At 60.5% G+C, this 230,686-nt stretch carries 201 protein-coding genes and 17 pseudogenes (1 of these 218 only partly in view); 115 read left to right on the top strand and 103 right to left on the bottom strand.

What is annotated here, in order from left to right; all coding sequences use genetic code 11:
* Positions 1 to 337: 337 nt before the first annotated feature.
* The 16 genes and pseudogenes from urtA (at position 338) to OKW43_RS41160 (ending at position 16,005) form a co-directional block, all read left to right on the top strand.
* Positions 338 to 1,633, top strand: a complete 1,296-nt coding sequence (gene urtA, locus OKW43_RS41235) for an urea ABC transporter substrate-binding protein (protein WP_187638741.1) — start codon at positions 338 to 340, stop codon at positions 1,631 to 1,633.
* A gap of 121 nt (positions 1,634 to 1,754) precedes the next feature.
* Entirely contained in the window at positions 1,755 to 2,672 is a 918-nt protein-coding gene (urtB, locus tag OKW43_RS41230) for an urea ABC transporter permease subunit UrtB (RefSeq protein ID WP_187638740.1), read from the top strand.
* 23 nt (positions 2,673 to 2,695) lie between these two features.
* Positions 2,696 to 3,841, top strand: a complete 1,146-nt coding sequence (gene urtC / locus OKW43_RS41225; protein WP_187638739.1) for an urea ABC transporter permease subunit UrtC — start codon at positions 2,696 to 2,698, stop codon at positions 3,839 to 3,841.
* Positions 3,842 to 3,872: 31 nt separating this feature from the next.
* Positions 3,873 to 4,616: an urea ABC transporter ATP-binding protein UrtD gene (gene urtD, locus OKW43_RS41220; RefSeq protein ID WP_429454585.1), complete on the top strand. Its 744-nt coding sequence runs from the start codon at positions 3,873 to 3,875 to the stop codon at positions 4,614 to 4,616.
* 53 nt (positions 4,617 to 4,669) lie between these two features.
* Positions 4,670 to 5,359 (top strand): urea ABC transporter ATP-binding subunit UrtE, encoded by a 690-nt coding sequence (gene urtE / locus OKW43_RS41215; RefSeq protein ID WP_429454774.1) that lies wholly within the window; start codon positions 4,670 to 4,672, stop codon positions 5,357 to 5,359.
* 79 nt (positions 5,360 to 5,438) lie between these two features.
* Positions 5,439 to 5,681, top strand: coding sequence for a hypothetical protein (locus OKW43_RS41210; RefSeq protein WP_429454583.1), 243 nt, complete (start codon positions 5,439 to 5,441; stop codon positions 5,679 to 5,681).
* A gap of 54 nt (positions 5,682 to 5,735) precedes the next feature.
* The gene (fmdA, locus tag OKW43_RS41205) at positions 5,736 to 6,914 is read left to right on the top strand and encodes a formamidase (RefSeq protein WP_187638736.1); all 1,179 of its coding nucleotides are present in this window, start codon (positions 5,736 to 5,738) and stop codon (positions 6,912 to 6,914) included.
* Between the two features lie 100 nt (positions 6,915 to 7,014).
* On the top strand, positions 7,015 to 7,308 hold the full coding sequence (locus tag OKW43_RS41200) for an FmdB family zinc ribbon protein (RefSeq protein WP_429454581.1): 294 nt from the start codon (positions 7,015 to 7,017) through the stop codon (positions 7,306 to 7,308).
* A gap of 718 nt (positions 7,309 to 8,026) precedes the next feature.
* A complete protein-coding gene (locus OKW43_RS41195; protein ID WP_429454579.1) occupies positions 8,027 to 8,347 on the top strand; it encodes a DUF4148 domain-containing protein in 321 nt (106 codons plus the stop codon).
* A 225-nt stretch (positions 8,348 to 8,572) separates the two neighbouring features.
* Positions 8,573 to 9,643, top strand: a complete 1,071-nt coding sequence (locus OKW43_RS41190; protein ID WP_429454577.1) for an SDR family NAD(P)-dependent oxidoreductase — start codon at positions 8,573 to 8,575, stop codon at positions 9,641 to 9,643.
* A 269-nt stretch (positions 9,644 to 9,912) separates the two neighbouring features.
* Positions 9,913 to 10,550, top strand: a pseudogene (locus tag OKW43_RS41185) (GntR family transcriptional regulator).
* 127 nt (positions 10,551 to 10,677) lie between these two features.
* Positions 10,678 to 12,069 carry a gamma-glutamyltransferase family protein gene (locus OKW43_RS41180; RefSeq protein ID WP_429454575.1) on the top strand — a complete coding sequence of 464 codons (1,392 nt, stop codon included), beginning with the start codon at positions 10,678 to 10,680 and terminating at the stop codon, positions 12,067 to 12,069.
* A complete protein-coding gene (locus OKW43_RS41175; protein WP_429454573.1) occupies positions 11,988 to 12,764 on the top strand; it encodes an ABC transporter ATP-binding protein in 777 nt (258 codons plus the stop codon). The genes OKW43_RS41180 and OKW43_RS41175 overlap by 82 nt, the downstream gene beginning before the upstream one ends.
* A complete protein-coding gene (locus OKW43_RS41170) occupies positions 12,761 to 13,615 on the top strand; it encodes an ABC transporter permease (protein ID WP_429454571.1) in 855 nt (284 codons plus the stop codon). The genes OKW43_RS41175 and OKW43_RS41170 overlap by 4 nt, the downstream gene beginning before the upstream one ends.
* 39 nt (positions 13,616 to 13,654) lie before the next feature.
* Positions 13,655 to 14,635, top strand: a complete 981-nt coding sequence (locus OKW43_RS41165; protein WP_429454569.1) for an ABC transporter substrate-binding protein — start codon at positions 13,655 to 13,657, stop codon at positions 14,633 to 14,635.
* A 20-nt stretch (positions 14,636 to 14,655) separates the two neighbouring features.
* On the top strand, positions 14,656 to 16,005 hold the full coding sequence (locus OKW43_RS41160; RefSeq protein WP_429454567.1) for an amidase: 1,350 nt from the start codon (positions 14,656 to 14,658) through the stop codon (positions 16,003 to 16,005).
* 353 nt (positions 16,006 to 16,358) lie between these two features.
* On the opposite strand, the gene OKW43_RS41155 is transcribed toward OKW43_RS41160, so the two are convergent.
* Entirely contained in the window at positions 16,359 to 17,519 is a 1,161-nt protein-coding gene (locus tag OKW43_RS41155; protein ID WP_187638645.1) for a porin, read from the bottom strand.
* Positions 17,520 to 17,908: 389 nt separating this feature from the next.
* Here OKW43_RS41155 and OKW43_RS41150 point away from each other — a divergent pair, with 389 nt between their 5' ends.
* From OKW43_RS41150 to OKW43_RS41135, 4 genes are all read left to right on the top strand, one after another.
* Positions 17,909 to 18,832: a LysR family transcriptional regulator gene (locus OKW43_RS41150; protein WP_429454564.1), complete on the top strand. Its 924-nt coding sequence runs from the start codon at positions 17,909 to 17,911 to the stop codon at positions 18,830 to 18,832.
* 446 nt (positions 18,833 to 19,278) lie between these two features.
* Positions 19,279 to 22,548, top strand: coding sequence for an efflux RND transporter permease subunit (locus OKW43_RS41145; RefSeq protein WP_429454562.1), 3,270 nt, complete (start codon positions 19,279 to 19,281; stop codon positions 22,546 to 22,548).
* Complete coding sequence (locus tag OKW43_RS41140) at positions 22,538 to 23,743, top strand: efflux RND transporter periplasmic adaptor subunit (RefSeq protein ID WP_429454560.1); 1,206 nt, start codon at positions 22,538 to 22,540, stop codon at positions 23,741 to 23,743. The genes OKW43_RS41145 and OKW43_RS41140 overlap by 11 nt, the downstream gene beginning before the upstream one ends.
* Entirely contained in the window at positions 23,736 to 25,178 is a 1,443-nt protein-coding gene (locus OKW43_RS41135) for an efflux transporter outer membrane subunit (protein ID WP_429454558.1), read from the top strand. The genes OKW43_RS41140 and OKW43_RS41135 overlap by 8 nt, the downstream gene beginning before the upstream one ends.
* 100 nt (positions 25,179 to 25,278) lie before the next feature.
* On the opposite strand, the gene OKW43_RS41130 is transcribed toward OKW43_RS41135, so the two are convergent.
* Together OKW43_RS41130 and OKW43_RS41125 are read right to left on the bottom strand one after the other, a co-directional pair.
* Positions 25,279 to 26,460: a porin gene (locus OKW43_RS41130; RefSeq protein WP_429454556.1), complete on the bottom strand. Its 1,182-nt coding sequence runs from the start codon at positions 26,458 to 26,460 to the stop codon at positions 25,279 to 25,281.
* Positions 26,461 to 26,601: 141 nt separating this feature from the next.
* Complete coding sequence (locus tag OKW43_RS41125) at positions 26,602 to 27,636, bottom strand: IS630 family transposase (RefSeq protein WP_187639016.1); 1,035 nt, start codon at positions 27,634 to 27,636, stop codon at positions 26,602 to 26,604.
* Between the two features lie 249 nt (positions 27,637 to 27,885).
* Here OKW43_RS41125 and OKW43_RS41120 point away from each other — a divergent pair, with 249 nt between their 5' ends.
* Entirely contained in the window at positions 27,886 to 28,173 is a 288-nt protein-coding gene (locus tag OKW43_RS41120; protein WP_429454773.1) for a DUF4148 domain-containing protein, read from the top strand.
* Positions 28,174 to 28,571: 398 nt separating this feature from the next.
* Here OKW43_RS41120 and OKW43_RS41115 read toward each other — a convergent pair whose 3' ends face one another.
* From OKW43_RS41115 to OKW43_RS41100, 4 genes are read right to left on the bottom strand one after another with little or no spacing between them, the layout of a single operon-like run.
* Complete coding sequence (locus tag OKW43_RS41115) at positions 28,572 to 29,258, bottom strand: response regulator transcription factor (RefSeq protein ID WP_429454554.1); 687 nt, start codon at positions 29,256 to 29,258, stop codon at positions 28,572 to 28,574.
* Positions 29,259 to 29,295: 37 nt separating this feature from the next.
* Complete coding sequence (locus tag OKW43_RS41110) at positions 29,296 to 30,699, bottom strand: HAMP domain-containing sensor histidine kinase (RefSeq protein WP_187638663.1); 1,404 nt, start codon at positions 30,697 to 30,699, stop codon at positions 29,296 to 29,298.
* A gap of 7 nt (positions 30,700 to 30,706) precedes the next feature.
* Positions 30,707 to 31,384 (bottom strand): response regulator transcription factor, encoded by a 678-nt coding sequence (locus tag OKW43_RS41105; protein ID WP_187638652.1) that lies wholly within the window; start codon positions 31,382 to 31,384, stop codon positions 30,707 to 30,709.
* 43 nt (positions 31,385 to 31,427) lie between these two features.
* Complete coding sequence (locus OKW43_RS41100) at positions 31,428 to 31,802, bottom strand: hypothetical protein (protein ID WP_187638653.1); 375 nt, start codon at positions 31,800 to 31,802, stop codon at positions 31,428 to 31,430.
* Between the two features lie 729 nt (positions 31,803 to 32,531).
* On the opposite strand from OKW43_RS41100, the gene OKW43_RS41095 reads away from it, so the two are divergent.
* A complete protein-coding gene (locus OKW43_RS41095; protein WP_187638654.1) occupies positions 32,532 to 33,860 on the top strand; it encodes an MFS transporter in 1,329 nt (442 codons plus the stop codon).
* Positions 33,861 to 33,898: 38 nt separating this feature from the next.
* On the opposite strand, the gene OKW43_RS41090 is transcribed toward OKW43_RS41095, so the two are convergent.
* The 9 genes from OKW43_RS41090 to OKW43_RS41050 form a co-directional block, all read right to left on the bottom strand.
* Positions 33,899 to 35,236 carry a ferredoxin reductase family protein gene (locus OKW43_RS41090; protein WP_429454551.1) on the bottom strand — a complete coding sequence of 446 codons (1,338 nt, stop codon included), beginning with the start codon at positions 35,234 to 35,236 and terminating at the stop codon, positions 33,899 to 33,901.
* A 454-nt stretch (positions 35,237 to 35,690) separates the two neighbouring features.
* Positions 35,691 to 36,314 (bottom strand): heme-binding beta-barrel domain-containing protein, encoded by a 624-nt coding sequence (locus OKW43_RS41085; RefSeq protein ID WP_187638656.1) that lies wholly within the window; start codon positions 36,312 to 36,314, stop codon positions 35,691 to 35,693.
* Between the two features lie 380 nt (positions 36,315 to 36,694).
* Positions 36,695 to 37,069: a hypothetical protein gene (locus OKW43_RS41080; RefSeq protein ID WP_429454549.1), complete on the bottom strand. Its 375-nt coding sequence runs from the start codon at positions 37,067 to 37,069 to the stop codon at positions 36,695 to 36,697.
* Positions 37,070 to 37,148: 79 nt separating this feature from the next.
* On the bottom strand, positions 37,149 to 37,592 hold the full coding sequence (locus OKW43_RS41075; RefSeq protein ID WP_429454547.1) for a hypothetical protein: 444 nt from the start codon (positions 37,590 to 37,592) through the stop codon (positions 37,149 to 37,151).
* A gap of 51 nt (positions 37,593 to 37,643) precedes the next feature.
* On the bottom strand, positions 37,644 to 38,663 hold the full coding sequence (locus OKW43_RS41070; RefSeq protein ID WP_429454545.1) for a Gfo/Idh/MocA family protein: 1,020 nt from the start codon (positions 38,661 to 38,663) through the stop codon (positions 37,644 to 37,646).
* A gap of 122 nt (positions 38,664 to 38,785) precedes the next feature.
* The gene (locus OKW43_RS41065; protein ID WP_429454543.1) at positions 38,786 to 39,622 is read right to left on the bottom strand and encodes a shikimate dehydrogenase family protein; all 837 of its coding nucleotides are present in this window, start codon (positions 39,620 to 39,622) and stop codon (positions 38,786 to 38,788) included.
* Positions 39,623 to 39,765: 143 nt separating this feature from the next.
* Positions 39,766 to 40,218 carry a cupin domain-containing protein gene (locus OKW43_RS41060; RefSeq protein WP_187638660.1) on the bottom strand — a complete coding sequence of 151 codons (453 nt, stop codon included), beginning with the start codon at positions 40,216 to 40,218 and terminating at the stop codon, positions 39,766 to 39,768.
* 56 nt (positions 40,219 to 40,274) lie between these two features.
* Entirely contained in the window at positions 40,275 to 41,606 is a 1,332-nt protein-coding gene (locus OKW43_RS41055; protein ID WP_429452474.1) for an IS110 family transposase, read from the bottom strand.
* 362 nt (positions 41,607 to 41,968) lie between these two features.
* Positions 41,969 to 43,402 (bottom strand): MFS transporter, encoded by a 1,434-nt coding sequence (locus OKW43_RS41050; protein ID WP_429454540.1) that lies wholly within the window; start codon positions 43,400 to 43,402, stop codon positions 41,969 to 41,971.
* An 85-nt stretch (positions 43,403 to 43,487) separates the two neighbouring features.
* Between OKW43_RS41050 and OKW43_RS41045 the strand changes: the two genes are divergently transcribed.
* The 15 genes from OKW43_RS41045 (at position 43,488) to gabD (ending at position 57,026) form a co-directional block, all read left to right on the top strand.
* Positions 43,488 to 44,300, top strand: a complete 813-nt coding sequence (locus OKW43_RS41045) for an IclR family transcriptional regulator (RefSeq protein ID WP_429454538.1) — start codon at positions 43,488 to 43,490, stop codon at positions 44,298 to 44,300.
* Positions 44,297 to 45,109 (top strand): 2-keto-4-pentenoate hydratase, encoded by an 813-nt coding sequence (locus tag OKW43_RS41040; protein ID WP_429454536.1) that lies wholly within the window; start codon positions 44,297 to 44,299, stop codon positions 45,107 to 45,109. Before OKW43_RS41045 ends, OKW43_RS41040 begins: the two co-directional genes overlap by 4 nt.
* A 13-nt stretch (positions 45,110 to 45,122) precedes the next feature.
* Positions 45,123 to 46,016 carry a fumarylacetoacetate hydrolase family protein gene (locus tag OKW43_RS41035; protein WP_429454534.1) on the top strand — a complete coding sequence of 298 codons (894 nt, stop codon included), beginning with the start codon at positions 45,123 to 45,125 and terminating at the stop codon, positions 46,014 to 46,016.
* Positions 46,017 to 46,044: 28 nt separating this feature from the next.
* A complete protein-coding gene (locus OKW43_RS41030; RefSeq protein WP_429454532.1) occupies positions 46,045 to 46,740 on the top strand; it encodes a hypothetical protein in 696 nt (231 codons plus the stop codon).
* A gap of 130 nt (positions 46,741 to 46,870) precedes the next feature.
* Positions 46,871 to 47,146 (top strand): SAF domain-containing protein, encoded by a 276-nt coding sequence (locus tag OKW43_RS41025; protein WP_429454772.1) that lies wholly within the window; start codon positions 46,871 to 46,873, stop codon positions 47,144 to 47,146.
* A 428-nt stretch (positions 47,147 to 47,574) separates the two neighbouring features.
* Complete coding sequence (locus OKW43_RS41020) at positions 47,575 to 48,261, top strand: GntR family transcriptional regulator (protein WP_429454771.1); 687 nt, start codon at positions 47,575 to 47,577, stop codon at positions 48,259 to 48,261.
* 317 nt (positions 48,262 to 48,578) lie between these two features.
* Positions 48,579 to 49,472 carry an alpha/beta fold hydrolase gene (locus OKW43_RS41015; protein WP_429454530.1) on the top strand — a complete coding sequence of 298 codons (894 nt, stop codon included), beginning with the start codon at positions 48,579 to 48,581 and terminating at the stop codon, positions 49,470 to 49,472.
* A complete protein-coding gene (locus tag OKW43_RS41010; protein WP_429454528.1) occupies positions 49,465 to 50,421 on the top strand; it encodes a flavin reductase in 957 nt (318 codons plus the stop codon). The genes OKW43_RS41015 and OKW43_RS41010 overlap by 8 nt, the downstream gene beginning before the upstream one ends.
* A gap of 238 nt (positions 50,422 to 50,659) precedes the next feature.
* Positions 50,660 to 51,691 (top strand): ABC transporter substrate-binding protein, encoded by a 1,032-nt coding sequence (locus OKW43_RS41005; RefSeq protein WP_429454526.1) that lies wholly within the window; start codon positions 50,660 to 50,662, stop codon positions 51,689 to 51,691.
* Between the two features lie 80 nt (positions 51,692 to 51,771).
* The gene (locus tag OKW43_RS41000; RefSeq protein ID WP_429454524.1) at positions 51,772 to 52,656 is read left to right on the top strand and encodes an ABC transporter permease; all 885 of its coding nucleotides are present in this window, start codon (positions 51,772 to 51,774) and stop codon (positions 52,654 to 52,656) included.
* A gap of 1 nt (position 52,657) precedes the next feature.
* Positions 52,658 to 53,452 (top strand): ABC transporter permease, encoded by a 795-nt coding sequence (locus OKW43_RS40995; RefSeq protein ID WP_187638191.1) that lies wholly within the window; start codon positions 52,658 to 52,660, stop codon positions 53,450 to 53,452.
* 25 nt (positions 53,453 to 53,477) lie between these two features.
* Entirely contained in the window at positions 53,478 to 54,566 is a 1,089-nt protein-coding gene (locus tag OKW43_RS40990; protein WP_187638192.1) for an ABC transporter ATP-binding protein, read from the top strand.
* Positions 54,567 to 54,578: 12 nt separating this feature from the next.
* Positions 54,579 to 55,286 (top strand): GntR family transcriptional regulator, encoded by a 708-nt coding sequence (locus tag OKW43_RS40985; protein WP_429454521.1) that lies wholly within the window; start codon positions 54,579 to 54,581, stop codon positions 55,284 to 55,286.
* Between the two features lie 13 nt (positions 55,287 to 55,299).
* Entirely contained in the window at positions 55,300 to 55,452 is a 153-nt protein-coding gene (locus OKW43_RS40980) for a hypothetical protein (protein ID WP_429454519.1), read from the top strand.
* A 113-nt stretch (positions 55,453 to 55,565) separates the two neighbouring features.
* Complete coding sequence (gene gabD, locus OKW43_RS40975) at positions 55,566 to 57,026, top strand: NADP-dependent succinate-semialdehyde dehydrogenase (RefSeq protein ID WP_429454517.1); 1,461 nt, start codon at positions 55,566 to 55,568, stop codon at positions 57,024 to 57,026.
* A gap of 102 nt (positions 57,027 to 57,128) precedes the next feature.
* Here the strand turns inward: gabD and OKW43_RS40970 are convergent, their stop codons facing one another.
* The 6 genes from OKW43_RS40970 to OKW43_RS40945 all read right to left on the bottom strand — a co-directional run bounded on the left by OKW43_RS40970 (position 57,129) and on the right by OKW43_RS40945 (position 62,387).
* Positions 57,129 to 57,308 carry a hypothetical protein gene (locus OKW43_RS40970; protein WP_429454515.1) on the bottom strand — a complete coding sequence of 60 codons (180 nt, stop codon included), beginning with the start codon at positions 57,306 to 57,308 and terminating at the stop codon, positions 57,129 to 57,131.
* A gap of 230 nt (positions 57,309 to 57,538) precedes the next feature.
* Positions 57,539 to 59,008 carry an aldehyde dehydrogenase gene (locus tag OKW43_RS40965; RefSeq protein WP_429454513.1) on the bottom strand — a complete coding sequence of 490 codons (1,470 nt, stop codon included), beginning with the start codon at positions 59,006 to 59,008 and terminating at the stop codon, positions 57,539 to 57,541.
* A 12-nt stretch (positions 59,009 to 59,020) separates the two neighbouring features.
* Positions 59,021 to 60,058 carry an LLM class flavin-dependent oxidoreductase gene (locus OKW43_RS40960; protein WP_429454511.1) on the bottom strand — a complete coding sequence of 346 codons (1,038 nt, stop codon included), beginning with the start codon at positions 60,056 to 60,058 and terminating at the stop codon, positions 59,021 to 59,023.
* 11 nt (positions 60,059 to 60,069) lie between these two features.
* A complete protein-coding gene (locus OKW43_RS40955; RefSeq protein ID WP_429454509.1) occupies positions 60,070 to 60,996 on the bottom strand; it encodes a flavin reductase in 927 nt (308 codons plus the stop codon).
* A gap of 1 nt (position 60,997) precedes the next feature.
* A complete protein-coding gene (locus OKW43_RS40950) occupies positions 60,998 to 61,888 on the bottom strand; it encodes an alpha/beta fold hydrolase (protein ID WP_429454507.1) in 891 nt (296 codons plus the stop codon).
* Entirely contained in the window at positions 61,785 to 62,387 is a 603-nt protein-coding gene (locus tag OKW43_RS40945) for an amino acid synthesis family protein (RefSeq protein ID WP_187638199.1), read from the bottom strand. Before OKW43_RS40945 ends, OKW43_RS40950 begins: the two co-directional genes overlap by 104 nt.
* 271 nt (positions 62,388 to 62,658) lie before the next feature.
* Here OKW43_RS40945 and OKW43_RS40940 point away from each other — a divergent pair, with 271 nt between their 5' ends.
* The gene (locus OKW43_RS40940) at positions 62,659 to 62,952 is read left to right on the top strand and encodes a DUF1330 domain-containing protein (RefSeq protein WP_429454504.1); all 294 of its coding nucleotides are present in this window, start codon (positions 62,659 to 62,661) and stop codon (positions 62,950 to 62,952) included.
* 238 nt (positions 62,953 to 63,190) lie between these two features.
* Here OKW43_RS40940 and OKW43_RS40935 read toward each other — a convergent pair whose 3' ends face one another.
* The 5 genes from OKW43_RS40935 to OKW43_RS40915 are packed head-to-tail and all read right to left on the bottom strand — an operon-like array spanning position 63,191 to position 68,456.
* Positions 63,191 to 64,858, bottom strand: coding sequence for an electron transfer flavoprotein-ubiquinone oxidoreductase (locus OKW43_RS40935; RefSeq protein WP_429454502.1), 1,668 nt, complete (start codon positions 64,856 to 64,858; stop codon positions 63,191 to 63,193).
* A gap of 11 nt (positions 64,859 to 64,869) precedes the next feature.
* A complete protein-coding gene (locus tag OKW43_RS40930; RefSeq protein WP_429454500.1) occupies positions 64,870 to 65,544 on the bottom strand; it encodes a HutD/Ves family protein in 675 nt (224 codons plus the stop codon).
* Entirely contained in the window at positions 65,544 to 66,476 is a 933-nt protein-coding gene (locus OKW43_RS40925) for an electron transfer flavoprotein subunit alpha/FixB family protein (protein ID WP_429454498.1), read from the bottom strand. The genes OKW43_RS40930 and OKW43_RS40925 overlap by 1 nt, the downstream gene beginning before the upstream one ends.
* Entirely contained in the window at positions 66,473 to 67,246 is a 774-nt protein-coding gene (locus OKW43_RS40920) for an electron transfer flavoprotein subunit beta/FixA family protein (RefSeq protein ID WP_429454770.1), read from the bottom strand. The genes OKW43_RS40925 and OKW43_RS40920 overlap by 4 nt, the downstream gene beginning before the upstream one ends.
* 22 nt (positions 67,247 to 67,268) lie before the next feature.
* Entirely contained in the window at positions 67,269 to 68,456 is a 1,188-nt protein-coding gene (locus tag OKW43_RS40915; protein WP_429454496.1) for an NAD(P)/FAD-dependent oxidoreductase, read from the bottom strand.
* Between the two features lie 202 nt (positions 68,457 to 68,658).
* On the opposite strand from OKW43_RS40915, the gene OKW43_RS40910 reads away from it, so the two are divergent.
* Together OKW43_RS40910 and hutG are read left to right on the top strand one after the other, a co-directional pair.
* On the top strand, positions 68,659 to 69,624 hold the full coding sequence (locus OKW43_RS40910) for a LysR family transcriptional regulator (protein ID WP_187638205.1): 966 nt from the start codon (positions 68,659 to 68,661) through the stop codon (positions 69,622 to 69,624).
* Positions 69,625 to 69,648: 24 nt separating this feature from the next.
* Positions 69,649 to 70,443 carry an N-formylglutamate deformylase gene (hutG, locus tag OKW43_RS40905; protein ID WP_429454494.1) on the top strand — a complete coding sequence of 265 codons (795 nt, stop codon included), beginning with the start codon at positions 69,649 to 69,651 and terminating at the stop codon, positions 70,441 to 70,443.
* Positions 70,444 to 70,675: 232 nt separating this feature from the next.
* Here hutG and OKW43_RS40900 read toward each other — a convergent pair whose 3' ends face one another.
* The gene (locus OKW43_RS40900; protein ID WP_187638207.1) at positions 70,676 to 71,278 is read right to left on the bottom strand and encodes a helix-turn-helix domain-containing protein; all 603 of its coding nucleotides are present in this window, start codon (positions 71,276 to 71,278) and stop codon (positions 70,676 to 70,678) included.
* Between the two features lie 190 nt (positions 71,279 to 71,468).
* Between OKW43_RS40900 and glnT the strand changes: the two genes are divergently transcribed.
* The 7 genes from glnT (at position 71,469) to OKW43_RS40865 (ending at position 80,417) form a co-directional block, all read left to right on the top strand.
* Positions 71,469 to 72,857 carry a type III glutamate--ammonia ligase gene (gene glnT / locus OKW43_RS40895; protein ID WP_184063037.1) on the top strand — a complete coding sequence of 463 codons (1,389 nt, stop codon included), beginning with the start codon at positions 71,469 to 71,471 and terminating at the stop codon, positions 72,855 to 72,857.
* Between the two features lie 11 nt (positions 72,858 to 72,868).
* Positions 72,869 to 73,777, top strand: a complete 909-nt coding sequence (locus tag OKW43_RS40890) for a class II glutamine amidotransferase (protein ID WP_187638208.1) — start codon at positions 72,869 to 72,871, stop codon at positions 73,775 to 73,777.
* Positions 73,765 to 74,454 (top strand): protein glxC, encoded by a 690-nt coding sequence (locus OKW43_RS40885; RefSeq protein ID WP_429454491.1) that lies wholly within the window; start codon positions 73,765 to 73,767, stop codon positions 74,452 to 74,454. The genes OKW43_RS40890 and OKW43_RS40885 overlap by 13 nt, the downstream gene beginning before the upstream one ends.
* Before the next feature lie 25 nt (positions 74,455 to 74,479).
* The gene (locus tag OKW43_RS40880; protein ID WP_187638210.1) at positions 74,480 to 75,841 is read left to right on the top strand and encodes an FMN-binding glutamate synthase family protein; all 1,362 of its coding nucleotides are present in this window, start codon (positions 74,480 to 74,482) and stop codon (positions 75,839 to 75,841) included.
* Positions 75,842 to 75,921: 80 nt separating this feature from the next.
* Positions 75,922 to 77,358: an APC family permease gene (locus tag OKW43_RS40875; protein WP_429454488.1), complete on the top strand. Its 1,437-nt coding sequence runs from the start codon at positions 75,922 to 75,924 to the stop codon at positions 77,356 to 77,358.
* The gene (locus OKW43_RS40870) at positions 77,359 to 79,176 is read left to right on the top strand and encodes a bifunctional protein-serine/threonine kinase/phosphatase (RefSeq protein WP_429454486.1); all 1,818 of its coding nucleotides are present in this window, start codon (positions 77,359 to 77,361) and stop codon (positions 79,174 to 79,176) included.
* A gap of 746 nt (positions 79,177 to 79,922) precedes the next feature.
* The gene (locus tag OKW43_RS40865) at positions 79,923 to 80,417 is read left to right on the top strand and encodes a hypothetical protein (protein WP_429454483.1); all 495 of its coding nucleotides are present in this window, start codon (positions 79,923 to 79,925) and stop codon (positions 80,415 to 80,417) included.
* 612 nt (positions 80,418 to 81,029) lie between these two features.
* Here the strand turns inward: OKW43_RS40865 and OKW43_RS40860 are convergent.
* Positions 81,030 to 81,821, bottom strand: a complete 792-nt coding sequence (locus OKW43_RS40860; RefSeq protein ID WP_429454481.1) for a hydroxyacylglutathione hydrolase — start codon at positions 81,819 to 81,821, stop codon at positions 81,030 to 81,032.
* A gap of 615 nt (positions 81,822 to 82,436) precedes the next feature.
* Between OKW43_RS40860 and OKW43_RS40855 the strand changes: the two genes are divergently transcribed.
* The 6 genes from OKW43_RS40855 to OKW43_RS40830 all read left to right on the top strand — a co-directional run bounded on the left by OKW43_RS40855 (position 82,437) and on the right by OKW43_RS40830 (position 95,087).
* Positions 82,437 to 83,072: a putative quinol monooxygenase gene (locus OKW43_RS40855; protein ID WP_429454479.1), complete on the top strand. Its 636-nt coding sequence runs from the start codon at positions 82,437 to 82,439 to the stop codon at positions 83,070 to 83,072.
* Between the two features lie 955 nt (positions 83,073 to 84,027).
* Positions 84,028 to 86,232: an OsmC domain/YcaO domain-containing protein gene (locus OKW43_RS40850; RefSeq protein ID WP_429454477.1), complete on the top strand. Its 2,205-nt coding sequence runs from the start codon at positions 84,028 to 84,030 to the stop codon at positions 86,230 to 86,232.
* A gap of 1,108 nt (positions 86,233 to 87,340) precedes the next feature.
* Positions 87,341 to 88,798, top strand: a complete 1,458-nt coding sequence (locus OKW43_RS40845) for an NCS1 family nucleobase:cation symporter-1 (protein WP_429454475.1) — start codon at positions 87,341 to 87,343, stop codon at positions 88,796 to 88,798.
* A 1,186-nt stretch (positions 88,799 to 89,984) separates the two neighbouring features.
* Positions 89,985 to 92,783, top strand: coding sequence for a cyanophycin synthetase (gene cphA, locus OKW43_RS40840; RefSeq protein WP_429454473.1), 2,799 nt, complete (start codon positions 89,985 to 89,987; stop codon positions 92,781 to 92,783).
* A 124-nt stretch (positions 92,784 to 92,907) separates the two neighbouring features.
* A complete protein-coding gene (locus OKW43_RS40835) occupies positions 92,908 to 93,240 on the top strand; it encodes a hypothetical protein (RefSeq protein WP_187639114.1) in 333 nt (110 codons plus the stop codon).
* Between the two features lie 152 nt (positions 93,241 to 93,392).
* Positions 93,393 to 95,087: a transglutaminase-like domain-containing protein gene (locus OKW43_RS40830; protein WP_187639113.1), complete on the top strand. Its 1,695-nt coding sequence runs from the start codon at positions 93,393 to 93,395 to the stop codon at positions 95,085 to 95,087.
* 27 nt (positions 95,088 to 95,114) lie between these two features.
* Here OKW43_RS40830 and OKW43_RS40825 read toward each other — a convergent pair whose 3' ends face one another.
* A complete protein-coding gene (locus OKW43_RS40825; RefSeq protein WP_187639112.1) occupies positions 95,115 to 95,939 on the bottom strand; it encodes a cyanophycinase in 825 nt (274 codons plus the stop codon).
* A 249-nt stretch (positions 95,940 to 96,188) separates the two neighbouring features.
* Positions 96,189 to 97,064 carry a cyanophycinase gene (locus OKW43_RS40820; RefSeq protein WP_429454470.1) on the bottom strand — a complete coding sequence of 292 codons (876 nt, stop codon included), beginning with the start codon at positions 97,062 to 97,064 and terminating at the stop codon, positions 96,189 to 96,191.
* Positions 97,065 to 97,982: 918 nt separating this feature from the next.
* Between OKW43_RS40820 and OKW43_RS40815 the strand changes: the two genes are divergently transcribed.
* Positions 97,983 to 98,270, top strand: a complete 288-nt coding sequence (locus OKW43_RS40815; RefSeq protein ID WP_429454468.1) for a DUF1330 domain-containing protein — start codon at positions 97,983 to 97,985, stop codon at positions 98,268 to 98,270.
* Between the two features lie 219 nt (positions 98,271 to 98,489).
* On the top strand, positions 98,490 to 99,110 hold the full coding sequence (locus tag OKW43_RS40810) for an MlaC/ttg2D family ABC transporter substrate-binding protein (protein WP_187639109.1): 621 nt from the start codon (positions 98,490 to 98,492) through the stop codon (positions 99,108 to 99,110).
* Between the two features lie 576 nt (positions 99,111 to 99,686).
* Here OKW43_RS40810 and OKW43_RS40805 read toward each other — a convergent pair.
* Positions 99,687 to 100,748 (bottom strand): annotated as a pseudogene (locus OKW43_RS40805) (YncE family protein).
* Entirely contained in the window at positions 100,745 to 102,040 is a 1,296-nt protein-coding gene (locus OKW43_RS40800; protein WP_429454466.1) for an MFS transporter, read from the bottom strand. Before OKW43_RS40800 ends, OKW43_RS40805 begins: the two are co-directional and overlap by 4 nt.
* Positions 102,041 to 102,871: 831 nt before the next feature.
* Here OKW43_RS40800 and OKW43_RS40795 point away from each other — a divergent pair.
* The 4 genes from OKW43_RS40795 (at position 102,872) to OKW43_RS40780 (ending at position 107,848) form a co-directional block, all read left to right on the top strand.
* Positions 102,872 to 103,288, top strand: a complete 417-nt coding sequence (locus tag OKW43_RS40795) for a cupredoxin domain-containing protein (protein ID WP_429454464.1) — start codon at positions 102,872 to 102,874, stop codon at positions 103,286 to 103,288.
* Positions 103,289 to 103,946: 658 nt separating this feature from the next.
* Positions 103,947 to 105,452, top strand: coding sequence for a DUF4331 domain-containing protein (locus tag OKW43_RS40790; RefSeq protein WP_312893001.1), 1,506 nt, complete (start codon positions 103,947 to 103,949; stop codon positions 105,450 to 105,452).
* A 111-nt stretch (positions 105,453 to 105,563) separates the two neighbouring features.
* On the top strand, positions 105,564 to 106,718 hold the full coding sequence (locus OKW43_RS40785; protein WP_429454462.1) for a hypothetical protein: 1,155 nt from the start codon (positions 105,564 to 105,566) through the stop codon (positions 106,716 to 106,718).
* 53 nt (positions 106,719 to 106,771) lie between these two features.
* Positions 106,772 to 107,848, top strand: coding sequence for a HupE/UreJ family protein (locus OKW43_RS40780; RefSeq protein ID WP_312893000.1), 1,077 nt, complete (start codon positions 106,772 to 106,774; stop codon positions 107,846 to 107,848).
* 29 nt (positions 107,849 to 107,877) lie between these two features.
* On the opposite strand, the gene OKW43_RS40775 is transcribed toward OKW43_RS40780, so the two are convergent.
* The 4 genes and pseudogenes from OKW43_RS40775 to OKW43_RS40760 form a co-directional block, all read right to left on the bottom strand.
* Positions 107,878 to 108,504, bottom strand: a complete 627-nt coding sequence (locus OKW43_RS40775; protein WP_187639103.1) for a HupE/UreJ family protein — start codon at positions 108,502 to 108,504, stop codon at positions 107,878 to 107,880.
* Between the two features lie 3 nt (positions 108,505 to 108,507).
* Positions 108,508 to 109,122: a HupE/UreJ family protein gene (locus tag OKW43_RS40770; RefSeq protein WP_429454460.1), complete on the bottom strand. Its 615-nt coding sequence runs from the start codon at positions 109,120 to 109,122 to the stop codon at positions 108,508 to 108,510.
* A gap of 654 nt (positions 109,123 to 109,776) precedes the next feature.
* The gene (locus OKW43_RS40765; protein WP_187639102.1) at positions 109,777 to 110,958 is read right to left on the bottom strand and encodes a TIGR03118 family protein; all 1,182 of its coding nucleotides are present in this window, start codon (positions 110,956 to 110,958) and stop codon (positions 109,777 to 109,779) included.
* Positions 110,959 to 111,105: 147 nt separating this feature from the next.
* A pseudogene (locus tag OKW43_RS40760) lies at positions 111,106 to 111,460 on the bottom strand (IS30 family transposase); the annotation flags it as partial.
* A gap of 59 nt (positions 111,461 to 111,519) precedes the next feature.
* Here OKW43_RS40760 and OKW43_RS40755 point away from each other — a divergent pair.
* From OKW43_RS40755 to OKW43_RS40740, 4 genes are all read left to right on the top strand, one after another.
* Positions 111,520 to 111,756: a FitA-like ribbon-helix-helix domain-containing protein gene (locus OKW43_RS40755; protein WP_120295467.1), complete on the top strand. Its 237-nt coding sequence runs from the start codon at positions 111,520 to 111,522 to the stop codon at positions 111,754 to 111,756.
* Positions 111,743 to 112,159 (top strand): type II toxin-antitoxin system VapC family toxin, encoded by a 417-nt coding sequence (locus tag OKW43_RS40750; protein WP_429454457.1) that lies wholly within the window; start codon positions 111,743 to 111,745, stop codon positions 112,157 to 112,159. Before OKW43_RS40755 ends, OKW43_RS40750 begins: the two co-directional genes overlap by 14 nt.
* Positions 112,160 to 112,171: 12 nt before the next feature.
* Positions 112,172 to 112,507: a nucleotidyltransferase family protein gene (locus tag OKW43_RS40745; RefSeq protein ID WP_429454455.1), complete on the top strand. Its 336-nt coding sequence runs from the start codon at positions 112,172 to 112,174 to the stop codon at positions 112,505 to 112,507.
* A gap of 246 nt (positions 112,508 to 112,753) precedes the next feature.
* On the top strand, positions 112,754 to 113,071 hold the full coding sequence (locus OKW43_RS40740; protein WP_187639099.1) for a hypothetical protein: 318 nt from the start codon (positions 112,754 to 112,756) through the stop codon (positions 113,069 to 113,071).
* 18 nt (positions 113,072 to 113,089) lie between these two features.
* Here the strand turns inward: OKW43_RS40740 and OKW43_RS40735 are convergent.
* A pseudogene (locus OKW43_RS40735) lies at positions 113,090 to 114,221 on the bottom strand (IS3 family transposase).
* Positions 114,222 to 114,610: 389 nt separating this feature from the next.
* On the opposite strand from OKW43_RS40735, the gene OKW43_RS40730 reads away from it, so the two are divergent.
* Positions 114,611 to 115,780, top strand: a complete 1,170-nt coding sequence (locus OKW43_RS40730; RefSeq protein ID WP_429454453.1) for a hypothetical protein — start codon at positions 114,611 to 114,613, stop codon at positions 115,778 to 115,780.
* A 569-nt stretch (positions 115,781 to 116,349) separates the two neighbouring features.
* Positions 116,350 to 117,045 (top strand): glycine zipper 2TM domain-containing protein, encoded by a 696-nt coding sequence (locus tag OKW43_RS40725; protein WP_429454451.1) that lies wholly within the window; start codon positions 116,350 to 116,352, stop codon positions 117,043 to 117,045.
* A 460-nt stretch (positions 117,046 to 117,505) separates the two neighbouring features.
* On the opposite strand, the gene OKW43_RS40720 is transcribed toward OKW43_RS40725, so the two are convergent.
* The 4 genes from OKW43_RS40720 to OKW43_RS40705 form a co-directional block, all read right to left on the bottom strand.
* Entirely contained in the window at positions 117,506 to 118,216 is a 711-nt protein-coding gene (locus OKW43_RS40720; RefSeq protein ID WP_429454449.1) for a hypothetical protein, read from the bottom strand.
* A gap of 356 nt (positions 118,217 to 118,572) precedes the next feature.
* Complete coding sequence (locus tag OKW43_RS40715) at positions 118,573 to 119,250, bottom strand: carbonic anhydrase (RefSeq protein ID WP_187638561.1); 678 nt, start codon at positions 119,248 to 119,250, stop codon at positions 118,573 to 118,575.
* A 10-nt stretch (positions 119,251 to 119,260) separates the two neighbouring features.
* The gene (locus OKW43_RS40710; protein WP_187638562.1) at positions 119,261 to 120,583 is read right to left on the bottom strand and encodes a DUF2254 domain-containing protein; all 1,323 of its coding nucleotides are present in this window, start codon (positions 120,581 to 120,583) and stop codon (positions 119,261 to 119,263) included.
* 267 nt (positions 120,584 to 120,850) lie between these two features.
* Positions 120,851 to 123,616 carry an MGH1-like glycoside hydrolase domain-containing protein gene (locus OKW43_RS40705; protein ID WP_429454446.1) on the bottom strand — a complete coding sequence of 922 codons (2,766 nt, stop codon included), beginning with the start codon at positions 123,614 to 123,616 and terminating at the stop codon, positions 120,851 to 120,853.
* A gap of 298 nt (positions 123,617 to 123,914) precedes the next feature.
* On the opposite strand from OKW43_RS40705, the pseudogene OKW43_RS40700 reads away from it, so the two are divergent.
* The 3 pseudogenes from OKW43_RS40700 to OKW43_RS40690 all read left to right on the top strand — a co-directional run.
* Positions 123,915 to 124,295: pseudogene (locus OKW43_RS40700) on the top strand (dihydroxy-acid dehydratase); the annotation flags it as partial.
* A gap of 85 nt (positions 124,296 to 124,380) precedes the next feature.
* Positions 124,381 to 125,515, top strand: a pseudogene (locus tag OKW43_RS40695) (dihydroxy-acid dehydratase).
* 70 nt (positions 125,516 to 125,585) lie between these two features.
* Positions 125,586 to 125,783 (top strand): annotated as a pseudogene (locus tag OKW43_RS40690) (IS6 family transposase); the annotation flags it as partial.
* Positions 125,784 to 125,888: 105 nt separating this feature from the next.
* Here the strand turns inward: OKW43_RS40690 and OKW43_RS40685 are convergent.
* Together OKW43_RS40685 and OKW43_RS40680 are read right to left on the bottom strand one after the other, a co-directional pair.
* Positions 125,889 to 127,097: an acetyl-CoA C-acetyltransferase gene (locus OKW43_RS40685; protein WP_429454444.1), complete on the bottom strand. Its 1,209-nt coding sequence runs from the start codon at positions 127,095 to 127,097 to the stop codon at positions 125,889 to 125,891.
* A gap of 154 nt (positions 127,098 to 127,251) precedes the next feature.
* Positions 127,252 to 128,019 (bottom strand): 3-hydroxyacyl-CoA dehydrogenase, encoded by a 768-nt coding sequence (locus OKW43_RS40680; protein ID WP_429454442.1) that lies wholly within the window; start codon positions 128,017 to 128,019, stop codon positions 127,252 to 127,254.
* Between the two features lie 364 nt (positions 128,020 to 128,383).
* On the opposite strand from OKW43_RS40680, the gene OKW43_RS40675 reads away from it, so the two are divergent.
* The 6 genes from OKW43_RS40675 (at position 128,384) to OKW43_RS40650 (ending at position 135,918) form a co-directional block, all read left to right on the top strand.
* On the top strand, positions 128,384 to 129,406 hold the full coding sequence (locus OKW43_RS40675; RefSeq protein ID WP_429454440.1) for an AraC family transcriptional regulator: 1,023 nt from the start codon (positions 128,384 to 128,386) through the stop codon (positions 129,404 to 129,406).
* 291 nt (positions 129,407 to 129,697) lie between these two features.
* Positions 129,698 to 129,937: a transposase gene (locus tag OKW43_RS40670; RefSeq protein ID WP_187638567.1), complete on the top strand. Its 240-nt coding sequence runs from the start codon at positions 129,698 to 129,700 to the stop codon at positions 129,935 to 129,937.
* A 19-nt stretch (positions 129,938 to 129,956) separates the two neighbouring features.
* Complete coding sequence (locus tag OKW43_RS40665; RefSeq protein ID WP_187638568.1) at positions 129,957 to 131,648, top strand: tannase/feruloyl esterase family alpha/beta hydrolase; 1,692 nt, start codon at positions 129,957 to 129,959, stop codon at positions 131,646 to 131,648.
* A gap of 394 nt (positions 131,649 to 132,042) precedes the next feature.
* Entirely contained in the window at positions 132,043 to 133,401 is a 1,359-nt protein-coding gene (locus OKW43_RS40660) for an MFS transporter (RefSeq protein ID WP_429454437.1), read from the top strand.
* 124 nt (positions 133,402 to 133,525) lie between these two features.
* Positions 133,526 to 134,251 (top strand): nitroreductase, encoded by a 726-nt coding sequence (locus OKW43_RS40655; protein WP_429454769.1) that lies wholly within the window; start codon positions 133,526 to 133,528, stop codon positions 134,249 to 134,251.
* Positions 134,252 to 134,265: 14 nt separating this feature from the next.
* A complete protein-coding gene (locus OKW43_RS40650) occupies positions 134,266 to 135,918 on the top strand; it encodes an acyl-CoA synthetase (RefSeq protein WP_429454435.1) in 1,653 nt (550 codons plus the stop codon).
* 525 nt (positions 135,919 to 136,443) lie between these two features.
* Here the strand turns inward: OKW43_RS40650 and OKW43_RS40645 are convergent.
* From OKW43_RS40645 to OKW43_RS40615, 7 genes and pseudogenes are all read right to left on the bottom strand, one after another.
* Complete coding sequence (locus OKW43_RS40645) at positions 136,444 to 137,445, bottom strand: NADP-dependent oxidoreductase (RefSeq protein ID WP_187638571.1); 1,002 nt, start codon at positions 137,443 to 137,445, stop codon at positions 136,444 to 136,446.
* Positions 137,446 to 137,582: 137 nt separating this feature from the next.
* Positions 137,583 to 138,233: pseudogene (locus tag OKW43_RS40640) on the bottom strand (alpha/beta fold hydrolase); the annotation flags it as partial.
* Positions 138,234 to 138,256: 23 nt separating this feature from the next.
* Positions 138,257 to 139,243, bottom strand: coding sequence for an MDR family oxidoreductase (locus OKW43_RS40635; RefSeq protein WP_429454433.1), 987 nt, complete (start codon positions 139,241 to 139,243; stop codon positions 138,257 to 138,259).
* A 215-nt stretch (positions 139,244 to 139,458) separates the two neighbouring features.
* Entirely contained in the window at positions 139,459 to 139,857 is a 399-nt protein-coding gene (locus OKW43_RS40630; protein WP_187638573.1) for a helicase, read from the bottom strand.
* A gap of 55 nt (positions 139,858 to 139,912) precedes the next feature.
* The gene (locus tag OKW43_RS40625) at positions 139,913 to 140,758 is read right to left on the bottom strand and encodes an alpha/beta fold hydrolase (protein WP_187638574.1); all 846 of its coding nucleotides are present in this window, start codon (positions 140,756 to 140,758) and stop codon (positions 139,913 to 139,915) included.
* 84 nt (positions 140,759 to 140,842) lie between these two features.
* Positions 140,843 to 141,631 carry an SDR family NAD(P)-dependent oxidoreductase gene (locus tag OKW43_RS40620; protein WP_429454430.1) on the bottom strand — a complete coding sequence of 263 codons (789 nt, stop codon included), beginning with the start codon at positions 141,629 to 141,631 and terminating at the stop codon, positions 140,843 to 140,845.
* Positions 141,632 to 141,684: 53 nt separating this feature from the next.
* Positions 141,685 to 142,767, bottom strand: coding sequence for an alkene reductase (locus OKW43_RS40615; RefSeq protein ID WP_187638576.1), 1,083 nt, complete (start codon positions 142,765 to 142,767; stop codon positions 141,685 to 141,687).
* A gap of 132 nt (positions 142,768 to 142,899) precedes the next feature.
* Between OKW43_RS40615 and OKW43_RS40610 the strand changes: the two genes are divergently transcribed.
* The 11 genes and pseudogenes from OKW43_RS40610 (at position 142,900) to OKW43_RS40560 (ending at position 152,271) form a co-directional block, all read left to right on the top strand.
* On the top strand, positions 142,900 to 143,511 hold the full coding sequence (locus tag OKW43_RS40610) for a TetR/AcrR family transcriptional regulator (RefSeq protein WP_429454427.1): 612 nt from the start codon (positions 142,900 to 142,902) through the stop codon (positions 143,509 to 143,511).
* Positions 143,512 to 143,540: 29 nt separating this feature from the next.
* A complete protein-coding gene (locus OKW43_RS40605; protein WP_187638578.1) occupies positions 143,541 to 144,068 on the top strand; it encodes a PaaI family thioesterase in 528 nt (175 codons plus the stop codon).
* A 19-nt stretch (positions 144,069 to 144,087) separates the two neighbouring features.
* Positions 144,088 to 144,300 (top strand): hypothetical protein, encoded by a 213-nt coding sequence (locus OKW43_RS40600; protein ID WP_187638579.1) that lies wholly within the window; start codon positions 144,088 to 144,090, stop codon positions 144,298 to 144,300.
* A gap of 282 nt (positions 144,301 to 144,582) precedes the next feature.
* Positions 144,583 to 144,828 (top strand): annotated as a pseudogene (locus OKW43_RS40595) (IS30 family transposase); the annotation flags it as partial.
* Between the two features lie 1,045 nt (positions 144,829 to 145,873).
* Complete coding sequence (locus tag OKW43_RS40590) at positions 145,874 to 148,696, top strand: TonB-dependent receptor (protein ID WP_187638580.1); 2,823 nt, start codon at positions 145,874 to 145,876, stop codon at positions 148,694 to 148,696.
* 53 nt (positions 148,697 to 148,749) lie between these two features.
* Entirely contained in the window at positions 148,750 to 149,796 is a 1,047-nt protein-coding gene (locus tag OKW43_RS40585) for a YncE family protein (RefSeq protein WP_187638581.1), read from the top strand.
* 96 nt (positions 149,797 to 149,892) lie between these two features.
* On the top strand, positions 149,893 to 150,504 hold the full coding sequence (locus OKW43_RS40580; RefSeq protein WP_187638582.1) for a MotA/TolQ/ExbB proton channel family protein: 612 nt from the start codon (positions 149,893 to 149,895) through the stop codon (positions 150,502 to 150,504).
* A 31-nt stretch (positions 150,505 to 150,535) separates the two neighbouring features.
* Positions 150,536 to 150,946 (top strand): ExbD/TolR family protein, encoded by a 411-nt coding sequence (locus OKW43_RS40575; RefSeq protein ID WP_429454424.1) that lies wholly within the window; start codon positions 150,536 to 150,538, stop codon positions 150,944 to 150,946.
* 96 nt (positions 150,947 to 151,042) lie between these two features.
* Positions 151,043 to 151,693, top strand: coding sequence for an energy transducer TonB (locus OKW43_RS40570; RefSeq protein ID WP_429454422.1), 651 nt, complete (start codon positions 151,043 to 151,045; stop codon positions 151,691 to 151,693).
* A 22-nt stretch (positions 151,694 to 151,715) separates the two neighbouring features.
* Entirely contained in the window at positions 151,716 to 151,949 is a 234-nt protein-coding gene (locus OKW43_RS40565; RefSeq protein ID WP_429454420.1) for a hypothetical protein, read from the top strand.
* A gap of 139 nt (positions 151,950 to 152,088) precedes the next feature.
* On the top strand, positions 152,089 to 152,271 hold the full coding sequence (locus OKW43_RS40560; protein ID WP_429454418.1) for a hypothetical protein: 183 nt from the start codon (positions 152,089 to 152,091) through the stop codon (positions 152,269 to 152,271).
* On the opposite strand, the gene OKW43_RS40555 is transcribed toward OKW43_RS40560, so the two are convergent.
* Together OKW43_RS40555 and OKW43_RS40550 are read right to left on the bottom strand one after the other, a co-directional pair.
* Positions 152,250 to 153,272 carry a YncE family protein gene (locus OKW43_RS40555; protein ID WP_429454416.1) on the bottom strand — a complete coding sequence of 341 codons (1,023 nt, stop codon included), beginning with the start codon at positions 153,270 to 153,272 and terminating at the stop codon, positions 152,250 to 152,252. The genes OKW43_RS40560 and OKW43_RS40555 overlap by 22 nt on opposite strands.
* A gap of 190 nt (positions 153,273 to 153,462) precedes the next feature.
* Entirely contained in the window at positions 153,463 to 153,735 is a 273-nt protein-coding gene (locus OKW43_RS40550; protein ID WP_187638872.1) for a hypothetical protein, read from the bottom strand.
* A 485-nt stretch (positions 153,736 to 154,220) separates the two neighbouring features.
* Here OKW43_RS40550 and OKW43_RS40545 point away from each other — a divergent pair, with 485 nt between their 5' ends.
* Complete coding sequence (locus OKW43_RS40545; RefSeq protein ID WP_429454414.1) at positions 154,221 to 155,039, top strand: formate/nitrite transporter family protein; 819 nt, start codon at positions 154,221 to 154,223, stop codon at positions 155,037 to 155,039.
* A gap of 231 nt (positions 155,040 to 155,270) precedes the next feature.
* Here OKW43_RS40545 and OKW43_RS40540 read toward each other — a convergent pair whose 3' ends face one another.
* From OKW43_RS40540 to OKW43_RS40530, 3 genes and pseudogenes are all read right to left on the bottom strand, one after another.
* A complete protein-coding gene (locus OKW43_RS40540) occupies positions 155,271 to 156,602 on the bottom strand; it encodes an OpgC domain-containing protein (RefSeq protein WP_429454412.1) in 1,332 nt (443 codons plus the stop codon).
* A 57-nt stretch (positions 156,603 to 156,659) separates the two neighbouring features.
* Positions 156,660 to 157,079: pseudogene (locus OKW43_RS40535) on the bottom strand (IS6 family transposase).
* 58 nt (positions 157,080 to 157,137) lie between these two features.
* Entirely contained in the window at positions 157,138 to 158,214 is a 1,077-nt protein-coding gene (locus OKW43_RS40530; RefSeq protein WP_429454410.1) for an aldo/keto reductase, read from the bottom strand.
* Between the two features lie 209 nt (positions 158,215 to 158,423).
* On the opposite strand from OKW43_RS40530, the pseudogene OKW43_RS40525 reads away from it, so the two are divergent.
* Together OKW43_RS40525 and OKW43_RS40520 are read left to right on the top strand one after the other, a co-directional pair.
* Positions 158,424 to 158,597 (top strand): annotated as a pseudogene (locus OKW43_RS40525) (LysR family transcriptional regulator); the annotation flags it as partial.
* Positions 158,598 to 158,633: 36 nt separating this feature from the next.
* Complete coding sequence (locus OKW43_RS40520) at positions 158,634 to 159,338, top strand: LysR substrate-binding domain-containing protein (RefSeq protein ID WP_312892996.1); 705 nt, start codon at positions 158,634 to 158,636, stop codon at positions 159,336 to 159,338.
* A gap of 303 nt (positions 159,339 to 159,641) precedes the next feature.
* Here OKW43_RS40520 and OKW43_RS40515 read toward each other — a convergent pair whose 3' ends face one another.
* The 14 genes from OKW43_RS40515 to OKW43_RS40450 form a co-directional block, all read right to left on the bottom strand.
* The gene (locus OKW43_RS40515) at positions 159,642 to 161,141 is read right to left on the bottom strand and encodes an amidohydrolase family protein (protein ID WP_187638875.1); all 1,500 of its coding nucleotides are present in this window, start codon (positions 161,139 to 161,141) and stop codon (positions 159,642 to 159,644) included.
* 37 nt (positions 161,142 to 161,178) lie between these two features.
* Positions 161,179 to 162,027 (bottom strand): ABC transporter permease, encoded by an 849-nt coding sequence (locus OKW43_RS40510; protein WP_429454407.1) that lies wholly within the window; start codon positions 162,025 to 162,027, stop codon positions 161,179 to 161,181.
* Complete coding sequence (locus OKW43_RS40505) at positions 162,020 to 162,871, bottom strand: ABC transporter permease (RefSeq protein ID WP_429454405.1); 852 nt, start codon at positions 162,869 to 162,871, stop codon at positions 162,020 to 162,022. The genes OKW43_RS40510 and OKW43_RS40505 overlap by 8 nt, the downstream gene beginning before the upstream one ends.
* A gap of 6 nt (positions 162,872 to 162,877) precedes the next feature.
* Positions 162,878 to 163,936 carry an ABC transporter substrate-binding protein gene (locus OKW43_RS40500; RefSeq protein ID WP_429454403.1) on the bottom strand — a complete coding sequence of 353 codons (1,059 nt, stop codon included), beginning with the start codon at positions 163,934 to 163,936 and terminating at the stop codon, positions 162,878 to 162,880.
* A 94-nt stretch (positions 163,937 to 164,030) separates the two neighbouring features.
* Positions 164,031 to 165,218 carry an ABC transporter ATP-binding protein gene (locus tag OKW43_RS40495; RefSeq protein ID WP_429454401.1) on the bottom strand — a complete coding sequence of 396 codons (1,188 nt, stop codon included), beginning with the start codon at positions 165,216 to 165,218 and terminating at the stop codon, positions 164,031 to 164,033.
* Positions 165,218 to 166,567 carry an amidohydrolase family protein gene (locus OKW43_RS40490; RefSeq protein ID WP_429454399.1) on the bottom strand — a complete coding sequence of 450 codons (1,350 nt, stop codon included), beginning with the start codon at positions 166,565 to 166,567 and terminating at the stop codon, positions 165,218 to 165,220. The genes OKW43_RS40495 and OKW43_RS40490 overlap by 1 nt, the downstream gene beginning before the upstream one ends.
* A 17-nt stretch (positions 166,568 to 166,584) precedes the next feature.
* The gene (locus OKW43_RS40485) at positions 166,585 to 167,409 is read right to left on the bottom strand and encodes an amino acid ABC transporter ATP-binding protein (RefSeq protein ID WP_429454397.1); all 825 of its coding nucleotides are present in this window, start codon (positions 167,407 to 167,409) and stop codon (positions 166,585 to 166,587) included.
* Positions 167,410 to 167,432: 23 nt separating this feature from the next.
* A complete protein-coding gene (locus OKW43_RS40480) occupies positions 167,433 to 168,059 on the bottom strand; it encodes an amino acid ABC transporter permease (protein ID WP_429454395.1) in 627 nt (208 codons plus the stop codon).
* Between the two features lie 34 nt (positions 168,060 to 168,093).
* Positions 168,094 to 168,951 carry a transporter substrate-binding domain-containing protein gene (locus OKW43_RS40475; RefSeq protein ID WP_429454393.1) on the bottom strand — a complete coding sequence of 286 codons (858 nt, stop codon included), beginning with the start codon at positions 168,949 to 168,951 and terminating at the stop codon, positions 168,094 to 168,096.
* A gap of 86 nt (positions 168,952 to 169,037) precedes the next feature.
* The gene (gene hydA, locus OKW43_RS40470) at positions 169,038 to 170,528 is read right to left on the bottom strand and encodes a dihydropyrimidinase (RefSeq protein ID WP_429454391.1); all 1,491 of its coding nucleotides are present in this window, start codon (positions 170,526 to 170,528) and stop codon (positions 169,038 to 169,040) included.
* A complete protein-coding gene (locus tag OKW43_RS40465; RefSeq protein ID WP_187638881.1) occupies positions 170,525 to 171,253 on the bottom strand; it encodes a maleate cis-trans isomerase family protein in 729 nt (242 codons plus the stop codon). Before OKW43_RS40465 ends, hydA begins: the two co-directional genes overlap by 4 nt.
* Positions 171,254 to 171,801: 548 nt before the next feature.
* Positions 171,802 to 172,590, bottom strand: a complete 789-nt coding sequence (locus tag OKW43_RS40460) for an ABC transporter ATP-binding protein (RefSeq protein ID WP_429454389.1) — start codon at positions 172,588 to 172,590, stop codon at positions 171,802 to 171,804.
* Positions 172,591 to 172,637: 47 nt separating this feature from the next.
* On the bottom strand, positions 172,638 to 173,429 hold the full coding sequence (locus tag OKW43_RS40455; RefSeq protein WP_429454768.1) for an ABC transporter permease: 792 nt from the start codon (positions 173,427 to 173,429) through the stop codon (positions 172,638 to 172,640).
* A 121-nt stretch (positions 173,430 to 173,550) separates the two neighbouring features.
* Positions 173,551 to 174,561 (bottom strand): ABC transporter substrate-binding protein, encoded by a 1,011-nt coding sequence (locus tag OKW43_RS40450; protein ID WP_429454387.1) that lies wholly within the window; start codon positions 174,559 to 174,561, stop codon positions 173,551 to 173,553.
* Between the two features lie 363 nt (positions 174,562 to 174,924).
* On the opposite strand from OKW43_RS40450, the gene OKW43_RS40445 reads away from it, so the two are divergent.
* Complete coding sequence (locus OKW43_RS40445) at positions 174,925 to 175,638, top strand: GntR family transcriptional regulator (protein ID WP_187638884.1); 714 nt, start codon at positions 174,925 to 174,927, stop codon at positions 175,636 to 175,638.
* 122 nt (positions 175,639 to 175,760) lie between these two features.
* Here the strand turns inward: OKW43_RS40445 and OKW43_RS40440 are convergent.
* Positions 175,761 to 176,483: pseudogene (locus OKW43_RS40440) on the bottom strand (MipA/OmpV family protein).
* Between the two features lie 606 nt (positions 176,484 to 177,089).
* Between OKW43_RS40440 and OKW43_RS40435 the strand changes: the two are divergent.
* The 4 genes from OKW43_RS40435 to OKW43_RS40420 all read left to right on the top strand — a co-directional run bounded on the left by OKW43_RS40435 (position 177,090) and on the right by OKW43_RS40420 (position 179,347).
* A complete protein-coding gene (locus OKW43_RS40435; RefSeq protein WP_429454384.1) occupies positions 177,090 to 177,482 on the top strand; it encodes a hypothetical protein in 393 nt (130 codons plus the stop codon).
* A 435-nt stretch (positions 177,483 to 177,917) separates the two neighbouring features.
* Positions 177,918 to 178,658, top strand: coding sequence for a 3-ketoacyl-ACP reductase (locus OKW43_RS40430; protein WP_187638891.1), 741 nt, complete (start codon positions 177,918 to 177,920; stop codon positions 178,656 to 178,658).
* A 130-nt stretch (positions 178,659 to 178,788) separates the two neighbouring features.
* The gene (locus OKW43_RS40425) at positions 178,789 to 179,070 is read left to right on the top strand and encodes a hypothetical protein (RefSeq protein ID WP_187638886.1); all 282 of its coding nucleotides are present in this window, start codon (positions 178,789 to 178,791) and stop codon (positions 179,068 to 179,070) included.
* Positions 179,071 to 179,167: 97 nt separating this feature from the next.
* Complete coding sequence (locus OKW43_RS40420; RefSeq protein WP_429454382.1) at positions 179,168 to 179,347, top strand: alpha-hydroxy-acid oxidizing protein; 180 nt, start codon at positions 179,168 to 179,170, stop codon at positions 179,345 to 179,347.
* An 854-nt stretch (positions 179,348 to 180,201) separates the two neighbouring features.
* Here the strand turns inward: OKW43_RS40420 and OKW43_RS40415 are convergent.
* Positions 180,202 to 181,206, bottom strand: a complete 1,005-nt coding sequence (locus OKW43_RS40415) for a DUF2242 domain-containing protein (RefSeq protein WP_376776531.1) — start codon at positions 181,204 to 181,206, stop codon at positions 180,202 to 180,204.
* Positions 181,207 to 181,280: 74 nt separating this feature from the next.
* Here OKW43_RS40415 and OKW43_RS40410 point away from each other — a divergent pair, with 74 nt between their 5' ends.
* The 6 genes and pseudogenes from OKW43_RS40410 to OKW43_RS40385 all read left to right on the top strand — a co-directional run bounded on the left by OKW43_RS40410 (position 181,281) and on the right by OKW43_RS40385 (position 190,042).
* Positions 181,281 to 182,000 (top strand): IS6 family transposase, encoded by a 720-nt coding sequence (locus tag OKW43_RS40410; RefSeq protein ID WP_429454380.1) that lies wholly within the window; start codon positions 181,281 to 181,283, stop codon positions 181,998 to 182,000.
* A 3-nt stretch (positions 182,001 to 182,003) separates the two neighbouring features.
* Entirely contained in the window at positions 182,004 to 184,865 is a 2,862-nt protein-coding gene (locus OKW43_RS40405; RefSeq protein ID WP_429454767.1) for a CheR family methyltransferase, read from the top strand.
* A gap of 15 nt (positions 184,866 to 184,880) precedes the next feature.
* Positions 184,881 to 185,249 carry a response regulator gene (locus tag OKW43_RS40400; RefSeq protein ID WP_429454378.1) on the top strand — a complete coding sequence of 123 codons (369 nt, stop codon included), beginning with the start codon at positions 184,881 to 184,883 and terminating at the stop codon, positions 185,247 to 185,249.
* A 1,135-nt stretch (positions 185,250 to 186,384) separates the two neighbouring features.
* The gene (locus OKW43_RS40395) at positions 186,385 to 186,696 is read left to right on the top strand and encodes a high-potential iron-sulfur protein (RefSeq protein ID WP_429454376.1); all 312 of its coding nucleotides are present in this window, start codon (positions 186,385 to 186,387) and stop codon (positions 186,694 to 186,696) included.
* 7 nt (positions 186,697 to 186,703) lie between these two features.
* Positions 186,704 to 188,521, top strand: a complete 1,818-nt coding sequence (locus tag OKW43_RS40390; RefSeq protein WP_429454021.1) for a PHA/PHB synthase family protein — start codon at positions 186,704 to 186,706, stop codon at positions 188,519 to 188,521.
* Between the two features lie 128 nt (positions 188,522 to 188,649).
* A pseudogene (locus OKW43_RS40385) lies at positions 188,650 to 190,042 on the top strand (nicotinate phosphoribosyltransferase).
* Positions 190,043 to 190,465: 423 nt separating this feature from the next.
* Here the strand turns inward: OKW43_RS40385 and OKW43_RS40380 are convergent.
* The 13 genes and pseudogenes from OKW43_RS40380 to OKW43_RS40320 all read right to left on the bottom strand — a co-directional run.
* A complete protein-coding gene (locus OKW43_RS40380) occupies positions 190,466 to 190,714 on the bottom strand; it encodes a hypothetical protein (protein ID WP_429454374.1) in 249 nt (82 codons plus the stop codon).
* Between the two features lie 440 nt (positions 190,715 to 191,154).
* Positions 191,155 to 191,304 (bottom strand): hypothetical protein, encoded by a 150-nt coding sequence (locus tag OKW43_RS40375; protein ID WP_429454372.1) that lies wholly within the window; start codon positions 191,302 to 191,304, stop codon positions 191,155 to 191,157.
* 209 nt (positions 191,305 to 191,513) lie between these two features.
* A complete protein-coding gene (locus tag OKW43_RS40370) occupies positions 191,514 to 192,029 on the bottom strand; it encodes a hypothetical protein (RefSeq protein WP_429454766.1) in 516 nt (171 codons plus the stop codon).
* Between the two features lie 93 nt (positions 192,030 to 192,122).
* A complete protein-coding gene (locus tag OKW43_RS40365; protein ID WP_429454370.1) occupies positions 192,123 to 192,362 on the bottom strand; it encodes a hypothetical protein in 240 nt (79 codons plus the stop codon).
* A 261-nt stretch (positions 192,363 to 192,623) separates the two neighbouring features.
* Positions 192,624 to 193,187, bottom strand: a complete 564-nt coding sequence (locus OKW43_RS40360) for an Hsp20/alpha crystallin family protein (protein WP_429454368.1) — start codon at positions 193,185 to 193,187, stop codon at positions 192,624 to 192,626.
* Between the two features lie 169 nt (positions 193,188 to 193,356).
* Positions 193,357 to 193,764, bottom strand: a complete 408-nt coding sequence (locus OKW43_RS40355) for an Hsp20/alpha crystallin family protein (RefSeq protein ID WP_429454366.1) — start codon at positions 193,762 to 193,764, stop codon at positions 193,357 to 193,359.
* Between the two features lie 28 nt (positions 193,765 to 193,792).
* Positions 193,793 to 194,236: an Hsp20/alpha crystallin family protein gene (locus tag OKW43_RS40350; RefSeq protein ID WP_429454364.1), complete on the bottom strand. Its 444-nt coding sequence runs from the start codon at positions 194,234 to 194,236 to the stop codon at positions 193,793 to 193,795.
* A 409-nt stretch (positions 194,237 to 194,645) separates the two neighbouring features.
* Positions 194,646 to 194,969 (bottom strand): ferredoxin FdxA, encoded by a 324-nt coding sequence (gene fdxA / locus OKW43_RS40345; RefSeq protein WP_429454362.1) that lies wholly within the window; start codon positions 194,967 to 194,969, stop codon positions 194,646 to 194,648.
* Positions 194,970 to 195,081: 112 nt separating this feature from the next.
* Positions 195,082 to 195,459, bottom strand: a complete 378-nt coding sequence (locus OKW43_RS40340) for a hypothetical protein (protein WP_429454360.1) — start codon at positions 195,457 to 195,459, stop codon at positions 195,082 to 195,084.
* Between the two features lie 35 nt (positions 195,460 to 195,494).
* Entirely contained in the window at positions 195,495 to 197,426 is a 1,932-nt protein-coding gene (dnaK, locus tag OKW43_RS40335) for a molecular chaperone DnaK (protein WP_429454358.1), read from the bottom strand.
* 78 nt (positions 197,427 to 197,504) lie between these two features.
* Positions 197,505 to 199,127, bottom strand: a complete 1,623-nt coding sequence (gene groL / locus OKW43_RS40330) for a chaperonin GroEL (protein ID WP_429454356.1) — start codon at positions 199,125 to 199,127, stop codon at positions 197,505 to 197,507.
* A 150-nt stretch (positions 199,128 to 199,277) separates the two neighbouring features.
* Positions 199,278 to 199,523: a hypothetical protein gene (locus OKW43_RS40325; protein ID WP_429454354.1), complete on the bottom strand. Its 246-nt coding sequence runs from the start codon at positions 199,521 to 199,523 to the stop codon at positions 199,278 to 199,280.
* Between the two features lie 346 nt (positions 199,524 to 199,869).
* Positions 199,870 to 200,070: pseudogene (locus OKW43_RS40320) on the bottom strand (hypothetical protein); the annotation flags it as partial.
* A 632-nt stretch (positions 200,071 to 200,702) separates the two neighbouring features.
* Here OKW43_RS40320 and OKW43_RS40315 point away from each other — a divergent pair.
* The 6 genes from OKW43_RS40315 to OKW43_RS40290 all read left to right on the top strand — a co-directional run bounded on the left by OKW43_RS40315 (position 200,703) and on the right by OKW43_RS40290 (position 205,476).
* Complete coding sequence (locus OKW43_RS40315; RefSeq protein ID WP_429454765.1) at positions 200,703 to 200,906, top strand: cold-shock protein; 204 nt, start codon at positions 200,703 to 200,705, stop codon at positions 200,904 to 200,906.
* 117 nt (positions 200,907 to 201,023) lie between these two features.
* Positions 201,024 to 201,395: an RNA chaperone Hfq gene (locus OKW43_RS40310; RefSeq protein WP_429454764.1), complete on the top strand. Its 372-nt coding sequence runs from the start codon at positions 201,024 to 201,026 to the stop codon at positions 201,393 to 201,395.
* A 453-nt stretch (positions 201,396 to 201,848) separates the two neighbouring features.
* The gene (locus tag OKW43_RS40305) at positions 201,849 to 202,121 is read left to right on the top strand and encodes a hypothetical protein (protein ID WP_187639312.1); all 273 of its coding nucleotides are present in this window, start codon (positions 201,849 to 201,851) and stop codon (positions 202,119 to 202,121) included.
* A gap of 1,065 nt (positions 202,122 to 203,186) precedes the next feature.
* Positions 203,187 to 203,807, top strand: a complete 621-nt coding sequence (locus OKW43_RS40300; RefSeq protein WP_429454352.1) for a phosphatase PAP2 family protein — start codon at positions 203,187 to 203,189, stop codon at positions 203,805 to 203,807.
* Between the two features lie 777 nt (positions 203,808 to 204,584).
* On the top strand, positions 204,585 to 204,782 hold the full coding sequence (locus OKW43_RS40295) for a hypothetical protein (protein ID WP_429454350.1): 198 nt from the start codon (positions 204,585 to 204,587) through the stop codon (positions 204,780 to 204,782).
* 331 nt (positions 204,783 to 205,113) lie between these two features.
* Positions 205,114 to 205,476: a BON domain-containing protein gene (locus tag OKW43_RS40290; RefSeq protein WP_429454349.1), complete on the top strand. Its 363-nt coding sequence runs from the start codon at positions 205,114 to 205,116 to the stop codon at positions 205,474 to 205,476.
* A gap of 730 nt (positions 205,477 to 206,206) precedes the next feature.
* On the opposite strand, the pseudogene OKW43_RS40285 reads toward OKW43_RS40290, so the two are convergent.
* From OKW43_RS40285 to OKW43_RS40270, 4 genes and pseudogenes are all read right to left on the bottom strand, one after another.
* Positions 206,207 to 206,431: pseudogene (locus tag OKW43_RS40285) on the bottom strand (transposase domain-containing protein); the annotation flags it as partial.
* 131 nt (positions 206,432 to 206,562) lie between these two features.
* A complete protein-coding gene (locus OKW43_RS40280; RefSeq protein ID WP_429445612.1) occupies positions 206,563 to 207,570 on the bottom strand; it encodes a tyrosine-type recombinase/integrase in 1,008 nt (335 codons plus the stop codon).
* Positions 207,563 to 208,528: a tyrosine-type recombinase/integrase gene (locus OKW43_RS40275; RefSeq protein ID WP_429445610.1), complete on the bottom strand. Its 966-nt coding sequence runs from the start codon at positions 208,526 to 208,528 to the stop codon at positions 207,563 to 207,565. Before OKW43_RS40275 ends, OKW43_RS40280 begins: the two co-directional genes overlap by 8 nt.
* Positions 208,525 to 209,172: a tyrosine-type recombinase/integrase gene (locus tag OKW43_RS40270; RefSeq protein WP_429445608.1), complete on the bottom strand. Its 648-nt coding sequence runs from the start codon at positions 209,170 to 209,172 to the stop codon at positions 208,525 to 208,527. Before OKW43_RS40270 ends, OKW43_RS40275 begins: the two co-directional genes overlap by 4 nt.
* Positions 209,173 to 210,267: 1,095 nt before the next feature.
* Here OKW43_RS40270 and OKW43_RS40265 point away from each other — a divergent pair.
* The 3 genes from OKW43_RS40265 (at position 210,268) to OKW43_RS40255 (ending at position 211,775) form a co-directional block, all read left to right on the top strand.
* Positions 210,268 to 210,468, top strand: coding sequence for a hypothetical protein (locus OKW43_RS40265; RefSeq protein ID WP_429454347.1), 201 nt, complete (start codon positions 210,268 to 210,270; stop codon positions 210,466 to 210,468).
* Positions 210,458 to 210,844, top strand: coding sequence for a recombinase family protein (locus OKW43_RS40260; protein ID WP_429454344.1), 387 nt, complete (start codon positions 210,458 to 210,460; stop codon positions 210,842 to 210,844). The genes OKW43_RS40265 and OKW43_RS40260 overlap by 11 nt, the downstream gene beginning before the upstream one ends.
* Before the next feature lie 208 nt (positions 210,845 to 211,052).
* The gene (locus OKW43_RS40255) at positions 211,053 to 211,775 is read left to right on the top strand and encodes an IS6 family transposase (protein WP_429454342.1); all 723 of its coding nucleotides are present in this window, start codon (positions 211,053 to 211,055) and stop codon (positions 211,773 to 211,775) included.
* A gap of 1,190 nt (positions 211,776 to 212,965) precedes the next feature.
* Here the strand turns inward: OKW43_RS40255 and istB are convergent.
* Together istB and istA are read right to left on the bottom strand one after the other, a co-directional pair.
* Complete coding sequence (gene istB / locus OKW43_RS40250) at positions 212,966 to 213,754, bottom strand: IS21-like element helper ATPase IstB (protein ID WP_408439894.1); 789 nt, start codon at positions 213,752 to 213,754, stop codon at positions 212,966 to 212,968.
* A 5-nt stretch (positions 213,755 to 213,759) separates the two neighbouring features.
* Entirely contained in the window at positions 213,760 to 215,280 is a 1,521-nt protein-coding gene (istA, locus tag OKW43_RS40245; protein ID WP_429453617.1) for an IS21 family transposase, read from the bottom strand.
* Between the two features lie 527 nt (positions 215,281 to 215,807).
* On the opposite strand from istA, the gene OKW43_RS40240 reads away from it, so the two are divergent.
* The 3 genes from OKW43_RS40240 (at position 215,808) to OKW43_RS40230 (ending at position 217,357) form a co-directional block, all read left to right on the top strand.
* Positions 215,808 to 216,404 (top strand): recombinase family protein, encoded by a 597-nt coding sequence (locus tag OKW43_RS40240; RefSeq protein ID WP_429454340.1) that lies wholly within the window; start codon positions 215,808 to 215,810, stop codon positions 216,402 to 216,404.
* The gene (locus OKW43_RS40235) at positions 216,401 to 216,967 is read left to right on the top strand and encodes a hypothetical protein (protein WP_429454338.1); all 567 of its coding nucleotides are present in this window, start codon (positions 216,401 to 216,403) and stop codon (positions 216,965 to 216,967) included. The genes OKW43_RS40240 and OKW43_RS40235 overlap by 4 nt, the downstream gene beginning before the upstream one ends.
* A gap of 63 nt (positions 216,968 to 217,030) precedes the next feature.
* The gene (locus OKW43_RS40230) at positions 217,031 to 217,357 is read left to right on the top strand and encodes a hypothetical protein (protein WP_429454784.1); all 327 of its coding nucleotides are present in this window, start codon (positions 217,031 to 217,033) and stop codon (positions 217,355 to 217,357) included.
* A gap of 203 nt (positions 217,358 to 217,560) precedes the next feature.
* On the opposite strand, the gene OKW43_RS40225 is transcribed toward OKW43_RS40230, so the two are convergent.
* The 10 genes and pseudogenes from OKW43_RS40225 to OKW43_RS40180 all read right to left on the bottom strand — a co-directional run bounded on the left by OKW43_RS40225 (position 217,561) and on the right by OKW43_RS40180 (position 224,430).
* Positions 217,561 to 217,851, bottom strand: a complete 291-nt coding sequence (locus tag OKW43_RS40225; protein ID WP_429454336.1) for a hypothetical protein — start codon at positions 217,849 to 217,851, stop codon at positions 217,561 to 217,563.
* A gap of 380 nt (positions 217,852 to 218,231) precedes the next feature.
* Positions 218,232 to 218,654 carry an ACT domain-containing protein gene (locus OKW43_RS40220; protein WP_429454334.1) on the bottom strand — a complete coding sequence of 141 codons (423 nt, stop codon included), beginning with the start codon at positions 218,652 to 218,654 and terminating at the stop codon, positions 218,232 to 218,234.
* 585 nt (positions 218,655 to 219,239) lie between these two features.
* The gene (locus OKW43_RS40215) at positions 219,240 to 220,043 is read right to left on the bottom strand and encodes a transglutaminase-like domain-containing protein (protein WP_429454332.1); all 804 of its coding nucleotides are present in this window, start codon (positions 220,041 to 220,043) and stop codon (positions 219,240 to 219,242) included.
* Positions 220,044 to 220,364: 321 nt separating this feature from the next.
* Positions 220,365 to 220,601, bottom strand: coding sequence for a hypothetical protein (locus tag OKW43_RS40210; protein WP_429454330.1), 237 nt, complete (start codon positions 220,599 to 220,601; stop codon positions 220,365 to 220,367).
* Positions 220,602 to 221,203: 602 nt separating this feature from the next.
* The gene (locus OKW43_RS40205) at positions 221,204 to 221,836 is read right to left on the bottom strand and encodes a malonic semialdehyde reductase (protein WP_429454328.1); all 633 of its coding nucleotides are present in this window, start codon (positions 221,834 to 221,836) and stop codon (positions 221,204 to 221,206) included.
* Between the two features lie 581 nt (positions 221,837 to 222,417).
* A pseudogene (locus OKW43_RS40200) lies at positions 222,418 to 222,676 on the bottom strand (hypothetical protein); the annotation flags it as partial.
* Between the two features lie 51 nt (positions 222,677 to 222,727).
* Positions 222,728 to 222,934, bottom strand: coding sequence for a hypothetical protein (locus OKW43_RS40195; protein WP_429454326.1), 207 nt, complete (start codon positions 222,932 to 222,934; stop codon positions 222,728 to 222,730).
* 68 nt (positions 222,935 to 223,002) lie between these two features.
* Positions 223,003 to 223,158 carry a hypothetical protein gene (locus OKW43_RS40190; protein ID WP_429454324.1) on the bottom strand — a complete coding sequence of 52 codons (156 nt, stop codon included), beginning with the start codon at positions 223,156 to 223,158 and terminating at the stop codon, positions 223,003 to 223,005.
* A 452-nt stretch (positions 223,159 to 223,610) separates the two neighbouring features.
* Positions 223,611 to 224,054, bottom strand: coding sequence for a hypothetical protein (locus OKW43_RS40185; RefSeq protein ID WP_429454322.1), 444 nt, complete (start codon positions 224,052 to 224,054; stop codon positions 223,611 to 223,613).
* Positions 224,029 to 224,430 (bottom strand): type II toxin-antitoxin system HicB family antitoxin, encoded by a 402-nt coding sequence (locus OKW43_RS40180; RefSeq protein ID WP_429454320.1) that lies wholly within the window; start codon positions 224,428 to 224,430, stop codon positions 224,029 to 224,031. The genes OKW43_RS40185 and OKW43_RS40180 overlap by 26 nt, the downstream gene beginning before the upstream one ends.
* A 444-nt stretch (positions 224,431 to 224,874) precedes the next feature.
* On the opposite strand from OKW43_RS40180, the pseudogene OKW43_RS40175 reads away from it, so the two are divergent.
* Positions 224,875 to 225,180, top strand: a pseudogene (locus tag OKW43_RS40175) (IS6 family transposase); the annotation flags it as partial.
* 260 nt (positions 225,181 to 225,440) lie between these two features.
* Here OKW43_RS40175 and OKW43_RS40170 read toward each other — a convergent pair.
* Positions 225,441 to 225,815: a hypothetical protein gene (locus OKW43_RS40170; protein ID WP_429454318.1), complete on the bottom strand. Its 375-nt coding sequence runs from the start codon at positions 225,813 to 225,815 to the stop codon at positions 225,441 to 225,443.
* 1,053 nt (positions 225,816 to 226,868) lie between these two features.
* Positions 226,869 to 227,576 (bottom strand): IS6 family transposase, encoded by a 708-nt coding sequence (locus OKW43_RS40165; RefSeq protein WP_429454763.1) that lies wholly within the window; start codon positions 227,574 to 227,576, stop codon positions 226,869 to 226,871.
* Between the two features lies 1 nt (position 227,577).
* Here OKW43_RS40165 and OKW43_RS40160 point away from each other — a divergent pair, with 1 nt between their 5' ends.
* The 3 genes from OKW43_RS40160 to OKW43_RS40150 form a co-directional block, all read left to right on the top strand.
* The gene (locus OKW43_RS40160; protein ID WP_429454315.1) at positions 227,578 to 228,009 is read left to right on the top strand and encodes an acetolactate decarboxylase; all 432 of its coding nucleotides are present in this window, start codon (positions 227,578 to 227,580) and stop codon (positions 228,007 to 228,009) included.
* A gap of 73 nt (positions 228,010 to 228,082) precedes the next feature.
* Positions 228,083 to 229,768, top strand: a complete 1,686-nt coding sequence (gene alsS, locus OKW43_RS40155) for an acetolactate synthase AlsS (RefSeq protein WP_429454313.1) — start codon at positions 228,083 to 228,085, stop codon at positions 229,766 to 229,768.
* Positions 229,769 to 230,075: 307 nt separating this feature from the next.
* Positions 230,076 to 230,686, top strand: the 5' portion of a protein-coding gene (locus tag OKW43_RS40150) for a LysR substrate-binding domain-containing protein (protein WP_429454311.1). It continues 325 nt past the right edge of the window; only the first 611 of its 936 coding nucleotides appear in the window; its start codon is at positions 230,076 to 230,078; the stop codon falls past the right edge of the window.

Below are 230,686 nucleotides of genomic sequence, written 5' to 3'. Positions count from 1 at the left end.
CGTGGCCTACGCCACGCTTGCCCGCGTCGAGCATAGCGACGTGCGCCCGACCTGCCGATACGTCATTTGACGTAGGCGCGCGCATTCGCCACGCAGCCACGCCGTCGCGTGTATCCCCGATCCGCTTGTGCAAAGGCATCGTCGTACTTCCGCGAGGCTACAGCGCACGTAAGTCATATGACGTATTCCGATCGGAAATTCGGATACCTATTCTGCCTCAGCCGCTCAACGACAAAAGAGCCGCCGTGTCGGCGCCATGCAGGCTGGCGCCCGCACTTCGCGTCACGCCGGGCTCGCCAGCCAGACCTGAAACCCACGCAGACAAGGACCTTGAAAAATGACACAACGCTTCGACGACAACGGCGACGACCATGCTTGCGAATCATCCGCCCTCGCAGTCCAACTCGCCTCTCCGGGCCGCCGGAAAGTCGCACTGGCACTTGCTTCTCTGCCGCTTGCGATGATGGTCAAGCCATCGTTCGCTGCTGCTCCGCCGACTTCGCAAGTCAACACGACGGGCAGGGCGATCACCGATACCACGGTGACGGTTGGTCAGCTGCATTCGTCAACCGGCACGATGGCGATCAGCGAGACCGGATCGATCCGCGCCGAACGCCTCGCGATCGAACAGATCAACGCGATGGGCGGCGTGCTCGGCCGCCAGATCAAGGTGATCCAGGAAGACGGCGCGAGCGACTGGCCGACCTTTGCCGAAAAGGCGACCAAGCTGCTCGAAAGCGACAAGGTCGCCACGGTGTTCGGCTGCTGGACCTCAGCGTCACGTAAAGCCGTGCTGCCGGTCTTCGAAAAAGACAATGGCCTGCTGTACTACCCGACCTTCTATGAAGGCCTCGAGCAGTCGAAAAACGTGTTCTATACCGGCCAGGAAGCGACCCAGCAAGTGCTTGCCAGCCTGAGCTGGTTCGCCAAAGAGAAGAAGGCCAAGACTTTCTATCTGATCGGCTCCGACTACATCTGGCCGCGCACCTCCAACAAGATCGCCCGCAAGCACATTGAAAACGTGCTGCACGGCGAAGTGGTCGGTGAAGAGTACTACCCGCTCGGCAATACCGAGTTCGGTTCGCTTATCAACAAGATGAAGTTCAAGAAGCCGGACGTGATTTTCGCGGACGTGGTGGGCGGCAGCAATGTCGCGTTCTACAAGCAACTGAAGGCTGCTGGCGTAACAGGCGACAAGCAGCTGTTGCTGACCATCTCAGTGACCGAAGATGAGCTGCTGGGTATCGGTGGCGAAAACTTCCAGGGGTTCTACTCGTGCATGAAGTATTTCCAGAGCCTGGACAACCCTGCCAACAAGAAATTCGTTGCGGCGTTCAAGGCCAAGTATGGCAAGGACGCGGTGATCGGTGACGTGACTCAGGCCGCGTACCTCGGCCCATGGCTGTGGAAGATGGCCTGCGAGAAAGCCGGCAGCTTCGACGTCAACAAGGTAGTGGCGGCTTCGCCGGGTCTGGAGTTCAAGGATGCGCCAGAAGGCGACATCAAGGTTCACCCGAATCACCACTTGTGGAGCAACACGTTGATCGGCCAGGGCCAGCGCGATGGTCAGTTCAAGGTTGTCTACAAGTCGGACTTGATTGAACCGAATCCGTTTCCGAAGGGCTATCAATAAAAAGCTGAGAGTCATCGCCGGCGGTAGCAATGGTTGGCGCCGGCGGGAATCGCAAGTCGATATAGCACTTTTCGATGTTCAACACCGCCTGCTCGAACGCAGGCCGCGCAGGGGATTGACCATGGCTTGGTTCTCGCAGTTCGGCGCGATCGTCGCTATGCAGGGCTTCAATGGCCTCTCGGTATTCAGCGTCTTGCTGCTGATGGCGCTCGGTCTGGCCATCATCTTCGGGCAGATGGGCGTGATCAATATGGCGCATGGCGAGTTTTTGACGATCGGCGCCTACACGACTTATGTGTTGTCGGCCTTGATGCACAAATATGCGCCGGCACTGCAACCTGTCTATTTCTTCGTGGCCATTGTGGTCGCGTTCGCGGTTGCTTTCGCCTTCGGATACCTCGTGGAATGGCTGCTGATTCGCCATCTATACCGGCGTCCACTCGACACCCTGCTGGCGACCTGGGGCCTCTCGCTTGCCATGCAGCAAACCTTTCGCTCGGTGTTCGGCTCACAGGAAGTCAGTCCGGATCTTCCGCAATGGCTAATGGGTTCACTATCGCCTTATCAGGGTCTCGACATCCCGATCAACGGCCTGATGGTGATGGTCCTTACCATGATGCTCACGGCGATCCTGCTGCTGTTTCTGTACAAATCGCATTGGGGCGTGAAGGTGCGGGCTACCACCCAGAACCGGATCATGGCCGGCGCCGTCGGGATCAACACCGGCAAAGTCGACCGCCTGACCTTTGCGCTTGGATGCGGGATTGCCGGCATAGCAGGCGCGGCCTTCACTACCATGGGCTCGACTGGTCCGACAAGCGGTTCGCTTTATATCGTGGACACCTTCCTGACCGTGGTATTCGGTGGCGCGCAAAGCCTCTTCGGCACGATTGCCTCCGCGTTCTCGATCGCCCAGACCCAGTCAACCACTGAGTTCTTTCTGTCTGGCTCAATGGCGAAGGTGCTCACCTTGTCAGCCGTGATCGTCATTTTGATGCTACGTCCGCAAGGTCTTTTCGCACCGAAAGTGCGGCGCTAACTGTTCGATCGCAGGAGAAAGCAATGAATTCGGGATCTCTCAAGTGGCTGGGTGGACGCTCCGGTGTGATGGGGTTCATCTGGCTGGGTCTTCTGATACTGGTGCTGCTGCCGTTGACGCTGGACATTTTCAGGCTGAACCTGGTGGGCAAATATCTCACTTACGGGTTCGTGGCGATAGGACTGACGCTGTGCTGGGGCTACGGCGGGATCCTCAGCCTGGGGCAGGGCGTGTTCTTCGGTCTGGGCGGCTATTGCATGGCAATGTTCCTGAAGCTGGAAGCATCGGATCCGGTCAGTACAAAGATCCAGTCCACGCCGGGAATTCCAGACTTCATGGACTGGAATCAGATTACACATCTGCCGCTGATGTGGGAACCATTCAGGCACTTCTGGTTCGCTATCGCCGCGGTGCTGGTGATACCGGCTCTGCTTGCCTTTGTCATCGGTCTCGCCATGTTCAAACGACGCGTCGGCGATGTGTACTTCGCGATTGTGACGCAGGCGATTGCCGCCATTCTGTCTATCCTGATCATCGGGCAGCAGGGGCTGACCGGTGGCGTGAACGGTATAACCGATTTGCGCACGGTGCTCGGCTGGGACATCCGCACTACTTCGGCGCACTACGTCCTGTACTTCGTCAATGCCGGCCTGCTGTTCCTGTGCATCGCATTTGGCAAGTTTCTGCTGTCGAGCAAGCTCGGCAAGCTGCTGGTGGCGATGCGCGACAAGGAGGAGCGTGTACGTTTCTCAGGCTACGACGTTGCTGCGCTGAAGATCTTCGTGTTCTCAGTCGCAGCCGTGTTCTCCGCCATCGGCGGCGCGATGTTTTCGCTGCAGGTCGGCTTCATGTCCCCGTCGTTCGTGGGCATCGTTCCCTCGATCGAGATGGTGATCTTTTGCGCCGTAGGGGGCCGCACATCCTTGTTTGGTGCAGTCTACGGCGCGTTGCTGGTGAACTTCGGCGAGTCGTATTTTTCGGAATCGTTTCCGCAACTGTGGCTATTCCTGATGGGGGCGCTCTTCATCGGTGTGGTGATGTTCTTCCCGAATGGCCTCGCCGGTCTTTATGAAAGTCATGGCAAGCAGCTGCTTGCACGCTTATCGGTGAGCGGCTATCTGCGGCGTCGCGCGCTGGTGACGCTGTCGGCTTCCGATCCCGAGGCCTGACGCAGGTCTATCCGCAAAAACAGAGAACACCATGGCTAAAAAAGATTTCGTACTATCGGTCGAGGATCTGACGGTTTCGTTCGACGGCTTCAAGGCCGTGGACGGGCTGAATCTCTATGTGGACCGCAACGAGGTGCGTGTCGTGATCGGACCGAACGGAGCGGGCAAAACCACCGTACTCGACCTGATAAGCGGGAAGACGCGAGCCACCAGCGGTAGCATCAATTTCAAAGGCCTGGAATTGACGAAGATGAGCGAGCACATGATCGTGCGCGCCGGGATAGGACGCAAGTTCCAGACTCCTTCGATATACGAAAACCTCACTACGTACGAAAACCTCGAAGTGTCGTTTCCCCGTGGGCGCAGTGTGTTCGGCGCCATCGCTTTCCGCCGTACCCCTGACGTGGATGAGCGAGTGCGCCAGATTGCGGAAGAAGTGTTTCTCACCGAGATGCTGGATCAAACGGCTGAGTTACTGAGCCACGGGCAGAAACAGTGGCTCGAGATCGGCATGTTGCTGATGCAGGATCCTGAACTGATGCTTCTAGATGAGCCGGTTGCGGGCATGAGCGCGTCGGAGCGCGAAAAAACCGCCGAATTGTTGTCGCGGGTCGCCAAAAATCGGTCGGTAGTCGTGATCGAGCACGACATGGAATTCGTTAAGAACATCGCACATCGCGTCACCGTGCTGCATCAGGGCAAAGTACTGGCCGAAGGAAGCATGGAGGCGGTGCAGTCCAACCCGAAAGTGATCGAAGTGTACCTCGGACATTGAAGCGCGATCGTGTAGCGCCGGAACGACAAGTTTGCATTCAAAAGGAACAGTTTATGTTCAACGTTACAGGACTGGTCTCGGGCTACGGTCAGAGCGAAGTGATCCATCAACTCGATCTGAGCGCTACCACCGGCGAAATCGTCGCCGTGATGGGCCGCAACGGCATGGGTAAAACGACCTTTTTCAAATCGTTGATGGGCATTCTCACGTGTCGTGCGGGCAAGGTGGAAGTGGCCGGTGTCGACGTCGCAAAACTGCCGCCGTTCGAGCGGGTCGCGCGAGGGATTGCGTATGTGCCGCAAGGCCGGATGATTTTTTCGACGCTCACGGTGCTCGAAAACATCAAAACCGGCTTGCCGAAAGCGGCGCAGGGTAGGGTGCCGGCGGAAATCTTCGATCTCTTTCCTGTTTTATACGATATGCGCGATCGCCGCGGTGGGAATTTGTCGGGCGGGCAGCAGCAGCAACTTGCCATCGCGCGCGCGCTGGTCACCAATCCAAAAGTACTACTGCTCGATGAGCCTACCGAAGGAATTCAGCCCTCCATCATCAAGGACATTGCCCGTTCGCTGAAAGAGATCCGGGATCTCAGGCAACTCACCATCATCGTTTCGGAGCAAGTGCTGAGTTTCACGATGGAAATTGCGGACCGTCTGCTGGTGATCGAGAAGGGCCGCTTCGTCCACGAAGACTGGCGCGATGAAGTCGATATCGCGAAGATCAGCGGCTACCTCTCTGTTTGACGTCCCAAGGGATGCAAGACAAGGCGGGCGTTTATCGCACGCTGCTTACTGGAAAGGAATAAACACAATGCTTGGTTATATGTACTACAACCGCTTCGGCCATGCTGGCTTTACCGACAGGCATAGAGGCCGCAGTGTAGTCGGAGTGCAGACCTGTGCGGTTTGCCTGCTGCGCTTCGATGCACGCGGCGGCACCTTGCCTGACGGTACGGTGCTGGAAAAAGCCGAATGGACCGCCAAAGTATGTACGCAGATCAAGGACGACACGGTCAGTGGCGGCTACCAGGCTGGCTGCGCCGCATGCGTCTATCGCGCAGCTTAGATCGAGCCCGCCCGCCGTAACTGCAAACACGTTCTGATATCACGGAGAGAATACATGCAACATTTCACGATCAAGCCAGGCGTGCCGCTTGCCGAACAAGCGGAACTTGGACATAACCGCTGGCATCCGGATATTCCGTTCCTGTCGACTGTTAAGCCCGGTGAAGAGATCATCATCGAGTCGCTCGACTTTCTGGACGCGCAAATCAAGGACAACGACAGCACTGACGATGTGCGTGATATCGACCTGACTCGCGCACATCCGCTTACCGGTCCGTTCCATATCGAAGGAGCGGAGCCTGGCGACCTGCTGGTTGTCGATCTTCTCGATATCAAACCGATTACGCCGGTGGGCTTTTCCGGCGTGTTTGCGAAGAGCAACGGCGGCGGTTTTCTCGGCGACTATTTTCCAGATGCAGCCAAGGCGATCTGGGACCTGAAAGGGCTGTACGCCACTTCGCGCCATATCCCGGGTGTGCGCATCGCCGGGTTGACGCACCCGGGCCTGATGGGCTGTCTTCCGTCGACCGAATTGCTGGCCGAGTGGAATCGCCGTGAGGCGCCGTTGGCGGAGCTGGGTCTTGCAAAGCCGCCGGAGCCGTCGACCGCTGTGCTGCGCGGCGTACGCGGAGCCGCCTTTGACCGGATGGCGAAAGAGGCAGCCCGCACCGTTCCCCCGCGCGAGCATGGCGGCAATACCGACATCAAGGATCTCTCGAGCGGAACCCGGATCTTCTTCCCGGTTTACGTCAAGGGCGCGGGCTTCTCGATGGGCGATCTGCACTTCTCCCAAGGCGACGGCGAAATCAGTTTTTGCGGCGCGATTGAAATGGACGGCGCGACTCATGTCGGCTTCGACCTCATCAAAGGCGGCATGGCCAAGTACAATCTCAGTGCACCGGTTTTCATGCCTAGCCCGATCAGGCCGCATTACGACCAATGGCTGACCTTTGAAGGAATTAGCGTCGAGAACGGAAAGAACTATTACATGGACGCTACGGTCGCCTATCGCCAGGCTTGCCTGAAGGCTATCGACTACCTGAAGCAGCATGGATTTACCGGGCCGCAAGCATACATGTTGCTCACCGCGGCGCCGGTTGAAGGTCGCATTGGCGGCATCGTCGATATTCCGAACTGCTCGGCCACGGTGTCATTGCCACTCGCGATCTTCGAGAAGAACATTGCACCGACCGGAATGCTCAGCGAGCGCGCGTTCTGGGGTCACAGGGACTGACGGGCGGGTCCAGAGTCAGGGCGGCTGAGTTGGCGGCTCCGCCGCGAGACGCGCAGCAATGCGCGTCCGATCTTTTTACGACTGAAGGGGAGTACGTAACATGCCGCTTTACGATATGCGTTGTCCCTCATGTGGGGGAATCTTCGAGAAATTGCTAGCCGTGTCCATGCGCGACAATGTTCTCGACTGTCCCTATTGCGAGCAATGCGTTGTGCCCGAAACGATGATCACGGCACGCAACGTGCAACTCAACATCACGGAACGGTGGAGGCCGCAAAGTCAGGCCGAGCAATTGACGGGAACAGGCGTGAAAGGGCCCGGAACACGCGCCGAGGCGGGACGGGCGAGTGTGTTGCATGTCTGCAAAGGCGGCAATTGCAGCCTTTGCGGCTAACGACGTAGCTGGGCACCGCCCTGCAGCACGAGGCCAATCGCGCATATGAGTCGGTGAAGGTCAGCAAGACCTACACGAATGCGTTCGTCGAAGAGGCGCTGCGCAAATCGCGCTGACACCGTTAGTTACCCGACACCTCAACGAAGCAGAAGCTCCACTAACCTTGGGCTCCCGCGAGTTCAACCGTGCAACCGGCCGGGACATCGAGGATGTGAGCCAGGCTCTACAGCCTGCATGTCCTCACCGTTAACGGGGGCCGCTCTTTCCGTTCGCACCAGCATCGGATCGTTTCGTAGGTGAGCACGACACCACGCTTTTCTCCTCACCAATCTGGCAGTGCCCGCGGCGGCGGCATTACATTTCTCTTTTGACGCCACTGCACATTCGCAGGGCAGACACAGTTTGCGCCGCACCTGGATGAGCTTACGTAAACTCCTGAGCCGCGCGAGCACGGCTATTTCCAGGTCGTTAAATGCTGTCTTTCCACGGGCTGCCGTACGTCACGCACCGTGATTTGACAGCCGGCGCTGGAGCCGGGGTAACGCTCCTGGATCGCAGCCAGTTTTGATTAACTAAGCTTCACGTTTGCGATGTGTAAACGCGCTGACTGGCCAGATATCGTGATGGCACGCATTCGTGTCGTCGGGCATCGGGCTCGCAGAGTCGATGACGACGGCAGTTTGTGATTTCTTAAAGTCGCGATAACCTGGAGCTCGATATGAACAGCCAATTCAAACTAACCTCAATCATCGTCTTGATGGTAATTAGCGTATCCGCGAGTGCAGCGGGAAAATTCTCGGCAGAGGAATGTCACTCGTATCCCTTTGTAGCGGCCAAAGCGGGGATAACACATGGCGACATCATCCGGGAATTGTCGGAGCTCGAATCGGTTGGATACCAACCGGCCAGAAATGATCCGGAGTATCCGAACCAACTCGAGCAGGCGGAGGAGCGCCTGCATGCAAAGTTCGTTGCCGATTGCGCTCCGGCAACGCAGACGTCCGCAAAGGGGAATCAGGACGCCCCGGCAAGCTCCTGACCTGTTGGCTCGGCCCACGCCCGCGCCAACTGCCTGGCGAACTGCTTTCTGGGTAAGGATGGCGAGATTTAGTCTTCCGAATTCGATTCGCGCTACGCCCGGCCTCCGAAGATTCCGATTTCAGGGTCTGCGCATCGCAGCCTCGTCGCCCACGGCATGACCTTCTGTCATGCGCCGTCGTAGGGGAGGCGCGCTGCCCGAACCCAATCCGAAAGGAGCATTGCATTGACAACGAAAGAAAGAAACTCTGACAGCGACTACGATGATCCCGATCGTTCGCGACGAAAGTGGATGGTTGGCGGCGGCGTGGCCGCAGCCGGCATGTTGCTGTCAGGCGTCGCGCAGGCTCAGAAGTCGCCCGGCGGCGCTGCGACGATGGACGGGCTGCCCGTGCCAGTGCCGCCGGCGGATAAGACGGCCGGGCCGATCGTCGCTGGCCGGGATTCCAGGTTGCAGGGACGCGTTGCGGTCGTCACCGGAGCGGCCCGCGGAATCGGTCGCGCCATTGCGGTCGAGTTCGCGGCAAATGGAGCGGACGTCATTGCGCTCGACATCTCGGGACCGGTCAGTGCTGCCTCTGATGCAGCACCCGCCACGCCGCAAGAGCTTGCTGAGACGGTCAGCATGATCCAGGCGTATGGGCGCCGCGCCGAAGGTATTCGCGCAGACGTCCGCGACCCGGGCGCGTTGCGCGCCGCCGCTAATCGCATCGAACAGCGTTACGGAAAGATCGATATCGTGGTAGCCAACGCCGCCATTCAGTACTGGAAGCCACTTCTGGACCTCCAGGACACCGAGTGGACGGACGTCATCGACAATAACCTGAACGGGACCGCGAATACTATCCGGGCATTCGCACCCATGATGGTGAAGCGCAACTATGGCCGCATCATTGTGGTTTCTTCGATGCAGGGACGGCACGGTACGAAAGACGCAGCAAGTTATGCGGCGTCCAAGTGGGGCATCTTTGGGCTGATGAAGTCGGCGGCCCTCGAACTCGGTCGCTACAACATTACGGTCAACGCCGTGGTACCGGGGCTCGTCGCCACCGCTTTGACGCTGTACGAAAAGCGACTGACCGAAAGCGTCGGTGAGACCGGCTACCACAAACCGAACGGTTTCCTGACGCCGCAGGAGGCGTGGGACCGCCGCGCGGCAACGATGCCGCTTGGAGTCGGGTGGGTGCAGCCGGAAGACATCTCGCCTGCGGCGGTATATCTTGCCTCGGATGCAGCCGCGATGGTCACCGGCTCCGAAATCGAAGTGACGGGCGGCGACAGCGCGAAAAGCCTCTAGCGGGATAACAACGGCCCGGCCGGCACAGATGCCGCTCGCGTACATCCGGCACAGGAAAGACAAGAAGAGATAGGGTGTGGGCCCACGCATAGGCGGGCTTGTGACGGACTCCGGCAAGCTAGATTTGTGTTGACTAATGTTTTGAAGTTGACCGATAGTCACTGCCGAAAAGTCCGTTAATTCCAGGCCCGTGCGTGAAAGACACGACCCACTCCCCCTCATCGCGCGCTGACCATGTTTACTTCAGCGTGCGCGACGATATCTTCGACATGCGCCTGCTGCCCGGCGATCGCATGACCGAAGGCAGTATCGCCGAGCGCTGCAACGCCTTCAAAGCGACGGTTTGATGCGCGGCTATGTGCGAGGCGGCTGGGAAGTCGTGCCGATCGACTTCAAGCGCTTCGAAGATCTGTACGAAATGCGCAAGCTGATCGAGACGTTTTCGGTCAGCCGGCTCTTTGGGGTCGACGGCACTTTGTCCGCGACCGCCTTGCAGATGCTCGACCGGCTCGACCGTATTTGGAACGTTCCTCACACGCAGCGGGTTCGCGACGGCCGACAGATGGTGTCGCTCGACGAAGCCTTTCATGAGGCGCTGGTCCTCGCCGCTGGCAACGCCGAGCTGAGCGCGGCCATGCAGCGCGTGACCGACCGCATCCGCGTGGTGCGGCGGCTCGATCTCGTTTATGGCGACTGCATCGACGACACTTACGACGAGCACATTGCGATTCTCTCGGCCATCCGCGATCTTGCGGCGGACCGTGCCGTCGCATTGCTGGGGTCGCACATTGAAGGGAGCCGGGCGGAGGTGCGCACGCTTACGACTGAGCGCCTGCAACGCGCCCGCACCGCATCGGAGCCTCACAGCGTTCCGTATGCACCACCGAGGTTGCGCGGCACCATCTAGCGACATGCATTGGAGTGCCTCGCTTTCTCGAGCGCCTTCTGCACTCGACCTTTGGCGCGACCCTACCCGTTGGCATGGTTCTCGCGTATGCACTGGCTATGTATACAAGCAAACCCCTGTGCCTCCAATGCTGTCCGAATTCCTGAACCCGAGCCGCGCAACCCGCGGCATGGCGGTCGCGCCTCACGCGCTCGCCGCGCGAAGCGCTCTGGCGATTTTGCGTGATGGCGGCAACGCCGTCGAAGCGATGATTGCCGCGGCCGCGACGATCGCGGTCGTCTATCCGCACATGAACAACATCGGCGGAGATGGCTTCCGGTTGATCTCGCGTCCCGGCGCTGAGCCGGTCGGCACCGAAGCGTGCGGCGTGGTGGCGCTGGCCGCGACCATCGACGAATCTCGTTCGCGCGGACTGTCCGCGATTCCCGTGTGCGGCCCGGTCGCAGCCAATACGGTAGCCGCCGGCACGGTGTCGGGCTGGCAGCGCGCGCATCGCTGGTCCGCTGAGACGCTCGGCGGCAGGCTGCCGGTGAAACGCCTGCTCGAAGACGCGATTCATTACGCGAAGCAGGGCGTGCCGGTTACGCGCAGCCAGTCGCAGTGTGTCGAAAGCCGCCTTTCCGAATTGCGCCCGATCGTGGGTTTCAACGAGACCTTTCTACACGGCGGTCGCGCGCCCGGTACCGGCGAGCGCTTCGTTGCCCCGCGTCTTGCGGCCACGTTCGAACAATTGGCCGACGCGGGCTTCGACGACTTCTATCGCGGCGACCTCGCGCGCAGCATCGCGAGCGATCTACAGTCGGCCGGCTCGCTGCTGAGTCTCGCGGATCTCGAGCGGCACGAGGCGCGCCTGCGAACGCCGCTCGCGCTCAGGCACTCGCTGGGTACGATCTACAACATGCCGCCGCCGACCCAGGGGCTCGTGTCGCTATTGATTCTGGGCATCCTTGATCGCGTGCTGACGAAGGGCATGGACCCGCTTGGTCCCGAGTTCGTGCATGCGTGCGTCGAAGCGACCAAGCTCGGGTTCGCCGTGCGCGATGCCGAGATTACCGATCCGGATCACATGCGCGTCGATCCGCATGAGCTCTTGCAGCCGGCCGCGCTCGACGCAATGGCCGCGCAAGTGTCGCTGACGCAGGCCGCGCCGTGGGGCGCCGGTCGTGGGCCGGGCGATACGGTGTGGCTGGGCGTGACCGACAGCGACGGCGTCGCGGTGAGCTTCAATTGGCGGCCCGCTCGCGGCATTGCTGCATCAGCACGCGGGCAGCTGGGAGCCGGTGTTCTCCACCGCGATCACGCTCGACATCGTCACCGCACTGCTGGCCATTGCCTTGCTCAAGCCGATGCGCCGCCGTTTTCTCGCCGCGCAGCGGGGCGTTTGACGCCGCCCACCGTCTGCCGCAATGCACACCGAACCGTCGTCGAGGAACAAACATGTCAGTTCAGCTTGCGTTACGCAATATCCGTAAATCGTTTTCGAACAAAGTCGGTTCGGTCGACGTTCTCGGCGGTCTGACCTTCGATATTCACGAACGCGATTTCGTCAGCATCATCGGGCCGTCGGGCTGCGGGAAAACCACCGTGTTCAACGTGATCGCCGGTCTGCTCGAGCCGGATAGCGGCGAGATTATCTATCGCGGGCAAAGCGTCGACGGCTTACGCGGCAAGGTCGGCTACATGATGCAGCGCGATCTGCTGCTGCCGTGGCGTACCGTGCTGCAAAACGTGCTGATCGGACCGGAATTGTCGAATATGCCGGCCGCCGAGGCGCACGACATGGCGATGGAATACCTCAACACGTATGGTCTCGCGGGCTTCGAACACGCTTATCCCCGTATGCTGTCGGGCGGCATGCGTCAGCGCGTCGCACTCATCCGCACGCTGATCAACGATCCCGACATCATTCTGCTGGACGAGCCGTTCTCCGCGCTGGACTACCAAACGCGCCTGTATCTGGAAGGGGTGTTGATGGAAGCTGTCGACACGTTCCACAAGACAGTGGTGCTCGTCACGCACGACATCGACGAAGCGGTCGCGTTGTCCAGGCGCGTGGTCGTGCTCGGCGGCAGGCCTTCGCAAGTCAAGAAGATCTATGACATCGACATCGCCGCGCGCTCGCCGATCGGTGCGCGCAGCGACCCCAACTTCGCGGGTTATTTTCATGCATTGTGTGGCGAGCTAGATATTCAGACGGAGGTAAAGGCAGCATGACGCAGTCTGTTTCCATCGATAAATCCGCACCGGCACGGCGTGCGCCGAGGGCTCGCGGGCGTTACGCACTCGACAGCGGCTTGGGCCGCTCGCTGTTGCAACTGGCGGCCGTGATTGCGTTCTTCGCCATCTGGGAAGGTGCGGCGCGCCTTGGCTGGGTATCGAATTTCCTCGTCGGCTCGCCGTCGAAAATTCTTGCGGCGCTCGTGCGCGATATCCAATCGCAGCAGCTTTTTATCGACACCGGTTATACGCTTTTCGAAGCCATTCTCGGTTTCGTGTTCGGCACGGCGGTCGGATCGGTGTGCGGGCTCGCGCTGTGGTATTCGCCGTTCGTCGCGCGGCTGATCGAGCCGTTCATCGTCGCGATCAACAGTGTGCCGAAGATCGCGTTCGCACCGATCGTCATTCTATGGTTCGGCACGGGGCTGATCTCGAAGGTCGCGCTGGCCATTTCGCTGACAGCGATCGTCGCGCTGATCGCCGCGTATGAAGCGGCCAAAGACGCCGATCCTGATTTGCAGGCGCTGCTTGTCACGCTCGGTGCGAACAAGAACGATGTCTTCATGAAAGTGGTGGTGCCATTCACCCTGCCTTATGTGATCTCCACCTTTCGCATCAACGTCGGCTTCGGTCTGGTCGGCGCGGTAGTGGGCGAATTCATCTCGTCGGAGAAGGGCCTCGGGCACATGATCTTCACAGCATCGAGCCTGTATGACCTCAACACCGTGTGGGCGGGCCTGTTCGTACTGATGGCGATCGGCTTCGTTCTGTACTTTTTGATCGACCTGCTCGAGCGCAAGCTGCTGCCGTGGCGGCAGGCGTCGAATACCACGACGCTCAAGGTCTAACGTTTCCGGCAGTCCAACCATTTCATCTTAGGACAGACGATGGCACTAACCGCAACAAAGGCGCTGACCGCGCTGAGCACCGCGTTAATACTTGGCGTTGCAGCCGTTTCGACACCGGCGCTTGCAGCCGGCAAGAAAGTGACAATCTCACAGGCGTTCCAGTCGATGCTGTATCTGCCGCTCTATGTGGCGATCGACGGTGGCTTCTTCGAGAAGCAAGGACTCGACGTCGACAAGCAGACGGCGGGCAGCCCGAGCGCGGCACTCTCCGCCGTGCTGTCGGGCAGCGCCGATTTCTCGCTGCACGGGCCGGAGTGGACGGCCGTGGCCGCCGAGAAGGGCGCGGACGTCGACGTGATCGCCAATGTCGTGAACGGTGCGGCGGTGTGGATCGCGGTTGCGCCGGACGTGAAGTTCAGCGGCATCAAGGATGTGAAGGATCAGGTTGTCGTGGCGGGACAGATGCCGACTACGAGCACGTCGCTGTTCTTCAAGCTGCTGAAGGAGAACGGCATGTCGCAGAGCGACGTCAAGCTGGTTCAGGTGCCGCTCGGCTCGGAAATTGGACCGCTGGTCGCCGGTCAGTCGAAGATCGCGGTGATGTATGAGCCGGGTCTCGATCAGGCCGTCGCGAAGGGCATGAAAGTCGTGCTCGGCTTCCCGAAGCTCTATGGCGAGTACGCATTCTCGTCGATCTCCGCCAAACGCAGCGTCGACCCCGATGCGGCCGCGCGGTTCGTGAAGGGGCTGCAGAACGCGCTGGTTTACATGCAGGGCCATCCTGCGGAAACCGCGGCGATCGCTCGCAAGGAATTCCCCACGCTCGATCCCGTGGTGGTCGATGCAGCCGTCAAGCGCATGCTGGACGAAGGCGTGTATCCGAGAAACGTCGGCATCACGCCGAAAGCGCTGACCGTCGCGATGGACACGCAGATCGCGCTCGGCAACCTGAAGCAGCAACCCAACTACGATGGATTCATCGTTCAGAGTTACATCCAGCCGGCGCTTGCCGCCAAATGACACCGTTTGCCGACGCTTCCATGACCACGTTCGCTGCTTCTTCCATCCCCCCGATTCCCACTATTGCCCGGATTCGCGCCGAGATTGCGTCGGGCGACGCCGGCGTCGAGCAATACGTCGCGCGCGCCTATGACGCGGCGTGCGAATCGCAGGCGTCATTGCATGCGTTCTGCTATTTGCCGGAGGCTGCGCCGATCAATGCCGCTGATGCGACGGCCCCGTTGGCGGGCGTGCCTGTCGCGGTGAAGGATGTTCTGGATACCGCCGACATGCCGACCGAATTCAACTCACCCGCCTACAAAGGCCGACGCCCTGAGCGGGATGCGTGGGTGGTGGCGCGTCTGCGTGCGGCGGGAGCGTCGATTATCGGCAAGACCGTGACCACCGAATTCGCCTGGCGTCAGCCGGGTGCGACCGTCAACCCGTGGAATGGCGGGTTCACGCCGGGTGGTTCGTCAAGTGGCTCTGCGGCGGCGGTGGCGGCGGGCATCGTGCCGCTCGCACTCGGCACGCAGACCCAGGGCTCGGTGATCCGGCCTGCGGCGTATTGCGGCATCGTCGGGTTCAAGCCGTCTTACGGCGCGATCGCGCGCACGGGCGTGTTGCCGCTGGCGTGGTCGCTCGATCACGTCGGCATCTTCGCGACGCGCGTCGCGGATGTGGCCTACACACTGGCGCTAGTTGCCGGCGCCGATGCAGCCGATCCACACGTCTCGTGCGTTCCGCACTCCGCCGCGATGGCGCCCGGCACTCGGACGCGGCGCGTCGGCGTGCTGTCGAGACAGGCCGGCGGCGAAATCGAGCCGGCGCAGCAGGCCGCGCTGGACAGGCTCGCGGCCCAGCTCGCGCGAGACGGCGCGGAGATCGTCCCGGTCGATCTGCCGGCCGAGATTTTCGAAACGCCCGCGTATGCGTTGAAACTGATGTCCGTGGAAGCGGCCATTACCCATGGCGACCTCGTCGATTGCACGCCCGAACTCGTGAGCCCGGCAATGCGCGGTCTCGTCGATGACGGGCGCAAGCTGGCCGCCACCGCATACGCCAGCATCAAGGCGGCGCAGATGCCGATGGCGCATCGCTTTCACGACTGGCTGACGCGCACGATGGCGCTCGATGCGCTACTGGTCGCGCCGGCCACCGGCGAGCCGCCGCGCGGCCTCGACTACACGGGCGACGCATCGTTCTGCGCGCCGTGGACTTTCCTCGGTGTGCCGGCCGTGACCGTTCCCGTGGGGTTCGGGCCGGCCGGCTTGCCGCTTGGCGCACAACTGGTGGGTGCCGCTCACGGCGACCTGCATTTGCTGATGCTGGCGGAATGGGCCGAAGCGCGCACCGGTTGGCAAGCGGCCGTGGCGCAGCGGCGAGGCTAAATGCGGTGGCCGCTGGGGCATCGAGATCCGGTTGATGCCGAAGTGCCGGTCGAGTTGCAGGGAAGCCAGGCGGCCCGCGGTTCATTCGCCGCATGAGGCGAGTCGACTTGGGCCGGGCTGGCGAGTCGCCATATTCGGAAGCGCGGTATGCCTTGATGCAGCTTAATGGGCTCGCTCGCGGTTGGATCAGCATTGGCGCGATACCCGCCGCACCGCCGCGTCGTTTGCGGCCACCGCCAGGCGGCCGATGCCCATTTCGCGGCAGGGAATTTCTGAACGCTATCTCGCCCAGCACTCTGTGGAGCGCTGGGCTCAAACGTCATCGTTCGTGGTGCGTGCGATAGCTCGCCACGTCAGAAGCGATGAATCATGGCGACGCGATAGACCATCTGGTTCTGGCTGCTAGACATGCCGGCCGCGGCGGGGATTTGAGCATAGTCGAAGTCAGTGCCGGTGTGCGCGCTGACGACGTGTTGGTAGGCACCTTGTACATAGACCGACGTGCTCTTGCTCAGATCGTAGTCAAGCGTGAGACCGACCTGATGCCACTTGGGAGTAAAGGAACCGCTGGTGGAGTGAAGGTGCGCGATCGTAAACGTGTAAGCCGCTCCGAGCCACAGGTCCGGTCGGAAGAAGTACTGCTCGTTTGCTTCGAAGTTGTCGAATTTCCAGGAATTCCATGTCCCGCCGGAGGGCCCGCTCTGGGACGTGAAATACGAGTTGGAAGTCGGGTCGTACACGTCGACGTGCGAATAGGCGAGTCCGGCCAGCGAATGCGCAAAGCGGTAAGTCGCGGCCACGCCGATGTCCTGCTGCGATGAGGCGGCAAACAGCGTGTCGCCGGAAACCGCGCCGCTGGCGTTTGCACCGGGGTTGTCGAGCTTAAGATAGGAAGCCGCCGCCGTTAAGCCACCGTTCTGGTAGTTCAACGTCGCGCCCCAGGTGCGGTTATTCGCGAACCCGCCCGCCTGGTTGCTAAAACCGTACATCGCTTCGCCAGTCAGGCCGCGGTATGTCGGGCTCACATACTTGACAACGTTGTTGACGCGGAAATCCCAGTCCGCGTTGTCGTTGTCGAACGGATGCGCGTTCACATCGCCACCATAATTTCCGGCCGCGGTGAGGCCGCCGAAGCCAAGCTCGTCGACGCTCGTATCGTACTGACGGCCGAACGTGATGGTGCCGTACTGATCGGACGACAATCCGACGTACGCCTGCCGGCCGAACAGACGCCCGCTCTGGCCTGCCTGCCCACTGTTCGTATCGAAGCCGCTTTCCAGCTTGAATATCGTTTTCAGACCGCCACCGAGATCTTCCTCGCCTCGCAAGCCCCAACGGCTCCCGTACGTGTCACCGCTTTTCATTTGATACGTGGCGTGTCCTTTTGCGTTGCTCGTGAAGTTGAGGCCCTCATCGAGAAGCCCATAGAGCGTCACGCTCGATTGTGCGTGCGCGACGCCGGTGACCAGCGTCAAGGAGGCGACTGCTGCCCACGTCAAGTTCGTCTTTTTCATTTTGACTCGCTATTTAAGGATTGTCCGCATGATGTTGCCAGGAGCCGCAGACGATCGACTCGAGACTGCCTACGCAATTTCGGTCGCTCGACTCGAAAGGCGAAGCAAGTCTAGGCAGCGAGAATTGCCACCGTTCACAAGGAAATGAAATCGAGCATTCAGGAAAGTTGAACAAGGCGCGTGAGTCGTTCTCGGCATGGAAAGTGCCGGCAGACAGACGTGTTGAAGGGGCGCAAGCCGTTGTATTTGGCTACCACCCGCTTGACTTACTTTTTTTAGCGTTGGTGTCGGCGCGAAGCAAAACTAAAAAAGACTTCATCAACGTGGAGCGGGGACTTTAGGGGAAGCGAGCAATGATGCATCCATCGTTCAACCATGGACATTGCATCATGAATCAGCTTCAGGCGATGCGCGTCTTCACCCGTGTGGTCGGCCTCGGTAGTTTCAATCTGGCGGCCAGGCAGCTTGGCGTGTCAGCGGCATCGGTCACGCGCAGCATTGGCTTGCTGGAAGCTCATCTGCATACCCGCTTGATCAACCGGACCACGCGCACGCTGTCGCTAACCGAAGCAGGTCGCGATTATCTCGAGGGTTGTCGCGCGATTATCGAGCAGTTGGACGAAATGGAAACGTCCCTCGTACAGTCGACCCGGGAGTTGCGCGGGGCGCTCCGGGTTGCAAGCGTGGCAACCTTCGCTGACGGCGGACTCGTACGCCTGGTTGCCGCCTACCGGGAGTTGTATCCTGGCGTGTCCTTCGAGGTAACGACTTTCGATGTCCATATCGACATGGTCGAAGGTGGCTTCGACGTCTGCTTCTCGGACGATCCCGGGCTATTCAGCTCAGCGCTCGTTTGCCGGCCACTTCTGCGTATCCCACAGATTGTCGTCGCATCGCCTCAGTACCTGTCCAGGCACGCCACGCCAGTTGCCCTCGCGGATCTGACCCGACACACGCTGCTGTACCGGTCAGGAAGCGGGACTCGCTGCTGGGAGTTCGTGGATCGTAACCGGGTTTCACGCGTCACCGCATCTGCCGGGATTGCGTCGTCCAGCTATGCGATGCTGAAGTCCGCATGCATGCACCACTTGGGAATCGCCTTGTTACCTCGTTCGATCGTTGAATCGGAATTGCAACGCGGCGCGCTTGTCGAGCTATTCGAACAGTTCAGCGTCGGCAGCGGCGCGAGAAATCTTTGCGCGTTGTATTCGTCTCCGGGCCTGTTGTCGAGGAGGGTGCGAAGCTTCGTAGACTTTGCGGTGGACCACTACCGCGCAATGGATCGTACGTCATCGCTTAAGGCGGTCGCTTGAACGTCAAGCCACCGTTTTTCAATGAGGCCTTGCGGCAAGCTGCGCACTGCACCTGACAACTGCGCGTCCAGCCGGCTGCGTGTGAGGTGTCTAGTTCTTCACGGCAATTCAGGTGATCGCTGAGCCGCATCACGCTTCAAACGCCGCCTGTCTGCTGTCCGCCATGCCACCAGGCTGATGCACTGTACGTGGAGCGGTTTCCGCGAGAGGAAGTCGCAAAGCCCCACTGCGGGCAGCAATGCGTACAAGCGTCCCCAACCTCTCCGGTGCCGCCTCGAGCTCTCGTCCACACGCGTCTCGCTAACTAAAAGTTCCTTAATGTTCGAGGTAGAACCCTGTTAGCGCCCTACGTTCAGAATCCCCTCATAAACATGCGTGCCATGCATCGAGCGCATACCGATGCCTGCGCGCGATGACCATGCGCTTTCCTGAATGGAGCTGTTCCAATGTTGAAACTGGTCAGGCTGGCGTTGACGCGGCCCTATACGTTCATCGTGCTCGCGATGCTCATTCTAATTCTGGGCCCTTTATCGGCATTGCGCACACCGACGGACATTTTTCCCGACATACGCATTCCGGTGATTAGCGTCGTATGGAGCTATACGGGACTACAGCCTGACGACATGGCGGGCAGAATCGTTACCTATTACGAACGCACGCTCGGCACGACAGTTAACGATGTCGCGCATATTGAATCCCAGTCGTTCACGGGTTACGGCATCGTCAAGATATTTTTCCAGCCAACGGTCGACATCCGGACCGCGACGGCTCAGGTCGCATCGATCTCGCAGACCGTGCTTAAGCAGATGCCACCCGGCACGACTCCGCCGCAAATTCTCAATTACAACGCGTCGACTGTTCCTGTATTGCAGTTAGCGTTGACCAGCGACACACTCGACGAACAGCAACTCGCTGACTACGCGACGAACGCGATTCGTCCGCAATTGCTGAGTGTGCCGGGTGTGGCTATTCCGACGCCATACGGCGGAAAGACGCGAGAGGTCCAGATCGACCTTGATCCAAGAGCGTTGCAGGCGAGAAAGCTGTCGGCGGAAGACGTCGCGGCGGCGCTAGCCCGGCAGAACCAGATCATCCCTGCCGGCACGCAGAAGGTTGGTGCATTCCAGTACAACGTCAAGCTGAACAATAGTCCAGTGGACCTGCAGGAGTTGAATGCGCTACCCGTGAAGGAGGACGGCGGCGCGACCATCTACATTCGCGATGTCGCGCATGTACGGGACGGATATCCGCCGCAAACCAATATTGTCCGGGTTGACGGCCGCCGCGCGGTGCTGATGAGTATCCTGAAGAACGGCTCCGCTTCGACACTCGACATTATTTCGGGCGTCAAGGCGAAACTGCCGCTCGTCGAAGCTTCGCTTCCCCCGCAATTGAAGCTCGTGACGATGGGCGACCAGTCAAAGTTCATCAAGGGCGCGGTGAGCGGCGTGGTGCGCGAAGGCGTCATTGCGGCGGCTCTCACGTCGGCCATGATCCTGCTTTTCCTCGGCAGTTGGCGCTCGACGGTTATCATCGCGGCGTCGATTCCGCTAGCCTTGCTCGCGGCCGTTGCGGCGCTTTCGCTGATGGGCGAGACGCTGAATGTGATGACGCTAGGCGGACTCGCGCTAGCGGTCGGAATACTTGTCGACGATGCCACCGTCACCATCGAGAACATCAACTGGCACCTTGAACAGGGAAAAGACGTGCGGCGGGCGATCATGGACGGCGCGCAGCAGATCGTCACGCCCGCGCTGGTTTCATTGCTGTGCATCTGCATTGTGTTCGTTCCGATGCTGTTGCTCGATGGCATCGCGCGGTTTCTCTTCGTGCCGATGGCGGAAGCCGTGATGTTTGCGATGATCGCTTCGTTCATTCTGTCGCGCACGTTTGTGCCGATGATGGCGCAGTACCTGCTCGCGCCTCATGCATCGGGTGGACATGCAAGCGGTGAGCTCGCCGCGATAACCGATCCTCATGGCAGCATGTCGGAACGTCCCACGTCGCGCAATCCGTTCGTCCGCTTCCAGCGCGGCTTCGAGCGACGCTTCGAGCGCGTGCGCGGTGTATATCGTGTGCTTCTCGGGCTCGCGCTGACGAACCGAAAGCGCTTTGTCGTTGGCGTACTCGCCGTCGTATGCGTGTCGTTCGTGCTTGCACCATGGCTCGGACGGAATTTCTTTCCCGACATCGACGCGGGCGAAATCGCACTGCATGTACGCGCACCGGTTGGCACGCGCATCGAGAATACGGCAAGCATTTTCGATCACGTTGAAAACACCATTCGCCAGGTCATTCCGCCCAATCAACTGAGTAGCGTGGTCGACAATATCGGCTTGCCAGTCAGCGGTATCAACCTGGCATACGACAACAGCGGCACCATCGGTTCGCAGGACGGCGACATCATGATCTCGCTGGGCGAGAATCACGCGCCAACGGCTCAATATGTGACAAAGCTGCGCGAAGTGCTGCCGCACGCGTTTCCGGGTACGACTTTCTCTTTCTTACCGGCGGACATCGTTAGCCAGATCCTGAATTTCGGCGCACCGGCACCGATCGATCTTCAGGTCGCTGGGCCGGATCAGGCCGGAAATCACCGGTATGCGGACGAACTGTTGCGGCGCGTGCGGATGATCTCCGGCATTGCCGATCCCCGCATTCAGCAGGCGGTCAATTACCCGCAATTCACAATCGCGGTGAACCGCTCTCACGCAGGACGACTCGGCATTAGCGAAGAGGATGTGACGGACTCCGTCGTCGCAACGCTCGCCGGTACGAGCCAGGTGGCGGCCACCTACTGGCTCAATCCGAACAATGGGGTTTCGTATCCGATCGTCGCGCAAACCCCCGAATACTGGATGGCATCGCTGTCCAGTCTCGAGAACCTGCCGATAACCGACGCGAGCGGCAGGTCGCAATTACTGGGCGGTGTCGCGAGCATCGCGCGCGGCGTGGGCAGCGCGGTGGTATCGCATTACAACATCGAGCCGCTGTTTGATATTTACGCCACTCCGCAGGGCCGCGATCTGGGTGCGGTCGCGAGCGACATCGACGGCATCGTGCGTGCCACTGCGAAAGATGTGCCCAAGGGCTCAACGGTCACGCTGCGTGGTCAGGTGCAGACTATGAATAGCGCATTTACCGGGCTGTTACTCGGCCTCGTCGGTGCCATCGCGCTCATCTATCTGCTCATCGTCGTCAACTTTCACTCGTGGGGCGACGCCTTTGTGATCGTCTCGGCGTTGCCTGCGGCGCTGGCTGGCATCGTGTGGATGCTGTTTGCGACGCACACGCCGCTGTCGGTGCCTGCTCTCACTGGCGCCATCCTCTGCATGGGCGTGGCAACCGCGAACAGCGTGCTGGTCGTCAGCTTCGCACGCGAACGGCTCGCGGTGACTCACGACGCACTGCGAGCGGCCTTCGAAGCGGGCTTCTCGCGGTTTCGCCCTGTGTTGATGACGGCACTCTCGATGATCATCGGCATGGCTCCGATGGCGCTGGGTCTCGGCGACGGCGGCGAGCAGAATGCACCGCTCGGGCGAGCCGTGATTGGTGGCCTGATCTGCGCCACCTGCGCCACCTTGCTGTTCGTTCCCGTCGTTTTCAGTCTGGTGCACCGGCGCGACGCCGCCCCACCAGAGGCCGAGCCGAGCGAACCACAACGCGAGTCACACGACCATTCATCTTCCGAACCTGGAGTCATCCATGTCAACTGACATCGACATTGCAGCGCCGCGGCGGCTGCGGCCTCTCAAACTCGCAGGGGTTGTCGCTCTGCTGGCTGCCGCAGCGGTTGCAGCGACCGGCATCGCAACGCGCGTCCATGCAAAGGAGCAGATGGCCAAATGGTCGGCCGCGCAGGCGATTCCAACGGTCGTCGCCAACCCGCCGTTGCATGACAGTTCTGCGCAGGTGCTAGTCTTACCAGGCCAATTGTCGGCCTATGTGAAGGCACCGATCTATGCGCGCGTCTCGGGTTATCTGCATGCGTGGTATGCAGACATTGGCGCGCACGTGAAGGCCGGGCAGTTGCTGGGCGAAATCGATACCCCCGATCTCGATCAGCAACTCGCTAAGGCACGTGCCGATCTGCGTACCTCACAGGCGAACGAAACGCTCGCGGCATCCACGTCGCGCCGGTGGACCCAGATGCTGCAGCAGGACTCCGTATCGCAGCAGGAGACAGACGAAAAAACGAGTGACCTTGCGGCAAAGCAGGCGATGGTTGCCGCGAACCAGGCGAATGTTGCACGGCTGGAAGCGCTTGAATCGTTCAAACGGATCACCGCACCTTTCGATGGAGTCGTGACCGCGCGAAAGACCGATGTCGGCGCGTTGATCAGCGCGGGCGGCGGCAACGGACCGGAGTTGTTCACCGTCTCCGACGCGCGGCAACTGCGCGTGTACGTCAGCGTGCCGCAGAACGAAGCCGCCGTGATCCGGCCCGGCCTGGTCGCGAGTCTGACCGTGCCTGAACGCCCCGGCATGCAGTTCTCCGCAAAGCTCGTCGACACGGACGACTCCATCACGCCCTCTTCAGGGACGCTGCTGGTGCAATTGGCAGTCGACAATTCCAGCGGCGTGCTGATTCCCGGCGAATACACCGAAGTTCATTTTGAACTGCCCACGGACAACCATGCGATGACAATTCCTGCTAGCGCGCTGATGTTCCGGGAAAGCGGTTTGCAAGTGGCGGTGGTTGGTCCGGGCAATCACGCAATGCTGAAGCGGGTGAGCGTTGCGACCGACTTGGGTACCAAGATTGTGATTGCATCGGGTTTGACCGCCACCGACCGGGTCATCGACAACCCGCCTGATTCGCTGGCAAACGGCGATCCGGTGCGACTTGCTTCGACATCCGCGACGACCGCGCTGACACAGCACAATGACGCGGAGCGCAGTCATGGTTAGGCGTCGCGTATGCACGGTTCTGATTGCCGCAGCGCTCGTGAGCGGGTGTTCGTTCGCGCCGCCGTATCAGGTACCGCCGTCGGCCATGCCGAGCGCGTTCAAGGAAGCCCGCGGATGGCAACTCGCGCAGCCTGCCGACCGTATGCCGCGCGGTGAGTGGTGGACTGTGTATCGCGATCCGGTCCTCGATGAACTGGAAGGCAAGGTGGCCAGCGCTAACCCCGACCTGGCCGCGGCGATGGCTCGGCATGACCAGGCGCAAGCGTATCTGGACCAGGCTCGAGCTGGCCTCTTTCCCACCATCGGCGCTTATGCGCAGCTCTCACGCTCGCGTCAGTCCGACAACCGGCCATTGAGGGGCGCTACTCAACCAGCGCTCTACAATTCGGCGACTGTCGATGTCGGCCTTAACTACGACCTCGATCTATGGGGAAAGGTGCGCAATGAGGTTGCCGCGGGCAAGGCGGCCGAGCAGGCGAGCCAGTATGACATCGAGTCATTGCGGTTGAGTTTGCAGGCAAAGCTTGCAGAGGCGTATTTCCATCTGCGTGGTCTCGATCAACAGCAGGAATTGCTGGCGGATACCGTTCGCACCTATGAGCATGCATTGCAGTTGACTGAAAGCCGGCACGGTGGCGGTATCGCATCCGATCTCGATGTGTCTCGTGCTCAAACCCAACTTGAATCGGCAAGGGCGTCAGTTGAAGATGTGTCGGCACGAAGGGCCTTGTACGAGCATGCGATCGCGACTATTGCGGGTGAAGCGGCTTCAAAATTCTCTCTAGCGCCCGCCGTCGCCCCGACGTATTTGCCGTCCATCCCAGTTGGAGTGCCTCTCGCGCTGCTGCAACGTCGGCCCGATATTGCGGCTGCCGAGCGCCACGTCGCCCAGGCGAACGCGCAGATTGGCGTCGCCAAAGCAGCTTTTTTCCCGGATGTGTCGTTAGGTCTTGACGGCGGTTATCAAAGCACAACTTTATCCCCGTGGCTGGCAGCGCCTAACGAGATGTGGTCGATCGGTCCGAGCCTGCTGGTGACCCTGTTCGACGGCGGCCGGCGAGCGGCCGTCACGCGGCAGGCGCAGGCAAAGCTGGCAGAAAATGGTGAAAAGTACAAGGCGACGGTGCTGCTGGCGGTACAGCAGGTGGAAGATCAGCTTTCGCAGTTGCATTACCTGGGCAACGAGTCCGCGAAAGAAGGACGCGCGCTTTCGGCTGCGCAGCGTACGCTTGAGTTGTCGATGTCGCGTTATCGCGATGGCGTCGTGAGCTATCTGGATGTCGTCACTGCGCAGGCAATGGAACTCGAAACCCAAACCTCGGTGCTGGATTTGCAAACTCGCGAGTTGATCGCCTCCGCTGCACTGATAGACGCGTTAGGAGGTGGATGGGCCAACGAACCCGCCGACACGCCCACGTCCACAACGACGAAGTGAACAGTCACGTTTCGCAGAATAGGATGCCTCGCAGCGGTTTGCAGCGATTCGCGGCGATGCGTCCTGCTCGTCATTCACAACGCGAGTTAAAGACAGATGTCTAGAAGCGGTGGCGCAAGCCCATTGCGACCACGGTCTGCTGATCGCCTGCCGACGGTGCCAGCGTAAAGATAGAAGCGTTGCCGAGCGCCGGTATGCCGCTGGCGCCGGACACATGCTGATAGACCCCTTCAAGATAGACGTCTGTAACGTGCGACAGCGCATAGTCGGCTTGCAGCATCACCTGATTCCATTTGGGCGATGCGACGCCGCTCGCGCTGCTGAAATGCCCATCGGTGAACGTATAAGAGCCGCCGAGGCTCAGGGCCGGCGTAAGCGCATATCGCGCGTTCAGTTCGTAGTTGGTGAACGTCAAGAGGTCCCCCTCGAGAGCGACGTACGTACCGCCTTGCGCGACTTGAGCTGGGTCGTCCATGATCGTGCGCGTGACTACGAGGCCGACGGTGGCGGGCCCGAATGCGTAACGGCCCGCTGCGCCGAGGATGCGTTGACGCGCGCCCGTCAGCATCGCGTCGCCGTCACTGCTGCTGATCGCACCACCTGTGTTGGTGGGCGCGTCGACGCCGCCTGGATGATTACCCTGAAAATATCCGACTGCCAGGTCGACCGGCCCGCGCGACCATGCGGCGCCGGCGCTGAATGCGTTATTGTTGCTGAAGCCGCCAGCCGCATTGCTGAATGCGTAAGCCCAGCCGAATTTGAAACCGTGGTAATCCGGGCTGCGGTACTTGACCGCATTGTTCATGCGGAAGTCGTTAGCCAGGTTGTCGTTATCGAATGGGTGATCCGCGATATTTCCGCCGAAGCCGGAGCCGGTTGCCGACAAGGGCGCGACAAAGTCGACGAGGAAGTCGTATTGGCGCCCCATGGTCACTGTGCCCCACGTGTTGCTCGACAATCCCACCCACGCCTGCCGCCCGAAGACGTCTCCGCCATTAGCCAGTTTGCCGTTGGCAATGTTGAATCCGTTCTCCACATCGAACACCGTGTGCAAGCCGCCGCCCAGGTCTTCGGTGCCACGCAGCCCCCAGCGGTCACCGTTGAGATTGCCGCTCACCATCATCCAGTTGCTATGTCCCTGACCGTTGGCTGTCTTCTGGTTACTGACATAGTCGATACCCGTGTCGAGCGTGCCGTAGAGAGTGACATTGCTCTGAGCGTGCGCGGCTGTCGCGAAAACCGCCGCAAGCGCCGCGCAGGCTGTTGCCAATGCTTTATTCATGTGGTTTTTCCTAGGGATAGATATGTCTGCCGCGCTTTCGGGCGCGAGTTCGCGCGTCGATGCGAGCGACTGGCGGGAATGTATTCGGACACGATTGGCTGCGGGTGATAAAAAGCGATCGATTAAATGAAATTGCTTTACTCATACGTCAGAAATATAGCGGACAGATTGATGCCTAAAAAATGAGCGAACAAGGCACGGATCGCGGCTAATTTGTGAAAGCTGCTCGTGAATTTTTGAGCCCAACTTTTCACCTTTTTGAAGTGGGCGTCGCGCGACGCCGGTCCGCTTGACGTGACTCCACACCAGTTCATCCGGATTGAGGTCCGGTGCGTAACCGGGCAGGAAATGTAAAGTCAACTTGCCCTGCGTACTAGCGGCATAGTCCTTAACGACGGCTTTCTTATGCGCTGGCAATCCGTCGACGATCAAATGAACCGCTCTTCTCCGATTGAACATCAACTTCTTGAGCAGTTCCACGAACAACTCGCCGCTAAGTGCCCCTTCATACGTTGCAAACCAAAAAGCGCCCTTCGAATTAACAGCGGACGCGGCGCTCATGCTTTGCCGTTCGCCGGGCCGCTCGACCACCGGCGTCTCACCGCGCGGCGCCCACGTCCTGCCATGCACCGAGTCAGCACGGAAGCCCGATTCATCCCAGAAGAAGATGTCCGCCTTCTGCTCGCGAGCCTGCCTGGCAATGCTCGGATAGGTGTCTCGCTGCCAACGCTCGATAGCTTCCGGATCACGCTGGTAAGCACGCTGCAACGGCTTTTGCGGCGTCAGGTTCAGACGGGCGAGCATCGCACCGATCGAAGCCAGACTCAGCGTGACGCCGAATTTCTGTCGTACCAGCTCACGAACCAGGTTGCGCGTCCACAAGCCAAAATCAAACCCGTACTGCATTGGATTCTTGCCATTAACCCAGCGCATTACCCGCTGCTCCTGCGTCGCAGTGAGCGTACGTGGGCGACCTGTGCCCTTGGTCGAGCGCAGCGCTCGCACACCATGACCACGGCCTCGCGCCTGCGCCCTAATCTTGTACGCCCACGAGCGATGCATCCCAAATGACGCGGCAACATCATTTGGATGCTCGCCTTCAGCCATACGCTGAACTGCAAGGATACGCATCTCTTCGAGCGTGTTGTGAGCCAGACTCCGGCCATCTCGTTTCATGGGCGATGCTCTCAATAGCTATCGCTCAAGCATAGACCATCTGTCCGCAAAATTCCTGACTTATGAGTAATGTTCCGATCCGCACGGGTTCAGCGATTCGTGATCGCACATTTTGTCTTCGATAAACTAATTTTCACCGTTCAGCTAGTCATCCGATAAAGGTGGCTGGTTATGCTGATCCTCAACCGGTTCTCGCGAGGCATAACGCACAGCGACCGGCCAATTAACCTAAATGTTGAGGATGAGAAAATGAAACGGATCACATTGGCGATCGTTATCGCTGGAACACTGTCGGCCGCAACGGCCTTTGCACAGTCGGCTCCGGCCGGTTCCGCGGATAGCACGCAAGTGAGCAGTCAGGCGGCTCAGGTCGCGTCAAATGTCACATCGGCAGGCGCGGCCAGTGGCCAGTGGGTGGCGCCATATGGTCAACCGGAGGCGCCGAAGACCCGCGCTCAGGTTTACCAGGAACTGGTGCACGCCGAGCAGGATGGGCAACTTGCTTACCTGAACTCGACGATCTATGCGCACCCGTAACGTAGCAAAGCGCCTTGACCAACGGCGGCACGATGACGTCGTTGGCTGAGATTCGTGCCCTACGAACGCTTGTAATCTGGAGCCGACATGAACCGAAGCCGATCCACGAAATTCCGCGTGGCCTTGATTCTGGCGACCGTTGCTAGCGCTCTCCTGTCCGGCTGCGCGTTGGAAGCAACGAACACCGCCGACCAATGCGTGGGTCCACCAAGCTATTGCAACGTCTACTTTGGCGGATCATAGGGAGTGCGCTTCCCTTGGTCGGGAAGCGTACAGTCAGCGGCATGCGAAGCGGGAAAGAAGCGGGAAAGAAGCGGGAAAGAAGCGGGAAAGAAGCGGGAAAGAAGCGGGAAAGAAGCGGGAAAGCTACTATGTGTCGGATCGACCGGCAACTGTCGTCAACCATTCGTCAGCGTGAGCTGATAGCCGTAGCGTTTTAACGTATCGATGTGTACATCCGGATAATGCGGCGAGAGCTTACGACGCAGACGCGATATGACAAGATTGACGCTCGAAGCAGCGACGTCATCGTGATCGGGCCACGCATAGCGGATCAGATCGGATCGTGACACAGGCAGATTCGGCTGGCGCAGCAGGCATTCAAGCAGCATGGATTCGCGGCGTGTTAAATAGAGCCGCTGTACCCCCAGCACCAGCTCCCGCGTGGCAGTATCGAATGTGGGACACACGGGCACCTGTCCCTCGCGTTGGACCGCATCAGAGCTAACGCGCCGCAATGCATGCATGCGCTCGTGCAATTCAATGAAAGACAGCGGATGGCAGAAGCAGGCGTCGCCACCGGCTCGCAGTACCTGCGTCCTTTCCTTTGCGTGAGCCGCACCGAGCGCCACGATAATTGGTGCACCGCGGCTTTCGCTCGCGAGTTTTGGTAGGGCAGCTAGCAGGCAGGCATAGGGCGGAACGTCTGTCGACATGACAATCACTACGTCAAAGCGCTCTTGACCTGCCAGGAAGATCGCATCCTTCAAATCGTCGACGTGCTCAAGGCTGTGCGCGCTCTCGATCAGGGCTTTCTGAAGCCAGGCGGCCTCGGGTTGTGTACCGGTAACTAGTAAAACACGCATGAACTGTTGAGCGCGAGGGGCTGATTGAGAAAATCGGTCATGTCAATGTTTTGGTCCAGCACTGAATCGTCACGCGCGTGCCCGGGTTCGCATCGCTGATGCGCATGCAGTAGTCATGCACGTTCACGACTGCCGAGACGATGCTCAGCCCGAGACCGGAACCCGGCAGATGTCGCGTCCGGTCGCTGCGATAAAAGCGCTGCAGGACCGCGTTGCGTTCATCCGCAGGAATGCCCGGACCACTGTCGATGACATCGATCTGCGGGCCACGCGACGTCCGAATGAGTTCGAGCCTGACGGTGCCTCCATCCGGCGTGAACTTGATCGCGTTGTCAAGCAGATTGCTGAGAGCTTCAAAAATCAACGCGCGGTCCGCATGCGTCGTACCGACGCTCGCAATTTGTGTGACGATGCCGATTGACCGGCTCTCGGCCAGCGGTTCAAAGAGTTCGCCGACTTCCGTCAAAAGCGAGGCCAGTTGCATTTCCTCGAAACCGCCGCGACGTTGCAAGCTTCCGATTTCGGAGATACGCAGCATCGCACGGAAGCGCTCCAGCAGTGCATCCGTGTCGCGCCGCGCGTCATTTACTAGCTTGTTCAGCTCGGCGTCCGGTAGTCCGGCTATTCGCTCGTCAATGTGCACCAGCGACGTGCGTATATGGCTAAGAGGCGTTCTGAGATCGTGAGCGATTCCGTCGCAGGTTCCTTTCACCTCGTTCATCAGCCTTTCGACTTCGGCGAGCATGTGGTTGACCAGTTGAGCAAGCATATCGATTTCATCGCGTCCCCCAGTCGGCAGACGTTGTCCGAGGTCGCCGCGTTGCGCAATACATTGGGTCACGCGGCGGATCGCTTTCAGGCGTCGAACCTGTCTGACGCTCAGTGCTAGTCCGGCAATGACGCCCGCGCTGAGACAAAAAAGACCACCGCCGATCAGCGCAATGATCATGGTTTGCCGTATGCGCAAGACATGGGTAAGATCTCTCGCGATCACCAGCGTGTCACCGTTCGCGCGCTGGGCGGCCATGACGCGAACCATTGGGGCTGTTTCGTTGCCTCCGAGTACGAGTTTGTCTCCGAGAGTCATACCCACGCGATTAACGGGGACACCAGGCGGGCGCACGAGTATATCGCCAGCCAGATGCCGTCCGTCGGAAGCAAACAGGCCGTAAAAGTTGGGGTGCATGCGCTCGTGTTCAGAACGCTGACGAACGGCGTCGGCGAGACTGTCGACGGGAGTGGTATCGAAATAGATCAATTGCCAGTGGAGGACTGCATCGGTTTCGCGGTCCATGACGAACGTGACCGAACGTTCCACCAGCACTAACAGCAGCATGACGGAGACAGAGAAGATCGCCGCATAGACCGTCACAATGCGCAAGGTCGTTGAATGCCAGCGGCCGCCCAGCACCGGTTGCGAGGAAAATGCGGGGTCGCTCAAGATGCCGCTAGCCAAGTAAATATCCTGAACCGCGTACGGTCTGGATCAATGGTTGCACGCCAGGCGGATCGATCTTCTTGCGCAGACGGCCCATATGAACATCGATCAGATTAGTGCCCGGGTCGAAGTGATAGCCCCATACTGCTTCGAACAACATCGTGCGGGTGATTGTCTGACCTGCATGGCGCATCATGTATTGGAGTACACGATATTCGGTGGGGAGCAGCACGATCTCTGTGTCGTCGCGTGTAACCGTGCGTGCGACCAGATCGAGTTCGAGAGGACCGACTCGCAAGGTTGCCTCGGATTGTGCCGGTTGCACTTGCCGGCGGCGTAGCAGCACTTCTATACGTGCTGCCATCTCGTCGGCATCGAAGGGTTTGGTGAGATAGTCGTCGCCGCCGGCGCGCAAGCCGCGAATGCGTTCGTCGACGTCGCCCAGCGCGCTCAGCATGAGCACAGGCGTCTGAATGCCGATGCCGCGCATCGTCCTAAGTATCGTCAACCCGTCGGCGCCCGGTAGCATGCGGTCGAGGGTGATGACGTCGTACTCATCGCTGAACGCGCGCGCCATTCCCTCGCGGCCGTCCGCAACCCAATCGACGGTGAAGCCGCGATCATTTAGCTCTCGCACGATTTCGCGTGCAGTCATCTCGTCATCTTCTATGGTCAACACTTTTGACATTGTCTTTCCTCGGTTCGCGTCCAACAGAGCAGCGTGAGATGCGCTAATTCGGCATGCAATGTTCCTGGTCGAGGGCCGCGAGATGCCGGGTTATCGCTTCGCGCAGTTGTGCGAGGCTGTGCGTCGGTAATGCGAATCCGGTCCATCCCAACCCGCTATGCCGAAGGATCAGTACCGCGCCGTCATACAGCGGGTGCTTTTCGGTATGCCAGCATGGGTCCATCTCCAGTACAAACTGCTGCTGTGGGGACGGCTGCAGGGGAATATCGGGGCGCATTCCCGCACGCAGGTAGCTCAGACGGTGAATCACTCCGTCGATGTCTTCTGCGTCTAGAAGCACCGCTGCATTTTCAATACCCATGCGTACCGCGGGTTTTCCGTGTTCGTTGACGACTTCCAGGCTCATAGCTTGCGGCATTGCGTGCTCCCAGGATAGATTGTCCTCGCCCATTATTGCGCGCGGAAAACCCCGGCTGTGTGAAAGAGCGCGATGCTTCGATGAAACTTTCTTTAAGCACGAGACTATCCTAAGAAATCCCGCGTGGAAGAGTCATCTTGCAGCTTAGTCCTGGTCGCATTTCAGGGCTTTCGCCCGCACATTAAAAAATTTTAATGTGGCGTCGGCTCAAGCCGGCGGCTCGACATGCGTGTATCTCAGCATGTAGCCGGCGCTGACAATGCAAGCGCAACTTGTGCCCGCCGCGCATCGCTGTCTCGCCTGAACTCCGATCGATGTCCCTCGAGATCCTCAACGCTGCCGCTGGTTGCACTGTTCAACTGCTATGCCGGCCACCATTGCTGGCGACGCGCAAGGCGCTGCTCTAAAGCGAGCGCTTATTGCGAAGTTGAGCGCTGTCCCCGATCACTGACGTGCGGGCCACGGCAGCTTCGACGTGCAAAGAGATTAACTAATCTTCATCGTTTGGGTAGCAAGCCGATACCGGCAGCAGACTACGCTGGTTAGCAGCCTGTTTACACGTTTAGTACCCAAGCGGTCGGCTATCCGGCTTGCCCGGCAAATCTGTATGAACGTCGTGATATCGCATTCGCGCCTATTCACTACGTCTTTGGTCGTGCCCAAACGACGATAGCCAACACCTGCAAAACGCCAACAAAACGGGAGATCGCAATTCCTTGGAGACAATCCATGCAGTCCAGCTCAACTGACTCCCACCGCCGACAGTCGCCGATTATCGCCATCTTTCGCGTGACAGCCGGTAATTTTCTTGAGCAGTTCGATTTTTTTCTCTTCGGCTTTTACGCCACGCAGATCGCCGCCGCCTTCTTTCCCCTGCATAGCGAGTTTGCTTCGTTAATCTCCACCTTTGCCGTATTCGGTGCCGGGTTTCTGATGCGCCCGCTTGGCGCGGTATTTCTCGGCGCCTACATCGACGACGTCGGTCGGCGCAAGGGCCTTATCATGACGCTTGGCCTCATGGCCAGCGGTACCGTGCTGATAACGTTCGTGCCTCGGTACTCGACAATCGGGCTCCTGGCGCCGGCTCTCGTGCTGATTGGCCGCTTGCTCCAAGGCTTTGCGGCGGGCGCCGAGCTCGGCGGGGTTTCTGTTTATCTTGCGGAATTGGCGTCGCCAGGAAAGAAAGGTTTCTATACCAGTTGGCAGTCAGCCAGCCAGCAATTGTCGATCGTCGTTGCGGCGAGTCTCGGGTTTGCCCTAAACCGACTAATGGATGCGGCGGCAGTCGCAGCATGGGGATGGCGTATCCCATTCTTCGTCGGTTGCCTGGTTGTGCCGTTCGTGTTCATGCTCAGATACAAGCTCGAGGAAACAGAGGAATTCAAGAAGCGCGAGACTCGACCACCGATGCGCGACGTGATCCGCACCTTGGCCGCTAACTGGAAGGTCGTGGTAGCTGGAGCCATGCAGGTAGCCATGACCACCACCAGCTTCTACCTCATTACTGTCTATGCACCGACATTCGGCAAGACTGCCTTGCGCTTGGGCACGGCGGACAGCCTGCTCGTGACCGTCTATGTCGGCCTGTCGAACTTTATCTGGCTGCCGGTTAGCGGTGCCTTGTCGGACCGGGTAGGGCGCCGACCGCTGCTGCTGTCGACCACCGTGCTTGCACTCGCCACCGCCTACCCCGCACTTTCGTTTCTGGCCGACGCGCCGACATTCGGCAGAATGCTAGTAGTGCTTCTTTGGCTTTCGTTCCTCTACAGTATGTACAACGGTGCGATGGTCGTGTCCCTTGAGGAAGTGATGCCATCGGAAGTGCGCGTTGCGGGGTTTTCGCTTGCATATAGTGCTGCGACTGCGCTATTCGGCGGCTTCACGCCGGCAATCTCCACAGCATTGATCCACGCAACGCACGACAATGCGGCACCTGCCTGGTGGTTGAGCTTTGCTGCGGCATGCGCATTCTTCGGTACCTTGGCATTGTGTCGGCATAAGCCGGCGTCTGTGAGTCCGTCTTCAGCACGCGAATCTCGGTCTGTTCCGCGACCTTAGTCAGCACGGGCGCTTAGCCTTCTGGCCGCCAATCCGAATCAGCGCATGTCGAATAGCTCCTGATGGAAGTCTTCGTGCGCTAATCCACGTGCAACCAGATCGTGCCGCAAGTTCTGGCCAAAACTCGCTGGCCCGCAGAACCAGACATCGGAGGAGATCCAGTCTGGCACGATCTCACGGACGCGCTGCCCTGTCAGGCGGTCGTCCTTGCCGCTAATCAGCACGTGAAGGCGCACGCTGGCGGCAATTGCCAGTTGACCAACCTCGCGGACGAACTCGTCGTCCATTGCGTTAGTGCTATAGAACAGGTCCACTGCGCGTTGATCGGAATGACGCTCTCGCGCTTGCATTCGCGCGAGAAATGGGGTTATCCCAATTCCGCCGGCGATCCAGATCTGTCTTGGTTTGTCGCTGCGAAAGTCGAAGCGGCCATATGGCCCTTCAACGCTGACCTGGTCGCCAGCCTTTAGAACGGCCGGCAATTGCTCGGTGTAATCGCCAATGCTCTTGATATGAAAGCGCAATTTGCCGTCGTCGTGCCACGCCGATGAGATTGTGAACGGATGCGCACCCTCGTTCGCGTCGAACGTGACGAAGGCAAATTGTCCGGCGGCATGGCCCAACCAGCGGTCCTTGAGTTTGATGACGATGCTTAGTACCCGCATCTCCCGGTAATGCACGCGGTCCTCGACATGCCCGGCTGCTTGTCGCGTTCGTCCGATACGGCGCAGCAGCGAGACGGACGCGGCCACCATGGCCAGAAAAATCAGCAGTGTTATTACTGGGCCAATCGCTGTGGTCCAGTAGCCGTACTTCATGAGTACCACCGCATGGAACGCCAATAACGGGTACGCAACTGCTAGCAGCCGATGTGTCCTGAAGAAATGTCGGTAAGGAAAGGCTTTCAGCAATGCAACGAAGATGATTGCAACCGTTGCATAGAATGTCCATTCGCCAATCCCTTTCGCGAGCCCATGCTGCGCGTCTAGAATCTGGACAAAGGCTGACGGCGCGACCGATGCTGACAAGCCGCGCTCGCGCAACGGCCTTTGCATCCAGCCCAGGCCGATTACCCAGTTTGGAGACTTTGCACACAGCCAGTGAAGTGTGGAAAGAACCAGTGCGCTGATACCGAGCCATTTGTGCAGTCGGTACATCTTGTCCAGCCCGCCGAGAAAGCGCTCCATGCTGGTCGGCCGGACTGCTATAACGATGCCCGAACTCATGCAGCCGATCGCGAGAATGCCGGTCAAGTTGATCATTGACAGTTGCAAGGCGCGGAATCCATGCGACCCGGGCAATGAACTTTCAGCAATTAGCCAGAGCAGGGCCAGCCCTGTCAGCAAAAGCAGATAGGTTAATCTGATGTTTTTCACGATGTGGATGCGCCGCAGTGTGACTCCGGTGCGCAGTCGTCGAGCCGCGCTGGAGCTGAGAACACGGTTGAAACGGCCTGCCGTTAGTTGACAGCAGCCGCGAGCCTTCGTCCGGCTATGTCGACGGTTTCTCGGGGTGCCGATCTTACTGCCGGACGGTGACCTGATCAGACTGACGCAATTGATCAATAGCCGGGGGCAGGCGATTGGATGTATGCGATGTTGAGGGTCGGCAGATCCAGAAAGAAGCTTCCGACCCATCGCCATTTCCTGCCTGCGCCCGGTCACCATTCTTCGTGAGTTGAAGAAAGTTTGCGGACGAGCCAATGTAGCCCGTACAGCCTAAAAAGTCAGCTGCTGGAACATGAAGTTATTTTTATGCAGTTGTCAGTGCAATCGCTCACCGCGCGTTGCCTGGGCAGCGTCGCGGCGAGACGCGGACTTGCGAGATGAACTAGCTTGCCTTGCTGAGGGCGCTAGAGTCAACGTGGGTGAACGACTTGCCGTACACGTGTAATTGCGTTTTTTGCGCGTATTTCAATGTATCTCCCGTCATGTCGAACGTGATCGAGAAAACACTTGTCGCGTCGTTCTTCAGCATGTACTGAGATTCGGCTACCCCGTTAGATTTTGACGTTAGTGTCATCTTATCGCCGGCTTTTCCTTCCGCCACAACGCAGACCGCCCGTGGAATACAAAATGAGTCATAGACAGTCTGGTTCTTCTTGTCGTAAATCAGATAGCCGCGTTGGTCATGGAACTGTTTGTTGTCCCTTTTTCGGAACACCTGCAGCGTATAAGCCATTGCCACCAGGTATTGATCGCTGGCATTCGTTGCATCCGCTGCGGGTTCAAAGGTCAACTGTTCGTAATAAGGTTCCACTGCGGGATTGCCTGTGCCTACTGTGGAACCCACTTGACCGGGCGCCACATCGAGGCCGCCGGCAGCAACGGTTCTCCAGGTTCCGGCCAGTTTGGCTAATGGACCGAAGTCCATTCCTTTAATGACGGTCCCCTGTGCGTATGCGGTGGACATCGTTGACAGGGCGATTGCAAAACAAACGACGTATTTATTCACGATTTGCGGTCCGTTATTCAAAAAAAGTTTTCTTGTCTGACGGCTATTTGACAAGAGAAGCTAACGTCAATTGTTTCATGTCCTGTAATTCCAGGTTTCAAAAAAAGTCTGCGCGCCGTAGCGACCGGCCTGGTGCAAACGGCCCGTACAGTCGCCAATAACTCATGGCAGACTCAGGGATGCCAAGTCTGGGACGCGACGATTGACGCAAGTATCAACTGTAGCTGCCGTCGGATGTGTATCGCGCCGACGGCGCGACGACGGCGCGACGACGGCTGAAATCTTTCCCCGTGCTGGCTCGAAGAGCCGCAGTCGGCCCACGCGCCGACATCTGTATCGAAACGCGACGCCGCCATCCTCGATGTTCACAAGCAGCCGGGCTACAACGTCGTGCAGACGATCGCCAACATCACGGCGAAGCTGCCGGCACACCAGTACACCCCGCCAGCGTAGACAGCGGCCCCTTTGAAGGTCGAAGAGTGGGCAACGTGCATCTGCACCGCCGCGAAACCGCCAGACGAAATACCCGCGACGAAGACCTTCGTCGGGTCGATCCGATAGCGCTGAAGTTTTACGATCGTGGACGCGCCCGATCCACTGTCCACAGTGGGGCTCCCGGTGGCGGCTAACGCCTTCGCCTGTGCCGGTGCACCGGCATCCGTACTGGCCGAATCGCCACCACCCCCGCACCCGGCGAGGCCGATCGCTAACACCGCTGCAGACGCTAACCGCAGGCCTAACGCCATCGTCATCATTGTCGTCTCCTCGTCGGAGCGGCATAAAACTAGTAACACCGCTACCGCCCGTCGAACTACCGGCCGTTTCAGCTTCTGCCTAAGACTCGCTAACGCAAGTCATCGACAAAGCGCGAACAGACGATTGCGGCGTGCGATGCGAGCGACCATATCCAGCAAAAATCGCTCCTGCAGCGCTTGTAATCGCAAGCCTTATCAGCATGAAGCTTGTTCGGACGGCTTTCGTCAGGATGCTTTGCAACCGCAACTGTGCGGCCGCGACGAACAGCATCGGTAGCGCGCCGGGCAGCGCAATGGCGACGAGTCCGAGTTTGCCGAGTGGCATCGTGCGCATACTCCAGACAATAGCCTGGCAGACGGCTTGCACATCGGCTACGGGACCTAGCTCGGGAGTGTCCAGAATGTCCGGACTGCCGATGTCTTCTTTCAGGATCCAGCGACGGTGCACGAGGCGGTCATGATGACCGACCAGACTTCCGTAGCTGAATATGGCATGACGCTTGACCTTGCCGAGCGTCACCATGAACGGCGTGAATCCTTATCGGCTCCGGGACACTACGATCCGACGGCTCAGTCACACGGAAAGTGGCTTCAACGTCTGAAGTGCCCCGCCCTGCCGGGCCGAAGCGTAGGCCGCGTCCATGACTTGCATCATCAGCTCCGCATCGCGCAACGACGCGATCGGTTTGGCGCCAGACTGGCTTTCGGCGAGCACCCGCTTGACGAAGAGCGGGTAGTAGACGTCGGTATCGAGCTGGAGGCGGCGGCTTCGCGTGCCGGCTGAAAGGTTGTTCCTGTCACGAATCTCGATTCGGTCCGGTCCGGATTTCACATACAGACGATCGGAAGCAAGGGTAAAAGAAAATTCGCGCTGCTCGTCGGCGGTACTGGGAAAGCTGTACCCCGTCTCCACCAGGCCGATCACGCCGTCTTCGGTTTGCATGGTCAGCAGCGAATAGTCTTCTACGGCACCCCGATGCGTTCTCGAGTTCATGATGGCGGAGACGCGGGCGATTTCCTTGCCAGTGAGCAACCTGAACAAGTCGATGAAGTGCGTGGCCACATTGATTGTCGACCCGCCGCCGGAATACACGGGATCGAGCGCCCAGCCGGCGCCTGCCGCTTCGTACCGACTGGGCGGACCCACAACGAAACGGAACGACATGTAGTTGAAGTCCGACGGTATGCGGCCCTCCGCATCTTCGAGTGAGCCGAGCAATTCACTCATCCGGAAGATCAATGGAACCGCGCAATAGAGATTGGCTTCCTCGGCCAGGGTGCGAAGCCGGGTGATCTGCGACAGGTTGACCCCACACGGCTTTTCCAGTGCGAACGGAATGTTGCGTGCGATCACCGCCTCAGCGAGCGCTGGCATTTCAGAATGCCGACCGAATACAAATGCGAAATCGACCTGCTCACGCTCGAGCAACTCATAGGCCGACGAGTACAACCTGCTTCCAAATCGTGCGGCAATCGCGTCCCCCTTCAGGTGCTCGGCATCTGACACTGCAACGACCTGAATTCCTGGCGCTTCAAGCGCATCGAGGTAAAGCGGGACATGCCAATGGCTAGCCTCTATCAATGCAACTCTCATACGTATTCTCCCTTCAGATATCTCGCGACTCTTTTCCACCAGAAGTCAGTTGATGAAGACTGCCAGCCCCGGCGCTTCCCTTATGTTCCACACCGTGTCAGCTATGTCGCCTGACTCGGCATTCATCGTAGGCCGCCGTTCGGTAATGATCGTCCATCGGGACGGTAGTCGAATCCAAGGAAGCGCAAGGCATACAGCGCCTGTCCCTGGTGCATCGGACCGCCGTCCTGAGTGCGGCACCCGCGGGCGTGCGCGGCGCGGCGAAGCGGCGTCGGCTCCGCCGAATTGACGATGTCTACGACGATGGCACCGGGCGCAAGCCGCTCTGGATCGACTGGCATGGCATCGTTCGCTTTCATGCCAAGCGGCGTTGCATTGATCACGACCTCGAAGCCGTGCGGATCGGCGGGGGCCGATCGTGTATTGCAGCCCGTCCCAACAGCGACGGCTGCCGCAAGATCGTCGGCCCGACGCTTATCGACATCCGATATGGTCAGCGTGCTAGCGCCCGCGGAGGCGACGGCGAATGCGATGGCTCGGCCCGCGCCTCCTGCGCCAACGAGAAGCACCGACTTATTGGCCGGATGGTTGCCTTCCCACTGCATTCCAAGGACGCAGCCGACGCCATCAAATATCGCGCCGACCCAGCGTCCGTCTGCTTCGCAGCGAATGACGTTGAGCGCGCCCACCTGACGGGCAGTCGAATCCAGCTCGTCGACAAATGCGAGCATCCGTTCCTTGTGAGGCATAGTGACCAGCATGCCGGACAGATTGCCCATCGCTCGTGCACCGCCGACGAAGGCCGGCAGGTTATCTCCCTTGACCCAGAAGGGGATGCAAGCCGCGTCGGCGTGCTGCTCGATAAACAGCCGGTTCAACAATTGTGGCGATTTCGCCGCGCTCAGCGGGTCGCCTACCAATCCATAGAGTCGCGTTGTGCCAGAGATATGTAATTGCATTGCCGCTTGATATCCGATGTAAAACGAAGGTCGATTCCTGCACATTCGCTACGGCGTACAGCGTCGAGGTGCCCACCTGTTGCGACGTACAACGTGCCTTATGGAGAAAGCCCGTATTCAGGAAAGCTGGATGCGCCTGTTTGCTACTTCCATGGTGCCGGCGGTTGAGCCAGATCCCACGTCCCGAAGACCGCCGGCTCGTTGATCTCGATCACTTCGAGATCATCCGAGCGCCACATCACGTTGTGCGGAACGCCGGCGGGCTGGGACAGGCCGTCACCGGCGCTGAGCGTGACATCGCTGTCCACGCCGGCAAATCGAAACGTGACCGATCCGCGCAGCACATAGAGGTAGTGCGCGGTCATGTCATGCCAGTGCCAGCCGGTGGGTGCAGTGAACGGCTTAAGCGCGCGAATATGCTTCGCCCCGATGCGACCGCTGGTGGCGGTGGCGAGCCCAAGGTCGCGATACTCCGAGTCGGCGCGCAGGCCCTCCTGATTCCAGGGGGTCTCGGACGCGCTGATGTGCGACAACGCGCTTAGGGACTGCGCGAGTTCACGCGGGCCGTCGTAACGCGGCGTGCCTTCGTTGTGCATGTGCCTTTCTCCTCTCTCAATAAACACATCGCAAGGTCTTGATTTTGCGAGTGGTTTTATGCAGCCTCCGAAACAGGGGTAAGTTTGAAACCCAGTTTTTCGGCCCGACGGGCAAGATGATGCATGACGCGTTGACGGTAACGCTCCTCGTAGTAGTCTTGCCCTTGATCGATAAATTCGCCGCCTTTCGTCAGCATCGCATAGATCAGACGCGCCAGCTTATGCGCGGTCGCCGTGATGGCCTTGGGTCGGTCCAGTCTGGCGCACATGCGCCGGTAGTAGGCGCCCAGTGCAGACTGGCTGGTACGCAGTGCTGCGGCTGCCAGACGTAAAGCGTGTGCCGCACGGTTAGTAGTACGTTTGCTCGCGCTGGACAGCACCTTGCCCCCGGAGATCTTCGTTCCAGGACACAGGCCGAGCCATGCTGCAAACTGCTTGGCGCTTCTGAAGCGCGAGAGGTCCGTGCCTGTTTCGGAAATCACCTTCAGTGCGGTTGCCGTGTCGATGCCGTTAATGCGCGTCAGATCAACACCGCACAGGCCAATCAGGTACGTGCGTAAGTCGAACCGTGGAGCATTCTTGCCGCGCGAACGACGCTGAGGCTTATCCAGGCTTCCAGCATGCTTTTGCAGCGCGGCCAGCATGGCCTCAAGCTGCTGGTCACACACCATCAGTTGCGTACTGTATGCGTCATACAATGACATGGCCTGCTTCAGTGTGAACAGGTGCTCGTCGCGCCAGTTGCCCTGCAATGACTTGACGATGTCCTCTTCACTGGCGCGGATGCGGGCGTGTTTCATTCTGGCCAGGGTCACGGCGTCCCGCTCGCCGGAGATGATGGCGCGCACAATCTTCTGTCCCGTTTCGCCCATGATGTCGGAGATCACGTTGGCGAGTTGAACGTTCATTTGCGATAAGGCTTTTTGTATATGCTGGACGTGTCGCGCCTGATAGCGCAACAGCATATCCCGTTGCCGTGAAACAGCCCGCAAGGCGCAGATTTCGTCTGTCGGCCGAAACGCTCCCGACAGCAACCCGTAGCTCATCAGTTGTTGCAACCACTGGCAGTCAAGCACATCGCTCTTGCGGCCCGACACATTCTTTACGTGCCGGGCATTGACCAGATGGACCGTGAAACCCCGTGATTCCAGCAACTCGTACACGGGTATCCAGTAGACTCCGGTCGACTCCATTGCCACAGTGTCGATGCCGCAGGCTGTCAGCCAAGTGGCCAGCTTCTCCAGCTCACAAGTGAAACTCTTGAACTCGCGCACAGGTTCGTCGTCACGATCAGCAGGCACCGCCACATAATGGCTTGCCGAACCAATGTCGATGCCCGCCGCGTTCGGACAGGCTATCTCCAGCGTTGTTCTTGTGCGCATTGCCATGACTTTCGTCCTTTGGATTCGAGGTTGCCGCACAGGTTCGGGTACGTCGTTGTACTCACTCTCTCAAACGGGATGGCCGTTCATCACGGTCTCACCAGTGTCGCCGACGTGACCCAGGACCACGCTCTATCGCGGGCTGAGATGCACCATTGATGAATCGGTCTTCTCCCGCGCGGAATTCAACCTTACCGCAAGGGCGTCGCCACATGTTTATTGCAAACGCCTTTCGGCCGGCGCGCCGATTATTTCGCTCTATTGCTTCGGGTACTCACAGTAGCCGCGGACGGCAAATCGCGCGGCTCAACGGCCCAGCGTAACTTGCGCCCCCGCGTTCGGCGCGACGAGTGCGGCGGTCACGGCGGCTAAGGCCGCAGTTCATTGGCAAGCTCCCCTGCATCGGCATCCTTGATCGTCCGAGCCATAGCTTCACTGCGCAGGCGTTCATATTCAGCCTTCGGTACGGCGACCGCATTGCGGTCGCCCAGATCGGCAAGGCGAATACGGTACGTTTCTCGTGTAGTGAACGCGGCAAACGCGGCAACCAGGCAAATACCCAGGGTGAGAAAACCTATCTTCAGCGGGATATGGGTGGACCCCGGAGGCGCGACTGCGACGAAAAGCGACGGCAGCAAGGCACACAAAGTCGTCCCGACGTTTTGCCCGATCGCCATGCCGGAGACGCGCACGCGCGTGCGGAACAGTTCGGGGAAGAGGCTCGGGAACACGCCGTTGAAGCCCTGGTAAGCGACGCCCCACATGAGCAACGAGAAGACCAGTGAGAGCCAGATACTGTGGATGCTGATGGCGTACAGGTAGCCGAAAGCGAAGATCCCGGAGCTCACAACGCCGACGATAACGGGGGGCCTGCGGCCGATCCTGTCCGAGAGGTTGCCGACGAGCGGGATCAGTATTACGGAACAAAGGTTGCCGAGGACCGGCACCCACAGAAAGACGCCGGCAGGAAAGCCAATGCCGTACGCCGGCTGGACTGCATAGGTCGCGCCGAACACAGTCGCAAGGAGCGCGGTGACGGCGGCGAGCGCCATGCCGACGACGCGTAGCACGTCGCCCCAACTCTCGCGAAGGACCTCGATGACCGGCGAGGCCGGAACTTCCCCGTGTGTCTGCTCTTCGGAAAATGCGGGGGTTTCATCTACCTGACGGCGAATGATGTAGCCGGCGATGATCACAACGATGCTCAGCAGGAACGGAATGCGCCAGCCCCACGATGCAAACTGGTCCTTCGGCATGAAGTGCGCGAGCGGCAGGAAGATAGCTGCCGCAAGGAGCTGTCCCGCCTGCACCCCTTGAAGGGTGAAGCTCGCAAAGTATCCCCGCCGTCCGAACGGCGCATGTTCAAGAATCATGGAACTCGCGCCGGACATCTCGCCTGCGACTGCAAACCCCTGGACGAGTCGCAGGATGACGAGCAACACCGGAGCCCAGACACCGACCTGGCTGTAAGTGGGCAAGAGGCCCACACACATCGTTGCAAAGCCCATCAGGAACATGCAAAAGATCAGCACTGTCTTGCGACCGTGTCGGTCGCCGATGTGTCCGAGCACCATAGCGCCAATCGGTCGGGCGACATAGCCCACACCGAAGGTCGCCAGCGAAGCGATGATGCCCACCGTTGGACTATCAGAGGGAAAGAAGAGCTGCGGGAACAGCAGCGAGGCTGCGGTCGCGTAGATGAAAAAGTCGTAGTACTCGAGCGCTGAGCCGATCCAGCCGCTAGCTGCTGCAATCCTCGACTGGCGCTTGCCGTCGGGCCTCGCCGGTGCACTAGGGTTCATGCCTGTCTCCATTTTTGATTGACTTTCTGTTGGTGCTTGTCTATTGTTGTAACACCGTTCCATTAAGAATCATGTTACGTCAATTATGAGAGTTGTCAAGGGTGCAGTTGACCGGTCGCTACAGGCGATCGAGTTGCTCGCAAGAGAAGCGCGATGGATGCGTATGTCGGACATCGCCGCGGAACTGGAGCTGGAAAAAGGGCCCGCTCACCGGGTGCTCGCGCAACTCTGCGAGCAGGGTTGGGCGGAACAGGATGAGCAGACGTCCCAGTACCGTCTGACCTTGAAGCTGTCCTTGCTGGGTCAGCGTTACCTGCATGGGCTCGGGTTACCGGGTCTGGTGCAGCCCATCCTCGATGAAGTCGCAGCCCAGTGCCGCGAGCTGGTCCGGTTGACGGTTGTCAACGAAGGCACGCTCGCGTGGCTCGCGTCGTCCCAGGGCGCGGCGCCTGGCCTGATGTATTCGCCGTCGATGGACAAGCCCATCGTCTTGCACGCCACGGCCAACGGCAAGGTATGGCTGGCGACCATGTCCAACGACGAGGCGATTGAATGCGCGTTGCGCGGTGGACTCGGCAAAGCGGCCGCCAGCGGCGCATTCGCGCCGAAGGCCATCGGCAGCGTCGAGCAGTTGATTCCGGAGTTGGAGCGGACCCGGCAGCGTGGCTACGGTCTCGTTGTCGAAGAGGCCGAGCCGGGCGTCGCGGCTCTCGCGGTGCCGGTGCGTTCGCTGACTGACGGCGCGGTGGTCGGCACGATGAGTATTGCCGGACCGGTCATGCGGGTTCGGCCGGAGCGTTACGACGCCTTTTACGCGCTACTGCAGCGAGCGTCCGAGAAGCTCGGTGCCGTATGGCCGCGCCAGAGCGTCGGTGCGCATGCGAGCGAGGCGGCATGAACACGCCGGGCGCAGCTCAGGCTCTCAAGCGACTCCCCGCGTTGGATGAGCAGGCAGCACGTATTCTCGGCGCGGCGCGCCGGCAAGGCATGCTCGCGGAGCGCCTTCCCGTCGAACTGCGGCCCGCGAATCCGGACGAGGGTTTCGCGATCCAGCAGCAGGTGGGCGATCAGCTCGCCTGGCAGACTGGCGCGTGGAAATGTGCGCTGCCGTCGGCGGGCAAACTCATCGCCGCGCCAATCTATGACGCCGTCATCCACCGAGGCGCCCAATGCCGCATTCGCGCCATGCCTGGGCAGTCTTGGGTACGGGCAGAGCCTGAACTGGCCTGTTTGCTGGCTCGCGATCTGCCGCCACGGCGCGAAGCGTATGGCGAAGCCGAGGTGCTCGACGCTCTCGGGAATGTTCACCTCGCGCTCGAACTGTTGGGCAGTCGCTATGCGAATCCGGAATCGCTGACGTTTCCTGAATTGCTGGCAGACGGCCTGTTCAATGCCGGTCTTGTCATTGGGCCGCGCGTTCAGTTGCGCGAGGGCGCGACGCCGGCCGATCTCCCGGTCGAATTCACCGTCAGTGTGACTCGCGCCGGACACGACACGGTCAGTGTTGCTGGCCGCCACCCTGATCGCAGCGTGCTCGCGCCGATCGTGTGGCTCGCCAATTTTCTCCGCGTCCGCGGCCTTGGATTGCATGCCGGCCAGGCTGTGATCACGGGCTCCTACGCGGGCGTGCTCGAATTGCCGATCGGCTGTGCGTTGCGTATCGGCTTCGGTGATCTCGGCACGTTGCCCATTCTTTTTTTGTCTTGATAGGAGCATCTAAATGCGTTTCGTCCGTTTCGGCCAGCCTGGTCAGGAGCATCCCGGTGTCATCGATTCGAGCGGCGCGATCCGCGATCTGACGGGCATCGTCGACGACATCGATGGAACGACTGTTTCGCCAGCGGCCCTTGCAAAGCTGGGCGAACTCGATCTGAATCAGCTGCCCATCGTGGAAGCGGGCACGCGCCTCGGCGCCTGTATCGGCAATGTTCGTAACCTCGTGTGCATTGGTTTGAACTACTCCGATCATGCCGCTGAAACCGATACGCCGATCCCGCGGGAACCCGTCGTGTTCAACAAGCATACGGGTTCGATCAGCGGTCCGAACGATCCGGTCATCCTGCCGGCAGACGCGCAAAAGCTGGATTGGGAGGTGGAACTGGGCGTGGTAATCGGCAAACCCGCCTGGCAGATCGATGAAGCCACCGCGCTCGATCATGTGGCGGGTTACTGCCTTGCCAATGACGTTTCCGAACGCGCATATCAGCTCGAACGCGAGGGTCAGTGGACCAAGGGCAAAAGCGGCTTCTCTTTTGCCCCGCTCGGCCCGTGGCTCGTGACGCGTGATGAAGTGCCCGACCCGCAAGTGCTCGACCTGTGGCTCGACGTCAACGGCACGCGTCGTCAGAGGGGCAACACACGCACGATGATCTTCAACGTCGCGCATATCGTGGCGTATCTCAGCCGCTTCATGCCACTGATGGCTGGCGACGTCATCATTACCGGGACGCCTCCCGGTGTCGGCCTCGGTCAGAAGCCGCCCATCTTTCTGAAAGCGGGCGACACCATGACCCTGGGCGGCAGCGGACTCGGCGAGCAGAGCCAGAAGGTCGTGCCGTACGCGGATTCGCTTGGCGCGGCATGGGGCCGCGGCGAATATCCGTTGGCACGATAAAACGATTCGATCTATAGAAGGAGGAGATATGAGCCTTGCTGGAACGGGCGTGGTCGCAATCTGGCATGACCTGCTGCCGGAAGCGAAGGATGAATTCTACGAGTGGCACAACCGCGAGCACATGCCGGAACGCGCCGGGATTCCTGGGTTCAGGCGCGGCCGGCGCTATATTGCGCTGGATGCGGGCCCCGAGTACTTCAATCTGTACGAAGCCGACACCGTGGAGGTGCTCGGCGCGCAGGACTACCTGCTTCGGCTCAATTCACCGACGCCATGGACGAAGCAGGTCGTCGCCTCGTTTCGCAGCGTGGCCCGCTCGATCTGCCATGTGGCGTATTCGGAAGGTGTTGGGCAGGGAGTCAATCTCATGACGGTGCGCTTCGATGTGCCTTCGGCGGCGCGGGCCGATGTCGTGAAGGGATTGCGTCAGCAGGTCTTGCCGCCGCTCGCCGACCGGCCGGGCATCACGGGCGTGCACCTGTGTCTGGCCGACGAGGCCGTCAGCAAGGTGGAAACTGCCGAGAAGAAGGCGCGTTCGGAAGGCACCGAGGTGCCGACATGGATCGTGATGATCGAAGGATGCCGCGCCGACTATGTCCGCACAGCAGTGGACGCTTTCATTGCCGGACTCGCTGCTTTGCCCGGGGCCGCTGCGGTTGCGCCGGACGCCACGCTCTATCAACTCGAGTACACGCGCTGCAAGACGCCGTGGAGCGCTGGCTGAAACGTTGTTTGAACACGGCTGCAACCCGCGTCACGCGACACCGCGCAGCCGGCCCTGAAACTGTCGTCACGCATTGAGGAACGAAGGAATAGTTCCATGTCGTCCCCTGTTCATCGGTCAGGGTCAGGCGGTGCACCGCCATGGCCAGATCATCGGCTTTGCGAGTCAGCCGATCCGCGCGGGGCAGCACGTTCATACGCATAATCTTGCGATGGGCGAATTCGCCCGTGACTACGCATTCAGTCAGGGCGTATGTGCCACTGTCCCGTCAACTGAATCGGCGACGTTTCGCGGCATTGTGCGTGAAGACGGCCGTGTGGCAACGCGCAGAATTCGTGCCTTGGCAAATCAGCGCAATCATGTGAGCCGCTGTTGTCCGGCACAAGCAGAGCGTGCACCGCACTGATGCTCAGCAATAACCGATACCAGGTTGGAGAAAGGTAGCCGCCAAGCTGGGCAGGCTTGAACATGTTGCGCACGAGCGATGGCGCACGTGCTCTGCTGGCTGATTCCTGTTCCAGGCGATCTAATGACTCGATTTCCGTTTTCGTGAATACCGCTTCGGGGCGGGGCCTGTGGAACTGCGCGGCTGATCATCGTGAGCCAGAAGATGCGCCAGCTCAGGATACAGAGGACGGAGTCTGCGGAGTCGAGTGCAGCTTCGCTCCGGAGGAGACATGTTTAACGCTCATGGCTGCACTTCGCATACCGGCAATGTGCGATCCGCGCTCCTTACTGCATCTAATCCCTTCCTTTATGGTGGATAATATGGCATTCCACGCTCCCGATCAGGCCATGGTGTGGCCCGAGCTTTCTCTGTCCACTTTTCTACTTATGTCAGATCTTAAAGTTGTCCGCGAAACCAAAACGCTTCGTGAACTGACGCTGGACAAGCTGCGCGACGCAATTGTGCAGGGGTATTTCCAGCCGGGCGCACGCCTCGTCGAACGCACGCTGTGCGATGAGTTGGGGGTCAGCCGCACGATTGTGCGCGAGGTATTGCGACACCTCGAGACCGAGGGGCTCGTGGATGTCATCGCGCGCCAAGGGCCGGTCGTCGCGCAACTGAATGCCGGCCAGGTTAGCGAAATCTACGAACTGCGCGGGCTACTGGAGGCGAATGCCGCACGCGCGTGTGCCGAGCAGTCCACACCCGAACTCGTGAGGCGACTGCGGGAGATCCGCAAACAGATCGAAGCGGCGTTCCAGGTCAAAGACTTGCCAGCGGTGCTCGCCTACACGGAACACTTCTACGAGGCGTTGTTCGAGGGCGCGCAACGGACCGTCTCCCTAGCCGTGGTCAAGACGCTCAATGCGCGGATCAATCGATTGCGCGCACTCACGATAGCCACGCCGGGACGCAGTCAGGAGTCGAATCGCGAGATGAACATGTTGCTTGATGCCATCGAACAGCGCGACGGCGATGCCGCGTTTTCCGCCTCGATCGCGCATATCCGGCGCACGGCGGAGCTTGCGCTTGCGGCGCTTGCTCAACGAAGCGAAGGAGTGGGCGAAGCTTGACGCGAACGGCCTGACGGTTCTCCACCGCTTGTCTGCGGCCGCGGTTCCGCGGCGCGCTCCACGCGCTCCTTCCGAGCGCCAGACCACTCCCACTGCACTCCCCATAACGCGCCGTTCGCTCGCGGCGTTGTCTTCGCTCGACCCCGGCCGCGAGGCGCTCCTGGTTTTTCAGCGCGAGGCTCCGATCGGCAACTGCGTGCCCTCGGCAACGTCCATGCCAGCCACTTCCCCCTCCTAACTTATGGTATTCCATAATATTTTGACGCGGAGAGTTTGCTGTAGTATGGCATACCATAATCTTGTGGAGCATGAGCCGAATGAATCCTGACCGGACGCCCAGGCTTGCCGCAGCGCGCGGCGAGATTGCAGGGACGAACTACAGCGTGCATGCGCCGAAGTCGGGCGAAGCGCTGGCAACAGTTGTCCTGATTCACGGCGTGGGGATGAATCAGAGCGTATGGTCGTCGCAGATCGAGCCGTTGACGGCGGCGAACTACGAAGTCGTGGTCTACGACATGCTCGGTCATGGCGCCAGTGCTCTGCCTCCGGCCGAGCCGACGCTCGATGATTACGCCGCCCAGCTCGAACGCCTGCTCGACGGCCTCGACATCGAGCGGGCGCACGTCGCCGGTCATTCGATGGGCGCGCTCGTCGCACTCGAGTTCGCGCTGACTCGTGCGCCGCGTACGCTGAGCGTCGCTGCACTGAACGCGGTCTACGACCGCTCGCCTGCACAACGCAAAGCAGTAATGTCGCGCGCCGCGACGCTCGGCGATACACCGGCCGATACGGGCGCGATTGCGGGCGTCGACGCCACGCTCAAACGCTGGTTCGGTGACCCGGTGCCGGCGCATCTGACGCAGGCGGCGCAAGCGGTGCGCCACCTGCTGCTCTCGGTCGATCCGGTCGGCTATGCGCGGACTTACGGTCTCTTCGCCTGTTCGGACGACGTCCACGTCGGTCGGCTGGCGAGCCTCGCTGTGCCGGCCTTGTTCCTGACCGCCGAGCTAGATCTGAACTCGAGTCCGGACATGTCGCGGGCGATGGCAGAGGCCGCGCCGTTCGGTCGGGCCGAGGTGATCGCGGGTGCGCGTCATATGATGAACGTTAGCCATCCAGAAGAAGTCACCGCACGCCTGCTCGCTTTTTTCGCCGAAGCAGCGCAACGAAACGGGGCAAATGCAACGAACGTGGGGGAAGACCATGTCTGAACCGATCATCGAACAGACTTTCGACACTCTCGAATTTCGCCGCGCACTCGGCGCATTCGTCACCGGCGTGACTGTTGTCACGACGATCCAGCCGGACGGTTCCCCGCGCGGCTTCACGGCCAACTCGTTCGCCTCGGTTTCGCTCGATCCGCCGCTGATCCTCGTGTGCATCGCGAAGAGCGCGTCGAGCCATGCGGTCTTTGCCACCACGAATCACTTCGCGGTCAGCGTGCTGGCGGGGGAGCAGAAGGCCGTGTCGGGCGTCTTCGCGTCGAAGTCGGTCGACAAATTCGCGCAGGTCTCATGGCGCGTCCGCGCAACGGGCGCGCCGGTCATGGAGGGCGCGGCGGCGACGTTCGATTGCAGGACGCACGACGTCGTGGATGCCGGCGATCACATCATTCTGATCGGGCGCGTGGTGGACTTCGTGCATACGAATTCGTCGCCGTTGGGTTACTGCCGTGGCGCGTACGTGAACTTCAGTCTCTCGCAGGACGCGCTCGCGGCAACCGGCGCGCGCGCCCAGGTGGGCGCAATTCTCGAACATCGCGACGGCCTGGTGCTGCTTGAAACGAAAAACGGTTTGCAGTTGCCGGCCGGCGTCAAGCTCGAACCCGAAAGTGATGCGGGGAGCCTGCGCGGCGTGCTGGCGAAGCTCGGTCTCACCGCGCATCTCGATTTCATTTTTGCCGTTTTCGAATCGGGTAGCGGTCCGTCGGCGAGCGTCCACGTCTATTACCGGGGACGCGTGAGCAGCAGCCTTGCGGCCATGATGGACAGCGCGATCCACATCGTCCCGCTGCCACGGATTCCATGGAGCGAACTGCGCGACGACGCCGTGCGCTCGATGCTGCAGCGCTATGTGCGCGAGCGCAGCGAAGACGCCTTCGGCATCTACGTCGGCGACACGGAGGCAGGACAAGTCCAGACGCTCGCGGCAGCACATTGAAATGCCCGGTGTCGCGCGGCTGCCGCCGTCATCCGGATACGTTTTTCGACGACCGGCTTGTCGTGGGTTAATCCACCAAAAAGGTCCATCAATCTAGCATCGTAGTGGGGAGACAGAGGAAAAGATGGAAATCAGCAACATGAAGCCAGCGCGGTCTTCGCCGTTGGCCGCAGACAATACCGATTCGACGACCACGCATTCAAATTAGCGCGACCAAACCGACTTGAAGGATATCGATATGACCCGCACCCGCAGTCTGATGATTTCTCCGCTGTTCGCGCTGTGCGCGGCGGCGTTCATGGCGACGCCGGCGCTTGCCGCAGATCCCATCGTGTTCACGAGTTGGGGCGGCACGACGCAATCGTCGCAGCAAAAGGACTGGGCGCAGCCTTTCACCCAGGCGAGCGGCGTCAACGTGCTGATGGATGGCCCGACCGACTACGGCAAGCTCAAGGCGATGGTGGACAGCGGCAATGTTAGCTGGGACGTCGTCGACGTCGAGGGCGACTTTGCCTATGCCGCGCAAAAGGCAGGGCTGATCGAGCCTATCGACTACACCGTGGTCAAGAAGGGCGAGCTCGATCCACGCTTCTCGAGCGCCGATGCGGTGGGCAGCTTCTATTACTCGTTCGTACTCGGCTATAACAAATCGAGCTACAAGGGCGCGCAGCCGCAGACGTGGGCCGATCTGTTCGACACGAAGAAGTTTCCCGGCAAACGAACGTTCTACAAGTGGTCCGCACCCGGCGTGCTCGAAATTGCGTTGCTTGCCGACGGTGTGCAGCCGGACAAACTCTATCCCCTCGACCTCGACCGCGCATTCAAAAAGCTCGACTCGATCAAGAGCGACATCGTCTGGTGGAGCGGCGGCGCACAGTCGCAGCAACTGCTTGCATCGGGAGAGGCGCCCGTCGGCGTGTTCTGGAACGGCCGTCTGCATGCGCTCGAACAGACGGGCGTGCCGGTCGGCGTTTCGTGGAACCAGAATCTGACTGCTGCGGACATGCTCGTGATCCCGAAGGGCGCGAAGCACAAGGCCGAGGCGATGAAGTTCCTCGCCGTCGCGACGAGTCCGCAGGCGCAGGCGAAGTTCGCGCAGGATACGGGCTACGCGCCGATCAACGTGAAGTCGGCGGCGCTGATGCCTGCTGCAGTCGCGAAGACGATGCCGGACCAGTACAAGACCTCGCAGATCGACCTGGACATGAAGTACTGGGCAGACAATCGCGACGCGATCGCGAAGCGCTGGTACGCGTGGCAATCGAAATAAGCGTCAGCGAAAGAGGCGTGCCCCGAAGCGGCGGTCAGGCAGAAGGCGCATAGCAGCAACTGGAGAATGCAGGAGATACCATGCCCAATGTTCTGAGTACCACGGCCCATCCGCCGGCAACACCCTCGCGTCGGCGTCGCGACTGGCGCAACATCCGCCTGTTGATACCGGGGCTCGTGCTGCTCGTGATTTTCTTCATGCTGCCGGTACTTTCGCTCCTGCTGCGCAGCGTGCTGGAGCCGACACCGGGGCTGCACAACTACGAGCAGCTTCTCGGCTCGTCCACCTACCTGCGCGTGTTCGGCAACACGTTCCTGGTCGCGACCGTCGTGACCGTGGTGACGGTGGCGATCGGTTTCCCGACCGCATGGCTGCTCGCGATTGCGCCGCGCAGACTGAGTTCGCTGCTGTTTTCGATCATGCTGCTTTCGATGTGGACCAACCTGCTGGCGCGCACGTTTGCCTGGATGGTTCTGCTTCAGTCGACGGGCCCGATCAACCGCATGTTAATGGCGATCGGCCTCATCCACGAGCCGCTGCCGCTCGTGAACAACCTGATCGGTGTGACGATCGGCATGACGTACATCATGCTGCCATTTCTCGTCATGCCGCTGCACGCGACGCTGCGCAGCATCGACCCCTCGACACTGCGCGCCGCGGCGGTCTGCGGCGCGAGTCGCTGGCAAGCCTTCTGGCGCGTTCTTGTTCCACTTGCGATGCCGGGCATCGCATCGGGCGCATTGATGGTATTTGTCATGGCCCTCGGCTACTTCGTGACCCCAGCATTGCTCGGCGGCGCGCAATACATGATGCTCGCCGAACTGGTGGCCCAGCTCGTGCAGGAGTTGCTGAACTGGGGTCTCGCCGGTGCCGCGGCCTTCGTGCTGCTCGCCGTGACGCTCTCGCTCTACGCGCTTCAACTGCGGTTCACAGGCGGCGCGCGCGCCACTGCTGGAGGCCTTTGACATGTTGCTCGATTTCGACCGTTTAGGTGCGTTGCGCTGGGCGCTGCTTGCAATCGGCTCTGCCGTCACACTCTTTCTTTTGCTGCCCATCGTGTTCATCGTCGCCTTGTCGTTCGGCGATTCGCAGTGGCTGATCTTTCCGCCGCCGGGCTGGACGCTGGAGTGGTACCGCCAGCTTTTCACCGACCCGGGATGGCTCGACTCGCTGCTCACGAGCGCCAAACTCGCGGTGATCGTGACAGTGCTGTCCGTGCTGATCGGCTTTCTCGCATCGCTTGCGCTCGTGCGCGGCAAGTTTCGCGGACGCAACGCGGTGAAGGCGTTTTTTCTGACGCCGATGGTGCTGCCCGTGGTGGTGCTGGCTGTGGCGCTCTATGCGTTCTTTCTGCGCATCGGCCTGACCGGCACGATGACCGGCTTCGTGATCGGCCATCTGATCATTGCGCTGCCGTTTTCGATCATTTCAATCAGCAACTCGCTGTTGAGCTTCGATACCGCACTGGAAGACGCCGCGTTGATCTGCGGTGCATCGCCGCTCGAAGTGAAGCTGCGCGTGACATTGCCCGCGATCCGGCTTGGCCTGTTCGCCGCGGCGATCTTCGCGTTCCTTGCGTCGTGGGACGAGGTGGTGGTGTCGATCTTCATGTCGAGTCCGACCTTGCAGACGCTGCCCGTGCGCATCTGGGCGACGCTGCGGCAGGATCTGACTCCCGTCGTCGCGGCAGCATCCTCGCTGCTCGTCGGACTGACGACCGTTTTGATGTTGGCGGGCGCAGTGCTGCGCCGCGCCCGATAACGCCCGAACAATGAGGTGATTAGCCATGACTTCCGCATTCCTGCAAATCCAGCGCCTGCGTAAGACCTACGACGACGTCGTTGCCATCGACCAGGTTTCGCTCGATGTGCGCAAGGGCGAGTTCATGACCTTCCTCGGGCCGTCGGGCTCGGGCAAGAGCACGACGCTCTATATCGTCGCGGGTTTTCAGGAGCCGACTGAGGGTCGCGTGCTGCTCGACGGCAAACCGCTGCTGTCGGTCGCGCCCAATAAACGCAACATTGGCATGGTGTTTCAGCGCTACACGCTGTTTCCGCATCTCACCGTCGGGCAAAACGTGGCTTTCCCCTTGCGGGTGCGCCGCCGCCCCGAGGCGCAGATCAAGAAGAAGGTCGAGCAGATGCTCGCGCTGCTTCATCTCGCGGAGTTCCGCGATCGCATGCCGGGCCAGCTCTCGGGCGGCCAGCAACAGCGGGTGGCGATTGCGCGCGCGCTGGCGTACGACCCGCCTGTGCTGCTGATGGACGAACCGTTGTCCGCGCTCGACAAGAAGCTTCGCGAGGAAATCCAGCTCGAACTGCGCCGCATCCACCAGGAGACCGGCGTGACGATTCTCTACGTGACGCACGACCAGGAAGAGGCGTTGCGTCTCTCGGATCGTATCGCTGTGTTCAACAAGGGCTGCATCGAACAATGCGGAACCGGCGAAGAGCTCTATGAAAATCCGGCTTCGCGCTTCGTCGCCAACTTCATTGGCAATTCGAACTTCCTGCCTGTTCGTATCACCGCGCGCGACGCGGCGCAATCGAGCGCTGTCTTCCCGAGCGGCCATGCAATCGCGGCCGTCGGCGATGCCGCGCTTTCCGTGGGCGGCGACGGCACGCTGATGGTTCGCCCCGAGCAGATCCGCATTCGCGCTGCCGGGACGGCGAAAAACACGGCGGGCTTGCCAGTGACCGTGCGAGACATCACCTATCTCGGCGACGCCATGCACTACTCGGTGACGACGCCGTGGGCACAGGACATGTCAGTGCGGATGCCTGCGGGAGATCATCGGGACAGCGGGATCGTCATCGGCACGCAGGCCTGGATCGACTGGGATGCGCGCGACACGAGGCTGTTCGCGCAGGCTTGATCGGATACAGCAATGCACGAACCGATCTCGTCCCTGAAAGTCGAGCGCCGAACGACCACGCTCAGAGCGCTTGCGCTCGAGAAAATGCGTAGCGCCATCCTGGACGCGCGTTTTCAGCCAGGCGCCCGGCTGGTCGAGCGGACCTTGTGTGAAGAACTGGGCGTGAGCCGCACGGTGGTGCGCGAAGTGCTGCGCCATCTGGAGACGGAGGGGCTCGTCGATACCCTGCCGAATCAGGGGCCCATCGTTGCCGTGCTCGATCTGAAGACCGCAACGGAGATTTACGAAATTCGCGGCCTGCTGGAGGGCGAAGCGGCGTCCGCCTGTGCGCGGCTTGCCGACGCACGCACCGTCGACGATCTGGACGCACTGATCGACAGCATTCAGCTCGCTTTCGATGACCGGGACTATCGCGCAGTGCTGGCGTTCACGACGGCGTTTTACGAGCGCATGTTCACCGCGGGCCACAAACATGTCGCGTGGGAAATCGTCCAGTCGCTGACGGCAAGAATCAACCGTCTGCGAGCGTTGACCATCGCGTCCGACGATCGCGGCAGCCAGGCGGTTCTGGAAATGCGTCAGATCCTGGCCGCGATACGCGCGGGGGACGCGGTCGCCGCGCACAGCGCCGCCGTCAAGCACGTCAGCGGGGTGGCGGAAATCGCCAGGAAGCTGTTGGTTGAAGGGCAGGGGCTCTTGCTCCTGAAACGCGCGGGGTAATCTTCGGGCTGCCTTGTCAAGGCGCACCTCGCTATACGCGATGGGCGTCTGGCAAAAGGCAGCGTGCGCGGCGTCGAATGCCGACATCTTCGATGGCGCGGTGGGATCGGCGTCGTCGAACAATCATCAGACCGCGGTGCGTATCGGTATGTATCACCAGTTCTGACAGCAGCGTGCTCCGTCCTGGCGCGGAGCACGGTTTCGACCCTGCTTGATATCGCGCGCCCGGACCAGCACTGGGGTGCGCGACCCTTTTTCGCAACCCCTTTAGGAATGACCATGGAATTGGGAACCCAGTTGAAGGACCCGCTGCTGTTTCGACAACAGGCTTACGTCAGCGGCGAATGGCAAAGCGCCGAGAGCGCAGAAACATTCGAGGTTCGCGATCCCGCAACGGGCGCGATCGTCGGCAACGTTCCTTTGATGGGCGCGAGCGAAACACGTCAGGCGATCGACGCAGCGAACGCGGCCTGGCCCGCGTGGCGCAAAAAGACCGCGAAAGAACGCGGCGCTATTCTGCGCAAATGGCACGATCTGATGATGGAGAACGCCGATGATCTTGCACTGATCCTGTCGACGGAGCAGGGCAAGTCGCTTGCGGAAGCGAAGGGTGAAATCGGCTATGCCGCGTCGTTCTTCGAATGGTTTGCGGAAGAAGGCAAGCGCGTGTACGGAGACACGATTCCGACGCCGTCGAGCGACAAGCGCATCGTCGTGGTGAAGGAACCGGTGGGTGTGTGCGCCGCGATCACGCCGTGGAATTTCCCGGCCGCGATGATTACCCGCAAGGTTGGACCCGCGCTCGCCGCCGGTTGCACCATCGTCGTCAAACCCGCTGAAGCGACGCCGTTCTCGGCGCTGGCGCTGGCCGTGCTGGCCCAGCGTGCAGGCGTGCCGTCCGGTGTGTTCAGCGTGGTGACGGGCGACCCGAAGGCGATTGGTGCGGAACTGACGTCGAATCCCGTCGTGCGCAAGCTCTCGTTCACGGGATCGACGCCGGTGGGCCGCCTGTTGATGAGCCAGTGCGCGCAGACGGTCAAGAAAGTGTCGCTCGAACTCGGCGGCAACGCGCCGTTCATCGTGTTCGAAGATGCCGACGTCGATGCGGCCGTCCAGGGTGCCATCGCATCGAAGTACCGCAACAGCGGGCAGACGTGCGTGTGCACGAACCGCTTCTATGTGCACGACACCGTGTACGACCAGTTCGCGGAAAAGCTCGCCGCAGCGGTCAGCCGCCTGAAGGTCGGACGCGGCACCGAACCCGATGTCGCGCAAGGCCCGCTCATCAACGAGGCGGCGGTGCAGAAAGTTGAAGCCCATATCGCGGATGCACTCGCGAAGGGCGCGTCCGTTGTCACGGGCGGCAAGCGTCATGCGCTCGGCCACGGCTTCTTCGAACCGACGGTGCTCCGGGACGTCACCCCGGCGATGCAAGTCGCGAAAGACGAGACCTTCGGCCCACTCGCGCCGCTCTTCAGGTTCAGCAGCGACGACGAGGTGATCCGCTTCGCGAACGACACCGAGTTCGGTCTCGCATCGTACTTCTACAGCCGGGACATCGGCCGCATCTGGAGGGTTGCGGAAGCGTTGGAGTACGGGATGGTCGGAGTGAACACGGGCCTGATTTCGAACGAAGTCGCGCCGTTCGGTGGCGTGAAGCAGTCGGGCATGGGGCGCGAGGGTTCGCACTACGGCATCGACGATTATGTCGTCATCAAATATCTGTGCATGGCGGTTTGACCTGAAAAAAGCGTGGTGCAAAAGGGGACGCTCGAACATGAATACATGGTCATCCAGAAACGATGGAGCGGGCGCGGCCCGTTTGCACGACACTGCGCTCGATCACACCGAACCCGGCGCGGTAAGCATACAGTTGCCGGTGACGATACGCGTCCTCGCGATCCTTCCTCGCCGAAGGTGGAAAATCGCGCCGAAGAATTGCCCGGCGACGATGGCAAGAATGGCGCTTACCAGATCCAGGTAGAAAATCAGCACTGAGGCAGCGCCGGAAATCACGGCCAACGGCGCGACATTCGTGCAGAACTACAAGGTGAAGAGGTCGACCGGTTTGCCGTGCCGGTTTTCCGGGGCAACATACTCGATCGAGTTGCTTTGAACGCTGCTATCGTTCGCCGGGTTTGTCATCATGTCGCCATTTTTATACCGGGCTGCGCCGCACCACGAACGCAATGCGTGTGGCGACAGCGCAGCCTTTACGGCTTTGAATCAATACGGCAGGGGAGCGCGCCCGTCTAGCGCATCACGAACGGGTCGCTGATCGGGTCGTCCGAGGTGCGAAGCCACACGGACTTCGTCGTCGTGTATTCGAGCGCAGCGGCGAAGCCGCCTTCACGGCCATGCCCCGACAGTCCGAAGCCGCCGAACGGCACGAGCGGCGACACCGCCCGATACGTGTTGATCCAGACGATGCCCGATCGAACGCGCTTTGAAACGCGATGGGCACGCGTGAGATTGGTAGTAAAGATGCCGGCTGCAAGACCGTAGGCTGTGCTGTTAGCCTTTTCGATTGCTTCCTGTTCGGTGGCGAACGTATCGACCGAAAGCACCGGCCCGAAGAGTTCCGTCGTAATACTGTCCGCGTTCGCGACACCGGTACAGTCCAGAATCGTGGGCGCGTAGTAGTAGCCGGCGCGCTCGATAGCCTTGCCCCCTGTCAACACTTTGGCGCCCTGGCGCACGGAGCTTGCAACGACCGACTCGATATTACGCAGTTGCCGCTCGGTGCATAGCGGCCCGTATTCCGTTGCCATGTCATTGGGCAAGCCGACGAGAATGCGCGAGACGCGTTCGACCAGCAACGCAAGAAATTCGTCCTTGACGGATGCTTCGATCAACAGACGCGAGCCCGCGACACAGCTCTGACCGCTGGCAGCGAAAATGGCCGCGACCTGTGCATTCACAGCGCTTTGAATGTCGGTGTCAGCGAACACGATGAACGGCGATTTGCCGCCCAGCTCCAGCGAAACCTTGGCGAGGTTATTCGCCGTGTTCGCGACAATATGCTTCGCCGTTTCCGGGCCGCCCGTGAAGGCCACCTTGTCCACCTTCGGATGGCTGCTGAGTACGGCGCCGCATTGCGCGCCAAAGCCGGTGACCACGTTGACCACACCGGGCGGGAAGCCGGCTTCGTGGACCACGCGGGCGAATTCGAGCAACGGACCCGGCGCTTCCTCGGAGGCCTTGAGCACCACTGTGCAGCCGGCGGCCAGCGCCGGTCCGACCTTCACCGCTGACAGGAACAGCTGGCTATTCCACGGAACGATCGCCGCCACCACGCCGACTGGTTGCCGGTCGAGCCAGACCTGCATGTCCGGCTTGTCGACCGGCACGTGGCTGCCTTCGAGCTTGTCGGCGATACCGGCGTAGTAACGGTAGTACTCTGCCACGTAGGCAATCTGGCTGGAGGTTTCGCGGATGATCTTGCCGGTATCGGTGGTTTCAATTTCAGCAAGTCGCGGCGCAGCCTTTTCGAGGAGGTCGGCGAGCCTGTACAGCAGCTTCCCTCTGGCCGACGCCGTGATGCCGGCCCACGCGGGATCGGTCAGCGCGCGGCTGGCGGCGTCCACGGCCCGGTTGACCTCGCCGGTCCTTGCCTCGGGCATCTGTGCCCACACTTCGCCGGTGGCCGGGTTCACGCTTCCGAACGTTGCGGCGCCCGGCTCGAACTGGCCGTCGATATAAAGCTGGAAATGAAAACTCATGGAATCACGCCCTCACTGAAAGGCAGGCATCACGTCGTTGATCATCCGTTCGAGCGACGCCTTCTTGCGCTCGAAGCTCATGCCGGTGTCGATCCAGAAGGAGTACTCGTCGAAGCCGAGCGCTTCGTATGCCTTCAGGCGCGCGGTCACCTCATCGGGCGTACCGATGACGTTGTTCCTGCGCATGGCTTCCGGCGTGTAGAACGGGTGAGCGGCGATCTCTTCCTTGCTCAGCGACTTGATCATGCCACGGCTTACCGGACGCTCGTTCTTGAACCATGCGCCGAAGTAGTTGTAGAAGACGTTCACTTGGTCGGCAGCCAGTTGTGCGTCGTCCTCGCTGCTCGCGACATAGGTGTGGCGCAGCAACATGATCTGCGGGCGAGGCATGTCGCTGAATTTCTCGCATGCCGCGTTGAAATGGCCGGCGAGCTTCTCGACTTCTTCGTCGCCCATATGCAACGGCGTGACCTGGACGTTGCAGCCGTTCGCCACGGCGAACTCGTGGCTGTTCGGGTCGCGGGCGGCTACCCAGAGTGGCGGGTGCGGCTGCTGGAGCGGTAGCGGAGACGACGTTGTTGAAGGGAATTTCCAGAACTCGCCTTCGTGCGCGTAATCGCCTTCCCACAGTTTTTTCACTGCCGGAATGAGTTCACGCATTCTCTGGCCGGCACCCCACGCATCGAGGCCCGGCAGCAGACGTTCGTATTCGAACGAATACGCGCCGCGTGCGATGCCCAACTCCAGACGGCCGTTGGTGATGATGTCGGTCATCGCCGCTTCGCCAGCAAGCTTGATCGGATGCCAGAATGGCGCGATGACCGTGCCGGTGCCCAGCCTGACGTTCTGGGTCTTGTTGGCCAGATCCACGAGGTTGAGGAACGGATTGGGCGCGATCGTGAAGTCCATGCCGTGGTGCTCGCCGGTCCAGACGGCGTGCATGCCGCCCCGGTCCGCGATCTGACAAAGCTCGACCATCTCGTCATAAAGCTGTTTCTGACCGGTCTGGTCGGAGACGCGCTCCATGTGCACGAAAAGTGAAAAACGCATGGGGTAACCTTTCAGGAAAGAAGCGGGCGGACGGTGCCCTGGCTATGGTCGCCGTAGTACATGCCGTAGCTCTTTAACTGGCTCTCCTTGCGGTAGCGTTCGAGCATGCTGGCGACGGCGGCGTCCTGGAACTGATTCGAGCCGATCTCGTCGAGGCTCACGAATTCGCCCGACGCGGCGGCCTCATCGGGCGGCGCACTGCAGAGAAACGAAATGTACTGGTAGTGGGTTTCGGTGTTGTTGTACGCCGAATAGATGAAGCTCGCCGACGCGTCCGGCTGGTACTTCGCGAAGATCTCGGCGAGCGCCTTGTCGGCGCCTTCCTTGCCGATCTCCTTAGAAGGCAGACTCCATTTGTTATCCGCGTTGCGGATGAGGAGCACCTTGTCGTCGCGCGCGATAATCGCGCTCACTACGACCTTCTGACCGGTGATGACTTCGGCCGATACCTTGGCGGGCGTGAAATAGCCGCCACGGTAATAGCCGAGGCCGGCGTAGCCCGCAGAGTGGAACGCCTCGACCTTACCGACGATCAGCGCGTGGTCGCCCGCATCGATCACCGTGTGCGTTATGCAGTCGAACCACGCACTGACGTTGCCGATGAGCGGGTTGTTGTTTGCGCTCAGATGCCAGCTCACGTCGGCGAAGCGATCGTCGCTGGGCCGGGCGAAGGTATTGGACAGATCCTTCTGGTCTTCAGCGAGGACGTTGATGGCGAAGTGGTCGGTCGTGGAAAACGTCTGATAATTGGCCGACGTCTTCGCGATGCTCACCAGCAGCAATGCGGGGTCCAACGAAACGGACGAGAACGAGTTTGCCGTGAAGCCAAGCGGCTTGCCATCTTCTCGTGCCGTGGTCACGATCGTGACACCCGTCATGAAGGCGCCGAATGCATCGCGCAGTTCACGGGTGTTAAGTTTGGCGGTCTCTTGGCTCATATCACACTTCCGATTTCAACGTTTCGGCGAGATGCTCGGTCTGCAGCCAGGCGCGCAGGGCGCGATTGACTTCCTCGGGGGCGGTCAGGTTCACCATATGGCGCTCGTTGCGGATTACGACGGCACGACCGTTGTGGGCGGCTCTGGCCATCTGTTCTGCCATCTCCGGCGTCGAATTCGCATCATCCGAGCCGGTGAGCACGAGAGCAGGGCAGGCAATCGTGTGCCAGCCGTCGGCATAGACTTCATCGCCACTCGCGAAGGCCGTATAGGCCGTGGCGTAACCTGCCAGATCGACGGATTTCAGCCAGGACTCGACCTTTTGCGCCGCGATGCGCTGCGCTTCATCGGCATTGAACCAGCGCTTGAGCGGTGTTTCGATGTCGATGCTTCCCGATCGCAGTTCGGCCGCGCGTTGCAGCACGGCGTCGCGGGCCTCCGTGGTCCGGCGATACACGCCGTTCAGAACGGCTACGCGCCTGACCAGATCAGGCCGGGTGACGGCCACGCCCGCGGCGATCAGCGAACCCATCGAATGACCCGCCAGATTGACGGGGCCTGCGTTCAGTGCTTCGATGAATTCGATGGCCCAATTCACGAATTGCTGCAATCCGGCATTCACGTCCAGCGCGGTGCTCGTGCCGTGCCCGGGCATATCGACCGAAATCACCCTGAATTCGGCCGACAGATCGTCGATCTGCGGGTGCCACGCACGCGCCTGCATGCCCACCCCATGAATCAGGACCAGTGGCTCCCCAGTTCCCTGCTCGAGATAGTGCGCGACGCGATTACTTGACAGATGCAGGATTGTTGAGGTCATTTCCGAGTTCTGCCAGATCTTTGTACCGATCGCCAATGCGGTGATGCGGACGGCCGCCGGTCGCGCCGCCAATTGCGATAACCAGTTCGTCCGGCGCCGGCGCATCGGCGATCGCGAACTGTAGCGTCAGGTAATGCGAACGGCGGCCTTCGTCGTTCTTGTCCATCATCGGGATCAGCAGCGGCGCATTTGCCGGGCCGCGCGTGTTGTTGAAAGCCAGATACGACTTGGCGCCGACGGCCGCGCGATAGATGTTGCCGAAGTGCAGCGTGTGGATCAGCGCGGACGCATGCTCGAGCTCACCGTCGAGGCCGACGATCGCGCTCTTGCCGAACGCCTCGACCGCTTCGCCTGACCCTGCCTCGTCAAGGATGAGCTTCGTGAGGTGCTCGCTGAGTTGCGGCGCGATCGCGCGAATCTCGGGCGACAGATCTTCGACATAGCCTCGGCCTGCCCACGGGTTTTTGATGACGGCCGCCGCGCCGATCATCTTCAGCGGCTTCGCGGCGGCTTTGTCGCCATCCACGAAGACCGTCTCGACATGGAGAATAGATTTGCGAATCAGGCTCATAGCAAGGTGTCCCAAGGTCAGTTGTTGATGTAAAGCATTGTGGTATGCCATAGTACGGCGTACCATGAGTGTTAACCCTATCGCACGGATGGCGGCCCAGAAAATGGGCGGTTGTGGCCTGTACGATGGGAAAGCATCGCCCGCCGCTTAGGACGTGAATTGCACTCGTGTGAGGGGCAATGTGCGCTGACGATCGCCGCGCGAGGGCTCCGGCGGTGTCGACGTCGGCGTGTCAGCCGAAATCGGCTAATCAATTTTTGAAGGCTGAAAAATGACTGCTTACTGGATCGCCCATGTCACCGTGCTCGACCCGGTGAAATACAAGGGCTACACCGACATCGCACCGCTGGCATTCAAGAAATTCGGGGCGGTTTTCCTGGCGCGGGGAGGCGCGTCGAAAGTGCTCGAAGGGGAGTCGTTCGAGCGCCACGTGGTTATCCAGTTCAGCGACATGCAAACAGCGCTGGATTGCTACAATTCACCCGAATATCAGTCGGCCAAGCAGGCGCGAGATGGACACTGCATCGCGCAAGTGTCGATTGTCGAGGGCTTAGACGGCGGATAGGCTTGCGGGGGTCCGTATTGCGCAAGCGAGATCATGAAGTTCTAGTGCCGTTCAAGAGGCTGCTTTGGTGTTTATGTCAGTCACTGCCTGCGGCCGTCGGCGCGAACCGCTTACTCTGGTTTCTCTGTAATACGTTGAAAAGGGCCCCGTGCCATGGTTGGTGGCAAATGCTTGTTGATTCGTCAGTATTTGCGAGAAAGCGGCTTCAAAGTTGAAGCCGATATCTAATTTGACATGGTCACATGTTCGAGTAATTGGGGCCGCCGCCACCTTCCGGTACGACCCACACGATGTTCTGTGTCGGGTCCTTGATGTCGCAGGTCTTGCAGTGCACGCAGTTCTGCGCGTTGATCTGCAAGCGGTCTTCGTTTTGCTCGTTCTTCACGAACTCGTAGACACCCGCCGGGCAGAAGCGTGACTCCGGCCCCGCGTAGGTCTGCCAGTTCACGTTCACCGGCACCGACGGATCTTTCAGCGTCAGGTGCACCGGCTGGTTTTCTTCGTGATTGGTGTTCGAGATGAACACCGAGGACAACCGGTCGAACGTGAGCTTGCCATCCGGTTTCGGATACGTGATCGGCTTGCACTGCGACGCCGGCTTGAGCATTTCGTGATCCGAATGCTGGTGATGCAGCGTCCACAGCACGTTGCCGCCCAGCAGCTTCTGCTCGATGCCGACCATCAGCGTGCCCAGATACAGGCCCTTGCTCATCCACTGCTTGAAATTGCGCGCGCGATGCAGTTCGGTGTGCAGCCACGACGTCTTGAACGCTTCCGGGTACGCGCTCAGCTCGTCCGACTGGCGGCCGGCCTGCACGGCGTCGAACGCGGCATCGGCCGCGAGCATGCCGGTCTTGATCGCCGCATGCGAACCCTTGATGCGCGATGCGTTCAGGAAGCCCGCATCGTCGCCGACCAGCGCACCGCCCGGGAACACCAGCTTCGGCAGCGACATCAGGCCGCCTGCGGTAATCGCCCGCGCGCCGTACGACACGCGTTTGCCGCCTTCGAGAATCGCGCGGATCGCCGGATGCGTCTTGTAGCGCTGGAACTCCTCGAACGGCGACAGATACGGATTCGTGTAGCCGAGGCCGACCACGAAGCCCACCACAACCTGGTTGTTGTCCATGTGGTAGAGGAACGAGCCGCCGTAGGTGTCGTTTTCGAGCGGCCAGCCGGCCGTGTGCATCACCAGACCCGGCTTGTGCTTCGCGGGATCGATTTCCCACAACTCCTTGATGCCGAGGCCATAGACCTGTGGATCGGCGCCGTCGCGCAGCTTGAACCGGTCGTTAAGCTGACGGCCGAGGTGGCCGCGCGCGCCTTCGCAGAACAGCGTGTACTTCGCGTGCAGTTCCATGCCGAGCTGGAAGTTCCCGGTCGGCTCACCGTCTTTGCCGATGCCGAGGTTGCCGGTCGCGACACCCTTGACCGAGCCGTCGTCGTTGTACAGCACTTCAGCGGCGGGAAAGCCGGGAAAGATTTCGACGCCGAGCGCCTCGGCCTGCTGACCCAGCCAGCGCGTCACGTTCGCGAGGCTGATCACGTAGTTGCCGTGGTTCTTGAAATTGTCCGGCAGCGCCCAGGTCGGCACGCTCTTGGAGCCGGTCTCCGACAGGAACAGGAAGCGGTCCTCGGTCACGTCGACCGTCAGCGGCGCGCCTTTTTCCTTCCAGTCAGGAATCAGTTCATTCAACGCACGCGGATCCATCACGGCGCCCGACAGGATATGCGCCCCGATCTCCGAGCCTTTTTCCAGTACGCACACGCCAAGCTCGACGGCCTTGTCAGCCGCCAGCTGCTTCAGGCGGATCGCCGCGGACAGGCCAGCCGGGCCGCCGCCGACGATCACCACGTCGTATTCCATCGACTCGCGCGGGCCGTACTGCTCTCTCAGGTTCTGCATGCTTGCGTTCTTCATTGCGCGAGAGGCTGGACGATCGGTTCGATCGCAATCGACACCAGCTTCGCGCCGGGGCCGACATGATGCAGATCCAGCTCCTCGTCGCGGCCTTCTATCCAGATGCCGCGCATCGGCGAGAGCGTGACATTCTTCAGCAACGTACTCGACAGGCTCCATTGTCCGGAGAGACTGATCAACAGTTGCACGCTTGCTGGCGTGATCCGCAGCGCGTTCGTCGCTACACTGACTTTCGCGCGGCACGCTTCGCGCCGGGCCATCACGTTGAGTACCTGAACGGGCTTCGCCGGCAAGCTGACCCATACATGCAGGTCGCCGGAGAACTGCACAGGCTGGCCGGTTCGCGCGAGCAGTTGGCCATCCTGCGAATGCAGATCGACTGTGCCGTCGTCAATCAGCAGCAGCGTGCGTTCGAAGCCTGGGAATTGCGAAAACCGAGCAGCGCCCTTGAGGTCCGCCAGACTCACGCGCCAGTCGGCTACGCCCGCCGGATTCGCACCACGAGCGAGGGTGCGGGTCGTACCGCCGCCGTTGACCCATGGTTCGGGCGAGACCGACGTGCAGTCGAGAAAGCGGACCGACGGCAGGTTCTCGTCGGCACGATGCGTTTTCAGATGACCCAGCGCTTCGCCGCTATCGCGCGAGATGGGGTTCGGAAGGTCGAGTTCCATCACGCTGCCCTTGCGCCCGCGTGGGCTTCGAGCTCACTTAACACATCGAACAGATCGCCGACGATGCCGTAATCTGCCACCGAAAAAATCGGCGCGTCCGGATCCCTGTTGACGGCGACGATCACCTTCGAATCCTTCATGCCGGCCAGATGCTGGATCGCGCCGGAGATGCCGAATGCGAAATACACGTCGGGTGCGACGGTTTTGCCGGTCTGTCCCACTTGCGTGGCGTTCGGCGCATAACCCGCATCCACGGCGGCTCGCGATGCGCCGAGTGCGGCACCTATGCGATCGGCGAACTCGCCGAGACGGACCATGTTGTCTTTCGATGCCAGTCCGCGGCCGCCCGAGATGACGACACGTGCCGTGCTCAGATCGCGTCCGGATTGTCCGGGTGCCTGACGCTCCAGTAGTTTCGTTTTCTTGAACGCGGCGACCGGTTCCGTTTCGACAATCGCGGCGGCACCGCCCGATGCCTGCGCCGCAACGAAAGATGAGGTGCGTACCGTGGCAAACGTCACGCGCACTGTGACCGATACTTTGGCGATGACGCTGCCCGCATAAAGACCTCGCGTGAAGCGGCCTTGCGCGTCGATGCCTGTCACGTCCGCGAGAAACGCGCCATCGGTTAGTGCGGCGGCACGCGGCAACGCACTGCGGCCGAGATTGCGGTGACTCGCGACGATCAGCGTGTAATCGTGAGAGACGGCCTGAAGCTGCATGCCGAGCGTTTCGGGTACCTGAACATGAGCCACATCGCCCGTGATGGCGAGCACGCGCTCCACGCCGGTGATGCTGGCCGCAGCGTGGGCGCCTGCTGCCGGTATCAGGACGTCGACCGGCAAACCACGTTGCAACGCCGCAGTGACGGCGCGCCGCGTCGATTCCGCGAGTTCGCCATGCTCCCATTCCGCTACCACGAGGCTTCTCATACCGGTGCTCCCAGGTTGTCCAACGGACGTTGTGCGGCGAGCGCATCCAGCAGCGCGGCGGTATTCGCGACCTTGATGCCGCCCTCGCGCACAGGCGGGTCTCGCAGTTCGACGATCGTCGTGCTCGGCGTCAGATCGACGCCGAGCGATGCGCCGTCGATCGTCACAAGCGGTTTTTGCTTCGCCTTGACGATGCTCGGCAGCGTGACGCGACGCGGCTCGGCCAGACGCAAGTCCGCGCTGATAACACTCGGACCGTCCAGTTCCCACACGGATGTGCCGCCGTCATCGCCACACGTCACCTGCCAGTGAGCGTCGCGTGCGGACAACGCGCTTGCGTTCAGCGCCTGGGACCAGCCAAGCAACGCCGCGAGCATGGCGGCGACGCCGCCAATGTCGTTGTCGATTGCCTGCTTGCCGCATAGGACGAGGCCGAAGTCGCTCGTTGCCATGTACGCGCGCAGCAAGCGCGCGACGGCCAGCGAGTCCACGCTGGCGCTGGCGGCGCCGGTGTCGATCAGCACGGCGTCGTCGGCGCCCATCGCGAGGGCGGTGCGCAACACGTCCTGGCTGGTGGACTGGCCGCACGTCACCACCGTTACCTGGGAGGCCACGCCTGCCTCCCTGAGTTGCAGCGCCTTTTCGACCGCGCATTCGTCGAAGGGGTTGAGCGACATCTTCAAACCGGTTGTGTCGATCGCGCCGCTCGTGCTGACCCGCACGCGCACGTTGGCATCGACGACCCGTTTGACGGGAACGAGAATTCGGATGGTCATGTGGATAGGCTCCGGATCAGGACACGGCGCCCGCGCCGTATTTGCCGACGAGCAGCGCACCGCTCGCAAACCGGCTCAACGCATAGGGGGCCAGCGAAACGTCAGTGGGCTGCCCAAGTGCATGCTGCGCGAGAATCTTACCGACCCCCGGCGACAGCTTGAAACCGTGTCCCGAGAAACCGAATCCCACCACCAGTCCTTCGATATCGCTAACTGAGCCGAGCACCGGATTCCAGTCGGGCGTGACGTCGTACACACCCGTCCATGACGACGCCAGACCTGCGGTCTCATAAGCGGGAAAGCGTTCGGCGACTTGCGCTCCGACTTCGCCGACGTAATCGAGCGAGATATCGCCTTGCTCGGTCTCCGGCGCATTCAACGTTTCGCCGACCACGCCTTCGGACACGAGCATCTGGCTGCCGCCATAGCTGCGGTAGTAAAGCATCCCGGCTGAGCCAAGATCCTTGAACGCGGGCATCTTGAACGAATAGGCGGCTGTGTCGCACTCCAGCGCGAGCACGGTATGACGTTCAGGCTTCACAGGCAAATCCACGTCCAGCCAGCCGGCCATCTCCGGTGTCCAGATGTTCTGCGTGCTGATCAGCGTGCCGCAACTGAACGAGCCCGCCGTCGTCTCCACGCCGACTACCTTGCGTCCCTCGCGCAAAACGCCGGTGACGCTCACGCCCTCCATGATCTTGACGCCTTGCCGGCGCGCCGCGCGAGCGAAGCTGGTCGCAACCAGATACGCGTCGGCGAAGCCCGCTTCGGGCTCGTAGCCGATCAACGCGGCGTCGTCGAATTGCGCGATCGGCAGGCGTTCGCGCGCCTCGGCCCGGTCGAGCAGTTGGACCTCGATACCCATGTCCTGCTGTGCGGTCAACGACGCGCGCAGCGGATCGATCTTGCCGCCGTCCGGTGCGCAAATCATGTAGCCGCATTTGACGAGACCGCACGACGCTTCGTCGTCGCCAACATATTCGGCGAAATTGTTGAAAGCCCACCACGACGAGCGGGCCAGTTCGACGTTCTGTTTCACCGAATAATGGGTGCGCAACAGACCGGACGACTGTGACGTCGTGCCCGCGCCAATGGTGCTGCGTTCAAGCACAAGCACGCTTTTCGCGCCGAGCGCGGCCAGATGATGGGCTACCGAGGCTCCGATTACACCGGCTCCGATCACAACAAAATCGTAATGGCTCATGTGAACCTCTGCGTTGAAGATGGAGCCGATTCTAGGCAGCCGAATCCCACGGGACTTTTGTATTAGGCAAACTTATGGTGCAGACCGTGGATTGCTCATGGTCGGCAAGTGCCGGCAGAAAAAAAGCATCATGCGGGCTCTTCCGTGACGAAAGAGGGCAAGAAGGCGAAAGGCGCCAGACGCGATAACCAGCGGAGTTTTCATGCGACGAACTCAACCTCCCATCGACCTGCGCGCGTTGCAGGCTTTCATCGCAGTCTGCGAGGCGGGCTCCATGACGGGCGCGGCGAAGCAGTTGGGCGTAAGCCAGAGCGCGATCAGCCAGGCCATTGGCGCGCTGGAGCGCGATCAGGGCGTCGATCTGTTCGATCGCGAAAGCCGGCCGCCACGCCCCAATATCGCTGGACGCGCATTGCTGGAACTGGCCGGTCCGTTGATCGAACATGCGCAGATGGTGAGCGCGCGCGTCGGCGATGCGTCGCATGCAGGCAAACTGCCGGTGCGGCTCGGGTGTGTGGATTCGTTCGCGGCCACCGTGGGGCCCGAACTGATCCGGGCGGTATCGGGCTCGGCGCGGCAGATTTCGCTCTGGTCTGGTCTGACGCCGGGCCTCAGCAAGCAGTTGCACGACCGTGAACTGGACGTGGCGATCTGCACGCAGACGTTATTGAGCGACGCACGGATTGTCGAAGTCCCGCTGTTTTCGGAAGCCTTCGTGGCCGTCGTGGCGCGACGTTATCTCGATCAGCGCAAGAACGTCGACTGGCGCACGCTCGCACTGGAATTGCCGCTGATCCGCTATACGGCGCGCTCCGTGATCGGCCAGCAGGTTGAGCGGTTCGCGCGGCATCTTGGCATAGAGAGCGCGCGGCGCTATGAATTCGACGCGACCGATCCGCTATTGAGTCTCGTGGCCGCAGGGCTCGGATTTGCCATTTCGACGCCGCTCTGTTTGTGGCAGGCGCGTCATTATCTCGACGACATTGCCGTATTGCCGCTGCCCGATAGCCGTCTTGGGCGTCGTGATTTTTTTCTGTTGCATCGTCAGGGTGAATGGGACGATTTCGCGTCGGAGATCATCACACTCACACGTGGCGTGCTCGATCACAGCATCTGGCCGGCGCTGGCCCGCGTATTGCCGCATTTGCCCGATGGCGCGCTGCGCTGAGAAAAAAATTTAAAGGAGTCAACGATGAGTGAGCTTTACAAGCTGCATATCGGCGATGGGCCGTTGCTGATTTCGATTCCGCATCTCGGCACGGAGATTCCGTCGTCGCTGAAGCATGGGTATTCGGAGGTGGCACTGAGTGTGGCGGACACCGACTGGCATCTCGACCGTCTCTACGACTTTGCGAAAGCGCTGGGCGCGACTTTGCTGGGCGCGCGCGTTTCCCGCTACGTGATCGATCTGAACCGGCCGCCGAACGACGAGAGTCTGTACCCCGGCCAAACGACGACGGGCCTTTGTCCAACGGAAACGTTTCGGGGCGAAGCGGTTTACCGGCCCGGTCAGGAACCCGATCAGGCGGAGAAGCAACGCCGCGTGGCTGCCTATTGGCAGCCATACCACACGGCATTGCAAGCGGAGTTGGCGAGGCTGCGCGAGCGGCATCCGAATGTACTGTTATGGGAAGCACATTCGATCGCGAGCGTGCTGCCGCGCCTTTTCGACGCGAAGTTGCCGGATCTCAATCTTGGGACGCAAGACGGCCGCACCGCAAACGCGCTCGTGCAAAACGCAGCCGAACGAGCCGCTGCGGACAGCGCCTACACGTGGGTCGCGAACGGCCGCTTCAAGGGTGGTTATATCACGCGTCACTATGGCGAACCCGAGCGCGGTATTCACGCGGTTCAGCTTGAAATGTGTCAGTGCATCTACATGAATGAAGACGCGCCGTTCTCCTATCACGACGCACGCGCAGCGGTTCTTCAACCCACGCTACAGCGCATGGTGGGCGGCGCGCTGAATGCGCTCGAGCACCTGTGACCACTTTGTATAAGTAATACTGTTGATGTATCTGAACCCGAGGTGCCGTTCCTGTGCAGCGAGGCACCGCGCAGGTCGGTAAACCGCACTGCTTTGACGCGGTGAGGATCCGCGGAAGTCACCCGTTTCATGCCGTCGGTTCGCCCAAAGTGTTTCCCAGCATGAATCTTATGTTCCCATTGGTAATCATGGCATGGAGGTTGCGTAAGAAGTAGCGGCGAATGAAGGCGCATCAGTCCCGGTCACCTTCGCCGTACACGAAGATGGACAGGAACTGGATCGGCATTTCGATCAGCCGCTCGGGACCGTGGGGCACGTCGGCCTGGAAGGTGAGGGTGTCGCCGGGATGCAGGATGTAGGTTTGCTGGCCGTGCCGGTACTCGATGACACCCTTGAGCATGTGGATGAACTCGGTGCCCTGGTGTTCGAAGACGGGGAAGGTTTCCGATTCGTCGTCCATCGTGATCAGGAACGGCTCGAACAGTTTTTTGGGGCCTTGGTCGTAGGCAAGCAGGTGATAGGTGTGGCCGCGTTTGGTGCCTTTACGGACCACCTCCATGCCTTCGCCCTTCTTCACGAGTTGGGCGCCGCCTTCGGGAACGTCGAAGCGGCGGAACAGGGTGGACATCGACACACCGAGCGCATTGGCGATCCGGTTGAGCACGTCGAGCCCGGTGGAAGTCTGGGCGTTCTCGATCTTCGAGAGCATGCCGCGGCTGATCCCGGCCTGCTCCGACACCTGGGCGATCGTCAGCCCGTGGCGCTGGCGAAGTTCGCGGATCGTCGCGCCCAGATAGCGTTCGAGCGAGTTTTTGCTGTCTTCGCCGTTTTGCATGGTTGAACCTCGTTGAAAGGCGTGAGGGTAGCAGATAAGAAAGGCCGCATTGCGCCCTGAATGTTTCTTGTTGGGAAATATTGTTGCACAGTAATAAATTTGTATTGATGCTGCGAACAGGCTCGCAGTGGGGTCGTGCAATGGGGCATGACTCGCCAATCAGCCAGCGATGGTGATGCAAGGAGTGACGATGAACCTGAACGATGCGAGCAAGCTGCCGGTCAACGAGTTGGGTAGCGTGCCCCGCTTTGGCTCGGCTGAAGAGGCGCAGGACTACCTCACGCAACGCGGCGTGAAATACGTGCTGGCGCAATTCGTGGATATTCACGGGGTCGCGAAGGCCAAGTCGGTCCCGGTCGCGCATCTGAAGGGCGTACTGAAGGCCGGCGCCGGCTTTGCGGGCTTCGCGATCTGGGGCGTGGGGATCGAGCCGAACGGTCCGGACTACATGGCGGTGGGCGATCTGTCGACGCTCACGCCGGTGCCCTGGCAGGACGGTCTGGCGCGAATCGTCTGCGACGGCCACGTCGATGGGCAGCCGTGGGCATACGACTCGCGCGTCACGCTGAAGAAGCAGGTCGCGCGCATGACGCAACGCGGCTGGACGCTTTTCACCGGACTGGAGCCGGAGTTCTCGCTGCTCAAGCGCTCGGTGACGGGCGCGATCGAACCGTGCGACCCGAGCGATACGCTCGCCAAGCCGTGCTACGACTACAAGGGACTGTCGCGCACGCGCGTCTTCCTGGAAAGGCTCACCGAATCGATGCGCTCGGTCGGCATCGACGTCTATCAGATCGATCACGAAGATGCGAACGGCCAGTTCGAAATCAACTACACGTATACCGATTGCCTGACCTCGTGCGATCACTACGTGTTCTTCAAGATGGCTGCATCCGAGATCGCGAACGAGTTGGGCATGATCTGCTCGTTCATGCCCAAACCCTTCGCGAACCGTCCGGGCAACGGCATGCACATGCATATGTCGATCGGCGACGGCGAACGCAATCTGTTCTCGGACAAAAGCGACAAGCTCGGCATGGGGCTATCCACGCTCGGCTATCAGTTCACTGCGGGACTGCTCGCGCATGCGCCGGCACTCGCCGCGCTATGCAATCCGACCGTCAACTCGTACAAGCGTCTCGTGGTGGGCCGCTCGCTGACGGGCGCGACGTGGGCGCCGGCCTATATCAGCTATGGCGACAACAACCGCTCGACGATGGTGCGCATGCCAGGCGAGCGCATCGAACTGCGTCTGCCCGACGGCGCATGCAATCCGTATCTCGCGACGGCCGCCGTGATCGCGGCGGGTCTCGACGGCGTCGAACGTGAATTGTCGCCGGGTGCACCGGCCAATGAAAACCTCTACGACTGGTCGCCCGCGAAGTTGCGCGAGCACCAGATCGGCATCCTGCCGCAGAACCTCGAACAGGCGCTCGACGCACTCGAAAGTGATCGGCTGATCTGCGATGCGCTCGGCCCCGTCGCCGACGAATTCATCAAGCTCAAACGAATGGAATGGCTCGAGTACATGCGCCATGTTTCGGACTGGGAAATGAAAAGTTATCTGGAATTCTTCTAAGGGGTACAACTATGTGTGGAATTGTAGGCTTGCTGGTCAAGACGCCGGCACTGCGCGCGCAACTCGGTCAATTGATGGTGCCGATGCTGATCGGTATGACCGAGCGCGGCCCAGACTCGGCCGGACTCGCCGTGTTCGGAGGTGCGGTCGGCGAAAGTCAGCGCAAGCTGAGCCTGTATGCGGGCTTTACGGAAGCCGGCGACGGCTTCGACTGGAACGCGCTGCTCGATGCGCTGAACGGCGCGATCGACGTGAATGCGCGGGTGGAGACGAAGGGCAATCACGCGGTGCTGACCGTGAACGGCAATGTTGACGCTGTGAAGGCATGGCTCACCGAGCGTTTTCCGAAGCTGTTCCTGCTGTCCACCGGTCGCTCGATCGATCTGTACAAGGACATCGGCTCGCCTGCCGAGGTTGCGCAGCGTTACGACTTCTCGAAGCTGACCGGCTCGCATCTCGTCGGCCATACGCGGATGGCGACCGAGTCAGCGGTCACGCCCGATCGTGCGCACCCGTTCACGGCCGGCGAAGACTTTTGCCTCGTGCATAACGGCTCGCTGTCGAATGCGCATGGCGTGCGCCGCAAGCTGGAGCCGCAAGGTATCCGCTTCGAGACGGACAACGATACCGAAGCCGCGTGCCGCTTCCTCGAATGGCGGCTGCGCGAAGGCGATGAACTGCCGGTCGCGTTGCAGAAGGGCTTCGAAGAACTCGACGGCTTCTACACGTTCCTGATGGGCACCTCGACCGAACTCGCGCTGATTCGCGATCCGTTCGCGTGCAAACCCGCAGTGGTCGCAGAAAACGACGACTACGTGGCGATCGCTTCCGAGTTCCGCTCGCTCGCGCATTTGCCGGACATCAAAAACGCCAGGGTATTCGAACCCGCACCCGAGGAGATGTATGTATGGAAAGCATGAAGTTCGACCTTGAGGGGTCGTCTGTCCGCGAACTGAACCAGTACCTGCATGGCGCGAAAGAAGCGCTCGAAGGCGTGAAGGTCGACATCGCGTCGCCGAACGGGGCGCACAACATCGCCGTGGGCACCAACGCGCACGCGACGGTCACGGTGCAAGGACACGCCGGTTATTACGTGGGCGGCATGAACCAGCTCGCGACGATCGTCGTCGAGGGCAGCGCGGGCACCGGCGTCGCGGAAAACATGATGAGCGGCAAGGTCCACGTGAAGGGATTTGCATCCAACGGCGCGGGGGCGTCCGCACATGGTGGCCTGCTCGTGATCGACGGCGATGCGGGCTTGCGCTGCGGGATTTCGCTCAAGGGCGGCGACATCGTGGTCGGCGGCTCGGTGGGCAGTTTCTCGGCCTTCATGGCTCAGGCGGGGCGCATGGTGATCTGCGGCGACGCGGGCGATGCCTTGGGCGACTCATTGTACGAAGCCGTGCTTTATGTGCGTGGCGAAGTGAAATCGCTCGGCGCGGACGCGCAGTTCGAACCGATGACACAAGCCGATCTCGACGCCGTACGCGCATTGCTCACCGCCGCCGGCATGGATCACGACCCCGCGTCATTCAGACGGATCGCCTCCGCTCGCACGCTCTATCACTGGAACGCCGACGCGAACCAGGAATATTGAACACACGCTCTCGAAGAAGGTTCCCATGGAAGCCAAACCCGTTCACTTCGCCCGCTTGCAGCAGGAAGAGTCGCAAGGCTACGACCGCAAGACGATCGACTATATCCACGCCGCCGCGCAGCGCGGCCTCTATGAAATTCGTGGTCTGGGAGCGAAACGCCGCGTGCCGCATTTCGACGATCTGCTGTTTCTCGGCGCGTCGCTCTCGCGCTATCCGCTCGAAGGGTATCGCGAGAAATGCACGACGCAAACGGTGCTCGGCACGCGCTTCGCGAAGAAGCCGGTCGTGCTCGATATTCCGATCACGATTGCGGGCATGAGCTTCGGCGCGCTGTCGGCGAACGTGAAAGAAGCCCTCGGCCAGGCGGCTACCGCGATGGGCACATCCACCACGACCGGCGACGGCGGCATGACGCAGGAAGAGCGCCGCTCGTCAAAGACGCTGGTATATCAGTGCCTGCCGTCGCGTTACGGCTGGAATCCCGACGACGTGCGCCGTGCCGATGCGATCGAAGTCGTGATCGGGCAGGGTGCTAAACCGGGCGGCGGCGGCATGCTGCTCGGGCAGAAGGTGAACCCGCGCGTGGCCTCGATGCGCACCCTGCCCGCGGGCGTCGACCAGCGTTCGGCGAGCCGTCATCCGGACTGGACCGGTCCCGACGATCTGGCGATCAAGATTCAGGAATTGCGCGAAATCACCGATTGGGAAAAACCGATCTACGTGAAAGTCGGCGCGACGCGTACGTTCAACGACGTCAAGCTGGCCGTGCACGCCGGGGCGGACGTGGTGGTGATCGACGGCATGCAGGGCGGCACCGCCGCCACCCAGACATGTTTTATCGAGAACGTGGGTATTCCGACGCTGGCCGCGGTTCGTCAGGCCGTGGATGCGCTCGAAGACCTGAACATGAAGGGCACGGTGCAGTTGATCGTGTCGGGCGGCATTCGCTCCGGCGCGGACGTGGCGAAGGCGCTCGCCATGGGCGCCGACGCGGTCGCAATCGGGCAGGGCATGTTGATGGCGCTCGGCTGCAATAGCGATACGTACTTTCAGAACGGCGCGCTGCATCCGGCGACGGCGGACTATGCCGCGCTCGGCACGTCGCCGGGGTTCTGTCATCACTGCCACACCGGCAAATGCCCGGTCGGCGTGACGACGCAGGACGCCATGCTCGAACAGCGCGTGCAGGCGGAAGAAGGATCGCGCCGCGTGCGCAACTACCTGAAGACGCTGAACATGGAGTTGACGACGATCGCGCGGGCCTGCGGCAAGCAGAACGTGCATCACCTGGAGCCCGAGGATCTCGTCGCCCTGACTGTGGAAGCTGCGGCGATGGCGCGCATTCCGCTCGCGGGTACTTCGTGGATTCCCGGATGGACCACATGAATTGAGTTGTTTTGCGTTTTTTGACTGTGGAAGAGTTGAGTGCATTCAACCTTGATTCACCAATCCATCAGGAGCCCAATATGAGCACTCCGCAAAGCACCACACAAGCAGCGCCGGCATCATCGGGTGGCCTGCGTGCCGGTACCTTAGGTTTTCCCGAGGTCATTGGCCAATCCATCGCGAACCTTTCACCAACTTTCACGCCGTCGATCAACGTAACCGCGATCGCGGCGCTGGCCGGTGCGGGGACCTGGTTGATTTATGGTCTTTCGACACTCGGGCTGCTGCTGGTGAGTATGAGCATCATCGCGCTCTCGAGCCGGATCGCGTCGGCGGGTTCGTTCTTTATCTATATCTCGCGCGCGCTTGGGCCGATGGCGGGTGGCATTGCGGGCTGGGGTCTGATTGCGGCTTACGTGGGCACGGCGATGGGGGTTGGCGCCGCGGGCGTCGTGTTCGTGCAGAACGCTTTTACTGCCTGGGGTATCAATGTCCCCTCGTGGGCGGTCTACACGGTCTTTGTCGGCCTCGCCTGGTTCTTCTCGGCACGTGACGTGAAGCTCTCCTCGCGCCTGTCGCTGGCAATCGAAGCCGCTTCGGTGGTGATCGTGGGCGGTGTGCTGATCTATGTGCTCGCACTGCATCCGGACCATATCATCGACCATACGCAATTGGGGCTGCAGGGCGTGAGCGGCAAGGGCATGGCACAGGGCATGGTGCTCGGCATCTTCTCGTACGTGGGTTTCGAGAGCGCGGCCTCGCTCGGCCAGGAAACCAGGAACCCGCTGCGCGTCATTCCGCGTGCGGTGGTCTGGTGCGTGATCCTGTCGGGCCTGTTCTTTATGTTTGTGGCCTATTCGATGACGATCGCCTACCACGACGACGCAGCCAAGCTCGGCGGCGATTCGGCCGTGCTCAGCACTTTGCTCACGAGCGTCGGCGCTTCGCCGCTCGGTCCGGTGTTTTATCTGATTGCCTCGGTCAGCGCGTTCTCGTGCGTGCTTGCGTGCATCAACTCGTCCAGCCGCCTGCTGTATTCGATGGGCCGCTATCAGTTCGTGCACCGCTCGATGGGCATGGTGCATCGCACGCACCAGACACCGTACCTGGCCGTTGCGTTTTCCTCCATCGTGACCTTCGTGGTGTGTATCGCGATGCTCGGCACGGGTCCGCTCAACACCTTCGGCTATACCAGTACGTTTGCGACCTTTGGCTTCCTGGTCGTGTATTTCCTGGTCGCCGTCGCGGCGCCGGTTTACCTGAAGAAGCAGGGCGAGCTCAAGACGAGTAACGTGGTGTGGGGCGTGCTCGGTGCACTGGCGATGGTCGGCGCGGTGATCGGCAGCGTGTATCCGGTGCCCGACTATCCGTATAACATCCTGCCGTATCTGTTCGTTGCGTATATGCTGGTTGGCGCAGTCTGGTTGCTGATGCTCAAGAAGCGCTCGCCGCAGGTGCTCGAAAAGATCGAGCACGATCTGGAAACCAGCGACGTGATGACCCACGGCAAAAAGTAAATGAGTGAACCCTTCTTTCCGGATAGTTTGCCCGCACCCAATACGGGGCGAATGCCGGACGATCCCGAGGGAAGGCTCGTTAGCGGTCGCGGAATGGGCGGCCAGGAAATCGATCTGCAGTTGAGGCCGGAGCGCGGCGAGTGCGCCGCGCTCGCGATTGGTTGTGTTTCTTTCCCTGCCCGTGCCCGCGGGCAGGATCACATCAACGAAGACTACGTCGGTGTGATGCTCGGCGATCTGGCGGAGCGCGCCGCGCGTGGCAGCGTGATCGCTCTTGCCGATGGCGTGAGCGGCAGCAAGGGCGGGCGGGTCGCGGCCGAACTCTCGGTGCGGGCCTTTATCGAAGCCTATTACGGGCTCCCCGACACCTTGCAGCCTGGCGTGGCCGCTGCTCGTTCGCTCGAGGCAATCCACGGCTGGCTGCATCAGATCGGCCGCGTCGACCCTGCACTGAAGCAGATGGCCGCGTCCTTTGCGGCGCTGATCGTGCGGCGCGCTACCGCGTATCTGGTAGCGGCCGGCGATGTGCGGCTCTATCTGCTGCGCGATGGCCAATTGACCCAGCTCGGTGACGACGACGTGGTGCCGGTCGCCTTCGGTTCTTATGTGGCTCACGCGGTCGGCATGCATCCGACGCTGGTGACTCGCATCGAAACTCTTGAACTGCGCGAGGGCGACCGCCTGCTGATGTGCTCCGACGGACTCTATCGCCGCGTGCCGATGCGCGAACTGCAGACGGTGCTGGCGACGCGCGGCGGTGCGCTCGAAACGGCACGCCGGCTCGGCGCGCTGGCAGTGGCGCGCGGCTCACAAGACGACGTGACGAGCGCGGTGCTCGACGTGGGCGGCCTGCCTTTGCTCGATATCGGTTACCTTGAGCGGGTGGTCGGCACCTTGCCGATTCCGGCGGTGCCCGACGCCGGCGAAGTGATCGACGGATATCTGCTCAAGAGCGTGTTGAGCGATGGCCTCTATTCGCGGATTTTCGGCGGCTACGATCTGGCCGATCCGAACACGCCGCTGGCGCTCAAGTTTCCGAAGCCGCGTGTCGAGCAGGACGAGAACGTGCGCCAGTCGATCGTGCGCGAGCGCTGGCTGGCAGGCAAGATCGGCGAAGACGGCGTGCTTGCGCCGATGCCGGTCGATGCCGAGCGGCAAACCAGGCTCTATGTAGTGATGCCGCTCGGCGCAGGCGTCACGCTCGAAAAACTGCTGGCAGCGCCTCAACCCATGGCACTGCCACGTGCGCTCAAGATCGCGCAACAGCTAGGCCGTTCGATCGACGTGCTGAATCGCCGCAATATCTTCCATCGCGATATCAAACCTGAGAACGTGCTGGTGATGCGGGGCGGCAGCACGCGCCTGCTCGATCTCGGTTTCGGTTATATGCCGGGCATGCAATTGCCGGGCCCCGACGCCGCACCGGGCTCGCCCGCTTATATGGCGCCCGAGTTGATGAGGGGCGCACAAGGCGATGCGCGCTCCGAGGTGTTCGCGTACGGCGTGACCCTGTACCGGCTGTTCAGCGGCGGCAAGCTGCCCTACGGCTTCAATGGCCGCATGCCGCTCTATCAATACCGGCCCGACGCGCCGCAATGGCTCGACCTGGTGCTGGAGAAAGCGATGCAGCCCGATCCGGCGCGCAGGTATCAGGACGTGCTCGAAGTCTGCGCCGATCTCGAACGTTTTTCGAGCGGTCGGGATGCGATGGCGCCGGTTCGACGCAAGCCCTTGCTCGAGAGCGATCCGGTGCTGTTCTGGCAGGTCGTGGTAGTGGTGTTGCTGGCGCTGCTGTTGTGGTCCTTGATGCGGCATTGAGCGGCGTTGGTGGTACGGCGCAGCCGCGCTACTCGGCACAAGCCACGCGCTATGGACACGCCGAGGCCCGTGCTGCTGCTGTTCAAGCTGGGATTCGTTGCCCGTGCCGTTCGTGAGATAGTAACGAGAGGGCAGGTCGAACGGGCAATGAACATCGCGTAAGCACGAGAACCAAGAGGTCAGAATGACCGGGCAGATCAGTGTCGTGTCGCACAGGAGTTGCCCGGATATTACGACCAGGTCGAAGGTTTTTTCCGGCGGCAAGGGGCGTGTGCGCGTTTCAAGGATTTTCTGGAGCGTGAAGGCGCTCTCGAGCGCTGGTATTCGTATGGAGCCGATTCTGTCGAAAGCGCGCTGAGGCAATCGTGTGCCGAAAACGGGCTTGAACTCGTTCAAATGTGACGGGCGCTGTCAGCTTTCGGACCGCCATACCCGGGCTGCCGGACGTCGGACATACCTGACGCGCGAGCCGGCGGCGAAAAGGGCTTGGCCGGCAATGGCTTGAGGCGGGTGAGCAACTGGCGATGCGGATACCTTCGGTCGTCTGTGCAGCGCCGGGGTCATCAGCGCCGAACCCTTTGCGCTGGATCCGCGGCTGTTTGGTCAGGCGACGCGATGAGCCCAATGTCGACCTCCGGCACATTAACCATGCATCGGCGATCGATCGTCAGGAGTTGCGGCTTCGCGTAGTAAGTGCCGGCGGCAAGTACGTCTTCCGTCGCCGGTGAGAGGCGCGATACGTCGACGTGCTCACCACGGAACCGTGGCTCTCGACCGCGTGGCGCCTCGCGAATTTGTATCTGGATAGTCTGGGCGCGCAGCGGCTCGGCTCGCAGGACGGCGAGCTGGTCGGATTGAGCCAGGACGCCACCTGCTACGTGTCGCTCGCGTACTTCGACCAGACCGACCCGTTTGCGGATTACGTCGTACATGAGGCGGCACACGTACTGCACAATTGTCGCCGCACAGCGCTCGGTCTACCTGAGCGTCGCCAGTGCCCAACGGCGCTCGACATCGCTTTCCATCAGCGCGAGACCTTTGCCTACGCGTGTGAGGCTTACAGCCGGATTCTTGCGATGGCGCAGGACGGCGAGTCCCGACACGCGGCGCTCGAACGGCATAAGGCGTCGGAGTTACCGCCGAATGAGCGTGTCGATCACGGAACATACCTGGAGATCCTGGCGGAGGCAGTTCGCGCACGCAATGGCTGGCGATGCATCACGAAGCGGTGTGCGCCGTAATGACGGGTTCAGGACGCCGAATCCGGGATCTGCGCGCAGCAGAGCGCGCTGACCGGCGATCGGAGGCGAGAGGGCGAGGGTGAGAATCGCGGCCAGGATTGCGGGAGGTCGACACGAGGGCGGAAATCTAGCGGCGACTGAGTTCCGGCACGGCGGCGATGGTCACGCAAAGCATGTCCACCTGCTGCCCGCGACCCACGACAGTAAACTGGGGCCCATAAGGACGTCGGAAACCGGGGTAAAACCGCCGGCTTCGCGTTCGTGGGGCGTCAGTACCGGGTGGACGTAGGCGGCGACAGTTTGTCGTCGTACGTCATCGGCCAGCGCGTCAAGGGCGGCAAGCCTTAAGTCTAGGCGATCACTCGCGTTTTTACGCAGCCTCGGCCGCATGCTGCCCTTCGCCAATACCCGCCATCGATCCGACAGAGGCGTCCTTCGCTCCGGTCGAAAGCGAACGCTCGTTGGAGCGTCTTGTTGGCCAGGGCCGACTTCCGCCAGGGACTGCTTTGGCGAGGTTAAACCCGGCGGTTCAGCGCCCTCCTGCCTTCGATGATGCCTGCTACACAGAGATGGCCCGATGCGGTGAGCGGCAACGCTCCGCGCCTTGCTGAATCACCACCTGTTGCGCAACTCGCGAAGCTTGAGAAACACCGTCCTGGGATCGGGTTCTTCCGCGAGATCCGGGAAGCTTTCCCGCAACCTGGCGATAACGCTTGCGCTTGTGAGCCGGAAGAAGATGTTGAATTGCTCTTCATCCTTGAGCGTGGTGACGATCGAGGTCTTCGGGTCATGACCCGCCACGCGGGGAAGCAGGGCCCGGGCAGCGGCGTTTTCCGGCTCGAGCGACAACGTGAACCTCAGATTGTTCTCGATGTAGTCATGCCCGGGGTAGATCTTCGTGTCGTCCGGCAGTTTGGCGAGCTGGTCCACAAACGTGGCATACAGCTCGCCCGGATCGCCGCCGTTGTGGCAATTGCCGGCGCCCGCATTGAAAAGGGTGTCGCCGGAAAACAGCGCCGGTTGGTCGGTATGCGATCGCAGGCAGATGTGGCACATGGTGTGGCCGGGCGTGTCCATGCATTCAAGTTCGACCCGCTTCCCGACTTTGATGATGTCTCCGGCCTTGACGCCGCGGTCCACCCCCGCGATGCGAGCGCCGGCCCTGAAATGCGCAAGCAGTCTGGCGCCCGTGGCCGCGACCATCGCTTCGTTGCCGCCGGTGTGGTCCCGGTGCTCGTGGGTGTTGAGGATCTGCGTGATCTGCCAACCCTTGGCCTTCGCGGCGGCGAGGCACTTTTCATGGTCCAGCGGATCGATGGCAAGTGCTTCGCCGGTTTCCGGACATGCAATCAGGTAGTTGAAGTTGCGGTAGGCATTGCCAGTCCAGATACGCTCGACGATCATCGTGTGCTCCCGAGGTCTTGCTGCCAACGAACAGGCATAGCTAGCAAGCCATGTTACTGATCTGAAGCCCATGGAACCGGATCGTCGCGGGGGCAACCCGTAGGCTTCGATCTTCGGCTATGGTAGCAGCGGTCGCCCAACGCCTGTTGGCATTGCTCTGACCAGGACAGTGGGAGCCTCGTCGGACCACATTTCCGCGGGTCACCGGGCCTCAGAGCGCGGCTTACCCGGCGTGCGGCGCTCTTACACTCTTCGCGGCGCAGCATGAGTACCTCAGCTGCTCATCCCCACCGAACGTCGGCAGGCTCCGGCTCCTGACTTGCCGACGTGTCGCAAGCGAAGCTCGTGTAGCTGGAGCTGCCAGAGTCGTATGGGCAAGCCGGTTCCAGCGAACCCGCCTGGAACGGCGAGGCGAAATCCTCTATCGTGTCAGTTGAGGTTCATTGCAGGCGCGCAGGATGCCCGGGCGAGATGTCTCGCGCCCGATACCGCCGGCCGAGGATCGCAGGACCGAAGGTGTCCTCTGGAGCGCTGCGCGGCGCTGCTGGCTTGTTAGCGTCGAAGGACTGCACGCTCAAGCGCTCACGGTCGGTCGATCACGGATGGAGGTGTCTCATGGGCACTAAAGGTCTGCTCGTCAGGTTGGAAGTCAAGGCCGGCTACGACGCCGCCGGGGCGGAAGACGTCCTGCGCTCAGCTCTCGCGATGGGTCGGGCGGAAGCAACGACCGCGTGGTTCGCGATCAGATTCGGGCGATCGGAGTATGGCATCTTCGACGTGTTCCCAGACGATGCCGGCCGCGAGGCGCATCTGGCGGGGCCAGTTATACAAGCGTTGTTGGATGCCGGCGGCAGCGTGTTTGTCGGGGCGCCGCTGATTCAGGAGTTCGAGGTCCTGGCCGACAAGTTGCCTGCAACATCATCGGGCGAGCCGGTCACGAAGGCGCTGCTCCTCACGTTCAAGGCAAAGGCGGCCCATGAGGCGCAGGTCGCGCAGTTCCTTCGCGACGCGCAAGCAATCGTGGAGCAGGAACCCAAGACCGTTGCCTGGTTTGCCATCCGCCTTGACGAGAGTCACTTCGGCATCTTTGACGTCTTCCCCGACAACGGCGGTCGGTTTGCGGACTTGACGGGTCATGTTCCTCGGGAACTCGCCAAGCATTCGCTGTCATTGCTGGGCAGCGTGCCGGATATCGGAATGCTCGACGTGGTCGACGCAAAATGGGCCGACCAGTCTGCGGGGGCGCGGTGATCCTGATGGGGACCCTTCCCCAAAGGTCGGAATCTGCCTCCGGTCGTATCATCAGGGCAGGGGCAGCGCCCTTGTAGCCGAGCGCCCGCGCCGCGACCGGGAGTGGGACGTCGACGGTCGCAGCTTTTCCCTCGTATATCGTAGTCGGCGGGCAAGGTGATTTCACAATGCATCGCATACAAGGTCGGGCTCCAGGTTTTGCTAAAACCAGGCGAGAGACATCCATTGCGAGCGTGCCGCCGCCCGCGATTGTCGCTGATCGACCCGCAGCAGTCGACCGGATTTCTCCAAAGCAGCCGTTCGAACCGGGACCAACGATCTGGATCGGTCCCGATCCGCAGGTCCTGCTGTGACTGCTAGCGAGTCCGAGCGTTGCATATCATCGCCGCAAGGTGTTGCCGTTAACCGTTTCTGCCAATAGTTCACGGTTTGTGGCGAGAACTGGTGTCCCGCGCGAGGTAAGGCCAGGAGGCCAGTTGACAATTCTGTCACCCTTAGCGTTGCAGTTAGGAATGAGCGACAGGATGTCCGTTGATTTTGGTAGCGTTCGGCGTGTCCTCGAATTTGGCTAGTGCGGCTGTCGAGGCGCGCGATTAGCGCATCGGCCTGAGACGGCAGCAAGCGCAAATACCGGAGGTCATTTTTTTATCTCGCACCGCGGACATCTCAGCGCGCAGACCAAAAACGCCAGGCAGTTTGGCACTTTGGATGTTTCTTAGGCGGCCTCCACCACTGTTCGCATTGATGGCGGTGAGAGTGTTATCGTGCTGCGCTTTGTCAGTCGTTCCGGGCAGTGAGTTCGTGCTCCGGGGCAAAGCGACGCTAGTGGAAAAAACGGACAGCGTCAGCGCTCAATGGACACCGCTAGCAACATTCGCGATCTGCAACAGCAACTGCACTTTGTGACGGATAATAGCGGCTACATCATTTTGAGCACAATTTTTGGAATTTCCCCATGGAAATTAAAGTCAATTTTCTCGATAAGCTACGTCTTGAAGCCAAGTTCGATGACTTCACGGTAGTGGCCGACCAGCCTATCCGTTATAAGGGCGATGGCTCGGCGCCAGGTCCCTTCGATTATTTTCTGGCCTCATCGGCTTTGTGTGCAGCTTACTTTGTGAAGTTGTACTGCGTAAATCGCAATATCCCTACCGAAAATATCCGCCTGTCGCAGAATAATATCGTTGATCCGGAAAACCGGCACCAACAGATTTTCAAGATTCAGGTTGAGTTGCCGTCGGATATCTCGGAAGTGGACCGCCGAGGTATTTTGCGCTTCATCGACCGTTGTACGGTGAAAAAAGTGGTGCAAGCCGGGCCCGAGTTTGTCATTGAAGAGGTAGAAAACCTGGATGCCGATGCTCAGTCGTTGCTGACGTTGAAGTCGGCTTCTGATGCCAGCACCTATATTGCGGGCAAGGATTTGCCGTTGGAGCAAACCATCGCCAATATGTCGGGCGTTCTGGCGGGCTTGGGCATGAAGATGGAGATCGCTTCGTGGCGCAATATCGTTCCAAATGTGTGGTCGCTTCATATTCGCGATGCGCACTCGTCGATGTGTTTTACCAATGGCAAGGGAGCGACCAAAGAAAGCGCGTTGGCGTCAGCGTTGGGAGAGTTTATCGAGCGACTGAATTGCAACCATTTCTATGGCGGTGCATTTTGGGGCAAAGACATCGCCAATGCGGAGTTTGTACATTACCCGAATGAGCGCTGGTTCAAGCCTGGCCCTAAGGATGCGCTGCCGGCTGAAATTCTGGATGAGTACTGTCTCGAAATTTATAATTCCGATGGCGAGTTGCATGGCTCGCATCTATACGACACCAACTCCGGCAATGTGGAGCGCGGCATCTGTTCGCTGCCGTTTGTGCGGCAGTCGGACGGCCAAGTGGTGTATTTTCCGTCCAACCTGATCGAGAACCTGTTCGTCAGCAATGGCATGAGTGCCGGTAATACGCTGGCCGAAGCGCAGGTGCAATGCCTGTCCGAAATTTTCGAACGGGCGGTAAAGCGCGAAATTCTGGAAGGCGAAATCGCTTTGCCTGATATGCCGCACGAAGTGCTGGCGAAATACCCTGGCATTCTGGCCGGAATTCATGGATTGGAAGAGCAGGGCTTTCCGGTGCTGGTAAAGGATGCGTCGCTGGGTGGGACCTACCCGGTGATGTGCGTCACCTTGATGAACCCGCGCACAGGCGGTGTCTTTGCCTCGTTCGGCGCGCACCCAAGCTTGGAGGTGGCGCTGGAACGGAGTCTGACGGAATTACTGCAGGGGCGTAGTTTTGAAGGCCTGAACGATTTACCTCAGCCCACCTTTGTCAGTAACGCCGTGACTGAACCAAACAACTTTGTTGAGCACTTCATTGATTCCAGCGGTGTAGTGTCGTGGCGCTTTTTCAGCGCCAAAGCGAATTACGAGTTTGTTGAGTGGGATTTTTCGGGCCAGGGTGAAAACTCCAATGCCGAGGAAGCAGCAACCTTGTTCGGTATTCTCGAAGACATGGGCAAAGAGGTGTACACGGCGGTGTATGACCAACTGGGTGCCGTAGCCTGCCGGATTTTGGTGCCCGATTATTCGGAAGTTTACCCGGTAGAGGATTTGATCTGGGATAACACAAACAAGGCGCTATTGTTCCGCGCGGATATTTTGAACTTGCATCGACTGGACAATGCCTCCCTGGCAGCACTGCTTGAGCGGTTGGAGAACAGTGAGCTGGACGAGCACTCCGATATTGCCACTTTGATCGGCATCGAATTTGACGAGAATACGGACTGGGGGCAGCTAACAGTTCTCGAGTTGAAACTGTTGATTCATCTCGCCTTGAAGCAATTTGAGGAAGGGCAGGAGCTGATCGGAGCTTTTCTGCAGTACAACGACAACACGGTCGAGCGCGGATTGTTTTACCAGGCCTTGAATGTGGTCTTGGAGGTGATGCTCGATGACGACCTTGAACTGGACGACTACGTGGTCAACTTCCGTCGAATGTTTGGCAACGCCCGGATGGACGCGGTACTTGGGACAGTGGACGGCAGCGTGCGCTTCTTTGGGCTAACGCCAACGAGTATGAAGCTGGAGGGTCTCGACAGGCACCACCACCTGATCGACAGCTACAAAAAATTGCATAAGGCGCGGGCCAATGCGGCGGCTACTGCGAAGTAGGGTTGCGAGGCATGGCTGGACGCGATGATACCGCTCATCGCCCGCTCAAAAAACACCCGTTCGATATCTGAGCGGCCATCTGTGCCGGCGTGCATCAATGTTGATGCCGCCGACGTTGATGGCCAGATAAAAGGCAGATCGAGGGCCTTCGGTAGTCCCCCGTTTCTAACGGCGCTCAGAAGTAGAGCTTTCCGCTTCGGGCAACGATGTAATGTCGCTATTTCGGGCGGGCAGTATGACCGACCATAGTCCGCTATCTCACCCGCCCCGCTGATGAGATGTTGGGCGCCGCCCACCTTGTCACGACCGGAGCGGATATGTTTGTAGTCGCTAATTCTGCCGGTCAGTTCACACGTTCTAAATCTTGCGCCGAGGCCACTGATGTTCGGTGGATCGGAACCTGTGCATGTTGGATCGTTTCGTAGAACCCATACGACGATTCGCGCGAACGCGTCGCCGATGTTCGCCGTGCCGAGGCGTGTACGTGCCCTCCCAAGGTGTCCCTGACAGGTGGTCACCTGATAGGCAGAGCGCCGGCCGGGTTGATCGGCGGATTGTCCACGATCCATGGCGAGGCATCGACTGGCTGCTTGTGGCCGAACCCGGTCCGACAGCAAACTTCGGAGAGGGGCTGAGCACCGCCGGTTGCGTTCGGCGGCACCCGATCACTTCTGCCATTTGAGATCGCATCTGAACTGACGAACGCCAGCTGTCGCCCGATCCGGGACCATCGGAGGTAAATCAAACACGGCATTTGAATCGGGCTGCCCTCACATCGAACCCTTCGACGAGGGGTCCTCCAGCCATCTCCACATCAACGGCCCCACAGATTGCGAGCGGGACGCAGCAACGGTAAGCGTCGCGCAATTTTATTGATTTGTGCGGTCACATGGACAACAACGACGAACTTTCGATTGCGCTCATTGTGCGTGGGATCGGATTGTTGGCTTGCGCCGACATGCCTCTCGACTAGGGTTAACCCATTCAGAGCTGTGCGGCAAAGTAGATACAGTTCTTGCATACGAGCCTGCTTCAGACGCGGGGGCATCGCCGCCCAGGGTCGTCTGGCGGTGTTTCCTCAGTTCCACGAACTCAAAGGAGACGACAGATGGAAATCCGCAACCCTTCCCCCGGCCTCTACAACGAAGATCTCGCACCCGCCCGGGTGCGCAACTGGGGTGCCTTTAGCATTTTCAACGTCTGGACGTCGGACGTGCACAGCCTCTGGGGCTACTACCTCGCCGCCAGCCTGTTCCTGCTGTGCGGCAGCTTTACCAACTTTGTGCTGGCGATCGGGCTCGGCTCACTCGTGATCTTCGCGCTGATGAATCTGATCGGCTACGCCGGCGAGAAGACCGGCGTGCCATACCCGGTGCTGGCGCGCGCCTCTTTCGGCGTGTGGGGCGCCAACCTCGCTGCGCTGGTGCGCGCCGTGGTGGCCTGCTTCTGGTACGGCGCGCAGACGGCAGCGGCTTCAAGCGCGATCGTTGCGCTGTTGATTCGCAGCGCCAGCCTGATGGAGTTCCACAAGGGCACGCACTTCCTCGGCCACTCGGGACTGGAAGTGATCTGCTACTTCATCGTCTGGGCGCTGCAGCTGCTCATCATTCAGAAGGGCATGGAAACGGTGCGCAAATTCCAGGACCTGGCCGGTCCGGCGGTGTGGATCGCGATGCTGATCCTGGCGATCGGCCTGTGCGTCAAGGCCGGCGGCTTCTCGTTCGAGCATGGCATTCCGATGGACGCGCTGCTCGAGAAGACCAAAGACGCCGGCGTCAGCGGCGAGCCCGGCTCGTTCTGGGCGCTGATGGCCGTAGGCGCGACCTGGATCACCTACTTCGCGGCGCTGTACCTGAACTTTTGCGACTTCTCGCGCTATGCGAGAAACCGCGACGCAGTCAAGAAAGGAAATCTGTGGGGCCTGCCGGTCAACCTGATTGCGTTCTCGCTGGTCGCCGGCGTCACCACCATCGCCGCCTTCAGGGTGTACGGCGAAGTGCTGCTGCACCCCGAGCAGATCTCAGCCAAGTTCGACAGCTGGATACTGGCACTCATCGCGGCGCTGACCTTCGCAGTCGCCACGCTCGGCATCAACGTGGTGGCCAATTTCGTCTCGGCGGCGTTCGACATCTCCAACACGTTCCCCAGGCAGATCAGCTTCAAGAAGGGCGGTTTCATCGCTGCAGCCATCGCGCTGGTGCTCTACCCGTTTGCGCCGTGGGAAGGCAACGCCGCGCACTTCGTCAACGCCATCGGCGCCACGATGGGCCCGCTGCTGGGGATCATCCTGGTCGACTACTATCTGGTGGCCAAGGGCAACATCAACGTGGCGGCGCTCTACCAGGAGCACGGCGAGTATCGCTACGAAGGCGGCTGGAACGTCAACGCGCTGGCCGCGGCGGCGGTCGGCAGCGTGTTTTCGACCTTCCTGCCGAACTTCACCGATCTGCTGCCGGTTTGGTGGAATACATATGGCTGGTTCTTCGGCGTAGTGATCGGCGGCGGCATGTACCTGATCTTGGCGACGCTGCGGCCGCGTACCGCGATCGCCCCTACCCGCGTTTAAGGCTCTTTCCATCCCGATCAGGTAGGGTCAAGCACTGGCGCGGCATCGCCGGGTGCCTCCCGGAAGCGGGCGGTCGGTCACGATAGCCGCGTGCGACTCGCGAATCGCAGATTTGGTCGACGATCCGCCTGATGGCATCGTTCAAAGAAGGGCACTTTCGGCCAGGAAGCGTCACTCGCCCACATGATCGTTCGACTGGTTGAATCCGCCCCAGCAAGCGGCCATTCCATTCGCGAGGATGAACGTTGCTTCATCGGCCATTCCGGACACTCGTGCGTGGTTGCAAATGTGCGTGGTCGCTAATCGCACTCTCTTGTCGGCTTTGCGGAACCGCCAGCCTATTCGAGCGATCGAGCGATCGGCCCGGACGAGACTCTCGGTCTCGACACGCCGAAGTGGACGATGGTGGATGATCTGACTTATGTCGTTCAGGCGAATCACTGCCATGGAGCAACGGTGCGCGGGCAATCTGTGGTTCCTCGGTTGGGCCACGTTCGCCGTGACGCAAGGACAGTTGCTCGCCAAGGTCCCTTACTCCTGAGAGCCGATAGGCGTTCGGATTCGGCAAGATCTCAAATGTCGGGCAGAAAATTACGGAAGAGATGTTGCTTTATCTGGAAATGCCTCTATTTTTAAAGTGGCCGATCGGTCGGAGATGGTTCCGGGCAGTCATCGTGCTTGGAACACCCATGAGTGCGTCTCTGTTGCGACGACTACAAAGTGGCGCGCGTCTTACCTGTAATAACTCTCGTCCAGTTCAAGGTTATGACGCTGGAGCGTTAGGGTGTGGGTGACCGTTTAACAAATCTACCACCGGCCAGGAGCACGACGTGAAGGCACCCTGCAGCATGTCCAGTCAGGTCCTCGCGCTCATCGAGCGGACCAGGTCAGGACCAGTGAGAAAGAAGGTTAGTGCTGCTCATCTCGGCAACGCGCTGTCAAGGCGGAGTCGTTTCGTGGCGATGCTGTTCTGCCATCTTGGCCGAGTCCATTCCCTGCATGAAAACGAAGCGAAGGCCCGTCGAGTCACGTTGGTGCTTGCGGCTTGCCCGACAGTGCTGGCGTGCACGATCCCCAATTTCGTCTCCCATCTACCTCACAACCGCATCAGATCAGGCCATGGCTGTAGGGACTTCGGCGGCTTTGGAGACCAATGACCTGAAACGAGACTGCAGGAGGTCATGAAATGGAAGTCAAGTCACTCATCGCTTATCAAGGACCCAATATTCATGCCCATTTCCCGGTCATTCGGTACACCATCGATCTGGGGGTGCTTGAAGAGTGGCCAACCGGGCGCCTCGGTCAAGGCTTCATCGATCGTCTCCTTGGCTATCTGCCCGGCCTTCGGGAACATGGCTGTTCCTATCAAGCCCCCGGTGGGTTCGTGCGGCGCATGGTCGAAGGCGAAGGAACGTGGCTGGGCCATGTCATGGAGCACGTAGCGATCGAACTGCAGAAGGTGGCAGGCTCGGATGTGAGTTTTGGCAAGACGCGCGCCGCCGGGCCGCGCGGGCATTACGACATAGTCTACGAATACCTGGACGAGGATGTCGGTCGGCAAGCCGGAGACCTTTCCCTGGCCCTGCTCGAACACCTGCTTCCTGAAGACCTGAAGCTGAAGCCGGAGCGGAACTTCGATGACGCTTTCGACTTTGAACATGAACTGGATGAACTCATCCGTTATGCGCGGGGTTGCGACGTGGGACCTAGCACTGCCGCATTGGTGAGCGCCGCCATGAAGCGCTCGATTCCATGGACGCGCCTAAACCGCGGCAGCTTGATACGGCTCGGCTACGGCCGCTTCCAGAAAAGCATCAAGGCGACGCTCACCAGCGAGACCCGTCAGATCGCGGTAGACCTGGCTTCGGACAAGGCGGAGACCAACCGGATCCTGCGTGACGCGGGCCTGCCGGTGCCGAGGCAGCGCAAGGTCTATAGCGCCCGCGACGCCGTCCATAGTGCCGAACAGATCGGCTATCCCGTTGTGATCAAGCCATTGGACTCTAATCACGGGCAGGGTGTATCGGTTCAGGTTACAACCCCGGAGCGGGTGGAGCTCGCTTTTGAGAGGGCTCAGGAGTACAGCGAGGCAGTGCTCGTCGAAAGCTATATACCGGGGTCTGATTACCGCATGCTGGTCGTCAATGATCAATTGTTGGCGGTTGCCAGACGCATCCCCGCACATGTGTCAGGTGACGGTGTTCACACCATCGAGGAGTTGGTGGACGAGGTGAACGAGGATCCACGCCGGGGTGTGGGACATGAAAACGTGCTCACCCGCGTGGAACTCGACGGCGTGGCAGAACGCTTCCTTGCTGACAAGGGTTATGGTCTCACGACGGTGCCTGTGGCGGGCGAGATCGTCTACTTGTGTGCCACCGCCAACCTTTCCACCGGCGGCACCGCCATCGATGTTACCGATAGCGTGCACCCGGACAACCGGGAGATGGCCGTCCGGGCCATCAGGGCCATCGGCCTGGACGTCGGGGGAGCTGATTTCATTACCACGGATATCTCCGCGCCATATCGTGAGACCGGCGGGGCCATGTGCGAGGTGAATGCTTGCCCGGGTCTACGGATGCATCTGGCGCCCACTGAAGGAACGCCCAGGGACGTTGCCGGTCCCATCATCGATATGCTGTTTCCACCCAGTGCTCCAAGCACCATTCCCATTGCCAGCATTACCGGCACCAATGGCAAGACCACCACGTCGCGCATGCTCGCTCATATCTTGAAACTGGCGGGGTACACGGTGGGTTTGGGCACCACCGACGGCATCTATGTCGACGGACGGTTGACTGTGAAGGGTGACATGACCGGAACGACGTCCGCCCGCATGATTCTTGCGGACCCCGCCGTGGATGCCGCCGTACTGGAGACGGCCCGGGGCGGCCTGCTGCGGCGGGGTCTGGGCTATCCGGAATGCAGCGTGGCGGGCTGCCTCAATGTGACCGCCGATCACCTGGGCCTGCGCGGGGTCGAAACGGTGGAGCAAATGGCGGAGGTCAAGCGCATCGTCGTCGAGGTGGCGAAGGAGATGGCCGTCCTCAACGCTGACGACGCCTTGTGCCTGAAGATGGCGGATCATAGTCACGCAAACCGCCTGGGCTACGTGACCATGAACGCGGCTCACCCCTTGGTAAATGAGCACGTCCAGGCGGGCGGCGTGGCGGTCGTGCTGGAGGAAGAGATAAACGGCCACATGGTCTGCCTGTGGGACAGCGGTCACCGTTTTCCTTTGTTGTGGACTCACGTGATCCCAGCCACGGTGCAGGGGCTCGCATTCCACAATGTGCAGAACGCGATGTTCGCTGCGGCCCTCGCCCACGGCCTCGGGATCGATCTCGAGAGCATCCGCCGTGGCCTGCGCACCTTTGATAACACCTTCCTCCAGACCCCCGGCCGCCTGAACATCTACGATCAGCATCCCTTCAGGGTGATTTTGGACTATGCCCATAACCCCGCGGCCGTGAAAACCATGTGCGGTCTGGTAGACCGGTTGGGAGCCGAGCGTGCGAAGATCGTTTCGCTGACGGTTCCCGGCGACCGCCGTGACGAGGACATCCTGGAGATCGGCCATATCGCGGCGGGACACTTTGAGCACTACATTTGTCACAGGGACAGTGACTCGCGTGGACGGGATCACCTCGAAGTGCCGGAAATGCTGCGAGAGTCACTACGCCAGAATGGAGTCGGGGCAGAGCAGATCGAGGTCATAGCCGATGAGCAGACGGCGAATCAGTCGGCGCTCGAAATGGCCGGGCCTGGCGACTTGCTCCTCTTGTTGAGCGAAGACTACACACGTGCCTGGGAGCAGATCGTGCGTTTCAGGCCAGACGCGCAAACAGGGCACGCCATTGAGAGAAGGCCGACCCCAGTCAAGATCCGTCAAGACGACCTGGGCGGGTTCGGGTGGGACAGTAGTAGCATGGAGATCATTCGTGACGAGCGCGGCGTGCGGTTGGCGCGAGAGATTGAAGACTGAATGACTGTTCGCCGTGGTTACGACGACCTGCCAGGCGGTCGCAAGCGGACCTGGTGACAGGGCTCCAGGGCGGATGAAGCGTGAGGTCCATCCTTCATGGAGTTCAATACCTTGGAGAGTCAAAATGGATGAGAAACAGAAATTTCTTCTCTACAACGATAACGACGCCACGCTGGATGCCTCCTCGAAGCGGAGGATGGCCGTCGAAATCGCCCTGGACCTGATACGTCATGAAGCAATGAGCGGGTCTTCGCGCAATCCCCTGGATTCAAATCTAAGGCATCTCTCGGACTTTGCCGATTTTATTCAAGAGGCCTTGAGAGGTGGTGAGCAAGAAGACTTGAGAGGCAGTGAGCGAGAGGACCTGAGAGACAGGGAGCGAGACGACCTGAGAAACAGGGAGCGGGAAAACCTGAGAGGCAGGGAGCGGGAAACGTCGAGAGGCCGACAGCATTAGCGGTCTTGGTGCGCTTGTGCGCAGAAGGCGCAGCGCACACCCTCAAGGAGCTCTGTTGCGGTTTCAAGCGCCGCCTCCGACAAGACTTGGAGAGAATGGGTCGGGCGTATGCCCGGCCCATGCCTCACCGATCAGAATGATCCGGGGGATTTGTGATCACCTCGATAAAACCGCTCTTTGCAAAGAACATCACCTCTATAGATAGCAATGAGGAAGATGCGATCTTCGTCGTAGATCCGGAGCTTGGGGCTCTTGGCAGAATTGACGTTCGGACGGGATTCTTTCAAGGAGTTGTCAACTTCAAAAGCTTCAACGAATTCAAGGGGGCAGGTGCCATATGTATGCGACCGGATGGCATTATAAATTATTCGCGTTTTAATAGAATCTATGCGCTCGGGATAGAAAATGGGATGGTCTATGAAGTTATGGACACCGTCACAATCCCTGACGCAAAAGATGTTGTCGGTCTATATTGGAAAGGCGGTAGATATTACGTGGCTGACAGTGGCGGGATCCTGTTCATTCTGGATGGGGATCGGCCAATACGGTCAGTGGATGTGGGCAATAGAATAAACGACATTACCTTGCATGGGGATCGCCTCTTCATATTGAGTGACATTAGTCGGGCCATTTATATATACAGTCTTGACGGGACTCATTTGGCATCGCTGACGACACCCCATGAGGGGGCGTCGGGAATAGCTTCAGTTAAAACATCAGATATACAAAGATCTGGCATCTATATATACTACAATCAGAAAAGTTGGGACGTCTTTGATGATGCGGGCGCGAAGCCGGCTGTCGACAACAGTCCAAATATAAAACTCAACAGGAACATTTCAGATGGCTTTATAGAGAAACTTGATTATAAAATAATGGGGCTTGGTATGGCTGGAAATTTCGGGCTTTCGGATGGTTACGAAGTGGAATTTTCTTATGCCGAAATGCTCAAGCCTGCCCATGATATTCTGGAAAGGATCAAGGGCGTCAAGATGTGCGTCAGGTTGTCGATTCCGGTCGAGACGCGAAGGCAGAAGGTGAAATCAGTAAAAATTATTGGAGATGTTCCTGGGATTATAAGAAGGGACGAAAGCGGCAACGAGATTGCGGAATTCGATTTCAGGGGCGTTGAGCTTGATAAAGAACGCCGTTACTTCGGCTACAGCGCCGTAATTGAACTATATGGGATAAGGTTCAAGTTGAATGTCCCGGATTCAGGCTATCCAGACGAAATTAAGACGCGATTTCTTAAGAGAGAGCTCAGGTACGATATGGATAGGCAAGAGTTAAGGCGCATTGCTGCGGACCTGATTTCGGCGATCCCGAGAAAAGAGCGCGGAAATGTAGTCAAGATTGCGAAAACCGTGCGCGAATATGTTTATAGCAGATTGGCGTACCGCTACAACAACGCGTATACAAGTCCCGTTGAGACCTTGAGAAGCGGCGAAGGGACTTGCGGAAAGTACATGGAACTGTTGATAGGATTAATGAGGCTTTGCGGGGTGGCATGCAGGCCGGTCGGGGATTTCAAGGTTCCCGAATACAAACTGAGATATGCAAGGGTCAACTCGGTCTGTGTGCCGGATTATGATCATGCGTGGGTAGAGTTCTATGTCCCCGCGGTAGGATGGGTACCTATGGAAAGCTCATCGGACAATCTGCCGGAAAGGCACGAAAGGTTTTTTGGCGCTCTGTCGTGGATCTATATAGAAAACAGCAGGACGGATAAGATGTGCGAGATATGCAGGCCCGACTCCTGGGAAAAGGTCGGTAACGATCTGATGTATTCGGACTTTTTTGTACCTGACATTCAGATCAAGATTCTCCGGGAGGCCTCGTTGCACTAGTCGCTCCCTGACGGGATGAATGCGAAATTAGCGCCGTATGCTCGCCATATGCGCTGTTAAATCATACAGGCTGCCTTCAACCAGTATGTCCAGGTGCAGGCCAACTACGCTTACTGGGGCATGGCGGCGATCCGGATGTATGGCGGAGTGTTGCAGTTGGGAGGGGTCCACAATGGTGATGCCACCGCTGCCCAGGACCTGCAGCCTATGATCCGGACCGATAAAGGCGGCCGTGTCTTCATCCAGGCCGATGCCGATGGCAAGTGGGTTGTAAGTCAAGGCCATGAGCAGACGCCCGAGCCGGTCCTGGTGGCGAAAGTGCTGATCGATGATCAACCGCTCGATCAGGCCCAAGCCCGGCGCTAATTGAACAATGTCAGCACGCGGCGTAGTGCCACTCTCACCGGCCGCAATCATCTGCCCGGGCAGGAACGCTGCGCCAGCGGAGGTGCCGGCCATGTGCATACCCTGTGCATTCCGGTTGCGAATTTTCTGCGCCATCGAAGTACCACCTAGCGTCTCGGAAAGATGGACCGGGTCGCTCCCCGTGAGGAAAAGCCCGTCGACAATATCGAGCATGTCCAGGTTTCGCTTCGCCTCGCAGTCGGTTCGGGTCTCAAATTTGAGGGCACTGACCCGATCCCCCCCCAGATCACGGAACGCCCTTTCATAACGGCGGCCGGCGTCCTTGGTCGCGGAGCCCGTAAGGATGATGCCGATATGCGCGCGGGAGCCGCCGCAAATCTCGATGAAGCGGCGCAGGATGGCAGCGTTTCGTATTAGCCTTCCATCGCCCCCGATGGGGACGATAAAGCCTCGTGTACCGCCAATGGGCGCCTTTGCACGACTCAACTTTCACTCCGATAGAGTGGCCAAATCTTGAAGTAGCCCAAGTCTCGTGCAGCCACCACGTAACCCACTTTTCCGGCCGGAGCTTTTGTTGCTGCCGGGCTCGAATCAGCTGACGTCTTATCTTCGCATCTTCGAGGGGTTGACGCATGATATGCGATTTTATATCGGCAAGCGGAACGTGGAGCGGGGCAGCACAGATACGCGCTGCCCCGCTTCGTGGATGATCCGGCTTTTGCCTCTTCTAGCCGATCAGGTCAGAGCAGTAGCGTTCGATCTACTGGGGACGTAACTCCGCGCAGACAACGTACCGCCTACCAGGCTATGCGTCCCGAGATGATACATATTGCCATCAACCAGGATATGCAGACGTATTCCGGTCAAGCCTACCGGGTCGTCATGGCGAACGGAATCAGCTGCAGAGTTGCGCAGATTCGACCCGTCGATGATGGTGACGCCGCCGCTGCCTACCACCTCCAGCATTTCGTCTGGACCGATGAACGCAGCCGTATCCTCGTCCAGCCCAATGCCCACCCCAAACGGGATCGAAGCCACTGCCGTAAGCAGGCGTCCGAGCCGATCCCGCTGGCCGAAGTGTTGGTCGATAACAAAACGGCTGATGAGCCCCAAGCCTGGTGCCAGGTCGACCATCCCGGCGCGGGGCGTGGCCCCGCTCTTCCCCCCGGCAATCATGGCAGCTGACATGGCGGAAGCCCCGGCCGAGGTCCCGGCTACGTGCATGCCGTGTGCGTTACGGCTATGAAGCTTCTCCGCCGCCGGCGTGTCGCTCAGCATCTCGGCAAGGCGTACCTGATCGCCCCCGGTCATGAAGACCCCGTCGGCGCGATCGAGCACCTTCAGGTATCTGTCCGATTCGCAGTCACGGCGTGTCTTGAATGGCAGGATACTGACTCGGTCAGCGCCGAGATCGCGGAACACCGACTCATAGAGATCCCCCGTGTCATCCAGCGAGGAGGCAGTGGGGATGACCGCAATGTGCGCGCGCGACCCACCGCAAAGTTTCACGAAACGGCGCAGAATAACCGGGTTCTGAACCCGATTTTCCGCGCCGCCAATAGGGATAATAAAGCCTCGCGCGGCACCCTTCGGCGATCTTCCGGAACGCATACCATTCACTCCTTCTCAAAGCTTGACCGGCGACCTGGCGGTCCGCCCTAGGTACGACAATCGCAGCTGTCTGCCCGATGATTCGAGCAGCGCCACAACCGTGCTGAATCAGTCGGGCAGCACCTTCGTGGGCGCTGTGCAGCAACCCGCGAACTTGAAGCCTGCAGCAATAGTGGACAGGTAGTTTGCATCTTCCTCGCGTCACACCAGATCTGCACCTGCCCACACCTTACAATATTTTAAAGCAAAAAATGCACCAACGTTTTTGTCCGCATGGGTTGGTGCGAACCCTTGGCGCAGATCGCGATTGCGAACGAACTCGCGAGAACTTCGGTCCGCCGCGGAAGCGCATGAATAGAATATGCACGCAATAAGTGCATATTTGAACCGATGTGGTGCGATGCTGACGCATCGATTCAAGTATTGCAGGTGGCGCTTGGCGCCGGAGCGTCGCAATTCGTCTGTTACCAGTCGACGTACCCGGCAGATCAGTCAAACGCCTGCCACCCGGGGCAAATCTTCTGTACACATTCGGCCGCTGCTCTTTTCGGCAAACGTGACTGTTATTGGGTCCTCACTCGATGCTTATCCGACGCCTGCCCACACGCGCCGCGGCGCACTCACAGCCATGTGAATGAGGGCAGACGTCGAATAACCCTTAACGTCTACCGTCATGAGATCGGCCTCGGCTAGGGACGGCCGCTCAGCCAGAGTTCGCGACCGCCCGCTTCCTGGGTCTGCCGGCGACGCTGATCAACCGTCTAACTGCATTCGACCAAACAGCGCGGCTCCATCGAAAGACGTGGCACCGGGGCACGGACGGGCCGATCGTTATGGTTGTCCCCCAAAGAAAGGGGGCCGCTTCGGAACTCTCGTGTCATCATCTCTTGCACCATTCCTACTGCAGGAGCGCATGCCATGGCAACCTATATTGTCTTCACGCGAGAAAGCATGCAGGATCAAAGCGAGCTCGGCACTTCCCTAAGTGCGGTCGGCGAGACCTTTAAAGGTCACCCAATCAAGATTCTGGCTGCCTGCGGACCTCAGCAGGTGCTTGAAGGTGACTCGCCGGAGGGTGTCGTAATCGTGGAGTTTCCGACCACGGCGGCTGCGCGTGCATGGTATGACAGCCCGGCGTATCAGGAGGTTACACAGCACCGTTTCAAGGCGGCGCGCTTTCGCGCAGTACTCGTCGAGGGTGTCTGACGAAGGTCGTGAACAATCGGCGGATTGCAGCACTCATGAGTTCCGCAGCGGTTACCTGATCTTTCTACCGCATCTGTCGGGCGGGAGCACGGAGATAATTCTGCGCGGCGTTCGATCGGCTAGCGGCACGAAATTGACCCGACGCGGCGCGACATGACTGGACGTAGGCAGAGCACCCATGTATTGCGTGCAGTGAAGGATCAGTCAAGGTTTGCGCATATGAAGAATCTTTTTCTGTTGCCTCTTTGCGCGGCGTTTTTCTTGCTCGGCGTGGCGTATGCGGAAGTCGACCAGTCAGACCCGCGAGCGCTGATCAAGACTGCGACGCAGCAGATACTCGACGAGGTGCGGGACCGGGCGATCCAGCCGAACGATATCCCCCGCATCATGGATATCGTGAACCGGGACATTCTTCCTTATACCGATTTTCGACGCACGACCTCGCTCGCGATGGGGCGTTACTGGAGAACGGCGACGCCTGCGCAGCAGCAAGAGGTGGTCAAGCAGTTCAAGATGCTTCTGATTTACACGTATTCAGGTGCCGTGGGTCAGCTCCGTGCGGATCAACGGATCGACTATCCGCCTTCCCACTTCGCGCCGACCGATGAGGATGTGGTGGTGCGCACAGTTGCGGACAGGAACGGACAGCCGGCGGAGATTGACTACCGTTTGTACAAGACCCCGGAAGGGTGGCGTCTATATGATCTGAACGTCCTCGGCGTTTGGCTGATCCAAACCTATCGGCAGCAGTTCAGCGACAAGATCAAGCAAAGCGGCATGGACGGTCTGATCCAGTTTCTCACTGAGCGGAACCAGCAGCTTGCTTCGAGCAAACGGTAAAAGACGCTTCAGTGCGGTGACAATAGATGAATAGGCTTGATCGATATTCGAGAGCCACGGTGATTGCGGCAGAATGGGTGATACGTCCTGACGCGGCTCGAGCCGACATTCGCCAGCGCGGTTGCGGTGCCGTTCGACCGGTTGAATCCGCCCTCGTAAGCGGACGTCGAGTCCGCGTGACGTTGAATGGCCCGAGAAGGGACAGTCGCCTCGTCGCACCCAGTGGCCGAAGTGTGCCAGGAAACGGCCAGTCGTAGTGCCACTGACCCGAGAAAGAGGGGATTTCCCTTGAATTCCTACTGCGATCCACCATGCGGCGCCCGCAGCATGGTCGGAGCAACAGAAGGCTTGTCACCAGGTGTCGCGAGCGACGATGGTACGTTTTTCTCGCAATCGCCTTCGTAAGAGTTCGCGTCGGGCATCCCGTATCAGTCGGACGCATACAAAGTCATCCTGTCCTGTCGGCCAGCATGCGATCGCTTACGTCGGAGCAGCAGCGAGGGCTGAGGTAGCAGCCAAAAGTCCCGCGAGGATTGAGCGCATTTTTGTGTCGATGCTCCTATGTCCGTCATCGTTTCACAGCGACGGCAAAACCCGCCGGGGCGCCATGACGCGCAGCACCGGACGTCCGTCGACGTTCCTCAGCGGGAAATAGGCGCGATGCGTTGATGGATCGACACTAACCACATGCGCGTTGGGCCCGATGCGACCTTCGCCGATTTTCGACACGGTTGAGAGACCCACGGTAAACATCGACACGATGCCTGCTTCGCCAGCAACATAGAGCGTGCCCGGACCTGGATCGAAGGCGAGCACATTGGGATCACCGCCAACGTCGAATGACTAGACGACATGCCTGGTGAGCAGGTTCAGCGTCAGCAGTCTGTGGTTGCCTTCGCACGCGACGAACGCGAGGTGTCGTTGCGCAACAATATAGAGGCCGTGGTTGCCGCGTGCGCCCGGCAGGTCGATCCGGGCGACGATTGCGTCGGTCGATGGATCGATTTCGACTAGTTGTCCTCGCGACTGGACATTGACGAAGATGTGACGGGATGTTGCATCGTACTGGGTGTTGCCGACTTCGCCTCCCAAAGGGATCGCATTGGTGCGGCGATTGGATTGGGTATCGATCACAGTTTCAGTCCCACCTGTCTCGTCCGATACATAGAGTTTCCGGGTGTCCGGTGCATATGCCATTCCGTCCGGATAAACGCCACCCTGCATACGTGCGGTGATTTTCAGGGTGGCCTCGTCGATAGCAACAACTTCGTTCGTGCCGGTCGCCGACGCGTACACGCGGGACTGTGCCGGTACCACCAGGACGCCATGAACGGCGGCAATGTTTCCAATGCGGGCGACAACAGGTGAGTTCTGCGTGTCGAAGACGATTACTTCGCTGTCGCCGAGGTGTGCGATGAACAGCAGATGCCGGTCAGGGTCGTAGCTCTCGTAATCGAGCCGGGTGGCGCGACCTGGCAGCGGGATGTCGGCGACGTGCGTCAACGGTAGTTCGACCGTGGGTGGAGTGCCGGCAGCGGTCGCGCTGTGATGGACGACCAGTGCCGCAATTTCGACCATCAAAAGAATGACGAGCAACATCGCAGCCCGGCGACGGTTCGTGCCGATATGTTCTTTCATGACGAATCTCCGTCGGGCCTGACGTGACGAAATGCGGCGAGCAGCGAAAGATCGTAGGCAATCTTCAGCGCGCCGCACGCGACTAGCGGAGCACTGAGCCACCCAAGGCCCAGCAATACTCCTGAAAGGGTGGGCGCGAGCGCTGCAGCCAGGCTTCGCGGAATCGCGGTAAAGCTCGCCGCTGCGGGACGCTCCCCGGGCGTGACGACCGACATCACGTAGGCGCTGCGCGTGGGCACGTCCATCTGTGAAAGAGCACTGCGTGCGAGGAGCAGCGCGAGGGTCAGCGTGAGGGAGGGCGAAAACGCTGCGACAATCAGGCATACGCTCGAGGGGATATGCGTAAACACCATCGTGTTGAGCAGGCCGATCCGGCGCGACAACGGTGCCGCGGCCAGTTGAGAGCCGGCGCTAAGCAGCCCTGCCCAGAAAAAGAACTGGCCGGCTGCGCCGAGCGAAAGGCCGAACCGCTGGACCAACCACAAGGTCAGCAGCGAGTTGACGAGAAGTCCGCCCGCAAAGGCGTCAACGCTGAAGAGCAGCGCAAGGCACGTGACGATTCCGCGTGAAGGCCCAAGCGGCACGCGCGGCGTGTCGATCCTGGACTCGCGTGCCGGCAGACGCCGGTAAAGGAGCAGGATCACGAATCCTGCCGTCGCGTAGACGGTGAACATCGCGCGTATCGCCGTGAGTGGCGAAACGCCCGAGTGGACGCTGATCGAATCGGGCAGGCCAGCCGCGAGGGAGCCGACTGCGGCGGACAGTCCGCCGATGAGGCTATATCGTGCAAACAGGGCGGTTCGTGCGTCACGCGTTGCGGATTCGGCGAGCCTTGCATGCTCGAGCGGAAGAAACAGGCTGACATCGCCGGAACCCGGGTTCAGCGTGCCGATGAACGCGACGACGAGTAGCGGCCACAGCGAAGACAGGCCTGCGAAACAAAGACCTGTAGCCGTCATCAACACCGCCGCGAAGAGCAACAGGCCCCGCTGTGCAAAGCGATTGCCTACGAGACCCACCAGGGCCGTCGCAACGGCCGATCCGAACAACGTGGTCGTGCTGATGAGCCCGACAGCCAGTTGCCCAAAGCCGAGCGCCAGCAGATATCCGGGTAGCAGCACCGCGATAAAACCATCGCAGATGCCGCGCAGTCCACGGGCAACAAGCAGGATCGAGGCGCCGGGGTCGACGCCTTCGGGACGGAGCAATGTAGACAGCCGTGCCCTGACTGCTCGCTTGGCCGTGCATTGAGGTATGCGCATCGTCCTTGCACCATGTAAAGAGTGCGTCATAGAGGAGCATGCCACAACGCCACTGTTCGTGACCGTTGGCAGAGGTACATGACAACCCAATGGATATCGCTAAGGCCAGTTGCTTCCGGGACAAGGTTTTTGGATATCGAACGCATTACCTTCAAAAGGTCGCGGTCGATGCAACGACAATCGCCCGAGACGATTTAAAAACGGGATGCGCAACTCTTTGATTGTCCTGTAGCTCGCGAAATATGCCCGACGTTCAGGCCGTTGCTTGGCGGGCGCTGAAGTCCGACAGGCTCCTGGTAGCCACCCTTTCGGGCTCCAGACGCGAGATCTCGGGCTGACGTCAAGCGTCGGAGAGATTCTTCGCCGCGAGCTTCGCCACGTCGAATGATGGCTGCGGGGCGCGACTGGAAAGTAGCGCGTTGGCGAGCCAGGCAGCACGTCGGTGAACCGGGAAGCCACTCCGATCGTTCGAATCGTTTGTGTTCTCCGCCACGGCGCGTGCCGGAAAGCGACTTCCCACGCGACATCGGGCGGAATATTTCGAAGCCCACTCACGTTCTATTACCGAGGTTCGCCTGCACTGGCGAGCACGGTCCTTCATCCGCGATGAATTCACGCGCGCAATGCGTGCAAGCCTGCTTGCACCGTTGCGTGAAGGCGAAGCGATGTGCACCGCGAACAGTGGTCTCCAGCGGCCACGACGATGACGAGGGTTCCTAACCATGCATATTGGCGAACGTGCCTACTGAGGCGCGACGGTCATCGAGAGAACAGTTGCTCCACTAGCCTTCGGAGCCGGCGAACCCGGCACCGTGGTTCAACGCGTCTTGCGGCAACGCGGCCCTTTCGAGGAGAAATATCATGATCGACAGAAACCATACTGCGTTCGTGCTGGCGGCGATTGCGCTCGGCGTTGTGCCGCTGAGCGGTCATGCGGACGAAACGATCCATGTCAAGCTAACGGACAACACGATTCAACTCGATCCCGGCACAGCGAAGGCCGGACGCGTCACGTTCGAGGTGAACAACGCAGCGAACGGCAATACCGAACATGAGTTCGTGGTGCTGAGGACAGACGTGGACGACGCGCATCTGCCCGTCCACAAAGGCCTGGTTACGGAAAGCCGGTTCAAGAAAATGGGCGAGGTGGAAGACTTGGCGCAAGGTTCGACCAAGCGCCTGTCATTGAAGCTTGCGCCAGGACGCTACGTGCTGATTTGCAACCGGCCGGGGCACTATGAGATGGGCATGCACACATCGTTCGTCGTTGCGCGCTGAGGCGAAGCACAATTGTCCTGTCGTTGCAGCACATCGATAGCGACGCGCTACTTTGCAACGCCCGTGGGAAAGGCTCTGGTCGAGCGGATCAGCCCCTTGATTCCAACAGCCGGAGTTCGACGATGATCAGTCATTTGGCGATCGAATGCCCACCGGCTGCAACGGGTCGTGAGTGTGAGTCGTCTTCGAAATCGGAAAACAGCGAAACTGGAGAGTTACAAGAGAATGCTGAGCAAACAGTTGGCGGCCGGTGGTGGCCCGCGTTCTTCATTGCCTCCGCATGCTGCCCGCGGCCATGTTCGACCTGCGCGTTGTAGCTGCAGCCCAACAACCTTGTTTTCAGCATGAGGTTCCTGGACTACAGCCTCGGCTGCGAATCCAGCAACAGCGGCAATCGCCTGTTTCAGTCTTTTGTGGTGTCGGCCAACTTTTCTTGCACCTCGTCTGAGAAAGCAGGATCGTGAATACCCCATTCTCAACCGGTCCAAGGTATTTTTTATTTAAACGAATATGCAGATCGTTGAACGCGCGCCATCAACCCGCGCATGCGGGGTTTGTACCTAAACCAAATCCACATCGTTGCGTCGAATCTTTCCTATATTGACAGTGTCCCCCTGTGGGCAAAACGGTTGCGACGTCATATCTTTGAGGGGCTGCCATGCTTACTTCGAGATTTAAAGATCGGCCGGTCTACGTCGCGTCAAGGCAGGTGCTTGGCGCCGCACTACTTTTGTGCGCCATGGGCGGCACCTACGCATCGAGCCATCGTGAGGCGCCGCTGATCGCAACGATGCCGAAGGTCGATGGCACTGACTTCTACATGTTCAACAGCTACGAACCGAACCGACGCGGCTATGTGACGCTGATCGCCAATTACTCGCCTTTGGAGGATGCCTACGGCGGCCCGAATTATTTCGCCCTCGACCCCGATGCACTATACGAAATTCACATCGACAATGTGGGCGATGGGAGAGAGCACCTGACGTTTCGGTTTCGTTTCAAGAATACGGTGGATAATAAAGCACTGAACGTCGGCGGCAAGCAGGTGGCAATTCCTCTCGTTCAGGCGGGCCCGGTGTCTGTGGGCGATTCATCGAACTTGAACGTCAACGAAACGTACACGCTCAAGGTATTGCGTGGCACCGATCACGACGAGTCTGGGGAAGTGGTCACGGGCCCGGGCGGCATTACGACGTTCACCAAACCAACGGACTTTATAGGGACCAAGACGTTTGGCAGTGTAAGTGGTTATGCCAGCTACGCGCGGCAATATGTTTACACGATCAACATTCCCGGGTGCGGGGCTCCCGGTCGCGTTTTTGTGGGCCAGCGAAAGGAATCGTTTGCGGTGGCGCTCGGCAAGACGTTCGACCTGCTTAACCTTAATCCTCTGGGTCCCCGAAACGGGAACCAGAACGATCTGGCTGACAAGAACATCACCTCGATTGCGCTCGAACTGCCGACCCATTGTCTGACTGGCGACCACCGCAACCCGGTCATCGGTGGCTGGACGACGTCCAGCATTCGCCACGAGCGACTGCTTGCTTTAAATCCAGGTAGCGTGAACCACACGCCAGAAACATCAGCGGGGGGCTGGACGCAAGTTTCCCGGCTCGGGATGCCACTGGTCAACGAACTCGTGATCGGCCTGAAGGACAAGGACAAGTTCAACAATTCGAAGCCGGCAAACGATGGGCAGTTTGCGGACTATGTGACGAATCCCACGCTTCCGGCGCTGATAGAGAGCCTTTTCCCCGAGGCCAAAGCGCCTACCAACTTCCCGCGCCTCGACCTGGTTTTCACGTTCCTGACAGGATTTCAGGGACTTAATCAGCTAAGAACGGTCACGCCGTCCGAAATGTTACGTCTGAATACGTCCATTCCGCCCACACCCAAAGGCAGTCAGAATAATCTGGGCGTCCTGGCCGGCGACAATGCGGGCTTTCCAAACGGACGACGGCCAGGGGACGACGTCGTCACCGCGTCCCTCAGGGTCGTGATAGGCGTGCTGTGTACAGTCAATAATCCCCGAATCTTTGGCTGCTCGCCTTCCGACGCGCCAGCCGGAGCGGCGCCGCTGACAGACGGCGCAGCAATCAACGACGGCGTATTCGACAATGCTTTCCCTTATCTGACCACGCCGATCCCTGGTGCGATAAATTGATGACAGACCAGGCGCAACTTGTATAAGTCAGTTCGAGTCACCATACGACGCGTTCTTTGGGGAGCGTGTCTCTTCGCTGGGTTTGGAGGTGCGTCGGTTGACGCGGCTCCCGTGAGACCGCAACAGGACTCGCAGGTTCTGGAGACGCTCCCGCCCCGTGCGCACGATGCACTTAATTCGTCCATTGTGAGCATGCACGGGGCACTGGTCGCGGACGGCTACAACTTCGACCTTGCGGCCGAACTCGCGAAGCGCCACCTGGAGCGATTTCGGCGTGATCAGGATCCGCGCGACCTCGGTCAGGCCGAAGCCGCAATCGAACCGTGGCTCCGGCAACCAGACCCGCCGCCGCGCGCGTTGGTGTTGCGCGCCAGTGTTCGGCAAAGCAATCATTTCTTTGCGAGCGCAATCGATGATCTCGACCGTGCAATTCGCGCCCAGCCCGACAACGTGGAGGCGTGGCTGATCCGTGCGAATATCCTGCAGGTGCAAGGCCGCTATCTGGACGCCAGGCAGAGTTGCGGCCGCCTCATATTGATGAATACCGTCGTCGCCGGGATCTGCCTCGCCAATGTAGCGGCCGTCAGCGGCACGCCCGAGCAGGCTTCTCTCCTCATGCAACGCCTTGCCGCGCAGATACCGCCGGCAGATCCGCTCTACCACTGGCTGTTGGTCAGTCAAGCCGAAATGGCGGTCTGGATGGGCAGGCAGGAAGCCGCCGAACAGTTTTTTCGCAAGGCGCTGGCTGTTAATCCGCGCGACGCGTACCTTAAAGCTGCCTGGGCTGACTTTCTGCTCGACCGGAACCGGCCGAAGGAGGTCCTCGCCCTGCTAGCGGGCGACATCCGCAACGACAACCTGCTCCTTCGCCTGGCACTCGCAGAGAAACAGGCAGGGCTGAATGAAGATCTGGCGCGTCATGTCGAAGACCTGGCAAGCCGCTTCGCGGCGTCCGCCGAACGGGGTGATCGAGTGCATCTGCGCGAGGAAGCCATTTTCAATCTGAAACTCCTTGATGATCCGGAAAAAGCGCTCAGCCTGGCCGAGGCCGACTGGCAGGTGCAGAAGGAGGTCGCGGATTGCCGGATCTTGATGGAGGCGGCGGTCGCCGCGCGGCAGCCTGCCCGTGCCGCTCCCGCGATGCTGTGGCTCAACACCGCGCGATTGCGCGATCCGGAATTGACGAGACTCCAGGCGCGGTTGGCTAGCCTTGTCTTCGGGGCCCGCTTCGCGATGCTGGCGACGCACATCGACTCCGTCGCATGAGACGGCGAGCGTTCGCGTGGCTTGCTCTCTTCGTGTTGTGCTGGGCCCCTACGGTGCACGCCCACAAGCCCAGCGACAGTTACTTAACGCTTACAGTCGACGACAAAACGATTGCGGGCCGATGGGATATCGCACTTCGCGACCTGGACAATCCACTCATTCTCGACGCCAACGGGGACGGCAAGCTGACGTGGGGCGAGGTCCGAATCCGCGAAGCAGACATTAAGTCGTATGCGTTCACGCGGATCAAGTTGACGGGTGACGGACAGGCGTGCGTGATTCATCCCGGCAACATGCTGATCGACCACCACAGCGACGGCGCATACGCGGTGCTGGAATTCAATGCGAACTGTCCAGTTCGTCCGAGCCAGCTTGGCATTGACTATCGTTTGTTTGCTGATGTGGACACGCTCCACAAAGGTCTCGTGCACGTCGTGAGCAAAGGCGCGACCACCACAGCGATTCTTGGACTTGATCATCCGCGTGAGATCCTGGACATACGCGGGAAGGGGCTCGGCCGCACATTCATCGATTTCGTCGGGGAGGGCATGTGGCATATCTGGCGCGGCGTCGACCACGCCCTGTTCCTCCTGTCACTGATGTTGCCGGCGGCTTGCGTGTTGCATGGAAAAAAATGGCGCCCTGCCGACTCTCCGCGTGCGGTCGCGATCGATGTATTGAAGCTCGTCACCGCCTTCACTGCCGCGCATGCCATCACGCTGTCACTTGCGACGCTGCACGTCGTCGCGTTGCCGTCTCGGTGGGTGGAAGTCGCTATTGCGATGACGATTCTGCTGTCCGCACTAAACAATATTGTGCCGCTGGTGCGGGCGCGCCGCTGGCTGGTCGCGTTTGCTTTCGGCTTGATCCACGGATTCGGTTTCGCGAGCGTGCTGACCAGCATGGCCCTCCCCACGCCCCATCTGGCGGCAGCCCTCGCCGGTTTCAATATTGGTGTGGAAATGGGACAGATCTCGCTGGTCTTGCTGCTATTGCCAATTCTTTACATCTATCGTTCGAGTCTCTGGTTTCGCCTGGCAACGCTATACGGCGGATCGGCAGTCATCACCGCTTTCGCAACAATGTGGATTTATGAACGAACGACCGGGCTGACAGTGCTTGCACTGTAGAGGCCCGCGACGGCCATGGACGTGACCGCTCACGAAAGCAGCAAAGCGCGTTGACTGAGACTGAGTGCGAGAAGACCGATCGCCGCGACCCAACTGCCCGCGACGCGCACTGCGATGGCGATCCAGGTTGGCCGTAGCCGCAGCAAGAAGGACGTCGCAGCAACCGTATAGGCCGTCAGGATGAAGCTCGCGAACGCCATGCCCGCTATGAAAACGCCTGGGCGGATCTGGCCAATAATTGCTGACCCGTTTGCGTACCCGTGGCTCTGGCCAAACACGACCGCTAAAATCAGGATCAGCCATGACGGAAGCGTAAATGCAGCCGCCAGGAGGGAACCCAGCAGTACGGCCGAGACAAGGTTGAACAGGAATATGCCGTGCAAGTCCGGAAAGGAAAGGGCGGTGGACGCGCCGGCCGCCATTGCTGCCGGAAACGCCCAAAGCACGAACTCGCATCGCTTCAGGCCGTTTTGCCCTGCCAAGGCGCCGAGCACCAGCATGGGTAATACATGTTCCGGCGACATCAGCGGATGCAGCATCCCGGCGTAAAAGTCGCCCGCGCCTTGATAAACAGCGTGCGCTTCGGCTGACGCAACAAACATCAGCGCAATCAGACCGCAAGCCGCTGACCAGACCACCCGGCGCAACGCACGCATGCGTCACGCTCCCCGAATCGCGTACGTGAGGAAATACACGCCGCAGCTGGAAATGAGGGCTCCGCCTGTTCTCAGCGCGTAGCCGCCAACCTTCCAGCGATTGATCGTGCCGATCAGGATGCCAAGTGCATGAAGTGTGCCGGTGGCCGCGACGAAGCCGATCGCATAGGTCATCGCATTCGCGGATCCAGGCAGTTCCGCGCCGTGTGCGTGTCCATGGCAGATGGCGAACGCGGCAACCAGCAGACCCGCAAGCCAGAGCGGCGGAGTCAACGCAAGCGCCACCGCCGCACCGAGCGAGAGTGCCGACAAGGCAATGCCGACCTCGATCCCCGGAATCGGGACCCCCAGGGCGCCGAGAACAGCGCCGAAGGCCATGACGATCGGGAAGGTGATCGGCAGCACCCAGATCGCAGGTTTCCCCAACTGCGCACCCCACAATCCAACTGCAACCATCGCGACGACATGATCCAGGCCAGAAATCGGATGCTTGAATCCGGCGAGCAAGCCACCGGATATGTCGCCTTGGCCCGTATGCGCAAACGCAATGACGGGAACAAGACACCCGTATACGAATGCAGGCGCAGCATGGAGAGCGCTTCGCATGTCGAAAGTCATGATGATCCTTTCGCGGGGTCTGCACGTGACAGGCACCGGATCGCACACGGCTTGGAGGTAAATATTTTCGGCCTCATGGAAGCGTCCGCTGGGATAATTCCGCGAGCCTGTTTGGCGTTCTCCACACTATACGTCGCTCGAAGTGAGTCGCCAACGTGTCTGTTCGGCAAACGGGTTCCGGGGAGGTCAGGCCGCTCGGAAGACCGGAGAGGTTTCATCGGCTACATCCAGGAACGCCGCCATCGTGTCCGGTCATAACGATTGAATCGGGACGCGGTTGACCGACACGGCGCGCAATGGCAGGCATCCTGCAAGAACATCTTCAGCCACTCACCAGCGATTCTTGGCTGTCCGCTCAACGCTTTTACTATCGGTCGCGATGACTTCCGCGCGAGGTATTTCCGCAACCTGCTAAGCCTAGTAGCCACCCTTACGGCTTCCAGGCTCGAGATCTCCAGCTGACGGCAAACGTCGCATTCGCGACTCCCGGACGAGGCCGCGGTCTGCGGTGGGTACGACGATCAATGTGGGAGAGGTCTACGCTCTCGATGTTCGTGAGGACACCCACAGTCCCTTTGCGCTGCACGACCCACTTTCTGGCGGTCACGAGGTCGCCGCCAGGAAGCTGCGCAGGGAGCCACGCGTGACTGCCGGCTATTGCCTGTGCTCATGTGCCTTGGAGGCGCTTGTTGGAGTTATGGTACCGAACAGTCCATTGGTCTCTTTGTTAGGACCTGCCGAGAAGTACAGCGTGTCTGAACTCGAATTGCGGCCGCCACCGAGAGTCAAAGTCCACAACCCGTCGATAGCCAGTGGATTGCCGTACGCATCCTCCAGCTGATCGACGAACCTGCCGTCATTGTCAAAGACATTGATTCGGCCATCGCCGAAGTTGCCAATCAGGATCTTGCCGCTGAAGCGGCCGAATGCAAACGACGCGCGCGTGATCGCCCAAGGCGAGTTGAGCGGCCCTCGGCTGGCGAAGCGGCGCAAGAGGTGGCCATCTGTATCGAACACATCGACGAATCCATGACCGCGGCCCGCATCATCGTCGTGCTTCTGATCGCCCTGCTTGGCATACGTGACGAAAAGGTCGCCATCGATGTTCGCGATACCAAACGGCGCGTAGCCGGCTGGGATGTCCGGGTCCGCGAAGCCGCCGTCCGTCGTCGCGGGCGTGAACAGGCCGTTCGTGCCGCTCGGCCCGAATACATCGATCCGGGCTGAGCGGAAGTTCGTCGCAAAGAGGAATCCGCCTTTGGCGTTCACACCGAAGACGAGCCCCTTGTAGACGGCCCCGCTCGCGGCGGACGGAGAGGACGAGTTATCGACCGCGATCACGGCGTTATTCGCCGGATTCAACCCGCCGGCCCACGCGGAAATCGTGCCGTCTTCCGTTGCGAAGATGAATACGGCCGGGATCTTGGTACCTGGCACGAGAAACGCCGACGAAGGATTCCATACAATCCCGGTTGGCGCCGCGGGCGTGGGATTCGGTGGACTCTTGGGAAGGACCGGATGACAGGCGCCGGCCGGTATGACGTTGCCTGGCAGCGGGATGGACACCTGCAGCGTCGTCACCTTTGTCCCCTCGCCGTCATACAGCGTCGAGCAGCCTGTGGCATTGTCGTTGATCCAGAATGGACTTCCTGCCGGACTAAAGGCAATACCCCAGGCGTTCTGCAGTACCCCGTCGACCTTCGGGGCAGCGCCTGCGACGTTGGACACGAGCGGTGTGACGACATAGGCATCGTCAGCGGCGGCATGCGCGATTGTGAAACCGGCGGCGAGGACAATCATGGCCGCCGCTTTGAGACCCCTAGAGACCTGAGACATGTCTACCCTCCTTCGTCGAACTGGTGAGAAATTGCTCCGCGAATTAGCGCCAGAGAAGGCTAAACGACCGCTGTACTTCAAATATTCCCGCTGTACTTCAAAAGTTCCACCCGCCACCCGGTCGAATGGCGCGATAGGGTGGCGGATTCAACCGGTGGATGCAATAGTTCGATGGAATCGTTCGGCGGGCGGTCTCGTAGTCCAGCGTCTTCCTTGGACGCTCATTCAGTCGCCTTGCCACAGCGTTGAGTTTGGCCTACGAATACATTGACAGGTCGGTGCCCTTGGGGAAGTACTGCCTTAACAACCCATTCGTATTTTCGTTCGAGCCGCGCTGCCATGGATGCTGGAGATCGCTGAAGTACACCTGGATATCAGTGGCCACGGTAAAGCGTTTGTGCCCGGCCATCTTCGTTCCCCGATCCCATGTCAGCGACTTATAGAGCTCCTGCGGTAGTTTGGAGGCGTGTTTGATGAGTGCATTGGTGACCGTCTCGCTATCATTGCTTGCAATCTCTGCCTGGCATGCTATCATTGATAACAACTGAGCAAGGAGTAGATATGGCGAACCTTTTGGTACGTGGAGTGGATGACGCGCTTGTTCAAAGCTTGCGCGAGTTGGCGGCTGCTCATGGCCGCAGCTCGGAGGCTGAGCACAGGGAAATTCTTGCCAGAGCGCTGCGGCGACCGAAGCGAAAGAGCTTTGCGGAAGTGTTGATGGCCATGCCCGATGTGGGCGAAGACGCGGATTTCCAGCGCGTTGACGACGCGGGTGAGGTCGCGCGTGTATTTGATTGATACGAACGTCATCAGTGAAGCAAGGAAGCGCGATCGCGCGAACAGCGGCGTCAGAAAGTTTTTCAGACAGGCGGCAAAGAGCGACGCCGAGATTTACATGTCAGTCGTGACTGTCGGGGAACTGCGCCGGGGCGTTGAAATCGTCAGGCACCGGGGCGACGTCGCGCAAGCGGCGTTGCTTGACGCCTGGCTTCAAACGATCTTGATTGAGTACGCGCAGAACATCCTCCCGATTGACGAGGACGTTGGACAGGTTTGGGGACGTCTTCGTGTGCCCCATCCCGAGCACCTCTTGGATAAGTTGATTGCGGCAACGGCTTTGATTCACGATCTAGTTGTCGTAACGCGGAACGTTGACGATTTTTCGGCGACGGGTGTTCGTCTGTTGAACCCATTTGAATAACGGAAAAGCACGATGATCGAAGACGCTCTGTTTGATGCGATGCGCGCGCTTCGCTCATGGGCCGAGACCCAGCCCCACGTTCGACGCTTGTGGGTGTTCGGGAGTCGGCTGAAGGGTACGCATCATGTTGTCAGTGACCTTGACGTTGCCATGGAAATTGATGCGGTTGGATACGACGAAAGCGCAGCGGTCACGTGGGTTGCACATCACTTGGAGTGGGAGCGCACGCTCACTCCGCTGACAGGCTACAAGGTCGATCTCAACGAGTTCGATTCGAGCAATCGCATGTCCAACGTCGTCTCTTACATTAGCTGTTGTGCGGCGCTTGTCTACGCTCGCGCAAACTGATTCACGAATCGGAAAACGGCAAGGACGCGTGGACGCCGCTGCTTGAAATCGCTCGCGAAGCATAGGGACACCCCGCCATAGCGGCGAAGGTCCTTGAGGGTGTGCGGCGCGACGTGCAGGGAACCGGAAAGTGTTGGGTTAGCGCACAGCAGGCTCTAGAATCGAAAGCAAGAACTTGAAGGGACTGCCGGGAACGGACGAGAAGTAGTAGGTCAAGAGGTGAACTTCTTCAATAAGGAATGCGTGATGAAAAGGTTTCTCGCTGCGCTCTCCATTCTCATTCTGCTGTCGCCACCGACATACGCCCACGGTGGATGCATTAACGAAGGGAGGATATACGTCGCTGCCGCATTTCATCGAGACAAAGGTCTGTCTCCACAACAGGCCTTCGATTCGATAAACGACCAAGAAAATCCTTCAGCTGGCGATACTTGGGCGAGCGACGGCATTCCCGACGCATTTATCAAACACGCAATCAATCTCGTCTATTTCGACCCGAAGTTTGCCCATGCTAGCGGTCAAGAGGTGGCGCCGTTGGTTCGGACAGTCAGATCGAATTTATAAGTGGAAGCGCCGGGGTCATCAAGCTGCCGATTTGATCGCTGGCAGCGTCGCGAAGTATGCCTCATCCGGCGTCTGATCGGACAGACTCGAATGGGGCCGTTTCTGGTTGTAAAGGTTCAGGTAATCGCCGATGGAGCGGCGTGCATGGCTGACTGATTCATAGGCTTTCAGATACACCTCTTCATATTTCACGCTGCGCCACACGCGTTCGACGAATACGTTGTCGCGCCAGGCGCCTTTGCCATCCATGGACAGGCGGATGCCCCTGCTGAGCACGGCGTCGGTGAACGCTGTCGCGGTGAACTGGCTGCCCTGGTCGGTGTTGACGATTTCAGGTTGCCCGTATTTCGCAAACGCTTCTTCCAACGCCTCGACAGCGTGCAGCGCTTCCATCGTAATCGCCACGCGGTGGGCCAGTACCTTTCGGCTGGCCCAGTCCACCACGGCGGTCAGATAGACGAAGCCGCGCGCCATCGGAATATAGCTCGTATCCAGTGCCCAGACCTGGTTTGCCCGATTGATCGTCATGCCCCGCAACAGATAAGGCCAGATCTTGTGCTTCGCATGACGGCGGCTCGTGTTCGGCTTGCAGTACAGCGCCTCAATGCCCATGCGCTTCATCAGAGTGCCGACGTGTTTGCGCCCGACCCTGATAGCTTCGCGTTTGAGCAGGCGAACCAACATTCGTGCACCGGCAAACGGGAACTCCAGATGCAATTCATCGAGCCGCCGCATCAGCTCCTGATCGGCCTCGCTGACCGGGTGCGGTTGGTTGTAGGCGCTTGAACGGGCAATGCCCACCAGCCGCACCTGCCGGCTCACCGGCAATGCGTGCTCGCGATCAATCATCGCTTTACGCTCAGCAATCCCGCCTTGCCGAGCGCGCTTTCCAAAAAATCGTTCTCCAGAGTCAATTGCCCGATCTTCGCGTGCAACGCCTTCACATCGACCGGGGGCTCGGCCGATGTCTGGCCCGTCTCGAACACTTCGGCAACACGCTCTTGCAGTTGCTTCTTCCAGTCGTGATCTGGTTCGGATGCACATCAAACTGCTGGGCCAGTTCGGCCAGCGTCTTGTCGCCCTTGAGCGCCGCGAGTGCCACCTTTGCCTTGAACGCCGGTGAGTGTGTCCGTCGGTTGCGTTTCGTCATCTTCTGGTTCCTTGTTGCCGGCCATTATGACCGACTCACGTCCCAGCTTTTCCACTTACCGACCTGTCCGGATTCTCGGCGCCACCTCTGCCTCACTACAACAAGTTGACCGTACCGCTAGGAGCGAGGTAAGCGACGGATCTCATCCGACTTGCGGAGCGAGATAGCGGCAGGCTCATTGAGCGGACCTCGCAGTGCAAGAAGTTGAGGTGAGCAAAACGTAATCTAAATCGAAAGAACTGTCATTCCCGGGAAATCAATGAAGGTTAACATCAGGTGCTGCTCATCGGCAAGACACTGCCGCCTTCGGCACGTAAGGTTCAGTTCATTAACTCGCTGTTGCGCTTCACCTTTGAAACCGCCCAGCCTTTTTAATATAGGAGTGCTTGATGCGTTTAGCCTTGACTTCACTTGCGGTTGCCGCGAGTTTGTCCCTGACTGCTTGCGGTGGAAGCGTCTCTCCTGACAGCGGCCGCGTCCAGCCCTCTACGGCCATAGCGCTACCGGCGGGCGTCAAGTCACTGGACCCGAACTACAATATCTCGGTGTTTGCGCATGGCCCGTCAACGTCGTCACTCCCTGACGATATGACGGTCTCAGCTGACGGGCAAAGTGTCTTCGTCGGCTATCAGGACGATCAGGATTCTGCCGGCAAACCAGTGGCATCCGGCAAGACGACCGGGGAAGTCATCCAATATGACCTGAATGGAAACCTATTGAAGACGTTCGCCGTGAAAGGGCATGTCGATGGTCTAGTGACGGTCGACTCCAATACCATCTGGGCGAGCTCAAACGAAGATGGCAACCCCGTGGTGTCCGTGATCAAGGTGACCGCGGGCACGGTCTCTTCCTACACGTACAACAAGACGCTCATGCCGCAATCGGGAGGGAGCGACGGCACCGGCGGTCTGGACGATATGGTCATGGTGAACGGCAGCGTGTATGTGACGCTGTCGGGCGAATTCAAGACCGCTGCGCACAATGCCACGCCGCCCGGACCGAATGCCAACCCGTTCCCGGTTATCGCACGGCTTACGATCGATCCCGATGGACAACACTTTGATCTCGACGGCGACTCTGCAACGACGACCGCTGCCGCTTACACGCTGCTCGGCAATGGAGCAGCTGTGGATAAGTTGACAGGCGCGCCGCGCACGTTGAACGTGCTCGATCCTGATTCGCTCGGCCTGGACCCGGCAGGCAATGTCATCCTGGACGATCAGGCGGGCCACTCGCTCATCACGATCGGTAACATTGGAACGCCGCAACAGAGCGTGTCGGTACTTGACCGTACCTTGAATGGAACGCCGTTCAAAGTCGACGATACGCGTTTCGCTCCGCCGACGGGAAGGTCGTTCATTCTTTTCACCGACAACGATGTGTCGAACAACATCTACCGCGTCGATTACAAGGGTGGCGCGTTCCCCGCAAACCAGGGCTACAGCACCTCAGGTAGCGTCACGGATTCGCTTCTCGCGATGGATTACTCGACCGGCAAGTTCACGACCATCGTTGCTGGCGTGCCGGGCGCGCATGGGATGCGCTTCATAAGCAACTGACACAGCCCTCCCGAGCAAAGCCACTCCGTTCACGGACTGGACGATGTCCGGATCTCCGGATGATTCGAGGCCGGTTTTTCCGGATATCCGGAGCACTCCTGCGGGCTCTGATAATCATATAGCCGGCCTCCTGTGCGTCACGTCGGTGTTCGCACCTCCGATATGCCAGCCGTTCGAGTCGAACGGAGGGGGGCCGCCTATATGATTACCAGAGCCGACGTGCCTCAAACGTTCTAAGTCCGCCGGCCGCGCGGCTCAAGTCATTGGCACCCCCAGCCCACAGCCGAGCAGATCGTCGACGATTTAGCCTTCGAGGTCGAGTGGCCGAAAATGGCCGGCTACTGCCGAATGCGGTCTACAGCAGCCGAAGCACTTTTCTCTTTCACGACTCTACCGGAGGCACGCACCGCACGCGGATCGCTTGCAGGCGCGTGACGCATCGTGGCCCGTTGGAGCGGGTGATGCCAACGCGTCCCGGCGAGCGACAACCGCTTACAAATCTCACAATAGCAGGATCCACCGGTTTGATGGCATTGGCGTTCTTGCAGGCACATACCATGGAGCCAGCAATGAACACAAACCTGCCTTCCGATTCGTCCCCGCACAGCCGCATTCATCCTCTGGTCGCCGGAGCTGCCGTTGCTGTGATTCTCGCCAGCGGCACCGGCATCGCCGCAATGACCTGTCTGCTTCCGATATCCCGGGCGGCAACGCCGCCGCTGTCGCAAACTGCAGCGGTCGCCGTCCAGCCAGCCAGCACGCCGCTCGACTCGGCTCAACCGTATGCGGAGCAACAAGGCACGCGGACCGACACGGTGAGCGAACCCCACGTTCATCACCACCATAGCAGTGCGTCGTCGCCAGCGCCCCCGTACGCGCACGACGATATTTACCGTGATGCCACCCAGCCGCCACCTCGACCGGCTGCCGTCGACCCTAATGCAGGTGAAGTCGTCGCGGTCAACGCAGTCCAAACGCAAGAGCCGACCACCGGGCTCGGCGCCGTAGGCGGTGCGGTGGCAGGCGGGCTGCTGGGCAATCAGGTTGATCAAGGGCGCGGCCGTGTTCTGGCGACGATAGCGGGTGCAGTTGGCGGTGGCCTTGCCGGTAACGGTATCGAACATGCCGTACGCAAAGATGCCACCTACCAGGTGCAAGTCAGAATGCAGGATGGCAGTTATCGAAACTTCAACTACGACACGCAGCCTACGGTTCAGGTTGGTGAGCGTGTTCGTGTCTATGGCGATTCGTTGAGTGCTTCGTAAGCACGCAGAGAATCGGAGGGCACAGCGCCTTACAAACGGTTACCAGGCTGACACTTCACGTTTATCTGCCAACTAGAGCTACACATATGGCTATGGGTACTAATACAACGACGACCGTGACAGGCACTGGCACCATGACCATGGTTGGCACAGGGGCTGGGAGCACCATCATCATCATCACGGGGACGATGACGAATAATCTGGCACTGCACCCAATTCGCGATATCGCAGCGTTGTGCTGACGACTCCGAAGCCTCGTTCTATCTGACCAGGTGCTTACGCCTTTGCTGTAACAGTGAGGGGCCCGCGATCAATGGAACGGAAGGTGCACTAAGCGCTGGCCGTTCGCTTGATCGCCTGAAGGCGGGAGACCCGCTCGATGCGCCGCTCAAAAGTGCATAAGGGCCCCTTCTCAGCCATCCAAACAGCGGGCGGCTGAATGCGGTCGACTGCGCAACCGTCAGCCGAATGCGTCCTCAACGAACGATGCATAACTCTGCGCATTGGCGAGCACGCGCGGTCCGAAATCCCTATCCTTTGCGAGCGCCCAGCATCGGCCTGGCATAAATGCCTGGTCGACGTCTATCGTCCCGGCCAGTGCATGAGTGAACTCGTGAATAAGGCCCGCGCCACGGCTAATGCTCGTTTCGTCATGAATCACCTGTGGTTCGAGACCGAAGAAGTCGATCGCCAGGTGTATGTTTATTTTCCCGTTACGGCGAACTGTCTTGAGGTCGGGGGCATAGGCCCGGACATTGGGGATGACGCTGCCGCCACCGTAATAGAGGCGCACTGGCCTCATCTGGATGCCCTTCCAGACGCATTGCAGCACCGCGCGCACCAACGCGCTTCTGGTTTGACTACCGGACAACCCCAGTTCTGAGCCGCCTTGGAATCCAAGCGCCGCGACATCCACTTTGTCGTCTGGATTACCGAAATAGCTGGTGAATGTTTCCTTGTACTGTTCCGGTATGCCGGACGAAGCGTGCAAAAGCCGCTGATGCATCAACGTCAGCAGATCGGTGGCGTTCTCGAAGGCATTTTCCGCGCCGAGGAGGAAAGCCGATTGGACACTTTCGAAGCCGAGCGACACACTGTTGAAGTTCTTCAACTGCAGACTTGGAAATCGCTTCGACTGGAAGACATCGCCCGTCGACAGAAGTATTTTCAACCGCACCACCAGTGTGAGTCAATGCCGTTGCCAACAGGCGCTGCATGCCACGTTCTGGCAACCAAAACTGCGCTTGCCACAAAGTTCGGTGATCGTATTTCGACTTCAATCACTCCCATATCTCATCTCCATGCCGACTGCGAAACATCGCCCGTTTTCATGCATGCAGATTGCGTACGCGCGCCTCTTAAGATCCGACGCATGAACTGTAGATAGCAATATTCGCGGTGACATGTTCTTCTGCCAGAAAGTGTGCGGAAGCGAACATTGAAACAGAACTTGCCGTCTGCATCGCGACGCAGGGATTGCATTGGTCGCTAGCGACATGCCGGTTCCGTTGCGGGCTTCGCAAACCGTCATCTCGCCCGTGCGGCAAGGCGCGCAACCATCCGGTCAGCCATTGTGCGATCGATGACTGCGAATGAGCGGCTCGTGCGCTCATAGGCATACATGGCGCCCGTCGCGATGTCGAACCACCAGCCGCTCAATACGAGTGCCCCGGCAGTGACTTGCTGGCGGACGATCGGGTAGGTCATCAGGTGCTCGAGTTGCACGAGTACGTTGAGTTGCGACAATTGATCGTGCGCTTTCAGGCTGTCGTCGAGCGGACCTTCCTGTTCGAGGCGAAACGCTGCGTTGTTGGCGTGGCATAGCCATTTATCGAGGTTTGGCGATTTCAGCTTGGCGTTCCTTGAGAAGACGGCCTTCATCGCGCCGCACTCCGAATGTCCACACACGACAATATTCGCGACTTTCAACACCAGCACGGCATATTCGATCGCGCTTGCCTCGGAAAGATCTCCGGTAGAGACGCCCTCCGCAGTCGCCGGTGGTATCAGATTGCCCACATTGCGCATCGTAAAGAGATCGCCGGGATGGGTTGATGCAAGCAGATCCGGCACGACCCGGCTGTCCGAGCACGTTATGAAGAGCGCATCAGGTGTCTGCGCGAGCGCGAGTTTGCTGAACTGCTGCGCGTATTGCGGCAGCATTTTCTCCCGGAACTCAACGATGCCCATGATGAGTTTTCGCATGGTTTGCCTCTCAAACGATGGGTTGCCTTGCTGTCGAGCTTTCCGAGCCTCCAAGCCCTTGCGAGTCGGGGATACGGGCCAGCGCCAGGTCCTCCGGAAATGGATGCTTCGAGCCGATCGCACGGTCCAGCAGAGTCAGCTCGACACGCAAGGCGTCGTGACGATGCTCCGGCAAGCACTGGAGGAGATTCTCTATCGCCGCGCGCTGACGCCGCGCGATCTGAATGCTGCCCGCGCCGTACTGACGTATCTCGCGGAAACTGATATGCACGAAATCTTCCCAGTTCGGCGTTCGATAGATGACGCGCACAAGTCCGGACGTATCCGTTATCTCTTCGGTGTACAAAGACCGTTTTCCGACTACACGCAATAGCCGCTGCAACTGATCGATGGCCAACACGGCCGTTGTTGGATCGTTGATCGCAGCCGACAACGCTTTCAGCGCAATATCAACAAGGATGCGAAACGCGAACATAGGATCGTGTTCCATCGTGCGTTCGGTCCCGAAAGCAACCAGTGTACGCAGCCGGTTTTCATCGATTGCGTCAGAGTCTCCGTACAAATAAAACAAGGGTTCGTCCACCGCGACAAAATCGCCGACTTGCGGCACGAATTCGATAACCGAGTTAGTGCGCCTCGCCTTGGCGACAAGTCTGTCGAGATTCACGGCCAGGACGATGCCGGATGTACCGCTATGGCGAACAATGCGGCCAGGGACGCCTCGCTCGTGGTCAAGTCTCGGCGGGGTGATTCGGCCCGTCGTTGGGTTGGGATAGACGCTTTCGATGACCGCGATCCCGTGCTCCCCAACCCGAGCCACGAGGCTTACTGGACGCAGGCATTTCGCCGCATAATCAATCAGGAAAAGAAATGCGACGACAGAAGCGAATCCGAATAGCGCTGCAATGAATACCTGAAGCTGGTGCACCTCGCTGTCGCCCATCCAGCCTAGGGTCCTGTTGGCGAACAGAAGCGTGAATACGAACAATCCCGAGATGCTGCGGATCACGTTATCGCGCAGCAATGTGGTCGCGATGATCCGCGGGGTATATTGACCGCCAGCGACCTGGATTGCGACGAGCAGCGAACCGAAGGTAAACACCAGAAACGCCAGGTCTGCGGAGACGATATCGCCGACAAGTGACCGCGCTCCAGTCATGGACAGCGCAAAAAGGCCGGTTTTCGGATCGAGGATGTCGTGTCCGATCAGCCACCTTCCGAGCATTTCAGTGAGCGGCTTTACCACGGCATAGATCGCCACCGCGACGAGCGGTACAGTCCACAGGGAAGATCTGAGGTAACTCTTTAAGCTGTACCAGCGGTTCCAGTCCATGTTTGCGCTTTTCCTACGATTCATACGGCAGCGGAGCCCGAAGCGTTCGCGGTTCGCCTTTGACCCATGTAGAGGAAACTTCCCGGTGGGGGTGCGAGCATGTCTTCGCTTACCCGTGGAGTCGGGTCTTCCGGTGGCCACGTGGACCCTCCGAAAACAATAAGACACGTGACCTTCAGGTCGGTCAATCAGACTTTGGTCCGATAGGTCGAGGACATAGAGTTTCGGGAATCGCGTCTCGATCGATTCCGGATTTTCGATGCCCGTCTATCGCGCCATCGCGGACAGCGCGTCTTCGGCGACTGGCGCGCCTGCCCGCGCGTTTTCGGCAGTGGCATCGGCCGCCACGTGGGCCAGCTTCATCAGACGCGGCTGAAGCAGCAGCGCGACGAGACCGCTCCAGCCGGTCTGGTGCGAAGCGCCGACGCCACGTCCGCTGTCGCCGTGAAAGTACTCGTGGAACAGCACGAGATCGGACGAGCGCGGGTCGGCCTGCAACAGCGGATAAGCCGTCATCACGGGCCGCACGCCGTGCTCGTCCTTGAGAAAGAGGGTAGTGACACGCCGCGCGAGACCGTCGGCGATCTCGCTGAGCGAGCACCGGTTGCCCGATCCCGTTGGATATTCGATGCAGAACTCGTCGCCGTAGTAGCGATGGAATTCATACAGCGATTCGATCAGCAGATAGTTGACGGGCATCCACACAGGCCCGCGCCAGTTCGAATTGCCGCCGAATACGCGCGAATCCGATTCGGCCGGCTGATACGCGATGCAGACGTGCGCGCCGCCATGATCGAACTCGTACGGTGTATCGCGATGCACGCGTGACAGCGCGCGCACGCCGTGATCGGACAGAAATTCGTCTTCGTCGAGCGCGCGGCGCAGCAATGCCGTCATCCGGTATCCGCGTAGTAGCGAGAGCAGCGTGGTGTTGCCTTTGCCGGGTTCGGTCCAACGCGATACGAGTTTGGCCAGATTGGGCCGGTGATCGAGAAACCACGCGAGCCGTTCTCGCAGGCCGGGCAGGTGGCCGTATATGCGTTCTTCGAGCACATGCACGGCGAACAACGGAATCAGGCCGACGATCGAGCGAACGCGCATCGGCACACGGGTTCCGTCTGGAAGATGCAGTACGTCATAAAAGAATTCGTCGTGACCGTCCCATAGCCCCGTTCTGCAACCTTCGCTGCAACCGACGGCTTCTGCGATATACAGGAAATGCTCGAAAAACTTCACCGCGATTTCGACGTACGCGTTGTTCGTCATCGCGAGCTCGAGTCCGATCTGCATCAGGTCGAGCGCATACGAGGCCATCCAGGCGGTGCCGTCCGCCTGGTCGATGCGGCCGCCCGTCGGCAGCGGGGAAGAGCGGTCGAAGATGCCGACGTTGTCTAGCCCGAGAAAGCCGCCCTGGAAGATGTTGCGGTCCTCCGCATCCTTGCGGTTGACCCACCACGAAAAGTTCAGCAGCAACTTGTGGAACATCACCTCGAGAAACTTGTGGTCACCGACGCCCGTGACTTCACGGTCGAGTTCGTACACGCGCCACGTCGCCCATGCATGAACGGGCGGATTCGCGTCGCCGAATGCCCATTCGTAGGCGGGCAACTGCCCGTTCGGATGCATGTACCGTTCCTTCACGAGCAACAGCAACTGTTTCTTCGCGAAGTCGGGGTCCATCATTGCGAACGCGGCGGCATGAAACGCGAGATCCCAGGACGCGTACCACGGGTACTCCCACTTGTCCGGCATCGATACGACGTCGCCGTTGCACATATGCCGCCAGTCGGCGTTGCGCCCGTGCCGGCGTCCTTTCGGCGGCTTCGGCTGACCGGGGTCGCCGTCGTGCCAGCGCGTCACGTCGAACTGGTAATACTGCTTCGTCCATAGCATGCCCGCGAGCGCCTGGCGTTGCACGAGCCGCGCATCGGCGTCGCTGATGTCGTGCTGGAGCGCGGCGTAAAACTCATCGGCCTCCGCGATCCGGCGCGCGAACAGCGCTTCGAAGTCGAGCGGCACGTCGTCGCCCGTGATGCCCGGTAGTGCCGCCGGACGCCAGCGCAGATACAGCACCGCGCGCTCGTGCGGCGCGAGCGACAGGGCCACATGCGCGGCGGCGCGGGTGCCCGCGTCGCGGCGTATCGCGTGCTCGTCGCCATCGACGAGGTAATCGTTGAAGCCATCCTTGAACGGGCCTGCGCCGGCGATGCCGAAAAGGCGGCGGACGTTGGTTTCGTTTTCGCAGAACAGCCATTCGATCGGCTGCGGCGCCGAGGCCGTGACGATCATCGTGCCCAGCGCGGGATTGTGCGCGATCACGCGCGCGCCCTCGGCGGACGCCGGCTCGAGCGTGAGCGACGGCTTGCCGGGCTTGCCTGACCACGCCCAGCGGTTGCGCGCCCAGAAGAGCGGCAGCACATGGAGTGGCGCGGGCTGATCCGCGCGATTTTCGACGGTTACGCGCATCACGATGTCGTCGGGTGTGTGCTTCGCGTACTCGACCCAGACGTCGAAATAGCGATCGTTGTCGAACACGCCCGTATCGAGGATTTCGTATTCGGGCTGATCGGCGCCGCGCCGGCCGTTTTCCTCGACCAGGTGCTGATACGGGTACGCATCGTGGGGGTATTTGTACAGCATCTTCATGTACGAGTGCGTCGGCGTGCCATCGACGTAGAAGTAAAGCTCCTTCACGTCCTCGCCGTGATTGCCTTGCGCATTGGTCAAGCCAAACAGCCGCTCCTTCAGGATGGGGTCGCGCCCGTTCCAGAGCGCGAGCGACACGCACCAGTCGAGCGGGTCGTTGCCGAATCCGGCAATGCCATCCTCGCCCCAGCGGTACATGCGGCTGCGCGCATGATCGTGGGGGAAATACTCCCATGCGGTTCCGTAGTCGCTGTAGTCTTCGCGAACGGTGCCCCACTGCCGGTCGCTCAGATAAGGCCCCCAGCGCCGCCAGCAGTCGAGGTCCTGGCCATGCAGGCGGAATCCTTCCGTCGAATGGAGCAGATCGTTTGCGCGTATCGATGACATGTGACCTCCCAAACCGGGATCGACCGTCGAACACGTTCAGTGCGTGAGTCCCCGCCTATCCCGTCTCGCGTGCGTCGCCGGGCGGTATCTGGATGATAGGCGTCGTTTAGACTTATCGAGGTCGGAGGCCGCCTCGTTCCTGGTTTCATCTGACGTTTTCTTTCGCTATATCCGCGCTGCATCGCCTGAACGTAAGGATTTGGAAATGAATCAAAAACCGCGTGGTCTGGACAATGGCCTGACGAACTAGGGTGATCACGACTTCGCGCGCTATCTGCGCCGGTCGTTTGCCAAATCGATGGTTTACACCGGCGAATCGCTCGACAAGCCGACCGTCGGGATCCGCACCTCGGAGAGCGGTTTCAATAACTGCCATCGCCACTTTCCCGAAATGATCAAGGCGGTCGAGCGCGGCGTGCTCGCGGCGGGCGCATTGCCGGTCGTATTTCCGATGATTTCGCTTTGCGAGGTCTTCCTTTCGCCGACTTCGCTGGTCTATCGCAATCTGATGGCGATGGCCGTCGAGGAAATGATTCGTGCCCAGCCGATGGATGCGGTGGTGACGCTCGGCGGATGCGGCAAAACCGTGCCGGCGATGTTGATGGGTGCGATCTCCGCGGAGCGGCCCGCCGACGCAATGGTGGTGGCCGGTCCAATGATGACCGGGCGACATCGCGGCGAGCGGCTTGGCGCGTGCACGGACTGCCGGCGCTTCTGGTCGAATTTCCGCGCGGGGAAAAGTCTCGGCGCAGGAGATCAAGCATGTGGAGGGGCGGCTGGCGGTCACGGCGGGAACGTGTGCGGTCATGGGCACGGCGTCGACCATGGCGCTGATCGCGGAAACGCTGGGCATGATGCTGCCCGGTTCGGCGGCGATTCCGGCCGTGCACGCGGATCGTCTGCGCAATTGCGAAGAAACCGGAGCACTGGTTGCGCGCATGGCCCTCAGTGGCGGACCGAAACCGGCCGAGATCGTGACGCCCGCGTCGGTGCGCAATGCCTTGCGCGTGCTGCTCGCGGTTTCCGGTTCGACCAGCGCCGTGATTCATCTGGCGGCGATTGCTGGTCGTATCGGACTGAAGATCGATTACGACGAGTTCAACCGGCTGTCTGATGAAACGCCCGTACTCGTGGATCTCAAGCCGGTAGGCAACGGCTACATGGGAGGATTTCCATGCAGCCGGCGGGCTGGAGGGCGTTCTGCGCGGACTGATGCCCCAACTCGATGTGACGTGTCGCGATATCGCCGGGCAGAGTCTCGAGGAGCGTTTGAACAAGCCGCTTGCCGATCCGATCGATACGGTCGTGATCCGCTCGACGGAGAAACCGGTCAGTCCCGAGGGCGGACTGATTGTTCTGAACGGTAGTCTGGCGCCCGGCGGTGCGGTTCTGAAGCGCGCCGCCGCTATTCCCGAACTGCTCGAACATGAAGGGCGTGCCGTGGTATTTACCTCGCTCGAAGATCTGGCCGCGCGCATCGACGACCCCGATCTGGACGTTCGCGCGGACGACATTCTGCAGAACGCGGGGCCGCGCAGTGCTTCAGGCATGCCCGAGGCCGGCTATCTGCCGATTCCGCAGAAACTTGCGCGGGCGGGGGTGAAGGACATGGTGAGGATTTCAGATGCGCGCATGTCGGGCACGGCGTACGGGACCAACGTGCTTCACGTGACGCCAGAAGCGGCGCTCGGTGGCCCGCTGGCGGTGGTGCGCAACGGCGATCGGATCCGGCTCTCGGCGCGGGACAAGCGGATCGATCTACTGGTCGACGAGGTCGAGCTGGCGCATCGTGCCACTGAGATTCGTCCAGCGGAAGGGACATATGCGCGCGGTTATCAGCGTCTTTATCACACCAGCGCCACCATCGGGATCGGCAACGCAAACGAAAGAACGACCTGACTGATCACCAGCGCCTGGGTGGCATTCACGCCGAGGCCGACTACCAGGAACGCCGGCATCATGGTCACCACGCGAGCGCCGGATGCGAGGGTTTCGCTTGCCCGAACGCACGCAGTCATTCCTGTCGTGCTTCGGTCCGATCCGCCAGCACTTCGCGTTCAAGCGTCATCTGCTGAGCGCCTCGCTCTATCGCAAACAGCTCGCCGCGCGATTTGAAGCGTGGCGTCTCTTCATCGGCATTGCCCAAGCTCCGTCCACCGTGTTCTGAGACACGACTGTCCTTGCCGATATCTCGTCATGGAGTCAGCAACGTGACAGCGCCCGACGGAGGGTAGCGGCTATTGGATCTACTCCCAAGTAGCAACGATGTCGTTCAGACGACCTCGATCGCCAAGGCCGTGGCCTCGCCACCGCCGATGCACAGGCCCGCCACGCCACGCCTGACACCGCGGTGGCGAAGCGCCCCCAGCAACGTCACGATGAGGCGAGCGCCCGTCGCGCCGATCGGATGACCCAGCGCGCAGGCACCACCATGCACATTCACCCGCTCGTGCGGCAGCGACAGTTCGCGCATCGCGGCCATGACCACCACAGCGAAGGCCTCGTTGATCTCCCACAAGTCGACATCGTCGACCTGCCATCCCACCTTGATGAGCAGCTTCTGAATCGCGCCCACGGGTGCAGTAGTGAACCAGGCCGGTTCCTGTGAGTGCGTGGCGTGTCCATGGATAACCGCCAGCGGCGCCAGTCCACGCTCGCGTGCGGTGGACTCGCGCATCATCACCAACGCCGCTGCACCATCGGAGATCGAACTGGAGTTGGCCGCCGTGACGGTGCCGTCCTTGCCGAAGGCGGGCTTGAGGGTGGGGATTTTGTCCAGTTGTGCCTTCGCCGGCGCTGCGTCGTCGTCGACGAGTTTCTCGCCGCTGCGGCCGGGCACGGTCACCGGCGTAATTTCCCACCGGAACAGGCCGTCGCGCTGTGCCTGCTTTGCACGCACCGTGGAGGTTAAAGCGTAGGCGTCCTGCTCCTCACGCGTGAAGCCGAAGTGGCGCGCGCAGTCATCGGCGAAGGTACCCATCAGGCGGCCGTCGGAGGCCGAGCCGTAGTGGTCCTCCAGTCCATCGAAGAACAGGTGGTCCAGCACCTGACCGTGCCCGAGGCGCTGGCCCGAGCGAGCCTTGGGCAGCAGGTACGGCGCGTTGCTCATGGATTCCATGCCACCGGCCACGATCACCTGTTGACTGCCGGCCAGCAGCAGGTCGTGCGCCAGCATGGCGGCCTTCATGCCGGAGCCGCAGACCTTGTTGACTGTTGTACAGCCCGCCGACAGCGGCAACCCGGCGCCCAGCGCCGCTTGACGTGCGGGCGCCTGGCCCAGGCCAGCGGGCAGCACGCAGCCCATCAGTATTTCGTCTACAGCTTCCGGCTGCAGCCCGGCCCGCTGCACAGCGGCACGGATCGCGTTGGCGCCCAGCTGCGGCGCCGTCAGCGAGGCGAAGTCGCCCTGGAAGGCACCCAGCGGCGTGCGTGCGGCACCGACGATGACGACGGGATCATCGGAAGTTGAAGAGGTAGGCATGCGAGTCTCCATCCGCCGCTCAATGGCGGCGTTGCAAGGGGGTGAGGAAAGATATCGGCCTGGCCGAACCTGGCTGACCATGTTCGGGCTCGGCGACTCAAGTCAGGCGCAGCGAGCGGCTGCAAGCATCACGATGACTGCTCCGCACGCCGTATCATCTGGCCGCCATGCGGATGGCGCCATCAAGGCGAATCACCTCGCCGTTGAGGTAGGTGTTTCCTACGATATGCAGCGCGAGCTCCGCGAATTCGTCGGGTCGTCCGAGGCGCGCGGGAAAAGGCACCATCTTTCCGAGCGCGTCCTGCACTTCCGTAGGCATGCCTTTGAGCATTGGCGTCTCCATGATCCCAGGGGCGATGGCGACCACGCGAATGCCGTGGCGCGCCAATTCGCGCGCGATGGGCAGCGTCATCGCCACCACGCCACCCTTGGAGGCAGCGTAGCCCGCTTGCCCGATCTGGCCATCGAAGGCCGCGACTGAAGCGGTGTTGATAATGATTCCACGCTCGCCATCGGCGTCGGGCATGTTCTCGATCATGCAGGCTGCGGCCAGCCGGACCATGTTGAAGGCGCCGATCAGGTTGATCTGAACGGTGCGCGCGAAACTCTCGAGCCGATGCGGGCCTTCGCGGCCAAGCACTTTCTCGGCAGGTGCAACGCCAGCGCAATTAATCAGGCCGTGGAGCGTGCCAAAGGTGTCGCGGAACGCGGCCAATGCATGCTCCGCGCTGACGGCATCGCACACGTCCGCCCTGATGAAGCGGGCATTGGAGCCTAGTTCCGCCGCCAGCGCGGCACCCGCGTCCTGGTCCAGGTCTACCAGCAGCACTCTGGCACCGCCCGCGACAAGGCGGCGTGCCGTGGCGGCGCCGAGACCGGAACCGCCGCCTGTCACGACGAAACCTTTATCCTGAACCTGCATTTCCCTCTCCTGAGTGTTGGCTCCGACGCACAGCGCACCCGGGCGATAAGCCTGCCAGCACGGACCGGGAACTCGTCGGTGCGCCCTCGAGCGCCCATTTGTATGGCCGGCACGTTGCTGCACGGCCGGCGCCGGCAAAGCTACGTTCGCGATGATCCACTGGCTGGTTATCGTAAGCGGCACCTTTGAGTTGGCCCATGTCCATAGACCTCGACATGCATGAACCTTTTGGACATATCGAAAAGGTCGCCGATCTCGGCAACAATGCATGCTGGCGAAAGACCGCCGGCGCCCAGCCGTCCCACGTTTCAATTGCGCCTTGCAACGATTAACATCAGTGCACCTTGATAGGCGGAACCTGACCATGCATGACGCTCAAGACAAGGGCACGACTTCCATCAGCCTGGTGCGTGAAGCGATTCTGGTCGCTACGCAACGTAATCTGGATGTGCCCGTAGCACTACAGCATGCCGGCATCCCGGCAGAATTGTTGAATGCCCCGAGAGCCCGCGTGCCCGCGCTAGCCTTTTCGCGATTGTGGGCGGCTCTGGCGGAGCTGATGGACGACGAGTTTTTCGGTCTGGACAGCCACCCACTTCGCCGGGGCAGTTACGCGCTGATGTGCCACGCGGTGCTGCATGCAGAAAGCCTGGAACACGCGCTGCGTCGCATGCTGAAGTTTCTGCGCGTGGTTCTCGACGACATTCATGGGGAGCTACGCTGCGAAGGCGAGCATGCACTGATCGTCCTGCATGATGATGGGCTCACGCGCCGCCTGTTTGCCTACGGGACGTGGTTCATCCTCGTGCACGGCCTTGCGTGCTGGTTGGCACGCAGACGGATTCCGCTGATCGAGATGAGATTTCGCGCTTCCGCACCAATCGATGACAGCGACTATCGCATGCGCTTTTGCGAGGATGTAACGTTCGCCGCAGAGGAGACCCTGATTCGGTTCGATCGCAGTTTCCTCGACCTCAAACTGACGGAGACGGAAACGAGCCTGCGCGCATTCCTGCAGGGGGCACCAGCAAACATCCTGGTGAAGTACCGTAACGAATCCAGCACTACTGCCCTGATAAGGCGCCGGTTGCGCAACCAGATTCCCGACGACTGGCCCGACCTCGAGACGCTATCGCAGTTACTCAATCAGTCCTCGGCCACGCTGCAGCGCCGCCTGGTGGCCGAGGGCACCAACTACCGGCAACTGAAAGACGAATTGCGCCGCGACATCGCTATCGACCTGTTTTCGAGCAGTTCTCTCACGGTCGCTGAAGTCGCTGCACGGACCGGATTTCAGGAGACCAGTGCGTTTCATAGGGCCTTCAGGAAGTGGACGGGGGCCAGCCCCGGAATGTACCGCCATGGCAAGGCGACTTCTTCGGTGTAGAACTGCGACGGTAGTCACGGCGCAGTTGGCTCGTACATATTTGTTCGCAGCCCTGATCGGTCGGCAGATTCGAGTCCCGTTTTCAGACTGTGCGCCGCGCAAAGCTGAGTTCGCACACTCAGGCCACTCAAGCACAACCAGTCCCGCCTGATCGGATTGCGCATAGGCGTGCGACTCCGGAACCCACACCACTGACACGCAGCCGACCCTCAGGGCGATGGTTAATCGCGTGCAAACGCCGAAGAAAGAGCAGCCTGTCTACAGACCTCATTCAAATTGAGGTCGGCGGACATGGAACGCCATTTGAACCAGGCTGACACTGCAGTCGCGTGTGGCGCCAGGGTCACGTCCAGTTGCAGGAAGTACAGGACCGGTCCCGTAGCGGCCACGCACCTGGTTGCTGCGGTAAGAGAAGTGAAGCGTTACCGGAGTCCAAAGGATGTGGCGCGTCGTTTCGCACAAACGCCTCACGAGCATAGCAGCGGAAGAAAGGAAAAATCGCCCGGAATCGGAAAGTTCATACGGCGGTGACAACTATACGGAGACGAGAATGCAAATTCAGTTAAGAAGCGGCCGAAGCTGGGAAACAACGAGTGCCTTGTTACTGGTTTCAACTGTTGCGATATCGGGCTGCGGCGGCGGCCATGACTCCCCCTCTGCAAATGCCGCGGTGAAGACGCCAGCCGCGATGTGCAGTGCGTTGGCTGGCATGACCGTTCCGGCCGCCTCGATCGGGTTGCCGACAACCGGTGCCACTGTCGTATCAGCGACGCTCGTCGCCGATACGGATTCCGGCAACACCAATGGCGAATATTGTAAAGTGTTAGGCAGTATTCATCCGGTGGAATTCAATGCGCCAGATATTCGCGCGGAGGTGGACCTTCCGACTAACTTCAACGGCAAATCCGTTCACTTTGGCGGCGGAGGGTTTGACGGCGCTATCCCCGATACGGAAGGCTCTCCTCTCGATGGTTTCCTGGTCGGCGCAGAGCCAGCAGGCGTCACTACGCCGCTGCGCAGAGGTTACGTGACTCTGGGAAGCGACAGCGGGCATGAGGGAACGAGCTTCGATGGTCAGTTCGCAGAAAACGATGAGGCACTCGCTAATTACGCAGGCGACCACATCAAGAAGACGCATGATTTTGCGGCGTACATCGCAAAGACACGTTATGGCTCGGCCTTTGTGCACAGCTATTTTATTGGTGGATCGGGCGGCGGACGACAAGGCCTGATCGCCGCGCAACGATTTCCACAGGACTACGACGGTATCATTTCGACATTTCCCGCGTCGGGAATTACGGGACTATGGCTCCAGATGGGCAGGATCTCGCGATCGCTCCTGGCGCCAGGAGGATACGTCACCCCGGCTAAAGGCAAGGCACTTCTGGCCGCAGTCATGGAACAATGTGACGCTTTGGATGGCGTGGCTGACGGCATTGTTAGTAACCCTTCAGCGTGCGTGTTCGATCCAAAGCAGATTCGCTGCCCCGGCGGAGTCGACACCGGTGACACGTGCCTGTCCGACGCGCAAATCAATACAATGTCCACCGCTGGGACACCGCTTACTTTCAGCTTTGATCTGGCGAACGGAATTCAAACTTTTCCACCATACAACGTATTCGCCGGTGCGGACTTTTGGTCAAACTCGTTGGCTTGGGGCGCGTCAGCCACCGATGCCACAATCGAACCCGGGGTCTTCGGAAAAAGCGCGTTTTATTACACGTTCTCCAATGACATGCTCCGATTTGCGGTCGCTCGCGATCCTGGCTTGAGCATTCTCAATTTCGACCCTACCAGCCCGGGACCGCTTGCCGCGCGTATCCAGGCGGTGAGCGCGCTCATGGATAGCACGAGCACTGACTTGACTCAATTCCAAAGTCGCGGTGGCAAGATCATTCTCCAACATGGACAATCAGACCAGTTCATTCCAGCTCAACTGTCGATTGACTACTATAACCGTCTGGTATCCAGGTTCGGGCAGGGGCCACTGGGTCAGTTTCTGAAATTTTACCTGGTACCGGGCGCGGCGCATGGTTCCGGCGGACAGTTCGGTGGTTCATACGATGGTCTGACGGCACTGGATAACTGGGTCACGAAAGGGATCGAGCCTCATAATCTCACTATCACCGATCTTGCTCCGCCAGCCGCTGGACGTACCCGACCCATGTGCGAGTACCCACAGTGGCCAAAATACGTCGGTGGCGACCAGAATATTGCAACCAGCTTCGTGTGTTCGAACTAGTCGGGCTGGCAGCTCGCCCGTTCATAGCGGCTGGCAGCGTCGGTTACGGCCACCCTGCCAGCACTAACCCGACCGGGCGCATACGGTCCACCGCCTGCGCCTTGGTTACAGCCGGTCCGCCAACACATTCCTTTGAAACGGCAAGTCCAGCGAACGACTTCGTTCAAGGTCGCGCCGGGATCCGCCGGCTGCGCGGAAATGCCGGCGAACGCAGGTGTCCGGCGACCTCATCAGAATTGAAGTTGATGGACATGGACTACCCGCTTCGTCCGCCCGACACTGGCTACAGCACCGTACCCAAGGTCTGTCGGAGTCGCGGCAAAGGCCGCGTCATCGGGAGCGCAATTTGGAGTCGCGTGGACCTCACGCACGACATAAAACCGACGGAGACAAAATGAACCAGATAGACGTGCACTCGCTCGCGGGTGAGGCGAGATTCAATGGCTTTCACACCCTGATCCTGTTCTGGTGTCTGTTGATGTTGATACTCGACGGCTACGATCTTGCCGTTGTGGGCGCAGCGCTGCCATCCATCATGAAGGACATGGGCATTGACGCGACCAGGGCTGGCATCATGGCCGGATCGGCACTTTTTGGCGTGATGCTCGGGGCCATTTTCCTTGGTACGCTGGCTGACCGTTTCGGCCGACCAATGATGATCTGTGTTTGCGTCGCGCTGTTCAGCGTTTTTACCGCAGCGGCTGGATTGACCAGCGATCCCATCGCCTTCAGCATGACGCGATTCATCGCTGGCCTGGGCATTGGCGGGGTCTTGCCAATTGTCACCGCACAGATGGGAGAATTTTCGCCGAACGCCCTGCGCACGCGGTTGGTGACGCTGGTGTTCGCGGGGTATTCCATTGGCGGAATTCTCGTGGCGCTGACTGCAAAGCAGCTTATCGGCAGCTACGGCTGGCAATCCGTCTTTTTTGCCGCAGGCCTGCCTGTCCTGCTGATTCCGTTCATCATCAAAACGATGCCCCATTCGATGTCCTTCCTGGTTAAAAGCGGCCAGCATGAAGAACTGCGCGCCGTGGTGAAGCGGTTGGTGCCCGACTGTCCGATGAGCGGTCAGGAGCACTTTGCCGGATCTTCGGCGGATAAAAGCAAGGACGCTTCGGTGCGACGCCTCTTCCAGGATGGGCGGGGCTTCAGTACGACGATGATCTGGGTCGCGTTCATGACCGGCCTTTTCATGGTCTACGCACTCAGTTCCTGGTTGACCAAGCTGATGGCAATGGCTGGATTCAGCCTGGGTTCAGCTTTGAACTTCGTGATCGTCTTCAACGTCGGCGCCATCGCCGGTGCGATTTTTGGTGGTTGGCTCAGCGACAAGGTCAACATCAGGAGGGTGCTGATTGCGTTTTACGTCGTCGGGGCGGTTGCGCTGTCGCTGATGGGCTACACGAAGTCGACCGTGTCGTTGTTTGTCGTCGTATTCGTTGTCGGCGCATCGACGCTTGGTACGCAACTGCTTGCCTATGCTTATGCGGGTGACTTCTATCCTCATGCGATCCGGTCTACCGGTGTTGGCTTTGCTTCTGGCGTGGGCCGGATCGGCGCCATCGTGGCACCGGTGCTCATCGGTTGGCTCGTTTCCCTGAAGCTGCCGCTTGAACAGAACTTCATGGCAATCGGTCTGGCTGGCCTCATCGGTGCGGCGGCGGTGACGCTGATCAACCAGACACGTGCCGACTCATTCCGCTCAGCCGGCGCGCCTGTCGCCGTAGTTCAGGGTAGCGCAGGGCGCTGAGGTCTCTACCATACGCGGCTTCATGGCCGAGGTTCGTTCGTGTGAAGAGCGCGGCTGTTACGGACTCTCCGCCCGAAAAAACACCAAGTCCAGGTCGCAGCAAATTTTCAACATGCCGAAAAAAATGGACCGTCTATCTCCTCCTCCTTTCAGCTCGTTTGCCGACGTCAGCCGAGCCGTCGACTGGGCACTCGTCACCCGGCGCAGCGTCCGTGCTTTCCTGCCCATACCGGTTCCGCGCGAGGAAGTCGAGTCCATCCTCGACGTTGCGCGGTTCAGCGCAACCGGCGTCAACATCCAGCCCTGGCATGTGCATGTTGTGACAGGCACGATGAAGTCCCGCCTGTCTGCTGCCATCAACGAGATCAATGATGATCCTGCACGAAGTTCAGACCTGGAGGAGCCCTACGATTACTACCCGCGCGAATGGATCGCGCCGTATGTGGACCGCCGGCGGGAGGTCGGTTGGAATCTGTACGGCCTGCTGGGCATCCAGAAGGGGGACAAGGAGCGGATGCACGTCCAGCACGGCCGCAACTACAGCTTCTTTGATGCGCCCGTAGGCCTGTTTTTCACGGTTGACCGGGTCATGCGTGAAGGAAGTCTTCTGGACACCGGCATGTTCCTGCAAAGCGTCATGATCGCTGCCCGGGCGCGGGGCCTCGACACCTGCCCGCAGGCGGCTTTCAACAAGTTCCACCGTGTCATCGCTGACGAACTGTCCATTCCCGACAATCACATGTTGGTCTGCGGCATGAGCCTGGGTTATGCGGATCCCAGTTGCATCGAGAACTCGCTCGTCACGGAGCGCAGCCCAGTCGGCGATTTCACTACTTTCTACGAAGAATGAACGGAGACAAAGTCATGAGTGCAAAGGCCTATTCTCAAGGACTTGAGAAGAACGCGGCAAACCACGTTCCATTGACGCCATTGACCTTCCTCGATCGAACCGCCGATGTCTATCCGGATCGGACCGCGATCATTCATGGCGACTTCCGCCAGACGTGGGCCGAAACCCGCGAGCGTTGCTATCGCCTTGCGTCGGCGCTCGCTCAGTTGGGGATCGAACCGGGCGATACCGTGTCGATCATCGCGCCCAACACGCCTGCCATGCTTGAGGCTCACTTTGGCGTGCCTCTGTCAGGGGCTGTGCTCAATGCCGTCAATTGCCGCCTCGATTCGGACGGTGTCGCATTCATTCTGGGCCACGGTGAATGCAAGCTCCTGCTTGTAGATCGCGAATTTGCTCCGCTGGTCGAGAAAGCATTGCAGTCGGTTTCCAACCCTCCGCGCGTGATCGACATCAACGATCACGAAGCGCCTGACGGCCCCGCCATCGGGGAAACTGACTATGAGTCGCTGCTGGCGAGCGGCGATCCGGCATTTGCCGGTCGCCACCCGGTCGATGAGTGGACGCCCATTGCCCTGAATTACACGTCGGGTACAACCGGGGATCCGAAGGGCGTCGTTCCCAGCCACCGCAGCACCTACCTGATGAGCCTGTTGCAGATGACGAACTGGCCGCTCCCGCGCGCGCCGGTTTATTTGTGGACGCTTCCCATGTTCCATGCGAATGGCTGGTGCTTCACATGGGCGATTACCGCCGCGGCCGGAACGCATGTATGCCTGCGCAAGGTCAATGCTGCCAATGTTCTTTCTGCCATCGTCAGACATGGCGTCGATCACTTTTGTGCGGCGCCAATCGTCCTGTCCGGCCTCGCAAGCGTGCCTCATTCAGAACGGCAGCCGCTGCCGCGCCGGGTGCGGGTTCTAACAGCCGGCTCGCCGGCGCCAGCCGCTGTTCTCGAGGCCGTTGGCGCGATGGGTTTCGATGTCGACCACGTCTTTGGGATTACTGAGATTTCCGGCACTCCGATCAGCTGTGCATGGCATGACGAGTGGGACGCGTTGCCGCCGGAGCAGCAAGGGAAATTGAAAGCGCGGCAAGGTGTACGTGCGGCAGCGTTCGAAAAAATGTCGGTCGCCGATCCTGAGACGCTCGAGACGGTGTCTGCCGACAGCAAGTCTTGCGGTGAGGTCATGGTTCGGGGGAATACGGTGATGATGGGATATCTGAAGAATCCCGACGCAACCGCAAAGGCCTTCGCCGGCGGCTGGTTCCATACTGGAGATCTGGCCGTCGTCCATCCTGACGGCTATATCCAGATCACGGACCGCTCCAAGGACGTGATCATCTCCGGTGGGGAGAACATTTCGTCTGTCGAAGTGGAGGAGGTCATCTACCGCATGCCGGGCGTCCTGAACGCGGCCGTGGTCGCGCAGCCTGATGACAAATGGGGCGAGACTCCTTGTGCATTCATCGAGCTGAAGCCGGATGCGCTGAACACTACCGAGGAGGATGTGATTTCGTTCTGTCGTGAACGACTGGCGCATTTCAAGTGCCCGCGTCGGGTGATTTTCGGCGAATTACCGAAGACGGCGACCGGAAAAATCCAGAAGTTCCGCCTGCGGGAACAAGCGGGCAGTCGGGCAGCAATCACGAGACTGGCGGGATAAAGATGTCGGGATACTGAACGCGCTACGGACCGTCACGTGCGAACACAGTGAAGCGGGGCAATGGCCGCGCGCATGCGCAAATGCGCTGATCATGGTGCTTAAAGTGGAGGGTAGAGCGTGTAAAGCTCCTCGGGCCTAGGTTCGATGCCGGCCCCTATGCATTCCTTGAGGGGCCGGTGTCGGAGCCAGCTAACGGGCATCAAACGCGAACGCATCGAAAGGTGGCAGCACCAAGCCAATAGCCGCACAAGCGGATACATGAATTGCTATTGCGTTTGCGTTCGAAGTTGTATCAGCTTTAGGCTGCGGTTGACGATTCGTGCAGGGCTTGGGCGTTGAAGTCGATAATCAGGAGATCTGAGCCGCCGACTTTGAGCAGGGCGACACCACGCGGAAAGTATGGCGGTGACGTCAGCGTTGTGTCCGTGCAGGAGCCCAGGGATTTCTGATCTGCTTGTCTGCAGGCGTACGGACAGGCCTGCTTTTAGATGTGGCAAGCTCATCCGCAGTCGAACATTTGGCACTTCACCTGATCTTGACGACAACTTTGCCCTTCGCGCGTCCGAGGGCCAGGTATTCAAGCGCTTCCTTTGCCTGCTCGAAGGAAAATACCTTGTCAATCACAGGACGGATGCGGTCTGACTTGAGCAGCTCGCCAATTTCGGACAGTTGGCTACCATCGGGGCGCACGAACAGGAATGAGTAAGTGACGTTCCGCTTTCTCGCGAGCCGTATGATCTTGCGGCTCATTAGCCCGAATACAAATCTCAGAATAAAGTTCAGCCGGCGAGCGCGGGCGAACGCTGCATCCAGCGGACCGATGAGAGAGACAATCTTGCCCCCCGGCTTGAGGATGCCGATGGATTTTTCAATCGCGTCACCCCTGATCGTGCCGAGCACCACGTCGTAGCCGCGCAGCACTTTCTCGAATTCCTGCTTCTTGTAGTCGATCACCTCGTCTGCGCCCAGGCTGCTCACGAGTTGAACATTTCCGGTGCTGGTATTCGTTGCCACCTTGGCGCCAAAGTGTTTTGCCAGCTGGATCGCGAATGTGCCAATACCGCCGGACCCCGCAGGGATGAACACCTTCTGACCCGCCTGGAGATTGGCGCGCTCCTTCAGGGCTTGCCACGAAGTGAGCCCGACCATTGGAATCGAGGCCACCTGCACAAAGCCCAGATTAACCGGCTTCAGCGCTGCGGCGCTCTCCGGCACCACTGCAAATTCGGCGATCGATCCTGTGCCAAGATCGAACAGGCTGGCAAAAATGGCATCGCCTTTCTTGAAGCGTGTCACGCGGCTGCCAACCTCGGTCACAATGCCGGCAAGATCGCTACCGAGCGTGGCCGGTAGCTGGAACTTCAAGACGGGCTTGAATATTCCCGTCGGAATCATGTTGTCGATCGGGTTCAATCCCGCAGCGTGGACCTCCACCAGCAGTTCGTCTGGTTTTAGCGTGGGGCGGGCGACCTCGGCGAACCCGATCTCGGGCGACTTGCCATAGCGTTTGAATGTAAGTGCTTTCATGTTGATGCGATTCCGGTTTGTCGTTGTATCGCGAGGGGGGCTGAGAACCTCATCGTCGGCGAACATGGGACCTGGCACCTCCTCATAAACCAGCATTTCGGGTCCGCCTGTCTTATGAAATGGTACTGCTTTCATCTCTGCTGGCCCCAGGCCTTGATCGCCTTGAGCTGGCGAAGCAAGGCGCGGGGTGTCGGCCCCTTGTCGCGATCCGCCTTGCGTTCGTTAAGCCTTTCCAGGAATGCACTTGCTGCCAGCCGGCCTTTGGCCGTGGAGGTGAAGAACAGATAGGTCTTGGGATCGCGCAGCGTCAGCAGGCCCTTAAGCATCAGTGGCAAGGACATGGCACCGACGCGATCGATGCCCTGACCGCCCGCGGGCCCCGCGCCTGTGAGAATGAGCCTCCGTACGAGGTCTGGCGCCTTTAGCGCCGCGTCTTGGGCCACGAACCCGCCGAGCGAAAAGCTGAGCAGATCGACCTGATCGAAACCCATCGCGCGGATGAGCGCGACGGTGTCGCGCGCCATCTCGTCCACGGCCGTGATGCCGCCGGACAAACCGATTCCCCGGTAGTCGATCGCAATAACGCGATGCTTGCGGGCCAGGCCATCGACGATGCGCGGGTCGAAGTTGTCCAGCACGGCGCCCCAGTGGTTGAGCAGGATCAGCGGGATGCCGCCGTGCTGGCCCAGTTCGCGGTAGGCGAAGATGGTTCCACCCGCGCCGACCTGGTTGTTCTGTGCGTGCGCATAGGAGGTTGCCGATTGGCTATCTGGGTTGAAACTGATCATCATTGATTCCTTGGGTTCGGCCTTTACGCGTTGACGTCCACGACGGTGCGGCCACGCACCTGGCCCTGGAGTATCGGACCTGCAAGGCCAGGCACTTCGGCCAGGCCGACCACCTGGGTAGCGCGTGCGAGCTTTCCGGGGTCCAGGTCCGTGGCCAGACGTGCCCACGCTTGCAGCCGCACGTCCCGCGGCGCGTTGACCGAGTCGATGCCGGCCAGGGTCACGTTGCGCAGGATGAAGGGCAACACCGAGCCGGGCAGGTCAGCGCCCTGCGCGAGCCCGAAGGCCGCCACCGCTCCGCGGTAGGAGGTCTGCGCCAGCACGTTGGCCAGCGTATGGCTGCCCACCGAGTCGATCGCGCCGGCCCACCGTTCTTTTGCAATCGGTGCATCCGGCTCGGACAGCGTGCGACGGTCGATGACCTCGGCCGCACCCAGCTCTCGCAGGTAGTCCGTCTCCGTCAACCGCCCGGTCGAGGCGACCACCCGATAGCCCAGCGTGGATAGCAAGGCGATGGCGATGGACCCGGCCCCACCGCCGGCCCCGGTCACAAGCACATCGCCTTTGTCCGGCGCCAGTCCCGCATGCTCCAACGCGAGCACGGACAGCATCGCGGTGTACCCAGCCGTGCCGATGGCCATCGCGTCGTGCGTCGAAAACACGTCAGGCAGCTTGACCAGCCAGTCGCCCGGGACGCGTGCCTTCTGCGCGAAACCGCCGTGGTGGGTTTGACTCAGGCCCCAGCCGTTGGCGACAACGCGGTCGCCCACCGCGAACCCTGCGTGCGACGTAGCCTCTACGACGCCTGAAAAGTCGATGCCCGGAATCAGCGGGAACTGGCGGATCACTGGCGCGCGGCCGCTGACCGCCATCGCGTCCTTGTAGTTCACCGTCGAATAGTCGATCGCGACGGTGACGTCGCCCGGCATCAGATGGGCTTCGTCGAAATCGACCAGGGCGGTGGCAATCGCATCGCCGGTTCTGGTGGCCAGCAGCGCCTTGAATGTCATGATCACTTCTCCTTTGGGGGCACGGGTTTCATATGTCGAGCATCATGCAGAGGGATAAAAAAAAGGCCGATGGACACTCAATCCGTCGCCGCGGTGAGGTGCTCCAGCGCCGCCTCCAGCAACGATCTGGACAGCGGTTCTTCGTCGACCGCACGTGCCAGCACGACCGCCCCAATCATCGTGGCGGTGGTCGCCAGGGCGCGCTCGTGCGCAGCTCAGAACGCAGTGCGGTTGTAAGGCGAAACGACTTTCGGGGGCTGCAGGAATGCCGTCAGGCCCTGAAACCACATCACTTCGCGAAAGTCGCCGCTAATGATCAGATCCTTGTTGCCCAGGCCCCTGAGGAAGGCCGCCTGGCTTTCCCTGGCCGACAGGATCGCGAAGCCTTTGACGGCATCTCTGAAAGTGAGCGTGAACTGGGGGTTCGCCGTCAGTCCCCCAATGGATCGGATGGCGCCATCGCGAATGACGTAGTAGCGACCGACGCCGGACACCGTGCGGATCTGAAACACCAGGGTCTTGCCCGCGACGTACTTCGCGCAGTCGGGGTTGTTCCTGATCTGTCGTTTCAGGAGCTGGGTGAACATCCACAGCAGGAACTTGAACTTGAGCATGGCGAGGGCCTTTGGATACTGGATCGTGACTCCGGGGCGATAAGTGGCGTGGTCTTCACTCGCTCAGAAACCGCTCCACGTGATAAAGAAAACGCTGCGGGTGCTGGAACTGCGCAGCGTGGCCCGAGTCCGCGTAGATGAACAACTGGGCGTTCGGCAGGTTGCGAGCCATGTAGAACGAGTTGACCGTCGGAATCATCACGTCGTTGACGCCGTTGAGGATGAACGTGGGCTGCTGGATGCCACGCAGGTAGGCGAATGGATCGTCTTCCGAGAGCCTTGGCAGATACAGCATGTTGGCCTCGATCTGTGCTTTCGCGACCTCTGGGGAAGACGGGGGGTCCTGTTCGACGCGTTGATGGCGACGTTCCCAGAATTCCCTCGCGGCCTGCCCGGCATGCGCCGACCGGCCGAAGAACAGGTAGAGAAAGTCTTCGAAGACGGGGACGGGATTGACCGCTGTGCCCAGCACGCGCGGCTCCATGTCGGGGTCGCCACCACGTGGACCGGTGCCCAGCAGCATCAGTTTGCGCACCAACTCGGGATGACGCCAGGTCAGATCCAGCGCCTGAAAACCGCCCAGCGAGAAGCCCAGGACATCGATCTTCGGCAAGCCCAGCGTGCGAACGAAGGCGGCCGCGTCATCGGCCATGTCCTCAATGCGGGTGCGCGGCTGGCCGCCGGACGAAGCAATGCCGCGACCGTTGTAGAGAATGACTTCGCGGCCTTCGGCAAGGCCGTCCGTCATCAACGGGTCCCAATGGTCCATGCCGCCGCGAAAGTGCTGCAGAAGCAGTAAAGGCGGCTGCGAGGAATCGGTGTTACCCCAGCGGCGGTAGGCGAATAGCGTACCGTCGACATCCGCGAAGCGCGTGGGCGTGGTGATATGGGTGTCAGTCATCGGGTTACCTGTTGAGGGCTGAGCCGGCGTGTGTCGGTCGATAAGGCATGGCCTGGCTTTCGAGTAAGAGAGAAGCCGCAGTGGTCAGGCTTCCGGCCGATAGCGATCGGCCACGTGCGCTTGTCGAATATCCGACAGGAGCCCTTGACGCGCGCCATCCAGCGCGTCCCAGCGCGCGGCCACGTGCAGCGGCGGGATGGTGACCCGCTCGCGGCGATCGAAGCCGACCAGTGCCGCATCAACCAGTTCGCCGACCTCCATCACCTCGGCAAGCGTATTGACGTCGACGCCGGCGCGCTCCCAGATCTCCGTGCGGGTCGCCGCCGGCAGCACCGCCTGCACGTAGACGCCGCTGGGCGACAACTCGAGGTTCAATCCCTGCGACAGGAACAGCACGAAGGCCTTGGTGGCGCCGTAGATCGACATGCCGAGCTCGGGCGCGAAACCCACCACCGAGCCGAGGTTGACGATCGCGCCAGTCCCCGACTGCACGAAGCGCGGAGCGACCGCGGCTGCGAGCCGCGTCAGTGCCGTGGTGTTGAGCGTAATCAGGCGTTCGATGCCCTCAGCGGTCTGCTGCACGAAGCCACCCGACTGACCCATGCCGGCGTTGTTGATCAGGATGCCTATGCGAGCGTCGTCGCGCAGGCGAGTCTCGACCGCGGCCAGATCCCCAGGCTGGGTCAGGTCGGCCTGCAGCACTTCGACGGCCACATTGCGTTCTTCACGCAGGCGCGCGGCCAGCGTATCGAGGCGCGCCTTGTCGCGTGCAACCAGCACGAGGTCGTGGCCGCGGCCGGCGAAGCGCTCGGCGTAAGTGGCGCCGATGCCGGAGGAGGCGCCGGTGATGAGAACAGTCGGAAGCGAGGTCACGGGTTATTTCCTTTACAAGAGTGGTTCGGACGCGAACGCAAGCAGCGCGCGCCTCAGGCGGCAATGGTCGGGTAGTCGGTGTAGCCCGCAGCGCCGCCACCATAGAGCGTGGCAAAGTCGGGCTGCGCCAGCGGTGCGCCGGTCTTCAGGCGTTCGACCAGATCGGGGTTGCTGATGAATGCACGGCCGAAGGCGAACAGGTCTGCCTGACCCTCGTTGAGCCTGGCGGTAGCGAGTTCCAGGTCGTAGCCGTTGTTGGCCAGGTAGGTTTGCCTGAACCGGCGGCGCAACGCGTCGTAGTCGAACGGTGCGACATCGCGCGGGCCGCCGGTCGCACCCTCGACCACGTGCAGGTAGACGATGCCCAGCGCGCTGAGCTGCCCGGCGATGTAGTCGTACTGCGGCTGGGGATCGCTGCTCGAGATGCCGTTTGCCGGCGACACGGGCGAGATGCGTACACCGGTGCAATCGGCGCCGATTTCTTCCACCACTGCAGCGACGACTTCCAGCAACAGGCGCGCACGGTTCTCGATCGAGCCGCCGTAGGCGTCAGTGCGCTGATTGGCCCCGTCCTTGATGAACTGCTCCAGCAGATAGCCGTTGGCGCCGTGGATCTCCACGCCGTCGAAATCGGCGGCCATGGCATTGGCCGCGGCTCGACGAAAGTCGCCAACGATGCCCGGCAATTCGTCGAGTTCGAGGGCGCGTGGCTGCGACACGTCGGCAAAGCCATTGTTGACGAAGGTTTTCGTCTCCGCGCGGATGGCCGAAGGCGCGACCGGCGCAGTGCCGCCAGGCTGGACATCGACGTGCGAAACACGGCCGACGTGCCAGAGTTGCGCGAAGATGCGTCCCCCCTTGACATGCACGGCCTCGGTGACCTTGCGCCAGCCGGCGATTTGCTCGGGTGTGTACAGGCCCGGGGTGTCCTGATAGCCCTGGGCCTGGGCTGACACCTGAGTGGCCTCCGTGATGATGAGGCCAGCCGAGGCGCGCTGGGCGTAGTAGGTCGCGGCCAGGTCGCTGGGCACCAGCCCCGCGCCTGCGCGATTGCGGGTCAGTGGTGCCATGACAAAGCGATTGGCGAGTGTCAGGCGGCCAAGGGCGTAGGGCTCGAAAAGCGTCTTGTCGGTCATGTTGCGTCAGCTTCTGGGGTTGGGAATGAGATCAATGATGACGATCATAATCTAACTTGTCAAGGTTTTGATGACGATCGACATCAATGTATAATGGTGCCTTCGCAGACATGAACCCACTGTGGTCAAGAAATGAAGATCACCAAGGCACAGGCACAGGCCAACCGGGAGCACGTGGTCGAGACGGCGTCCCAGCTGTTTCGGGAGCGTGGCTACGATGGGGTTGGCGTTGCCGATCTGATGGCCGCCGCCGGCTTCACCCACGGCGGCTTTTACAAGCAGTTCCGCTCCAAGGCCGATCTGATGGCGGAATCGGCGGCGTGCGGCATCGCGCAGACGGTGGCGCTGAGCGCGGGTGTCAACGTGCCGGAGTTTGTGCGGTACTACCTTTCTCGCGAGCACCGCGACACCCGCGCGACCGGTTGCACGATGGCCGCACTGGGCGGGGATGCCGCGCGTCAGCCGGAACCGGTTCGGGCCACGTTTGCGGCCGGCATTGAGAGCCTGCTGGCTGCGCTGAGCCCCGAGGGCACTGAGTTTGACGGCGCCGATCCGGCCCAGGCGCGAGCCAGGTCCCTCGACATACTGGCACACGCGGTCGGTGCCATTGTCATGTCGCGCGCCTGTCCGGACGACTCGCCGCTGGCCGACGAAATCCTTGCCGCTTGCCGCGAGAAGATTCTCGCGTCACTGAGCCCGTCCGCGACAGCGAGCACGCCTCTGCCAGAGCACACCACTGGCTGACCTATGGGTTATACAGAAAGGAACTGTCAATGAGTGTCGATCAGGTCATGGAGCGTTGGAAAGCGGACGAGGCAGCGGTGCGCGCCCGCTTGAGAAAAGCTGATGCGGCACCTCGGGAACAGCTCGCCGAACGATCAGGCATGGAAGTCTTCCAGGCGATCTTCGCTGGCGAACTTCCACCGGCGCCAATAGGCGAGACGCTCGACTTCGTACCAATCCACATGGCATCAGGCGAGGCAGTGTTCCAGGGGCGGCCGCAACGCCGGCACTACAACCCCTTGGGCACTGTGCACGGCGGCTGGTTCGCGGCCCTGCTCGACTCGGCCGTCGGCTGCGCGATTCACGCCACCTTGCCGGCAGGTAAGGGCTTTACCACACTGGAACTCAAAGTGAACATGGTGCGGCCGCTCAACGACGGCGTGCCACTGGTGCGTGCTGAGGGCAAGGTGATCCATGCGGGGCGCCAGATAGCCACGGCCGAGGGCCGCATCGTTGGCCCCGATGGCAAGCTGTACGCCCATGCGACCACGACCTGCTTGATCTTCGACCATCCCTGATTCACTGCAAGCTGTACTCATGAGCAAGCCTGACATCGCCTTTTGTGCGCCGGTGCGCAAGGCGACGTGGAATGCGAAAAGCGTTGCCCATTCGAAAACGAGCAGCGCCTGGTTTCAATCTTCGTTCTCGATCATGCGTTCCCAGGCTCGACCGAGCCGAATGGCCGTGTTCTGCCGCCGCTCCACCGATTTGGCGGCGCTCAAACACGAACCGCCCAGTCGCGCGATCTAGGCGCTGATGATCAACGTCGCCCGATCAAGGCGTTTTTCACGGGCGAGGAGAACTGTGCGGGCGGAAATTCTGGGTGTCACGCGTCGATCATCGCAGCCCCGCAATCTACCTTTGACATTATAAGGATAATGTCAAAATTACAGGAAGAGGGCGTTAGAAACAGGACGGGATGCAAACCAAATCCGTAAAATCCCCATGAGTGACGTCCTGTCCTCCGACGCGGCGCTGGCCGCCGAGATCGAGCACCTCAAGGCCCGCTTCCCGAAGACCCGCGAACTGTACCGGTTCACCATCGCCACCGACATTGCCGTATATTTCTGCGATCCCAAACACCCCTGGCAACACGGCTCGAATGAAAATACCAACGGCCTGTTAAGACAGTACTTTCCGAAAGGCATCGACCTGTCGGTCTACTCACAGACTAAACTCAACGCCGTGGCACGAAGGCTGAACGAGCGACCACGAAAGACACTGGATTACGAAACACCGGCTGAACGATTCCATAGAACTATTGCATCGACCGGTTGAATCCGCCCTTGCAAGCGGCCTTGGGTGCGGACGTCGTCGGAGGCCCGCAGAGGGCCGTCTACGGTAGTCCGTCATCGGACCCGCTTCGGGTTCTAACCAGACATATGAGTGCTCCACGCGCCTTTCATCGGAAAAAGCAGGCCTGGAAAAACACGCCACGGGTTGGTTGCGCTCGCCGCCGCCTTCATCTGGATATCTTGATTGCCGGCATGAACCAGGGTTTGCGCCGCGGCCAATGCGGCATGCGAGTTCGTGCGCCAGCCTCGCCGTACGCACCGAGCGGGATAGGCAGACAAAGCGCTAGCGCAGTTGCCATGAGAGATCGACGGATGAACATCATGTCTATGTTTACCTATTGAAGTATTTTCCGCTGCCTCGCACTGCACAGAGACGCGCATTCTAGTTTTCGCCAGTGACACGCGCGTTACGCAAACATCACGATCTTCATATTTTCAGCGGAGTCGCACCCCGCAGCCTGAGTTCGACGGGCGTATGACGCGCCCGCTTCAGATGCATATTTAAACCTTCCTGTCCCAAGCGCGTGCGCGGTGAAAACACAGCGCACGCCCGATCCTTCTCAGCGACGATTCACATCCATTGGCGAAAGGACGTGTCGTCATATGACGACAACGAGTGCCACATGTTAATACATTTTGTGTTTAGCTCCCATCTCATTGTCACAAAAAAACGTCGTACTCAGCCACACTTTACTTGCGTTACCTAGCGCTCTCTGATGGACTCGATATGTCGTCATTTGACGAGATATTTTTCTTTGGGCTCGACGATGACACTCTGTCGTCACACTAGTTCCGTAAAACGTCTCCCCGCGTAGACGGTGAGCGCATCGGACGCGAGACGCACGATATCGATCCCGGCAACGTCGATGCGAACTGGCGAAAGTCACGCGGACTATCGGGGCGATCAGCAATCCTCAAGGATAGTCCGGGTGATCCAGTTTTCGCGAGGGTGCCGGAATATTTACTGACCTGAAACCTGGAACAGGTGCGACTGATCAGGAAGTTTGCAAAGATAGTGGAGAATCAACATGCCGCACAGGCATATAGCTGGGTTGTTGGTGGGGGTGATGAGCGGCGCGACGATGAACCTCGCGTATGCCGCAGATACGGCGACTTTGCAGGGTCACGTTTTGTCGAGCGCGGACAAGCGTCCGCTGGCCGGCGCTCAAGTTCGGATTCGCGAGACGGGGACGAGTACCACCACCTCGCCTGACGGAACCTTTCGTTTTACCAGGCTTACGGCGGGCCAATACACATTGGTCATTACCCCTGCACGCTCACCCGCCGTCGAACGGACCGTGGTGGTGCGTGAGAGCGGCACCACGAGCGACGACGTCCTCGTCGACGCAGTCGTTCCGTCGCTCGACCACGTGACCGTCACGTCGCAGCGCACCGCGAACGTCGTCGCACGTGCGACTCAGCAGAACGCCCCGAACATGGTGACCATCCGGACCGCCGAAGACATCCGCAAGACGCCCGACGTAAGTGCCGCTGAAGCCACGGCGCGTATGCCGGGCGTGTCGCTCGAAACGGACTCCGGCGAAGGCCGCTACGTCAACATCCGAGGCCTCGATACCAACCTGAACAGCACCACGTTCGACGGCATCCACCTGCCGCCCACCAACCCCGCTTCGGCCCAGAACGGGGGGCGCGCGGTCGCGCTCGACACGATTCCGGCCGGTATGATCGGGCAGATCGTCGTAACCAACACCAACAAGCCAGAACAAGATGCGGATGCGCTTGGCGGCACGATCGACATCGCCCCTCGCAAGATGCCTCTTTCCGGCAAGCCGTTCCTTGACGCCAAGCTCGGTACAGGTGTCGAGACGCTGCGCGGGACCACAATTCAGGATTACGAGTTGACCGTGGGTGCGCGCTTCGGCGCGCACGGCGTTGCCGGCCTTGGTTCGGGCCTCACGTCGTATTCCGACGCGCCGTTTACCTTCATCGGTACCGTGGCCTCCAACCAGGATCACCGCGGCGTCGACGACGTCGAACCGGCCTATCTCGATCAGCCTGGCCTACCGAACAAGGCATATGGGCAAATCGACGAGCGTCACTACGACTATCATCGCAACCGCCTCGGCTACGGCGGCGAACTGGACTTTCAGCCGAACGCCGACAACAAGTGGTATTTCCAGTACTACAACTTCGGCTATACCGAGAGCGTGAACCGGCAAGATATCGCGACCAACTTCGCGGGCAATCCGGTCCAGAATCCGGACGGCACGATTACGGATTCATTGGCCAGCGGGAACGGATATGCGAAGGGACTGCGCGACGAGCAGGAGACACTGCGAACGCAACTCTATGCGCTGGGCGGTGAGAACAGGATCGGCCCCGGCAAGCTCGATTATCGCGCCGGCTTCACCAGCGGTACCTACGACAAACCGTACGACTACAACACCGCGTTCTGGAACGGCTCCCCGGGCTCGGTAACGTATTACCCCGGCTATGACTTCCCGACGCAAACGATCCTGTCCGGTCCGAACCCGGCGGATCCCTCTGGCTATACGCTGCACAGCATTGGCAACTCGACGCAGTACACCAAGACCAATGAGTGGTCGGCCAACGTCAACTACACGCTGCCGACTCACTTCACGAGCGCCGAAGACGAGCAGATCAAGTTCGGTGCAGGCCTGCGTCGAATGTCCTTCTCCAGCCAGACGAACTACTACTCATACTCGCCGGATGTGGGAATCCCGCTGTCGCAGGCGGTGTTCGGCGGCCCGAACATTTTCTACAACGGCATGTACAACGTCGGGCCGTCCATCAGCGATGGATACATGAGAGGCATCTATGGTGCTGCCGCCGCCGCCGGCAACGTCATGAGTCTCTCGGGGCAGGACGCCGCCTCGTTCTCGGCTATCAACGAGAACATCTACAGCGCGTATGGCCAGTATCAGTTCGGGTGGGGCCGCCTGGGCGTGCTGGCGGGTCTGCGCGGTGAATGGACGCAGGCTACCTTTGACGGCAATCTGATCGACGCGGCTACTGGTGCTGTCATGCCGAACCAGACGGCAAACAGCTACTTCAACCTGTTTCCGTCCCTGCAGCTGCGCTACGACTTTACGCCGACGTTGGTGGGTCGCGCGATCTATTCGAGCACGATCGCGCGTCCGGGCTTTGCCCAGAGCAGCGCTTCAGTCTCCGCCGATCCGGGGACGGGAGCCGTGACCACCGGAAACCCGAATCTGAAGCCGACCACCTCGCAAAACTTCGATCTTCAGATCGAGAAGTATTTGCCGCACGGCGGCATTGTTTCGCTCGGCGTGTTCGACAAGTCGATGAGCGACTACGTCGTGGGCCGGGTATCGACCGTCAACGGCTCCCCGTATCTCCCGGGGTATACCGGCCCCGTCACGCTGCAAAGCTTCGCCAATGTCTCGTCGGCACGTGTGCGCGGCCTCACCGCCAACTACGAGCAGCACTTTACGCAGTTGCCGGGACTCCTGGGCGGCTTGGGCGCAGGCGCGAACTGGACCTGGACTAATTCGCACCTGGACATTCGCCCGGGCGACGATCACACGCTGCCGTCCGCTCCGCGCAACACGTATAACGCCAGCGTGTTCTACGAGCGTGGTCCACTGGACATGCGTCTGTCGGCCTCCTATGTCGGCGCGAGCCTGTGGGCGGTTGGCGGCTCGGCTGCGACAGATGTCTACACCGCTGCGCGCTTCTCACTCGATTTCGGCGGCAGCTATCAGGTACGCAAGGACGTCAGCGTGTATCTCGACGTGCGCAACATCCTGAATACGCCATTGAAGTTCTACGAGGGCTCGCCGGACCGTCCGATCCAGCGCGAGTTCTACGGCCCGACCGTGATGGTCGGCGTGACGATCCACGAATAACTTTCTTAGAACGGTTGAAAATGATGAAACTTAAAACGCTAGTGCAAGCAGCAATGGCAGTAGGTCTTTCGTCGACGCTGTTGTGCGGCGCGCTGCACGCTGCACCGATCGCCGGCCACACGCAGTTCGAACTCATGAAACGCTACGCGCTGAGCGGCAACGATCGCTGGGACTACGTCGCATACGACGCGGTGCGCCATCACCTGTTCATCAGCCGCGACAACCATGTGCAGGTCATGGATACCGTGACGGGCAAGCAGGTTGGCGAGATCAGGAACACCGACGGAGTGCATGGTTTCGCATTCGTTCAGAAGCTCAGGCTCGGCTTCATCACCAACGGCCGTGCCGACACAATCACGGTGGTTGACCTCGACACGCTGAAGACGGTCGATACCATCAAGGCGGGCGGCCCGGATCCGGACGGCATCCTGTATGTGCCGGGTCTCAGCCGCCTCTATACCAGCAACGGCCACGACAAGAGTGTGAGCGCGATCGATCCCGTCACGCGCAAAATCGTCGCAACGATGCCCGTCGGCGGCAAGCCCGAAACTGCGGCGGCCGATAACCAGGGGCGCATCTTCGTCAATGTCGAAGACAAGGGCGAGATCGTGGAGATGGACGGCAAGACGAACCAGGTGCTCGCCCACTGGACGCTCGCGAATTGCGAAGAGCCGTCGGGCCTCGCCATCGACACGAAGACCGAGCGTCTTTTCACCGTCTGTTCCAACAAGCACATGATGGTGATCGATGCCAACTCCGGCCGCGAGGTCGCCCAGCTGCCCATCGGCGGGCATCCGGACGCCACTGCGTTCGACCCTGTGCTGAAGACCGCATTCAGCTCGAACGGCGAGGATGGCACGCTGACCGTCGTGCATGAAGACGACGCGAATCACTTCACGGTGCTGCAGAACATGACGACGCAGCAAGGCGCGAAGTCGATGGCACTCGATTCCGACCATCATCGCGTCTACCTGGTGTCTGCGCAATTCACGCCGGCCGCGGCTGCGACAGCTGACAATCCGCATCCGCGTCCCGGCGTCGCGCCTGACACGTTCAACGTGCTGGTCGCACAGCCCAAGTCGCAGAGCGCCGGCAACTAACGTACAGACGCTGCCTCAACCGCACCACCCGCGGCATCGCTACGGTGATACCGCCGGAAGCTGAGTCATTCAAGACATTACTTAGAGAATAGCACCATGCTTCGCACTATTATCGACTCATCGGAACAGTCTTTTGGCTTATTGCCTCTGATGGCACTCGTCTTTCTGGCCACGCTCGCCGTCATCATTGAGCGCATGATTTTCTTTGGCACCTCCGTGCGCAGCGGCATCAGCCTGGAATACGACCTCAAGCAGGTAGGTCGGGCCAAGGCCGATGAGGTCAAGAAACTCATTCAACATTACCAGGGTTCGGTACAAAGCGAACTCATGAAGTCCGCAATTGAATCGCGGGGCCAACCGGCAGAACACTTCGAGCGCGAAGTGGAAGAAAGCATCATGTTCCAGATGAGAAGGCTCGACCGCAATTTGTGGGTGCTGGATACGGCCATAACACTTGGGCCGTTGCTCGGCCTGCTGGGCACCATCATCGGCATGATCGGTTCGTTCAACATTCTGGGCACGTCGGGAACCAGCGACCCGATGTCTGTGTCCGGCGGCATTGCCCACGCGCTGATCGCCACCGCCTGCGGCCTGACGATTGCCCTGGTCGGCGTGGTGGCGCTGAACTATCTGAACAAGCGGGTGCGGATGGTTCTTCTGCAGATGGACATGATCAAGTCCATGCTCATCTCGCGGCTTGCCGCGTGAAACGTGACCACCTCACATACCGGAGAACACCGTGAGAAACCATCGGGCTCACTACTTTGGCAATGACGAAAAACCACGGATCGAGATCATTCCGATGATCGACATCATGATGTTCCTGCTGGTCTTCTTCATGCTGGTCATGCTGAGAATGGTCCAGGGCACTGGCCTCAAACTCGAATTGCCGCAATCGTCTACCGCTGCACAACTCTCCACGGTCGCCGTGACCGTGGGCGTGGAAAAGGACGGCGAATTGCACCTGGACCGGAATGACATCTCTGGGCCGCAACTGACTGCGCGCCTGAAGGACATGGCGACCAAGAAGCAGGTCAATGTCACGATCGCAGGCGACAAGGGCGTCGAATATGAAACGATCATCAAAACCATGGATCTGGTACGCTCCGCGGGGATCAGTTCAGTCGCGCTCGCGACCGATGCGCAATAGCCTCTGGAGTCCAGCGGAATGAACATGAGTCTCTCCGGAAAACCCCGCGGCGCACTGTGGCCGACCGAGGCGTCACGGCCACGCGCCGGCAATGCAATGACTATCGCGATTGTCGCTGCTCTTGCGATCGAGGGCACGCTGATAGCGGCCGTGACGTCGACGCGGGTGCCGGCGCCGAAGCCGGCACCCGCGATGCCCGTGATGCAAATGCGGTTCGTAAAAGCCGTTACACCGCCTCCGCCCCCGCCGCCGCCAGTCATCAAGAAAGTTGTGATGCACCAGTCGGAAGTTCCGGCGCCGAGGCCGACTGCACGACCGGCCGCGCCAGTACAACGGCACGTTGCTACGCCGACGGTCGCACCGGTGCCGGTTGCCGCGGCGCCCATCCCCACGCAGAACGCGCCCTCCAGTCTTCAGGCTGCGCCAGCCGGGCCAGCTCCGGCGGCTGCGGCGTCCGGCAACACGACGGCGGCCACCGGGGCGCCGGGCGACATCGCAATCGTGTGTCCCGTCCAGGCCAGGCCGGAAATGCCGACGCGCGCGCTCGCCGAGGGAATTGTCGGCGCAGTAACCGCGCGTGCCACGGTCAAAGGCGGCAAGGTGGTTCGTGTCGACATCGTCAGGTCGACGCCCCCGGGGGTCTTTGATGGGGCGGTACGGCGCGCGATGGCGCAGTACCAATGTAAGGTCGACGGCGGCGATCAGGTCGTTGTTGAGCAGTCCTTTGACTTCACCCAGACGGACTAGATTGTTTGAGGAAATTTATTTCGTGGCGAAGGGAGTAAAAGCAGTCGGGCTGGAGACACGCGTTGCCCGCGATCAACGAGCACTTCGCCGTGGCGAAGTGCTGGGCCGCAAGCGAGTCGGGTTCCATGTGCGGAAGGTTAATTTCGACAGCGCCATCAACGTGATCAACGTTGCGACTCGGACGCGGTGGATAGATCTTGACGACTGTCCCGTGCAGTTGATCTGCGCTTTGCGCCAGATCGCCTACGTGTTCTAGCCGAAGGACATGAGCTGACGCGGGGTGTAGCCCGCTTACCGCGACGCTCTCTCTCGTTCGGCGGCGCGCCGCACGAAGTCGCCACCATCGCTGACATTCGTGAGCTCCAATCGCCTGACAGGCGCCGTGCTGCGAGGCGATGTCGCTGAAGATAAAGGAGTTCCGAGCGGCGGCCCAGATCGTGCGCGACGCTGAAGATGCAAACGGCGAACTGCGCGTTGCGAACCGCTGGACGTCTGGCGATGCCGCTCAGAATGACGCGGGCGCAGTTGAAACTCTGTCCACGCATCAGATCCCAGGTCAGTGGACGCTGAACACCTGAAGTCCGGCTTCCGCTGCCTGGGGACCCTTCGTGTGAACGACGTAGAACCTCTTTAGCGACGGAACATAGATCGAGGTCTTGCCACCGAGAGTGTCCATATGTTGCTCGATCGCATAATGGTTCTGATCGACTTGTTTGACGACATCGAGGCCTTCCGCGCCGGTTACGTACAGTCGATGATGCAGTGGGTCAAAAGTCAAGTCGTCCGAAATATCGACGATATCGAGAGACTGTATGACCGAGCCGTTACTCGCGTCCAGGACGAACAGCTTGCCGGGGCCACGCGATCCGATGAACAGGCGCCCCCTCGTCGGATCGAACGCCATAGCCGAGTTTCGGCTTGGGCCGGGAACATGCCAGATGCTCGCTAACTTCCGGGTACCCAGATCGATAACGCCGATTTCGTTTTTATCGCGCATGTTGACGAACAGGCGGTGCGTACCGTGATCGATGACCATGGCCTTCAGTTGTCCCGCCGGAACATCGATTCTATCGAGGACGGAATCATCGGCAAGCGAGATCAGGCTGATGTAGGCATTGTCCCGATGTGCTTGAGCGCCTCCGTTGCCGACAAAAAAGATGCCGCTCTCTCTATCCGATACGCCAGAATCCGGCTGCGGATCGAGTGGAATGACTTTCTTGACTTCGAAGGATTTTGTATCGACGACCTTGACGTTCGAGTCGCCCGCGTCCGCTATAAGCAATTCCTTCCCATCGTTTGCCAATAGTAACTTGTGAGGCGACCTTGCAACCGTCTTGACGCTCGCAAGGTGCTCGCCGTTCGGCAACCGGAAAACTTCAATGGAGCCATATTTCTCGGCTGACACGTACAGACGGGAACGCGACAGATCGACTGCAAAGTGGTCGAAGTCACCGCCGGTGACCTCTGGCAGCGGCGTGTTCGAGAGAACAGTCAGAGGCTCGGTCGATTGTCTCGCGGCAAAGGATGTCGATGCAAAGCAAAGGCAAGCAACGGCAAGTAGACGGGCGGTAGTCTGCATGAGTTTCGTCGGGGTGGTTGGAGAGCAGGATGCAAAAGGTCATCCTACTGCCTAACTCTTCGTGGACGCCGACGGGTTAAGGAGCGATTTTACTGAAATCGAATCGCTGCGTAAGAGCGGCCGGCGACAGATAGCCCAGACGCTCCTCGCCGTCAGCAAGACCTTGCGACTTTCGCGCCTGTGCCTGTATTCAAGAACCAAAGTAAATCGGTTTCATGCCGTCATTGCCGTCCGGACGAATCGACGAACGGATCTCATGATCGATTCGATGGACCATCCGTTCCATCGAACGAAGCGGATGATGTGAACCTGACGCCGATGTGCCATCGGCAACACCACCGTAGCCGGGCGCAGTGGCGTTCTGCACGGCGATGCTGGTAAGAGGCGCGTTCGATTGAGCAAACGAAACAGCCGGGACGGCGAATACTGCGGCAACTGCAATGGCTTCGATAAGCGATTTCATGATGAACCTACGGTCAAAGTTTCTACTCCAAACTGTCAGTCGGAGCCGGAACCAAAGTCTAGGGAGGTAAACCACTAAAATTAAGTCCTGTTCGCACAAGTCTCTATTGTGCGTTTGAGGTAGAGCCACGCTGACAATCAAAATATCCTTGCGAGTTTTTTTCGGCCTCACATAGAACTCGAGGTACGCGAGCTTTCCAGCGCCTTCAGGAAATAGGTTTCAGTCGGTAAGCCCCACTGGACAGTAACTCAAAGAACACCTCCTCATTTAAGCAAGCGATCTTTAGGTCGAACGCCCTTTCGATGCGTCCGCAACAGAAAGGAGCACAGAAGCCGGCCTCCGACAGGGATACAGCATCAAGAAGTGGCTGATGTTACCCTTTCAGGCCGGTTTGATAATGAAGAATGGCTTATACCGACCTATCATGTGCGCTAATTTGGTACTCCCCGGGCAGCCGATACGGGGGATTCTTTTCCGGAGCAGTGATGTACGCAGACAGTATTGATAAGTTCTCGAAAGCCGGTGCGTATAAATTGTCGGTCGTTCTCCGCTCGCCGCTCTCTTTCCTTATCGGCGCGGCAATGGCTGGCGCCTATATCGGGTTCGGCGACATTCTTATGTTTTCAGTTGGCTCGCATGTCGATCCAGCTTATGTGCACCTCATTATGGGCGGGGTTTTCGCGTGTGCCCTCACCATCGTGGTATTCGCTGGCTCCGATCTGTTCACCGGCACGGCGATGTATATGCCGCTTGCTGTATTTCGGGGTGAGACCGGCGTGGGTGGCATGCTCCTAGTGTGGGTGACATGCTGGATCGGCAACCTGATCGGCGCTGTCGTGCTCGCGGTGATACTGCACGCAGCCGGGGGGGGAGTCCTGCTAACCGACGGTTCAGAGATTTTCTTCAGGACGGTCGAAACGAAGATGGCGACGCCTGGGGTTCCGCTGTTCGCGAAGGGCCTCCTGTGCAACTGGCTTGTCTGCCTGGCGATCTGGATGGCAGCTCGAACGAATAATGACGGTGCAAAGCTGGGACTGATCTTTTGGCCCGTGTTTGCGTTTGTTGCCTGCGGCTTCGAGCACAGCGTCGCAAACATGTTCGTGTTCGCGCTTGCACTAATCGGCCAGCACCCGGCCAACATCACGTTTGCCGGTGCTTTGCATAACGAACTTTTTGTCACGCTGGGCAATCTGGCCGGTGGCGGAATCTTCGTCGGCCTTGGCTATTGGCTGCAAGAGAGCGGTCTTGGTCATCCTTCGAAGGCCCGCGCCGCCGTGTCCGCGAGCGGCGTTCGCACGAACTGACGCGGCGATTTTTCCTCTGCAGCAATCGTCAAGGCGCGGGCTCTTCCTGTTCCCGGTATCTCGACCTGATTGAAACCGCAGACCGAATCAGTCCAACAGGTTTCGATGTGAAGACCGTTGCCTCCGGATAGCGATTCACAAAGGCGGCGGTAATCACGCGAACTGCCGACAATGGCAGCGGTGCCGATGTCCAGTGCCCACATGAGGTCCGTGAGCGCGTCGGCATAGCCCTCAATCCCCGGTGTCGCAACCCGCAATGGTGCGCTCTGACTGTAACCTGGGGCGACCCACGCCACGACCCGAAAGCTGTCCTGGAGACCGGCCGGCTGGGCGCGATACCCCGCGGAAGTCGAACCGATACCGTGAAGTAGAACTGCGGCGCGTCTCCCAGACGCGGCGCCCCGATATCGACCGTTCTTGTTTCGGAGCAGGGGCTCGGCATCCGTATTGTCCAGTTCTGTGTTGCCGCTGCGATATCGGTCGATTCGCTTTGAGCCTGGCGGTAGCGATGGCGACGGCGAGTACCGCTGCGACCGTCAGCAAGTCGGCCGATAGCGCCGCGGCAACCGCTTGCGTGCGTGTATGGAAGGCGGGCGCCGCGACCTGCAGCGCGGTGTCGGCAACGATCGAAATGAGCGTTCCCCAGACAAAACAGGTCAGCCCCTGGCGACCGACCGTGACCACTGGCGGTAGCGCCGCGGCCAGCCGGTCGATCCAACCGAGCCGGCTCAATTGGGCGACCAGCCAGGCGATCGAGATGAAGCTGACGACTCTCAGGGAACTCAGGTGCTGTTTCAAATAGCCGGGTTCCGGCTGGTTCTCAATCAGCAACCTGTAAGTGGCAAAAGCCAGTGCGACGACAAGCGCGATCCAGGTCAGCCGCAGTCCGGCGCGCGAAGCCTGGAACACGGCGGACACCGGATGCAGCCGGCATAGCATGCCAAGCATAAACATCAACTGCCACGCGAACGGATCGAATGACCAGCCGATAGGGTCGGCGCTCGGCAGCAGATGCGCAAGCGAAGGTGCGCACAGCCACAACGCCAGGCTCGCCAGCAGGGCGGTGGCCGGCTGGCGGCGAACGACCGGCGCGACCAGCGGCACACACAGCGCGAACCCGATATACATCGGCAGCACCGCAGCCAGATCAGGCTGGCGCCGTAGCGTGGCGATATCGAGTAGCGTTTGGAACGGCCGGACCAAAAACAGTGGCGCATCGGTGTAGGTCAGTACGGCGGTGTGAATGTGCAACGCGATCATTGTCAGGCCGCAAAGCAGCATCAGAGCGGCCGTCAGCAGATAGCCACGATAGATTTCCCCACTGCGTTTTAGAAAGCGGCGCTGAGCCTGCGCTGCGCCACCGCGCGCTGTCAACGCGCAATAAGCGGCGGCGCTCGCATAGCCGCCGAGAAAGACGAAGACTTCCGCCGCGTCGCAAAATGCATAGGTATGCAGTGTCAGATGCGAGAGAGCGCTGTGCGAGACGTGGTCGAGTGTAATCGCGATCAACGCCAGGCCGCGCAGGAAATCGACGCTCGTTGAACGAGTGGAATCTCGACTCACGGTGGTTTTATCGCAGTAAGGAATGCGGGTGAACGAAATCGATATGCACAGTACTGCTTATATTGCGAGGTCGTAAAATTGATCGGTGGCGGACAGATGGGTTCCGCGACCACTACTTCGATGCCGCCCAGCAGGATCCGGGCGCAGCGGAAGGTCTTGAATCCCAGCATGGATCGCGTGCGTCGCTTGATCGCCCGGTGGTCCTGTTTGACGATAGAAAACCGATGATGTTACGGGCCTTGTCGACGGCGCGGTACAGATATTTCCATTGGCCCTTGACCTTGATGTAGGTTTCATCGACACGCCAACTCTTGCCGACGGGACGCTTGCGATGGCGAAACGACTTCTCCAGCGCTGGCAACAGTTTTATCGCTCAGCGGTGCGCGGTCGAATGATCCACCGAGATTCCACGCTCAGCCATCATTTCTTCAGGTGACGAAGGCTCAGCGGATAGGCCACATACCAGCGCACGCACATCAGGATTACATCCAACGGATAGTGTTCGTTTCAAGGACGCTCACCATCGCAGATCGTCTTACTGCGACAGAGCCCGACCCTGTGCGTCGAGATACGGTTCCAGTAACGACAGGTCAGGCGCCCCAAGGCGATCATGGGCCGTCTGTAGCTGATGCCAGTATGGATAGAGCAGGGGCGGCGCGCTCACCGTGTCGAGCCGCTCGCGCTGCTGTGCGGTCAACGTAAGATTCGCGGCGCCGAGGTTGTCGAGCAGTTGTGCTTCGTTACGTCCGCCGATAATGACCGAGGTGACGGCGGGGCGTCCGAGCGTCCACGCAAGCGCGACCTGCGCGGCCGAGACATCGTGCTCGCCGGCAATCTCGACCAGAGTGTCGACAATCGACCACAGGCGCTCCGCGTCGCGGATCGGCGGCTCGGTCCAGCCGGCGAGCTGGCGCGTTCCCTCGGGCGACGTGTCGCGGCGGTGCTTGCCGGACAGCAGGCCACCTGCGAGCGGGCTCCAGACAAGAATGCCGAGCCCTTGATCGAGCGCGATCGGCGCGAGTTCGTATTCCGCTTCGCGTGCTTCGAGCGTGTAGTGAATCTGTTGGCTCACAAAACGCGGTAGACGATCGCGTTCGCTCACGTGCAACGCCTTCATCAAATGCCAGCCGGAGTAGTTCGAGCAACCGACATAGCGGATCTTGCCGTGCCGAACCAGCAGATCAAGCGCTTCAAGCGTTTCTTCCAGCGGCGTGAGTCCGTCCCATTCGTGCACCTGATAGAGGTCGATCACGTCGGTCTTGAGGCGCCGCAGGCTCGCTTCGCAGGCCTCTATCAGATGATGCCGCGACAGACCCCGATCGTTCGGACCGTCGCCCATCGGGAAGCGGGCCTTCGTGGCGATCAGCACGCCGCCTTTGCGTTTGCCGCCGAGCGCTTCGCCGACGATTTCCTCCGACGCGCCATTGGAATAGACATCTGCCGTATCGATCAGGTTGACGCCCGCGTCGATGCACATGTCGATCTGCCGGCGCGCATCGTCGAGGCCAACCTCGCCGACGCTCGCGAATTTGCCCTTGCCGCCCATCGTCATCGTGCCTAGCGTGATGGTGGACACCTTCAGGCCCGAACGGCCCAGTTGACGGTATTCCATGATGAAGCAATCTCCATAAATGTTGCCCGGAATCCACGGCCGCGGTGCGGTCGTTAAGTCCCCACTGCGCGAGCACTTCGTGCCCGGTGGTCCTCTGACGCTCCGGAGCATCCGACAATATCGAAGATCGACTTAACATTCCAATAGAAAGATATGATCCAATTGTGCGGTTTTCGTGATCAATCGTCTGTGGTGAGAAGGGTGCTAACGTGGACTTGAAGCAGCTGGAACATTTCGTAGCGGTCGCAGAAGAGCGGCATTTCACGCGCGCGGCGCGGCGACTTAACCTCGTTCAGTCCGGCTTGTCCGCGTCGATCCGCTTACTGGAGGACGAGCTGGGCGGACCGTTGTTCATCCGCAGCACGCGGCGAGTCGACTTCACCCCTGCCGGCGAAGTGCTGTTCGCGCAAGCGCGGCGGGTGCTCGCGGCCGCGCGCGACGCGCGCCACGCCGTGACGCAAGTGCACGGGCTCGCACGCGGCCGGCTCAGCATTGGCGCCATTCACGGTCTCGCGCCTTATGTCGATCTGCCTGCTACCTTGGGGCGGTTTCGGGCCGCGTTCGGCGGGATCGATATCCACCTGACACTCGATGGCTCGCGCGCGTTGATCGACGAGGTGCGGGAAGGACGTCTTGACCTCGCTTTTACCCAGCCCTCGGATTCGCCACCGGACGATCTCGGATCGCAAATGTTCGCGTGTGAGGGAATGGTCGTCGTCTGCGCGACGCATCATCGACTGGCGGGGGCTAATGGGCTAAAGCTCGCGGATCTTTGCGAAGAAACGTTCGCCGATCTGCGCCCAGAATGGAGCGTGCGACGGCTCGTCGATCGAAGCTTTGCCGCCGCGGGACTGCAGCGCCAGATCAGCTTCGAGGTCAACGACATGCCGATGTTGCTTGAATTGGCGGCGCAGGGGCTTGCGATAACGATCGTGCCGGAATCTGTCGCCTCCGCCAGGGTGCGCGACACGCGTGGCGCGCCGATCGCCACGGCGACTCTGCGCGAAGCCGAGGAGCCGTGCTGGGAACTCGCGGCTGTTTTCAAGGGCAGCGCCGCAGAACCACTCGTGCCCGTCGCCCGTGCTTTTCTGGATTTGCTCAAATTACCCGCAGTGGCGACCTGACACTCCACTGCATCAGGGCAATTATTGGGAACGTTCGCAAGCAAAGCCAGGCAGCAACACCGTATCGGGCGAGCCGCAAGGCTTCGATGTGATGGGTTCGAAGGCGGTCCCGGATCGCTTCGATCAAGCCGAGATTTAATCGGCTGCTCGTCGTATCGTAGCGAATCAGTTCGTCGGCCAACGCGGGCGGGGCGAACTGATGCGTGGAGCGCACTATCAATCGTTCGGCGCGGAGCTACATTGAGAACTCCGACGCAGATCGGGCAAACTTGCGTTCGCAACCCGCGCCTGCCACATCGCACGTCAGCGAGCTAGCTTCGCCGCATAGGGTTCCCACTCCGGATGCAGCGTCTGGGCCCGCGCATACACCTTTTCCATTTCGGCGCGCAGCGGCGCGACCGATTCATCGGCGAGATCAAACTCGGCGCTGAGCGCCTCGTAGGCTGCGCTGATTTCACGCAAAAGCGCCGGCTCGTCGACGCGGGTGAGCCTTCCGTTGCGCAACACGGCGTCGCCTGCGACGAAGACGCTGTCGATCGACGCGCCGCGTTCGGCGTAGACCAATTGGCGCACCGGGTCCGTCAGCGGCGTGAAGCTGATCGTATCGGTGCGATACGCCACCAGGTCGGCACGATAACCCGGCGCAATCGCGCCGAGCTGGCCGCCGAGTCCGAGCGCGCTCGCTCCGCCCACCGTGCCCGCGCGCAGCGCTTCGGATGCCGATAACCAGCGCGAATGGTCGTTGCCGCGTATCTTCGAAAGCGCTGCGGCGCTGCCCAGCACGTTGAGCATATTGCCGGTGACGGTCGACGCGCAGCCGTCGGAACCCAGGCTCACGTTGACGCCCGCGTCGAGCAGCGCGCGCACCGGTTGCACGCCCGAGCCGAGCATCAGGTTGCTCCACGGGTTGTGCTGCACGCTGGCACCCGACTGAGCGAGGCACTCGATCTCGGGATCCGAGAGCCACACCGCGTGAATCAGCGAGGTGCCCGGCCGCAGAAAGCCGAGTTCGGCGAGACGCATCACCATGGGTTTGCCGTAAAAGGCCTGCGCCGTGACGACCTGCAGCCATGTTTCCTGCACATGGATAATCACCGGCAGTGCATGCGCATCGGCAAACGCGCGGCAACGCGCAAGAAATTCAGGCGTGCAGCGCTGCGGCGCCGAAGGCGAAATCGCAATGCTCACCCGGTTGTGGTGCGGATGGTGCTGTGCGAGTCGGGTTTCCAGCAGAGCAAAGAACGCGTCGGGCGAGGGCCGCGGCTGGGCGCGCAGTTGCGCGAGCAGATCGGGCGCAAAGATCGTGTCGACGTCCGGGAAGTTGTCGACGATCGCACGGTCCATCATCGAAAAGCCGACCAACGCGCGAATGCCCGCGTCTTCATAGGCCTGGAAAATGGCTTCGACGGTGGCGGGGTCGATCGACTGGCCGAGGCTTACGTCATCCACCAGTGTGGTCGCGCCGCTGCGCAGCGCCTCGAGCGCGCCCACCATTGTGCGCAGATAGGCCTGGCGCGGCGTGAGCCTGACCGGACGAGGCGCGCGGACATAGTGCATCCACAGTTCGAGCGGCAGGTTTTCGAGCCGTCCTTTATGAAAATGCTCGTGCGAATGCTGGTGGCCGTTCACGAGCCCCGGCACCAGCAGGCAGCCGTCGAGCGGCACGCGCTCGCCGTCGGTGGCGCTCCCGCCGGCCACGACCGCTGCGATCCGCTCGCCTTCAATCACAACGTCGACGGGACGCGGGACGTAACGCTGCTCGGCGCCGAGCACAGCCTTCACGTTGGAGAGTATCTTGCGCACGTTTTTCACCTGATTGGACAAAGACTCGTTGCAGCGGTTAGCGAAACTGCCGGGACAGTCCGGCGAGCCGCTCCATCAACAACATCGAAATCAAGGTCACGACGATCAGCACACCCGAGGCTGCGGCCGCCCGCACGTCCAGGCTGTCCTCGATGATGTGCCACAGATGGATCGGCAACACTTCGGAGCGGGCATCGGACAGGAACAGCGACAGCGCGACGTTATCGAACGAATTCATGAACGCGATGAATGCGCCCGACGCGATGCCGGGCACGAGCACCGGCAATACGACGCGCCGGAACGTGAACCAGCCGCTCGCCCCGAGGCACCTGGAGCTGTCGAGCAGCGCGGGATCGAGCTGCGCGTAGCTGGCCGAGGTGGTGTACAACACATAGGGCGCGCACAACGCGATGTGCCCGGCAAGCAGGCTGTAGAACGACAATCCGGCGCTTTCGAGGTTGAACAGGATCAGGATACCCAGCCCGAGCGCGAGCGAAGGAATCGTCAGCGGCGCCATGAAAAACGAGTCGAGCAGTCGCGCGGTCATCGTGCGGCGGCGCGCCAGAGTCACGGCAGCCGCCACCGCCAGCACGGTCGCACAGATGGTTGCCGCGCCGGCAAGCTTCAGGCTGAGAAGCAGGTCGTCGATGATCTCGGGCGAATCGAAGATCAGCGCGTCATACCAACGCAGCGACAGGCCCGGCGGCGGAAACTTCAACGAAAACCCCGACGTGAGCGACGTCACCAGCACGATTAGCGTGGGGCCGATCAGCATCAGTAGCCCGAAGCCGCCGATCAGTCCCATCGCCGCATTGAACGACAGCTGCCGTAGCCGAGCCCGGCGCGCCGGCATGGCCGACGCCGCTGCAAGCATGTGTTTAGCCATGGACAAATCCCCTCGTTTTGCGGCCGAAATAGTTGAGCAGCGTAACGACGGCCAGGACGCTCAACAGCAGGATCATCGCGAGCGCGGCGGCAAACGGATAGTTCTGCGTCTGGATCGCCTGTTCGTAAATATAGAACGGCATGTACATCAACTGGCCGCCGCCCACCAGCGTTTGAACCACGAAGGCGCTTACCGCACCGGTGAAGACCAGCAACGTGCCGCTCAGCAAACCCGGCATTGCCAACGGCACGGTGATCTTCCACCAGGTGCGCCAGCTGCTCGCGCCCAGCGCATGCGAGGCCTCGGGCAAGCGCGTGTCGAGCGAGCCGAGCGTGGTGACGAGCGGCAGCACCATCAACGGCAGCTCGATCTGGGCCAGCGACAGGATCACCGCAAGCGGCGTGTAGAGCAGCCTGAACGGCGGGCTGGTACGGCCGAGCGCGAGAAGCAGCTCGTTGACGAGCCCCTCGTTGCCGAGGATCACCACCCAGGCGAACGTGCGCACGACCGAGCTCGTCAGAAGCGGCAGCAAAATCAGCACGATCAGGAAGCGCCGCCAGCGTTGCGAACTCACGACGTACAGATGCGCCACTGGATAGCCGAGCACGATCGTCACCAGTGTGGTGGCGACGCCCAGTATCAGCGTCTGCCAGAGGATTCCACGGTTATAACTGTCGCCGAAGAACAGCAGGTATTGGCGGATGCCGAAATGCGTCATGGCGGCATCGCTGTGCAGGCTGATTAGCGCGACGAGCCCGAGCGGCACGCCGACGAACGCGATAAAGAACAGCGCCAGCGGCAGCACGAGCAGCCAGTCGCGCGGCATCCGGTAGTTCGGGCTCATGATGCGTCAGACCTTCACCAGACGGTTGAAGCGATCAATGTATTCCGCGCGGCGCGGGTTGATGCGCGCCCAGTCGACCTGGACAAACGACGTCATCTCGTTGGCGTTATCCGCGATCGCCGCGAGCGCCGCACCGAACGGCACCTTGGTGTTCGTCGGCGCGACGTAGTACGGCGCGCCGGTCATCTGCTGCTGCACTTCGACGCTCAGCGCCGTATTGATGTACGCCGCGGCCAGGTCCGGCACCCGAGTGTTCTTGACGATATTCATCGTGCTGCGCACGATTCCCCAGTTGCTGTCGGGGCGCGTCAGCGCGATAGGCACGCCCTTGGCCTTGAGCGATTCGACGTTGTTGATGTAGTGGCAGGCGATATCGACTTGACCCTGCTGGAACAGCGTGCCCAGCGCGCCCGGATTCGCGGCGACCGCGCCGACGTTCGGCATCAGGCGTTTGATGTAATCGAACGCCGGATCCAGGTGATCCTCGTCGCCGCCGAGCATCTTGGCGAGCGCCACCATCCACACGGTGCCGAGAGTCGAGTCGAGACTCACGAGGCCGACGCGGCCCTTGAATTCCGGCTTGAGCAGATCGTTCCATGACTTCGGCGTGGTCTTCACGCGCTCCGTGTTGTACGCGATGCCGTAGACCTGTGCGGAGACATAGGCACCGAGGCCCTTCGCATCGACGAAATGCGCCGGCAGGCTCGTGAGGTTCGGCACCCGCGCCGCCGGTATCGGTTCGAACATGCCTTGCGCGATGCCTTGCAGATAGGGGCCCTCGTCCATCATGACGACGTCGAAAGGCGGGTTGTTGCGGGCGGCCACCAGCTTGGTGAGCGTGTCGACCGCTTGCGACGCGGTCAGAACCGCGCTGACGCCGGACGCTTTGCGAAACGCCGGCAGCAGGATCTTGCGTTGCGACTCTTCCCACGCGCCGGGAAAGGTGGTGGCCGCTAGAGACCCGGACGCTGCCCTGGCGATGCCGCTTCCGAGCGACAGGCCGACCGCGCCGGCGGCGCCCATCACTTGCAGGATTTTGCGACGTTGGTGATTGATCAGCGACATAGGACCTCTAATGGAGAATGTGACGGGACGGGCCCGCGATAGCGAGTCAACAAGAACGGCGTGCGGACGAATCACACACCGGGTCGGCCATGGTTCAGAGACGGGCCGCGCTGCTTTGCGGCGCGCTGAACGTGCGCACCGGCGCATCGGGTTTGAGCGTCAGCGCCACGCGCATTCCCGGGCTCAAGGCGGCGCCCAGAGCACGGGGCATCGAAATCTTCACCGGCTGACCGCCGTCGAGCTGCAGATCCACGATCAATGTCGGGCCGATCGGCATAGCCAGCTGGGCGGTGGCCAGCAACTCGGTCGTGTCGGTGCCGGACTGCGGCAACTGCCACTCCCATTGCTCAGGGCGGACGGCCAGCAACGCGGCTCCAGTCTTGCGCCACGGTCCTGCCTGAGGAACCGCCAGCACCGCGCCTCCTTCGAAGCCCGCATGGAAGTCGTCGCCTTGCTGGCGCAACTGGATTGGCAGCAGGTTCGCGGTGCCGACGAAGGTGGCGACGAACGACGTCGCCGGCCGGTCGTAGATGGCAACCGACGTGTCGTATTGCTCAAGCCGTCCGCGATTGAGAACCGCGACCCGGTCGGCCATGCTCATCGCCTCTTCCTGGTCGTGCGTCACCATGACGGTGGTGATGTTCAGCTCGCGTTGCAGACGGCGAATCTCGATCTGCATATCGAGTCGCAGGTTCTTGTCGAGCGCGGCGAACGGTTCGTCGAGCAGCAGAATGCGCGGTTCGACCGCGAGCGTGCGCGCCAGCGCGACGCGTTGCTGCTGGCCGCCCGACAGCTCGCGGGGATAGCGCTTGGCGAACGCTTCCATGCGTACCATGTCGAGTATCTGCGCGGCCTTCCGCGAGGCGTCGCGCCGGGCGACGCCATTGGCTTCCAGCCCGTAAGCGACGTTAGCCGCGACCGTCATGTGTGGAAACAACGCGTAGTTCTGGAACACGATGCCCACGCCGCGCTGGCGCGGCGCGAGACCGTCCACGCGCTGCCCGCCGATATGCACTTCGCCTTCCGACTGCGCCTGCAGACCCGCCAGAATGCGCAGCAAGGTGCTCTTGCCGCAGCCCGACGGGCCGAGCAACGCAACCAGTTCGCCGGCGGCGATGTCGAGGGTGACGTCTTCGATCACCGGCACCGCTCCGAAACGGTGTTTGATGCCGCGCATCTGCACCGCGGCACCGGCTTGCGACACGCCGGCGCGCGACGGTGCCGGTATGACGCTCGAAGCGCCGAGCTCAGCCGGCGAGTCGATGCTGTTTGGAGTGCTCATCAGCCTGCCCTTTTCCACAATTGCGCGGCGGCCTCTCGTGCCGCGGCGATCACCGCGTCGGCGTCGCACAGGGTCGGCGCGCCTCCATCCACCACGATGCGACCGTCGACGATGACCATCTCCACATCGCGCCCGAGCCCGGTATGCACCAGCGTGCCGAGCGGGTTCGGATGCGGCGTCAGATGCGCGCGGCGAAAATCGAACACGGCGAGGTCCGCAAGCCAGCCCGTCTGCAGGCGTCCCAGTTCGTCGCCCAGTCCCATCGCGGTCGCGCCGTTGTGCGTCGCCATCGCCAGCGCGTCGGCGGGTTGCCAGTCAGAGGCGACCTCGCCCAACTGGATGCGTGCGATGGCGAGCGCCCAGCGCATCACCTCGGTCATGTCGGCGTGCATGTTGTCGGTGCCGAGCGCAATGCGCGCGCCAGCGGCGCGCAGACGAGGCGTAGGCGCCATCGTGCCGCCGGTCGCGTTGCCCTTGGGGATATGCGCGACCGTTATGCCCGCGCGGCCGACCCGCTCGATGTCGTCGTCGTCAAGGTAAAGGCAATGCGCGGCCACCAGCCGTTCGTTCAGCAGGCCGACGTCGTCGAGCAGTTGCGCGGGACTCTTACCCGAGCGCAGCTTCACTTCGCGGACCTCGGTGCGGCTTTGCGCGAGGTGCGTGCTCACGCCCAGGTTGTGCGTGCGCGCCGCGTCCGCGATCAGACGCAGGAAGTCGTCGGAGCAGGTATCCGGCGCATGCACGGCCAGTTGGACGCCGGTGCGCCCGTCGCGCTTGCGATGCCAGCGCTCGGCCAGCGCGAGCGCTTCGTTGAGGGTGCGCTCGCCGGTCGCGGCGTGGTATTCCCAGCGCCCGTCCGCTACGCCGGAAAAGTCGACGTCGTGCAGACGCCCGCACGAATACACGCGCAGGCCGAGTTCGGCCATGGCCTCCATCGTCAGATCGGCATGCACGTAACTGTCGTTGATTAGCGTCGAACCGAACAGCATCGCCTCAAGCGCGCCGAGGCGCGCGAGTGCGATCGCCTCGTCCGGGCGAACGTCGTGGCCGTGCGGAATGCCCGGCGTGTACGCGGGCGCGAAGCCCAGGTCTTCCGCGACGCCGCGCACCATCGTGAGGATCGCGTGGGTGTGCACATTGACGTAGCCGGGCACGACGACGCGTCCGTCGAGCCGGCGCGTGGACCGCGCGGAAGCCCGCACGGGCAGATCATTCGCGCGGCCGACAAAAGCGAGGCGGTTGCCGCGAATGCCAATCGCCGCGTTGTGGAGCAGCGGCTGCGCCGGGTCCATCGTTACTACGGTTGCACCCAGCAGCAGCAAATCGAAATCAGTATCGGAAACAGTCATCAGCCAACTCATTCAGTTCAGGTATGCAGGTGCTGCAGGAAGCGTCGGGTGCGCTCTTCGCGCGGGGCGCCGAACACTTCTCCGGGCGTGCCTTGCTCGACGATCGAGCCGGCGTCCATAAACACCACACGATGCGCGACATTGCGCGCGAAACTCATTTCGTGGGTCACGACCATCATCGTCATGCGCGCCGTCGCGAGATCGCGCATCACGTCGAGGACTTCGTTGACCAGTTCGGGGTCGAGCGCCGAGGTCGGTTCATCGAACAGGATCATCTCGGGCTCCATCGCGAGCGCGCGTGCAATCGCGACACGCTGCTGCTGTCCGCCGGACAGTTGCGCAGGCCGCTTGCCGATGTGCTGTCCGAGGTGAACCTTTTCCAGCGCCACCTGCGCGCGCGCCCGGGCCGCGTCGCGCGACAGACCCCGCACGCGCTGCGGACCGGCGGCGACATTGTCCAGCGCGCTCAGATGCGCGAACAGGTTGAAGCGCTGGAAGACAAAGCCGAAGCGGCAACGCTGCCGCGCCAGTTCCGCCTCGGGCAGAGCGCGGCCGCTCTCGGACACGCCGATGCGCTGCGTGCCGAGCCGGATCGTGCCGCCGTCGGGCTTCTCAAGGAAGTTGATACAGCGCAGCAGGGTTGTCTTGCCCGATCCCGACGGGCCGATCAGGACCACGGTCTCGCCACGCGCCACCGAGAGGGACACCGATGGCAGTATGACCTTATCGTCGAAGCGTTTGTGGAGTCCGTCGACGCTCAGGAGTGGCACGGCCGCTGCCTCGCGCTCGCGCGAAGGGGCGCCCGCAAGGGAAAGGTCAGTGGCAATGGCGTTGGTAGACATGCTCGGGAAGAAGGCTCATGAAGTCAGAATTGCGGCAGTCGCCGCTCGAGGTAACGCGACAGCCAGGCCAGTGCCGAAATCAATGCGTAGTAGTAGAGCGCGATCAGCAGGAAAATCTCGAACGGCGAAAAGTACGTGGCGATGATTTCCTGCCCCGCATGGGTAAGCTCATACACGGAGATAGCCGACAGCAGCGCCGAGCCCTTGATCAGGGAAATCAGCTCGTTGGTGAGCGGCGGCAGGATGCGCCGCCACGCTTGCGGAAATAGCACGTGCAGAACGATCTGACGGTGCCGCATGCCGATCGATTGCGCCGCCTCGGTCTGGCCGCGATCGATCGACTGCATGCTCGCGCGCACGATTTCGCAGATGAAGCCGCCCGCATTCAGACTTAGGGCGATGACACCGGCCCAATATTCATTGAAGTTGATCCCAATCACCGGCAGGGCGAAATACACGAGAAAAATCTGCACCAGCAGCGGTGTGCCGCGCACGAAATCGACATAGGCCAGCACCGCGATGCGGACCAGCCTGTAGCGGCTCAATGCGCCGAAGCCCAGCAAGAAGCCGAGCGCGATGCCGAGCGCGATCGCCGCGAGGCAAACCTTCAGCGTAGCGAGCAAGCCGACCGCGAGGATCGGCAGCGCCATGACAATAATGCTCCAGTCCATTTCCGCGAAGCTCTCAGGAAAGCACCGGAATGGCGTCCGGCAAAGTCATGTCGAAGCCAAACCATTTCTGCTGCAACGCATGCAACGTTCCGTCGGTTTTGAACTTGCGCAATTGCTGATCGATAAAGCTGATCAGCGCCGTATCGTCGGTGCGCGCCGCAATGCCGGCCCAGTTGTCCGCTCCGATGCCCTTGACGATGGCGTACTTGCCCGGCGCGTTCCTGAGCACCAGCGCAAGCGTCGGCAAGGTGTTGAGCACGCCGTCCACCTTGCCTTCGGCCAGCGCGATGTAGGCGGCCGGGTGGTCGTCAAAAGTCTTGACCTGCCTGAAGCCCGCTCCGCCGGCCGCTTTCATTTGCGCGTCGAGCTTCGGTTCCAGTATCTGGCCAGGCGAGCCCAGCTTCAGGCCGAGCACCTTGCCATTCATTCCGGCAAGGCCGGTCACGCTCTTCTGATCAGCTGCCCGGATCAGCAGCGCCTGCGACGCTTCGACGTAAGGCACCGAGAAGTCCACGTGCTTTTCGCGCTCGGCGGTATAGCTCAGGCTGCTCATGACCAGATCGAACTTCTTCGTGTAGAGCGAGGGGATCACGCCGGACCAGACGGTGTCGATAAACTGCGCCTTCACGCCGAGATTGCGGCAGAACGCGTTGGCGAGATCGACGTCATAGCCGATCATCGTGCCGTTCATGTCGCGATAGGTGAGCGGCGGATAAGTCGCTTCGCAGCCTATGCGCAGCACGCCGGCCTTCTTGATATCGTCAAGCGTGAGGCCGGCGGCCAGGGCGAAGCGCGGCAGGCCGGCGGACAGCAGGGCAGCGCCCGCGCCGGCGCGTCGAAGGAATTGGCGGCGCGAAATACGGTCGGACATCAGGCTCTCCAGGAAAGGTCAAACCATTTAAACGGCGAAGGAAGCGGCCAGCCGGCGTGCAGTGAACCCAACCGGCATCCCTTTCTTCAGCCTCGATAAGCGGCGGGCAACGCATAGCGCGACAGCACCCGATGGGGCTCGATGCGCGGGCTCAACGGACGGTGCGGCTGCGCAAACTGCGGGCGCAATGCGGGCAGGAACTCGCCCCGGCCAGGCATCGCGCATGGCGCCTCGCCGTCCCATACCACGGCGCCGCGCGAGAGTGTCAGCGCCGGCCACGCCTTCATCTGCCAGCCCTCGTAAGGGGTGTAGTCGACGTTGTGGTGCAACGCGTCGTTGGTCAACGTGAAAGTGCGCTCGGTGTTCCAGATCACCAGATCGGCATCGCCGCCGATCGCGATCGAACCTTTGCGCGGATAAAGCCCGTAGAGTTTGGCGGCGTTAGTCGCGGTCAGCGCGACGAACGCATGGACATCGATGCGGCCTTTTAACACGCCTTCCGACATCAGCAACGCCATGCGCGTCTCGATGCCCGGAATTCCGTTGGGCACCTGATCGAAGCGCGGGTTTTCGCCGGCGACTTGCTTGCCGTGCGGGCCTTCGTAGCGGAACGGCGCGTGGTCGGAGGACAGGACCTGGAACGTGCCGTTCACAAGACCGTCCCAGACCGCTTGCCGATTGGCTTCGTCGCGCGGCGGTGGGCTGCAGATGCATTGATATCCGCGCGGGCCGTCTTCGAGCATGTCCTCGGTAAGCAGCAGGTAATGCGGGCAGGTTTCCGCATAGATGGCGAGGCCTTGCCCCTGCGCCCAGCGGATCTGCTCGATGGCCTCGCGGCCGGAGACGTGCACGATCAGCACTGGCGTGTCGACCAGCTCGGCGAGGCTGATGGCGCGGTGAGTCGCTTCGCGTTCGACCAGCATCGGGCGCGACAGCGCATGGCCGATCGGCGTGGTGATGCCTTGCTCCAGCAGGGCCTCCGTCAGCCAGGCAATGCAGTCGGCGTTTTCGGCGTGGATCATCACCATCGCGCCGTGCGCGCGGGCCAGCGCGAGCAATTCGATCATCTGCCGGTCGTTGAGCTTGAGCGCGTCGTACGTCATGTAGATCTTGAACGACGTGTAGCCTTCTTCGATCAGTTGCGGCAGCTCCTGTTCGAGCACGTACGGCGTGGGGTCGGTAACGATCAGGTGGAACGCGTAGTCGATGATCGCGCGGCCGTCGGCGCGCTGATGGTACGTCTCGATCGCCGCGCGCAAGGTTTGTCCCTTTTGCTGGCACGCGAACGGGATGACTGTCGTGGTGCCGCCGCAAGCGGCCGATACGGTGCCGCTCAGAAAGTCGTCGGCCATCACGCTGTTGTCGCCGGTGTCCTGATCGAGATGGCAGTGACTGTCCACACCGCCTGGCGTCACCAGCCGGCCGGCCGCGTCGATCTCGCTGGCGCCGCGCGCAAGTCCGCTTCCCAGCGCGACGATGCGTCCGCCGCGCACACCGATGTCCGCGGTAAAGCGATCTGCCGCACTGGCGACATCCGCGTTGCGGATCACGAGGTCGAAGGCGGCCGCGTCGCTCATATGACCTCCCGGAACAGGCTGCCCCAGCCCGTTACGCGCGAAGTGTCGACACCGCTGATCCGCAGCGCTTTCCAGACGGCTGTCGAGATGGTGTCGTACACCGGAATGCCGAGTTCGGCCTCGAGTTCTTCGGCGAGCGGCGCGCCGCGCAGATTCGTGCAGAAGATCGCGATGGCGTCGGGCTTGCTTTTCGCAACCTCGCGGGTCATTTCACGCAGCGTGTCCGCGGTGACTTCCGAGAACGAAAAATTATCCTGCTTGTTCAGATGGCGCTCGCCGACGCATTCGAAGCCGGCGCCGCCGTAGGTGGAAACGACTTTGGCCTGCACGTCGTCGCGATATGGCGTGACGAGCCCGAAGCGGCGTACGCCGGTCTTCGCGAAAATTTCATTGAGCGCCAGCACCGACGTGCAGGCGGCAATGCCGGTGCGCGCGGTAATGCTGCTGCACAGGCGCTCGTCCGCTTCGAAGCCGAGCCAGCCCGACGAGGTGCCGTTCCAGCCGATCACGTCGAGCTTTGCATCGGCGAGCAAGCCTGCTGCAGCGAGGATTTCCTCGTCCTCGAACTGTGCCAGTGCACGCTCGGACAGGGCGATTTCCGTCACGCGGAAGCGGCCGAAATGGGCGCTGACTTCCGGCAGCCCCGATAGCATCGCCGAGGTGACGGGTTCCAGCGTCGTGTTGGAAGACGGGGTCAACATGCCAATCAAAGTGCGTTGCGTCATGATTTCCATACGAGGGGTAAGCTTTCAGGCTGGCTGCACCGCAAAGGGTGCCTATTGCGTATAGCAACGCAATATGTGTGCCAACATAAAGTTGATAGATCGTACGCAATATGAACACGACTGTATGCAATTTATAGGCATTGGTGATATTGCGGGTTGGACGGCCTTTTGGCCGCCATGTGGCAGACTAATAGAAGAGTGCTGCTCATACACAAAGCGACTGTCGCCGTAAGATACTGGTGCATGTTGGTCACCAAAACAGAACATCAGGCACCAAAAATGGGCAGGAAGGTGACTATTGGCAAACACAAATTGTGTATTGTTTGACCCGTATAAGTTTAGAATTACGAGAAAATCGTATACACAAAAATGCATTTCCATTCGGTGGAGACCCGGCGAGTGCGAGCCCCGGCCGGTCGCCTGGACGATGTTCCGTTGCGGCCGAAGCGTTGCGTGATGGAACCGCGCCAATACACGCTCAACTGACTTTCCGGATGCGGCCGCGCAGGCAAAACGTCGGCAAATGCGTGATGCCCCGGCTCACGCCTTCAGGCGGCCCTCTGCGCCGGGCGGCCTGCCGCCGCGCCTTGCGCGCGTACCAGGGCAAGCACATACCGCTTGAGATCGTTGAATTGTGGTGACGTGGTATCTCTCGGGCGTGGCAAATCGACCGGAATCAGCTCGCAAATCCGGCCAGGCCGATGGGACATGACGGCAACCTTGGTGCCGAGCAGCAGCGCCTCTTCGATGCTGTGCGCCACGAAGAAAATCGTGGCCCGAGACTTCTGCCAGATCGTCACCAGTTCTTCATGGATTTCCGACTTCGTCTGCGCGTCGAGCGCGGCAAACGGCTCGTCCATCAGGATGACGCTGGAGTCGAGCAGCAGCGCGCGCGCGATCCCCACACGCTGGCTCATCCCGCCTGACAGTTCGGCCGGGTAGTGATGCTCGAAACCCGTCAGGCCCACAAGGTCGATATACGGCTGAGCGAGTTCTTGTCGTTCTTTCTTCGAGCGACCCTGCAGCTTGTGATAGAACGCGACGTTTTCCCATACAGGCAGCCAGGGCAGCAGCGTCGCCTGCTGGAACACGACGCTGCGATCCGCGCCGGGCGCCGTGACCGGCTTGCCGTCGACGCGCACCGTGCCCGATGTGGGGTGCTCAAATCCGGCAATCATGTTGAGCAACGTCGACTTGCCGCAGCCGGACGGTCCGAGCACGCAGAGCAACTCGTACTTTTCCAGACTCAACGAAACGTGATCGAGCGTGAGCAGACCGGTGCCGCCCCTTGCATCCGCGAATACTTTGGAGACGTCGTCGAGTTCCACAAAGGCCATGATGAGTTGCGTTCCTGAATCTGTGGTGGCGGGTCTGGGCGGCCCGCTCAGTGGCGGCCGGCGGCGCCGCGGCGCTGCCAGTGAAGCATCGCGGTCATGGTCCGTTTCATCGCGAGGTCGGACAGGTAACCGAGCAGTCCGATGCTGACCATCGCCGCGATCACGAGGTCGTAGCGCAAAAAGTAGTAAGAGTCCCATAGGACATAGCCGAGCCCGCTCTTCACCGCGACCATTTCGGCGGTCACGGTGAGCATCCACGCGGAGCCGATCGCAATGCGAAGGCCTGCGAAAATGCTCGGCAGCGCCGCCGGCAGGACGATGAAGCGCAATAGCTGGAACTGCGTCGAACCCATCATCGCGGCGGCCCGTATCAGGTTGCGGTCGGTGGCCTTCACGCCGTGAATCGTGTTCATCAGGATCGGAAAGAACGCGCCGAGGAACACGAGGAAGATGGCGGGTTTATTGGCGATGCCGAACCAGATGATCGCAAGCGGGATCCACGAGACCGGCGGGATCGGGCGCAGCATCTGTAGCGTCGGCTCGACCGCCTGCTCGATCCAGCGCCACCAGCCGATCGCAATACCGAGCAGCACGCCTGAGATCGTCGCGATCAGGTAGCCCGACAGCACACGTGACATGCTCGCCGCTGCGTCGAAGATCCAGCGCCCACTGTCGGCTTGCGACGAGCCGTCCGTCGCGAAGACCCAGTCTGCCCATATGGTCACCACGCGTGACGGTGCGGGCAGCAACGACGCCGGAATGATCCCCGAGCGTGCGACAAGTTCCCAGAACGCGATGAGCACCACCGGAATGAGACACTTGACGAATCCAACGCGGATGCGCGCGCCGGACTTTGCGAAGGTGGCGGACAATGTCACGCTCCTGCTGCTGGACGCCACATCGAGGGTCCGGTGCGTTCGCTGATAGTTCATGGTTGGATGTAGGGCGCCGAGTCCGTGGTCAGAATCCGAGCGCCGCTTTCGGCTTACCGGTTGCGTCGCTGAGGAAGGTGTAGTCCATGTTCTTGTCGATCGCCGGCGTCACATCGGTCGAAATGTAGTGCAGGTCCTTCATCATTTTGGCGATCGCGATCGTCTGCGTGCGATACATGTGATAGTCCGGATAGGCGTTCTTGAGCGACTCGACGGCCACTGTTTGATCGAGCGCGGTGTACTGGTTGATCGACGCGAGCCACCCGGCATGGCTCGTGTTCAGGCTGTCGACCATTTTGACGACCGCAGCCACGGTGGCCTTGACCGCCTCAGGATGATCCTTGATGACATCGGGCCGCGTGACGATCAGATTGCTGAGTTTGCCGGCCGCCTGATCGTACGGATAGTTGAACAGCTTGCCCGCGTGAGACAGGCGGATCTGCGAGGCAAACGGTTCAACCGAACAGACGATGTCGATCTCGCCTCGCTGCAGCGCGCTGACGTGGTCGGCGGGATTCGGAATGTTGATGAACTGCACGTCCTTGTTGGGGTCGATGCCGTGCATCTGCAGTTCCCCGCGCATGTGGAGATCCTGCGCATTGCCACGCGATGCCGCGATCCGCAGCGGTGCGCCATGCGCCTTGGCCGCGTCGACCAGCTTCTTCAGGCCAGCCCAGTCGTTCTGCTGCAGGTCGATGCCGTTACGCACGAGGATCTCGGAGCCGCCGTTGACCTGTCCGGATACGGCCACGACGTCTAGTCCGCGGTCGAGTGCGGTCACGAAATGCAGATAGGTCACCTGGGCGATGTCGACGCTGTGCGAGACGAGCGCGGTCAGCACGTCATTCCCGGACGTGAAGTTGATGGTGTCGATCTTCGCGTCCTGGGTGAACTGCGGCACGAGCGCCATCGACAGGCACTGCGCGCACTTTGCGAAGCCCAGCTTGACCTCCGGCTTGCTCGTGCTGCTTTCGGCGTGAACCTGAGAGTTGACGGTGAGTCCGATGAACGCGGCGACGACCAGTGCACGACGAAACATGAGGCTTTCTCTCCGATGGGTGGACGCCAAATTGGCAGACGAATCGAAGAGCAACATGCGTGCCAACAAAAGGCCTAGTAATTGTATTCAAATAAAATCGGGAGGTATTCGTCCTGAGAGCGGGCCGGCACAGCCCGTGCAGTGGCTGTCCGGATCGAATCAGTGCTGCGCCGTTGCAGTGCGGCTCACGTCGAGATGTGCTCGGCTGGTGCGCGGCGGGCGTTACCAGTGTGCGGTGCCCGCTTTTGACGCGCGTAGCGGGTTGAGAGAAGCCGGGGAAGCGCACGGGATCGGCGAATTTATGTGCACAAAAATCCCCTCGGTTGTTCTATCATCGATTCTTTTCTAGCTGCGAGACGCACTTTGAACCGAGCCTCCGTTACACCTTCCAGCAAGGGTGTTGCGCCCAGGGCGCCCTATTCGAACGAGGAAATCTACGGCCGTATCCAGAAAGCCGTGCTTGAACATCGTCTTGCGCCAGGCACCAAGTTGATCGAGGAGCGGCTCGCAGAAATGTCAGGGGTGAGCCGCACGAAAATCCGCGAGGTACTGAACAAGCTTGGGCATGAGGGGCTGGTCGAACTGGTGCCGAATCGCGGCGCATTCATCGCCAGCCCGAGCGTCGAGCAGGCCCGTGACGTATTCGTCACGCGGCGCATGATCGAACCTGAAATGGCCCGGCTCCTGAGCCGCACGGCAACGCCCGCGCAGGTGCGCGCGTTGCGAAAGCACGTGCGGCAGGAAGGCGACGCACGCAAGCACAACGACCGGCCGGCAATCATTCGGCTGTCCGGAGAATTTCATGTGCTGATTGCAGAGATGGTCGGCAACGAAATCCTGTTGCGATTGATGCGCGAGCTCGCGCCGTTGACGTGTCTTGTGATCACCCTGTACGACAAGCCGAATGCTCCCGCATGTCCCCATCACGAGCACGGCGACCTGATCGATGCGATCGAGGCGCATGATGGCGCACGTGCGGCAGCGTGCATGCTGGAGCACCTCGAGCACATTGAGGCAACGCTGAACTTTGAAGTGGTGAAAGACGCGTCGCCGGATATCGAGGCGATCTTTTCCTGAGCACGCGAGGCTCGACCTCGTGCTGCGCTCAGACCCGACCGGCGCAACTGCCTGCGTACAATGCAGTGGCCCTGGGAATCCACCCATGAACCTGGCGCTTGAGCCGCGATTGCCTTTCGACTTCAGAAACGATAATTCAACGAAGCGAGCATATTGAGTTCGAGGCGCTTTTGGGCAATCGGCTATTGGCCGCGTCATGCTCGAGCCGCCCGAACGTCGCGGCGGCCGAGCCGTTCCAGTGCCGTGAAAAGTCGTACGTGACGATGGCGTTCATGTGGACATCGCGCACGCCGGCCCTGGTGTTATACGCCGGCAATCCGGATGCAGCGCTCTGCTGCCCGGACACGCCGAAAAACGTCCGCGTGTAAGGACCGTTCGCCCATGTGAAGCCTGGGCCCACGGAGAACAGCCAGCCGCTGACCGGCGCCGATGCCACGAAATCCGTGCTTACCGTGGTGCCTTGATGATGTCCGGCGATGTCCTGGTACAGCGCCACCGATCCGGTGAACGCCCACACCGTATAGTCGGCGAACAGTTTCAGCTTCGGTCCGCCGCTCACGTCGCCGAGTCCGTGCAGATGGGGGTCGTCGGATTCCTTGCGGCTCTGGAAATCGAAACTCAGTGCTGCGCCCACGTGGTAGGCCGGGCCGCGCAGCACGTTCACGCCGAGCACGTCCGGGCCCTTGCGAGAAGAAGCGATCGTCGTAGGAGATGTCGAGCGCGGGGAAGGGAATAACGCTCAACTGACGCGAGCCCGGGTACCTGGGCGTGATCACTCGGCCTGGGCCGACGCCGCTCGGATTCTCCTTTTTTACGCGTATGTATGCAGCACCACATACGGACAATCTTTGTTGTTTGACGCGGGTGTGCACGCGATGGAATAGTTGTACCCGCGACTATCATGCAGTCCGCCTGGCATCCAGGGCGCCGGCGAGAGGTCTACATGGCGTCATGGGGCCGTCATGACAACCACGTGGATTCGACCGGCACCAGAGAAGAGTCGGTGAATTGCATAAAAAATATACCCTGAGAGAAGTTAGATAAGATGAATCGACATACCCGAAGCATGGGTCATCTCGAGCGCACTGCCGAGACCGGCCGCCTGAGGCATGCCTTGGCCGCACGCCTTGACAGGGCATTGAAACGGCCCGGCGTCAGTTCGGCACGTGCAGCGAAGTGGTGGGACGTGAATGAATACGACGTGCAATCTTGGCGACTCGGAATCACCGTCCCGCCGCTGAACGCTTGTATGCGTCTTGCCGCCGCCTTCAATCTCGAGTTTATTGGCTCTGCGCGGGGCAGACCTCGGTCGCCTGATTCGCTTTTCGCGGGACAAGAGCGTTTCTCCCCCGTAGATGACCAAACGTTCTGATCTTCCAGCTCAGTCGGCGTCGCGCGCGCGATGCTACACCAGCGCGCGTTTCCTTTCCGCAGAACCCGGGGATATCAATGTGAAGGCAGTAAAACGAAACAGGGCGTTCGACGAAGCACTGCGCCTGAATAAATACGAAGTGGAGTTGGCGAGAGGCGCTTCACATATCGCAAGCACGCTGTACGAGGAATGGATGCTTGCGGCGGTCAGTGAAACCATTCTTCAGTTCGAGCCCTCGCACGGACGTGACGACCCGATGACATTTGCGCATGCCCTTCTCAGAAGATCGGAACTGCGCGGGAAGCCGGCGGCGGCCAAGGTGCTCCATGACTTTATAGAGTGTGGCCGTTTGCCAGAAGAGATACCCAGCGCGCCGCCCGGACCTGTGTCTGCTCGCAAGCCCGTCGCCCGGAAAGTGAACGGCGCGGACTTAGGGAAGACTGAGGCACGCGTAGCCGCGAAAGCCGCGTGAATTCAAGCGAACAACGGAGCGCGGAACAGCTTTGACCGGCAGCAGCAATCGCATCAGGCGAAGTTTGGCGCTATTTTCCCATTGGCGCTGATTGATGCGTACTGCATCGGCGACGAACACGAGTGCGTGAGTAGTCGGGTCGAACGTCGCAGATGCGATGCAGCCCGACGTGCCAGAAGGAAGAGGACGCGTAGCTTCTTTCTCGCAAGAGAGGTGTCGGTTGCGGAAAGATAGCGTGGGCCGTACGGGCAACGAATTAACCGAAAGGGCTGTTTTTTTGAAACCGCCTTGCTGTCTGTCAATGAGCATGAAGTGGTTGCGGAGTTCGACTTCAAGACGAAGGGCATACCGAAGCCAGTAACGTCGCTAGACGGGGCGGCGTGGCGAGTAGAAGCGTTTTTATTCCTTAACCGCAACAACAGCCGAGGGAAGAGCATGTCAAAGCGAATCGCTTACGTAACTGGCGGCATGGGTGGAATTGGCACAGAAATATGTCAGCGCTTGTTCAAGGACGGATTCACGGTCGTCGCCGGTTGTGGTCCCAACTCTCCCCGGCGGGAAAGCTGGTTGAAGGAGCAGGAGGCGCTGGGATTTTCCTTCGCCGCTTCCGAAGGGGATGTTGGTGACTGGGAGTCTACGGTGGCGGCGTTTGCCAGGGTGAAGAAGGACGTCGGCGAGATTGACGTGCTGGTGAATAACGCCGGCATTACACGGGATGGAACGTTTCGCAAGATGTCCAGAGAGAACTGGAACGATGTCATTGATACGAACCTGACGAGCCTCTTCAATGTCACCAAGCAGGTCATCGAGGGGATGGTTAGCAGGGAGTGGGGGCGAATCATCAACATCTCGTCCGTGAACGGCCAGAAAGGACAGTTCGGTCAGACGAACTATTCGACTGCCAAGGCGGGCATTCACGGCTTCACGATGTCGCTTGCCCAGGAGGTGGCAACAAAGGGCATCACGGTGAATACGGTTTCTCCCGGATACATCGGAACGGATATGGTTCGCGCGGTACGCCCCGAAGTCCTGGACGCCATCATCCAGAGCATTCCGGTACGCCGTCTCGGCGAAGCTGGCGAGATTGCTTCGATTGTTGCGTGGCTTGCCAGTGACGAATCAGCCTTTGCGACAGGGGCAGACTTCTCGCTGAACGGCGGTCTCCACATGGGATAGGAACAGTCGCAGAGCAGACACGGAAGTCCGCATCAATGCGCAGGTCCTGACTCCTTGGAAGGCGTCGGGGCATCCCGGCGCATGGCGGGCAACAATCTTTCACGAGGCGCAGTCCCAGGGTGGTTTCGACATGCATCGGACATATGGCTACAAGGATTTCATCATCGACGTGGAGACCGAGTCCACTGACGGGAGCCGCAACGGCACCGTTCTTTCCGTGCCGGGCGGGTACGTCGCTGTCGTGCGCATATCTTCTGCCGCGAGTCCTGCACCGGTCGAGAAGCTGCGCGTCGCCAGGGACGAAGGCAGCCCGTTCGGTACGGAAACGGAAGCCCTGATGCGTGGCTATGGCGTAGCCCAGCGCATTGTCGACGAGATGATAGCCTTGGCCAAGCCAGGGCCAAAGCGTTGAATAGAGACCTTTCAGCGGAACCCTTGAGCGTCATTCGCTGGTCCCACGGAAAGATGCGCAGAGCGCGGCGCGAAGCGACAGACGTGCAAGATTCCATTTGCTCAGCGAGTGTGCGGCGCTATCGGGCGCAAGAGGCGTCTACATCGGCCATCCGTTTCTCTACGGGCTCGGCGCTGGCGGCCGGCGCGGCGTCACGCGCGCGCTCGACATCATCCGCAGCGAGCTCGACGTGACGATGGCGCTCACCGCCAAGCGCCTCTTCGCCGACGTCGACTGATCAGTGCTCGTCGACGCGGGTCTTCGCCGATGAAGGGGTTGTAAGCCGGAACCACAGAAATTTTCGATGTCGTTTTGATCCAGCAGGTTAGCGCTTATTTGGATCTCTCGTAACGCGTTGAAAGGCAACGACTACCACAACTTCTGTGGTTCCGGCTTATAACCCCTTGTTGCGTGGCCACGTCGTCTTCAGTGCCGGCTTGCGCCAGGAATCTCCGTCCAAGACGCAATGCGACATAAACGCGGTAATGTCCAGTAGGGAAAAATGGAGCGGCGCCAGTCCGCGCGGCCGCTGAAGGCGTGGAAGCCGCCGGCGCGCGATCCGCGCCAGGGCGCGCTTTTCTGACGGGCGATGAGGAGCTGAGGATGGGCCGACCCCGGATGAGTGGAACGACGCACAGCTGCCCGCGATCATGAATGGCATCGCTGCGATCGACCGGGATTCCCCACGCGACAACCCGCGCTTTCTGGATGGACTGATCGCGGAGGTTCGGGCGATTACCGGCCGTGTGTTTGGCGCGAGCACCTACAGCCGGCTGCTGCGCGATCGCGCCGCAGGTTGGCGTCCAGCGCCATCCGAGTGCACCGACGGTCCAGCAAGCGATCCTGCGCGCGCAGGCGCTCGCGCCGATCTCGCAGCAGGGCAGTGCGGAGAACCGGCCGGTCGATCTCGAACTGATGCGACAGGCGCTCGCCCCGTGGTGCGCGAGGCGCTCGCGCCACTCTACGCGTCGCAGCGCGAGCGGGCCGTCGACCACGGGACGGTCACGGCGCACGATGCCGGCGATCTGGGCGAGACTCGCCAGCCGGTCCCGGCCCTGCTGCAGGCGTTCGAGCGCGCGGTACCGTCGACGCTTACCTGGCGCTCGTCGCTTTCTCCGAATCATTACCTGTCTGGGCTGCTCCGATCGGGGGCACGGCGTCGTTCATCGACGGCAGCGCCTCCTTCGGCGCTGCCGCGGCGGCGACGGCGCCCGGCTGGGCGGAGTCGGCCTTGAGGTAGTGGTCGACTAGCGCAAAGAAACGCTGATAGAAAATGCCGGCAGGAATCGTCTCGCTCGCAACTTTCACCATCGAATCATCGCTTGAGCCGATCGGCAGCGACAGCGATCCGAACACGCTCAGTCCGACGCTCGCCGACGTGTTGCTCTTCTTCAGCGCGTAGCGATCCTGCACCGCGTTCACGTACGCGGTACTGCTGTTGCCTCCAGTGTCGTCGGTAGTACAGACCACATGGATTTCGATCACCGCGTGCGCATCGCTGGTGGGCTGGAAATTTTTCGAGCCGTCGACCGAATCGGGCCTGGTCGAACTGGCGATATATCCCTGGCTGAGCAACGCACGGCGGGCGGCTTCGCAGGCGGGCTCTGTCTTCGCGGCGAACTTGTGCATATAGGGGCTATCGCCTGCGTCGAACTGTTCTTGCTGGTAAAGCGGCTTCGGTGTCGAGCACGCAGACAGTGCGCTCGCAAGCGCAAGCACGAAAGCCGCGGAGGAAAAGCGGAATTGAGTATGCATGGCTGAAATAGGGTGGATCGGTTCGAGCGAAGAAGGGGTCCCAAGGCAGACGGTCAGGACACCCAATACTGTTGTGCAGCATGAGAGGGACACATCATGCGACCGATCCGAAAGTGAACAGGCCGCGCCATTATAGTTTTCTTTCCCTACAACTACGTTCGACGGTGTCGTGAGAGCAGGTCCGTTACGGGTACGGGGGATGCTATTTCGCCCTGAACGCCGCAAAAAATCCGAAGCGCTGATCGCGCAGGCCGTCACCGAGCTTGTGCGCGCGACCGTTCCCGCCGGGTAAGGCGAGTGGCTCGAAAAAACACTGTGCGCCCGACGTGAAGTGCGGAACACGGAGTTTGGGGTTCTGGTGCAAACAGTGAATGTGATCGGTTAGAGTGCTGCTTCCCCGATCTCATGATTCGATAATGAGCAAGCTTAAAAACATGGGCGATCTGTTCTCAGGCCGTCACTTCAACCGCGATGTGATCATTCAGTGCGTGCGCTGGTATCTACGCTACAAGCTCAGCCTGCGTGATCTCGTCGAGATGATGGCCGAGCGCGGCCTGTCGCTTGCGCACACAACGATCCTTCGTTGGGTGAAGCGTTACACGCCGGAGTTCGTCAAGCGCTGGAACCGTTTCGGCACGCCTGCCGGAACGTCGTGGCGTGTCGACGAAACGTACCTGAGAGTCCGCGGTAAATGGATCTATCTTTATCGGGCAGTAGATCGGGCGGGTCAGACGGTTGACTTCCTGCTCAGGGCGAAACGCGACGTGAACGCGGCCAAAGCCTTTTTCAACAAGGCAATCAAACATCAGGGGCGGCCACCGCAAACCATTACACTCGATGGCTATGCCGCCTCACACCGTGCTGTGCGCGAGATGAAGGCCGACGGCCTGATGCCCGAGGGCACGAAGGTTCGATCTTCGAAATATCTCAACAATCTGATCGAACAGGACCATCGCCATATCAAGTCCCGGACCAATGCCATGCTGGGCTTCAAGCGTTTCAGGAACGCCGCGATCACTCTGGCCGGCATTGAGTTGATGCATCGCATTAGCAAAGGCCAATTCAATCTCGCAAAGCTCGGCCTCAAAGATGCCACTGTACCCACCGTATGGAATGCGGTCCTGTCTGATCGATAAGGTATCCTTTTTATCGAGACCTTCTCGTCCAGACAGCCTATTTGCACCAGAACCTTCTTTAGCGCGCTTGCCGAAGATCAGGCCGATCTGAGTGTCGGTGTCATCCTCTCCGGCGGCGACTCGGACGGCACGCTTGGCGTGAAAGCGATCAAGGGGCGCGGCGGTCTGACCCTCGCGCAGACGGGCGACGGATTCGGACCGCAACATGCCGACATGCCCGAGAGCGCCATTTCGGCGGGCCTGATCGACTTTGCCGTGCCGGTCGAGGACATGGGCCGCAAACTCGCGGACTTCTCGCGCAGCGCTTATGTGCTCGACGGCATGACGTTCGACGCGGGAGATGACAGTGCGCTCAGGACGCAGGGTGAGTCGCTGACTGCGATCTACGTGATCCTGCGCAGCCAGGTCGGCCACGACTTCAGCGGTTACAAGAAAAAGACCTTCATGCGGCGGGTTCAGCGCCGGATGCAGGTCGCACAGATCGACACGCTCGAGGAGTACGTCGCGCGCCTTCGGCAGGAACCCGGGGAGGTCAGCGCGCTTTTTCGCGATCTGCTGATCAACGTCACCAATTTCTTTCGTGACGCTGAAGCGTTTGAGAGTCTTGGGCGACTTGTCATTCCAGGTTTATTCGAGCAGCGTAGTACGGACGACATCGTGCGGATCTGGGTGCCCGGCTGCGCAACCGGCGAAGAGGTGTATTCGCTGGCGATCATGCTTCGGGAGCACGTGGATCGGGTCCCCACCGCGCCGCCCGTACAGATTTTTGCCACCGATATCGACGAACAAGCCCTGGGCGTGGCGCGAGCCGGCCGGTATCCCGGGCCGTTGCTCGAATGCGTTTCTCCGGAAAGGCGCGAGCGCTTCTTCGTGCCCGACGGGGGGAGTTTCCTGGTCAGCAAGGAGATACGCGATCTCGTGATTTTCTCGCCCCATAGCGTCATTCGCGATCCCCCTTTTTCCCGCATCGATCTGGTGTCATGTCGCAATCTGCTGATCTACTTTGGCATCGACGTGCAGGCAGAGGTAATTCCAACCTTTCATTACGCGCTCAAGCCGGGTGGCCATCTGTTTCTTGGCACATCCGAAAGCGTCAGCCAGTTCGATGACCTGTTCACGCCCGTGGACAAGAAACACCGGATTTTCCGGCGCCGGTCGGATGTGTCTTCTCACATCCGGCTGCCGCTGATGGTGTCATCGATTCGTCCCGGCCAGAGTGCAACCCTGACGCCTCGCCGGCCGTCACTGGGCGGCAGAGCGTTGCGGCAGGCGGTCGACGGCCAGGTGCTGGAACGGTTCGCTCCGCCTCACGTGCTCGTCAACCGTGACGGCGACGTCGCCTATTTTTCCGCACGCACTGGCAAATATCTCGAGGCGGCGCCCGGCCTGCCCACGCGGCAGATCTTTACGATGGCGCGCAAAGGGCTGCGTCTGGAGATACGCACCGTGTTCCGCGAAGCAGTTGAGACGGGGCGGCCGGCGACGCGCGGCGACATCGCCATTGAAGAGGACGACGGCCGGGTACAGTGGTTGACACTTACGGTCGAACCGCTGATTGATCACAGTGGAAGCGAGCCGCTTTACCTCGTGCTTTTCATCGACCAGGGGCCTGTGCTGAGCCGGGAAGCGGCTACGGGGCGCGCACATGCGCTGCACGACGGCACGGCCCTCCATATGGAGCGCGAGCTGCGCGAAACGCGCGAACGTCTGCAATCGATCATCGAGGAATACGAAACCGCGCTTGAAGAACTCAAGTCGTCGAACGAAGAACTCGTCTCGGTCAACGAGGAACTGCAGTCAACCAATGAAGAACTCGAGGCCTCCAAGGAGGAGCTCGTATCGCTGAACGAGGAGCTGCACACCGTCAACTCCGAGTTGAATGGCAAAATCGAAGCGCTCGACCGTGCCAACAGCGACTTGCAGAATCTCTTTGACAGTACGGCCGTTGCAACTGTTTTTCTGGACCGGAACCTGGTGATCCGCAGCTTCACACCTGCGATGAGCGAGGTCTTCAATATCCGGGCGGCGGACCGGGGACGCCCTATCACGGACCTCGCGAGCAGACTTCGTCTGACCGAGTTCGACAACGATATTGCCGCCATTGTCGAGGGGGCGGAAGTCATTGAACGGCGGGTCGACTCCGAAGACGGGGCGGCTCACTATCTGGTACGCCTTGCGCCCTACCGCAACGGCGACCGCAAGGCGGACGGCATCGTTGTCACCTTTGTGAACGTAACGGGCCTGACGCATGCGGAGATGCGCCAGCAGGTACTCATTTCGGAACTGCAGCACCGGACCCGGAATCTGCTCGCCGTGGTCAACTCCATCGCGGTACAGACGCTCGCGGCCGATCCCGCGCGTGAGGCGTTCACCAGCCGGCTGGCAGCGCTCGGGCGTCTTCAGGGGCTGCTGGGCAAGGCGGAACAGGAGCAGGTGGACCTCGGCGATATTGTGCGTCTCGAGGTCGGAACGGTTGCCGGTGTTGATGCCGACAAGGCGGCCATCGCCGGGCCATCCGTGCCGCTGTCCACGGAACACGTTCAGATGATCGCACTGGTGATCCACGAGCTTGCCACCAATGCGGTGAAATACGGTCCGCTCAGGAACGACAATGGCCGGCTTGAGGTGCAATGGCAGGTGAATGACGAAAACGGCTCCGCCGTGCTCGCGCTCGACTGGAAAGAAACAGGCATGACGGTGCCGCCTGAGGCGTCCCGACGAGGCTATGGACGGCAGCTGATCGAGCAGGCGCTGGCGTTCACACTTCGTGCCAGGACAGCACTTCGTTTTGAGTCAGACGGTGTGCGCTGCCGGATCGAAATCCCGCTCGGACGGCGATGCGCCGCAAGCGCGGGCGCCAACTGACAGGAGGATGACGGGATGGATCAGTCGGCCGCACTTCAGAATCGCCGCATCCTGATCGTTGAAGACGATTTTCTGGTAGCGCAAGGTCTCGCCGCGCTGCTTGTGGAGGCCGGCGCAACGGTCGTGGGCCCGATCGGCTGGGCCGAGGAGGCACTGGCTTTCGTTGAGACCGAGGCTGATACGCTGGATGGCGTGGTACTCGACGTCAACCTTCATGGCGAAAAGTCGTATTCCATCGCCGACGCGCTGACGCGGCGCCATGTTCGCTTCGTCTTCGTTACCGGTTATGGCGCCGAGGCGCTCGATGCTGCGTATCGCGACTACCCGCGATGCGAAAAGCCATTCGATGCGCACCTCCTCGTGCGGTCGCTGGCTGCTGCGTGAGTGACCAATGAGACCCCATGCATGCGCCCAGGAGCGCATGAGAACTTCCGGTCGCGTCCGGTACCACGCCGAACGATTGCGGATCTAATAGCGATCGCTGATGCTGTTGCCGGCGGCAGGCGCGCCGATCGCAGAGTTCATCGATCGGATTATCGATCCGGCCGCAGTGCAGACACATGACATTGTCGCCGTCACGGGGGGAAAGCGTCGACGGCGATCTGATTCCCGGCGACGGTGCCGAAGCGGCGCGGGCCAGTCTGCGTAGCGGAAACTCTGAAGCGTGACGCGCTGGAGACGTTTGCGACGGTAGCCGAATGGTTCGCCAAGGAAGAGGACGTGTAGGAGGTGTCCGCGCTCGTGTGCCGTGGCAGCGACCGCGACCGCCTGATCGGTTCTCCGCGCAGCGTACCGCGCCGGATTCCATAGCTGAAATAGATGACCATCCCGATGGCCATCGGGATGACGAGACGCAGCCCGGTGCCGCCCAGCGATCCGTCCCATGTTCAAGGAGGACCGGTCGCAATTCCGGGGGATAAATCATGGCGCCGCAACTTCATTTTGCGGTCAACACGGTGGCGGTATCGCAGGGATCGCCGAAGGTTCGAAGGCCAGAATGAAGTCCGGATCCTGACAGGCCAGCAATTTCACGCGCAGCGGGCCCGCAACACGTCTGAACCGGCATGTAGACCCGATGACCCGTATGCACCGGCGGCAGAAGTGCGCGATGATTCCCCAATTTCTGGATCGTGATGGCCGCATACGGGGAGTGACGGTAGTGGCAAGTTTTCGGATTACTCCGCGCAGTTTTCTGCTGCGCTGCAGGATAGCAATGGGCTATTGTCCACTGCGGCCGATGTACTGCTGGTCGTCTGTCAGAGATCGTACGGCGCAGCGTGACACACGGCGTGCCGCAGAGTGACATATTGACAACGCGCCAACGTCCAGTCATCCGAACGTCCCAACGGGGGTCGATGAAACCGCAGGTACGGTACTTGCTAGGCGAGTGATGCGTCGGCTTCATCGGTTGATGAGGCCAGATCCTGCCGGGACCGAACGGTTCCTCCCGCCCTGATCGGCCAGAAGACTGACGTCATGCCTGAAACCGTCGGTTCCGCTGTGGGAAAGGAGTCCTGCCATGTCACTCACCCGTCGTCGTTTCGTGATACTTACCGCTTCTGTTGCATCAGCGACGGTCCTTCCCGGTGCGTCGCAAGCGGACGCTACAGTGCTCCCTGAAAATGACCCGACGGCGGTGTCGCTCGGATACAGGATAGACGCCGCGAAGGTAGACAAGGCAAAGTTTCCCAGGTACCAGACCGGGCAGACGTGCGCCAATTGCCAGCTCTATCAGGGAAAGCCCGGCGCCGGGACCGGTCCGTGTCCGATCTACGGTGGCAAGCTGGTCTATGCGAAGGGATGGTGTAATTCTTACGTGAAAAAGGCCTGACGAGACGATGACTGAAACCGTCACCCGCCCCAAACACGCCGGATCGTCAGCATCTGCGGGCCCTGCGCCCTTGGGCGAGCGTCCTGTTGACGGCAGATGCACCGGGACGCCGCCTGATGTCGCTGCCGGGCTGCTTGATCGACAGACGCGCGCGCTATTCGGCCGGGCGGTCGGTTGGGTACCGGCACCGGCGCTGCAACTGGCGTGGCTGGACTGGTCGCTGCACCTGGCCCGTTCGCCGGGCAAACAGTACGCGCTTTGGCAGCAATGCGTGCAACAGTTCTTTCGGCTGATGCCACGTCTGCAGCCAGATTCTGCTCGCCCCACGGCGGACCCCAGCCTGGTGGGCGATCCGCGTTTCGCCGATCCGGACTGGGGACGCTGGCCATTCAGTCTGCTGCGCGATGCGTTCTTCCAGACGGAGTCGTTCTGGCAGAATGCCACCACGGGTCTGGACGGTGTCACGCCGCACCATCAGCACATGGTCAGTTTTGCAGCGCGGCAGTGGACGGATATGCTTTCGCCCAGCAATTGCTGGTGGCTCAACCCGGAAGTGCTGCGCGCGATGACGGAGACGGGCGGGCGCAATTTCGTCGAGGGCGGGCGCCATTGGCTGGACGACCAGCAGGAGGTGCTGGCCGGTTACAGCCCGCGCACCTCGCCCCAGCGGTGCGTCGCCCACTACGTGGGGCAGCGTGTCGCAATCACGCCCGGCAGGGTAGTGTACCGCAACGAACTGGTCGAGCTGATCCAGTACGCACCGCAAACCACTGCGGTATGGCCTGAACCGGTACTCATCGTGCCTTCCTGGATCCTCAAGTACTACATTCTCGACCTGTCGCCGCACAACTCGCTCGTACGCTATCTGGTGGAGCAGGGCCACACCGTCTTTATGGTGTCGTGGAAAAACCCGCGCGAGGACGCGCGCGACTTCGGGCTGGACGATTATCTGGAGCGCGGTGTCTTCGATGCGATAGCACGCGTGTGCCAGTTGAGCGGCGCCTCCTCGATCCATACGGCCGGCTATTGCCTGGGCGGGACGTTGCTTGCCATCGGTGTGGCAGCGCTTGCGCGAGACAGCAGGACGCCCCTCAGGACGGTGACGCTCTTCGCGGCGCAGACTGATTTCAGCGAGCCCGGTGAACTGGGTCTGTTCGTCGGGTGGAGCGAACTTGCAGATCTCGACGCGCTCATGTGGGACCAGGGCTATCTCGACGGCCGGCAGCTGGCACGTGCCTTCCAGTTGCTCCATTCGCGCGACCTGATCTGGTCACGGATGATGCACGAGTATCTTCTCGGCGAGCATACCAAGCCCACGGACCTGATGACCTGGAACGCGGACACGACGCGCCTGCCATACCGGCTGCACAGTGAAACGCTGCGCGAGCTTTACCTGCGCAATGCGCTCGCCGAGGGTCGGTACCACGCACTCGGCCGTGCGGTGGCGCTCGCCGATCTCAGGTTACCGCTGTTTGTGGTGGGCACCGAACGGGATCACGTGTCGCCGTGGCGCTCGGTCTACAAGCTGCATCTGTTAAGCCGCGCGGAGATTAGTTTCCTGCTGACCTCGGGCGGCCACAATGCCGGGATTGTCTCCGAGCCTGGGCACGCCGGACGCAGCTACCGCCTCAGTACACGGGGCAAGGACGCCCCCTATCTGGACCCGGACGAGTGGCATGCACAGACTCCGGCACAGGAGGGCTCGTGGTGGCCGCGCTGGCAAAACTGGCTCGTCGCGCATTCCGGCGACAGGATCGCCCCTCGCGCGATGACCACCGAATCGGGGCTCTGCGCCGCGCCAGGCACATATGTGCTCGAGCCTTAAGTGCAGCAGCAGCGCGGATCCACGACGATGGCATGGGCTGCCTGCCGCTGCCCGTAACGGCATGCGCGAACAACAGAGGCCCTTCCGCCAGGCATCAGGAGGCGAAGAATGTCGATCAGCAATGCAATATGTCCGGGATGCCGTCCGCCGACGGCGCGCTTTTGATCGACCTGTATGAACTCACCATGCTGCAGGCGTATTTCGAGCGTGGGATGAACGAGCTTGGGTGTTCGAACTGTTCGTCCGGACGCTGCCGCCGCAGCGCAATTTCCTTGTCGCAGCGGGGCTGGAACAGGCCATCGGGTACCTGACCACGCTGCGTCTGCGCGACGACGATTGCGACTGGTTGCAACGAAGCGGACGATTCACGCCGGAATTCATCGCGTCGCTTTCGGACCTGCATTTTACCGGTGACGCGGCGGCCCTGCCAGAAGGGACGGTCTGCTTCCCGAACGAACCATTGCTTCAGCTTGTCGCGCCGCTTCGCGAGGCGCAGTTAGTGGAAAGCCGGCTACTGAATCTGCTTCATTATCAGACGCTCGTTGCCAGTAAAGCTGCCCGATGTGTGCTGGCTGCTGCGGGCAAACCCGTGATCGATTTCGGTCTGCGGCGGGCGCATGGGGCCGAGGCAGCGTTGCTGTCGGCGCGCGCCAGCTCTCTGGCAGGATTTGCCGGGACCGCGACGGTGTCAGCCAACGCCCAGTTTGGCATCCCGTTGTTCGGTACCATGGCGCATTCGTTCGTCCAGGCGCATGACGATGAACTGGAGGCGTTCGAGACATTCGCCCGTGTCCAGGCAAACAATACCCTCCTGATCGACACGTACGGTACCGTGCGGCGGCCAGCAAGGTTGTCGCGCTCGCCCACCGGCTGGCGCACGAGGGGATCGAAATTCGCGGCGTGCGGATCGACAGTGGCGACCTTGGCGAGCATGCGCGGCGCGTACGTTCCATTCTCGACGCGGGTGGTCTGCGGCAGACGCAGATCTTCGTGAGCGGCAACCCGGATGAATACCGGGTGGAAACACTGCAACAGCAAGGCGCGCCGATCGACGGTTACGGGATCGGTACGCACGTCGGAACGTCGGCTGACGCACCGTATCTGGACTGTGTCTACAAGCTGCAGGAATAATACGCCGGGCGGGCACGTCGCAAACGCTCGGAACACAAGGCCACCTGGCCGGGCCGAAAGCAGGTCTATCGATACACCGATGGGAATGGTCACATGCTCCACGATGTGCTCACCATCGCAACGGATCAACGGGACGGCATGGCCCTGCTCAAACCGGTCATTATCGCAGGGCAGCGCATCCAGCAACCCGTGTCGCTCGATCACACGAGGACTTATTGCAGGGCACAGATCGAAACACTGCCCGCGGCACTGCGCGCGTTGCCGCATACGACGCCATACGCCGTCATCGTCGCCGAGCCGCCGCGCGCCCTTACGTGTGAGGTGGACAGGTCAACGCCTAGGCAACAGGCGGGGCCAGTCGCGGTTCAATCACCTGTGGAAAGGGACTGACGAACCTATGCACTGCCACCCGTAGATGAAAGAAATTCAAAGCTTCGCGATCACCTGCCGCAGCATTCCCTCTCCCCACGTGCGGTTTCCGTTTCTCTGCACAAGGCGTACTTTACCTTCAGGCGGCAAAGTGGCCGCCGCGCAACGAATGCTGATCCAGGGTAGCTGAAACACAGCGTGGAGGATCATGCGATGCGAGTACCGTCACCAATGATCGCGCTTTACGGCACTGACGACATTGCTGCCGGCAGCGGTTGCAAACGCGTGAACAACAGCAGTACACCGGGCAGCGACACTGGCCCCGCCGCAGCGAGCAACGCGGCGATGGGCGGCGCCTCAGGTGCCAGTCAGTGAAGTGAGGTCGGACCTCTTCCCGACCATGCTAGTCTCCGGACGGGGGCCGGGCGCGGGTCGCCTGCGGGTTCAGTTCCGCCCTCGCAGGCTGTCGCCCGGCGCGAGTTGTCGCCCGGACTGCGCAGTAATGGCAGTCACCACGGCACCGTGCGGAACCAGAATCCGCACGTCACGGCACCGCAATTCGACCATTTCGCCCCCCACATCGACCTCGTCACATTCGATAATGCACCAGTCCTTCACGGTCTGATGCTCAAGGAACAGTTCCGGGACGATGTCGCGCCAGTGCGCACCGGACAGGATCACCAGCCACTTCATGACGACCTCCGTTCCACCATGGGTTTTGGGAAAATCTCGTCGCGCTTCTACCGTAACGTAACGAGGTGGCATGCGCTTCAGGGGAGCCGTTTGCTCTCTTTCGGCCAAGCGGGGCTACGGCGGGCGCATCCGCCATCCGCAGACGGTCCTGTGGTTTGCAATGGTAGTTACTGCGCGCTTCGATGATGACGAAAATGCCGGCGGCGACTGCTGTATCCATCGCACCAGCGACGGCCGGCACTACGCCTATTCTCCGCAAATACCCGGCCCCGTTAGTACAACGGCGCGGCACGGAGTAGCCCGTCATACCAGCGCCACGAGTGCCCTGAGCCTTGCCTGTATAAGTTGCAACCATCGGTAAATTTTCGCTACCGGATAACGCCGCGCTGGCATTTGACGTTCTGCAAAATGCATTACGGACGGTTCGCTGACAGGATGACTCATTTGCTGACCACGTCGACATACGGTGTCGTCGCGCCACAATAACCCGAACGTCGCGCAAATCCGGCGGCAACCTTGCTGCGTAAGCTGTCTGGGCCGATGTGACTGACCGGCGGACTTTGCAACGCGATGAACGCCTGTTCGGCCATCTCCTGGCGCTCCTGCAGAAATGCCAGGTAGAGCCTAACCGATCTCAAATGGGGGAAACACTGGCGGGAAGAGAATCGCGAAAAGGCTGGTCGCGGGTTGTCCAGGTGTCGCGCAACATTCACCGGCGCGGCTGCCTGGTGCAGGCGCCGGATGCCACATCGCGGCGCAAGGCCAAGCCAGGCGATGCGCCGCGACTGCTGCCGTCAGGCTATCCGGCGCCTGTCGTTTCTTCCTCCTTTCTTTCCAGGCGCAGATAGGTATCAGCCGCGACCAGGCCGAACACAATGTGATTGAGGAAACTTACCCAGCCCCGGGCGTCCGCAAACCACGGGAACCACTGCGTCATGCCATAAAAGTTGACCACGTAGAGGAGGACGCCGAATACGGCACCCACCAGCGAGGCCATGCCGACACTGGAATCCAGGCTGAATGGCGCCATGATCACCGCGAGAATGACCGTGAAGAGCATCGCCAGCACGAAGTGGGTCACCAGCGCGGCCAGCATGATGCCCGGCGCGAACGTCGCAGGTTGCATCAGCGCGTCGCGCCCCAGGACGATGGCCGCGATCATCCTCGGCGGTCCCCATACGCTCTGACCCATGAGCCGCATCGCAACAAGCTCGATTACCAGAAAAACGACGCCTGCCACGCAACCGCCGATAACAGCAGCGCGCAGGTCAGGCATGCGGCGGGTGAAGTGGTGCGAATGCATGCGAAGTTCCATCATGACCTCCTTGAAAGCGATAGATCGCCGCGCACGCGATCCCGGACATACTCGCAACGCCGCGAGATCGCTAGTGCCGGACGACACCTGGATTTAACCCTGACGGATGTAGTGGTCCGATACGACATTGCGTCGATGGATCCATGCAATCGCCAGTTCGATTGCCTGGTCCGACGCTTCCTGCATTTCGGCAAAATCGCCCTCGACGCCAAGCGTCCGGCTTTCGCCCTCCCGATCCGTGACAATGGCCGCGGCTGTATAGCGCCCCCGCTCCGACATCGTAACGAGCGGCCGGATCACGAAACCACGGTAGGTAATGTCTTCACTCTGCATAGTGCCTCCCGGTAGTCAGGGGAAACGCGGGCACAGCGCTGTGCGCGGCTGTCGGGTCGCGCGTCGTCATTCACGTGGTGCAAACCCCGCGCCCGATGCGCTGCTGGCGTCAGGCGATACGCATGACGGTCATCGCCCGATGATGCAAATGAGCCGACTTGACGCCCGTCCCGACGGCGTGTACCGATCGCAGCCCTACAAGCTGAGCTAACGGCCTGGTTCGCCCGATATCCATCCGCTACCGGCGCGACCTGCTCGCCACTAGCCGATATCGATCGTGCGGCTCGCGGATCGCGACGGCTCCGATTTTGGTACCGTCAACGTGAGCACGCCGTTGTCAAACTTCGCCAGGGCGTGATCGGGGTCGGCGTTTTCCGGCATCGGGATCGTGCGCACGAAGCTTCCATAGGCGCGTTCAAGCCGGTAGCAGCCGTCTTCCTCGCTGCGCACGTCCTGTTTTTTCTCACCGCGCAGCACGAGCGCCCCATCCTCGACGGTGACGTTCAGATCCTCCCGCTTCATTCCGGGCAGCTCGGCGGTTACACGCAGTGCCTGCCCATCATCGACCACGTCGATGCGCGGCTGGAAGCGCGATGAACTGAAGTCGCCAAACCATCGTTCCAGAGCCCCGCGTCCGGCGAACGGATCGTGAAAGAACTCTTCAACTGCACGCCACGGTTCGCGCGAGAAGAATCGTGGAATGTCAGGCCACGAGGCGCGCCACTGTTCGTTCGCTGGGGGGCTTTCCGGGCTGGCCGCGTCTGACTTGCGCCCCGCGCCGCGAAGGAACTTGAAGGGATTCCACTTCTTCAGGTCGGTGTTCATCGTATCCTCCTCTACGGTCTGGCAGGAGAGCTGGATATTGGTCATTTCACTGAAGCAGCGACTCGCCGCCCACCTGCACTCAACATGCCACATCCGGGCCGCGGCGGTCGCGAGGTGGCGGCCAGACGGCCGCCACCGGGCTTTCTCACTGTCGCTGTCGTCCGCACGGTTAGTTCGTGCGCACCTCGATGCGGCGCGGCCGTGCTTCGTCGCGGCGCGGTATCGTCAGCTTCAGCACGCCGTCCTTCAGGTTGGCGTCGATTTTCGAGGTGTCGAACTCAGCACCAAGAGAGAAAGCCCGCGCGAAGTGAGGCTGGCGGATCTCCGCATGCTGTACGCGAAGCCCCGCCGGCGTGGGCACCACCGCCTCCGCCTCAATGTAAAGGTTGCCGTCATGCACCTTCACATCGAGCCGGTCCTTTGTCACACCGGGCAGATCCGCCCACAGGGTGACGCCCTGGCTATCCTCGAAGATATCCACGGGCGGCGTTAGCGTGATCCGGCGTTGCGATTGCTCGTCTTCGCGCTGGGCCATTGCCGTTTCATCTTTCCGGGCCAGTTCTGTCGTGTCGTTCATGATGTCCTCCTCAGTTCCTTGACGCATTTCATTGAACGGTGATGGCCCGCGGCTTCGACGTCTCCCGCTTGCCGATGCTCACGGTCAGGCAGCCATTGGTGTACTGCGCCGTGACCTTGTCGGGGTCGGCATGCTGCGGCAGTTCAATGACGCGTCGGAAAGAGCCGGTGAACCGCTCCTGCGCGTAGGTACGCGTGTCGTCGCCAGCCGCTTCCGGCTGTGCGGTCCCGCGCTCGCCGCTGATGGTCAGCAGCCCTTTGTCGATGGATACGTCGAGGTTCGCCGGATCGATACCCGGCGCGAACGCGACGATCTCAATCGAGTCGTCAGTCGAACCGATGTTGACCTGCGGGAATGCGCCGAAGCGCCCGGAACGGATGCTGGAGGGGAAGCCGCCGAACAGGCTCGCCATCTGCCGTTGCAGACGGTCGAACTCGCTGAAAAGGTCGGTCCCGAAATAGAGATCACTCATGGTCGTTTCCTCCTTCAAATCAGCAGGAAGACGAACCGGCCTACGCGCTCCAGTCCGTCCGCCATGCTACCGGCAAACAAATCGAAACACGCAGCGCGCCAAACTTCCCGGCGCGACTGCCTGAGCGGAATTCAGGATACGCTCTGCGACGAAAATTTCAAGGGGCTGCGACGCAATTCCTATGCTGATTTTGCGAGGCCAATTCGCATGTTTGGCATGTGCCCAAGCTGCTTGAGCCCGAACAGCGTACCGCGCTCACTCGATCGACATCGGCCACGTATGCGCCACGGCGCCACGCGCTGCAGTCGCCATGATCGATTAGCTGCGCGCACCGGCACCCCTTGCGGTCGCGCAGCTATTTTTTTGATAACTTTCTCCCCGGTTATCGGTGGGGCGTCGACGAGCCAGTTCAACGCTCCAGCAGACTGAGCTTGTCCTTCACGTCCTTGAACTGATCAGCTTCCGCGAGCGGCGCCTTCGTCTTCGTGATGCTCGGCCAGTTGCGCGCGAGCTTTGCATTCAGTTTGATGAAACACTGCTGGTCGCCAGGAACATCCTCATCCGCGTAGATCGCGTGCACGGGGCACTGTGCCACGCAGACGGCGCAGTCGATGCATTCGTCGGGATCAATCACCAGAAAGTTCGGACCTTCCCGAAAACAATCCACTGGGCACACATCGACGCAATCGGTGTAGCGACAATTGATGCAGCTTCCGGTAACAACGTGAGTCATTCCCGCTCCCGCAGAATTCGTGGCTGCCGCTGCTACAGGCATGCCCAGGCGCCCCGACGCGCGCGATATTCTCCAACTGGTACCCGTTCGCGCATCGCGAGCGGACCAGGCCTTACCAGATCGGAAACACTACGTCCGGCTGCGGCGTAAATTGAATGCCTGATTCGGGGCAGATGACGCGGCCCCTGACGGCAACCCGCTGGTTCAGGTAAGGTAACAGGAGAGTGGGGGCCGGCGCGCGTCCGTTGCCAAGAAGGATGTCGGTTACCATCCTGTCGTTGCAGGGTGACGCCGAAGGGCGATCCAGCAGGATCGTCGTATAGTCGCCCGGCGCGTACCTGTCGCTGCCCCGCTGGATTGTCCCGGTGATCCAGATGTCGCGCTGCACGGGCAACGTCGGTAAAGGTGCGCTGGCTGACATGGTGTCCTCCGCGCACGAACAGGCGATTACCGCTGCCACCGCGAGTAGTACATACAACCGTTGTTTCATGACAACGACCTCTTACCCTGCTGCTCGCCCGGGCGTCACCGCTTTGTCTTCACTTCCTTGAATTCGGCATCGATAACGTCCTCGTCCTGCTCCCGGCCCGCGGATTCCTGCGGTCCGCTCGAGCCAGCCGTGCTGCCTCCCTGTGATTGCACATCTGCGTAGACCTTTTCCCCGAGTTGCTGCGAGGCCGTCGCCAGCGCATGTATCCTGGCGTCGATAGCGTCCTTGTCCGCCCCCTTGAGCGCGGCTTCGAGGTCGCGGATGGCGGCTTCGATCTGCGCCTTCTCGCCATCACCGAGCTTCTCGCCGTATTCGCCCAGTGCCTTGCGCGTGCTGTGTATCAGGGCGTCGCCCTGGTTGCGCGCCTCGGCCAGTTCACGCAGCCGGTGGTCCTCCGCAGCGTGCGCTTCGGCGTCCCTCACCATCTGTTCAATTTCCTTCTCGGACAGACCCGAGTTCGCCTTGATGGTGATCCGGTTTTCCTTGCCCGTTGCCTTGTCCCTCGCGGACACGTGCAGGATGCCGTTCGCATCGATATCAAATGTCACGTCAATCTGCGGCACGCCGCGAGGCGCTGGCGGGATACCCTCCAGGCTGAACTCGCCCAGCGGCTTGTTGCCGCCCGCCATCTCGCGCTCGCCCTGGTACACCTTGATGGTGACTGCCGGCTGGTTGTCATCGGCGGTCGAGAAAACCTCCGAGAACCTTGTCGGAATGGTGGTGTTCTTTTCGATCGTCTTCGTCATCACACCGCCAAGCGTTTCGATGCCGAGCGAGAGCGGCGTCACATCGAGCAGCAGTACGTCCTTGCGGTCGCCGGACAGCACCGCACCCTGGATCGCCGCCCCCACGGCGACCGCTTCATCCGGGTTGACATCCTTGCGCGGCTCCCGCCCGAAAAACGCCCTGACCTTCTGCTGCACCTTTGGCATGCGCGTCTGGCCGCCGACGAGGATCACGTCGTCGACCTTGTCCGCAGACAGGCCGGCATCCTTGAGCGCAGTGCGGCATGGTTCTATCGTGCGCTCGATCAGGTCCTCGACAAGCGACTCGAGCTTCGCGCGCGTGAGCTTCAGGCTGAAGTGCCTGGGACCCGAAGCGTCTGCCGTGATGTAGGGCAGGTTGATCTCGGTCTGCTGGCTCGACGAAAGCTCGATCTTGGCCTTTTCCGCGGCTTCCTTCAGGCGCTGCAGCGCGAGCACGTCCTTCGACAGGTCGACGCCCTGCTCCTTCCTGAACTCGCCGACCATGTAGTCGATGATGCGCTGGTCGAAGTCTTCGCCGCCCAGGAACGTGTCGCCGTTCGTCGAGAGGACCTCGAACTGTTTTTCGCCGTGGAGGTCGGCGATCTCAATCAGCGAAATATCGAAGGTGCCGCCACCGAGGTCGAATACGGCGATCTTGCGGTCACGGTTTTCCTGCCTGTCAAGACCGAACGCGAGGGCCGCCGCCGTGGGTTCGTTGATGATCCGCCTGACTTCCAGACCGGCGATGCGGCCGGCGTCCTTGGTAGCCTGGCGCTGGCTGTCGTTGAAGTATGCGGGTACCGTAACGACGGCTTCCGTGACGGGTTCACCAAGGTAGTCCTCGGCCGTCTTCTTCATCTTGCGGAGGACTTCGGCTGAAACCTGCGGCGGTGCGAGCTTGCTGCCGCGAGCTTCGACCCACGCATCCCCATTGTCGGCCTTGATGATCCCGTAAGGCATCAGACCGATGTCCTTCTGCACTTCCTTCTCGTCGAAGCGGCGGCCGATCAGGCGCTTCACCGCAAAGAGCGTGTTCTCAGGATTGGTGATGGCCTGGCGCCTGGCGGGTGCACCGACCAGTATTTCATTGTCAAGATACGCGACGACTGAGGGCGTCGTACGGGCGCCCTCCGAGTTTTCGATCACTTTGATCTGCCCGCCTTCCATCAGCCCCACGCATGAATTCGTGGTGCCGAGATCGATGCCGATGATCTTGCCCATGATGCCCCCTGCAGGTTCTTGCGGCCGGCGCGCGCGGCCCAGATATGGCGCCGCGCTCCGCACGCCTGGTCAACCCGTTCAATGCGCCATCTCCGACGGCAGCCCGGGGGATTGCGCTTCCTCCTTCGGCAACTCTGCGATCACCGCGTCGGTCGTGAGAATCAGGCCCGCGACGGAGGTCGCATTCTGCAGTGCCGTGCGCTCGACCTTGGTTGGATCGACCACCCCCATTTCCATCAGATCTCCAAACGTATTCGACGCAGCGTTCCAGCCAAAACTGCCTGGCTGTTCGAGTACCCTGTTCAGCACGACTGACGCCTCTTCGCCTGCATTGATTGCAATCTGGCGCAGCGGCTCCTCCAGTGCGCGCAGCACGATCCGGATGCCCGCATCCTGGTCTGGATTCGCACCGCGCAGGTCCCTGATCGCCGCACGGGCACGCAGCAACGCAATGCCACCCCCCGGCACGATCCCCTCATCGACTGCCGCGCGCGTCGCGTGCAGGGCATCCTCCACGCGCGCCTTCCTTTCCTTCATCTCGACCTCGGTGGCCGCGCCCACCTTGATCACCGCGACGCCGCCCGAGAGCCTGGCGATGCGTTCCTGGAGCTTCTCCCTGTCGTAGTCGCTCGTGGCTTCCTCAACCTGGCGCCGCAGGGCCTGGACGCGGGCGTCGACCGCCTTGCGATCGCCTGCGCCGTCGATGAGGGTGGTGGCCTCCTTCTCGACCTCCACCCGTCGGGCCCGGCCGAGATCTTCGAGCGCGACCTTCTCCAGCTGTTTGCCGGTCTCCCCGGAGATCAGCACCCCACCCGTCAAAGTGGCGATGTCCTCAAGCATGGCCTTGCGGCGGTCGCCGAAGCCGGGTGCCTTCACCGCAACCGTCTTCAGGATGCCGCGCAATGCGTTGACCACGAGCGTGGTCAGAGCTTCGCCTTCCACGTCCTCGGCGATGATGAGCAGGGGCTTGCCGGCCTTGGCAACGGCTTCGAGCACGGGCAGCAGGTCGCGAATGGTGCTGATTTTCCTGTCATACACGAGGATGTATGGCTCTTCGAGTACGGCCAGCTGCTTGTCCGGATCCGTCATGAAATAGGCCGAAAGCCAGCCGCGGTCGAACTGCATGCCCTCGACCACTTCCAGTTCGCTTTGCAGTGACCTGCCTTCCTCGATCGTGACTGCGCCGTCCTTGCCGACTTTTTCCATCGCCCCAGCGATGATCCTGCCGATTTCCTCGTCTGCATTGGCCGAAATCGTACCTACCTGCGCGATTTCCCTGCCCGTCGTCACTGCCCGCGAGAATTTCCGGAGTTCGTCGACGATGGCCGCCGTGGCCTGGTCGATACCTCGCTTGAGGTCCATCGGGTTCAGACCCGAGGCCACGTATTTCATGCCTTCCTGAACGATAGCCTGGGCGAGCACCGTAGCCGTCGTCGTACCGTCACCGGCGACGTCGGAAGTCTTCGCGGCGACCTGCCTGATCATCTGCGCGCCCATGTTTTCAAACCTGTCGCGCAGCTCGATGTCCTTCGCGACCGTTACGCCATCCTTTGTAATCGTCGGCGCGCCAAAGCTCTTCTCGAGCACGACGTTCCGCCCGCGCGGGCCGAGCGTGACCTTCACTGCGTCGGCCAGAACATTGACACCCTTGACGATGCGTTGCCGTCCAGAATCATGAAACTTCACGTCTTTGGCTGTCATGGCTTCCTCTCGGTAGATCAGAAACAAGGGATTGCGACGAATGTGCCGGTTCTCTGTCAGTACCCTTACTTCATGCGCGATCGCCTCTATCGCCGCGTCCGCGCGACACCGATGCGAATGCCACTGCGGCCGGGGCGCACCGTTGTCTCATCACTGGTTGCCGGGCGCCTGCGGTAGAGCACGATCGCTGGCATAGCGCCAGCCATGCCGAAACCGCAGGGCAAGGGCGTATGCGAGTGCTGGGGGAAACGTCTGCTGCATTGCCGCGACCCGGTCCGACAGTACGCGATGGACACGCTCCGCGAATGGCCGGAAGACGCCGAAAAGGGCGCGGATCTTGCGGTGGAGGCGCTCGAGCAGAGGGGACCAGGTCGAGTTTGAATGAAGGTCGCTCATGGCCATCTCCTTCAACGCAGCACGGAAGAGAACGGGTGTGCGCGCTCCAGTTCGCCTGCCATGCTGCGGGGCAAACAAATCGAAACACGCAGTGTGCGACCGGTTCACGAGCGGGCACACTGCCTGAGCTGCATATAACTTAGTTTTACTTATGGAAAATTTCAAGCTCCAGCTGATGCACTCGCAGACATCCGTTCCGCACCTATCTTTTCGGATGTGGTTGATTAATCCATGTCAAGCCGTCGCGTCCTCTTCTTCGCGAGCGCCTGTACCGACGGTCTCGTCGCCGTGTGAAGAACCGCCCGGCAGCCCGATGGCCCTTACTGGACCCGGCCCTCCGGTCGCGTCACTGGATGGGCGGGGCCGTGCCCAACTGCCCGGCGAGCATCCGCTCGTACATGCCGAAGTGCAGATCCACTTCCGTCTGCTCGACCGCCACGACAGTCATGTTGATCTGGTCCGGCAACAGGCCGAGCACGACCGCGATCGCGGCTTCAAGTTGCGGCGCACAAACCTTGTCCTCGGCCATTGTGGTTCCTTTCGCCACACACCTGCTCGAACAGAAGGTGGACATCCGCGTGATCCAGGTGCTGCTCGGTCACAAGAAGCGCATTAAAATTTTCTTTTGCAGGTCCTGTTGACTGGACCGAGGGACCTTCTTACGAGAACGGCGAAGCGCTCGTCCGCACCCGTTAAACATGCAACGACTGAGCACGTCATGGCGCCCCTTGGCGCATTGCCACGCAGCGGTTCGCGGCCAGAGGAACTTGCTGGCGTTCCTGAGGAGCTTGCAGGCCCAACCTATGTCCCGCAACGCGTGCCGCCGTGTGCCGCCACGCGTTGGACCTCGCGCGTCTCAGGACATAGTTCCGCGCGGGAGATATGGTTCGTGCCGTGCGCCCTGAAGTACTGGACGCAATCATTCAGGGCATTCCGGTGCGCCGTCTCGGAGAGGCGTCGGAAATTGCTTCAATTCTTTCCCGGCTCGCCGGCATTGAATCCGGCTTTGCAACCGGTGCTGACTTTTCGCCCAACGGTGGGCTTCACATGGGTTGGCGCCTGCCCACTGATAGCTCATACAGGACGGCTCGCGGCGCATTTAACCAGTCATGTCAAGCGCAGAAATCAATGGGCCACATAGCGGCCCATTTATCGACATCAAACGTTAAAGGATTGGAAATGGCAACCGGAACAGTAAAGTGGTTCAACGACGCCAAGGGCTTCGGCTTTATCGCGCAGGACGACGGCGCAGAAGACCGATTCGCCCACTTCTCTGAAGTTCAGGGCAGCGGCTTCAAATCACTGCAGGAGCATCAGAAAGTCAGCTTCGACGTGAAGCAGGGGCCTAAGGGGAAGCAGGCTGCCAACATCAAGCCGCTGTAGCGGGCCCCCGTGCTCAGCTCGTCGCCATGGGAAGAAGCAAGGCGGTAGGCGGCTGACGCTGGTGCGCGAAGCGGAAGATTCCAGAAGTCATCCGGTAATGAGGTAGTTTGCGCAGTAATCCATATCACTTCCGCTGGGGAACAGTATGTCAAATCAGACCTCTCTTCAGGACAAGTTCCTGCAGGCTCTCGCGGAGGACAAAACGCTGGCGAGTGTCTACATGGTCAACGGAATCAGGCTACGCGGCGGGTTGAATCGTTCGACAAGTTTGTCCTTATCCTCGCATCGCCGGCTGGTCGCCAGATCATATTCAAGCGGGCTATCTCGACGGTGCTGCCCAACGCGCCGGAACGAACGACACCTTTGTCCGCGCCGACTGAAATTTTGAGTCGGGGTGGAGGCCGGTCCGAAATAAATCTGTGGCTGGCAGGCGCCGAACGAGCCGCTTTCTCAGGCAGCACCCGGCGGCACAGGCGGAAGCGTGAGTAAAGGGCAAAGTCCGGCCAGTTCCTGCCGCTGTGACCGATTCACTTCAGCAGCGGCCATTCAAATACGCGGCAGTGGGATCCCTTTGTCGGGAAGTCTCCGGTAATTTGGGTCGGAGGAGCCAAAGTGCTGTTAGCCACAAGGTCGTCGACGATTGCGTGCGCACTCTGCGCGGCTGTCGGTGGGGTCGATATTGCTGGTGAACTGGCGGCCGACCGGTTCGCTCAGTGCGTCGGACGAGACCGGATGTCAGATGCGACGCCAACCTGAAGCCTGAAGTCGTTGCATTCATATGTTGGAAGCCTCACCAATTAACCAATACGGTGTATAACTCATTCATTGTCACCCAGTGAACCGTCCGACACAGGTAGTCATTTTCGGCAGTGGTTTGAGCCAGTCTGAATACGACGCTGTCGTGGCGGCTTCTAACGATGAGAGCAACGAGAAGAGGGCATCATGAATCACATTGTTCCGGCCGTGCTGACAGGTTCCGTTGCCTTAATGATCTCTGCGGCCGCATGGGCGCAGGGCAATCCAGCCAGCAGCGTACCGGCGACCACTGAACATCCCGACGCAATAGTGCGGATGCACCAGCAGGTCGCAGTCGCGAACCGCGCATACGATAAAAAGGTCGCCGCCGCCAAAAAAGTCTATGACCACAAGAAGGCTGAAGCCAAAAAGGAGCGTGACGCAGCTATCAAGGAGGCGCATGGTGCAGCGGGCTCATAGGAAGGGCGAACACGGCTTCCAGGTGGCGTGACCGGTATCAAGTGCTGACGTCCATCGCACTGGAGCGACCGGCCTACTGGCGTCGTCCCGCGGTAAATCAACGCCGGTGGCTCTGAGGAATTGTGAACGTGGCAACTGCCCGTCCAGGATTTGAGCGTCGCGGGCCGCGAGAGACCACGTCCTGTCGGTCGTGCGTCGCCGATCGGGGGCGCGCCATGTCATCGCGGGGAGGGCACAGACGATGCTTTGCGATCCCGTGTTTGCGAGTGCCCCTTGCCTTGCCCATCGTGGGCGAAGGATCCGCGTGATCGGTTGTGATCGGGCACAAACCGGCCATCAATCGTCATTCGCTGGCACTACCGCTCGGACATTGAGGGGGCGGGTCAGAGATCGGAAGCGGCCACTCGCCGTAAGATTCGAAAGTCCTGTTGCGTCCGGTGGCGAGCGAATGATTACTGGTACCGGCTCACGCGGGGAAAGGCTAGCCGCTACTGCACGCCTTACGGCTGAAACTGAGAGCAGCGCCCGCTGGCTGCGCCTGTCGATTTGGAGCGACGGCGCTGCACACAGATCGGGCAAGAAACCGGAACGGTGCTCCATTGCTGCATAGCGAAGTCGGCGTTGCATGGAGATGAGCGTTCACTACGGCGCAGAAATGCGGTGCTTTTCGGATTCGGGCTATGCCTTGGCCGAAAAAGGCAGTTTCTGCCGGGTAGAAAGAAGTTACGCGAAAAGCAAAAACTCGCGGTTATAGCTGTTTCGACCATCTCAGGAATATTCCTCTTCCTGATCTACGGTATCGAGAAGGCCAATGGAGAGAAACCCTCATCGACGCGGTTTCACCGGGCTGCAGATGGGTAGTTCATGGCCGGATTGGACCACTCTGGGGCCTCCCATCCCGGATGATTCGCAGTTGGTGCAACAGTGCAAATTATGCTTGCCGCATGTCCGCTGATCGGATTCGTCTGGTTATCGTCGTTCACGTTGCATCTTGAAGTAAATGCAACACGTTAGTTATGCGAACTGTTTGCTAGAATCCTGCGCGAGAGCGAAAAAATGAGATCGATGACTTCTGGAATCAGGGTGGCAGGGAGACGGTGCGGAGCCGCCGCGATCACGGCGTTCACTTTTTCGGGCGCACATGCCGGCGGGATCGACCACGAAGTCTCGCTGGATCAGAGCGGCATATGGAACCGCAACGTTCAGCTCGCACTAGAATACGCCGTGATAGCCACGGAGGTGGGTGGGTCTCTGTGGCTCGGGAATGACAACGAACTGGGCCATACATTCTGGCAAACGGCCGATGCCTCGGCGATATCGGCGGTCGCTGCACAAGGCATGAAGTACGCATTCGGTCGCCAGCGGCCCAACGCCGGCCAGGGACCTAACCAATGGTTCAGCGGCGGAAAGAGTTTTCCCAGTGGCGAAGTCACCCTTCAGGCGAGTTTCGTAACGCCGTTCATCGTCAACTATGGTCGCCGTGATCCGTGGGTTTGGGCCCTCGAAGTGTTGCCGCTCTATGATTCGATCGCACGCGTGAAAAGCCAGGCGCATTGGCAGACCGACGTCCTCGCCGGTTGGGCGCTGGGCACGGCGGTAGGATACTTGAGCACGACATGGCAGACACCCCTGTTCGTGCAGATTCTCCCGCACGGTTTAACGGTAGGCTTCGCGAAGCGGTTCTAGGGTGTGGTTGCGAAACGAACGTGAGTGGTATGCAGGCGGCGGCACGGCGACGTCCGGACCTCCTTTAAGCACGCTCCGTAAGGTCCACGCGAAGAGTTGCTCGCAACCACCCGTATCTCGCATCACGAACTGGTCATCGCGATAGGAATGGCCGTTTCACCTCCAAACCTGAAGATTCCACCGCGTTGCGTCGAAAGACTGAAAGGGGTCGCGAAGCGTCGATCGCCGTCAGGCAGAGATCGGCCTTCGGACAGCATGCCCGGCCCCGCGCGCGCCCAAGGGCGCGCTGATGCGCGGCTGCACGCCGTCGACCCACCCGGAGAAGAAAATGCTGACCCGCACGTAACCGACGCGCTGACCGTTCATGGCGAATTTCCGGCAAAGGGATTCTGTCTTGCGAATGGGCAGCTCATTGCCCGATATGGATAGCCCGTCCAGCTTTTCCTAATACTGGGCACAGCGTTCCGGTTGCCGCTTGCCATTGAGCTAACGGCGGAGGCTTCAGCTACACTAATGCTAGCCATGTCACATAAAGATATGTCGTCGCTCGTGAATTTCGCACTTGCGCCGATCGAGCATCGGCCGGCCATGGCGTGCGATTGATACCGCCGCCACAGCCGAAAAATTACTGATATGTGCATCTGCGCACAGACAAATTGCGCCTTCAAGTCCTGTGTGTGTGCTTCAATGCCGTGAGTAACGCGGCCGTCGGGCAAAATTCGGTTTCCAGATCATCGGCGATAGCGGTGCACTGCTTATCAACGGAGAGGATAGGTCATGACAAATGCCATTGCCCCGCAACGTCCGGCGGACATCGTTAGCCCGATCGCCGACAGCGCCATGCCCAACACGGTCACCCTGGCCGATGCGCGCCAGGCTGGCCGGGTCGGCCTACGGCGGGGACAACACCTGCGTCACCGCATTCAGATCCGATGCAGAGATGACATCACCAGGTTGATGCGCACGGCCTTCTGACGGCCTGACGGGTTGTCTGCGGCATGGCGGCGAGTTGCACCAGTGCCATGGTTTCGCATGGTCAGCGCGGAAGGCAGATGATCGGTACGATGATGGCTGCGCGTCCACGAAGCGACAAAGACGACGAATGATTTGGGTGAAGAGTGTGCAGACGGCATTTTCTCGGTGGCGTAGCCGATTCGCTCAATGCGGAGCGGCGACGCAGGGCAGCGCCGTTGCCGTCACCGCAACGCCTGCATCCCCGTCGCATCGAGCGGTAGCAGTATCCCATTGTGTCCCTTGGACGGCCCATCCGGGATCATCGTCAATCGTGAAAAAAAGGAGAGTGTGAATGAAAGCGATCCAGGCAATCAAACTGGCAGGTGGCGCACTGATCATCGCGGTTTCGGTCGGTGCATGGGCGCAGGCGAGCGACGCCATGGGCTCCATGTCCGCGCCTTCATCGGATCAAATGTCGGCGAAATCGATGACGTCAGCCGACCGCGCGTTGTCGAAGAAAGTGCGTGCGGCACTCGTCAAGGCGAAGGATGTTACGGCGTCCGGTATCGTGGTCCGCGCGAAATCGGGCGCTGTGACGCTGGAAGGCACCGTTCCCGAACAGGCGCAGGTTGACACGGCCACCGAAGTCGCCAAGGGCGTTGCGGGCGTGACTTCGGTGAAGAACGCGTTGTCGATCAAGGAAGAAGGTCGCTAAACTAAGTCCGGCCTGCAGCGAGGCCACCCCATTTTTGCCGCACCGATCTTTGACGTCGTAGGGTGGCTCGCTCAAATCTATCCGGCGTCGCTGTTGGGAAGGTTTTCCGCGGCACGAGGAGAGTCGCGCCTGCGATCCTGTAAATATCCTCGCCGCCTCAGTAGCCACTTCTTGTCAGGCTGATCGCAAGGCCGGCGTGCCGTTCACGCCATCACATTTCAGCGTCGCAAAACCAGGAGTCCGACTTCATGGTCATGGCTCACCCGGATCCGCCCATGATCTACGACTACTACGGCTTTCCTGGCTACACCTACCACATCTAGTACGCGCCGCAACTCGCTCAAAAAGTGCTCCGTCTGCTCGAAGCCGGGGAATTGCTGGACGACTCGACCGTTGCGTGGCTTTGACCACGGCATGTACGCGCCGATGGCCGTAGTCTATCCCGGGGCTGACGTTCCGACGTTGCAAGTCTCGTTCAAGCGCAGCCTGGACCCGCTGGCGCACTTCGCCGTCGGGCGTACGCTGGCACCTTTGGGAGGCCAGGGCGTGCTAATTGTCGGCAGCCGGCTGAGCTACCACAACCTGCGCGCGTTCGGCGTAAGCGGCTCGGCAGGGCCGGTCCCCGATTCGCGCGCGCGTGGGGCATGATGTGAGAGCGTGGGTAGGTCCGGCGTAGACCACGTGAAGATCGATCCATGATCGTGGCCACGATCTATCTGGATCTACCCGGTCAAACCGTGGACGTGAGCGGAGCGGCCAGCTTCAGTTTGTCGGCCACGTTCCAGGGAAGCAGTTCGTCGATGCGGTTGACCTTGTGGTCCGCAATATGAGTGAGCACGTATTCGAGGTAGGCACGTGGGTTGACTTCGTTGAGTTTGCACGTACCGATGAGACTGTACATCGCCGCCGCGCGCTCACCGCCGCTGTCGGAGCCAACGAACAAATAGTTTTTCCTGCAATGCAAATATGTGCATTGCAGGAATAATGCGCAGTCGAAACTTATGCGGAGCCTGCCGCTGCCGGACAGTGCGATGCGAGTCGCCGAGCCGGTCCCCGAGTACTTTCGGTCCGGCGAACTGCGCATAATTACAGCGACTCCAGGAACTGGAGAATGCGGTCTGGCGGTCGATATCGACGGTTCTTCACCTGCGGCGGTTGAATGCTGTTCAGTGCTCGCTCCTTCATTGTCAAATCCGCTTCCATATAGCCGTGTGTTGTCGACGGGCTTTCGTGTCCCAACCAGAGTGCGATGACCGATAGGTCAACGCCTGACTGAAGTAGATGCATGGCAGTCGCGTGACGTACCAGGTGGGGAGAAACGCGTCGTTTGGCGAGTTGCGGACATTCGCCCTTCGCTCGCGTTACGGCGATTCTCATCCGGTCAGCGACGTTCGAGCGAGTCATCGCGTTCCCCGAGCGGTTTGGAAAGAGCCTCTGGCTCGCCACATCCTGGATACGTGGCAACCATCGTTTGATCAGCGTTGCTGTAGAACGCCATAGAGGTACCGTGCGCTCCTTGCGGCCCTTGCCAAGAATATGGACACAGGGTGACGAACCCAGGATGACATCGCCGACGCGCAGAGCGAGGATCTCTGAGACCCGTGCTCCAGTGTTATACATGGTTGCCAGCAGTACCGTGTCGCGTTGACCGCACCAGGTGTCTGGATCAGGCGCTGTTAATAGTTGCTGGACCTCGTCGCGCGACAGATATCCAACCATCGGTTTATCACACCGCTTCATTGGTACGGCGAGCGCGCGCTGTACAACGGCCAATGCTGAGAGGTCGCGGTGTGCAGCGTATTTCAGGAACGAGCGTAACGCAGCGAGGCGAACATTGCGCGTACGCGTGCTGTTGTGCCGATTCACCTCGAGATGTCGCAGAAAGGCCAGCACCATTGGCGCGTCCATATCTGCCAGCGTCAGGTCAGATGGGCATCTACCAACGCGATCTGATGCAAACAGGAGAAACAGACGAAACGAATCACGATAGCTCGATATCGTCTCCGGGCTGACCGCGCGTTGTTCCATCAACCGTTCGACGAAGAAGTCCTGCAGGAGCGTGGCGAAGGACGGTGCCAGACAGACTTTACTCATGGTCCACTCCCTCGGCGAGGCGCGCAAATTTCTCACTCGCGATTTCCATGAGATCCGGAACGGCAGTCAGATACCAGTAGGTATCGCTCGGTTTCACATGCCCAAGATACGTTGACAGGGCCATCATACGGTTGTCGACATTCACGCCTTCTTGATGCCACTTCAGAATGCGCCGACACACAAACGTGTGACGAAGATCATGGATTCGAGGCAATGCATGGTCCCCTCGAGCAATCCACCCGAGTTGCTCGCGAAGACGACCAAACGCCCAGTGGACTGTTCTGGTGTGCAACTTCCTGCCATCAAGATTCACAAAGAACGAATGGCACGGCTCAGCGGCGATGACCAGCGCACGGCGGACAGCGTAACGCTTCATCGCCAAAGTTACGGTGGGATGCAACGGGATAAGGCGCGATTTGTGGAACTTCGTCTTGCGCACAATTAGCGTGCCGCCAGCAATGTTCACGTCGTCTCGGGACAGATTGATGGCTTCCGAGATACGCAAGCCGGTTGCCGCAATCAGACCAAACAACGTTTCGTAGGTGAGCGGTCTGATCGAGCCGGCGGGCAACATCGCCGCCGACGCGGTGAGGAGTTCATCGAGTTCCCGCTCCGTGTAGATGTGCGGCGCCAGACGACGATGAGCCCGGCCGCACAGGTCGCGTCGCGGAACAACCGTATCGGGATAGAACTGTTTGAGATACTTCGCGAAGGGGCGAATTACCTCAATCCGTCGCGCCCACGTAATGGCCCTTTCGCTCGGTGTCGAGTGTGCCCAGGCGAGCGCCAGACTTTCGGTGATCGGACCGCGATGCTCCGTCGTATCCGCGAAGCGGGCAAAGTTCATCAGCACTTGCCCCGATATCCCAAGATCGAAGCCGAGACTGCGTCGCTCTGCGAGACACGTTTCCACGAGCGATACCATTGTGGCTGACGTTTTTTTGACGGCGCGCTTCATGATGTGCTCCCGGGCCAGGGAAGCGCCACGCCCTCCAGGCTTCGCAGGTCGATCTTCGTGTAGATAGCGGTGGTGTCGATGCTTTGATGGCGCAGTATGTCGGCTACCTCCTTCAACGACGAGCCTGATTGAAGGAGACGTCGGGCGACGCTGTGCCTCAGAAGATGAGTTCCCGATCGATCGGTCCAGCCGCAACGAACATATGCAGCATGCACTGCCTGATGAACGCGGCCAGTACCCAACGGAACGTCAACAGGTGCGCAATGCCGCACAAAGACAGCCCGTGAAGTCGTTGTTGCCTTCCGGGCCAACCGGATGTAGTCAGCGATCGCACGACCTGTCGGTTCCGGCAGCGGAACTGCGTACGCCCGTCTCGACTTGGTGCGATGGATTTGTAGCGTGCCTTCGCGCCAGTTCAAATCGTCGAGCTGGATTTGCACGACCTCCGCGGCCCGCAGGCCGAGATCTGCCAGGCATCGAGCCATTGCGTAGTCGCGCAAGCTGGAAGCCGTATCACGACCGAAGGAATTCAGGAACTGCCCGACCTGTGTGTCCGAAAGCGTTTCGGGCAGTGCCGCTAGCCTCCATCCGGCTACGCCCGGGACCGCCGCGATCAGCTCTTGAACGCGATCGTCGTATTGCATGGTCCTGAATCGCAGATAGCTGCGCAGCGTCACCCCAGCAACATGGGCTGCTCCCGCCTTGCACCCCGTAGGGTAATGCGTCACGAATCGGTGGATATCCTGGACCGTTAGCTGAGCCAGGTCTATGTGCTTGCGAGCGAAGTGGTGATGCAAGAAATCGCGAACTATTCGGCCGCGCTGATATCGCGTGCACTCGGCGAGACCGCATACGTCTCTGAGGTGTTCTGTGAATCGACAAACCTCATGTCGTAAAGAGTCCGATTCTGACCACAGATACCGAGGGACAGTGCACACTCCCAACACGACCAGCAGATGCCGGAGCGCAGCACTTACGTCTGTGCGACTTCTCGGAATGGGATCGGGGCAGTTGCATCGCCGGAGATGGTCGTTCACGAAGGTGCGGACAAGTCGATCGTCGACGCGAGCTATGCCTATGCGGTGTGTTGTAAGCCAATACGCGAAGTGTGCGACGCACCTCACGTAGCGATTGACAGTGCCGGCGGCGTAGCCGGTCTCAACAAGATATTCGCTGTAGCGCTCTGCGAAGGGAGCAAGGACGCTGTGCCACAACCATGCCTGGGGTTGTGGTCGTAGCGGAACCAGGGCGATCATGATAACTCTCCTGAAATGGATAACTACCCAAACAGGAAAGCACCTCTTTTATGCGCAGTTTGCTGCAACAGACAGATCCCTGCAACGCCCTTCGCACAGGCGCTCGTGACGTTCCATACGCGGTAAACTCCGCATAACTTGCGGCTGCGCATTATTCCTGCCCAACGCAATTTCCCGTTCATTCTGCCCATATCGGGCAGGAAGTCGAGGTTCATTATCGCTGGCATCCGCTGTATGGGCGTCGCGTCAAGGTTAGGGACATCGAGCGTCGCGGCGGAGGTCAAGTCGTCCACGTGGAGACGGACGGGGGCGTAGTAAAGATGATCGCGGCGTGGATGCTCGATGCCGCCATATGTTCAGCTATGGTTCTCGGCGAACCGAGGGTTTCCGTAGCGGCACTGCGTGATCTGTGTCAATTGCTGGCCGATCGGCATTTGCGGGGAAACTCTCCGGACGGTTCCACCAACGTCCGGGAGAAACGCAATGGGCAATCTGCCAAACGTCGTTCCAGCAGGTCAACAATCATCGCGATCGATGCCACAGCAGATGAACCTGACGTTCGACGCGGTCGAGCTTCAGGGGATGAACGCGGTGCAACGGGCGAACGCGCTCAGGTATCTCGCATGCCTGCTGATGCAGACCGCCGGCATCTCGACTGCGAAGGGGCGTGACGATGACGAATGATGATCGTTTGCCCGCAGATCTTCTTAAACGCAAGGCAGTGGTTTATGTCCGGCAGTCCAGCCAGACGCAGGTCCAACTGAACCTCGAGAGCCAGCGCCGGCAGTATGACCTCGTGCAGGAAGCAAAGCGACATGGATTTCGCGACGTTGAAGTGATCGATGACGACCAGGGACGCTCGGCGAGCGGCACGGTTGCGAGGCCGGGCTTCGATCGTCTGGTCGCGTTATTGTGCGCAGGCGATGTCGGCGCAGTGCTTTGCCTGGACGCCTCACGCCTTGCCCGCAATGGACGCGACTGGCATCATCTACTCGAGCTCTGCGGTCTCGTTGAAGCGCGGGTAATCGACCTTGACGGTGTGTACGAGCACACATCTTGATACCCCTGTTCGGCTACCAACTGGGCGGCCGGAACAGGTAACTGTCACTGATCCCGCCCATCCGCTGTATGGCCGCACCTTTGCTGTAGTGGCGCGAGCAAGCTCGGTCGGTGCATCTGGCCAAGTCACCGTCGTTTATCGCGGGGTTTTGTCGCGTTAAGACGGGAGAGGTAGTATTCGAGCCTGACAAATATGCTTTGGCTGGCCGATGAAGAAGACCCAAACACCGCGAAAGACGCTTGCTGCGGGCATCACCCGAGTGCTAAAGCGCCTTCACTATCCGCTCGATGTGATGTTGCTATGCGTGCGGTGGTACGTCGCCTACTCACTGAGTTTGCGTAATCTCGAAGAAATGATGGCCGAGCGCGATATTGAGGTTGATCATTCCACGGTGCATCGTTGGGTGATCAAGTTGGTGCCGCTGTTCGAGAAGACGTTCCGTAAGCACAAGCAGCCGGTAGGCAAGAGCTGGCGGATGGACGAAACGTATATCAAAGTCAAAGGCCAGTGGAAGTACCTCTACCGGGCGGTGGACAAGGCGGGCCAAACCATCGATTTCCTGTTCAGAGCCAAGCGCGACAAGGTGGCAGCGCGGCGCTTCTTTGAAAAGTCGATCGCTCAGAACGGTGTACCCGAGACGGTAACCATCGATAAAAGCGGCTCTAATCTGGCTGCGTTGCACGCGGTGAACGCCGAGCGAGAGACGCCCATCACGATTCGTCAAGTCAAGTACCTGAATAACGTGGTCGAGCAGGACCATCGGGCCATCAAACGCATCACCCGACCGATGCTGGGCTTCAAGGATTTCCACTGCGCGCGCGTCATTCTGAGTGGCGTCGAATTAATGCACATGATCAAGAAAGGGCAGATGAAATGTCGGGGCGAGACTCCGCTGTCTCCCGCACAGCAGTTCTACTCGCTCATTTCATAAGCAATCCTCCGCATATCACCGCTGCTTGACCCGTTGACCTTACTGCGACAGAGCCACCGAGGTAAAGCAGTTTCAGGATGTAGTTGAAAATCGCGTGCGCGGTCAGTTTGGATGCCGGTCCCCGGCTTCCTGCTGTAAGGTGCGGCAAGACAAATTGCTCGAACTGTTCGAGGCTTAATTCCGTTGCCATTGCTGGCTTTGCGCCATTATCGACCGCCAAAGATCGGGAATTCTAGCGTATCCGGCCGGAAATCGGCGAAAGTCATACTCACAAAGGACTTCAGGCAAATTTAGCAGCCTTGAGAAACCCGCAACCAGTTGTGGAATTCGGTTTGCGGCCAGCATCGCAAGGCCAACGATTGGAGGATGCCATGTCCGGTGCGGTGTACCGGCTGTCGCGGGACGATCTATACGTGCTGGTTCAAGCGATGGCGAATCGCTTTGAGGGACCCACCATCGACTGCTACGTGGGCGAAATGTCCAGCGACATCTACGCCCTCATTCCTCATATAGATCGGATATCTCGCACGGACCCGAGGTCCGCAGCCGCCGTGAGCCTTGCGAGGTCGCTACTCGTCCTCGGACGGCCGAGGGAAGCATTGTTCAAGTTACAGGCGGTTCTTGCTGGCGCTGCTCCGGCTACAGTGCCAATATGAATGGTCTAACTGTAAGGGGGACGCTATGCAAACGCATTTCCCGGAGACGGTGGGCCAGTTGGCCGAGTGTTGGACCGTTTTGATAAATGAAACCAGCCGAGAATCACCGGGCCACTATCCCGATACCCTGTGCAGGGAGGTTATGCACCTGATCCGGCATACGGAACGCGTAATTGAGTCCGATGTTTCTGAACAGGACCAGGACCTTATCGCTGATTCATCCAGGTTAGCGGAGAAAGGAGACCTTAAGGCCGCGCTATTCAAGCTTCATGAAGTGATCAGCGCGCGTATGATTGAGTAGCGGAATGTGGAGTAACGGCGGCTGAGAATTCAGTAGCAGCAAGGGCTGGCCTTATCGGGCTGGCCCTTTTCTTTTTGGGAGTTCGTAAGGCGGACCAGTTTGCAAAGGTGGAGGCCGCACAGCGTAACCTAGCGCTCCACGCGCAGCGTGTCACGGATCGGCGTAAAGGCGCCGGGGATGATCGCCGTAATGGCGCCAGTTGGAAGTGGTGTCAAACGCGGATTCGAACGGCCTCAAGAATGCGGTTTTTTACTGGATTTTGCAACGGCGTTCTCGCCGTTTTCAGGCATGGGTTTAGGCTTGCGGAAGCTCTCTCCCTCGATGACGATGCGGTAGGCACCGTGGCGTAGCCGGTCGAGTGTCGCGGCACCGAGAACCCGGTTGTCGGGGAAGGCATCACCCCATTCGCTGAGATCGAGATTGGATGTCAGGATGGTAGCCGCCCGCTCATACCTGGCCGCCACCAGGTCGTGGAAGTCTTCGTCGTGAGGTGCGCGCAGGGGTTTGAGCGCGAAGTCGTCAACGATCAGCAGCGGCACGCGCACGAACTGCTGGAACTTGCGCTCGTAGAGGCCCGTGGCGCGGGCTGCATGCAGTTTCCTGATCAGATCGGTTTGCGTGACGAACAGCACGTCGCGCCCCTGACGCGCAGCGCAGTGGCCCAGCGCCTGGGCAATGTGGGACTTGCCGACGCCTGTTTGACCGACCATCAGGATTGCCACCTTCTCGTCGATGTAACGACCGGTGGCGAGATCGTGGATGTGTGCGCGGTTGAGCTTCGGCAGCCGGTCGAAGTTGAAGGTCTCCAGTGTTTTGCCTAGCCCGAAGCCGGCACGCACGAGACGCGCGCCGAGCTTCTTCTGGTCGCGCCGCGCGACTTCATCATGCAGGAGCATGGCGAGGAATTCGGTGTAGGCGAGCTGTCCGTCGATCGCCTGGCGGTTACGCTGCTCAAGCGAGTCGAGTACGCCGGATAGGCGCAGTTGTTTGAGGATCGTATTCAGTTCGGGACTCGGATTCATGGTGTTCAATGCAGAAGAAGGGAATGGAGGTCACGACCGAAGCGGCCGCCGTTCAGATAGGTGTCAGCAGGCGCCGCCGACGTTTGTGCCGCTGCGGGCTGGCTGTCCAGTCCCTTGTCGAGGATGGTCTTGACAGTGCGGTACTTCGGGCTTGCGAATGCAAGCGCACGCTCGCACGCGGCGTCCAGTCGCTGATCGCCGAACTTCTCGCGCATACGGACGATGCCCTGCGCGCCACGCAGGTTCACCAGCACCGTGTCGTTGAACATCGCGAGAACCAGGGCGTGACAGGATGGCCCGATCTCCTTCGCACGAGCCAGGCACCACTGCGGATCGTGCTCGAGCCACGCCTGCGCCGCCGGCGGCTGGTGGTCACGCACCGTGTGACGATCACCGGGCTTGCGCAGTCGCGGATGGGTTGCAATGAGTTCGTGCTGATGGAACAGCTGTACGACCGTATCGGTAGATTTGAGCCAGAGGCTCTTGCCGACCAGCGTGAACGGCACGGAGTACAGCGCCTTCTTGTAGACGATGTGTCCGTCCGTATGCACCTTGACTTCGCTCCATACAGCCAGCACCGGCGCAACGTCAGGCAGCGTCGTGAGCAGCGGCTTCTCGATGGCAAAGCGCGCCAGCGGTTGCTCGCGTGTCGTGCCGTGTTCGCGCGTGCTGGCCTGTTGCATGATCCATTCGCGCAACTGCCGGTTGGCATCGGTCAGGTCGCGGAACGTGCGCAGCGGCACAAAGGATTTCTTGACATACTTGACGCCCGACTCAACGATTCCCTTCTTCTGCGGGTCGTGCGGCGGACATGCGTCGATCCGGAAGCCGTATCCCTCAGCGAGCGCGGCGTACGAACGCTGGACCTCCGGACTGTACATGCAGGCTTTGGTGATCGCGCACTTCGCGTTGTCGATGATGACGCGACCCGGGCATCCGCCGAACCACTCGAAGGCGCGACGGTGACAGGCCAGCCATGTTTCGACAGTCTGGTCGAGCACGAGCTCGACATATTGATGCCGCGACCAGCAGAGGGTCATGACGAAGAACCACGTCTTGATCTGCGCGCCCGATTCATGTGCCAGTACCGGCCCGGCGCCGAAGTCAATCTGCGCGCCCTCCGCTGGCGCAAACTCAAGGATCGTTGTGGCCGGTACGCCGCGTTCGGCCCTCAGGCCCAGCAGGATACGGCGCACCGCCGAGTAGCTACCTGTGTAGCCATGGTTGCGCTTCAGCGCGTGGTGAATCGTCGTGCCCTGCACGCCGGCGTCAAACCAGTCACGGATCTGCTCACGAAACGGCTCGAGCGTGGACACGCACGTGCTCGGCAAATGTGGAGTGCGGCCAAACACGCCGGCAATGACGGTATCGTCAGGCAACGGCTGCCCGGGAATCAGCCAGCCGCGCTCGTCGGCCATACGACGAACAGCGGTCAACTTCTTGCGACCCATCAGGCCGCTACGCCCAATGTCGCGATCAGAATCGCCTTGCCGCATGCGGACAAGGACTTGACGGTACTCAAACAATTCGAACCTCCGGTTGGTCATGGACACTCCGTTCAGAAAGAACGGAGCGTACCCATCTGGAAAGTTCGAATCGCGTTCAACACCCGGCGCCGGTGGCGCCTATGCGCCGATCATCGACTGGCTCCTTTACGCCGGTCATGGACTGGCGCCTATGCGCCGATCATCTGGTGGCGCCAATACGCCGATCCCGGAATGGCTCCATAACGCCGGTCAGTGACACAGCGCCCGAGCGAGCCAGTCTGCTCCTATAACACTATGGATTTGATGAGGCCGATGGCGAAGCAACTGACCTTCCTCGTTGATGAACGGCTGTTTCTCTCCGGTAGCCGACGTCCCAACCTCTTGGCAGGTCTGTAAGCGACTGACTCTTATTGGCCGACCCCGGTCTTACGGCGCTGTACTAAAACGACCGATTGCGGACAGGCCATTTCAACACTGTACGAAAAATAGTATTTACACAAAAAGTACAGGCACTATGATTCGTACATAGGTTCAGTACATATCAGGTCGAATCAGCAGCAATCAAAATGTCGCGCACTTTCATCTATGCCCGCGTCAGCACAGAAGGCCAAACGACCGAAAACCAGCTTCGCGAGATCCAGGCGGCCGGCTTCGCGATCGAGGAAGACAAGCGCAAACAGCGCATCGTCAGCGAGTGCATCAGCGGTAGCGTTGCAGCCGATCAGCGGGCGGGCTTCGCGAAGCTACTGGACCGTCTCGAATCGGGCGACGTGCTGATCGTCACTAAGCTGGACCGCCTAGGCCGCAATGCGATGGACGTGCGCGCCACGGTCGACCGGCTTTCGGAAATGGGCGTACGGGTTCATTGCCTGGCCCTTGGCGGGGTCGACCTGACGAGCGCAGCCGGCCGCATGACGATGGGTGTGCTGAACGCCGTTGCAGAGTTTGAGCGCGACCTGCTGATCGAGCGGACACAGTCCGGCCTGGCTCGCGCAAAGGCAGAGGGTAAGGTTTTGGGCCGCAAGCCGGCGCTTACCCCTGAGCAGCAGCAGGAAGCCCGCCAGCGGCTCGCACAGGGCGCGTCAGTGTCCGAGCTGGCCCGCGACTTCAAAACGACGCGTCAGACCATCATGCGTGTCCGTGCAGCGGGAGAGGCAGCATGATCTTGGATTACGAAGATCTGTTGCATTTTCTGTTTGAGGCGCCTTTGTGGGAGTCTCTAGCGCGGGCGGAGGAGGGGGACGATGAAGCTGGCCGCGACGCATTAGGCGCACTCTCATTCCTTCTATCGACGAAAAACGTTCACCCGATGACCGGCGAAGCCCTGCCAGTTCCGGCCTATGCCCGCGACTATTTGTCGAAAGCTTTAGCCCGGATGGCTGCGGGCGTCGATCCAAAGAAGGCGCTGCACCTCGTCAGTGGCAGAAAGGGACGCAACTCCGATACGTACAGTCGCAAGATCCTTGCTGCATCGATCGTTGAATATCTGCGCCAGAAGGGCAAAGACGCGGCAGGCAATCTTGGTCCGATCGACAAGGCATGCGCCGAGGCAGAGGAAGTAATTGCCGCCATCGTCAGGCACCACGAACACGACCACTTTTGGGGGCCGTGGGAAGCCTTCAGAACGAAGAAGGCCTGTAGCGCCGACTCCATCCGCCATTACTACACCGAAGACCGGCAGGTGATCAAAGCTATCGAGCGATCGAGGCGCGAGCTGCCCGGCTGAATCGTTTGCGCGAAAGGCTACACGCTCGTCCTCGCCACGCCGACACTCAACTGCGAGCACAGCGTGGCCAGCGCTCCGGACGCGTTCATCGTCCACGTGCCCAGCCAGGTGATTACCGGTGTGCCGGCTAGCGTGCCGCGTGCGCTGCTGCCCGAGTTCATCGCCGACCTGATCCGGCCGCGCTCGCCGCGGATCGGCAAGATCCGCAACCTGCGGGTGCTGCAGGCGTCCGCGCGATGTGCGGACCGAATGTCACTGATCGACCCACTCCGGCCAGTCAGTCCCCTCCAAAGCAGCCGTTCAACGTTTGACATGAGTCGCGTGCGTCGGGCTGTCCGCGACTCGCCGCTCGATGAAGAAGAAAACAGTTTGCCCGCTCCGCTTTTCTGAATAGTACGGACGTGGGTCCGTTGAATGCTTTTCAGGCGGGCATGAGAGCCAGAAGTGCCGCATTGTGACGAGCCCGGAGGATCTGCAAAAGGCAGGTCTGGACGAACCCGTCAAGACGTGGGCGTGAGGAGTGGACGGTGAGGCCGGTTGCGTACGTCCCAATCCGCCCGCTGAACTCACGCGTTGCCAGTCGCAAGGCAAAGTTACATCAGGTGAATGAGGACTGATCCCTCCGATATCTCCGGCGCGCCCACGCCCGTGCTTCCGGCGTTTTTCGCAATCCAGTCCTTCGCCTTCTGCACGCTTTCGTCAATGCCTGTCTTGTCCTGGCAAACAGTCACCGAGAATCCGCCATCGTCGCTGCGTGCGAGGGTGTAGCCGACAAAGCCTTTAACCGAACGCATCAGTTCTTCGACTTCAGCCGTGCGCTTCTCCAGCAGATCGAACAACTCCTTTGCACCCTTTCCGGAAAATCTCCTTATAACAGTTTGCATGATTGCATCCTCCTGTTTGACCAGCGAGACGAGCATGCCGCACGAACAATGTGTGCAGCGTGTAACTGCTCTCCCCGACAGCGTGTAGTGCGTGGAAGTAATTGAGAAGGCCGCGCACCTGACTTCCGCGACCCATACAAAGTGTAGTAACTGTACCGTCGTAGTAAACCTGAGAAGCGGTGCAAAATCCTGGTGCCTTCAGCCAACGTCCTCAATTGGCCGGACTGAGACTCAGCCGCTCGCGCTCGCGTGTACGCACGGCCGCTCAGTCTGTCGAGTCGAGGTCGCAACAGACGTTCTCCGGCAGCCGTGTCAGAAAGGGCGACCAGTTGCCTCGCCAGGAAGGAAGCCAGGCGAGTTCGCAGTCCGGCACGGGCGCTTCAGGCCCTCTGTAGAATGTCTATCGCTTTTTCCGCATCGTCCAACGAGTCGACCGCGAGATAAGCAATGAACTGCGTGCCAAGTACAGCGGCCGACACGCCGCGGAGGTTGATCCCTCCGTCTGCCAGCATCTGGGTCAATTGCGCGATGATCCCCAGTTCGTCCAGACCCATTACACGGACGGAGTGAAGGCTCGGGGTGACGCTGAACCCCACCTGTGTAGCGGCACGGATCTCCGTGTCCCCTTGCAGCGGTGCGACAAAGACGATTCCCTTGCCCGATGCTTCCGGCGTGCGACGTGCAACGACGAACTGCAGGTCTGCCCCAGCATCCCGCAAGGCGCTCAATACTTTCGCAAGGCCGCCCGGCTTGTCCTCGATGGTCGCTGCCCAAACATCGACACGTTCAACGCTCAGTTCCATGGCGATACCTCCCGCCTGACATACCTCAATAAAAAAATCTACTTCGCCAACGGCACGCGAGCAAGGCCGGCACCGTAAGCGGCACACGGGAATGCCGGGAATCCCCGGGCCGGCACCGCCGAATTTAATGTTATGCAACGCCGACAATATGTGCCCACGATACCACCCGTTTCGGTTTGTCGTCATGCGACGCTTCTTCCGGCAAGCTGCCGATCTCGTCGACACGCGCGCCGGCGGAACTGACGACTGCGCGCGCCAACCCACGCCATTCATCTATCGACACAACTCTTCGATTTACTTGCAGACCGACGAGGTCAAACGGGCTCACCAGATGAGTCAGGCGTTCGGCGCACGCGATAGGCACGCACCGTCCAACTGTCTCAGACGACCCACAACGGGCGTTCGACTTTCTCCAAAGCGGCCGCTGGGAGAGACCTCAATGCGTTGGCCATCCTCACGCCGTCGGCCACGAAGGCCCAGCGCTGCTCAATGCACCGTTTGGGTTCGAATCGGCGACATTGCCACGCGACCGCATCTTATCCGTACACTTCCGCGTCGGCTCAGCGTTGGCGGATTCTAGCTCGGTCATTCCTGGTCGCAGTGCACCTCGAAGTGCGTTAGCACGGCGGGCCCGAATGCATTGCTGATTGCGACATCGGCGGCGTCGCGACCGTATGCCATCAAAACGCGCCCAATGCGCGGCGCGTTGTTTCGCGGATCGAAGGTCTGCCAGCTACCACCCACATAGGCTTCGAACCACCCCGCGAAATCCATCGGCGATGCAACGGGCGGCAAGCCCACATCGCTGATATAGCCGGTGCAGTAGCGCGCCGGGATATTCATCGCCCGGCATAGCGTGACGCCCAGATGTGCGAAATCGCGGCAGACGCCTTTGCGTTCGCGGTACGCATACCACGCGGTTTTGGTCGGCCGCGCATGCCCGTAATCAAATTCGATGTGTCGGTGCACGAAGTCGCAGATTGCCAGAACAGTCTCGCGGCCCGGCGTGCACCGGCCGAAAATCTGCCACGCGATTTCGACCAGCAGGTCGGTTTCGCAATAGCGGCTGCCCAATAGGAAAATCAGCGTATCGTCGGGCAACTGCTCGACCGGATGGCCCCAACCGTCGATGGGACGCGTTTCCATAGTACTTGACACATTCAGCAGCGCTGTCGTGCGCAATCCCACACGCCCGACGGGCGCGACGATTCGGCTGCACAGGTTGCCGAACAAATCGCGATACTGCCTTATCGGCACCGGCGGATCGGTAACGAGCAGATCCGCCACGGCAATATCCTTCGCATGCGAAAAATGCGTGTTCAGCATCAGCATCATCGGCGTAGGCTGTGGGCACTCGTACGACAGTTCGTATCCGACGCGAAGCTTCATGAATCCTCCCTGATTCGGCTCATTCCGGGCGGCGTTGGGCCTGGCATTTCGAAGGCGCGTTGCCGGAGACAGCCACAAGATGATTCCACGATGCCGAGCTTCACGCTCGCATTCCAAAACAATCGCCTGCTGTCTTACCTGAGCGGCACCGCGGTATGTTGGAATGAACGCCGTCTTCCCGGTCGGAAAATTGGGTTCTCACCAGAGTCCAATGCCGTCCGCGGGCAATCGTCAACTATTTAGACCGTACCGTCGAACGTTGCTAGTGGCCGTACCCTGTACGATCACTGAGTGTATCGAGCCGGGGAAACAAAGATGGAATCAGTCGACTGGGCCGAGTAACACGTCGATTGCGGCTTGACCGGCGATTTCGGCTACCAGGTAGGCCCATCGTTCAGTAAAAGGGCCGTTGCGCAGCGGTATGCGGCCTCCCCGCGCGCCAAGCACTTCGAGGTTTGTGGCGCCGTGTATCTGAAAAGTCACGTCAAACGTGTCCTCAGCAGCCGGAGTCAATTCGACGTGAATCTCGAAGCCGCGATACGCGATCATTCGGTGCATGAAAGCCTCCCTTCCATCATCGGAGACTAACATGAGACAACATTGGACCGCTTGCACAGCTATTGGGCCAGGTGGCACGCATGCGCCACCACGCGACCTTCAAAAGTCTGCTTACCGGAGCGTTTAGGACCGCAATTACCAATTTGGTGAAGTGCGCCCCGATTGTTGGTGATCCAGACGGATGTGCCGAACGCCCGCAAGTGGCCGGTCACTGCCTCATGCAATCGGCATACGCAGCCTGAACCTCGCAAGGCAACGATCGGCAGCACGCGACCCGTTGCTGCCGTTCGCGCCCGCTGAAAGTAGACACTCTCGGCTGTCGCCGCGCGGCTGATATGTTTCCGAAACGGGGTATTTTGCCTTAGCGGATGTTCGCCCTCGCAGACGCCAGCAATGCTCTATTGCGGCTTTGTTAAAGCGCCCGGACCGGTAGCCGTGCGCCCGCGCAACCGTTACGTGCGCGGGGAGATTCGCATGACGCCGACCTCATGGTTTTCCTAAGGCAATAGCGCGTGCATCGTCGATGCGCGCGTATGACCGGTCGCGCAGAAAGTGCAACATCACCGGCGACCGGACCCTACCAAGTTGATTTCAGACGGCGTTCACAGCAATTTGCATGCCTCATCGAAATCCAGGCGTGGGCTGCGGGGAAACAACTTCTCTGGCTCGCCGTAGCCGAGATTACAAAGGAAGTTGGTCTTGATGTGACTGTCGGGGAAATACTCCTGCTGGAATGCCCCTTGCGTTGCGTCCGCAGGGAAGAACTCATGGTCGATCTTGGCATGGTCGAAACCGGACATCGGCCCGCAGTCCAATCCGAGAGCGCGCGCGGCGAGCATGAAATACGCTCCCTGCAGCGAACTGTTGCGCCGTGCCGTAACTTCGGCTAGTTCCGGCGTGTCGGCGAACCAGGCTCGCGCATCCGCATGAGGAAACAATTTGGGTAACTTGTCGTAAAACTTGCCGTCATACGCGATGATGGCGGTCACCGGTGCACTCATCGTCTTCTCGATATTACCCGGCGCCAAGGCTGGCAGCAGCCGTTGCTTCGCTTCGGGGGTGCGCAGGAACAGGATACGCGCCGGAGAACAGTTGGCGCTGGTCGCCCCCCATTTCATGAGGTCGTAGAGTTCGCGCAACACGTCGTCGCTGACCGGGATGGGTCGCCAATTGTTGTGGGTGCGTGCCTTGCGGAACAGCAAATCCATGCCTTCATCACTCAATCGCTCGCTCATGCTTGTCTCCCATAGACAACGGAATCACAAGATTCTGTAGAGGACTGCTGACGCGGTCAAAAGCAAGGGGAAGTCACGTCAGTGTGGGCTTCCTCAGGTCGACGTCGCAGTAAAGACAGTATAGAGAGTCGATGCCCCAAAATAATCTTGTCTAGGTTCGTGACGTCAGCGCCGGCGTCAGGGTGAGGGCCTCGGGGCGAAAGTGCCATTGACTGACCGTTTTTAGCTGTGACCTGCGACCGACCGGTCGTGGCCGGGTGCTGCCTCATGCAACGGCATGCGCAGCCTTAACCTCGCAAGGCCGCGATCGGCGGCACGCCACCTATTGTGTTGAATACTCGCGGCGCGTCGATTTCGAACTACTGATAAAAAAAGCGACCTCTCAGATCGGGGTCATCGTACTTTCCGCGTGAAGTGTGGCGGTCATCGCCCGCAGAGCCGCTTGCAGCAAGACTCTGCGGTCCCATGCCTCCTACGCTATTGGAGGATTTGCAAGTTCCTGACCGGTAAGGACTTTTCCGACCAAACCACCAGAAATTGCACGCAAAGTACGATTGCCCCATCTCGCATTGGCGCCGCGGTCAAAGGGCCTTCAAATCCGGCAACAAGCGGTCAAATTCATGCTTCACCACGGCATAGCATTCGCAGACATGCTGTTCGAGACCTGGCCGGTAGAGCACATGTCTGCGTTATCTGCGTAATTAGCGTCAGTGTGCGGTGAAGCAGCGGGCGTTGCACTGGGCCACCGCGGTTGAATTCTTTCTTCAGGACTTGCGCACTGAACCGATATGCACGCCCGGCGCTTTGCACGATTGTGCGACTCGGTGTGGTTTCGCCGCCCGGTGCGAATGCATTACGCCGTCCGCACCGCCGCAGATTGACAATGCCACATCATTCTCTCCCCACGCCGTTGATTCCGCTTCCACTTCGCCAAACCTGCTTGCCCCGTTCGGAGAGGTCGCCACAACTATGTTCCGCGTCAGCCTGTGTCCCCTCTATTGCCATCTCGCCGCCAGCCTGTTCCTGTGCCTTCTGTTTCTGCTTGTGCCGTGCTGCCACGGCTTCATCGTGCGACCTGCCTGCGTAATTCTGGGTCATTTCTCGAACTCCTTCATGTGACAGTCTTTGCGGCTAGACGGTCCGTCCCGCGCGTTTCATTTCCGGGGCTACGATCCCAATTGCTTGCGCAGCCTGTCCAATACATGGTGTTCATCGAGCCAGCGGATTTCCCGCTTTCGCAGAAGACTGCGCCTATACCGACGCAGCGACACGCCGAACATCAGCACCAGCGCGACCGCGATGCCCCACATTGCGTACGTCATATCATCCTTTTCTATCTGTTCCCGTTTTACAGCAGGCGATGACGCGGTCGAGAAATGGCGCTCGCGTACCCCAGCGCTCCCAGGAACCATGTGCGATTCGGTGCTTATGGCGCATCCAGTCGCGGATCGGATGCATGTCCAGCCAACGGGGAACCGGCTGGTCCTTGTGCTCACGCTTGTAGCGTGCCGCTGTAACTATCGCGACGCATAGCAGCACCGCGCATCGACTGGGTCATGGCAGCCTCCTTTGAGGTCAGAACCATGCCTACATTTTAGGTAACCGGAGAAATAGCAGCAGCCATACTCGCTGCTCCTCAATTCGGATGAGCCTCTTTCCCGGGCTGCATGCGGTAGTCCAGGCGCGACGCCTGATCACAGTTTGCCAATCCAAAGTATTCCGCGTCCCGACAATAGAAGACCGGCGCTTCGCCGGTCTCTCCAATGCCACCATGTCAATGCGCGGCAGCGCTCCGCTTAACGAGCACCGACCTTCCCAATTGCATAGGGGAACCTGCCGTTCCTGGCCACTTCCTTGCGCTTTTCACCCACCGTTTTGGTGTTATGTCCAGAACGTCACCAACGTCTTCCACCTTGCCTTCTGGCGCGACGGGCATGCCATCATCTGTCGCACTCTCCGCCGCCTCTCTCTGTTCCCTGTTTTCTGCTGCTTTTTTCACATTCATCTGGTCACCAATCATGCTGTACTCCCTCGCTGAGGCAGACAGTTTCGCCACCTCTATTCCCGCCACCTCTAAAGTTGAGACGAAGCGGCACATCTCACGTTCGGATTCAATCTGTAACGTTCGTCGCGGCGCGACGAACGCCCAGCGCCTACGCGTCCTGTCCATAAACTGAACGGCAAGACGATTGCTAGCCTTGTTGCTTCTCCAGTTCATGAATAACTGCCAGTGTGATGAATGCAGAGCGCGTCATGTGGCGCTCTTTTGCCCCTGTATCGACTTGCTGCAGAAGGCTCTCAAGGAGGCTGAGTTGAACACTCACGGCTTTCGAGGTAACCCGCGTCAGATTGATGTCGACAAATACCCAGATTCCGCTGCCGTCGTCCATGTCGAGCGCATGCAATTCCGATGTATTGCAGGTAGGGGCCGGTATGAGCTGCTCGCTGCGGTCGTACATCACTTCCACAGCCGCCTGGGCATTGTGCGTCAGTTCGTCAAACGAATCGCCACAAGCATCGGCAGTGGGGAAATCGGGGAAGCTGGCGCGAAAGCCAGTATCGCCATTCCGGTGGACATACAGCGGATATTGCATGACCTGCTCCGTGGAGCGGAGCGCCGACAGACGCTCGCTGTGCAACGCCATGCTGGGGGTGTTTGTTGCACGACCGACAGCTGACTAAGTCTGCACGCATGCTTCATTAGACACTTCATGCGCGAATACGCAACGATTTTCTCGTGTCATGCAAACGCCCCATCACGGAAAGGGCAAAGCTGTGTATGCACAGGGTGATCTGTTCAGATGACGCGTCGTGTTCTGACTGGATCTCTGGCCGCTCTGGCCCGTCGTGGCGCGCGATGAAAGACAGCACACGCGGAGCGTGCAGGGCGCTCACTGCGACGTACCACGCTCCCGGAGTTTGCGTCTACCAAGCCGGGCCAAGGATTACGTCGATAGTGGCCTGGCCTGGACAGCGTCAAGCAGGAAGTCCGGTCGTGTTTACCGACAAACATCACGACCGGACGAAACCATTGTCGCCCCCCAGCGAAGGCCGAAATACCCGAGCTCGCCACCGTCAAACACGTCTTCGTCGAGGCCAGTGCCCGGATAAACAACCGGGCCGAAAATAGTCATCAGCCCACGCGTGAACGCGAGCGGCGCATGCGAGGCTTCCGCGATCCCGATCGCACTCAAACTTTCCTGTCGAGCTTCGGCCTGATCCGGCAACACTTCGCGATCAAACGACATCTGCTTCGTGCTTCGCTCTATCAAAAGCAGCTCGCCGCGCGCTTTGAGGCATGGCATCGCTATACTGGACTCACCCAAGATCCGTCCGCGTTTTGAGCAAGGGCGAATCCTATCCGCCATCTTGGCGTCGACCTTTTAACTTGACAGCGCCGTTTTTAGGAATGTCAGGCGCGGATCTCATCGTAGCGCAGGGAGCGATCCCTACAACGACGCCGAATAGATTAATGCAAGCCAACAACGACATCGAAAATCAGGGTTGCAAAAATGGGGGTGACCATAGATTTTCTGAAGCGACCCCTGATATGTCCGAGGCGTGTCCGGCCCCCCGAACTGTGCTGGCGCGGAGTCAGGCCGAGCTAGGCACCGAACTGCCAGCCATTGCCGAAGATCTTCGCGTCGGGAACGGTCGCAGCGAGCGCGCTGGAGGTCACCGGACCGACGCCGAGCAGTTCGCCGGCGCGTCTTGCGATGTCACTGCTTCTGGCGTGAGTGGCGATCTGCTGGTCAGAGCGGGCAAGCCGCAAGTTCAGCGCCGCCAGTTGTTCACGCACCTCCAGCAGCATGGCGCGCACCGGAGCAGGCAGTCTGGCGTCTTCGATCAGTGTGGGCGAGGCGCCGAGAAACCGGTCTGCAGAGCGCGCGACCACCACCCCGAATTCGGCCAGCAGCCCGCGCGTGCGGTTAAGCAGTGCCGTGCGTTCCTCGCGCCAGCCGCAGGTACGCGGTGCCACGCCAGGATCGCCTGCTGCTCGACGGACTTGATCGCCACAAGGCGCATGGTCGGCTGTCGGGCCGCAACGGCGATCGCTTCGGCATCCGCTGCATCGTTCTTGCCACTCAGCCTGAACGGCTTGACGAATTCGGCCGGAATTAGCCAGGCCGAGTGACCACGCGCGGCAAACCAGCGTCCCCAGTGATGGGACGAACCGCACGCCTCCATCGCGACGCGGCAGGGAGAGAGACGGTCCCCCACGGATCCTTTATTCATAGGGCTGACAGGCACTTTCCTCAACTCTACCCGCCAAACCACCCAGCAAAATACGGAGTCAGTGCTTGTGGTGTATCCAACCCATGTGATGTACATCGAGCCACTGAGTCATAGTCTCTTCCGGATGCGCGCGCATGTAACGCCGCGCAAACACGAACGCGATGGCCAGCAGGACCGCCAACCCCACTACAAAGCTAATCATTGACTGAGTCATGGCAGCCTCCCTCCTAGGTCGCGACCATGGTTACATGGCAGGCGATGCGCTCACCGAAAGCGGCGCTCGGGCCTGCGCCTCATTTCTGGAATAGCCGCTTCACTTGTGGTGCAGCCAGTCCCGAATGGGATGTGTGTCCAGCCAGCGGAGTTGCTGATTTCTGTGATGTTCGTGCCTATAGTGTTCCGCCACCAATATTGCAGCCACGATCATCGCGACAGCCCCAACCCACAGTCCAATCATTGCCACAGCCATGGCAGCCTCCTTACCAGGTCACGACACCATACTCATATTCTAGGCGACGCACTCCCGGGCTCGATGCTGCATTGTGCGATCAGCCGAATCCACCGCGCTTCGAGGCTGCTCACCATGCGAACCCTTATGCCGTGCTGAGCACGGCGGCCGATAGTCCGGCCATCAGTTACTCGTCCCGAATTGCACACTCGGCGGGGGCATCGTGGAATCAACAATGGAGAAGGCACTGATGCTGAAAGAAGCAGCCGCGCTGCTGGGTGTGAGGTATGGGGCTCTGGTGCAAATAGGCGGTCTGGACGAGATTTTTGTTATAGAAAGGATACCTCATCAAGCAGACAGGACGGCCTCCCAAACTGCGGGCGCAGCGGTATCTTTGAGGCCGAGCTTCGCGAGGCTGAATTGGCCCTTGCGAATACGATGGACCAATTCAATACCTGAGAGAGTAATCGCTGCGTTCCTGAAACGTTTGAAGCCGAGCATGACTTTCGTCCGGGACTTGATGTTGCGGTGGTCCTGCTCGACCAGATTATTGAGATATTTCGAGCAGCGGACCTTCGTGTCCTCAGGCAGCAAGCCATCGGCCTTCATCTCGCGCACGGCGCGGTGCGAGGCTGCATAACCATCAAGCGTGATGGTCTTCGGTGGCTGGCCTTGATGTTCGATTGCCTTCCTGAAAAAGGCTTTTGCCGCCTTCACGTCGCGCCTGGCGCTGAGCATGAAGTCTACTGTCTGGCCCACCCGATCCACCGCTCGATAAAGATAGACCCACTTGCCGCGCAGCTTGAGGTAAGTCTCGTCGACACGCCACGACTGCCCGGTGGGCCTGCCAAAGCGGTTCCACCGTTTCACGAACTCCGGCGCAAAGCGCCGCACCCAGCGCAGGATCGTCGTGTGCGCCAGCGACAGACCCCGTTCCGCCATCATCTCGACCAGATCGCGCAGGCTAAGCTTGTAGCGCAGGTACCAGCGAACACACAGAATGATCACATCGCGGTCAAAGTGACGGCCTGCGAACAGTTCGTCAAGGCTCTTCAGCTTGCTCATCGTCGGTTCTCAATTCGTTCAGCCTGACACCTTAACCGATTCGCCCCCGCGCTATTTGCACCAGAGCCGTTTCGAGCACGTCGAGACGCGCACCGTGCCGCGCCAGACCAAACCGTATCGTCCGATGCTTCAGGCGATCGAGCGGCAGCCGGTCTTCAGATTCGAGGAGACCGCGGGAACGCTGGTCGGATTTCGTTGCCCGCCATACGTGCAGGGCATCAACGTGGCAGGTTTCCATGTCCACTACATCACCGATGATCGCCGCGGCGGTGGGCATGTCCTCGACTATCGGCTGCTGGAAGGGAAGCTCGAGGTCGCGAAAATTTCGAAGCTGCGCATCGACCTTCCTCGCACCGATAGCTTTCAGCAGGCCACGCTGCACTCGGAGGAAATGAGCCAGGCAATCGAGGCCGCTGAAGGCTAGCGGGCCGGTTGACGAACAGGCTGGTTGACACAGGCGTTGCCTGATGAATGATCGGAAGTTAGCGGAGTTGAATATGTTGAAGAGAGAAAGCGACGCCGAAACGGCGTGGAAATGCGGCGCGGATCTGGTGGTCCGCAACCTTGAAGCGCAAGGCGTACGGCATGTGTTTGGGATTCCCGGCGCCAAGGTGGATCGTGTGTTCGATTCATTGGTGGACTCGTCGATCGAGACTGTCGTGGTTCGGCACGAGGCGAACGCGGCCTTCATGGCGGCTGCCGTGGGCCGCCTGACAGGCAAGGCGGGCGTTGCGCTCGTCACCTCGGGACCAGGTGTGTCGAATCTCACCACAGGTCTTGTCACCGCAAATTCCGAAGGCGACGCAATGGTCGCGATCGGCGGCGCAGTCCCGCTCGACGACCGGCTCAAACAAGTCCACCAGACAATGGATAGCGTCAGCCTCTTCAAGCCGATTACCAAGTTCAGTGCGGAAGTCGTCACGTCATCGACCATTTCGGAAGTACTCTCCAATGCTTTTCGGGCTGCCGAGTGTCCTCGTCCGGGCGCAGCATTCGTCAGCCTGCCGATGGACATCGTCAACGCCCCGGCAACGGGCGAGGTGTTGACCAATCTCCCATCGCCTGAATTCGGGCCAGCGGCCGCCGACAGCATCCGTGCGGCTGCGGAGTTGCTCAAGGAGGCGCGTAGCCCGGTTCTGCTGCTCGGCATGCTTGCGAGCGCGCCGGCGAATGCAGAGGCGGTTCGAAACTTCATCGAGAAAACGGGCGTGGCCGTCGTCAGCACGTTTCAGGCGGCGGGGGCCGTGGGTTCGGCGCAGTTCGGGAAGTTCGCCGGACGCGTCGGACTGTGGAACAACCAGCCTGGCGACCGCTTGCTCGATCAGGCCGATGTGGTCGTGACGGTTGGCTACAACCCGGTCGAATACGAGCCGCCGAAGTGGAACAAGGACGTACGGCATACGCTGATTCACGTCGACGTGGTGCAGGCCGATGTCGATCGCTACTACAGGCCGGAGGTGGAGCTTGTCGGTAACATCGCGACGACACTCGAACTGTTTGCGTCTGAAGTGGGCGCGTTGAACCGCTCGCCGGAAACGAACGCCATTCTCGTGACCCTCGCGACGGCCCGCCCGGAACTGGCCAGGCGGTCTGCTGCGCTGGAGGGTTCGCCGATCCACCCGTTGCGCATCGTCCGCGAATTGCAGGACGTCGTTGGCCCCGATACGACGATGTGCGTGGATATGGGCAGCTTCCATATCTGGATCGCGCGTTATCTGTACAGCTTCCATGCGCGGCAACTGCTGATTACCAATGGGCAGCAGACGATGGGCGTGGCGCTGCCATGGGCAATCGCGGCGTCGCTCGTGCGTCCGGGCGAGAAGGTCATCTCGGTGTCCGGCGACGGAAGCTTCATGCAGTCCAGCATGGAGCTGGAGACGGCTGTGCGTCTCAAGGCCAACATCGTCCATGTAATCTGGGTCGACAACATGTACAACATGGTCGAGATCCAGGAGGTCCAGAAGTACAAGCGGCGTTCGGGCGTCGAGTTTGGACCGATCGATTTCAAGGCGTATGCGCAATCGTTCGGAGCGGCGGGGTTTGCGGTCGAGTCGGCCGACCAGCTGCGCCCGACGTTGCGCGCGGCAATGGCTGTTGAGGGGCCCGCGGTGGTCGCGATTCCCGTCGACTATTCGGACAACCCGACGCTGATGGCGCCGTTGAAGACAGGGCATCTGGTCTGAGCGGCAGATCATCAAATCTCGAATCGAAGTGTGCTTCGGCCCGGATGTCGTGCTGAATGCTCCGGGCCGAAGCACGTTGGCAGGATCGGGCGGTGGGTGGCGAATGCGAGGGCAGCCGTTGCCCTGTCACGCGACGCCTCGGGCTGTCGAATGCCGGAGTCAGGCGCATGCTTGTCCTCCCGGATCGTCATTCGGATCTCCTTGTACCGTGCAATGACGAAAATCAGTATCTGGCGCTGCGCACTGATCTCCAATATATTGGAGGTGGCGATATTGATATCGTTTAGTGAATAACACGGCGGCTTGCATGGAGCTTCGACATCTACGCTATTTTGTAGTAGTGGCTGAGGAACGGCACTTCACGCGGGCTGCGGAGCGACTCGGTATCGGGCAACCGCCACTGAGCCTGCAGATCCAGCGGCTCGAACGCGAGATCGGCGCGCAGCTGTTTCGCCGGCTGTCGCGCGGTGTCGAGCTGACCGAGGCGGGCGAGTTGTTGTTTGACAATGCGCGTCAGATTCTTGCCCAGGTCGATCGAACGTGCGCGGACGTGAAACGCCTCGCTCGTGGAGAATTGGGACATCTGCGCGTCGGGTTCGCGGGGGCCACTTACTTTCTGTCGCTGGTGCCCGGCATCATTCGCGAGTACCGGGGCCAGCATCCGGACGTGACGGTATCGCCGGAGCAAAGCAATACACCATCGCTGGTAGAGGGGTTGCTCGAAGGTCGCGTCGACGTGGCGTTTATCCGGCCACCGATCCTGAGCGCCGATGCACTGGAAGTCGAGTTGCTGGTCAAGGAAGATATGGTGGTGGCACTGCCATATACCCACCCGCTCGCGCGGTCCGGCGCGCCGGTATCGCTCTCCGCACTTGCAGCTGAGACGTTCATCCTGTTTCCGCGCTCGATTGGCGCAGG

Origin of the sequence: Paraburkholderia sp. WC7.3g (assembly GCF_050436345.1) — a bacterium.
Taxonomy (GTDB): domain Bacteria; phylum Pseudomonadota; class Gammaproteobacteria; order Burkholderiales; family Burkholderiaceae; genus Paraburkholderia; species Paraburkholderia podalyriae.
The sequence above is the reverse complement of the archived record's forward strand: the minus strand, read 5'-3'. Positions and strand labels throughout refer to the sequence as shown.

What these genes read in the sequence shown, in the direction of transcription:
- fdxA (WP_429454362.1), bottom strand. Translation starts at nt 194,969, where the DNA reads ATGACTCACGTTGTTACCGGAAGCTGCATCAATTGTCGCTACACCGAT.
- OKW43_RS40395 (WP_429454376.1), top strand. Translation starts at nt 186,385, where the DNA reads ATGTCACTCACCCGTCGTCGTTTCGTGATACTTACCGCTTCTGTTGCA.
- OKW43_RS41200 (WP_429454581.1), top strand. Translation starts at nt 7,015, where the DNA reads ATGCCGCTTTACGATATGCGTTGTCCCTCATGTGGGGGAATCTTCGAG.
- OKW43_RS41040 (WP_429454536.1), top strand. Translation starts at nt 44,297, where the DNA reads ATGAACACGCCGGGCGCAGCTCAGGCTCTCAAGCGACTCCCCGCGTTG.
- OKW43_RS40625 (WP_187638574.1), bottom strand. Translation starts at nt 140,758, where the DNA reads ATGACTGACACCCATATCACCACGCCCACGCGCTTCGCGGATGTCGAC.
- OKW43_RS40410 (WP_429454380.1), top strand. Translation starts at nt 181,281, where the DNA reads ATGAGCAAGCTTAAAAACATGGGCGATCTGTTCTCAGGCCGTCACTTC.
- OKW43_RS40590 (WP_187638580.1), top strand. Translation starts at nt 145,874, where the DNA reads ATGCCGCACAGGCATATAGCTGGGTTGTTGGTGGGGGTGATGAGCGGC.
- OKW43_RS41130 (WP_429454556.1), bottom strand. Translation starts at nt 26,460, where the DNA reads ATGAATAAAGCATTGGCAACAGCCTGCGCGGCGCTTGCGGCGGTTTTC.
- OKW43_RS40910 (WP_187638205.1), top strand. Translation starts at nt 68,659, where the DNA reads ATGCGACGAACTCAACCTCCCATCGACCTGCGCGCGTTGCAGGCTTTC.
- OKW43_RS40795 (WP_429454464.1), top strand. Translation starts at nt 102,872, where the DNA reads ATGATCGACAGAAACCATACTGCGTTCGTGCTGGCGGCGATTGCGCTC.
- OKW43_RS40835 (WP_187639114.1), top strand. Translation starts at nt 92,908, where the DNA reads ATGGATGAGAAACAGAAATTTCTTCTCTACAACGATAACGACGCCACG.
- OKW43_RS40810 (WP_187639109.1), top strand. Translation starts at nt 98,490, where the DNA reads ATGAAGAATCTTTTTCTGTTGCCTCTTTGCGCGGCGTTTTTCTTGCTC.
- OKW43_RS41045 (WP_429454538.1), top strand. Translation starts at nt 43,488, where the DNA reads ATGAGAGTTGTCAAGGGTGCAGTTGACCGGTCGCTACAGGCGATCGAG.
- OKW43_RS40380 (WP_429454374.1), bottom strand. Translation starts at nt 190,714, where the DNA reads ATGAAGTGGCTGGTGATCCTGTCCGGTGCGCACTGGCGCGACATCGTC.
- OKW43_RS41120 (WP_429454773.1), top strand. Translation starts at nt 27,886, where the DNA reads ATGAAACGGATCACATTGGCGATCGTTATCGCTGGAACACTGTCGGCC.
- OKW43_RS41135 (WP_429454558.1), top strand. Translation starts at nt 23,736, where the DNA reads ATGGTTAGGCGTCGCGTATGCACGGTTCTGATTGCCGCAGCGCTCGTG.
- OKW43_RS40425 (WP_187638886.1), top strand. Translation starts at nt 178,789, where the DNA reads ATGCATCGGACATATGGCTACAAGGATTTCATCATCGACGTGGAGACC.
- OKW43_RS40460 (WP_429454389.1), bottom strand. Translation starts at nt 172,590, where the DNA reads ATGGCCTTTGTGGAACTCGACGACGTCTCCAAAGTATTCGCGGATGCA.
- OKW43_RS40490 (WP_429454399.1), bottom strand. Translation starts at nt 166,567, where the DNA reads ATGACTGTTTCCGATACTGATTTCGATTTGCTGCTGCTGGGTGCAACC.
- OKW43_RS40500 (WP_429454403.1), bottom strand. Translation starts at nt 163,936, where the DNA reads ATGTCGCTGATCAATCACCAACGTCGCAAAATCCTGCAAGTGATGGGC.
- OKW43_RS41115 (WP_429454554.1), bottom strand. Translation starts at nt 29,258, where the DNA reads ATGCGTGTTTTACTAGTTACCGGTACACAACCCGAGGCCGCCTGGCTT.
- OKW43_RS40880 (WP_187638210.1), top strand. Translation starts at nt 74,480, where the DNA reads ATGGAAGCCAAACCCGTTCACTTCGCCCGCTTGCAGCAGGAAGAGTCG.
- OKW43_RS40510 (WP_429454407.1), bottom strand. Translation starts at nt 162,027, where the DNA reads ATGGCTAAACACATGCTTGCAGCGGCGTCGGCCATGCCGGCGCGCCGG.
- OKW43_RS40855 (WP_429454479.1), top strand. Translation starts at nt 82,437, where the DNA reads ATGGGCACTAAAGGTCTGCTCGTCAGGTTGGAAGTCAAGGCCGGCTAC.
- istB (WP_408439894.1), bottom strand. Translation starts at nt 213,754, where the DNA reads ATGAATCCGAGTCCCGAACTGAATACGATCCTCAAACAACTGCGCCTA.
- fmdA (WP_187638736.1), top strand. Translation starts at nt 5,736, where the DNA reads ATGCAACATTTCACGATCAAGCCAGGCGTGCCGCTTGCCGAACAAGCG.
- OKW43_RS40365 (WP_429454370.1), bottom strand. Translation starts at nt 192,362, where the DNA reads ATGCAGAGTGAAGACATTACCTACCGTGGTTTCGTGATCCGGCCGCTC.
- OKW43_RS40770 (WP_429454460.1), bottom strand. Translation starts at nt 109,122, where the DNA reads ATGACTTTCGACATGCGAAGCGCTCTCCATGCTGCGCCTGCATTCGTA.
- OKW43_RS41020 (WP_429454771.1), top strand. Translation starts at nt 47,575, where the DNA reads ATGTCAGATCTTAAAGTTGTCCGCGAAACCAAAACGCTTCGTGAACTG.
- OKW43_RS41140 (WP_429454560.1), top strand. Translation starts at nt 22,538, where the DNA reads ATGTCAACTGACATCGACATTGCAGCGCCGCGGCGGCTGCGGCCTCTC.
- OKW43_RS40205 (WP_429454328.1), bottom strand. Translation starts at nt 221,836, where the DNA reads ATGAGCGAGCGATTGAGTGATGAAGGCATGGATTTGCTGTTCCGCAAG.
- OKW43_RS41015 (WP_429454530.1), top strand. Translation starts at nt 48,579, where the DNA reads ATGAATCCTGACCGGACGCCCAGGCTTGCCGCAGCGCGCGGCGAGATT.
- urtA (WP_187638741.1), top strand. Translation starts at nt 338, where the DNA reads ATGACACAACGCTTCGACGACAACGGCGACGACCATGCTTGCGAATCA.
- OKW43_RS40325 (WP_429454354.1), bottom strand. Translation starts at nt 199,523, where the DNA reads ATGAGCGACCTTCATTCAAACTCGACCTGGTCCCCTCTGCTCGAGCGC.
- OKW43_RS40740 (WP_187639099.1), top strand. Translation starts at nt 112,754, where the DNA reads ATGAAAAGGTTTCTCGCTGCGCTCTCCATTCTCATTCTGCTGTCGCCA.
- OKW43_RS40290 (WP_429454349.1), top strand. Translation starts at nt 205,114, where the DNA reads ATGAAAGCGATCCAGGCAATCAAACTGGCAGGTGGCGCACTGATCATC.
- OKW43_RS40755 (WP_120295467.1), top strand. Translation starts at nt 111,520, where the DNA reads ATGGCGAACCTTTTGGTACGTGGAGTGGATGACGCGCTTGTTCAAAGC.
- OKW43_RS41150 (WP_429454564.1), top strand. Translation starts at nt 17,909, where the DNA reads ATGAATCAGCTTCAGGCGATGCGCGTCTTCACCCGTGTGGTCGGCCTC.
- OKW43_RS40995 (WP_187638191.1), top strand. Translation starts at nt 52,658, where the DNA reads ATGTTGCTCGATTTCGACCGTTTAGGTGCGTTGCGCTGGGCGCTGCTT.
- OKW43_RS41050 (WP_429454540.1), bottom strand. Translation starts at nt 43,402, where the DNA reads ATGAACCCTAGTGCACCGGCGAGGCCCGACGGCAAGCGCCAGTCGAGG.
- urtD (WP_429454585.1), top strand. Translation starts at nt 3,873, where the DNA reads ATGGCTAAAAAAGATTTCGTACTATCGGTCGAGGATCTGACGGTTTCG.
- gabD (WP_429454517.1), top strand. Translation starts at nt 55,566, where the DNA reads ATGGAATTGGGAACCCAGTTGAAGGACCCGCTGCTGTTTCGACAACAG.
- OKW43_RS41075 (WP_429454547.1), bottom strand. Translation starts at nt 37,592, where the DNA reads ATGGTGACGCTCGGCAAGGTCAAGCGTCATGCCATATTCAGCTACGGA.
- OKW43_RS40985 (WP_429454521.1), top strand. Translation starts at nt 54,579, where the DNA reads ATGCACGAACCGATCTCGTCCCTGAAAGTCGAGCGCCGAACGACCACG.
- OKW43_RS40530 (WP_429454410.1), bottom strand. Translation starts at nt 158,214, where the DNA reads ATGGAATACCGTCAACTGGGCCGTTCGGGCCTGAAGGTGTCCACCATC.
- OKW43_RS40850 (WP_429454477.1), top strand. Translation starts at nt 84,028, where the DNA reads ATGGAAATTAAAGTCAATTTTCTCGATAAGCTACGTCTTGAAGCCAAG.
- OKW43_RS41105 (WP_187638652.1), bottom strand. Translation starts at nt 31,384, where the DNA reads ATGTCAAAAGTGTTGACCATAGAAGATGACGAGATGACTGCACGCGAA.
- groL (WP_429454356.1), bottom strand. Translation starts at nt 199,127, where the DNA reads ATGACAGCCAAAGACGTGAAGTTTCATGATTCTGGACGGCAACGCATC.
- OKW43_RS40215 (WP_429454332.1), bottom strand. Translation starts at nt 220,043, where the DNA reads ATGAAGCTTCGCGTCGGATACGAACTGTCGTACGAGTGCCCACAGCCT.
- OKW43_RS40870 (WP_429454486.1), top strand. Translation starts at nt 77,359, where the DNA reads ATGAGTGAACCCTTCTTTCCGGATAGTTTGCCCGCACCCAATACGGGG.
- OKW43_RS40280 (WP_429445612.1), bottom strand. Translation starts at nt 207,570, where the DNA reads ATGAGTAAAGTCTGTCTGGCACCGTCCTTCGCCACGCTCCTGCAGGAC.
- OKW43_RS40605 (WP_187638578.1), top strand. Translation starts at nt 143,541, where the DNA reads ATGAGTGTCGATCAGGTCATGGAGCGTTGGAAAGCGGACGAGGCAGCG.
- OKW43_RS40675 (WP_429454440.1), top strand. Translation starts at nt 128,384, where the DNA reads ATGCATGACGCTCAAGACAAGGGCACGACTTCCATCAGCCTGGTGCGT.
- OKW43_RS40505 (WP_429454405.1), bottom strand. Translation starts at nt 162,871, where the DNA reads ATGAGCCCGAACTACCGGATGCCGCGCGACTGGCTGCTCGTGCTGCCG.
- OKW43_RS41055 (WP_429452474.1), bottom strand. Translation starts at nt 41,606, where the DNA reads ATGGCAATGCGCACAAGAACAACGCTGGAGATAGCCTGTCCGAACGCG.
- OKW43_RS40485 (WP_429454397.1), bottom strand. Translation starts at nt 167,409, where the DNA reads ATGTCTACCAACGCCATTGCCACTGACCTTTCCCTTGCGGGCGCCCCT.
- OKW43_RS40355 (WP_429454366.1), bottom strand. Translation starts at nt 193,764, where the DNA reads ATGAACGACACGACAGAACTGGCCCGGAAAGATGAAACGGCAATGGCC.
- OKW43_RS40915 (WP_429454496.1), bottom strand. Translation starts at nt 68,456, where the DNA reads ATGAGCCATTACGATTTTGTTGTGATCGGAGCCGGTGTAATCGGAGCC.
- OKW43_RS40630 (WP_187638573.1), bottom strand. Translation starts at nt 139,857, where the DNA reads ATGCTCAAGTTCAAGTTCCTGCTGTGGATGTTCACCCAGCTCCTGAAA.
- OKW43_RS40190 (WP_429454324.1), bottom strand. Translation starts at nt 223,158, where the DNA reads ATGACGTACGCAATGTGGGGCATCGCGGTCGCGCTGGTGCTGATGTTC.
- OKW43_RS40400 (WP_429454378.1), top strand. Translation starts at nt 184,881, where the DNA reads ATGGATCAGTCGGCCGCACTTCAGAATCGCCGCATCCTGATCGTTGAA.
- OKW43_RS40710 (WP_187638562.1), bottom strand. Translation starts at nt 120,583, where the DNA reads ATGGACTGGAACCGCTGGTACAGCTTAAAGAGTTACCTCAGATCTTCC.
- hutG (WP_429454494.1), top strand. Translation starts at nt 69,649, where the DNA reads ATGAGTGAGCTTTACAAGCTGCATATCGGCGATGGGCCGTTGCTGATT.
- OKW43_RS40965 (WP_429454513.1), bottom strand. Translation starts at nt 59,008, where the DNA reads ATGAGTTTTCATTTCCAGCTTTATATCGACGGCCAGTTCGAGCCGGGC.
- OKW43_RS41210 (WP_429454583.1), top strand. Translation starts at nt 5,439, where the DNA reads ATGTACTACAACCGCTTCGGCCATGCTGGCTTTACCGACAGGCATAGA.
- OKW43_RS40550 (WP_187638872.1), bottom strand. Translation starts at nt 153,735, where the DNA reads ATGAAATCGCTTATCGAAGCCATTGCAGTTGCCGCAGTATTCGCCGTC.
- OKW43_RS40195 (WP_429454326.1), bottom strand. Translation starts at nt 222,934, where the DNA reads ATGACCCAGAATTACGCAGGCAGGTCGCACGATGAAGCCGTGGCAGCA.
- OKW43_RS40715 (WP_187638561.1), bottom strand. Translation starts at nt 119,250, where the DNA reads ATGCGAAAACTCATCATGGGCATCGTTGAGTTCCGGGAGAAAATGCTG.
- OKW43_RS40900 (WP_187638207.1), bottom strand. Translation starts at nt 71,278, where the DNA reads ATGCAAAACGGCGAAGACAGCAAAAACTCGCTCGAACGCTATCTGGGC.
- OKW43_RS40945 (WP_187638199.1), bottom strand. Translation starts at nt 62,387, where the DNA reads ATGAGCCTGATTCGCAAATCTATTCTCCATGTCGAGACGGTCTTCGTG.
- OKW43_RS40655 (WP_429454769.1), top strand. Translation starts at nt 133,526, where the DNA reads ATGGACCGTCTATCTCCTCCTCCTTTCAGCTCGTTTGCCGACGTCAGC.
- OKW43_RS40370 (WP_429454766.1), bottom strand. Translation starts at nt 192,029, where the DNA reads ATGGAACTTCGCATGCATTCGCACCACTTCACCCGCCGCATGCCTGAC.
- OKW43_RS40660 (WP_429454437.1), top strand. Translation starts at nt 132,043, where the DNA reads ATGAACCAGATAGACGTGCACTCGCTCGCGGGTGAGGCGAGATTCAAT.
- OKW43_RS40265 (WP_429454347.1), top strand. Translation starts at nt 210,268, where the DNA reads ATGGGCAATCTGCCAAACGTCGTTCCAGCAGGTCAACAATCATCGCGA.
- OKW43_RS41165 (WP_429454569.1), top strand. Translation starts at nt 13,655, where the DNA reads ATGGCACTAACCGCAACAAAGGCGCTGACCGCGCTGAGCACCGCGTTA.
- OKW43_RS40925 (WP_429454498.1), bottom strand. Translation starts at nt 66,476, where the DNA reads ATGAGAAGCCTCGTGGTAGCGGAATGGGAGCATGGCGAACTCGCGGAA.
- OKW43_RS40270 (WP_429445608.1), bottom strand. Translation starts at nt 209,172, where the DNA reads ATGCAATACGACGATCGCGTTCAAGAGCTGATCGCGGCGGTCCCGGGC.
- OKW43_RS40650 (WP_429454435.1), top strand. Translation starts at nt 134,266, where the DNA reads ATGAGTGCAAAGGCCTATTCTCAAGGACTTGAGAAGAACGCGGCAAAC.
- OKW43_RS40315 (WP_429454765.1), top strand. Translation starts at nt 200,703, where the DNA reads ATGGCAACCGGAACAGTAAAGTGGTTCAACGACGCCAAGGGCTTCGGC.
- OKW43_RS40600 (WP_187638579.1), top strand. Translation starts at nt 144,088, where the DNA reads ATGAGCAAGCCTGACATCGCCTTTTGTGCGCCGGTGCGCAAGGCGACG.
- OKW43_RS40360 (WP_429454368.1), bottom strand. Translation starts at nt 193,187, where the DNA reads ATGAACACCGACCTGAAGAAGTGGAATCCCTTCAAGTTCCTTCGCGGC.
- OKW43_RS40560 (WP_429454418.1), top strand. Translation starts at nt 152,089, where the DNA reads ATGTCGCTGAAGATAAAGGAGTTCCGAGCGGCGGCCCAGATCGTGCGC.
- OKW43_RS40465 (WP_187638881.1), bottom strand. Translation starts at nt 171,253, where the DNA reads ATGACGCAACGCACTTTGATTGGCATGTTGACCCCGTCTTCCAACACG.
- OKW43_RS41070 (WP_429454545.1), bottom strand. Translation starts at nt 38,663, where the DNA reads ATGAGAGTTGCATTGATAGAGGCTAGCCATTGGCATGTCCCGCTTTAC.
- OKW43_RS40730 (WP_429454453.1), top strand. Translation starts at nt 114,611, where the DNA reads ATGCGTTTAGCCTTGACTTCACTTGCGGTTGCCGCGAGTTTGTCCCTG.
- OKW43_RS41170 (WP_429454571.1), top strand. Translation starts at nt 12,761, where the DNA reads ATGACGCAGTCTGTTTCCATCGATAAATCCGCACCGGCACGGCGTGCG.
- OKW43_RS40235 (WP_429454338.1), top strand. Translation starts at nt 216,401, where the DNA reads ATGATCTTGGATTACGAAGATCTGTTGCATTTTCTGTTTGAGGCGCCT.
- urtE (WP_429454774.1), top strand. Translation starts at nt 4,670, where the DNA reads ATGTTCAACGTTACAGGACTGGTCTCGGGCTACGGTCAGAGCGAAGTG.
- OKW43_RS40705 (WP_429454446.1), bottom strand. Translation starts at nt 123,616, where the DNA reads ATGTCATCGATACGCGCAAACGATCTGCTCCATTCGACGGAAGGATTC.
- OKW43_RS40275 (WP_429445610.1), bottom strand. Translation starts at nt 208,528, where the DNA reads ATGAAGCGCGCCGTCAAAAAAACGTCAGCCACAATGGTATCGCTCGTG.
- glnT (WP_184063037.1), top strand. Translation starts at nt 71,469, where the DNA reads ATGAACCTGAACGATGCGAGCAAGCTGCCGGTCAACGAGTTGGGTAGC.
- OKW43_RS40255 (WP_429454342.1), top strand. Translation starts at nt 211,053, where the DNA reads ATGAAGAAGACCCAAACACCGCGAAAGACGCTTGCTGCGGGCATCACC.
- OKW43_RS40220 (WP_429454334.1), bottom strand. Translation starts at nt 218,654, where the DNA reads ATGGAACTGAGCGTTGAACGTGTCGATGTTTGGGCAGCGACCATCGAG.
- OKW43_RS40375 (WP_429454372.1), bottom strand. Translation starts at nt 191,304, where the DNA reads ATGGCCGAACAGGCGTTCATCGCGTTGCAAAGTCCGCCGGTCAGTCAC.
- cphA (WP_429454473.1), top strand. Translation starts at nt 89,985, where the DNA reads ATGGAAGTCAAGTCACTCATCGCTTATCAAGGACCCAATATTCATGCC.
- OKW43_RS40585 (WP_187638581.1), top strand. Translation starts at nt 148,750, where the DNA reads ATGGCAGTAGGTCTTTCGTCGACGCTGTTGTGCGGCGCGCTGCACGCT.
- OKW43_RS40670 (WP_187638567.1), top strand. Translation starts at nt 129,698, where the DNA reads ATGGAACGCCATTTGAACCAGGCTGACACTGCAGTCGCGTGTGGCGCC.
- OKW43_RS40610 (WP_429454427.1), top strand. Translation starts at nt 142,900, where the DNA reads ATGAAGATCACCAAGGCACAGGCACAGGCCAACCGGGAGCACGTGGTC.
- OKW43_RS40845 (WP_429454475.1), top strand. Translation starts at nt 87,341, where the DNA reads ATGGAAATCCGCAACCCTTCCCCCGGCCTCTACAACGAAGATCTCGCA.
- OKW43_RS41180 (WP_429454575.1), top strand. Translation starts at nt 10,678, where the DNA reads ATGCTGTCCGAATTCCTGAACCCGAGCCGCGCAACCCGCGGCATGGCG.
- OKW43_RS40935 (WP_429454502.1), bottom strand. Translation starts at nt 64,858, where the DNA reads ATGCAGAACCTGAGAGAGCAGTACGGCCCGCGCGAGTCGATGGAATAC.
- OKW43_RS40685 (WP_429454444.1), bottom strand. Translation starts at nt 127,097, where the DNA reads ATGCCTACCTCTTCAACTTCCGATGATCCCGTCGTCATCGTCGGTGCC.
- OKW43_RS41010 (WP_429454528.1), top strand. Translation starts at nt 49,465, where the DNA reads ATGTCTGAACCGATCATCGAACAGACTTTCGACACTCTCGAATTTCGC.
- OKW43_RS40340 (WP_429454360.1), bottom strand. Translation starts at nt 195,459, where the DNA reads ATGAAACAACGGTTGTATGTACTACTCGCGGTGGCAGCGGTAATCGCC.
- OKW43_RS41000 (WP_429454524.1), top strand. Translation starts at nt 51,772, where the DNA reads ATGCCCAATGTTCTGAGTACCACGGCCCATCCGCCGGCAACACCCTCG.
- OKW43_RS40645 (WP_187638571.1), bottom strand. Translation starts at nt 137,445, where the DNA reads ATGAAAGCACTTACATTCAAACGCTATGGCAAGTCGCCCGAGATCGGG.
- OKW43_RS41175 (WP_429454573.1), top strand. Translation starts at nt 11,988, where the DNA reads ATGTCAGTTCAGCTTGCGTTACGCAATATCCGTAAATCGTTTTCGAAC.
- OKW43_RS41155 (WP_187638645.1), bottom strand. Translation starts at nt 17,519, where the DNA reads ATGAAAAAGACGAACTTGACGTGGGCAGCAGTCGCCTCCTTGACGCTG.
- OKW43_RS41100 (WP_187638653.1), bottom strand. Translation starts at nt 31,802, where the DNA reads ATGCCGCAAGCTATGAGCCTGGAAGTCGTCAACGAACACGGAAAACCC.
- OKW43_RS40555 (WP_429454416.1), bottom strand. Translation starts at nt 153,272, where the DNA reads ATGCAGACTACCGCCCGTCTACTTGCCGTTGCTTGCCTTTGCTTTGCA.
- OKW43_RS40890 (WP_187638208.1), top strand. Translation starts at nt 72,869, where the DNA reads ATGTGTGGAATTGTAGGCTTGCTGGTCAAGACGCCGGCACTGCGCGCG.
- OKW43_RS40580 (WP_187638582.1), top strand. Translation starts at nt 149,893, where the DNA reads ATGCTTCGCACTATTATCGACTCATCGGAACAGTCTTTTGGCTTATTG.
- OKW43_RS41125 (WP_187639016.1), bottom strand. Translation starts at nt 27,636, where the DNA reads ATGAAACGAGATGGCCGGAGTCTGGCTCACAACACGCTCGAAGAGATG.
- OKW43_RS40430 (WP_187638891.1), top strand. Translation starts at nt 177,918, where the DNA reads ATGTCAAAGCGAATCGCTTACGTAACTGGCGGCATGGGTGGAATTGGC.
- OKW43_RS40495 (WP_429454401.1), bottom strand. Translation starts at nt 165,218, where the DNA reads ATGAGCACTCCAAACAGCATCGACTCGCCGGCTGAGCTCGGCGCTTCG.
- OKW43_RS41195 (WP_429454579.1), top strand. Translation starts at nt 8,027, where the DNA reads ATGAACAGCCAATTCAAACTAACCTCAATCATCGTCTTGATGGTAATT.
- OKW43_RS40885 (WP_429454491.1), top strand. Translation starts at nt 73,765, where the DNA reads ATGGAAAGCATGAAGTTCGACCTTGAGGGGTCGTCTGTCCGCGAACTG.
- alsS (WP_429454313.1), top strand. Translation starts at nt 228,083, where the DNA reads ATGTTGAAGAGAGAAAGCGACGCCGAAACGGCGTGGAAATGCGGCGCG.
- OKW43_RS40725 (WP_429454451.1), top strand. Translation starts at nt 116,350, where the DNA reads ATGAACACAAACCTGCCTTCCGATTCGTCCCCGCACAGCCGCATTCAT.
- OKW43_RS40955 (WP_429454509.1), bottom strand. Translation starts at nt 60,996, where the DNA reads ATGAGCCAAGAGACCGCCAAACTTAACACCCGTGAACTGCGCGATGCA.
- dnaK (WP_429454358.1), bottom strand. Translation starts at nt 197,426, where the DNA reads ATGGGCAAGATCATCGGCATCGATCTCGGCACCACGAATTCATGCGTG.
- OKW43_RS40635 (WP_429454433.1), bottom strand. Translation starts at nt 139,243, where the DNA reads ATGACATTCAAGGCGCTGCTGGCCACCAGAACCGGCGATGCGATTGCC.
- OKW43_RS41160 (WP_429454567.1), top strand. Translation starts at nt 14,656, where the DNA reads ATGACCACGTTCGCTGCTTCTTCCATCCCCCCGATTCCCACTATTGCC.
- OKW43_RS41095 (WP_187638654.1), top strand. Translation starts at nt 32,532, where the DNA reads ATGCAGTCCAGCTCAACTGACTCCCACCGCCGACAGTCGCCGATTATC.
- OKW43_RS40570 (WP_429454422.1), top strand. Translation starts at nt 151,043, where the DNA reads ATGACTATCGCGATTGTCGCTGCTCTTGCGATCGAGGGCACGCTGATA.
- OKW43_RS40185 (WP_429454322.1), bottom strand. Translation starts at nt 224,054, where the DNA reads ATGAACTGGAGAAGCAACAAGGCTAGCAATCGTCTTGCCGTTCAGTTT.
- OKW43_RS41065 (WP_429454543.1), bottom strand. Translation starts at nt 39,622, where the DNA reads ATGCAATTACATATCTCTGGCACAACGCGACTCTATGGATTGGTAGGC.
- OKW43_RS41145 (WP_429454562.1), top strand. Translation starts at nt 19,279, where the DNA reads ATGTTGAAACTGGTCAGGCTGGCGTTGACGCGGCCCTATACGTTCATC.
- OKW43_RS40545 (WP_429454414.1), top strand. Translation starts at nt 154,221, where the DNA reads ATGTACGCAGACAGTATTGATAAGTTCTCGAAAGCCGGTGCGTATAAA.
- OKW43_RS40300 (WP_429454352.1), top strand. Translation starts at nt 203,187, where the DNA reads ATGACTTCTGGAATCAGGGTGGCAGGGAGACGGTGCGGAGCCGCCGCG.
- OKW43_RS40680 (WP_429454442.1), bottom strand. Translation starts at nt 128,019, where the DNA reads ATGCAGGTTCAGGATAAAGGTTTCGTCGTGACAGGCGGCGGTTCCGGT.
- OKW43_RS40665 (WP_187638568.1), top strand. Translation starts at nt 129,957, where the DNA reads ATGCAAATTCAGTTAAGAAGCGGCCGAAGCTGGGAAACAACGAGTGCC.
- OKW43_RS40295 (WP_429454350.1), top strand. Translation starts at nt 204,585, where the DNA reads ATGACAAATGCCATTGCCCCGCAACGTCCGGCGGACATCGTTAGCCCG.
- OKW43_RS40940 (WP_429454504.1), top strand. Translation starts at nt 62,659, where the DNA reads ATGACTGCTTACTGGATCGCCCATGTCACCGTGCTCGACCCGGTGAAA.
- OKW43_RS40860 (WP_429454481.1), bottom strand. Translation starts at nt 81,821, where the DNA reads ATGATCGTCGAGCGTATCTGGACTGGCAATGCCTACCGCAACTTCAAC.
- OKW43_RS40350 (WP_429454364.1), bottom strand. Translation starts at nt 194,236, where the DNA reads ATGAGTGATCTCTATTTCGGGACCGACCTTTTCAGCGAGTTCGACCGT.
- urtC (WP_187638739.1), top strand. Translation starts at nt 2,696, where the DNA reads ATGAATTCGGGATCTCTCAAGTGGCTGGGTGGACGCTCCGGTGTGATG.
- OKW43_RS40240 (WP_429454340.1), top strand. Translation starts at nt 215,808, where the DNA reads ATGTCGCGCACTTTCATCTATGCCCGCGTCAGCACAGAAGGCCAAACG.
- OKW43_RS41035 (WP_429454534.1), top strand. Translation starts at nt 45,123, where the DNA reads ATGCGTTTCGTCCGTTTCGGCCAGCCTGGTCAGGAGCATCCCGGTGTC.
- OKW43_RS40305 (WP_187639312.1), top strand. Translation starts at nt 201,849, where the DNA reads ATGAATCACATTGTTCCGGCCGTGCTGACAGGTTCCGTTGCCTTAATG.
- OKW43_RS40960 (WP_429454511.1), bottom strand. Translation starts at nt 60,058, where the DNA reads ATGCGTTTTTCACTTTTCGTGCACATGGAGCGCGTCTCCGACCAGACC.
- OKW43_RS40930 (WP_429454500.1), bottom strand. Translation starts at nt 65,544, where the DNA reads ATGGAACTCGACCTTCCGAACCCCATCTCGCGCGATAGCGGCGAAGCG.
- OKW43_RS41080 (WP_429454549.1), bottom strand. Translation starts at nt 37,069, where the DNA reads ATGATGACGATGGCGTTAGGCCTGCGGTTAGCGTCTGCAGCGGTGTTA.
- hydA (WP_429454391.1), bottom strand. Translation starts at nt 170,528, where the DNA reads ATGAGCGACGCGGCCGCCTTCGACCTCGTGATCCGCAACGCGGATGTC.
- OKW43_RS40180 (WP_429454320.1), bottom strand. Translation starts at nt 224,430, where the DNA reads ATGCAATATCCGCTGTATGTCCACCGGAATGGCGATACTGGCTTTCGC.
- OKW43_RS40800 (WP_429454466.1), bottom strand. Translation starts at nt 102,040, where the DNA reads ATGACGCACTCTTTACATGGTGCAAGGACGATGCGCATACCTCAATGC.
- OKW43_RS41060 (WP_187638660.1), bottom strand. Translation starts at nt 40,218, where the DNA reads ATGCACAACGAAGGCACGCCGCGTTACGACGGCCCGCGTGAACTCGCG.
- OKW43_RS40475 (WP_429454393.1), bottom strand. Translation starts at nt 168,951, where the DNA reads ATGTCCGACCGTATTTCGCGCCGCCAATTCCTTCGACGCGCCGGCGCG.
- OKW43_RS40480 (WP_429454395.1), bottom strand. Translation starts at nt 168,059, where the DNA reads ATGGCGCTGCCGATCCTCGCGGTCGGCTTGCTCGCTACGCTGAAGGTT.
- OKW43_RS40745 (WP_429454455.1), top strand. Translation starts at nt 112,172, where the DNA reads ATGATCGAAGACGCTCTGTTTGATGCGATGCGCGCGCTTCGCTCATGG.
- OKW43_RS40820 (WP_429454470.1), bottom strand. Translation starts at nt 97,064, where the DNA reads ATGCGTTCCGGAAGATCGCCGAAGGGTGCCGCGCGAGGCTTTATTATC.
- OKW43_RS40990 (WP_187638192.1), top strand. Translation starts at nt 53,478, where the DNA reads ATGACTTCCGCATTCCTGCAAATCCAGCGCCTGCGTAAGACCTACGAC.
- OKW43_RS40210 (WP_429454330.1), bottom strand. Translation starts at nt 220,601, where the DNA reads ATGCACCGAATGATCGCGTATCGCGGCTTCGAGATTCACGTCGAATTG.
- OKW43_RS40790 (WP_312893001.1), top strand. Translation starts at nt 103,947, where the DNA reads ATGCTTACTTCGAGATTTAAAGATCGGCCGGTCTACGTCGCGTCAAGG.
- OKW43_RS40450 (WP_429454387.1), bottom strand. Translation starts at nt 174,561, where the DNA reads ATGTTTCGTCGTGCACTGGTCGTCGCCGCGTTCATCGGACTCACCGTC.
- OKW43_RS41030 (WP_429454532.1), top strand. Translation starts at nt 46,045, where the DNA reads ATGAGCCTTGCTGGAACGGGCGTGGTCGCAATCTGGCATGACCTGCTG.
- OKW43_RS40225 (WP_429454336.1), bottom strand. Translation starts at nt 217,851, where the DNA reads ATGCAAACTGTTATAAGGAGATTTTCCGGAAAGGGTGCAAAGGAGTTG.
- OKW43_RS40875 (WP_429454488.1), top strand. Translation starts at nt 75,922, where the DNA reads ATGAGCACTCCGCAAAGCACCACACAAGCAGCGCCGGCATCATCGGGT.
- OKW43_RS40390 (WP_429454021.1), top strand. Translation starts at nt 186,704, where the DNA reads ATGACTGAAACCGTCACCCGCCCCAAACACGCCGGATCGTCAGCATCT.
- OKW43_RS40765 (WP_187639102.1), bottom strand. Translation starts at nt 110,958, where the DNA reads ATGTCTCAGGTCTCTAGGGGTCTCAAAGCGGCGGCCATGATTGTCCTC.
- OKW43_RS40775 (WP_187639103.1), bottom strand. Translation starts at nt 108,504, where the DNA reads ATGCGTGCGTTGCGCCGGGTGGTCTGGTCAGCGGCTTGCGGTCTGATT.
- urtB (WP_187638740.1), top strand. Translation starts at nt 1,755, where the DNA reads ATGGCTTGGTTCTCGCAGTTCGGCGCGATCGTCGCTATGCAGGGCTTC.
- OKW43_RS41005 (WP_429454526.1), top strand. Translation starts at nt 50,660, where the DNA reads ATGACCCGCACCCGCAGTCTGATGATTTCTCCGCTGTTCGCGCTGTGC.
- OKW43_RS40615 (WP_187638576.1), bottom strand. Translation starts at nt 142,767, where the DNA reads ATGACCGACAAGACGCTTTTCGAGCCCTACGCCCTTGGCCGCCTGACA.
- OKW43_RS40815 (WP_429454468.1), top strand. Translation starts at nt 97,983, where the DNA reads ATGGCAACCTATATTGTCTTCACGCGAGAAAGCATGCAGGATCAAAGC.
- OKW43_RS40260 (WP_429454344.1), top strand. Translation starts at nt 210,458, where the DNA reads ATGACGAATGATGATCGTTTGCCCGCAGATCTTCTTAAACGCAAGGCA.